The organism is Alloalcanivorax dieselolei B5, assembly GCF_000300005.1.
Lineage (GTDB): Bacteria > Pseudomonadota > Gammaproteobacteria > Pseudomonadales > Alcanivoracaceae > Alloalcanivorax > Alloalcanivorax dieselolei.
This window is the reverse complement of record NC_018691.1, coordinates 1,485,962-1,716,647: the sequence shown is the minus strand read 5'-3', so window position 1 is coordinate 1,716,647 and position 230,686 is coordinate 1,485,962. Positions and strand designations below refer to the sequence as shown.

General features: G+C 62.3%; 207 protein-coding genes, 4 tRNA genes and 1 pseudogene (2 of these 212 cut by a window edge). 71 read left to right on the top strand and 141 right to left on the bottom strand.

Going from position 1 to position 230,686, the window contains the following annotated elements:
- Positions 1-361, top strand: partial view of an alpha/beta fold hydrolase gene (locus tag B5T_RS07890; RefSeq protein WP_041717421.1) — the 3' portion only. 608 nt of this gene lie to the left of the window's left edge; the window shows 361 of its 969 coding nt (coding positions 609-969); its start codon lies beyond the left edge, outside the window; the stop codon is at positions 359-361.
- A 48-nt stretch (positions 362-409) separates the two neighbouring features.
- Here B5T_RS07890 and B5T_RS07885 read toward each other — a convergent pair whose 3' ends face one another.
- Positions 410-1,282: a LysR family transcriptional regulator gene (locus B5T_RS07885; RefSeq protein ID WP_014993960.1), complete on the bottom strand. Its 873-nt coding sequence runs from the start codon at positions 1,280-1,282 to the stop codon at positions 410-412.
- Between the two features lie 139 nt (positions 1,283-1,421).
- Between B5T_RS07885 and B5T_RS07880 the strand changes: the two genes are divergently transcribed.
- Together B5T_RS07880 and B5T_RS07875 are read left to right on the top strand one after the other, a co-directional pair.
- Positions 1,422-1,814 carry a tautomerase family protein gene (locus B5T_RS07880; protein WP_014993959.1) on the top strand — a complete coding sequence of 131 codons (393 nt, stop codon included), beginning with the start codon at positions 1,422-1,424 and terminating at the stop codon, positions 1,812-1,814.
- A 105-nt stretch (positions 1,815-1,919) separates the two neighbouring features.
- Positions 1,920-2,102 carry a hypothetical protein gene (locus B5T_RS07875; RefSeq protein ID WP_014993958.1) on the top strand — a complete coding sequence of 61 codons (183 nt, stop codon included), beginning with the start codon at positions 1,920-1,922 and terminating at the stop codon, positions 2,100-2,102.
- A 39-nt stretch (positions 2,103-2,141) separates the two neighbouring features.
- Here B5T_RS07875 and B5T_RS07870 read toward each other — a convergent pair whose 3' ends face one another.
- The 3 genes from B5T_RS07870 to B5T_RS07860 are packed head-to-tail and all read right to left on the bottom strand — an operon-like array spanning position 2,142 to position 4,650.
- Positions 2,142-2,594, bottom strand: coding sequence for a hypothetical protein (locus B5T_RS07870; RefSeq protein WP_148279229.1), 453 nt, complete (start codon positions 2,592-2,594; stop codon positions 2,142-2,144).
- The gene (locus B5T_RS07865; RefSeq protein WP_148279228.1) at positions 2,594-3,595 is read right to left on the bottom strand and encodes a putative solute-binding protein; all 1,002 of its coding nucleotides are present in this window, start codon (positions 3,593-3,595) and stop codon (positions 2,594-2,596) included. Before B5T_RS07865 ends, B5T_RS07870 begins: the two co-directional genes overlap by 1 nt.
- A gap of 11 nt (positions 3,596-3,606) precedes the next feature.
- Positions 3,607-4,650, bottom strand: coding sequence for an oxygenase MpaB family protein (locus B5T_RS07860; RefSeq protein WP_014993955.1), 1,044 nt, complete (start codon positions 4,648-4,650; stop codon positions 3,607-3,609).
- Positions 4,651-4,878: 228 nt separating this feature from the next.
- Here B5T_RS07860 and B5T_RS07855 point away from each other — a divergent pair, with 228 nt between their 5' ends.
- Positions 4,879-5,562, top strand: coding sequence for a PadR family transcriptional regulator (locus B5T_RS07855; protein ID WP_014993954.1), 684 nt, complete (start codon positions 4,879-4,881; stop codon positions 5,560-5,562).
- Positions 5,563-5,759: 197 nt separating this feature from the next.
- Here the strand turns inward: B5T_RS07855 and B5T_RS07850 are convergent.
- The 4 genes from B5T_RS07850 to B5T_RS07835 form a co-directional block, all read right to left on the bottom strand.
- Positions 5,760-5,847 (bottom strand) — tRNA-Ser (locus B5T_RS07850).
- Positions 5,848-5,939: 92 nt separating this feature from the next.
- On the bottom strand, positions 5,940-6,374 hold the full coding sequence (locus tag B5T_RS07845; protein ID WP_014993953.1) for an MAPEG family protein: 435 nt from the start codon (positions 6,372-6,374) through the stop codon (positions 5,940-5,942).
- The gene (locus B5T_RS07840; RefSeq protein WP_014993952.1) at positions 6,371-6,829 is read right to left on the bottom strand and encodes a YiiD C-terminal domain-containing protein; all 459 of its coding nucleotides are present in this window, start codon (positions 6,827-6,829) and stop codon (positions 6,371-6,373) included. The genes B5T_RS07845 and B5T_RS07840 overlap by 4 nt, the downstream gene beginning before the upstream one ends.
- Positions 6,822-7,385: a nitroreductase family protein gene (locus B5T_RS07835; RefSeq protein WP_014993951.1), complete on the bottom strand. Its 564-nt coding sequence runs from the start codon at positions 7,383-7,385 to the stop codon at positions 6,822-6,824. Before B5T_RS07835 ends, B5T_RS07840 begins: the two co-directional genes overlap by 8 nt.
- 241 nt (positions 7,386-7,626) lie before the next feature.
- On the opposite strand from B5T_RS07835, the gene B5T_RS07830 reads away from it, so the two are divergent.
- Complete coding sequence (locus tag B5T_RS07830; protein WP_014993950.1) at positions 7,627-9,174, top strand: adenylate/guanylate cyclase domain-containing protein; 1,548 nt, start codon at positions 7,627-7,629, stop codon at positions 9,172-9,174.
- A 36-nt stretch (positions 9,175-9,210) separates the two neighbouring features.
- Positions 9,211-10,695, top strand: coding sequence for an AbgT family transporter (locus B5T_RS07825; protein ID WP_014993949.1), 1,485 nt, complete (start codon positions 9,211-9,213; stop codon positions 10,693-10,695).
- Positions 10,696-10,890: 195 nt separating this feature from the next.
- Here the strand turns inward: B5T_RS07825 and queF are convergent, their stop codons facing one another.
- The 5 genes from queF to B5T_RS07800 form a co-directional block, all read right to left on the bottom strand.
- Positions 10,891-11,712 (bottom strand): NADPH-dependent 7-cyano-7-deazaguanine reductase QueF, encoded by an 822-nt coding sequence (gene queF / locus B5T_RS07820; RefSeq protein WP_014993948.1) that lies wholly within the window; start codon positions 11,710-11,712, stop codon positions 10,891-10,893.
- A gap of 9 nt (positions 11,713-11,721) precedes the next feature.
- Positions 11,722-12,495, bottom strand: a complete 774-nt coding sequence (locus B5T_RS07815; RefSeq protein WP_014993947.1) for an ABC transporter permease — start codon at positions 12,493-12,495, stop codon at positions 11,722-11,724.
- On the bottom strand, positions 12,492-13,433 hold the full coding sequence (locus B5T_RS07810) for an ABC transporter ATP-binding protein (RefSeq protein ID WP_041716935.1): 942 nt from the start codon (positions 13,431-13,433) through the stop codon (positions 12,492-12,494). The genes B5T_RS07815 and B5T_RS07810 overlap by 4 nt, the downstream gene beginning before the upstream one ends.
- A gap of 105 nt (positions 13,434-13,538) precedes the next feature.
- Positions 13,539-14,216: a histidine phosphatase family protein gene (locus tag B5T_RS07805; RefSeq protein WP_014993945.1), complete on the bottom strand. Its 678-nt coding sequence runs from the start codon at positions 14,214-14,216 to the stop codon at positions 13,539-13,541.
- Positions 14,217-14,320: 104 nt separating this feature from the next.
- Positions 14,321-15,193, bottom strand: coding sequence for a hypothetical protein (locus B5T_RS07800; RefSeq protein WP_014993944.1), 873 nt, complete (start codon positions 15,191-15,193; stop codon positions 14,321-14,323).
- A gap of 532 nt (positions 15,194-15,725) precedes the next feature.
- Here B5T_RS07800 and B5T_RS07795 point away from each other — a divergent pair.
- The gene (locus tag B5T_RS07795) at positions 15,726-16,586 is read left to right on the top strand and encodes a universal stress protein (protein ID WP_014993943.1); all 861 of its coding nucleotides are present in this window, start codon (positions 15,726-15,728) and stop codon (positions 16,584-16,586) included.
- Between the two features lie 560 nt (positions 16,587-17,146).
- Here the strand turns inward: B5T_RS07795 and B5T_RS07790 are convergent.
- Both B5T_RS07790 and B5T_RS07785 read right to left on the bottom strand, forming a co-directional pair.
- A complete protein-coding gene (locus tag B5T_RS07790; protein ID WP_014993942.1) occupies positions 17,147-18,208 on the bottom strand; it encodes a hypothetical protein in 1,062 nt (353 codons plus the stop codon).
- 84 nt (positions 18,209-18,292) lie between these two features.
- Positions 18,293-19,219: a LysR family transcriptional regulator gene (locus tag B5T_RS07785; RefSeq protein ID WP_014993941.1), complete on the bottom strand. Its 927-nt coding sequence runs from the start codon at positions 19,217-19,219 to the stop codon at positions 18,293-18,295.
- Positions 19,220-19,340: 121 nt separating this feature from the next.
- Between B5T_RS07785 and B5T_RS07780 the strand changes: the two genes are divergently transcribed.
- The 3 genes from B5T_RS07780 (at position 19,341) to B5T_RS07770 (ending at position 21,368) form a co-directional block, all read left to right on the top strand.
- On the top strand, positions 19,341-20,135 hold the full coding sequence (locus B5T_RS07780; protein WP_229682933.1) for an SDR family oxidoreductase: 795 nt from the start codon (positions 19,341-19,343) through the stop codon (positions 20,133-20,135).
- A gap of 154 nt (positions 20,136-20,289) precedes the next feature.
- Positions 20,290-20,781: a DUF1097 domain-containing protein gene (locus B5T_RS07775; RefSeq protein ID WP_014993938.1), complete on the top strand. Its 492-nt coding sequence runs from the start codon at positions 20,290-20,292 to the stop codon at positions 20,779-20,781.
- A gap of 17 nt (positions 20,782-20,798) precedes the next feature.
- Positions 20,799-21,368: a DoxX family protein gene (locus tag B5T_RS07770; RefSeq protein WP_229682932.1), complete on the top strand. Its 570-nt coding sequence runs from the start codon at positions 20,799-20,801 to the stop codon at positions 21,366-21,368.
- A 121-nt stretch (positions 21,369-21,489) separates the two neighbouring features.
- Here B5T_RS07770 and B5T_RS07765 read toward each other — a convergent pair.
- A tRNA-Gly gene (locus tag B5T_RS07765) sits at positions 21,490-21,565 on the bottom strand.
- Between the two features lie 29 nt (positions 21,566-21,594).
- Positions 21,595-21,670: transfer RNA gene (locus B5T_RS07760), tRNA-Glu, on the bottom strand.
- A 310-nt stretch (positions 21,671-21,980) separates the two neighbouring features.
- Here B5T_RS07760 and B5T_RS07755 point away from each other — a divergent pair.
- Positions 21,981-22,631, top strand: a complete 651-nt coding sequence (locus tag B5T_RS07755) for a glutathione S-transferase family protein (RefSeq protein WP_014993936.1) — start codon at positions 21,981-21,983, stop codon at positions 22,629-22,631.
- On the opposite strand, the gene B5T_RS07750 is transcribed toward B5T_RS07755, so the two are convergent.
- From B5T_RS07750 to ccmA, 9 genes are all read right to left on the bottom strand, one after another.
- The gene (locus B5T_RS07750) at positions 22,632-23,162 is read right to left on the bottom strand and encodes a GDYXXLXY domain-containing protein (protein WP_041716934.1); all 531 of its coding nucleotides are present in this window, start codon (positions 23,160-23,162) and stop codon (positions 22,632-22,634) included. It lies immediately after the preceding gene.
- Positions 23,155-24,399: a DUF2157 domain-containing protein gene (locus tag B5T_RS07745; protein ID WP_014993934.1), complete on the bottom strand. Its 1,245-nt coding sequence runs from the start codon at positions 24,397-24,399 to the stop codon at positions 23,155-23,157. Before B5T_RS07745 ends, B5T_RS07750 begins: the two co-directional genes overlap by 8 nt.
- 274 nt (positions 24,400-24,673) lie before the next feature.
- A complete protein-coding gene (locus tag B5T_RS07740; protein WP_014993933.1) occupies positions 24,674-26,161 on the bottom strand; it encodes a RimK family alpha-L-glutamate ligase in 1,488 nt (495 codons plus the stop codon).
- 105 nt (positions 26,162-26,266) lie between these two features.
- Positions 26,267-27,442 (bottom strand): PQQ-dependent sugar dehydrogenase, encoded by a 1,176-nt coding sequence (locus B5T_RS07735; protein WP_081586842.1) that lies wholly within the window; start codon positions 27,440-27,442, stop codon positions 26,267-26,269.
- On the bottom strand, positions 27,387-27,845 hold the full coding sequence (ccmE, locus tag B5T_RS07730; RefSeq protein ID WP_014993931.1) for a cytochrome c maturation protein CcmE: 459 nt from the start codon (positions 27,843-27,845) through the stop codon (positions 27,387-27,389). The genes B5T_RS07735 and ccmE overlap by 56 nt, the downstream gene beginning before the upstream one ends.
- Positions 27,829-28,026: a heme exporter protein CcmD gene (gene ccmD / locus B5T_RS07725; protein ID WP_014993930.1), complete on the bottom strand. Its 198-nt coding sequence runs from the start codon at positions 28,024-28,026 to the stop codon at positions 27,829-27,831. The genes ccmE and ccmD overlap by 17 nt, the downstream gene beginning before the upstream one ends.
- A complete protein-coding gene (gene ccmC / locus B5T_RS07720) occupies positions 28,026-28,775 on the bottom strand; it encodes a heme ABC transporter permease CcmC (protein ID WP_014993929.1) in 750 nt (249 codons plus the stop codon). The genes ccmD and ccmC overlap by 1 nt, the downstream gene beginning before the upstream one ends.
- Positions 28,776-28,830: 55 nt before the next feature.
- Positions 28,831-29,502 (bottom strand): heme exporter protein CcmB, encoded by a 672-nt coding sequence (gene ccmB, locus B5T_RS07715; RefSeq protein ID WP_014993928.1) that lies wholly within the window; start codon positions 29,500-29,502, stop codon positions 28,831-28,833.
- Entirely contained in the window at positions 29,499-30,104 is a 606-nt protein-coding gene (gene ccmA / locus B5T_RS07710; protein WP_014993927.1) for a cytochrome c biogenesis heme-transporting ATPase CcmA, read from the bottom strand. Before ccmA ends, ccmB begins: the two co-directional genes overlap by 4 nt.
- 107 nt (positions 30,105-30,211) lie before the next feature.
- Between ccmA and B5T_RS07705 the strand changes: the two genes are divergently transcribed.
- On the top strand, positions 30,212-30,682 hold the full coding sequence (locus B5T_RS07705) for a CYTH domain-containing protein (protein WP_014993926.1): 471 nt from the start codon (positions 30,212-30,214) through the stop codon (positions 30,680-30,682).
- Between the two features lie 340 nt (positions 30,683-31,022).
- Complete coding sequence (gene sugE, locus B5T_RS07700) at positions 31,023-31,337, top strand: quaternary ammonium compound efflux SMR transporter SugE (RefSeq protein WP_014993925.1); 315 nt, start codon at positions 31,023-31,025, stop codon at positions 31,335-31,337.
- Here the strand turns inward: sugE and B5T_RS07695 are convergent.
- Positions 31,321-32,247, bottom strand: coding sequence for a LysR family transcriptional regulator (locus B5T_RS07695; protein WP_014993924.1), 927 nt, complete (start codon positions 32,245-32,247; stop codon positions 31,321-31,323). The two genes, sugE and B5T_RS07695, sit on opposite strands and share 17 nt — an antisense overlap.
- A gap of 228 nt (positions 32,248-32,475) precedes the next feature.
- Between B5T_RS07695 and metE the strand changes: the two genes are divergently transcribed.
- Positions 32,476-34,764, top strand: coding sequence for a 5-methyltetrahydropteroyltriglutamate--homocysteine S-methyltransferase (metE, locus tag B5T_RS07690; protein ID WP_014993923.1), 2,289 nt, complete (start codon positions 32,476-32,478; stop codon positions 34,762-34,764).
- Positions 34,765-35,192: 428 nt separating this feature from the next.
- On the opposite strand, the gene B5T_RS07685 is transcribed toward metE, so the two are convergent.
- The 18 genes from B5T_RS07685 to B5T_RS07605 form a co-directional block, all read right to left on the bottom strand.
- Complete coding sequence (locus B5T_RS07685) at positions 35,193-36,353, bottom strand: CmpA/NrtA family ABC transporter substrate-binding protein (RefSeq protein WP_014993922.1); 1,161 nt, start codon at positions 36,351-36,353, stop codon at positions 35,193-35,195.
- Positions 36,354-36,355: 2 nt separating this feature from the next.
- Positions 36,356-36,961 carry an ANTAR domain-containing response regulator gene (locus B5T_RS07680; RefSeq protein WP_014993921.1) on the bottom strand — a complete coding sequence of 202 codons (606 nt, stop codon included), beginning with the start codon at positions 36,959-36,961 and terminating at the stop codon, positions 36,356-36,358.
- Between the two features lie 141 nt (positions 36,962-37,102).
- Entirely contained in the window at positions 37,103-37,939 is an 837-nt protein-coding gene (locus B5T_RS07675) for an ABC transporter ATP-binding protein (RefSeq protein WP_014993920.1), read from the bottom strand.
- A gap of 8 nt (positions 37,940-37,947) precedes the next feature.
- Positions 37,948-38,949 carry an ABC transporter permease gene (locus B5T_RS07670; RefSeq protein ID WP_014993919.1) on the bottom strand — a complete coding sequence of 334 codons (1,002 nt, stop codon included), beginning with the start codon at positions 38,947-38,949 and terminating at the stop codon, positions 37,948-37,950.
- 16 nt (positions 38,950-38,965) lie between these two features.
- Positions 38,966-40,294: a CmpA/NrtA family ABC transporter substrate-binding protein gene (locus B5T_RS07665; protein WP_229682940.1), complete on the bottom strand. Its 1,329-nt coding sequence runs from the start codon at positions 40,292-40,294 to the stop codon at positions 38,966-38,968.
- A gap of 327 nt (positions 40,295-40,621) precedes the next feature.
- Complete coding sequence (locus B5T_RS07660; RefSeq protein ID WP_148279226.1) at positions 40,622-41,626, bottom strand: DUF5924 family protein; 1,005 nt, start codon at positions 41,624-41,626, stop codon at positions 40,622-40,624.
- 44 nt (positions 41,627-41,670) lie between these two features.
- A complete protein-coding gene (locus B5T_RS07655) occupies positions 41,671-42,969 on the bottom strand; it encodes a sodium ion-translocating decarboxylase subunit beta (RefSeq protein WP_014993916.1) in 1,299 nt (432 codons plus the stop codon).
- A 3-nt stretch (positions 42,970-42,972) separates the two neighbouring features.
- Positions 42,973-44,748: a sodium-extruding oxaloacetate decarboxylase subunit alpha gene (gene oadA / locus B5T_RS07650; RefSeq protein WP_014993915.1), complete on the bottom strand. Its 1,776-nt coding sequence runs from the start codon at positions 44,746-44,748 to the stop codon at positions 42,973-42,975.
- A gap of 17 nt (positions 44,749-44,765) precedes the next feature.
- On the bottom strand, positions 44,766-45,011 hold the full coding sequence (locus tag B5T_RS07645; RefSeq protein WP_014993914.1) for an OadG family protein: 246 nt from the start codon (positions 45,009-45,011) through the stop codon (positions 44,766-44,768).
- 525 nt (positions 45,012-45,536) lie between these two features.
- Positions 45,537-45,613: transfer RNA gene (locus B5T_RS07640), tRNA-Arg, on the bottom strand.
- 95 nt (positions 45,614-45,708) lie between these two features.
- Positions 45,709-46,188 (bottom strand): bacterioferritin, encoded by a 480-nt coding sequence (gene bfr, locus B5T_RS07635; protein WP_014993913.1) that lies wholly within the window; start codon positions 46,186-46,188, stop codon positions 45,709-45,711.
- A gap of 142 nt (positions 46,189-46,330) precedes the next feature.
- Entirely contained in the window at positions 46,331-46,567 is a 237-nt protein-coding gene (locus B5T_RS22500; RefSeq protein WP_081586841.1) for a bacterioferritin-associated ferredoxin, read from the bottom strand.
- A gap of 273 nt (positions 46,568-46,840) precedes the next feature.
- Entirely contained in the window at positions 46,841-47,545 is a 705-nt protein-coding gene (locus B5T_RS07630) for a hypothetical protein (protein WP_014993912.1), read from the bottom strand.
- A gap of 940 nt (positions 47,546-48,485) precedes the next feature.
- Positions 48,486-49,142, bottom strand: a complete 657-nt coding sequence (adk, locus tag B5T_RS07625) for an adenylate kinase (protein WP_014993911.1) — start codon at positions 49,140-49,142, stop codon at positions 48,486-48,488.
- Between the two features lie 298 nt (positions 49,143-49,440).
- Positions 49,441-50,469 (bottom strand): tetratricopeptide repeat protein, encoded by a 1,029-nt coding sequence (locus B5T_RS07620; RefSeq protein WP_014993910.1) that lies wholly within the window; start codon positions 50,467-50,469, stop codon positions 49,441-49,443.
- Entirely contained in the window at positions 50,466-50,873 is a 408-nt protein-coding gene (locus B5T_RS07615) for a cytochrome c-type biogenesis protein (protein WP_014993909.1), read from the bottom strand. The genes B5T_RS07620 and B5T_RS07615 overlap by 4 nt, the downstream gene beginning before the upstream one ends.
- Positions 50,873-51,451, bottom strand: coding sequence for a DsbE family thiol:disulfide interchange protein (locus tag B5T_RS07610; RefSeq protein WP_014993908.1), 579 nt, complete (start codon positions 51,449-51,451; stop codon positions 50,873-50,875). The genes B5T_RS07615 and B5T_RS07610 overlap by 1 nt, the downstream gene beginning before the upstream one ends.
- Entirely contained in the window at positions 51,438-53,393 is a 1,956-nt protein-coding gene (locus tag B5T_RS07605; protein WP_014993907.1) for a heme lyase CcmF/NrfE family subunit, read from the bottom strand. Before B5T_RS07605 ends, B5T_RS07610 begins: the two co-directional genes overlap by 14 nt.
- Before the next feature lie 601 nt (positions 53,394-53,994).
- Here B5T_RS07605 and fabA point away from each other — a divergent pair.
- Entirely contained in the window at positions 53,995-54,525 is a 531-nt protein-coding gene (gene fabA / locus B5T_RS07600) for a 3-hydroxyacyl-[acyl-carrier-protein] dehydratase FabA (protein WP_014993906.1), read from the top strand.
- Between the two features lie 8 nt (positions 54,526-54,533).
- Positions 54,534-55,751 (top strand): beta-ketoacyl-ACP synthase I, encoded by a 1,218-nt coding sequence (gene fabB, locus B5T_RS07595; RefSeq protein ID WP_014993905.1) that lies wholly within the window; start codon positions 54,534-54,536, stop codon positions 55,749-55,751.
- A gap of 216 nt (positions 55,752-55,967) precedes the next feature.
- Here fabB and B5T_RS07590 read toward each other — a convergent pair whose 3' ends face one another.
- From B5T_RS07590 to cysM, 7 genes are all read right to left on the bottom strand, one after another.
- Positions 55,968-57,050, bottom strand: coding sequence for a porin (locus B5T_RS07590; RefSeq protein ID WP_014993904.1), 1,083 nt, complete (start codon positions 57,048-57,050; stop codon positions 55,968-55,970).
- Between the two features lie 168 nt (positions 57,051-57,218).
- Positions 57,219-58,229 carry a porin gene (locus tag B5T_RS07585; RefSeq protein ID WP_014993903.1) on the bottom strand — a complete coding sequence of 337 codons (1,011 nt, stop codon included), beginning with the start codon at positions 58,227-58,229 and terminating at the stop codon, positions 57,219-57,221.
- 217 nt (positions 58,230-58,446) lie between these two features.
- Entirely contained in the window at positions 58,447-59,262 is an 816-nt protein-coding gene (mazG, locus tag B5T_RS07580; protein WP_014993902.1) for a nucleoside triphosphate pyrophosphohydrolase, read from the bottom strand.
- Positions 59,263-59,284: 22 nt separating this feature from the next.
- Positions 59,285-61,522 (bottom strand): GTP diphosphokinase, encoded by a 2,238-nt coding sequence (gene relA, locus B5T_RS07575; RefSeq protein WP_014993901.1) that lies wholly within the window; start codon positions 61,520-61,522, stop codon positions 59,285-59,287.
- A gap of 238 nt (positions 61,523-61,760) precedes the next feature.
- A complete protein-coding gene (gene rlmD / locus B5T_RS07570; protein ID WP_014993900.1) occupies positions 61,761-63,107 on the bottom strand; it encodes a 23S rRNA (uracil(1939)-C(5))-methyltransferase RlmD in 1,347 nt (448 codons plus the stop codon).
- Positions 63,108-63,322: 215 nt separating this feature from the next.
- Positions 63,323-64,102: a 3'-5' exonuclease gene (locus B5T_RS07565; protein ID WP_014993899.1), complete on the bottom strand. Its 780-nt coding sequence runs from the start codon at positions 64,100-64,102 to the stop codon at positions 63,323-63,325.
- Positions 64,103-64,109: 7 nt separating this feature from the next.
- Positions 64,110-65,009 carry a cysteine synthase CysM gene (gene cysM / locus B5T_RS07560; RefSeq protein ID WP_041717411.1) on the bottom strand — a complete coding sequence of 300 codons (900 nt, stop codon included), beginning with the start codon at positions 65,007-65,009 and terminating at the stop codon, positions 64,110-64,112.
- Positions 65,010-65,318: 309 nt separating this feature from the next.
- On the opposite strand from cysM, the gene B5T_RS07555 reads away from it, so the two are divergent.
- A complete protein-coding gene (locus B5T_RS07555; protein ID WP_014993897.1) occupies positions 65,319-68,033 on the top strand; it encodes a response regulator in 2,715 nt (904 codons plus the stop codon).
- Between the two features lie 254 nt (positions 68,034-68,287).
- A complete protein-coding gene (gene pdxJ / locus B5T_RS07550; RefSeq protein ID WP_041716933.1) occupies positions 68,288-69,016 on the top strand; it encodes a pyridoxine 5'-phosphate synthase in 729 nt (242 codons plus the stop codon).
- Between the two features lie 155 nt (positions 69,017-69,171).
- Here the strand turns inward: pdxJ and recO are convergent, their stop codons facing one another.
- The 11 genes from recO to rpoE all read right to left on the bottom strand — a co-directional run bounded on the left by recO (position 69,172) and on the right by rpoE (position 78,693).
- On the bottom strand, positions 69,172-69,864 hold the full coding sequence (gene recO / locus B5T_RS07545; RefSeq protein WP_014993895.1) for a DNA repair protein RecO: 693 nt from the start codon (positions 69,862-69,864) through the stop codon (positions 69,172-69,174).
- A complete protein-coding gene (gene era, locus B5T_RS07540) occupies positions 69,842-70,750 on the bottom strand; it encodes a GTPase Era (protein ID WP_014993894.1) in 909 nt (302 codons plus the stop codon). Before era ends, recO begins: the two co-directional genes overlap by 23 nt.
- Complete coding sequence (gene rnc, locus B5T_RS07535; protein WP_014993893.1) at positions 70,743-71,429, bottom strand: ribonuclease III; 687 nt, start codon at positions 71,427-71,429, stop codon at positions 70,743-70,745. Before rnc ends, era begins: the two co-directional genes overlap by 8 nt.
- The gene (locus B5T_RS07530) at positions 71,426-71,803 is read right to left on the bottom strand and encodes a DUF4845 domain-containing protein (protein WP_014993892.1); all 378 of its coding nucleotides are present in this window, start codon (positions 71,801-71,803) and stop codon (positions 71,426-71,428) included. The genes rnc and B5T_RS07530 overlap by 4 nt, the downstream gene beginning before the upstream one ends.
- 4 nt (positions 71,804-71,807) lie before the next feature.
- On the bottom strand, positions 71,808-72,596 hold the full coding sequence (gene lepB / locus B5T_RS07525) for a signal peptidase I (RefSeq protein ID WP_014993891.1): 789 nt from the start codon (positions 72,594-72,596) through the stop codon (positions 71,808-71,810).
- Complete coding sequence (lepA, locus tag B5T_RS07520; protein WP_014993890.1) at positions 72,596-74,395, bottom strand: translation elongation factor 4; 1,800 nt, start codon at positions 74,393-74,395, stop codon at positions 72,596-72,598. The genes lepB and lepA overlap by 1 nt, the downstream gene beginning before the upstream one ends.
- Before the next feature lie 154 nt (positions 74,396-74,549).
- Positions 74,550-76,019: a DegQ family serine endoprotease gene (locus tag B5T_RS07515; protein ID WP_014993889.1), complete on the bottom strand. Its 1,470-nt coding sequence runs from the start codon at positions 76,017-76,019 to the stop codon at positions 74,550-74,552.
- Positions 76,020-76,071: 52 nt separating this feature from the next.
- Positions 76,072-76,533 carry a SoxR reducing system RseC family protein gene (locus B5T_RS07510; protein WP_014993888.1) on the bottom strand — a complete coding sequence of 154 codons (462 nt, stop codon included), beginning with the start codon at positions 76,531-76,533 and terminating at the stop codon, positions 76,072-76,074.
- Positions 76,530-77,510: a MucB/RseB C-terminal domain-containing protein gene (locus B5T_RS07505; protein WP_014993887.1), complete on the bottom strand. Its 981-nt coding sequence runs from the start codon at positions 77,508-77,510 to the stop codon at positions 76,530-76,532. The genes B5T_RS07510 and B5T_RS07505 overlap by 4 nt, the downstream gene beginning before the upstream one ends.
- 3 nt (positions 77,511-77,513) lie before the next feature.
- Positions 77,514-78,104, bottom strand: coding sequence for a sigma-E factor negative regulatory protein (locus B5T_RS07500; protein WP_014993886.1), 591 nt, complete (start codon positions 78,102-78,104; stop codon positions 77,514-77,516).
- 4 nt (positions 78,105-78,108) lie between these two features.
- The gene (gene rpoE, locus B5T_RS07495) at positions 78,109-78,693 is read right to left on the bottom strand and encodes an RNA polymerase sigma factor RpoE (RefSeq protein WP_014993885.1); all 585 of its coding nucleotides are present in this window, start codon (positions 78,691-78,693) and stop codon (positions 78,109-78,111) included.
- Positions 78,694-79,061: 368 nt separating this feature from the next.
- Between rpoE and nadB the strand changes: the two genes are divergently transcribed.
- On the top strand, positions 79,062-80,699 hold the full coding sequence (nadB, locus tag B5T_RS07490; RefSeq protein WP_014993884.1) for an L-aspartate oxidase: 1,638 nt from the start codon (positions 79,062-79,064) through the stop codon (positions 80,697-80,699).
- On the opposite strand, the gene B5T_RS07485 is transcribed toward nadB, so the two are convergent.
- Positions 80,683-81,117 carry a hypothetical protein gene (locus B5T_RS07485; RefSeq protein ID WP_014993883.1) on the bottom strand — a complete coding sequence of 145 codons (435 nt, stop codon included), beginning with the start codon at positions 81,115-81,117 and terminating at the stop codon, positions 80,683-80,685. The two genes, nadB and B5T_RS07485, sit on opposite strands and share 17 nt — an antisense overlap.
- Positions 81,077-81,334 (bottom strand): FAD assembly factor SdhE, encoded by a 258-nt coding sequence (locus B5T_RS07480; protein ID WP_014993882.1) that lies wholly within the window; start codon positions 81,332-81,334, stop codon positions 81,077-81,079. Before B5T_RS07480 ends, B5T_RS07485 begins: the two co-directional genes overlap by 41 nt.
- Positions 81,335-81,729: 395 nt before the next feature.
- Between B5T_RS07480 and ygfZ the strand changes: the two genes are divergently transcribed.
- Complete coding sequence (ygfZ, locus tag B5T_RS07475) at positions 81,730-82,692, top strand: CAF17-like 4Fe-4S cluster assembly/insertion protein YgfZ (RefSeq protein WP_014993881.1); 963 nt, start codon at positions 81,730-81,732, stop codon at positions 82,690-82,692.
- Positions 82,693-82,817: 125 nt separating this feature from the next.
- Here the strand turns inward: ygfZ and B5T_RS23010 are convergent, their stop codons facing one another.
- From B5T_RS23010 to recJ, 9 genes are all read right to left on the bottom strand, one after another.
- Complete coding sequence (locus B5T_RS23010) at positions 82,818-83,030, bottom strand: hypothetical protein (protein ID WP_148279225.1); 213 nt, start codon at positions 83,028-83,030, stop codon at positions 82,818-82,820.
- Positions 83,015-84,016, bottom strand: a complete 1,002-nt coding sequence (locus tag B5T_RS07470) for an NAD(P)H-dependent flavin oxidoreductase (RefSeq protein WP_014993880.1) — start codon at positions 84,014-84,016, stop codon at positions 83,015-83,017. The genes B5T_RS23010 and B5T_RS07470 overlap by 16 nt, the downstream gene beginning before the upstream one ends.
- A 192-nt stretch (positions 84,017-84,208) precedes the next feature.
- Positions 84,209-85,315: an enoyl-CoA hydratase/isomerase family protein gene (locus B5T_RS07465; protein ID WP_014993879.1), complete on the bottom strand. Its 1,107-nt coding sequence runs from the start codon at positions 85,313-85,315 to the stop codon at positions 84,209-84,211.
- 116 nt (positions 85,316-85,431) lie between these two features.
- Positions 85,432-86,112: a uracil-DNA glycosylase gene (gene ung / locus B5T_RS07460; protein ID WP_041716932.1), complete on the bottom strand. Its 681-nt coding sequence runs from the start codon at positions 86,110-86,112 to the stop codon at positions 85,432-85,434.
- Complete coding sequence (locus B5T_RS07455; RefSeq protein WP_014993877.1) at positions 86,105-86,773, bottom strand: TetR/AcrR family transcriptional regulator; 669 nt, start codon at positions 86,771-86,773, stop codon at positions 86,105-86,107. Before B5T_RS07455 ends, ung begins: the two co-directional genes overlap by 8 nt.
- Before the next feature lie 114 nt (positions 86,774-86,887).
- Positions 86,888-88,387: a lysine--tRNA ligase gene (gene lysS / locus B5T_RS07450; protein ID WP_014993876.1), complete on the bottom strand. Its 1,500-nt coding sequence runs from the start codon at positions 88,385-88,387 to the stop codon at positions 86,888-86,890.
- A gap of 62 nt (positions 88,388-88,449) precedes the next feature.
- A protein-coding gene (gene prfB / locus B5T_RS23005; RefSeq protein WP_148279224.1) for a peptide chain release factor 2 occupies positions 88,450-89,569 on the bottom strand; the annotation gives its coding sequence in 2 pieces (ribosomal slippage) (positions 88,450-89,496 and positions 89,498-89,569; 1,119 coding nt in all).
- Positions 89,570-89,833: 264 nt separating this feature from the next.
- A complete protein-coding gene (locus B5T_RS07440; protein ID WP_014993874.1) occupies positions 89,834-90,118 on the bottom strand; it encodes a DUF7352 domain-containing protein in 285 nt (94 codons plus the stop codon).
- 333 nt (positions 90,119-90,451) lie between these two features.
- Positions 90,452-92,149, bottom strand: a complete 1,698-nt coding sequence (gene recJ / locus B5T_RS07435) for a single-stranded-DNA-specific exonuclease RecJ (protein ID WP_014993873.1) — start codon at positions 92,147-92,149, stop codon at positions 90,452-90,454.
- Positions 92,150-92,453: 304 nt separating this feature from the next.
- On the opposite strand from recJ, the gene fadB reads away from it, so the two are divergent.
- Positions 92,454-94,601 (top strand): fatty acid oxidation complex subunit alpha FadB, encoded by a 2,148-nt coding sequence (gene fadB / locus B5T_RS07430; RefSeq protein ID WP_014993872.1) that lies wholly within the window; start codon positions 92,454-92,456, stop codon positions 94,599-94,601.
- A 24-nt stretch (positions 94,602-94,625) separates the two neighbouring features.
- Complete coding sequence (gene fadA / locus B5T_RS07425) at positions 94,626-95,801, top strand: acetyl-CoA C-acyltransferase FadA (protein WP_014993871.1); 1,176 nt, start codon at positions 94,626-94,628, stop codon at positions 95,799-95,801.
- Between the two features lie 399 nt (positions 95,802-96,200).
- Here fadA and B5T_RS07420 read toward each other — a convergent pair whose 3' ends face one another.
- From B5T_RS07420 to B5T_RS07390, 8 genes and pseudogenes are all read right to left on the bottom strand, one after another.
- On the bottom strand, positions 96,201-96,926 hold the full coding sequence (locus B5T_RS07420; RefSeq protein WP_014993870.1) for a zeta toxin family protein: 726 nt from the start codon (positions 96,924-96,926) through the stop codon (positions 96,201-96,203).
- A 122-nt stretch (positions 96,927-97,048) separates the two neighbouring features.
- Positions 97,049-97,933: a hypothetical protein gene (locus B5T_RS23000; RefSeq protein ID WP_148279223.1), complete on the bottom strand. Its 885-nt coding sequence runs from the start codon at positions 97,931-97,933 to the stop codon at positions 97,049-97,051.
- A 216-nt stretch (positions 97,934-98,149) separates the two neighbouring features.
- A complete protein-coding gene (locus tag B5T_RS07415) occupies positions 98,150-98,578 on the bottom strand; it encodes a hypothetical protein (RefSeq protein ID WP_229682930.1) in 429 nt (142 codons plus the stop codon).
- Positions 98,553-99,149, bottom strand: coding sequence for a nucleotidyltransferase domain-containing protein (locus tag B5T_RS07410; protein WP_014993867.1), 597 nt, complete (start codon positions 99,147-99,149; stop codon positions 98,553-98,555). Before B5T_RS07410 ends, B5T_RS07415 begins: the two co-directional genes overlap by 26 nt.
- A 100-nt stretch (positions 99,150-99,249) precedes the next feature.
- Positions 99,250-100,172, bottom strand: a pseudogene (locus tag B5T_RS07405) (nucleotidyl transferase AbiEii/AbiGii toxin family protein).
- Positions 100,159-100,932 carry a type IV toxin-antitoxin system AbiEi family antitoxin gene (locus tag B5T_RS07400; protein ID WP_014993866.1) on the bottom strand — a complete coding sequence of 258 codons (774 nt, stop codon included), beginning with the start codon at positions 100,930-100,932 and terminating at the stop codon, positions 100,159-100,161. The pseudogene B5T_RS07405 and the gene B5T_RS07400 overlap by 14 nt, the downstream one beginning before the upstream one ends.
- Positions 100,933-101,057: 125 nt before the next feature.
- The gene (locus B5T_RS07395; RefSeq protein WP_014993865.1) at positions 101,058-101,495 is read right to left on the bottom strand and encodes a hypothetical protein; all 438 of its coding nucleotides are present in this window, start codon (positions 101,493-101,495) and stop codon (positions 101,058-101,060) included.
- Between the two features lie 227 nt (positions 101,496-101,722).
- A complete protein-coding gene (locus B5T_RS07390) occupies positions 101,723-102,175 on the bottom strand; it encodes an SRPBCC family protein (RefSeq protein WP_014993864.1) in 453 nt (150 codons plus the stop codon).
- 215 nt (positions 102,176-102,390) lie between these two features.
- On the opposite strand from B5T_RS07390, the gene B5T_RS07385 reads away from it, so the two are divergent.
- Positions 102,391-103,089 (top strand): pirin family protein, encoded by a 699-nt coding sequence (locus tag B5T_RS07385; protein WP_014993863.1) that lies wholly within the window; start codon positions 102,391-102,393, stop codon positions 103,087-103,089.
- A gap of 146 nt (positions 103,090-103,235) precedes the next feature.
- On the opposite strand, the gene B5T_RS07380 is transcribed toward B5T_RS07385, so the two are convergent.
- Entirely contained in the window at positions 103,236-104,825 is a 1,590-nt protein-coding gene (locus B5T_RS07380; protein WP_014993862.1) for an ABC-F family ATPase, read from the bottom strand.
- 287 nt (positions 104,826-105,112) lie between these two features.
- Between B5T_RS07380 and B5T_RS07375 the strand changes: the two genes are divergently transcribed.
- Positions 105,113-105,598 carry a hypothetical protein gene (locus B5T_RS07375; protein ID WP_014993861.1) on the top strand — a complete coding sequence of 162 codons (486 nt, stop codon included), beginning with the start codon at positions 105,113-105,115 and terminating at the stop codon, positions 105,596-105,598.
- Here the strand turns inward: B5T_RS07375 and B5T_RS07370 are convergent.
- From B5T_RS07370 to B5T_RS07355, 4 genes are all read right to left on the bottom strand, one after another.
- Entirely contained in the window at positions 105,584-106,936 is a 1,353-nt protein-coding gene (locus B5T_RS07370) for a PepSY-associated TM helix domain-containing protein (RefSeq protein WP_014993860.1), read from the bottom strand. The two genes, B5T_RS07375 and B5T_RS07370, sit on opposite strands and share 15 nt — an antisense overlap.
- On the bottom strand, positions 106,936-109,104 hold the full coding sequence (locus B5T_RS07365; RefSeq protein WP_014993859.1) for a TonB-dependent receptor: 2,169 nt from the start codon (positions 109,102-109,104) through the stop codon (positions 106,936-106,938). The genes B5T_RS07370 and B5T_RS07365 overlap by 1 nt, the downstream gene beginning before the upstream one ends.
- A gap of 105 nt (positions 109,105-109,209) precedes the next feature.
- Positions 109,210-110,355, bottom strand: coding sequence for a CaiB/BaiF CoA transferase family protein (locus tag B5T_RS07360; RefSeq protein WP_014993858.1), 1,146 nt, complete (start codon positions 110,353-110,355; stop codon positions 109,210-109,212).
- Complete coding sequence (locus B5T_RS07355) at positions 110,352-111,164, bottom strand: citryl-CoA lyase (RefSeq protein ID WP_041716931.1); 813 nt, start codon at positions 111,162-111,164, stop codon at positions 110,352-110,354. The genes B5T_RS07360 and B5T_RS07355 overlap by 4 nt, the downstream gene beginning before the upstream one ends.
- Positions 111,165-111,302: 138 nt before the next feature.
- On the opposite strand from B5T_RS07355, the gene B5T_RS07350 reads away from it, so the two are divergent.
- The 4 genes from B5T_RS07350 (at position 111,303) to B5T_RS07335 (ending at position 117,622) form a co-directional block, all read left to right on the top strand.
- Positions 111,303-112,205 carry a LysR substrate-binding domain-containing protein gene (locus B5T_RS07350; protein ID WP_014993856.1) on the top strand — a complete coding sequence of 301 codons (903 nt, stop codon included), beginning with the start codon at positions 111,303-111,305 and terminating at the stop codon, positions 112,203-112,205.
- A 232-nt stretch (positions 112,206-112,437) separates the two neighbouring features.
- Positions 112,438-113,559, top strand: a complete 1,122-nt coding sequence (locus tag B5T_RS07345; RefSeq protein WP_148279222.1) for a porin — start codon at positions 112,438-112,440, stop codon at positions 113,557-113,559.
- Between the two features lie 28 nt (positions 113,560-113,587).
- A complete protein-coding gene (locus tag B5T_RS07340) occupies positions 113,588-115,279 on the top strand; it encodes an arylsulfatase (protein ID WP_014993854.1) in 1,692 nt (563 codons plus the stop codon).
- Between the two features lie 174 nt (positions 115,280-115,453).
- The gene (locus B5T_RS07335) at positions 115,454-117,622 is read left to right on the top strand and encodes a multiheme c-type cytochrome (protein ID WP_041717406.1); all 2,169 of its coding nucleotides are present in this window, start codon (positions 115,454-115,456) and stop codon (positions 117,620-117,622) included.
- Between the two features lie 48 nt (positions 117,623-117,670).
- Here the strand turns inward: B5T_RS07335 and fdhA are convergent, their stop codons facing one another.
- The 8 genes from fdhA to B5T_RS07295 form a co-directional block, all read right to left on the bottom strand.
- A complete protein-coding gene (gene fdhA / locus B5T_RS07330) occupies positions 117,671-118,870 on the bottom strand; it encodes a formaldehyde dehydrogenase, glutathione-independent (RefSeq protein ID WP_014993852.1) in 1,200 nt (399 codons plus the stop codon).
- Between the two features lie 24 nt (positions 118,871-118,894).
- Positions 118,895-119,746, bottom strand: a complete 852-nt coding sequence (locus B5T_RS07325; RefSeq protein WP_167321206.1) for a SphA family protein — start codon at positions 119,744-119,746, stop codon at positions 118,895-118,897.
- Between the two features lie 150 nt (positions 119,747-119,896).
- Positions 119,897-120,868: a PDR/VanB family oxidoreductase gene (locus B5T_RS07320; RefSeq protein ID WP_014993850.1), complete on the bottom strand. Its 972-nt coding sequence runs from the start codon at positions 120,866-120,868 to the stop codon at positions 119,897-119,899.
- 59 nt (positions 120,869-120,927) lie between these two features.
- Positions 120,928-121,983, bottom strand: a complete 1,056-nt coding sequence (locus B5T_RS07315; protein ID WP_014993849.1) for an aromatic ring-hydroxylating dioxygenase subunit alpha — start codon at positions 121,981-121,983, stop codon at positions 120,928-120,930.
- 50 nt (positions 121,984-122,033) lie between these two features.
- Positions 122,034-122,645, bottom strand: a complete 612-nt coding sequence (locus tag B5T_RS07310) for a VOC family protein (RefSeq protein ID WP_014993848.1) — start codon at positions 122,643-122,645, stop codon at positions 122,034-122,036.
- Between the two features lie 18 nt (positions 122,646-122,663).
- Positions 122,664-123,482, bottom strand: a complete 819-nt coding sequence (locus tag B5T_RS07305; RefSeq protein ID WP_014993847.1) for an alpha/beta fold hydrolase — start codon at positions 123,480-123,482, stop codon at positions 122,664-122,666.
- 208 nt (positions 123,483-123,690) lie between these two features.
- Positions 123,691-124,107: a hypothetical protein gene (locus B5T_RS07300; RefSeq protein ID WP_014993846.1), complete on the bottom strand. Its 417-nt coding sequence runs from the start codon at positions 124,105-124,107 to the stop codon at positions 123,691-123,693.
- A 295-nt stretch (positions 124,108-124,402) separates the two neighbouring features.
- The gene (locus B5T_RS07295; RefSeq protein ID WP_014993845.1) at positions 124,403-125,113 is read right to left on the bottom strand and encodes a phosphoadenylyl-sulfate reductase; all 711 of its coding nucleotides are present in this window, start codon (positions 125,111-125,113) and stop codon (positions 124,403-124,405) included.
- Between the two features lie 232 nt (positions 125,114-125,345).
- Between B5T_RS07295 and B5T_RS07290 the strand changes: the two genes are divergently transcribed.
- Complete coding sequence (locus B5T_RS07290) at positions 125,346-125,768, top strand: DUF4168 domain-containing protein (RefSeq protein WP_014993844.1); 423 nt, start codon at positions 125,346-125,348, stop codon at positions 125,766-125,768.
- A 95-nt stretch (positions 125,769-125,863) separates the two neighbouring features.
- Here the strand turns inward: B5T_RS07290 and B5T_RS07285 are convergent, their stop codons facing one another.
- The 3 genes from B5T_RS07285 to B5T_RS07275 form a co-directional block, all read right to left on the bottom strand.
- On the bottom strand, positions 125,864-127,816 hold the full coding sequence (locus B5T_RS07285; RefSeq protein ID WP_014993843.1) for a ligand-gated channel protein: 1,953 nt from the start codon (positions 127,814-127,816) through the stop codon (positions 125,864-125,866).
- A gap of 110 nt (positions 127,817-127,926) precedes the next feature.
- On the bottom strand, positions 127,927-129,273 hold the full coding sequence (locus B5T_RS07280; protein WP_014993842.1) for a sensor histidine kinase: 1,347 nt from the start codon (positions 129,271-129,273) through the stop codon (positions 127,927-127,929).
- Entirely contained in the window at positions 129,273-129,983 is a 711-nt protein-coding gene (locus tag B5T_RS07275; protein ID WP_041716930.1) for a response regulator transcription factor, read from the bottom strand. Before B5T_RS07275 ends, B5T_RS07280 begins: the two co-directional genes overlap by 1 nt.
- A gap of 169 nt (positions 129,984-130,152) precedes the next feature.
- Between B5T_RS07275 and B5T_RS07270 the strand changes: the two genes are divergently transcribed.
- The 4 genes from B5T_RS07270 to B5T_RS07255 all read left to right on the top strand — a co-directional run bounded on the left by B5T_RS07270 (position 130,153) and on the right by B5T_RS07255 (position 133,971).
- On the top strand, positions 130,153-130,758 hold the full coding sequence (locus tag B5T_RS07270) for a PepSY-associated TM helix domain-containing protein (RefSeq protein WP_014993840.1): 606 nt from the start codon (positions 130,153-130,155) through the stop codon (positions 130,756-130,758).
- A 9-nt stretch (positions 130,759-130,767) separates the two neighbouring features.
- Positions 130,768-131,256, top strand: a complete 489-nt coding sequence (locus B5T_RS07265) for a DUF2271 domain-containing protein (RefSeq protein ID WP_014993839.1) — start codon at positions 130,768-130,770, stop codon at positions 131,254-131,256.
- Positions 131,257-131,296: 40 nt separating this feature from the next.
- Positions 131,297-132,106 (top strand): DUF4198 domain-containing protein, encoded by an 810-nt coding sequence (locus B5T_RS07260; protein WP_014993838.1) that lies wholly within the window; start codon positions 131,297-131,299, stop codon positions 132,104-132,106.
- Positions 132,107-132,291: 185 nt separating this feature from the next.
- Positions 132,292-133,971: a DEAD/DEAH box helicase gene (locus B5T_RS07255; RefSeq protein WP_014993837.1), complete on the top strand. Its 1,680-nt coding sequence runs from the start codon at positions 132,292-132,294 to the stop codon at positions 133,969-133,971.
- A gap of 75 nt (positions 133,972-134,046) precedes the next feature.
- Here the strand turns inward: B5T_RS07255 and B5T_RS07250 are convergent, their stop codons facing one another.
- Entirely contained in the window at positions 134,047-134,256 is a 210-nt protein-coding gene (locus tag B5T_RS07250; protein WP_014993836.1) for a dodecin, read from the bottom strand.
- 171 nt (positions 134,257-134,427) lie between these two features.
- Here B5T_RS07250 and B5T_RS07245 point away from each other — a divergent pair, with 171 nt between their 5' ends.
- From B5T_RS07245 to B5T_RS07195, 11 genes are all read left to right on the top strand, one after another.
- A complete protein-coding gene (locus B5T_RS07245) occupies positions 134,428-134,937 on the top strand; it encodes a DUF1643 domain-containing protein (protein WP_014993835.1) in 510 nt (169 codons plus the stop codon).
- Positions 134,938-135,026: 89 nt separating this feature from the next.
- Positions 135,027-137,366, top strand: coding sequence for a fatty acid cis/trans isomerase (locus B5T_RS07240; RefSeq protein WP_014993834.1), 2,340 nt, complete (start codon positions 135,027-135,029; stop codon positions 137,364-137,366).
- Between the two features lie 134 nt (positions 137,367-137,500).
- On the top strand, positions 137,501-138,169 hold the full coding sequence (locus B5T_RS07235; RefSeq protein ID WP_014993833.1) for a hypothetical protein: 669 nt from the start codon (positions 137,501-137,503) through the stop codon (positions 138,167-138,169).
- Between the two features lie 42 nt (positions 138,170-138,211).
- Positions 138,212-139,186: a tetratricopeptide repeat protein gene (locus tag B5T_RS07230; RefSeq protein WP_014993832.1), complete on the top strand. Its 975-nt coding sequence runs from the start codon at positions 138,212-138,214 to the stop codon at positions 139,184-139,186.
- A gap of 321 nt (positions 139,187-139,507) precedes the next feature.
- Positions 139,508-140,500 carry a GlxA family transcriptional regulator gene (locus B5T_RS07225; protein ID WP_014993831.1) on the top strand — a complete coding sequence of 331 codons (993 nt, stop codon included), beginning with the start codon at positions 139,508-139,510 and terminating at the stop codon, positions 140,498-140,500.
- Between the two features lie 44 nt (positions 140,501-140,544).
- Positions 140,545-141,927, top strand: a complete 1,383-nt coding sequence (locus tag B5T_RS07220; RefSeq protein ID WP_014993830.1) for an alanine/glycine:cation symporter family protein — start codon at positions 140,545-140,547, stop codon at positions 141,925-141,927.
- A 347-nt stretch (positions 141,928-142,274) separates the two neighbouring features.
- Positions 142,275-143,150, top strand: a complete 876-nt coding sequence (locus B5T_RS22245) for a GAF domain-containing protein (RefSeq protein ID WP_014993829.1) — start codon at positions 142,275-142,277, stop codon at positions 143,148-143,150.
- 166 nt (positions 143,151-143,316) lie between these two features.
- A complete protein-coding gene (locus B5T_RS07210) occupies positions 143,317-144,084 on the top strand; it encodes a GGDEF domain-containing protein (protein ID WP_014993828.1) in 768 nt (255 codons plus the stop codon).
- A gap of 187 nt (positions 144,085-144,271) precedes the next feature.
- Positions 144,272-145,441, top strand: a complete 1,170-nt coding sequence (locus B5T_RS07205) for an OmpA family protein (protein WP_041716928.1) — start codon at positions 144,272-144,274, stop codon at positions 145,439-145,441.
- A gap of 519 nt (positions 145,442-145,960) precedes the next feature.
- Entirely contained in the window at positions 145,961-147,268 is a 1,308-nt protein-coding gene (locus B5T_RS07200; protein WP_014993826.1) for an acyl-CoA dehydrogenase family protein, read from the top strand.
- A gap of 14 nt (positions 147,269-147,282) precedes the next feature.
- A complete protein-coding gene (locus tag B5T_RS07195; RefSeq protein ID WP_014993825.1) occupies positions 147,283-148,488 on the top strand; it encodes an acyl-CoA dehydrogenase family protein in 1,206 nt (401 codons plus the stop codon).
- 28 nt (positions 148,489-148,516) lie between these two features.
- On the opposite strand, the gene B5T_RS07190 is transcribed toward B5T_RS07195, so the two are convergent.
- Complete coding sequence (locus B5T_RS07190) at positions 148,517-150,529, bottom strand: NADPH-dependent 2,4-dienoyl-CoA reductase (protein ID WP_014993824.1); 2,013 nt, start codon at positions 150,527-150,529, stop codon at positions 148,517-148,519.
- Positions 150,530-150,617: 88 nt separating this feature from the next.
- Here B5T_RS07190 and B5T_RS07185 point away from each other — a divergent pair, with 88 nt between their 5' ends.
- On the top strand, positions 150,618-151,232 hold the full coding sequence (locus tag B5T_RS07185; RefSeq protein ID WP_014993823.1) for a TetR/AcrR family transcriptional regulator: 615 nt from the start codon (positions 150,618-150,620) through the stop codon (positions 151,230-151,232).
- Here B5T_RS07185 and B5T_RS07180 read toward each other — a convergent pair.
- From B5T_RS07180 to B5T_RS07165, 4 genes are read right to left on the bottom strand one after another with little or no spacing between them, the layout of a single operon-like run.
- Complete coding sequence (locus B5T_RS07180; protein ID WP_014993822.1) at positions 151,225-152,541, bottom strand: ATP-binding protein; 1,317 nt, start codon at positions 152,539-152,541, stop codon at positions 151,225-151,227. The two genes, B5T_RS07185 and B5T_RS07180, sit on opposite strands and share 8 nt — an antisense overlap.
- Positions 152,538-153,206 (bottom strand): response regulator transcription factor, encoded by a 669-nt coding sequence (locus B5T_RS07175; protein ID WP_014993821.1) that lies wholly within the window; start codon positions 153,204-153,206, stop codon positions 152,538-152,540. The genes B5T_RS07180 and B5T_RS07175 overlap by 4 nt, the downstream gene beginning before the upstream one ends.
- Positions 153,206-153,514 carry a PepSY domain-containing protein gene (locus tag B5T_RS07170; RefSeq protein WP_041716927.1) on the bottom strand — a complete coding sequence of 103 codons (309 nt, stop codon included), beginning with the start codon at positions 153,512-153,514 and terminating at the stop codon, positions 153,206-153,208. Before B5T_RS07170 ends, B5T_RS07175 begins: the two co-directional genes overlap by 1 nt.
- On the bottom strand, positions 153,514-153,828 hold the full coding sequence (locus tag B5T_RS07165; protein ID WP_014993819.1) for a PepSY domain-containing protein: 315 nt from the start codon (positions 153,826-153,828) through the stop codon (positions 153,514-153,516). The genes B5T_RS07170 and B5T_RS07165 overlap by 1 nt, the downstream gene beginning before the upstream one ends.
- A 205-nt stretch (positions 153,829-154,033) precedes the next feature.
- On the opposite strand from B5T_RS07165, the gene B5T_RS07160 reads away from it, so the two are divergent.
- Positions 154,034-154,894, top strand: a complete 861-nt coding sequence (locus B5T_RS07160; protein WP_014993818.1) for an acyl-CoA thioesterase — start codon at positions 154,034-154,036, stop codon at positions 154,892-154,894.
- Positions 154,895-155,097: 203 nt separating this feature from the next.
- Here B5T_RS07160 and B5T_RS07155 read toward each other — a convergent pair whose 3' ends face one another.
- Positions 155,098-156,384, bottom strand: coding sequence for an acetyl-CoA C-acetyltransferase (locus B5T_RS07155; RefSeq protein ID WP_014993817.1), 1,287 nt, complete (start codon positions 156,382-156,384; stop codon positions 155,098-155,100).
- A gap of 221 nt (positions 156,385-156,605) precedes the next feature.
- On the opposite strand from B5T_RS07155, the gene B5T_RS07150 reads away from it, so the two are divergent.
- On the top strand, positions 156,606-158,024 hold the full coding sequence (locus tag B5T_RS07150) for a 3-oxoacyl-ACP reductase (protein ID WP_014993816.1): 1,419 nt from the start codon (positions 156,606-156,608) through the stop codon (positions 158,022-158,024).
- A gap of 325 nt (positions 158,025-158,349) precedes the next feature.
- Entirely contained in the window at positions 158,350-158,901 is a 552-nt protein-coding gene (locus B5T_RS07145) for an FxsA family protein (RefSeq protein ID WP_014993815.1), read from the top strand.
- Here the strand turns inward: B5T_RS07145 and B5T_RS07140 are convergent.
- The 4 genes from B5T_RS07140 to B5T_RS07125 form a co-directional block, all read right to left on the bottom strand.
- The gene (locus B5T_RS07140; protein ID WP_051015584.1) at positions 158,898-159,830 is read right to left on the bottom strand and encodes an SdiA-regulated domain-containing protein; all 933 of its coding nucleotides are present in this window, start codon (positions 159,828-159,830) and stop codon (positions 158,898-158,900) included. The two genes, B5T_RS07145 and B5T_RS07140, sit on opposite strands and share 4 nt — an antisense overlap.
- Before the next feature lie 116 nt (positions 159,831-159,946).
- Positions 159,947-160,969 (bottom strand): AraC family transcriptional regulator, encoded by a 1,023-nt coding sequence (locus tag B5T_RS07135; RefSeq protein WP_014993813.1) that lies wholly within the window; start codon positions 160,967-160,969, stop codon positions 159,947-159,949.
- A gap of 74 nt (positions 160,970-161,043) precedes the next feature.
- Positions 161,044-162,165, bottom strand: coding sequence for a fatty acid desaturase family protein (locus B5T_RS07130; RefSeq protein ID WP_014993812.1), 1,122 nt, complete (start codon positions 162,163-162,165; stop codon positions 161,044-161,046).
- A gap of 26 nt (positions 162,166-162,191) precedes the next feature.
- Positions 162,192-163,271, bottom strand: coding sequence for a ferredoxin reductase (locus tag B5T_RS07125; protein WP_014993811.1), 1,080 nt, complete (start codon positions 163,269-163,271; stop codon positions 162,192-162,194).
- A gap of 262 nt (positions 163,272-163,533) precedes the next feature.
- Between B5T_RS07125 and B5T_RS07120 the strand changes: the two genes are divergently transcribed.
- The 11 genes from B5T_RS07120 (at position 163,534) to B5T_RS07070 (ending at position 179,142) form a co-directional block, all read left to right on the top strand.
- The gene (locus B5T_RS07120) at positions 163,534-164,187 is read left to right on the top strand and encodes a TetR family transcriptional regulator (protein WP_041716926.1); all 654 of its coding nucleotides are present in this window, start codon (positions 163,534-163,536) and stop codon (positions 164,185-164,187) included.
- Between the two features lie 91 nt (positions 164,188-164,278).
- Positions 164,279-165,166, top strand: a complete 888-nt coding sequence (locus B5T_RS07115) for a MaoC family dehydratase (protein WP_014993809.1) — start codon at positions 164,279-164,281, stop codon at positions 165,164-165,166.
- A gap of 131 nt (positions 165,167-165,297) precedes the next feature.
- A complete protein-coding gene (mnmH, locus tag B5T_RS07110; protein WP_014993808.1) occupies positions 165,298-166,422 on the top strand; it encodes a tRNA 2-selenouridine(34) synthase MnmH in 1,125 nt (374 codons plus the stop codon).
- Entirely contained in the window at positions 166,422-168,587 is a 2,166-nt protein-coding gene (gene selD / locus B5T_RS07105) for a selenide, water dikinase SelD (RefSeq protein WP_148279221.1), read from the top strand. Before mnmH ends, selD begins: the two co-directional genes overlap by 1 nt.
- A 48-nt stretch (positions 168,588-168,635) precedes the next feature.
- Positions 168,636-169,025, top strand: a complete 390-nt coding sequence (locus B5T_RS07100) for a PA2779 family protein (protein ID WP_014993806.1) — start codon at positions 168,636-168,638, stop codon at positions 169,023-169,025.
- A 2-nt stretch (positions 169,026-169,027) separates the two neighbouring features.
- Entirely contained in the window at positions 169,028-169,927 is a 900-nt protein-coding gene (locus B5T_RS07095) for a PA2778 family cysteine peptidase (RefSeq protein ID WP_014993805.1), read from the top strand.
- Between the two features lie 81 nt (positions 169,928-170,008).
- Positions 170,009-173,338, top strand: a complete 3,330-nt coding sequence (gene mscK, locus B5T_RS07090) for a mechanosensitive channel MscK (RefSeq protein ID WP_051015455.1) — start codon at positions 170,009-170,011, stop codon at positions 173,336-173,338.
- A 187-nt stretch (positions 173,339-173,525) separates the two neighbouring features.
- Positions 173,526-174,092, top strand: coding sequence for an AAA family ATPase (locus B5T_RS07085; RefSeq protein ID WP_014993803.1), 567 nt, complete (start codon positions 173,526-173,528; stop codon positions 174,090-174,092).
- A 68-nt stretch (positions 174,093-174,160) separates the two neighbouring features.
- Complete coding sequence (locus B5T_RS07080; RefSeq protein WP_014993802.1) at positions 174,161-176,053, top strand: ATP-binding cassette domain-containing protein; 1,893 nt, start codon at positions 174,161-174,163, stop codon at positions 176,051-176,053.
- A gap of 9 nt (positions 176,054-176,062) precedes the next feature.
- Positions 176,063-177,421 (top strand): succinylglutamate desuccinylase/aspartoacylase family protein, encoded by a 1,359-nt coding sequence (locus B5T_RS07075; RefSeq protein ID WP_014993801.1) that lies wholly within the window; start codon positions 176,063-176,065, stop codon positions 177,419-177,421.
- 95 nt (positions 177,422-177,516) lie between these two features.
- Positions 177,517-179,142: a BCCT family transporter gene (locus B5T_RS07070; RefSeq protein WP_014993800.1), complete on the top strand. Its 1,626-nt coding sequence runs from the start codon at positions 177,517-177,519 to the stop codon at positions 179,140-179,142.
- Positions 179,143-179,275: 133 nt separating this feature from the next.
- On the opposite strand, the gene B5T_RS07065 is transcribed toward B5T_RS07070, so the two are convergent.
- Positions 179,276-180,091 (bottom strand): aminotransferase class IV family protein, encoded by an 816-nt coding sequence (locus tag B5T_RS07065; protein WP_014993799.1) that lies wholly within the window; start codon positions 180,089-180,091, stop codon positions 179,276-179,278.
- A gap of 76 nt (positions 180,092-180,167) precedes the next feature.
- Between B5T_RS07065 and B5T_RS07060 the strand changes: the two genes are divergently transcribed.
- Positions 180,168-180,521 carry a MerR family transcriptional regulator gene (locus B5T_RS07060; RefSeq protein ID WP_014993798.1) on the top strand — a complete coding sequence of 118 codons (354 nt, stop codon included), beginning with the start codon at positions 180,168-180,170 and terminating at the stop codon, positions 180,519-180,521.
- Between the two features lie 36 nt (positions 180,522-180,557).
- Here the strand turns inward: B5T_RS07060 and pbpC are convergent, their stop codons facing one another.
- The 3 genes from pbpC to B5T_RS07045 all read right to left on the bottom strand — a co-directional run bounded on the left by pbpC (position 180,558) and on the right by B5T_RS07045 (position 189,401).
- Positions 180,558-182,891, bottom strand: a complete 2,334-nt coding sequence (gene pbpC / locus B5T_RS07055; protein ID WP_014993797.1) for a penicillin-binding protein 1C — start codon at positions 182,889-182,891, stop codon at positions 180,558-180,560.
- Between the two features lie 67 nt (positions 182,892-182,958).
- A complete protein-coding gene (locus tag B5T_RS07050; RefSeq protein ID WP_014993796.1) occupies positions 182,959-188,529 on the bottom strand; it encodes an alpha-2-macroglobulin family protein in 5,571 nt (1,856 codons plus the stop codon).
- A 311-nt stretch (positions 188,530-188,840) separates the two neighbouring features.
- Positions 188,841-189,401, bottom strand: coding sequence for an HNH endonuclease (locus B5T_RS07045; RefSeq protein ID WP_022995518.1), 561 nt, complete (start codon positions 189,399-189,401; stop codon positions 188,841-188,843).
- Positions 189,402-189,831: 430 nt separating this feature from the next.
- On the opposite strand from B5T_RS07045, the gene B5T_RS07040 reads away from it, so the two are divergent.
- Positions 189,832-191,427, top strand: a complete 1,596-nt coding sequence (locus tag B5T_RS07040) for a GMC family oxidoreductase (RefSeq protein ID WP_014993794.1) — start codon at positions 189,832-189,834, stop codon at positions 191,425-191,427.
- Positions 191,428-191,634: 207 nt separating this feature from the next.
- Positions 191,635-193,224: a hypothetical protein gene (locus tag B5T_RS07035; RefSeq protein WP_014993793.1), complete on the top strand. Its 1,590-nt coding sequence runs from the start codon at positions 191,635-191,637 to the stop codon at positions 193,222-193,224.
- Positions 193,225-193,295: 71 nt separating this feature from the next.
- On the opposite strand, the gene B5T_RS07030 is transcribed toward B5T_RS07035, so the two are convergent.
- From B5T_RS07030 to trmH, 3 genes are all read right to left on the bottom strand, one after another.
- Positions 193,296-194,693 carry a DegQ family serine endoprotease gene (locus tag B5T_RS07030; RefSeq protein ID WP_014993792.1) on the bottom strand — a complete coding sequence of 466 codons (1,398 nt, stop codon included), beginning with the start codon at positions 194,691-194,693 and terminating at the stop codon, positions 193,296-193,298.
- 99 nt (positions 194,694-194,792) lie between these two features.
- Complete coding sequence (locus B5T_RS07025) at positions 194,793-195,485, bottom strand: 50S ribosomal protein L11 methyltransferase (protein ID WP_014993791.1); 693 nt, start codon at positions 195,483-195,485, stop codon at positions 194,793-194,795.
- Positions 195,482-196,186, bottom strand: a complete 705-nt coding sequence (gene trmH / locus B5T_RS07020; RefSeq protein ID WP_014993790.1) for a tRNA (guanosine(18)-2'-O)-methyltransferase TrmH — start codon at positions 196,184-196,186, stop codon at positions 195,482-195,484. Before trmH ends, B5T_RS07025 begins: the two co-directional genes overlap by 4 nt.
- A 111-nt stretch (positions 196,187-196,297) precedes the next feature.
- Here trmH and B5T_RS07015 point away from each other — a divergent pair, with 111 nt between their 5' ends.
- On the top strand, positions 196,298-197,497 hold the full coding sequence (locus tag B5T_RS07015) for a CaiB/BaiF CoA transferase family protein (RefSeq protein ID WP_014993789.1): 1,200 nt from the start codon (positions 196,298-196,300) through the stop codon (positions 197,495-197,497).
- Between the two features lie 144 nt (positions 197,498-197,641).
- On the opposite strand, the gene B5T_RS07010 is transcribed toward B5T_RS07015, so the two are convergent.
- Both B5T_RS07010 and B5T_RS07005 read right to left on the bottom strand, forming a co-directional pair.
- Entirely contained in the window at positions 197,642-198,082 is a 441-nt protein-coding gene (locus B5T_RS07010) for a group III truncated hemoglobin (protein ID WP_014993788.1), read from the bottom strand.
- Positions 198,079-198,396 (bottom strand): DUF962 domain-containing protein, encoded by a 318-nt coding sequence (locus tag B5T_RS07005; protein WP_014993787.1) that lies wholly within the window; start codon positions 198,394-198,396, stop codon positions 198,079-198,081. The genes B5T_RS07010 and B5T_RS07005 overlap by 4 nt, the downstream gene beginning before the upstream one ends.
- Positions 198,397-198,551: 155 nt before the next feature.
- On the opposite strand from B5T_RS07005, the gene B5T_RS07000 reads away from it, so the two are divergent.
- Positions 198,552-199,781, top strand: a complete 1,230-nt coding sequence (locus tag B5T_RS07000) for a serine hydrolase domain-containing protein (protein ID WP_148279219.1) — start codon at positions 198,552-198,554, stop codon at positions 199,779-199,781.
- Positions 199,782-199,990: 209 nt separating this feature from the next.
- On the opposite strand, the gene B5T_RS06995 is transcribed toward B5T_RS07000, so the two are convergent.
- The 6 genes from B5T_RS06995 to xerD form a co-directional block, all read right to left on the bottom strand.
- Complete coding sequence (locus B5T_RS06995) at positions 199,991-201,127, bottom strand: porin (protein WP_014993785.1); 1,137 nt, start codon at positions 201,125-201,127, stop codon at positions 199,991-199,993.
- A gap of 260 nt (positions 201,128-201,387) precedes the next feature.
- Complete coding sequence (thrC, locus tag B5T_RS06990) at positions 201,388-202,482, bottom strand: threonine synthase (RefSeq protein ID WP_014993784.1); 1,095 nt, start codon at positions 202,480-202,482, stop codon at positions 201,388-201,390.
- A 68-nt stretch (positions 202,483-202,550) separates the two neighbouring features.
- Positions 202,551-203,852 carry a homoserine dehydrogenase gene (locus tag B5T_RS06985; RefSeq protein ID WP_014993783.1) on the bottom strand — a complete coding sequence of 434 codons (1,302 nt, stop codon included), beginning with the start codon at positions 203,850-203,852 and terminating at the stop codon, positions 202,551-202,553.
- Positions 203,853-203,912: 60 nt separating this feature from the next.
- Positions 203,913-205,106 (bottom strand): alanine transaminase, encoded by a 1,194-nt coding sequence (gene alaC / locus B5T_RS06980; protein WP_014993782.1) that lies wholly within the window; start codon positions 205,104-205,106, stop codon positions 203,913-203,915.
- Positions 205,107-205,260: 154 nt separating this feature from the next.
- Positions 205,261-205,998 (bottom strand): DsbC family protein, encoded by a 738-nt coding sequence (locus B5T_RS06975; RefSeq protein ID WP_014993781.1) that lies wholly within the window; start codon positions 205,996-205,998, stop codon positions 205,261-205,263.
- Positions 205,999-206,061: 63 nt separating this feature from the next.
- The gene (gene xerD / locus B5T_RS06970; RefSeq protein ID WP_014993780.1) at positions 206,062-206,973 is read right to left on the bottom strand and encodes a site-specific tyrosine recombinase XerD; all 912 of its coding nucleotides are present in this window, start codon (positions 206,971-206,973) and stop codon (positions 206,062-206,064) included.
- A gap of 144 nt (positions 206,974-207,117) precedes the next feature.
- Between xerD and B5T_RS06965 the strand changes: the two genes are divergently transcribed.
- Positions 207,118-207,378, top strand: coding sequence for a GlsB/YeaQ/YmgE family stress response membrane protein (locus B5T_RS06965; protein WP_014993779.1), 261 nt, complete (start codon positions 207,118-207,120; stop codon positions 207,376-207,378).
- Between the two features lie 153 nt (positions 207,379-207,531).
- Here B5T_RS06965 and rplS read toward each other — a convergent pair whose 3' ends face one another.
- The 5 genes from rplS to ffh form a co-directional block, all read right to left on the bottom strand.
- The gene (gene rplS, locus B5T_RS06960; RefSeq protein ID WP_014993778.1) at positions 207,532-207,888 is read right to left on the bottom strand and encodes a 50S ribosomal protein L19; all 357 of its coding nucleotides are present in this window, start codon (positions 207,886-207,888) and stop codon (positions 207,532-207,534) included.
- Between the two features lie 15 nt (positions 207,889-207,903).
- Complete coding sequence (trmD, locus tag B5T_RS06955; protein WP_014993777.1) at positions 207,904-208,674, bottom strand: tRNA (guanosine(37)-N1)-methyltransferase TrmD; 771 nt, start codon at positions 208,672-208,674, stop codon at positions 207,904-207,906.
- 32 nt (positions 208,675-208,706) lie between these two features.
- Positions 208,707-209,237 (bottom strand): ribosome maturation factor RimM, encoded by a 531-nt coding sequence (gene rimM, locus B5T_RS06950; RefSeq protein WP_051015454.1) that lies wholly within the window; start codon positions 209,235-209,237, stop codon positions 208,707-208,709.
- A gap of 25 nt (positions 209,238-209,262) precedes the next feature.
- Complete coding sequence (rpsP, locus tag B5T_RS06945) at positions 209,263-209,517, bottom strand: 30S ribosomal protein S16 (protein WP_014993775.1); 255 nt, start codon at positions 209,515-209,517, stop codon at positions 209,263-209,265.
- A gap of 164 nt (positions 209,518-209,681) precedes the next feature.
- Positions 209,682-211,100, bottom strand: coding sequence for a signal recognition particle protein (gene ffh / locus B5T_RS06940; protein ID WP_041716923.1), 1,419 nt, complete (start codon positions 211,098-211,100; stop codon positions 209,682-209,684).
- Positions 211,101-211,254: 154 nt separating this feature from the next.
- Between ffh and B5T_RS06935 the strand changes: the two genes are divergently transcribed.
- Positions 211,255-212,064: a cytochrome C assembly family protein gene (locus B5T_RS06935; protein WP_229682929.1), complete on the top strand. Its 810-nt coding sequence runs from the start codon at positions 211,255-211,257 to the stop codon at positions 212,062-212,064.
- A 110-nt stretch (positions 212,065-212,174) separates the two neighbouring features.
- The gene (locus tag B5T_RS06930) at positions 212,175-213,416 is read left to right on the top strand and encodes an HlyC/CorC family transporter (RefSeq protein WP_014993772.1); all 1,242 of its coding nucleotides are present in this window, start codon (positions 212,175-212,177) and stop codon (positions 213,414-213,416) included.
- Positions 213,417-213,471: 55 nt separating this feature from the next.
- Here B5T_RS06930 and B5T_RS06925 read toward each other — a convergent pair.
- The 5 genes from B5T_RS06925 to B5T_RS06900 form a co-directional block, all read right to left on the bottom strand.
- Positions 213,472-214,646, bottom strand: a protein-coding gene (locus tag B5T_RS06925; RefSeq protein WP_085942833.1) for an IS3 family transposase whose coding sequence is annotated in 2 segments (ribosomal slippage) — positions 213,472-214,355 and positions 214,355-214,646 — 1,176 coding nt in all. Because the reading frame shifts where the segments join, the coding sequence is not laid out codon by codon here.
- Positions 214,647-214,865: 219 nt separating this feature from the next.
- Entirely contained in the window at positions 214,866-215,774 is a 909-nt protein-coding gene (rssA, locus tag B5T_RS06915; RefSeq protein WP_014993771.1) for a patatin-like phospholipase RssA, read from the bottom strand.
- Entirely contained in the window at positions 215,771-215,989 is a 219-nt protein-coding gene (locus B5T_RS06910; protein WP_041716921.1) for a DUF1289 domain-containing protein, read from the bottom strand. The genes rssA and B5T_RS06910 overlap by 4 nt, the downstream gene beginning before the upstream one ends.
- Positions 215,973-216,506 carry a gamma carbonic anhydrase family protein gene (locus B5T_RS06905; RefSeq protein ID WP_014993769.1) on the bottom strand — a complete coding sequence of 178 codons (534 nt, stop codon included), beginning with the start codon at positions 216,504-216,506 and terminating at the stop codon, positions 215,973-215,975. Before B5T_RS06905 ends, B5T_RS06910 begins: the two co-directional genes overlap by 17 nt.
- A 24-nt stretch (positions 216,507-216,530) precedes the next feature.
- Positions 216,531-217,115 carry a CoA pyrophosphatase gene (locus B5T_RS06900; protein ID WP_229682989.1) on the bottom strand — a complete coding sequence of 195 codons (585 nt, stop codon included), beginning with the start codon at positions 217,113-217,115 and terminating at the stop codon, positions 216,531-216,533.
- A gap of 187 nt (positions 217,116-217,302) precedes the next feature.
- Here B5T_RS06900 and B5T_RS06895 point away from each other — a divergent pair, with 187 nt between their 5' ends.
- On the top strand, positions 217,303-217,866 hold the full coding sequence (locus B5T_RS06895) for an NUDIX hydrolase (protein ID WP_014993767.1): 564 nt from the start codon (positions 217,303-217,305) through the stop codon (positions 217,864-217,866).
- A gap of 12 nt (positions 217,867-217,878) precedes the next feature.
- On the opposite strand, the gene B5T_RS06890 is transcribed toward B5T_RS06895, so the two are convergent.
- The 3 genes from B5T_RS06890 to purL form a co-directional block, all read right to left on the bottom strand.
- Entirely contained in the window at positions 217,879-218,205 is a 327-nt protein-coding gene (locus tag B5T_RS06890; protein WP_014993766.1) for a Nif3-like dinuclear metal center hexameric protein, read from the bottom strand.
- A 20-nt stretch (positions 218,206-218,225) separates the two neighbouring features.
- Positions 218,226-218,933 (bottom strand): PaaI family thioesterase, encoded by a 708-nt coding sequence (locus B5T_RS06885; protein WP_014993765.1) that lies wholly within the window; start codon positions 218,931-218,933, stop codon positions 218,226-218,228.
- A gap of 149 nt (positions 218,934-219,082) precedes the next feature.
- Positions 219,083-222,976: a phosphoribosylformylglycinamidine synthase gene (purL, locus tag B5T_RS06880; RefSeq protein WP_014993764.1), complete on the bottom strand. Its 3,894-nt coding sequence runs from the start codon at positions 222,974-222,976 to the stop codon at positions 219,083-219,085.
- Positions 222,977-223,464: 488 nt separating this feature from the next.
- Here purL and mltF point away from each other — a divergent pair, with 488 nt between their 5' ends.
- The gene (gene mltF / locus B5T_RS06875; RefSeq protein ID WP_014993763.1) at positions 223,465-224,871 is read left to right on the top strand and encodes a membrane-bound lytic murein transglycosylase MltF; all 1,407 of its coding nucleotides are present in this window, start codon (positions 223,465-223,467) and stop codon (positions 224,869-224,871) included.
- Between the two features lie 124 nt (positions 224,872-224,995).
- Here mltF and tadA read toward each other — a convergent pair whose 3' ends face one another.
- On the bottom strand, positions 224,996-225,442 hold the full coding sequence (tadA, locus tag B5T_RS06870) for a tRNA adenosine(34) deaminase TadA (protein WP_014993762.1): 447 nt from the start codon (positions 225,440-225,442) through the stop codon (positions 224,996-224,998).
- A gap of 174 nt (positions 225,443-225,616) precedes the next feature.
- Between tadA and purT the strand changes: the two genes are divergently transcribed.
- Both purT and B5T_RS06860 read left to right on the top strand, forming a co-directional pair.
- Positions 225,617-226,798, top strand: coding sequence for a formate-dependent phosphoribosylglycinamide formyltransferase (gene purT, locus B5T_RS06865; RefSeq protein ID WP_014993761.1), 1,182 nt, complete (start codon positions 225,617-225,619; stop codon positions 226,796-226,798).
- A complete protein-coding gene (locus B5T_RS06860; RefSeq protein WP_014993760.1) occupies positions 226,795-227,205 on the top strand; it encodes an NINE protein in 411 nt (136 codons plus the stop codon). Before purT ends, B5T_RS06860 begins: the two co-directional genes overlap by 4 nt.
- 35 nt (positions 227,206-227,240) lie before the next feature.
- Here B5T_RS06860 and B5T_RS06855 read toward each other — a convergent pair whose 3' ends face one another.
- The 3 genes from B5T_RS06855 to B5T_RS06845 form a co-directional block, all read right to left on the bottom strand.
- Complete coding sequence (locus tag B5T_RS06855; RefSeq protein WP_148279218.1) at positions 227,241-228,116, bottom strand: hypothetical protein; 876 nt, start codon at positions 228,114-228,116, stop codon at positions 227,241-227,243.
- A gap of 33 nt (positions 228,117-228,149) precedes the next feature.
- A complete protein-coding gene (locus B5T_RS06850; RefSeq protein ID WP_148279217.1) occupies positions 228,150-229,613 on the bottom strand; it encodes a hypothetical protein in 1,464 nt (487 codons plus the stop codon).
- Between the two features lie 823 nt (positions 229,614-230,436).
- Positions 230,437-230,686, bottom strand: partial view of a DoxX family protein gene (locus B5T_RS06845; RefSeq protein ID WP_014993757.1) — the 3' portion only. It continues 134 nt past the right edge of the window; 250 of the gene's 384 nt are visible here — the last part of the coding sequence; the start codon falls outside the window, past its right edge; it ends in the stop codon at positions 230,437-230,439.

Genomic DNA, 230,686 nt, shown 5'->3' with positions numbered 1-230,686 from the left:
GCAGCCCCCGCAAGGGCCGCAACCGTCCTGGATGACCGAGTCGGATCTGGATGTCTATGTGGAACGCTTCGAAAACAGCGGCCTGACCGGACCGATCAACTGGTACCGGGCCATGGACGCATCCTGGGAAGAACAGCATGCCGACGGCCGCCAGCGTATCCAGCCCACCGCCCTGTTCATTGGTGGCGAGGAAGATCCGGTGATCCAGTTCGCCGCCAAGGCACTGGAGCGCATGCCGTCACAGATGGACGACCTCACTGAGGTCATCATCCTCGACGGCATCGGCCATTGGATTCAGATGGAAGCGCCGGATCAGGTCAATCAGCACCTCAAGACGTTCCTGGACGGACTGGGGAATTAATGGCGGGTTAACGGTGTCGGTGCGACCTCATTGCCGCCATGGCGGCCCTCAACATGCGGACTGCGCCAACATGCCTCGCACCTCCGCCACCAGCGCCGACACCGCCGGCGTGGCGGAGGACATGTGAAAACGGACCGGCGGCAACCGGGGCAGATTGAGTGCCCCACCGATCCGTGTCAGCCCTTCGGGTACCGCCGAGGCGTTCAGGCAAGCGACGCCAAGCCCCGCCGACAACGCCAGATGCATACCCGCCACCCCGGACGCCGAATGGGCGATGTAATAGGGTCGCCGGTGGGATTCCAGCATGCTCATGGTATAACGGTGCAAGGCGCAACTGGCCGGCAGCGCCACTATCGGCACCGGCTCGGAAGGCGTCAATTCCAGGGAGGAATGGGCCACCCAGAACAACGGCTCACGGCGTAGCAGCCGCCGTTGCTCCGCGTCGGTGGGCGGCTCCGGCGTCGCGTCCGGCAGCATCATGGAAATGCCCAGATCGTATTCCCGCGCCGTCACTTCCTCTTCGACGAAGGCGCTTTTCAGGATCGCCACATGCAAACGCAAGCGCGGATAGCGGCCCCGGATACGGCGTAGCAGGGTGGGCACCCAGTCCGGGCGAAAATAATCGGTGATCGCCAGCCGCACATCCCCGGCCAGCAACAGTCCCTGCATATCCTGATAAGCGACGTCGTTCAAAGCCAATAGTTTCCGCGCGTGGTCCACCAGCCTTTGCCCCGCCGGGGTCGGCACCACGCCCTGCTTGCCACGCACCAGCAGCGGCACACCGCACTGCTCCTCCAGCTTCCTCACCTGCTCGCTGAGGGTGGACTGGGAGCGGCACAGAATCGGCACCGCCGCCGACAGGCTTCCCTGCTCCACCGCCGTGACCAGGGTGTTCAACAATTCCAGATCGAAGCGTTTCACCGCACATTAATTCCGAGCTTGCGCCAACCATCGGGTTAGCCGATGGAATCCATCTTATATTCCCGTTATTCGGATGACAAAATCTGTTCTAACCTGCCTCTCGCTTACCCCGAAAAACCACTCAATGGAGAGTTGCATCATGCCCGGGATTGATCTGACCCTGTCCGGCGCCCCCGCCCCTGAACAGGCCCGACGTATCGCCCAAGCTCTCACCACCCTGACCTGCCGTGTGCTGGACAAGGAAGAGCAACGCACCATGGTGCAGATCCGTTATCTGCCCAGGGAACAGTGGTTCATCGCCGGTCGCTCACTGGCCGAGTTGAACAGGGACTCTTTCCGGCTGGTGGTGACCATCACCGATGAGACCAACACCAAACAACAGAAAGCGGACTACCAGGACCAGGCGTTCCAGGAACTGAGCCGCCTGCTCGGCGATGTGCATCCCCACTCGAATATCCACATCGTCGACTGCCGCGCCGCCGCCTATGGCTATGGCGGCATCTCCCAGGAGGCGTACAGCTACCGCTGCTGAGGCTTCATTGGCGACAAATCGGAAGCCGCCAGCTTCCGGTTTGCTTTGCCCCCGCCTCTCGGCTAGCCTCTGCGGCTCCGTCCACTACCGATTCACGAGAGCACCGTGTCCGCTTCCCGACTTGTCGCCCTGCTCCTTGGCCTCACCGCCGTTATTCTTGCCGCCTGGTTCTTCTTCGGCTTCGATGAAATGTGGCGCCTGATCCCCACCGGCCTGCTGATCGGCTTCGCCTATGCGGCGCTGAAAACCGCCGCGTCCAAACGAGAGGACGGTTCGGGCAAGCAATAAGCCGGTTCGCGGGAGCCGTCGAGAGCTCCCGCCACAGGTTCACCATTGCTTGATACGCGCCTGTATCTCCGTGATGGCGCTTTTCCCATCCCGGCTCTCCGTTCGTAAGGTCATCTGGCTATTCCGGTTCAGCGTCCCCTGCAACAGCTGATAACGTTCCTTTTGCTCAAACGTCACCGCCGCGCCTTCCCCTTTTTCCAGAACACTCCGGTCGCTCACCGTAACCGCGTAGTCGTTGGCAAAGTTCCATAATGCGCGCTGCTGCTGAAGATACTCCGCGCGGGTCAGGGAGATGACCATAGGCGGTTCCCGCCCCATCAGCAGCGTCACCTTGATCCTGGCATCCGCAGCCAGCAACGTGGCCAGTGCCGCACCGTCCTTTTGTTGCAAGGCCTGCACATAGCGCTCCATCAATCGGGAAGCGACATCGGCATGGACCAGAGTGGACGACGCCAGCAGTCCCAGCAGACATAAACGATATATCCGGCGCATCACCATTCCCCTCCGTTCACGCACTCCGCCCGGGCGGGAGACACCTTGCAGCGCACTTTCTTCAGCCAACGCATCATGTCCTTGTCGTACACACCGGCCTCAATCAGGAAGCGGCGCGATTCGTTCATCATCTCCGCATACCGCTCGCGGTCCTTGTCGGGAGGCGGATAGAAAAACAGGAGGTCGTCTTCCGCGGTCCGGATCACTTTCAGGGTCCGATCAAACTGGCCGGAAAAATAGTGCCGGGAGCGAGCCATGAATTCCGGCGAAAAGCGTTCATGACGCAATACCAGCTGTAGCGTCAGTTGAACCGTGGTCAGCTTCAGCACCACACCTTGCAGGCCCACGCCCCGATAGAGCTCCAGCGGCCTATAGGCCACCGCCGGCGCGGCAATGACATCGACGACACCATTGTTGAATTTCGATGAGAAATTACTCACGTCGGACAATACCGGGCGCACACCAATATGCTCCGCCATCAGAATCTGAGCCCGGTCGTTATCGAACACCGCCATGGTATGACCCGCCATTTTTTCCACGCTGTTGATGGCGCGGTCATTGATATGCAGATAAGCCGCTCCCAACGGCAAAATGCCCGCGGTCTCATAGGCGCCATGGCGCATGGAGGCCGCCAGCCTCGGATCCGCCAGCAATTCGATCAGAACCTGCAGGCTTTGGTAGTTATGCAGACCGCCAATGGCGTCGATACTGCCCGTGAACGGCACGAACTGGCGTGCCCGCATGCCGGTCATCATCAGGCCATCGCATAACCCCGCCTTGAGGTCTTCCGCCGCGATCCGCTCATCGGTGAAGACCCGTAATGACAGCGGCTCGCCCCACTGCAGGGCCGCCACCCGGTAATCTTCCATCTGCTCCCAGAGTTCCCCCTGAGCACCGACCAGACTGAACACACAGAGCGTTCGCGCCGACAGCGATGGCGGCAGCACCAACAGCAACAAAACCGCCAGATTCCGCATTGTCTTCCAGGTCGTTATTCTCATTTTTCCCTTCCCTAATTGGCGGTGCCGGCGGATGCCGGGCTGACCAGTCCTTCGGTGGCAAGCCGGCTGAGGATGCGTTGCCCCAAGTGCCCCAACCCCTTGGACGCGCCCGGAACCTTTTGCAGGCGGGAGATGCCGGCCAGCATCGGCCGCATCATCGACAGTGCTCTTTCGCCTCCGTGACTGACCGGAATCCCGAAACCGTCCGCCATTTCATCGCCCAACATGCGACGGAACAACGCAACCTGCAGGGATCGGGGCAATCGTGATGTGGGCGGCAGCGAACACAGCCCGTCCAGCAGTGAGGCCATGATCGTCTTGGCGGTGTCGTCCGGGGCGAAAAACCGGCTCATCAGCCAGCTGTCAAAGCCATCCTGCTGCTGTTGCGTCTCCCCCAGTAATTCCAACGGCACACCCAGCAGCCGCGTGGTATATCGCCAGATCAGGCAATAGCCGGCCGCTTCTTCATCTCTGATGCGGGCTCCCAGACGGCGCATGCAATCCAGTAAGTGAGCGCCAAAAAAGGCCGGACCGGCGGCGGTGGCCAACTGACTTACCGGCATGCCGTGATTGAGTTGATCCCATCCGTCCGACAGACATTTCGTTCTGACCAGCGCGTGGACCAGGCGAACGTGTAAGCAGGCTTCCCACATGGCCTTTCCCGGTGCCAGAGCATCACTGTCACATACACCGAAAAACAGCGAGGCCGATTCATTCAGACGACGGCTGATATTGGCTTGCATACGACCGGTACCGACGAAGATCGCCGCCGCGTCCGGATGAGCGAAAGTCAGGGGCAGACAACCGTAGGTCAGCCCCAGAATCAGATGCGGGAAATGACGTTGCGCCATGGCGCCACCCCGGCGCATCAGGCCAAAATCCACCCAATCCGGCACCGCGTCCATATCCGCCCACAGCCGCTGGCAGTCCACATCCCCTTCGTCCGCCAGCCGACGAACCGTTGCCGCGGCGCCCCCCAGGGAAGCACGCCGCTCCCGAAGCCGACCGGTTACCGCTTCCGCCAATGGATCGCCCCGGTAATGCCAGGGCATCATCCTTTCCTCCCAAGCCGCGCTACTTCCCAGCCGGTCTGGCCTGACCGCCGCTGTATCGGCTGGGCCGCGACCGTGCTCCGAGGTAGCCGGGGTCGACCCCGATGTCACATCCATGACGCCCTCCTTTGGGTGTTTTTTAAGCAACCCTACGCCATCTTGCCCATCCATTCAACATGTTGAGTATTAATCAAGTTTAGCGATGTGTACCATCAGCGGAGGAGGAAAAAGATGTCCCTACGCCACGTTTTGCTGGTCTACCTGGGTAGCGGCGGCGCTGCCGGTTACGACATCGTCAAAGGCTTTCAGCACACCTATGGCTATCTGTGGAATGCCAGCTTTCAGCAGATTTACCGGGATCTTGCCAAGCTGCATAAGGATGGGCTGCTGGATTGCGAGACGGTGGACAACGCCCCGCGACCGCCGCGCAAGGTTTACCATCTGAATCAGGCCGGCTGGCAGGCCATGCAGGAATGGCTCGCCAAGCCGATTGCGGTACCCCGGCTCAATGACGGCTTCATGGTGAAGGTCGCCGCCATGCATCTGCAGGACCCGGACACCCTGGCCACGGAACTGAACCAACTGCGGGAGCATTACCGGCGGACACTGGAGCACCTGTACCGCAAACGGGCCGTATTCGAATCGCTGCCGGCCACCGTGCTGAGCAAATTCATGGGGGTGTTCCTGACCCTCAAACGAGGGATCCGGCTGGCGGAAACCTGGCTGGAATGGGCCGAGGAAGTCGACAAGGTGCTGGCCGCCCGGGAGTGGCAGCACATTACGCCGGAGGAAGTCCGGGTGTTTCTGGATACCCTGCAGGGGGACGGCCTGCCTCAGCCCGACAGCAGTGAGCCTGTCGCCCGCAAGGGCACGGCAAGAAGAAAGAAGTCTGACGATGCCAGCCGAAAAGAATGAGTAACCGCCATGGGCGGGCCTGGGCACGCTACGCGCGCCATGAGGGAGGGATTGGCTCGCCTCGCTCGGGGCTTCGCCCCGTCGCCCAAGGGCGACGTCCTGCGCCGGCCGTGGGCTGGCTTGTCGAACCTGAGGGTTCTCATCACAGCCTCCCTCACCGCCAAATAAAAAGCCCCGCTTATGCGGGGCTTTTTATTTGGCGGTGAGGGAGGGATTCGAACCCTCGATACGTTTCCGTATACACACTTTCCAGGCGTGCTCCTTCGGCCACTCGGACACCTCACCGGGGAAACTCATTGTCGTCCCAGCCCTAGAGGCTGAGGGCGCGTAGAGTACCGGAGGGGCCGGGCTTAGGCAAGAGGTGGGCGCGCGACTGGTCAGGGTTTGAGCAAGTCACACAGGGCCGGGAAGGTGTCCAGCGCCAGCCAGGCCAGCAGCACCATCTGTACCAGTAAAAAGGCGAAGCGGATCTGCACCAGCCAGTGATTCACGCCAATCAGGTGGATCAGGCTCTGGCCGATACGGGCGGCGAGAATCCAGGGCAAGAGCCGGCCGGCCAGATCGTTGCCAACCGCCATCGCCGCACCGGCGATGACGATCACCACGCCGAGCAGTTCCAGCGTGTTCTGATAGGCGCGCGAGAGACGGCTGAGGAATTCCGCCGGCTCATAGTGATACGGCGGGAAGGCATCGGCACGTCGGCGGCCGGACACCACTTGTAACCCGCGGCCGGCAACCAGAGCAAAGAGCAGGAATAAAGCCCAGCTACCGAAGCCGAGCAGATAGAGCAACGCGGAAGTATCCAGGGTCATGGGTTCAGTATCCGGGCCAGAAAGGTGCCCTGATACTGGCAGACCGGCTGCCCCTGTTCATTGTCCGCCCGCGCCATAATGCGCAGCGAGGCCTTGCCGCGCCGTTGCAGCCGTTCGCGGAAACGTTCCCGGTCAGCGGCTTCGGATTCAGCGGTGATCACCATATCGATGTCGAGCGGCAGCAGATAGTCCAGGGAAGAGGTGACCGCCACCACGTCCACGGCCTGGTCCGGCAGGATCTGCTCGGCCAACACCGAGGTCAATGACCAGCCGGCCAGGGTCACCAGCGCCGCCTGGCTGCCGGCGAAGAAGGTGCCCTTGTCGTTATGATTGGGCTCCAGTGGTGCCCGCAACCGCAGCCGCTCGCCATCGAAGTCCAGGTACTCGAAGGCCAGATGGCGGGTCAACGGAATCGCTTCGCGAACCTTTCCGGCGAGGGCCGTGAGATCAGTCATCGGGCAACTCCCGCACATACCGATCCGGCGTTTCGTCCGGCAGGGTCTTGAGCGTACCGGCCGGCGTGCCCAGATAAATGAACGCCACCACCTGGTCCTTGTCGGCGAAGCCCAGGCGCCGTTTCACCGCCGCGTCCTCGGCGATGGCGCCGGTACGCCACATGGCGCCAATACCCAGCGCATGGGCGGCGAGCATGATGTTCTGAGCGGCGGCGCCGGCCGCCAGCACCTGCTCCCATACCGGCACCTTGTGGCCTTCGCTGACCTCCGCCGCCACCACGATCACCGCCGGCGCCCGCAATGCTTTGTTGCGGGCATTGGAAAGGGTGCACGAGTCCGCTTCGGCAAAGGATTCGGCGGCGTGCTGTTCCATGATGTCCGCCAGCCGCTCCCGCTGGTCACCGCGCAGCACGATGAAGCGCCAGGGCCGCAACATACCGTGATCCGGCGCCCGGATCGCCGCCCGCAGCAGCAAATCGATCTGCTCATCGCTGGGCCCGGGATCGGTGAGCCGCGGCACTGACACCCGCGTGGTCAAGGCGGTGAGGGTATCCATGCAATCTCCTTTCGATATGAGAGCGCTATTGTAGCCACGTGGGGCGAAGACGCCACCAGCGGAGCACCACTTGCGATACGGCAACAGCGCCAGACTGCCCGTTGACGAAGATCATCCTTTTTTCTTATAAACCTTTCTAATAAGCTCGTCTGTTACCCTCAGGACAAGGAGTCGATCATGCGCCGTGCCATCGACGCCCTCGCGGCGTTGTCTTTCCTTCCCATCGGGGCCGACACCGTCCATGGCTGACACTGCCCTGTCCTCGCGCCAGTTCCTGGATCTGAAGGAACAGACCCGCCGGCAAACCCACCTGACCCGGATACTGGCGTTTCTGGTGGCCAGTGGCATGCTCGGGGCCGGGATCGGATTACAGGTTTATCCGTTCTCGCTGCTCTGGGCGGTGGCACCGCTGCTGGCCTACCCGTTGCTGATCCAGTTACTGGTGATGGTGGCGGAAAAGCGTGGTGTGGCGGCGGCCACGCTGTCACAGACGCTGCTGCAGGCGGATGCTCTGTGCATCGGCTTCGCCTGTGCCTGCCTGTGGTTCGCGGTGGTGCCCAGTCTGGCGCTGCTGGCCATTGTTCATGCCAACGCCATGAGCCACGGCGGCTGGCGCCCGTGGCTGGGCAGCGTGGCGATGACCGCGCTGGGAGCGAGCGCCGGTGGCGCCCTGTTCTATCTGCTTGATCCCACCTTTGAGCCGGTCCCACAGGCTCCGTTGTCCCTGATCGTCCTCGCCCTGCTGGGACTGGCGGTGTACATGGGCGCCAGCGCATTTTTCGCGCAACGGCAGACCCGTTATCTGCGTCTGGCTCAACAGCAGCTGCGCGAGCAGCAGCGGCAAGCCCTGAATATGTCGCGCAAGCTGGCCAAATATCTGCCTCCGCAAATCTGGGGGTCGCTGTTCACCGGCAAACGGGACGCCAAGCTGGAAACCCGGCGCAAGCGCCTCACCGTGTTCTTCTCGGACATCAAGGGTTTCAGCGCGATTTCCGAAGAGCTGCCGCTGGACACCCTGACCGCCATGCTCAATACCTATCTGAGCGAAATGACGCGTATTGCCCTGCGTCACGGCGGCACCATCGACAAGTTCATCGGCGACGCGGTGATGGTGTTCTTCGGCGACCCCAAAAGCGAGGGCGCCCAGGAGGACGCCTTCCGCTGCGTGGCCATGGCCATCGAGATGCAACGCCATATGCGCCTGCTGCGTCAGCGCTGGAGGCACGAGGGCATCGAGCAGCCGCTGGAGATCCGTATCGGCATCAATACCGGCTATGTCACGGTCGGCAACTTCGGCACCGACAGCCGCATGGACTACACCATTCTCGGCACCGATGTGAATCTGGCCAGCCGGCTGGAATCCGCCTGCCGTCCGGGTCAGGTGCTGATTTCCGAGTCCACCCATGAGCTGGTGCAGGACCGCATTCAATGCCGCAGCGTCGGTGACATCAGCGCCAAGGGTTTCAACCGCCCGATTCCGGTCTATGAAACCCGTGATCTGAAGCGCCATGCCGGGTCCCGCAGCCGTTATGTCAGCGCCGAAACCAGGGGGTTCGCCTTGCATATGGACCTCGAGCGTATTCACAATTTCGATAAAAAACGCATACTCGGGACATTGGCTCGTTCGGCCACGGACTTGAAAGACAACAAACCGGTGTCCCTGGACTTCGAAGCGGAAGGCTTCGTGCTGCATCTGGATTCCGACCGTCTGCATCATCGGGAACGCCCCCGGGTACTGGAATTCATGGGGCGGGCGGCACGTCGGGTACAGGAGCAGCTTCGTCTCTGAGCGCTTCGGCGAACAGGGGCACCACCGGGAGCGACTATGGCGATTTCTGCATCGGCGGGTTGGTTGAGCCGCCTGGAACGGCTGGGTAACCGGCTGCCCCACCCTACTCTGCTGTTCGTTTGGTTATGCGTGTTGATGCTGCCTCTGAGCGCGATTCTGTCCGCTCTCGGCGCCAACGCCTTTCATCCTCAGGAACAAAAGGAGATCGTGGTGCGCTCGCTGCTGGACAGCGATGGCCTGCGATATCTGTTCAGTCACATGGTCGGCAACTTCACCGGTTTCGCGCCGCTCGGCGTTGTGCTGGTGGCGATGCTCGGCCTGGGTATCGCCGAGCATTCCGGTCTGCTGGGGGGCAGTCTGGCGGCACTGGTACGCCGGGCATCCCACCGCACTCTGGTGGCCACCGTGGCGTTCGCCGGCGTCATGTCCAGTATCGCCTTCGACGCCGGCTACGTGGTGCTGATCCCACTGGCCGGGCTGCTGTTCCAACTGGCCGGCCGTTCTCCACTGGCCGGCATCGCCACCGCGTTCGCGGCGGTGTCCGGCGGTTACAGCGCCAACCTGCTGCTCGGTCCGGTGGACGCGGTGCTGGCCGGGATTTCCACCGAAGCGGCACACATCATCGACCCTCAGCGCACCGTCAGCGCCGCTGGCAACTACTGGTTCATTATCGTGTCCACCGTGCTGGTGACCGCGCTGGTGACCCTGGTCACGGTGCGCTTCGTCGAACCCCGGCTGGCCGCTGGCGAAGCGGACGGAAGCGCCCGGGACGAACAACCGCACCTGCACCGGCGCGCGGCGATCTGGACGCTGGTCACCCTGATCGCGGGGCTGGCGTTTCTGGCCTGGCTGGGGCTGCCGGCGGACGCGCCGCTGCGTAACGCGGACACCGGTGCTCTGCTGCAATCGCCGTTCATGTCCAGCATCGTGGTGTTGATCGCCCTGGTGGCCGCCGCCTGCGGCGTGGTCTACGGCCGCGTCAGCGGGGCGTTCCGCTCCGCCGGTGACGTCATTACCGCGATGGAAACCAGCATGGCGTCCATGGCCGGTTATCTGGTGCTGATGTTCTTCGCCGCCCAGTTCGTGGCCTGGTTCAACTACAGCCAGTTGGGTCTGGTACTCGCCATTCGCGGCGCCGCCTGGCTGGGCACGCTGTCCTTGCCCACCGTGCTGCTGCTATTGCTGTTCGTGTTGATGAGCACCGCCATCAATCTGCTGATCGGCAGCGCCTCGGCCAAATGGTCGGTGCTGGCACCGGTGTTCATTCCCATGCTGATGCTGCTCGGCATTGATCCGGAAGCCACCCAGGCCGCCTACCGCGTGGGCGACTCCAGCACCAACATCATCACCCCGCTGATGCCCTACTTCGCCCTGGTGCTGGGCTTCGCCCGCCGCTACCAGGCGGACACCGGGGTCGGCACCCTGATCGCCTTGATGCTGCCCTACAGCCTGACCCTGCTGCTGGGCTGGTCCATTCTACTGGGCGTCTGGATCGCGGTGGGGTGGCCGCTGGGAACATAAAACAGAGTTGACAGCGAAAGACGAAAAACAAAAACAGGTAATTTTTAGCCGCTGTGGGAGCTTGCTTGCAAGCGAATATTACAAACGCCGAGGTGAGTTCCATTCGCTTGCAAGCAAGCTTCCCACAGAGAATTCATAGACCGAATTTTTTCTTTCGCTGTCAACTGTCCACTATCAACTGTCAACTGCCTTTCTTCACTGCCTTATCGTGCGTCGGTTCGCCGGCGCCGGTTCGAAGTTGCTGCGGAACGGGTTGATGTCGAGACCGCCGCGGCGGGTGAAGCGGCCGAGGACGGAGAGTTTGGCGGGGGCGCATTGGCGTTGCAGGTCGACGAACATCTGCTCGACGATCTGCTCATGGAAGCCCTGGTGGTTACGCAGGGAGACCACATAGCGCAGAAAACCCCCGGGGTCGATGGGCGCGCCTTCATAGCGCACCACCACCGTGCCCCAGTCCGGCTGATTGGTCACCGGGCAGTGGCTGCGCAGCAGGTGCGAATAGAGTTCGCCTTGGTGTACCTCCCCCGTCGTGGTGGTCAGCAGAGCCGGGTTGTACTCGAAGGTGTCGATGGTCAAGTCCAGCTCATCCACACAGACGCCGTCGCTATGCCAAACCGATTGCGCCGCCGCTTCCTCGAGGGACCAAATCCGCACCGTCACCGCTTCTCCGGCCACCTCGCCCAGGTCGGCGGTGATGATCTCCCGCACGGAGTCGGCGTCGGCGTAACGGCTGTTGGCGAACGAGTTCAGGTAGAGCTTCAGCGATTTGGACTCAATGATGTTGTCCGAGGTGCACGGCACCCGGACTTCCACCAGCGCCACCCGGGGTTTGCCGCCCTGTTCCAGCCAGGACAGCTCATAGCCGGTCCACAGGTCCTCGCCCCGGAACGGCAGGGTGCCGGTCAGTGCCAGGCTTTCCCGCGCCAGTGCCCGGGGTACCGGATACAACAGCTCCGGTGCGTATTGATCCACGTACTCACTGGTTTGCCCCAGTGGGGCGTCTTGCAAATAGCTCATTGTCTTGTCTCAGGCGCGGATACCGGTGCCACGGTGCAGCAGCCACAGGGCCAGGATATAGAACCCCAGCACGAACAGCGCGATCGTCCCCAGGGACGTGTACACATTGACGTCGCTGACCCCCAGAATACCGTAACGGAAGGCGTTGACCATGTAGACGATGGGGTTGGCCAGAGTCACCGTACGCCAGAAATCCGGCAGCAGCTCCAATGAGTAAAACACCCCGCCCAGATAGGTCAGTGGCGTCAGCACGAAATTGGGAATAATACTGATGTCATCGAAATTACGGGCGAACACCGCGTTGATGAAACCGCCGAGAGAGAACAAGGCCGCCGTCATCACCACCACCGACAGCGTGATCCAGGCATGCTGCAGTGTCAGATGGGTGAAGAACAGACTCAGCACGGTAACGATGCCACCGACCATCAGGCCGCGCGCGATACCGCCCACCATGTAACCCGTGAGAATGACGTGGGCCGGCATCGGCGACACCATCATCTCTTCGATGGAATGCTGGAACTTGGTGGAGAAGAACGAACTGACCACATTGCCGTAGCTGTTCTGGATCACGCTCATCATGATCAGACCGGGCACGATGTACTGCATGTAATCAAAGCCGCCCATGTCGCCGATGCGGCTGCCCACCAGGTTGCCGAAGATGACGAAATACAGGGACATAGTGATTGCCGGCGGCAGTAACGTCTGCGGCCAGATGCGCACGAAACGACGAATTTCCTTGGTCACCAGGGTGAGAAACGCCACCCACTGTTCAGTAAAACTCACGAGGCGGCCTCCTTGCCGGCAAGATCCGCGTTGCGTTCCACCAGTCGCACGAACAATTCCTCCAGCCGGTTGGCTTTGTTACGCATGCTCAGTACCTGAATGTCCTGTTCCGCCAGGGCACCGAACAGGCGATTGAGACTCTCGGTTTTCGGCACATCCACTTCCAGGGTGGCGGCATCGCGCAGGCGCACGTGGAAGCCGCACAATTCCGGCGCGCTTTGCAGCGGCCGTTGCAGATCGAGCACGAAGGTCTCCATCTGCAGCTTCTCCAGCAGGGATCTCATGTCGGTATTTTCGACGATCACCCCGTGATCGATGATGGCGATGCGCCGGCACAGCGACTCCGCCTCTTCCAGATAATGGGTGGTGAGGATGATGGTGCGCCCTCGCTCATTCAGACCGGTGAGAAAATCCCACATGGAGCGGCGCAACTCGATGTCGACGCCGGCGGTGGGTTCATCCAGGATCAGCAGCTCCGGTTCATGCACCAGCGCGCGGGCGATCATCAAGCGGCGCTTCATACCCCCGGAGAGCATGCGCGCGGCGGACTGGCGTTTCTCCCACAAGCCAAGCTGTCGCAGATATTTCTCCGCCTGTCGTCTGGCCTCGGCGATGGGGATGCCGTAGAACCCGGCCTGGGTGACGACGATGTCGTACACTTTCTCGAATTGATTGAAATTGAATTCCTGCGGCACCACACCGATCTTCTTTTTTGCCAGCGACCGCTCCCGGTCCAGCGAGTGGCCGAAGATCTCGACCTCTCCGCCGCTCTTGTTCACCAGAGAACTGACGATGCCGATGGTGGTGGATTTGCCGGCGCCATTGGGGCCCAGCAAGGCGAAGAATTCGCCTTTTTCAACGGTCAGATCGATGCCCTTGAGCGCCTGGACACCGTTGCCGTAGGTTTTGGTCAGATTGCGAATGGTCAAGGCCGACAAAAATCACCTCTCTTTCCGGTCCGGGGCGGAAAACGGTTTTAATCCGAGTGCTTTACCAATCGGTGCGTAGCGAACGGTTGTTAATGGGGGTAACCGAAGACAAAATCAAGCGGAGGCACGCAGCGCGCGGCGGCCGCGCTCGCCGCGCCACACCCAGTGCATGCCACCGTCCTGGAACCAGACCCAGAGGCCTTCCATCATCCATGGCCAATCGTCCTGATTGATGGAGCGCCGCCCTTCCAGTTCCGCCACCAGCACCGCGAGAATGGTGTCGTGGGTCACGTGGACCGCCAGCTCACCGCCGCCAGGTTCCCGGTCACGCAGGTAGCCGGCCAGCTTGGCGCAGCCATCCGCCGGCGACAGCATGCCCTCGAACGGATTCTGCAAATGGCGATTGAGGAATCGCATGGCACCCATCTTGAGAAAGGTGGGCCCCACCCGATTCATGTCCTGCACATAGCACCCCGGTTCCACCAGAGTGGTATCAGTAAGCACATCCATGGGACGATCGATCAAGCCAGCGCGAAGCGCACCCTCGGCCATGGCCTTGGCGGTGTCCACGCAACGCCCCACCGGGCTGGAATAAAACGCCGACACCGGGCGCGTCAACTGCCCGCCCCAATCCCGTGCCAGTTCGATGCCTTCGGGCGTCAACGGCAGCCGGTAATCCGCGAAGCCGTTCTTGGCCAGTTCCCGAACCGAGTGACGGGTCAACAAGTGTACCGGCCGGTCCGTCGGCAATAAATTGAGGGCATGCAGTAATCGAGGGTGTAATCGGGCCATGGCAGATCATCTCGCTGTCCAGCACATCTTAGAGCCTGGGGAGATTTTCTGCACCCTTCTGAACCGGAGTTATTGCAACGATTAACACCTCGACCGCCAACGGACTACCGCGAGCACGGCGAGGCCGGCTCGATGCCGAACACCTGCTGAAGACGAGCACCGTCGATACCCTGTGCTCCACGCCAACCGGCCAACGGCAGCACGATATCCGAGCGCGGGCTGCCCTTCACCTGCTGATGGGCCGCGATCCGCTCGCTGTAGGGAATATGGCGATCCCAGGACGGATCGAGGATCGGGTTGGGGATCACTCCGACCTCCGCCAGCGCCTGCAGCATGCCGTAACGGGCGTACTTGTCGCTTTTGGGGATCAACTTGAGCCGCGCCAGATTCTTTTCCAATTCCCCCGGCGTGGTGTCCGGCGCCTGCGAGCCAATCACCTGGATCAGCCGCCGGAACACCGCCTCGTCATCAGCGCTGGGCGACGGTAACCCTTGCGCGGCGGCTGCCTCCAGATCAGGCAGAAAATTCGCCGGCAGCTCATTCCAGACATAACCCAATGCCAGTCGCAGTGCCTGGTCGCTGAAGTTAACTTCGGACCTTTCAGCCAAACCGCAGTCCGGCAGGCCCGAATCGGTCCTGGGTGCACCGGACAAATGCCGGGCCCAGGCATAGGAGATCAATATCTGCCGCCCGCGTGGGTGGCTGCCGCCGACGCCGGCCACGAACGCGGCGGCCACCTGATCGGGATCCAATCGGGCCGCGGCGGCGATAGCTCGTGCGATCAGATCGGCGGCGGACAGCGAGATGGTCTGCGCAGGCGCCCAACCCAGCCGTTCCGCCTCGGCCAATTCCTCAGGCTCCGGCGGAACCGGGTCGACGGCCACGTTACCGGCACGGTTGAAACGGTAGCCGCAACAGCGCATCAACAGCGGCAACTCTTCCCCTTCGGGTATACGCTCGGGCCAGTCCTTTGCCATTTTCCTCTCCCATCGGTTTCATCAACGGCGTTTTTATACCATCGCGGCTGGCACGCTTACACGCAACACAGCGCAGACCAGACTACAAAGCCGCTGTAGGAGCTTGGTCCGGGCGATGGGATCGTCTGCCAGCCAATGCGGCTCGGCACCGGCAACCGGAGAAAGGAAGGGCGCGACGATACCGAAACTGATCCATCCGATGACAAGATCGAAAAGTCACCCTGCCAGCCACCTGATCCAGGTGGCTTTCATTCAACCTCTGCCTTGTTTATGAAATGCAGATGGGTAACAACGGGGTTGGCGCGCAACGGCGCCTGGCGAATTTTAAACGGATGTTGTCGCGCGCACCAAGATTGTCGATCGCCAGGGAAGGACGGTCTTGAGAACCCCTTTCAGGGCAGAGTATGTCGACCGGCTCCTTGACCAGGATCAACTCTCCCGCCATCCGCTGGCGTACTGTCGGAGTGTGGCCCCGTGAATTTTCACGGCGGCGCTGTCATCAGTCCCGCCACGCCATTCGGGAGGAGGCTCCATGTTCACCACCGCACTTGTCGCCCTGGACCAGTCACCCGCCACGCCGCCCACGCTGGCCCGTGTCGCGGATCTGAGCCGCTGGGGTATCAAAAAAGTGATTCTCGCCCATGTGGTGCGAGTCGGGTACAACCAGTTCGCCGCCTACGACCACGGTGAGAATTACCGCGAATGGCTGGAACGCTGCGCCGAGCCGCTCAAGGAAGCGGGCCTCGAGGTTACAGTCTGCGTGCGGATCTCCGGTCTGGTGGCCGATGAGTTACTGGCCATCGCCGCAGAGTTCAGAGCGGATTTGCTGCTCATCGGGTCCCGGGCGCACAGTCGCGTCAGCAACCTGTTTCTGGGTAGCGTCGCCCGTGACCTGATCCGCAAGACCACCCTCCCGCTGTTTCTGGAATGGATTGCTCCCGAAGCGGACGACACCGGAGCCCAGGACATGCCCCCCAGCAAGTCGGCGCTGGGCCACGTGCTGTTGGCCACGGACCTGTCCAAATACGCCAGCGGCGCGGAAAACCTCATCCGGGAGTTGTCCACCGAGGCCACCCGCATCGATCTGCTAACCGTGCTTACCCCAGATGGCCTGAATAATACCCCGGCCTTGCCGGTGATGGCCCTAGCGGCACTGAATCACATGCGCGATTATCTGCCCGATGAAGCAGGACAGGTCAGCGTGCTGACAGAGAGCGGAACCCCGGCTGAAACCATAGTGCGCATCGCCGCCGAGCGAGACTGCACCTTGATCATTATCGGCAAGCACGGTCAGGGCTGGCTGGAAAGCAAGCTCATCGGCACGACCGCCACTGAAGTCTGCGAAGCGGCGCGGTGCCCGGTGTTAGTGGCGCCCGTGCGGGATAACCCATAACCGACAGCCTTGGCTCTGAGTCTGGTATCGCTGTCCTACGCTCACGGACCGCGATGAACCTTTTCTCTCCATTCAGGCAGCCGTAATATCGCAAACACCTTCCTTGCTGGCATGGATAGAGGGTGCTGTATGCCTGGTCGTTACGGCCGCATTATCGCGTTCACCCCGATCGACTTGATATCGTGTCCTGGCAATCCAGCCGATCCTTGCCCTTTGCCAGCGTCGATGGCGCGCTGATCACCTCCAGCCTCAGCAAATACAACCGCCGATCCTATCACTTGAGGTTCATGTCCGAGGACCGGGAAATCGAGTCTCTTTCAATCAGGCCCTCCGGCCTGACCATCGTTCTTGCGCAACTACCCCAAAATATCGCTTGTCGAACCGACCGGGAGCCTGAAAACCGGTCAGACCTGCAGCACGAGCTCGGGCAAGCGTTTGCCGAAGGAAGAAGCGAAAAGGGGCTTCAGTTGCCCCGCCTGCCTTGCTGCGTTATCGCTGTGAGCCCTGCAACGACGACGCCGGGGGGACAGCGGTGGCGGCCGGAACTGACCCCGAACCGCTTAGCAATCGTATTGCGGTTCTGGCACCTGCAGCGGACGGTTCAGGGTTTTACTGAGATGAGAAGCGAGATCATCCAGTGCGTCCATGTCACCGAAGCAACCGGAGATGCCGGACTCTCGCTCAGCGCCGGCGGAGGTTTGAAAGATGAGGCTCAGGGAGGCTCCACCTCCACCCTTGGCGGGTCGGAGCTTTTGCAGGCGGAGCGCAACAATGCGTTCGACCGGTATGATGTGCAGTTGCCTGGCACAAACAATCAAGGCTTCGTGCTCCGACGACAAACCGATCCGGCCCAGGAAATTGTCCTGATCAAGCGGCGGCAGGCAGACAAAATCCTGGCTGTAATCGTCAGGGGCACTGGCCCACAATGCGTCCAGCGTTGACGCCGGGACCACACCGCGTACCTCATCAAGAGGCGTAAACCGCCTGAGCCATTCTCTTTCCTGCACACTCATCGGGCGGCGATAGCCAGGCTCGATATAAATTGAGCAGGCGGTTTTCAGCCGCCGGTCCCGCTCATGGGCCGGAATGCTCCCGTTCCATCCCGGAGGTTGAAGCTTTGGCGGCCAGACGGTCAGCGAAATACGAGCCGGACCGGCACGCCAGATCGAGGAGACCGTATTGTTGCGGACTCCGATTGGAGCCGGCCCCAGCAATTCAGTGATCCGACGGTGCGCATGACGAAGGTTGGCAAGAGGGTCCGTCTTGATCCAGACATTCCCGCTGAACCACAGAGGAACCTGGTTACGGGACGGTGTCCTGAATATTTGCGGAGACACGGGATAGAGCAAACCGTCGAGAGCCAATGGACAAGGCATGATCGGGCTTTGCTCCCAGTCGTAGGCGGGGTGACGAACCAGGCCGAAGCGATCAATGAGTTCCTGGCAGCTTGCCCTCCAAGGGAAGCCGAGGCTGTCCAGCATATCCTGAATGGTGTTTTCCGCACCCGGGGCCCAGGGCAACTCGAGGTCAGTCGGACGGTCTACAATCGGCGGCCTCTCTTCACGCACTCCGAAAAGTTCGCGCAGCTTGCGAAAAACGCCCGAAAATTCGGGGCTTGTCATTGAGGGCTCCTCATTCAAGGGGATACTGGCACGGCGACTACCTCTCTTTACTGTATGGACAGCACGATGGACAGGATCACATTCTTATTCACTATTATCCGGATGCCCTGTCTCACCGAATTTTTCGCGATATATATCTCGAGCCCAATCGATGAATACGCGCACTCTGGGAGAAAGCTGCCGATGAAATGGGTAGAGCGCACTGACCGGCAGTGCGGGACAGGTCCATTCAGGCAGCACTTGGACTAGACGTCCAGCCTGCAGGTGCTCTTCCAGCCGGAAACGAGGCACCTGAATCAGCCCGCAGCCGGCGAGTGCAGCGCTCGTGTAACACTCTGCATCACTCACCGAAATCCAGCCACTCGCTTCGAATTCAGCCACCTTACCGTCCACTATGACGGTGAAGGGATAACGGCTGTCATTGCCCCGGGAAAAAAAGCCAATCCCCTGGTGCTGCACCAATTCACGCGGATGTTCGGGGGTACCGTATCGAGCCAGATACTCCGGACTGGCGCAGATGATCTCCGGCATGTCCGCCAACTTTCTGACCACCAGCGACGAATCGCGTGGCCGGCCAGCTCGTACCACGCAGTCAATACCTTCTTTGACCAGACTTACCAGGCGGTCGCCACTGCTGATAACGACATCAATTCGAGGATAGCGCGCCCTGAACTCGCCGATACGCGGCAGGATGATCATCGTCGCATGCGCCCCATGGAGATCCAGCCGTAACGTCCCGTGGGGATTGGCTATCTGGGTGCTCAGGCACGTTTCCGCCTCCTCCAGTTCAGCCAGGACGCGCCTGCTGCGTTCGTAGAAGGCCTGTCCATCCAGGGTCGGTTTCACCTGACGTGTGGTGCGATCCAGCAGGCGAGCCCCCAACCGCTTCTCGAGCGCCTTGATCGTATGTGTTGCCGTAGCACGCGGGATATTCAGCACATTGGCGGCTTCGGTGAAGCTGCCGAGTTCCACAATGCGAGTGAACAGCTGCAAAGCATCGAAGCGGTCCATACCAATCCAATTGTTGATACTTCTTGAATTAAGAAACCAATTTAACCTCATTTATTCATTAATGCTCAATCCGCACCATCGACTCCATAGCGCCTGCTATATCGTCACGCGGGATCGGCGAGTGTCTACCACCATGCACATCAAGGAAACCATCATGAGTACCAGCAAGTCATCCACCGTACCACCGCCGGTCCGGACAGCCATTATTACCGGCGCCTCCCGAGGCATCGGCCGCGCCATCGCACTGCGCCTGGCCGCCGATGGCTTCAAAATCGCCGTCAATTACTCAGGCAATGCAGCCAGGGCTCAGGAAGTCGTCTCGGCCATCGAAGCGGTGGGTGGGGAAGCGGTCGCCGTGCGGGCGGATGTATCCCAAGCGGCGGACGTACAACGACTCTTTGCCACGACGCAGGGTGCCTTCGGTGCCATCGGTGTCGTCGTCCATAGCGCTGGTGTGATGACTCTGGCCCCCATCAGTCCCGAGAGTGTCGAGACTTTCGATCGCGTTGTTGAAACCAATCTTCGCGGTGCCTTCCTGGTGCTGGGGCAGGCAGCTCAGAAATTGCAAGCCGGTGGCCGAATTCTCGCGCTGTCGACCAGCGTGATCGCCAGGGCCTTCCCTGAATACGGCCCCTACATAGCAGCTAAGGCCGGTGTCGAAGGTTTGGTTCATGTGCTGGCCAATGAATTGCGTGGCCGCGACATTACGGTCAATGCGATCGCCCCCGGTCCCGTCGCCACCGAACTGTTTCTCAAAGGCAAGACCGACGAACAGATTGCCCAGCTCAGCAAGGCATCTCCCCTGGAGCGTCTGGGACAACCCGAAGACATTGCCCGTGTGGTGTCGTTCCTGGTCGGCGCCGATGGGGGCTGGGTCAATTCTCAAATCGTGCGCGTCAACGGCGGGTTCGCCTGAGCGTACGCTGCTTCAACCCGCCAGGAGTCAAGCTTATGAACCTCACCATTTTGATCACCGGTGCCTCCACCAAAGGGCTCCATGATTTTGCGCACAGTGGCCGCCCTGTCACCTATATCGCCGTGCCACGTTTATGCACCCCGGGAGGTGCGTAATGGCCAACAACGCACTGTCTGACCATCTGAAAATAGTGATTGGCGAGTCGGTCATCGCATCATCGGCCGCCACACTGAGCGTGATGGCTTTCGAAGTCCCGGTGTGGGCCATGTTTGTCGGCTGGATTTCGTTCTTCACCCGTGGACTGAACCTGAAACAGGGAGTCATCAACCTGGCCTGCGTGCTGATCGGCGTCGCCTTGGGCATCGGCGCAGCCCAGGTCATGGCGGTTCTGACACCGGTTCTGGGAAGCTACGCCATCAGCGCGGTGGTGTTCGCCGTCACCGTAATTGCGCTGTCCCTGGCCAAGGCGCCCGTATTCAACAATCTGCTTGGTTTCTTCCTGGGCCTGGTGGCGTACTTCGCCTCGCACCAGCCCCCATCAGTCATGACGTTCGGAATGTTGGCTCTGGCCGCGACGCTGGGTGCGGCAGCCGCCTTTGCTGCGTTTTCGCTACAAAAGAAAATCCAGCGAAACGCAGCGCATTGACCGCGAAGGAGATTCACATGAAACGAATCCCAATCATTTGTTGTGCCGAGCCGGATCAACGTCCAAACACCGGACTTTACGCATCACCAACCCAATCCGAGACTGCTTTCGAAGAAACGACTAAAACTTATGGGCGCCTGTTGTTTCCACGGCTAGGCGTGCTTTATGAGCGTGCGGAACCGGTCCTGTACGCAATGCTGCGTTTTGCCTTCGGCGCCGTCCTGTTCACCCACGGCCTTCCCAAAGCCCTGGGGACATCTCACGGCTCCATGGCTGACCCGATGGCAGGCTCCGTCAACCTGATCCAGAACGTCATGGGTTTGCCATTCGCACCACAGCTGGCCTTTTTGGTCATGCTACTTGAAACCGTTGGCGCCCTCATGCTGGCTATTGGACTATGGGCTCGCCCAGTCGCGTTCATCATCACGTTGCAAATGGCGGGTATCAGCTACGCGCTCGGTCCCACCTGGCCCTGGATCGATCGCGGTATAGAGTTTCCGGTATTGATGGGGTTTCTTGCGCTCTATATTGCGGTGCGCGGTAGCGGCCATTTCGCGGTCGATCGCAAGCTCAGACTTGTCATCTAAAGGAAATTGTAGCGGGAAACGGGATTCGAACCGGCCGGCGCCCCGGTCGCGGCCCCAACCAATAAAAGGCGGGGTCGCCCTGCTAAGCGCAACAATGCTTTACGAATCCCTAAAGTAGAATTGGAGCGGGAAACGAGATTCGAACTCGCGACCCCAACCTTGGCAAGGTTGTGCTCTACCAGCTGAGCTATTCCCGCTTGTCACTGCTTCGCCTGAACGAAAATAGTGGCGTCCCCTAGGGGAGTCGAACCCCTGTTACCGCCGTGAAAGGGCGGTGTCCTAGGCCACTAGACGAAGGGGACCCGGACTTGTCGGCCAATCCCGTTGCGGGACTGCCCTGTCAAGCGGCGCGTAGTCTAGGAATCCGGGCCGGTAGCGTCAAGGGGAAATTCCCCTGGCCGACACTGTTCGTTCATAATCCGTCCAATCTCGGCGATTCCGACGGTTTTCGCCTGACCGGGCGGTCCCCTGTTGACCCTTCCGCGACACTGCTATATGCCTGTTACCCCAGCCGCCCGTCGGATTCACGGGTTGAGATCCGCCTGCGGCCGGCCCGCTTTCGAGCGGGCCGCACCAGGCTCAACATCACAATATAGAGACCGGGAGACCCCAATGACCATCAAATTGTATGGCGCCATGCTGTCGCCGTTCGTGCGCAAGACCCGTGTGGTACTGGCCCTCAAAGGCTTGGAACATGAGGCTGTCAACGTGGACCCGCGCAACGCACCGGACTGGTATCGGGATCTCAACCCACTCGGGCGCATTCCCGCTCTGGATTACGACGGCCAGATTCTCGCCGATTCCGGGGTAATCTGCGCCTTCCTGGAGAAAAAACACCCCGAGCCGTCCCTCTACCCGGAGGATCCCTACGAGTACGCTCGCACCCTGTGGTTCGAGAAATTCGGCGACTACGAACTGGGCGTCAACTGTACCTTCGGTGTGTTCTTTAACCGGGTGGTACGGCGTCTGATGGGCAAGGAAGCGGATGAAGCGGCGGCGCAGAAAGCGCTGCAGGGCGCGGTACCGCCGCTGCTCGAGTACCTGGATCGGGAACTGGAAGGCAAGACCTACTTCGCTGGCGAACGGCTCACCGTCGCCGACATCGCCGTGGCCAGCCAGTTGGTGAACTTCCAGCATGCCGGTGAAGGGGTCGATCGGTATCCCAACCTGGCCGCCCACAAGGAACGCCTGCACGCTCTGGAGCCGTTCACCCAGACCATCGCCAAGGAAAGCGGCTTCCTCACCAAGGTCCTCGGCGGCTGATCAGGGCTGCTCTCCAGCTCCTTCGCCCGTGCCCTCCCCGGTGTCCTCCACGGACACCAGGGCGGCGCGGCCATCGGCGGCGATACGCACCCGGGCCAGACCACCCTGGCGCAGCCGCCGCTCCAGTTCCAGCGCCTTTTCCTTGGGCGCGAAATAGGCTTCGATGCCGTATTCCACGGTTACCGACCCCACCCGTACCGCACGAATATGCCCGCGAATGAAATCACCCGGCGGCGGCGAGTAACGGGTCTCCACCGCTTTCCATACCCGACCTTGCCGACGCAACTGCACATACACCTCGCGCCCTACCCGCGGCACCCCTACCTCCGGCATCGGTGCCTCACTGATGTCGTAGCGCAACCGGGCATAGTTGCCGCGCAACAAATCGCGCGGATCCACCGGCACCGTGCGCAGCACCACTTCGTTGCCGAACCAAAGCGGGTACTGCGCATAGCCCAGCAAGCCGAGCAGCACCAGAACCTGCAACACCAGCGCCGCCACCAGGGCGCGCAACCGCCAACGTCTAGTCATGGGCCACCTCCGGATCGCGCTGGCGCCAATAGCGGGCGCCACCGTAGAGAATGCCGGCCATGACCAGGAACAACAAAGCCGCGCCCAGGTAGTCTCCAATCAGATCGAGGTAACGCAACATCGCCAATACCGCCACCGTGCCCAGACCGGCGAAGAAACGGCGCTGGTCGGTGCGCAACAATCCCTGGCGTATCCAGGCCATGGCCACCAGCAGGACCACCAGATTGGCCGCCACGGTCCAGTACAGGCTCTGTTCCGGCCGGCCCAGGCCATGCACCAGCAGCACCCCGGCCAGCGCCAGCCAGGGCAGGATGCCACGGGGCTTGAGGGCGATCGCCGCCAGCAGCAACGGCAGCGCCGCCCACAACCCCGGATCCAGCCAGCCCCAGTGGCTGTGCAGATAGTTTTTCCAGAGGCCCTCGAACGTCAGCGGCAACAGCACCAGCAACGACAACCGCCCAAGCCACGGCAAGGGCGCCCAGCGCGAGTCCTCACGCCGTTCCAGCCGCTGGCAGAGCACCTGGGCGAGAACCAGCAGGGCGAGATTGAAGGTCAGGTGACCGGCCCGCCAATGGGGCCCGAAATCGGTGTGGAACACCCAGGACAACATCAGGTTGAGCCACAACACCAGGGCCGCCAGCACCGGCAGCATCACCACATTGGAATGGCGGCGCCAGGCCAGCCAGCCGGCCACACCGAGAAACACGATGCCAGCCCAGGGTGGCGAGAACGGAGTTTCCATCACCATCCACAGGGCGGTGAGCGCCACCAGCAGCAGTGTCACCAGCAGGCGCCGGGAGAAAAAGGCCACCGGCAACGTGCCGATCATCCACAACAGCACGCCGTTGGGGAAATGCTCGCCGAGGTGGTACATCTGCCCCACCAGCATGATCGAAGCGCCATAGCAGACCGCACCGAGAAACAGCCAGCCGCCCCCCTCGCCATGACGCCCCCAGCGCCACAACCCTACCCCGTTGGTGGCCACGGTGAGGGCCAGCAGACCGGCGAAGCGCACGCCCCTGGGCAGGCCGTCCCAATGGGCGGACACCACCAGCAGCAGCGCCAGACCGATGAATAACAGAGCACAGGCGGTCAGCACTCGCGCCCCCAGGGAGTCGCCACTGGCTTCCAGCCCCGTGCCATAACGGGCCAGAATGCGCCGGGCCTGATCCTCCTCGATCAGCCCCTCGGCCAGCCACTGTTGCATCTCCCGGCGCAGCGCGTCTTTACGTATCACGTTGTTCCCAATCCTTTTGGTGCGGGCTTCCAGAGCATGCTAGCACGCTGGGTGCTCAGCCTTACCGTGATCGTTCAATCCCCGCGCCAATTCGCTGCCCAGGCAGCTTCCCACAGCGGCCTCGTAGCCTGAATGTTGATTCGAAGCGAGCAGTTTCAGAGTTCGTGGAGAGGCGGCGATGGGGGTTCCAGGACCCTGCTTTTCGAGTGTCCTGGAACCCCCATCGCCGCCTCTCCTCACCGGGCAAGTGGCACTAAAATGTGCAAACAGGTGCTCAAAGCGGCAACCCCAGCCGCCGCGCCTCCATGCGGCGCAGGAATTCGAGCATCACCTGCCGGTACAGGTCCTCGCCCAGCCACAGGTCCTCGACGCTGGCATCAATGTTGGGATTGTCGTTCACCTCCATCACCACCACCTGATCGCCGGACTGCTTCAGGTCCACGCCGTACAGGCCGTTGCCCATCAGCCGGGCGGCCTTGAGCGCCACTCTCAGCACCTTCGGCGGCACTTCGCGGATCGGTACCGTGCGCGCGTTGCCGGAGGCGGTTTTGCCGCCGTCCTTGTGATGATAAATCTGCCAATGCCCCTTGCTCATGAAATACTGGCAGGCGAACAACGGCCGATTGTTGAGCACGCCGATGCGCCAGTCGTAATCGGTGTACATAAACGCCTGGGCCAGCACCACGGCGGACTGTTTCAGATAGCCATGCAGCGCGTTGCCCAGCGCCTCTCGGTCCTCCACCTTGCTAATGCCGCAGGAGAAACTGCCGTCCGGGATCTTCAGCACCATCGGCAGTCCCAGTTCCCCGATCAGGCTGTCCACCTGTTCGGCGGTGTCGCTGAACACAAACGCGGTGGGCGGCACCGGCACGCCATGGGCCTGCATCAGTTCCGCCAAATAAATCTTGTTGGTACAGCGCAGAATCGAGCGCGGATCGTCGATCACCACCATGCCTTCCTGCTCCGCCTTGCGGGCGAACTGATAGGTATGGTGGTCGATAGCGGTGGTTTCGCGAATGAACAGGCCATCGTATTCGCCCAGACGGGCGTAGGCGTCGCGGCCGACGATTTCCACCTTGATGCCCAGTTGCCGGCCGGCCTGCATGAACCGCTTCAAAGCGGCGCGGTTGCTCGGCGGCATGGCTTCCTCGTCGTTCACCAGCATGGCCAGGTCATAACGTTCACCGCGGCGCCGGCGCGGGCTGCGCCAGACACGGGCATTGAACTGCTCCAGGGCACGGGCGAAAGCGTCTTCCTGGGCGCCCTTGACCTGTTTCAGACTCGGCGTCTTGATCGCTTCCAGGGTCCATCGCTCCCGGCGCCGGAACGACACCCGCAGAATCGGACACGGCAACTGATCAAAGATCTGCCGCGCCAGTTCCGCCAGCCCTTCCTGCTCGGTTTGTCCGAAGTAGATATTGAACGTCACCTTGGTGGCGTCGCCGCCCTGCTTCTTCATCGCCTTGTCCAGCGCCGACTCGAAATGCTCGAAGTGCAGGCCGTACAGCGCCTTGTAGCTAAGGTCGTTGACCGTGCGTACCGAGGGCATGACGCGCTGGCCACGGGCCTCCGCCAGCAGCGAACAGTAGTAGCCGGGGGACAGATATTTGTAGCTGCGGCACAGATTGATCACCTGCACTTTCTTGTCAGTGCAGACCGGCTCGGAAGCCTGCAGGTAATCACGGGCGGACAGCAGATTGCGGGCGGGATAGTACGCCGCCCAATCCGCCGGGTCGTCCACCAGGATAATGACTTGGCTCATCGGGGTTCCATTGAGAAGGCTAAGGACGCCGGATGTCCGGCGTCCTTAGAATATCGCGGCTCGTGGGCCGCTCCTACAGAAACCGCCATGCCCGGTCCGAGCCGGTCAGTTGCCCTGGTAGACCACGCGGTAGATGGCGCCGGCGTGATCGTCGGCGATCAGCAAACTGCCGTCGGCGGCCTGCATGACGTCCGCCGGACGTCCCCAGCGGGTGCCGTCCTCACGCAGCCAGCCGCTGATGAATGGCTGGTACCCGGTAACCTTGTCGATGCCTTCCACGCCGACCCGGGTGACCCGGTACCCGGCCGGCGTGCTGCGGTTCCAGGAACCGTGCTCGGCGATGAAGATGTCACCCCGGTAGTCCTCGGGAAATTGCTCCCCGGTATAGAACGTCATACCCAGCGGCGCGTGATGCGCCGGCATGGTCTGCATCGGCATGGCGAATTCGCCGGGATCATGATCCTTGCCAAACTCCGGATCCGGCACCGTGCCACCGTGGATAAACGGATAGCCGAAGTGTTCACCGTCCTCGCGCACCCGGTTGAGTTCTTCCGGCGGGATCTCGTCGCCGAGCATGTCGCGGCCATTGTCGGTGAACCACAGCTGCCCACTGCGCGGATGGAAATCAAACCCCACCGAATTGCGCACCCCGCGGGCCACCGTGGTCATTTCCCCCGAGTCCGGGTCATAGCGTTGGATGGTGGCGTAGGGTTCTTCCCGGTTGCAGATGTTGCACGGTGCCCCCACCGGCACGATCAGTTTCCCTTCTCGGTCGAACGCCAGATACTTCCAGCCGTGATGGGAATCGGAGGGAAATTGGTCCGTCACCAGCTCCAATGCCGGCGGATCGTCCAGATGATCGAGAATGTCCGGCAGCGCCAAAATCCGGTTCACCGCCGCCACGTAGAGGGTGCCGTCGCGATAGGCGATCCCGGAGGGCATGTTCAGCCCTTCCGCCAGCACCCAGGTGCGCTCGGCGCGGCCATCGCCATCGGCGTCGCGGATCGCGTAGACCTTGCCCTCGTCACGGGAGCCGGCGAACACGGTGCCGTCCTCGGCCTGGGCCAGTTGCCGGGCGTTGGGGACGTCAGCGGTGAACACCGTCAGTTTAAAGCCTTCGGGCAGGGTCAGGCTGTCCACCGGCAGGGACTCGGCCAGGCCCGGGGCGGCGAAACCGAGCAACAGGCCGGCCAGCCAGCGCCGGCCGTGAATGGCGGGAAGATCGCTATGAGCCCGCGGCTTCCTTCCGCGCGCCGGGGTGTCCTGCTTTTTCCAAGGCATCTTGAACCTCCGGAGGCATGTAGGTCTCATCGTGTTTGGCGAGCACTTCTTCCGCCTCGAACCGTTCCCGGCTCACCAGCGTGCCGTTGGCGACGATACCCTGCCCTTCGCGGAACAGATCCGGCAGGATGCCCTGGTAATGGACGGTGAAGGTGCCCTTGCCGTCGGTGACGTCGAAAGTCACGTCCAAAGTGTCGGGGTCGCGAACCACCGATCCCTCCATAACCAGACCCCCCACACGCATTTTAGTGCCCACCGGCGCTTCGCCGCTGACCACCTGCTGCGGGGTAAAAAACAGATTGATGTTCTGACGCAGGGCGTACACCGCCAGGGCGGTGGCCAGGGCCAGCCCCAGAAACACCGCCAGCACCACGATCAGGCGCTGTTTACGAACCGGATTCATGTTTTACCTCTCGGGATTCGCGTCGCCATTGACGAGCCACTTCCTGTCGCACCTGAGCATGCTTGCGCGCCGCCAACACCATATTGATCACGATCAGCAGTGCACAGATACCGTAAGCGCTCCAGACATAGGGACCATGTTTGCCCATGGCCAGAAACTCCGCGAAGCTGTCGAAATACATCAGTGCCCCTCCACCAGTTTGCGTACCCAGCCGCTGCGGCGCTCCCGGCTCAATACCTCGGCCCGGGCCCGCATCAGTACGTTGGCGGCGTACAGCAGCCACATGCCCAGCATGCTGATCAGCAGCGGGTATTTCATTGCCGGGTTGATGGAGGATTCGCTGAACAGATTCAACGTCGCCCCCTGGTGCAGGGTGTTCAGCCACTCCACCGAATACTTCACGATCACCACGTTGATCACCCCGACCAGTGCCAGCAACGAGGCGGCACGGGCGGCCTGGCGGGGATCGCGAATGGCGGACTGCAACACCATCACGCCGAGATACATGAACAACAGGATCAGCATCGAGGTCAGCCGCGCGTCCCACTGCCAGTAGGTGCCCCAGGTGGGCTTGCCCCAGATCGCGCCGCTGATCAGGGACACCGCCGCCAGCACGGCGCCGAACGGCGCCAGCGCCTTGAGCATGACCTCGGCCATTTTCATCCGCCAGACCAGGCACACCAGCCCGGCCACGCCCATGGCGATGTAGCCCATCAGGGCACCGCTGGAAGCGGGAACATGCAGATAGATGATGCGATAGCTGTCACCCTGGTAACGCTCCACCGGCGCGTAGGCCAGCCCCCATACCAGGCCGATGGCCAGAATGATCAGCGCCAGCGGCCACAGCCACGGCAGCACCACGTCGGCGAACCGGTAAAAATAGCGGGGCGAGCCCAGTTGGTGATACCAGCGTTTCAGAGTGTTCCACATAACGTCGACTCTTGTTGTCATCGGCCCCAGCGGTTGTCGTCATCGACCCCGGCGGTCAGTCTCCGGCGCTGATACGCAGTCCCATCGCCACCGCCAGTGGCCCCAGACTCAGCGCCAACGCCAGCAGCGCGCCCAATACTGCCAGCAACCCCTGAGTGGGAGAGCCGTCCACGGCGGCGCGCACCACACCGGCGCCGAACACCAGCACCGGAACATAAAGCGGCAGAATCAGCAGCGCCAGCAGAATGCCGCCGCGATTCAGACCCACGGTCAATGCCGCGCCGATGGCGCCGATCACCGTCAGCGTCGGCGTTCCCAGCAGCACGCTGTAAGTCAGCGTCGCCAGTGCCGACACCGGCAGCTGCATCATGTAACCCAGCAACGGCGCCATCAGCGCCAGCGGCAGACCGGTCAGCAGCCAGTGCGCCAGCAGCTTGGCCGACACCGGCAGCACCGACACCACCGGCGCCGTCAGCATCTGATCCAGGGCACCGCTTTCCTGGTCACGGCGGAACAGCCCGTCCAGCGACAGCATCACCGCCAGCAGCGCCGCCACCCAGACCACGCCCGGTGCCACCAGCGCCAGTAATTCCGGCTTCGGCGACAACCCCAGCGGGAACAGACTGACCACCACCATGAAAAAGAACAGCGGCTGCACCATATCCGCCGGGGAACGCCAGATCAGGGTCAGTTCCCGGCGCAGGGTCGCCCACCAGGGTCCGCTCATGCCGGCGCCTCCGTGCCCAGATGCAGCCGCCGCACATCATCGCCGACCCGGTGGTGGGAGGTATACAGCACTAAAGTGCCGTTGCCGGCGGCATCGCGTATGCGCTGGTCCAGGCGCGCCACGCCGTTCTGGTCGATGGCGGTGTAGGGCTCGTCCAGCACCCACACTTTTTTCGGCGCCAGCCACAACCGCGCCAGCGCCACCCGACGCTTCTGCCCGGCGGAGAGATGCGCCGCCGGCACGTCTTCGAAGCCGTACAGGTCCACCGCGTCCAGGGCCGCGTCCACGTCCCCCGGCTGGTTGTTCAGCGCGGCACTGAAACGCAGATTCTCACGGGCGGTCAACTCTTCACGCACGCCGGGCTGATGCCCCAGATAGAGCAGATCCGGCGCCAGCGGCGAATGCCAGCGTACCTGACCTTCATAAAAGCCGTGCAGCCCCACCAGAATCCGCAGCAGAGTAGTCTTGCCCGCCCCGTTGGCGCCGGTAATCTGCCAGATCTCGCCGGCGCGGGCCTGGAACGCCAGATCACGGAACAGCACGCGCTCATCCCGTTCGCACTGGAGCTGCCGGACGGTCAGACGAAGGGAGTCACTGCTCATGGGGCTCCTGATCAGGAAATAACAGGCGTTGGGCTGGGTTCGGCGGCGCAGTATAGCATGTATTTACGCTATTATTGGTGGGACAAAACGGCATACGGGGAGAGCCCATGGGCATCGAAATCGAACGCAAATTCCTGGTCCGCGACAGTGCCTTTCTCGATACCCTCGACGGCGAGCGTCTGACCCAGGGCTATCTCAGCCACGACAAGCGGGCCACGGTGCGGGTGCGGCTCAAGGGCGACAGCGCCTGGCTCACCATCAAGGGGGAAACCCACGGCGCCAGCCGCAGCGAATTCGAATATCCGATCCCGCCGCGGGACGCCCGCGCCATGCTCGACGAACTGTGCGGCGAAGGCGTCATCGACAAAACCCGCTACCTGGTTCCCCACCAGGGCCACACCTGGGAAGTGGATGTCTTCCACGGCGAAAACCAGGGCCTGATCGTCGCCGAACTGGAACTGGACCACGAAGACCAGACCTTCCCCCTGCCCCCGTGGATCGGCAACGAGGTCACCGGCGACCCGCGCTACTACAACAGCGCTCTGAGCAAAACACCGTATAAAACAGTTGATAGTTGACAGTGGACAGTTGACAGCGAAAAGAAATGTGGAAGTGCAAAAGCCATTTGCGTATCAACAAAGTCGATTCATGCCTTTTCTGTGGGAAGCTTGCTTGCAAGCGAATGTCGCCAAGCGCCTGAACGAACCCCATTCGCTTGCAAGCAAGCTTCCCACAGCGGCTAAAGATCACCTGTTTTTGTTTTTCGCTGTCAACTGTCCACTGTCAACTATCAACTGATCCACCTATCAACTGCCTTTCCCTTGCTCTATTATGGTGCACACCCCAAGGACGACCTCGGGGCGCGGCGTTGAGCGCCGCCTGCTCCGGGGACGACCCCGCCACGAAAAGGACCTCGTCATGGCGTGGTATCTGCTGTTCCTCGCCGGTCTGCTGGAAACCGGCTGGGCCATCGGGCTCAAATACACCGAAGGTTTCACCCGCCCGCTCCCGACCTTGCTCACCGTCACCGCCATGGCCATCAGCTTCTGGCTGTTGTCCACGGCGATGAAAACCCTGCCAGTAGGCACCGCCTACGCGGTGTGGACCGGCATCGGCGCCACCGGCGCGGTGATTCTCGGTATCGTGCTGTTCCAGGAACCGGCGACACCGGCCCGGTTGCTGTGCGTGGCCGCCATCGTCGGCGGCATCATCGGACTCAAGCTGATAGGTTGACCCGCCGGATGCCGGACAGGTTTTTGAAGCACAGCGCCTCGGCGGTCTCCATGAAATCCTGAATAAAGGGCACCGTCTGATCCCCCTGGCGTACCGCGGCATACAGGGTACGCCAGACCCCTTCCTCGCCCAGCCTCGCACTTTTCACCAACCCCAGATCGAGATACTCGGTCAGCGCCCAGTTCGGCAGCGCCGCCACGCCACGACCGGCGGCCACCAACTGCACCATCATCGGCGTCAGCTCGGCGGTGCGCACCGAGCCCGGCGCCACCCCGGCCGGGTCGAGGAAGGCGGTGAACACGTCCAGCCGTTCACGCTCCACCGGATAGGTGATCAAGGTCTGCTCCGCCAACGCCCCGGGTTCAATAAAGCGCCGCGCCGCCCATTCACTGTCACGCGCCACCGCCAGCACCAGTTCGTAGCGGAACAGCGGCAGGTAGCACACCGCCGGGTCGCCCACCGGATCCGAGGTCACCACCATGTCCAGATCGCCCCGGGTCAGCGCGGTCAGCGGCTCGAAGCCGAAGGCGGCGGACAGATCCAGCTCCACTTCCGGCCAGTCCTCGCGGAACCGGTCCAGCGCCGGCATCAGCCACTGGAAGCAGGAATGGCATTCGATGGCGATGTGCAGGCGACCGCTATCGCCGGCGGAGAGCCGCTTCAGTTCGGTCTCGGTTTTCTTCACCAGCGGCAGGATCTGCCGGGCCAGCGCCAACAGGCGGCTGCCGGCGGTGGTGAACCGTACCGGCCGCGTGCGCCGCACGATCAGTTCCAACCCGAGCCGGTGCTCCAGATCTTTCAACTGATGGGACAGGGCGGACTGAGTGACATGCAGCCGCTCCGAGGCTTCCACCAGGGAACCGGCGTCGTCGATGGCCTGCAGGGTGCGCAGATGGCGCAGCTCCAACATGATCAGACGCTCCCACGCAGCACGCTGGCACGCCTGGACGCTAACAATAAGCGTCTTGCTTCAATCATCTCAATCATGAGGATTCCTCATGTTCAACTTTAAATATTTGATTTTGCCTCACATCTCAAGGGTCGCACAATGCTTCTCACTCCTGCCTGACGCCGGACGCCCCTGGCGTGTCAGCGTGCGGGCGTGTTGCGTGTCAGCGAATTTTTTAAAGGAACCATCATGACCACCTTGCACAATCTGGGCTTCCCGCGCATCGGCGCCCGCCGGGAATTGAAACAGGCACAGGAAGCCTACTGGGCCGGCACCTTGCAGCAAAGCGAACTGGAACACGTTGGCCGCAGTCTGCGCGAACGGCACTGGGCCCTGCAGGCGCAGGCCGGCATCGATCTGCTGCCAGTGGGTGACTTCGCCTGGTACGACCAGATTCTGGAATTCTCCTGCCTGCTCGGCGTGGTGCCGGCGCGCTTCGGCCACGACGCCGATGCCGACGTGGATCTGGACACCCTGTTTCGCATGGCCCGTGGCCGAGCGCCCACCGGCACCCCGGCGGCGGCCTGCGAAATGACCAAGTGGTTCGACACCAACTACCATTACATCGTGCCGGAACTGGCCACCGATCAGAACTTCCGCATCGCCCGCGAAAGTCTGTTCGAGCAGGTCGAGGAAGCCAAGGCCCTCGGCCACAATCCGAAACCGGTGATCCCCGGCCCGCTGACCTACCTCTACCTGAGCAAGGGCGAGGACTTCGACGGCGCCGACGACAGCGCCAAGCTGGCTTTGCTGGATAATCTGATTCCGGTTTACCGCCGGATTCTGCAGCGGCTGGCGGACCAAGGCGTGCAATGGGTGCAGATCGACGAGCCGATCCTGGTGCTGGATCTGCCCGACGCCTGGCAGCGCGCCTACCTGCGGGTCTATGACCAACTGGCCGCCGCCAGCGCCGCCCGGCTGCTGCTGGCCACGTATTTCGGCGCGCTGAAGAACAACCTGTTCACCGCCCTGGAACTGCCGGTGGCCGGCCTGCACCTGGACCGGGTACGCGGCGATGACGATCTGGAACAAGTGATCAGCCGGCTCGGCGACAAGGTGCTCTCCCTCGGTTACATCAACGGTCGCAATATCTGGCGTACCGACCTGGATGCCGCTCTGGCGAGGCTGAAACCGCTCAAGGAGGCACTTGGCGACCGCTTGTGGCTGGCGCCCTCCTGCTCCCTGCTGCACAGCCCGGTGGACCTGGACCAGGAAGACAAGCTCGATACCGAACTGAAAAGCTGGCTCAGCTTCGCCAAACAAAAGCTGGACGAACTGGCCCTGCTGGGCGGCGCGCTGGACGACGACGCCACCGCCGAGGCGGGCCTGCGGGCACAACGCCAGGCCCTGCGGGCACGCGCTGAATCAATCCGCATTCATAACCCGGCCGTGGGCGAGCGGATCGCCGCCAGCGGTGATGTTTCCCGTGATCGTCTGAGCCCGTTCGCTGAACGTATCGCCAAACAACAGGGCGCGCTGAAGCTGCCGGCGTTCCCCACCACCACCATCGGCTCCTTCCCGCAGACCCGGGAAATCCGCGAGGCACGCCGGGACTGGAAAGCCGGCAAGCTCGATGACACCGCTTACACCGAACAGATGAAGCAGGAAATCGCCCGCTGCATCCGCTATCAGGAAGAAGTGGAACTGGACGTGCTGGTGCACGGCGAAGCCGAACGCAATGACATGGTGGAGTATTTTGGTGAGCTGCTGGAGGGCTTCGCCTTCACCCGCTTCGGCTGGGTGCAGAGCTACGGTTCCCGTTGCGTGAAACCGCCGATCATTTTCGGCGACGTGCAGCGTCCTGATCCGATGACGGTGGAATGGGCCCGCTACGCCCAGTCCCTCACCGACAAGCCAGTGAAGGGCATGCTCACCGGTCCGGTGACGATTCTGCAATGGTCCTTCGTGCGCGACGATCAGCCGCGCTCGGAAACCTGCAAGCAGATCGCCCTGGCCCTGCGTGACGAAGTACAGGATCTGGAAAGCGCCGGCATCAAGGTGATTCAGATCGACGAGCCGGCCCTGCGCGAAGGCCTGCCGCTGCGCCAGGGGGACTGGCAAGCCTACCTGGACTGGGCGGTGGACTGCTTCCGCCTGGCCACCGTGGGGGTCGATGATGACACTCAGATCCACACTCATATGTGCTATTCCGAGTTCAACGACATCATCGAGGCGATCGCCGCGCTGGACGCGGACGTCATCACCATCGAGACCTCCCGCTCTAATATGGAGCTGCTGGATGCGTTCCGCGACTTCCAGTACCCCAACGACATCGGCCCGGGGGTGTATGACATCCACTCCCCCAACGAACCGGACGTGGCCTGGATGGTGGGTTTGATGGAAAAAGCCGCCGAGCGGCTGCCGAAGGAACGGCTGTGGGTCAACCCGGATTGCGGCCTGAAAACCCGCAAGTGGGAAGAGACTCAGGGCGCCCTGGCCAACATGGTGGCCGCCGCCAAGCAATTACGGGCGGGGTAAAAGGTCCATCGTGGATTAACGGGACTTAGTTAGTGCCTCCATCGGGGGCACGGGTCTGCACGGAGGCCTTCCGGGATCGCTGTAAATACATCCCTGTAAGCTCCCGGTTTGACGTCCCTGTCAAACAGGGTCCCGGAAGGCCTCCGTACAGACCCGCTTCGAGTGAGCCGCCGCGTTCCGGGCCCCAACAATGACGAACCTTTCAGGAAAGGGAAAACCACTCCATTCTGTCGTGGTGTCTCGGCGACGGCCGGAAGGACTCCTGCGCTTCGCTTACCTCGAAGCGGAGCCGCGTTATGCCTTTGCGGGATCCTGTCGAACAGGGACGTTCGACCGGAAGCCTACAAGGACGTATTCACGGCGTTCCCGTAAAGGCATAACACGGCTCCGCTGCCCAAGATGGAGGGCAACCTGGTCCCGTTCCCCCCTTACTCCACCTGCAACAACCGGTCCGGCCCCAGTTCCACCGACGCTGGATCGCCGGGTAGCCGCCACTGGCCGGCGTGCCTTTCCGCCGGCTTGTGATCCACCTCCGGCAGATTGGTCAGATCCCCCACCGCGTCCCGATACAGATCCGTGCGGTAGCATTGCGCGGCGAAAGTGCTTTTCTCTTCGATACGGCCCTGCCGCCATCGCTGCATCTCCCCGAGCAGAAACTCCGCGTCCGAACGCCAGGGGAAATTGGCCTGGTAAGCGGAAAACACATGAAAATGATGACGTGGGAACGGCTGACCGGTGAGCCCGCCGGGCAGGCGCTGGGAAAACGGCGCACCGATCACTTCCGCCGGCACGCCCAGCCAGGCCGGGTGAGCCAGCCACTCAAGACACGCCTGCAGGTGCTCATCGGCATGGGCCGCCGCCCGATACAGCGCGCGCAGCAGAGCCCGGTGGGTATCCGGGTGGGCCGCCGCCCATTCACGGGTCACCGCCAGCACTTTTTCCGGCGCGTTTTCCCAGATCTGGTAGCCGGACAGAATGCAATGTCCGGCGCCGGTGAGCGCCGCCAGACTGTTCCAGGGTTCGCCCACGCAGAAGCCGTCGATATGCCCCAACCGCAGGTGATCCACCATTTGCGAGGGCGGCAGCACCACCAGCTTGACGTCGTGGTCCGGGTCGAGACCGGCCACCGCCAGCCAGTGGCGTAATTGATAGGCGTGACAGGAAAACGGGAACACCACCGCCAGTACCAGCGGCGCGTCACCCGCGCTGGCACGGGCCGCCACCAGCTTGTTCAGCGCCACCGCCATGTCCTGGGGCGAGGGCCCCGACGCCAGCGCGCACAGACCGTGATACAGCATCGGCGACACAGTCACGCCATTACCGTTGACGCCCATGGAAAAGGCCGTGGCCAGCGGCTTCTTGATGCAACCCAGGCCGAGGGATGTGCTCAACAGCATGGGCGCCAGCATCGGCGCCGCATTCACCTGCCCCACCAGCAAGCGATCACGCAAGCTGGCCCAACTCCACTCCGGTTGCAGTTCCACCTCCAGCCCTTCATCGGCGAAATAACCGGCTTGCTGAGCCACCACCAGCGGCAGGCTGTCGGTGAGCGGCATGTAACCGATACGGACACGCTGTGTTTGCTTCATCGTCACCCCTGGGCTTTCAACAGATCGGCGTAATCCAACACCGAACGGGCCACCTGGATCAGAGGTTGCCCGGTGTTCATGGCCTGCCGGCGCAGCATGGCGTAGGCGTCCTGCTCATTGAGGCGACGCCGTTGCATCAACAAGCCCTTGGCGCGCTCGATCAGCTTGCGTTCCTCCAGCGCCTCCCGGGTCTGCTCCAGTTCCTCTCGCAGCGCCTGGTATTCACGGAAGCGGGCGGTGGCCACACGCATCACGCCGCGCACCCGGGACAGGTCTGTTTCGCCGGCCACATAGGCACTGACGCCGGCGCGCAGCGCGGCGACGATCAGGTCCTCGTCGTCCTGGCCACAGAACATGACGATGGGACGGGGCATGTCGCGCTGCACCAGCGCCATACTCTCCAGCGTATCCCGGTCCGGCGCGTTCATGTCGACGATCACCATGTCCGGATTGCACGCCATCACTTTCTGTGACAAACCGGCGGCGCTGGTGAGGCGGCACAGAATGACGTGCCCTTCATCTTCCAGGGCCCGCTCAAGCATCGCTGCCCGCGGCGGCTGATCGTCCACCAGCATGATCTTCAATGGCATGGGCTTGTCGGCATCCATGTTGGTTGGCTTCCCCCCGTTGTAGCAACCGCTGTGCCAAGCGGTCATGGCCCGGTTTTCATGCCGCGCACGGACCGGGGCGCGGAAAGCGCACCAATCCAGTGCAAAACCGCGCCCTCTTCCGCACCGTCGTGACGCCGATCAGGCCTGCTGCCGCTGCGGCGCCGCCGGGTCCGGACGGCTGGGCAAGGCGGTGACCTTGTTTTGCTTCTCATAGAGAAACCGCAGCACCTTTTGCCGGCAGCGGTGGTAAACAGGATCGTCCGCCAACGCCAACCGGTCCCTGGGGCGCGGCAGCGCCACCGGCAGCACTTCGCCAATGGTGGCGGACGGGCCGTTGCTCATCATCACGATGCGGTCGGACAACAGCACCGCCTCGTCCACATCGTGGGTGATCATGATCACGGTGGTGCCCAGTTGCGCGTGAATCGCCATCAGTGAATCCTGCAGATGAGCACGGGTAAGCGCGTCCAGCGCGCCGAAAGGCTCATCCATGAGCAGCACGCGCGGTTGCATGGCCAGCGCCCGGGCAATGCCCACCCGCTGCTTCATGCCGCCGGAGATCTCTTGAGGGGTCTTGTCCATGGCGTGCGCCATGTGCACCAGCTCCAGGTTATAGGCCACCCAGTCCCGCATTTCCTTTTTGCTTTTCTGTTTGCGGAACACCTGCCGCACCGCCAGTTCCACGTTCTCAAAGGCGGTGAGCCAGGGCAGCAGCGAGTGGTTCTGGAACACCACCGCCCGTTCCGGGCCGGGTTCGGTGACCTCCCGGCGATCCAGAATCACACCGCCATCGGTGGCGTGCAGCAAGCCGGCGACAATATTCAACACGGTGGATTTGCCGCAGCCGGAGTGACCGATCAGCGACACGAATTCACCGGCGGCGATTTTCAGGTTCACCCCCTTCAAGGCTTCGAAACGCCCGGTCGGTGTATCAAAGGCCATGCCTACGTTGGACAGTTCCAATAATGCTGTCATACCTTCTCCTAGCGCTGCGCGGCGCTCTTGTCCCATACCAGAAACCGTTGCAGCGCCAGCATCAGCCGGTCCAGCAGAAAACCGATCAACCCGATCACCTGCACCGCCACCATGATGCGTCCCAGTGACTGGGAGCTGCCGTTCTGGAATTCATCCCAGACGAATTTTCCGAGACCCGGATTCTGCGCCAGCATTTCCGCGGCAATCAGCACCATCCAGGCGATCCCCAGACTCAATCGCAGACCGGTGAACATCATCGGCAGTGCCGAGGGCAACACAATACGGCGCACATGCTCGAAAGCATTAAGACGCAACACCCGCGACACGTTGGTCAGATCGCTGCTCACCGAGGTCACGCCCACCGCGGTGTTCAGCAAGGTGGGCCATAAACAACACAGCGTGACGGTGAACATGGAAGTGAGAAACGACTTGGCCAGCCAGGGATCACTGCTGGTGTAAACGGCGCTGACCACCATAGTCACCAGCGGCAGCCAGGCCAGCGGCGATACCGGTTTGAAAATCTGAATCAGCGGATTCACCGCCGCGTGCACGCCGGCGCTCAGGCCGACCACAATGCCCAGCGGTATGGCCAGCGCCGAAGCCAGCAGAAAGCCGCTCATCACGGTGATCAGACTGGTGCCGACCTGATCGAAAAAGGTGGGCGCGCCGGTATAGTCCCGGCGTACCGGTTGCCAGTCCGGTTGCTGCGCCAGGCGCGTCTCGATGTATTTCTCCTGACGCTCATGGAAGGCCGCTTCCCGCTGCCGCCCTTCACGGTGCTCCTGATAGAGCGCCTGGGTTTGCTCCCATACAGTGGCGGGGCCGGGAAACTGCCCCAGCGACGTCTGAATATTCTGCGCCGCCCAATGCCATAGCAGCAGGAACAGCGCGATACCCAGAAGCGGCCATACCAGTTGCCGCAACACCGCTTGTTGCTGCGCCGGCCCGGCCTTGCCGCGCATCAGATCGCGATAGGGCGCCAGCCAGTCCGGTAGCGTCATCGTCACCATGGATCCTCCTCGCCGCTCAGAGGCGGTCGCCGTCCTTCAAACCAATGGGAAATTGATTCAGATAGGTGTTCGGGTGACGGCCGTCATAGGTGATGCCGTCGATGAACTCGCTTTGCGGCGGCTTGAAGCCGTCTTCGTTTTCGAAGTCGGGGAAATCGGCGGCGCTCATCTTGCCTTCATCAATCAAGGCCTTGGCGGCAGCGGCATAGACATCGGGCCGATACACTTTTTGCGCCGTTTGCAGATACCAACTGTCCGGTTTGCTTTCGCTGATCTGCCCCCAACGGCGCATTTGCGTCAGATACCAGATGGCATCGGAGTAGTACGGGTAGGTGGCGTTGTGGCGGAAGAACACATTGAAGTCCGGCACCGGTCTGATATCGCCCTTTTCATACTCGAAGGTGCCGGTCATGGAATTGGCGATCACTTCCTCGTCGGCGCCGACATAGTTGGGGCGGGCCAGGATTTTCACCGCCTCGGCGCGATTGGCGTTGTCGTTCTCGTCCAGCCACTTGGCGGCGCGAATCAGCGCCTTGACCACGCGGATATGGGTGTTGGGGTATTTGTCCGCCCACGCCTTGCTGACACCGAACACCTTCTCCGGATTGTTTTTCCAGATTTCGTAGTCGGTGATCACCGGCACGCCGATGCCCTTGAACACCGCCTGCTGGTTCCACGGCTCACCGACGCAATAACCGTGAATGGTGCCCGCCTCCAGGGTCGCCGGCATTTGCGGCGGCGGCGTTACCGACAGCAACACGTCCGCCTGCAACTGGCCGCTGGTATCGCCTTTGTGCGGCGCATAGAAACCCGGATTCAAGCCGCCCGCGGCGAGCCAGTAACGCAGCTCGTAGTTGTGGGTGGAAACCGGAAACACCATGCCCATGCGGAACGTTTTGCCTTCCTTGCGGTAGGCTTCCACCACCGGCTTCAGGGCGTCCGCCTTGATCGGATGCAGCGGCTTGCCGTCCTGCTCGGGAAGGGACGCTTTCATCGCTTGCCAGACGTCATTGGAAACAGTGATGCCGTTACCGTTCAGATCCATACTGAAGGCGGTGATGATGTGCGCCTGGGTGCCATAGCCTATGGTGGCGCCCAGCGGCTGCCCGGCCAGCATGTGGGCGCCGTCCAGTTGCCCGTCGATGACCCGGTCCAGCAGCACTTTCCAGTTGGCCTGGGCTTCCAGCGTCACGAACAGCCCTTCCTCCTCGAAGTAGCCCTTTTCGTAGGCCACCGCCAGCGGCGCCATGTCGGTCAGCTTGATGAAGCCGAATTTCAGTTCCGCCTTCTCCGGCCAGCCCACGGTCTCGGCCAGGGCCGGTATCGCCACCAACCCCGCCAGCATCGCCAGCCGGCGGCACCACCGTTGAATTCCCATCATGCGTCATACCCCTTCTGTGTTTCGGAACAAAAAAAAAGCGCCCAAGAACGATCAGCGGATATCGCCGAACGTTCTTGAGCGCCTTTGCTCGTGATCGCGCCACCGCCATTGGCGGCACCCTCACCGGTTTGTCATTCGTGGGAAGAAGAGAGCAAACCCTGTGCCAATAGAAAAAGTTCTTTCAGCTCAGAAAGTTAGCGTCGCAAGGAGAGAAAAACGGAGGACACGGGCGTGACCAAAACAGGGAAGGCGCACCAATTCGGCGCCGATTCGGCGTACCGATTCAGGGCATCAGCGCGTCACATCGAAACGCAATACACCGATCACCTGCCCACGGCCGGTTCGCACTTCCACCCGCCAGCGGCCTTCGGCATGTTCCGGGAAATGCCGTTTATGGGACCAGGTGCGGTAGCCCTCCTGCCGGCCACCGGTGAGCGCCAGGCCGATCCGGTCCACCAGTTGGCCATCGTGGTACCAGTAATGGCTGACCGGCTGACCCAGCCCCAACGGAGCGCGGATCGCGGTATACGCGTACAGCCCGCCACTCAGCTCGGCGACCTCGAAGCGGGTACCGGTCACCAGCGGCTCACGCCGCTCTCGATTGAGCGTCAGCGCCATGGCCCGGTGTTCCAATGACAGGGTCAGCGGCGGCACCAGCCGGGCGCCCCACAGCGGCACACTGGCAATGGCCAGGGAAAGCAGCACCAGTACCACCCAGCGATACAGCCGCCTGGGCCCACCCACGCGCCAGAAGCTGGGCAGCGCGACCAGGGCGGTGAGAATGGCGGCGCCATCCAGGGCCAGGTTGGTGGGCACCTTGACGGTCAGCGGTAACAACACCAGCAACGCCACGAACAGCGCCCAGGCGTGGTAACCAAAGTACAGGGCCCGCTGCGCCGCCAGACGGAAATACAGCGGATCGACAATACTGACCAGGGCGCTGACCATCACCAGGCCCGTGAACAGCACATAGGCGGCGCCGCCGGACCATTGCAGCAGGATGAACGGCAGTGTGAAGAAGAAGGCTTCCTGGTGCACCCCCTGGAGCATCAGTTTCAACGCCCCCTGGGACAGCTTCTGCATGGCCGGGCCGCGCAAAAACCGCGACCACAGGCCCTCGGTGAGCAGCGCCAGCCAGGTGGTCACCAGAATCACCGTCAGCACGGTGGCCAGCCAGGGTTTGCGTTCCACCAGGAAATAGCTGCTCAGGCCGAGCAGAAAGCTGCCCACCGCCCACAGGTAGCGCAGGCGGTGGAAACGGAGCATCAGGGCATCAAGCCACGTGGAGTTCATCATCACCCGGAGTGGTTATAGGGGGCCCCAGGATACCGATAGCGATGTCAGCCCACCATGTTCAACAGCACACCGGCGGCCACCGCCGAACCGATGACGCCGGCCACATTGGGCCCCATGGCGTGCATCAGCAGGTGGTTGTGCGGATTGGATTCCAGCCCCACCCGATTGGCCACCCGCGCCGCCATGGGTACCGCGGAGACCCCGGCGGCGCCGATGATCGGATTCACCGGCACTTTACCGACGGCGTTCATCAAACGGGCCATCAGCACACCGGAGGCGGTGCCGATCACGAAAGCCGCCAACCCCAGCAGCAAAATGCCCAGGGTCTCCAGCACCAGAAAGCTTTCGGCGCTGAGCTTGGCGCCCACCGCCAGCCCCAGCAGGATGGTCACCGTGTTGATCAGGGCGTTGCTGGTGGTGTCCACCAGCCGGCTGACCACCCCGGCCTCGCGCATCAGGTTGCCGAAGCAGAACATGCCCAACAGCGGCGCCGCGTCCGGCAACAACAAGGCCACCAGGATCAGTAGCAACACCGGGAACAGAATTTTTTCCAGGCGCCCCACCGGACGCAACTGCTCCATGCGGATTTCCCGCTCCTTGCGGGTAGTGAGCAGGCGGATCACCGGCGGCTGGATCAGCGGCACCAATGCCATATAGGAATAGGCGGCCACGGCGATGGCGCCAAGCAGATCCGGCGCCAGGCGGGCGGTGACGTAGATACTGGTGGGGCCGTCGGCGCCACCGATGATGCCGATACTGGCGGCATCGGCGAGAGAGAAGTCCATGCCCACCGCGTTCAGCGCCAAGGCACCAAGCAGCGCGGCGAATATGCCGAACTGGGCGGCGGCGCCGAGCAACAAAGTGCGCGGATTGGCCAGCAGCGGGCCGAAGTCGGTCATGGCGCCGACGCCCATGAAGATCAGCAACGGGAACACGCCGGTGGTGAGGCCGACGGTATAGATCAGATACAGCAGACCGTCGCTGAAATTGGCATCGGTGGCCAGGTTGTGCAGTTGCGCCTGCAGCGCCGGCGCCGCGTTGTGATAGGCCCGCATCAGAGCGTCCATGCCCGCCGCCGGGTCGACGCCAAGAGCGGAAGCCATCTGCGCCAGCAAGGCACTGTCACCGAAGTGCAGCGCTTGGCTCACCGCCGACTCCGCCAACCCGGCCACCGGAATATTGGCGAGAATGCCGCCGAAACCGATCGGTACCAGCAGCAGCGGCTCGAAATTCTTGCGGATGGCCAGATACAACAACACCAGACCGACGCCGATCATCACCGCCTGCCCCCAGGTCAGGTGATACAAGCCGGTGCTGTGCCAGAGACTGAGCAGGGCTTCCATGGATCAGTCTCCTATGACCAGCAGGACGTCGCCCACCACCACCGCGTCACCGCTTTTGACGCAGACCTCCCGCACCGTGCCGGCGCGATGGGCGGACACATCGGTCTCCATCTTCATCGCTTCCAGCACCAGGACTTTCTGTCCCTGTTCGATTTTTTGTCCGGGTTTGACCAGCACCTCGAAGATGTTACCAGCCAGCGGCGCGCTCAGCGGATCGCCGCCGGTAGCGCCAGTAGAGCGCGCCGAGGATTGGCTGTCGTCATTGTCCCGCGTCAGCGGACGCAGGCCCTCGATGTCGCCACCATCGGCCACCGACACCACATAACGCTGCCCGTCCACGGTAACGGTATAGGTCCCCTCGCCTTTGCCATCGCCGGCCGCTTCCGGTGCGGGCTCGAAGGCCTCCGCATTGCCACGATTGGCCAGGAATTTAAGGCCCACCTGGGGAAACAGTGCATAGGTAAGCACATCGTCCAGACGCTGCTCGCCCTGTGCCAGCGTGACATTCTGCTGTTGCGCTTTCTGTTCCAGTTCCCGTTGCAACCGCGGCAATTCGGACTCCAACAGATCCGCCGGACGGCAGGTCACCGGCTCGTCGCCTTCCAGTGCCCGTGCCTGCAATTCGGCGTTGAACGCCGCCGGCGCCAGGCCGTATTCGCCGCGCAGCACGCCACGGGTTTCCTTGCTCAACGCCTTGTAGCGCTCACCGGCAAGCACGTTCAGCACCGCCTGGGTGCCAACGATCTGCGAAGTGGGCGTTACCAGTGGAATGTAGCCGAGGTCCTTGCGCACTCGGGGGATTTCTTCCAGCACCTCATCGAAGCGGTCCTCCGCGTTCTGCTCACGCAGTTGGCTTTCCATATTGGTGAGCATGCCACCAGGCACCTGCGCCACCAGAATGCGTGAGTCGACACCACGCAGGCTGCCTTCGAAGCGGGCGTACTTGAGCCGCACCTGGCGAAAATAAGCGGCGATATCTTCCAGCCGCTTCAGATCCAGCCCGGTGTCCCGTTCCGTTCCCTGCAGCATCGCCACCACGGTTTCGGTGGGGCTGTGCCCGTAAGTCATCGACATGGAGGAAATCGCCGTGTCCACGTTGTCGATGCCGGCTTCCGCCGCTTTCAACGCGGTGGCGGTGGACAGTCCGGTGGTGGCGTGACAATGCATGTGTACCGGTATCGACAAGGCCGCCTTGAGACGCTTCACCAGTTCATAAGCGACATTGGGGGTCAACAGCCCGGCCATGTCCTTGATCGCCACCGAATCGGCGCCCATGGCTTCGATCCGTTTGCCCTGCTCCACCCACACTTCCAGGGTGTGCACCGGGCTGACCGTGTAAGCGATGGTGCCCTGGGCGTGCCCGCCCTGCTTGATCACCGCCGCCACCGCGCGCTCGATATTGCGCATATCGTTCATGGCATCAAAGATACGGAACACATCCACGCCGTTTTTCACCGCGCGCTCGACAAAGGCGTCCACCACGTCATCACCGTAATGGCGATAGCCGAGCAAATTTTGCCCGCGCAGCAACATTTGCTGCGGCGTGTTCGGCATGGCCTTTTTCAGTTCCCGGATGCGTTCCCAGGGATCTTCGCCGAGATAACGAATGCAGGCATCGAAAGTGGCCCCGCCCCAGGATTCCAGAGACCAATAACCGATCTGGTCGAGCTTCTCGGCGATCGGCAGCATGTCATCCAGACGCAGGCGCGTGGCCAGCAGGGACTGATGGGCGTCGCGCAGGACGACATCCGTAATGCGCAGGGGTTGGGTCGCGGTCATGGGAGGTTCCGATCGGCTCAGGGGCGGGTAGCCCGATGTTGTCGAATGGCGGCCTGAATCGCGGCCAGAACTTGCGGAGACGGTTGTTCGGCGGAGCAAGCCGGGTTGTCCGTAGCGGCGGGCGGCGCCGTGGCAGCCGGCGCGAATCGGTTAATCAGCGCGGCCATGGTCACCATCACACCCACCAGAATCAGCAGGAAGGTCATCACCACGCCCATACCGAGCAGCATCAACTCCAGACCCTGGGACAGTAATGCGGTCATCAGGCGCTCCCCCTGTAGGATTCAGCGTCGGGCCTTGACGGCCTCGTCATATTTCAGCCGCCTTTTGGGCAGCGAAAGCCAACTCTTGTGCGGCGCAATGTAGCGGCATTGTCGACAACAGGCAAGATGGCGGATTGGACGATTTTTTCGGCTCACGGTCGGAGAGACCGTGTTAATGGGGCTTTGAGGTGTTCAGGAGAAAAGTTCTTCGTTGTGGATATTGGGAAGTTGTCGACATTCAAGCGCGTTCTATGAACCGGGGGGTTCTGCTGAATAACTCCCGCAGTACGATACAAACAAAAACGGCTCCCTACACGGTAGCAGGCGCGGCGTGAACGGAAAGGTATGGCGCGGGGAGGATGGGCTCACCGCCTTCGGCGGCTCGGGGCTACGCCCCGTCATCGCAAGCGATGACGCCCTGCGCCCGGCAAGCCGGGCTGGTCGAACCGGGGGGTTCTGCTGAATAACTCCCGCAGTACGATACAAACAAAAACGGCTCCCTAAAGGGAGCCGCTTTTGTTTGTATGGCGCGCTGGGGAGGATTCGAACCCCCGACCTTCTGGTTCGTAGCCAGATGCTCTATCCAACTGAGCTACCAGCGCTTTAATGGTCTCCAGAGCGTGTCGCCCTGAGAGGCTGCGCATTATTCCCAAAGCCCTTTTGAGAGTCAAGGGAAGAGCGGCTAAAAGTTGCGCGATCAGTCTTCCGCAGTTTCCATTTGTTTCTGCAGGTAGTTTTCCAGACCCACTTTGTCGATCAACCCCAACTGCGTTTCCAGCCAGTCAATATGCTCTTCCTCGCTTTCCAGGATGCGGCGGAACAGATCCCGGCTGACGTAATCCCGCACTGACTCACAATACGCCATGGCTTCACGCAGGTCCGGCACGGCCAAGTGTTCCAGCTTGAGGTCGCAGGCGAGCATTTCCTTGGTGTTTTCACCAATCATCAACTTGCCCAGGTCCTGCAGGTTCGGCAGCCCTTCCAGGAACAAAATGCGCTCGATAAGCCAGTCCGCGTGTTTCATCTCATCGATGGACTCGTGGTACTCCTTCTCATACAGAGCGTGAAGTCCCCAATCCTTGTACATTTTGGCGTGCAGGAAATACTGGTTAATCGCAATCAGCTCATTACCCAGCGCCCGATTCAGGTGCTCGATAACCTTCTTGTCGCCTTTCATGGGTGGTCTCCGTGCCGGTATTTGGGGGTGCCAATATTGTTCAGCAATAGCCCGGCACGGGCAAGGGGTATCGGAAAAAATTCCAATGAATACAAGTAGTTATACAAATGAGAATCAGTCTTTACCGACCTTTCTCAAGAGATCAGGCCGGCTGCGGCCAATATTGCACCGCAACCGGCCGATCAGATGAAACAGAGACGGAGGTCGCCGCTACCGCGCTACGGGTATCACGCAGTACCTGACGGGCGTGGCGGGCACATTTGGCACACTGACTGCCAACCCCAAGTTCCCGACGAAGATCACGCAGGCTGTCGCAGCCATTCATGGCCGCTTCCCGTATATGACCGTCAGTGATGCCGTTGCAGAGACAAACGTACATGCCACACCTACTCCTCAATCTCTGGAAAGCAGGTTAACTCTAATGCGAATTATTATCAACACGTTTCTTTGATCTAATTATTGCACAGGCATGGTGCGAAAAGGCATGGGAAGCCCTTCTGTCTCCAAGGGCGTGTTGACGCGATTCCAGGTCGGTTTGCCGTCCGCTCGCCCCGGCCCCGGTGGCTGCCGGCTCCGGAACGAAAGAGAGATCAGGCTCGGAAGGGAGTTCCGGTCCCCGTCATTGAGACGGGGCCGGAGTTATCGAAGGGACTTAGCTTGCGCTGCCGGTGGCGGCCTTCTTGCGCGCCGGAGCACGACGAGCGGCTTTCTTGCGCGCCGGGGTCTTGCGGGTCGCTGCCTTTTTGGTTTTGGCCCGGGTCGTGGTCTTCTTACCAGCGGTGGTTCTTTTCGCGGCGGACTTCTTGGCGGTGCTCTTGCGAGCCGCGCGCTTCGCTTTTTGCTCCGCTTTCTTCTGCTCGGCCTTCTCTTTCTTGGCCAGCTTGCGTTGGTATTCACGCAGCTTGCTGGTCAAATTGCGCTGAGCAGTACGCAGCTTTTTATTCTCGCGGGTCACCACTTTTTTGCCGGCCTGGATTTCCGCGCGAATCAGTTTCGCTTCACCGCGCAGGTCCTGCAGTTTCAAACGTTGAGTGTTGAGTTTGCCACGAGCGGTGTCGACGGCGCGCTTGGCGGCGGCAGTGGCTTTTCCTTTCGCCTTGTCGCGCTTGGTGGCCAGATCAGTGCGGAGCTTGGCCAGCTTGCCATTCTCCGTATCCACTTTTTTCTTCTGGCGATCCAGTTTGGCCTGTGCCTGGGCAACTTTCCTCTCTGCCTGGCCGACCGCTTTTTCCTGCAGTTTGGTTTTCGCTTCCGCGTTGCTTACGGACTTCGGAACCGCCGGTGCTTTGCTGGCGGTAGCGGCCTTTTTACGGGTCGCTGTTTTCTTCCGCGCTGCGGCTTTCTTTGCTTGTGCCATGATCGATCTCCTAATCCTATGACGTCACTTACTTCGACAATCGGAAAATAGCATAAAAAAAAATCACTTGGTACATTATTTAATCAGATCGATGCGCGATCGCGTAAAAAGAAAACAAAAGAAGATTTCCATCGCTCTTCAGCGGCGACGGAAACACTTGCTCTTTTCACTCCGCCATAGCCGACAATAACGAAAAGAAGCTTTGTCCGCGGATCGAATACGGCGTCGTCCGCATTCCATTTCCCGCCGGATTGTTGAATGGCGACACGCTTCCCCTCTCGCCACTTTGCTTTACGGAACGCAACGAAGTGTTACCGCCGGTGGCACTGAGACAGGCTCTAAGAGGCGGGTGAGCGGAAAAAAAGGAAACATGCGAGGGCGGTGGGAATATAAAGAAACCAACATCCCCATCGGAATCACCGTGACACCGACATGGAAGAAACGGGAAAGGCAGATGCGACAACCGCATTGATTAACCTGGCGACCGCCGCCCGGGCATGAGAAAAGGGAGCCCTTTACGGACCGAGGGCATAAAAAATTGCCGAGAGCCACGGCTGTCCCACAATTTTGGGACGACCTGCGGCACGCCCACACGATGATTGCTCTCCCACGGAGGAGACTACGAAGCCGCTGTAGGAGCTTGCCCTGCAAGCGAATTCCTTTGGCCGAAAGCCCGATTCGCTTGCAGGGCAAGCTCCTACAGCGGCCTTGTAGCAACCTCTGCATTCATATCCCCGAGACCTGTTGGTACGGCGCTGCCTGGAATGCAGAAGCCAGGGTGTCAGGGTCTCTCGAAACTATGGGACAGCAGTGGCCGGAAGCCATTTTAAACGTTGCTCTGCGACGGCCCGAAGGGTGACCGCCATGGACGACGGGCATAAAAAAAGGAGCCGTATGGCTCCTTTTCCAACCTCTCATGAATGAGGTTCGCGGGCGTGTGTTACTTGCCCAGCGCTTTGAAGATGCTGTCCCGAATGCTTTCCACCGAGCCGACACCAGGCACACGCACATAGGCCGGTGCCTTGCCGGCATCACTCTTGGCCAGATCCTGGTAGAAATCCACCAGCGGGCGGGTTTGCGCCTGATACACTTCCAGACGCTTGCGCACGGTGTCTTCCTTGTCGTCATCACGTTGTACCAGCTCCTCGCCGGTAACATCGTCCTTGCCCGCTTCCTTGGGCGGATTATGGGTGACGTGGTATACCCGGCCGGAGCCCGGATGCACCCGCCGCCCGCTCAGGCGATCGATGATCTCCTGGTCATCCACATCGATTTCCACCACGTAGTCGATGTCGATCCCCGCGTCCACCAGCGCCTGGGCCTGCGGAATAGTGCGAGGGAAGCCATCGAACAGGAACCCGTTGGCGCAGTCATCCTCGGCGATGCGCTCCTTGACCAGACCGACAATGATGTCGTCGGAAACCAGACCACCGGCGTCCATTACTTTTTTTGCTTCAAGGCCGAGTGGCGTACCAGCCTTGACGGCGGCGCGCAGCATATCCCCGGTGGAGATTTGGGGAATAGAAAAAGCGTCCTTTATGAACTGCGCCTGAGTGCCCTTGCCTGCACCGGGCGCGCCAAGCAGGATGACACGCATAGGAATCTCCCTTCTTACCGCGAATGGGCGCCGAAAAGCGGCCCCCTTAATAAGGTGTCGAAAAAGCCAGACCGTGGCTTCTTCAAGTCCCTCTTCGCAGTCTGTTTCGCCAAGAGGAACGTGGAAAATCAATCGCTTGCGGCGTTTGATTGCGCTGGCGATTCAATGGAGCCGCCAGTCCAGGCCGTACTTTAACGGCCTCTCAAAGGTCGGGAACTTTACCGTGCGGGTCAGCGGCGTACAAGGGCGACCTTTGTACAGGCCGCCTCCGCCATAGGTCCGAGAAGCGCCTGAGTGGCTACTGCCCCAGCGTCAACTCCGCCTGCGGTGGCGAGCCGCGTAGCGGTTTCGGCGCCACTCTGAGCCCCGCCTCGTCGACGCTGGAACCCGGCGCCGGAGTATAGCGAGCGCCGGCGCGCAAATCGGACAGGTCCGCCGGATAAGACTGCAGCCAGTCATCACGGCGCAAAACCACGGTGGCCGGGAATCGCTCCACCAGCACACGGCGGGCCGCCAACGGCTGACCACCCTGCTCACCCTGGCGCAGGAACACGAACAGAGTGCCGCCGGCGGCCACGTCACCGGCATTGACGGTGATACGCAGATCATCCAGTTGCCGCGCTTTGGCCAATTGCCGTTCGGTATTGGCCTTGCCCTGCCGTAGCAGGTCACCGGCTTCGCCCTCGCCATGGCGGGCGAGCAACGCCTGCCAGGACCGCAACGCCAGTTCATAACGATGGGCACGGCTGGCGGCCATGGCTTGCAGCATCCAGGCCCCGTCGTGCTGCGGATAGGCCTCCAGCACTTTCTGGATTTCCGCTTCGGCGGCGTCGCTGAGACGGCCTTCGTTGGCCTGAATCAGAGACCGCGCCAGCAGCAGACGAGCGGCATCGTCATCGGGCTCGAGAAACAATGCCCGGCGCGCCGCCTCCTCGGCCTGGGCCGGAGCACCCAGTTGGTCGTACAACAGGCCCAGGGCGTACCAGCCACCCATGGTCTGATGCTCACGGACCACTTCGGATTGCAGCACCCGGGCAAAGGCGGCGGCACTCAGATTGTCATCGTCGATTTCCGGCGGCTGGCCCTGGATCACACGGCGGGCGGCGTCGCTCAGTTCACGGCGGTCGCTCAGCCACTGGGCGGTTTCCGGATGATAGCCCAGGCTCAGATAACCCAGCCCGCCCAGCACCACCACCAGCAACGGCAGAGCCAGGCCGGACCAGGAAGCACGGTCGCCGTCACGGCGGGTTTCCCGCCGCCATAACAGAAACATGGACAGCAAAGCGATCAGCAGGACGGCACCGAGCACCGCAAGCAGGAAGGTCATTGCTCGTCATCCTCCACCCGGCGGCTGGCCCGCCGGATCAATATCACGATGGTGCCGCCGCCCAGCAACAGCAAGATCGCCGGTCCCAGCCACAGCACCAGTGTCTGGGCGTTCACCGGTGGCCGGTAACTGACGAAGTCACCATAGCGGTCAACGAAATAGTCGACGATGGCCTGGTCGTCATGCCCTTCCCGGATCATTCGCGCCACCCGCTCACGCATGTCCTGGGCGATCCCGGCGTCGGAATCGGCGATGCTCTGGTTCTGACACTTGGGGCAGCGCAATTCCTCGGTCAGCACGCGGAAACGGGTTTCCTGCTCTTCCGTGTCGAATTGATAGACGTCAATGGCAGCCAGGGCGCCCTGCCCCAGCATCGTCAACAAGAGCAACAACAAGAGGCGCATTACTGTTCTCCCCCGGTTCTGGCCTGGTCGAGAATGGGCTGGAATTTTTCTTCCCACACCCGCTCGTTCAGATCGCCGGCGTGTCGCAATACCACCCGCCCTTCGGGATTCAGCAGGAACGTTTCCGGTGCGCCGTAAACGCCCAGGTCGAGCCCCAACTGACCGTCATGATCCACCACCACTTCGCTGTAGGGGTTGCCCAGATTGGCCAGATAGTCCCGCGCCGCGTCGGTCTCGTCCTTGTAGTTGAGTCCGATGATGGGGATCCCCCGGGCCGCCAGTTGTAGCAGATAGGGGTGCTCCACGTAGCAGGTCGGGCACCAGGTGGCCCAGACGTTCAGCAATTTCCAGTTCTGGTCCCGCAGGGAGGCCGGTGTGATGGTCCGTTCACCTAATAAGGAAGGCAGCTGAAACGCCGGCAACGGCTTGCCCACCAAATTCGACGGCAGCTCTTCCGGGTTGCGGCCCAGGCCGCTGGCCAGCAACACCGCCAGGGCCACGAAAGCCACCAGCGGCAGGAACACCCACAGACTGACGCCGCGCTGACGGCGCAGCTCACCACGATCAGGCCTGTTCACCAGCTACTCCTCCCATGGGTTTGCGGTAACGCCGGTCGGACAGTGCCAGGGCACCACCCAGCGCCATGACCAGGGCACCCAGCCAGATCCAGCGCACCATCGGTTTGTGATAGATGCGTACCGCCCAGGCGTCATCGCCCAGGGGCTCACCCAGCGCCACATAAAGATCGCGCATCAGCCGGCCGTCGATCGCCGCTTCCGTCATCACCTGGCCGGAGGCCCGATAGGTGCGTTTTTCCGGATTCATTTCGGTCACCGGACGGCCGTCCCGGCTGACCAGGAAGTGGCCTTTCTGGGATTGATAGTTCGGCCCCACCGGATCACTGAGACTCTCGAATTCGAAACGATAACCGCCCACTTCCGCCACATCGCCGGGACGCATGCGAACATCCCGCTCGGTCTCATGGAAGCTGACCACGGTGACGCCGGCCACCAGTACCGCCAGCCCGCAATGGGCCACGACCATGCCTATATAGGAACGGGTCAGTTTACGCAGACCGGCGAACAGCCCCTGGTTATAGGCCAGAGCCCGGCGCACCACGTCATCCAGATGGGCGAATACCAGGAACAGCGCCAGAATCAACGCCAGGGTACCGGGCCAGGGTGTCGCGCCGGGCAGCCGCGCGCCCAGCCAGCCGCCGATCAGGGCCGCCGGCGCCAGCCACAGCAGACGGCGCACCAGTGGTTTGCCGGCCTGACGCTTCCAATTGCTCATCATGCCGGGGACCATCAGCAGGATCAGCAGCAGGGTCAGAGGCACGAAGAAGGCGTTGAAGTAGGGGCTGCGGATCGACACCTTGATGTCCATGGCCTCGCCCAGCAGGGGGAACAAGGTCCCCATCAGCACCACGAAGGTGGCGGCCAGCAGCACCAGGTTGTTGCCCAGCAGGAAGCTCTCCCGGGACATCGCCTTGAAACCGCCCTGCCCGGACAGCCGGCCGGCGCGCAGAGCGAACAGAGTCAGCGCGCCGCCGGCCACCACCACCAGGAAAGCGAGAATGAAAGCACCGCGGCTGGGGTCATTGGCGAAGGCGTGGACCGAGGTGAGTACTCCGGAACGCACCAGGAAAGTGCCGAGCAGACTCAACGAGAAGGTGATGATCGCCAGCAATACGGTCCAGGCGCGGAACAGGTTGCGCTTCTCGCTCACCGCCAGGGAATGGATCAGCGCGGTCCCGGCCAGCCAGGGCATCAGCGAGGCGTTTTCCACCGGGTCCCAGAACCACCAGCCGCCCCAGCCCAGTTCGTAGTAGGCCCACCAGGAGCCCAGCGCGATACCGACGGTAAGAAAACACCAGGCCACCGTGGTCCAGGGACGGGCCCAGCGCGCCCAGGCCGGATCCAGATTGCCTTCCAGCAAGCCGGCGACGGCGAAACCGAACGCCACGGCGAAGCCCACGTAGCCCATGTACAGCATCGGCGGATGGACGATCAGGCCGGGGTCCTGCAGCAGCGGATTAAGGTCCGCGCCGTCGATAACGAACCAGGGCAGGGCCCGATCGAAGGGGTTGGAGGTGAACAGCATGAAAGCCAGGAAGCCCACCGCGATCATGCCCATCACCGACAACACCCGCACCACCATGGGCAACGGCACGCTGCGGCTCAGCAGCCCGACCAGCGCGGTCCAGCCCGCCAACATCCAGCCCCACAACAACAACGACCCTTCATGACCGCCCCAGATCGCCGACAGGCGGTAGCCCAGTGGCAATTCGGAATTGCTGTGGTTGGCCACGTAGGTGATGGAGAAATCGTTGATATAAAAGCTGTAGCCCAGCGCCACGATGGCCGCGGTCATGGCCATCCATTGCAGCCAGGCCAGCGGCCGTGCATAGCGTTGCCAGGCCAATACGCCACGGTGGACGCCGATCAGGGGAAAGATCGCCAGGACCAGGGATGCCGCCAATGCCACCCACAGGGAAAGATGTCCGATTTCCGCCGCCACCAGTTACCTCCTGAGACACGCCTGGGAAGGATCGGCCCGAACGGCCATCCGGGAGCCAACGGCCGCGCGCTCTGTTGTTGTTTCACGTTGCCGTTTCACGGCACCGAGGGGATTCGATGGCCGCGCCGCCCCAGGGTTCCCTGAAATCGGTCCCCCTGCCCTGTCACGGATCATTTTTTTGCCTGATCCGGTGATTGGGCCCGGGTCGGTCAATCACGCGACCGAATGTCCGAAGATGACACCTTGAGACGGCGGGGTCCTGCCCCACAATAGATTAGACTGGCGGCTGGCCCCGCGGAGCTTTCAGCCGCCGGCGCATGATCGGCACAACGCCGCCGCAATGCAAGCCCGACGCCCGGCGCGGCGGGCCGCCAGGGCCGGCGATGCTGGACATATTTTGAGACGCTTACGTTCGTCCCGGTCATTTCGGGTCTGCTAGTATGGTGACTCTGCATGGCAAAATGTCTTAATTCTGCAGTCAAACCGTCATCGGGCATCCATATACTCGCTCAAAAACATACTAGCTCAGCAATCATGGACGCCGGTCTTTATCCCCGTTGGGACGCCATTGCCGAATTGGCCTGTGTGGAGAGTCAAAGATTTGAGTAACACTAACGTAGAAAGACAATCATCCTATCAGCGCGACGAACTGCTCGCCTGCGCCCATGGCGAACTGTTCGGCCCGGGCAACGCCCGCCTGCCGCTGCCCAACATGTTGATGGTCGACCGCATCACCCGCATTGCCGAAACCGGCGGTGCCCATGATCGCGGTGAAGTGGTCGCCGAACTGGATATCCACCCGGATATGTGGTTCTTCCAATGCCACTTCGAATCCGACCCGGTGATGCCCGGCTGCCTCGGCCTGGACGCCACCTGGCAGTTGCTCGGTTTCTACCTGGGCTGGCTCGGCCACCCCGGTCGCGGACGCGCCCTCGGTGTGGGTCAGGTCAAATTCTCCGGCCAGGTGCTACCCACCGCCAAGACACTGACCTACCAGATCAATATCAAGCGGGTCATCGCCCGCAAACTGACCATGGGCCTCGCCGATGCGGTGGTGTCCGTGGACGGTAAACCCATTTACCAGGCCGACGACCTGCGTGTGGGCCTGTTCACCTCGACGGAAGGTTTCTAGGAGTCATTATGCGACGCGTCGTTATTACCGGCATGGGCATCGTTTCCTGTTTGGGCAACGATACCGATACCGTCTCTCTTGCGCTGCGCGAAGGACGCTCCGGCATCCGTTTCAAGGAGGAATATCAGGCTCAGGGCATGCGCAGTCAGATCGCCGGCAGCCCCGAAATTGATCTGGAAGCGCTGATCGACCGCAAAAGCCGCCGCTTCATGGGCGATGCCGCGGCCTACGCCTATGTGGCCATGCAACAGGCGATCGCCGATTCCGGCCTGGAAGACAGCCAGGTCAGCAACGAGCGCACCGGTCTGATCGCCGGCTCCGGCGGGCACTCTTCCCAGAATCAGGTGGAAGCGGCGGATATTGCCCGCTCCCGTGGCGTCAAACGCATCGGCCCTTACATGGTGCCGCGTGTGATGGCCTCCACGGTGTCCGCCTGCCTCGCCACGCCGTTCAAGATCAAGGGCATCAACTACTCCATCACCTCCGCCTGCGCCACCAGCGCCCATTGTATTGGGAATGCCGTGGAGCAGATCCAGATGGGCAAGCAGGATGTGGTGTTCGCCGGCGGTGGCGAGGAAGAGCACTGGACCCTGAGCTGTCTGTTCGACGCCATGGGCGCGCTCTCCACCAAGTACAACGACACTCCGGCAACCGCATCGCGGGCCTATGACGCCAGCCGTGACGGCTTCATCATCGCTGGCGGCGGCGGCATGGTGGTCGTGGAGGAACTGGAGCGCGCCAAGGCCCGTGGCGCGCGTATCTACGCGGAAGTGGTGGGCTACGGCGCCACCAGCGACGGCTACGACATGGTCGCGCCCAGCGGTGAAGGCGCGGCGCGCTGCATGCGCCAGGCCCTGTCCACGGTGAACACCCCGGTGGATTACATCAACGCCCATGGCACCAGCACCCCGGTGGGTGACGTGGCGGAGTTAAAGGCGATTCGCGAGGTGTTCGGCGGCGGCACCGTGCCGGGCATCAGCTCCACCAAGAGCCTGACCGGCCACAGCCTGGGCGCCACCGGCGTACAGGAAGCCATCTACTGCCTGCTGATGATGCGCGACGGCTTCACCGCCGCTTCCGCCAACATCCAGGATCTGGATGAGCAGGCCGAGGGGCTGCCGATCCTTATCGAACGGCTGGAGCGCGCCCCGGATCTGGCGATCAGCAACAGCTTCGGTTTCGGTGGCACCAACGCCACCCTGGCGCTGCAACGCTGGCAGGGCTGATCCCGACCAGCACGATCAGAAACGGCCCCATCAGGGGCCGTTTTTTGTATAACCGGACACCTCCCACAAGGAAACTACGAAGCCGCTGTAGGAGCTTGCCCTGCAAGCGAATTGGGCTCCAAAGAATTCGCTTGCAGGGCAAGCTCCTACAAACACCTTGTGGATACCTCTAATTCATATCCTCAAGGTCGCGCACCAGCGGCCCACGGACTGCGATCAGAACTTGTGCGCCAACCCCACTGATACCAGCCCGCCCTTGCCGTCATCATAACCGGCGGCGTCATCGTCCACGTCCGCATCGGACACCGACAGCAGCGTATAGGCCGTGGTCTGGGCGCCCAGTTTGTAATCCGCGCCGACGGTGCCGGTGGTCAGGGTGTATCCCAGATCGTCGCTGTCGAAGCGGCCACCCTGTGCTTTCAGTGTCAGGCGCGGGCTCATGGCCAGGCCGGCGCTGAGCAAATAGGAAGTGCCGTCGAGACGGCTGGCACCAGGATAGTCCGGATCCAGACGCAGCTCCTCAACGATCGCACCCAGAGACAGGTTACCTACCCGCATTCCCAAAGCCCCGCGCAACACATCCCGGTCCGCGGGCACATTCAGGCTCACCGGGGCCGGCAGTGCTCTCTCGGTGTAGCCGTGTTCGTAGGCCAGCGCGGCGTACAGAGCATCGCTATTCCAGGTGGCGGACAGCGCGTAAATATCGGCCAGCCCATCCTTGGTTTCGTCGTAGGGCGGCGTCCCCAACTCATCCTGTTCGCCTGGCGCCAGTTGGGCTTTCAGCACCAGGTTGCCCAGGTTCGGGCTCACCCAGTTCAGGGTATTGCTGTTGCGATATTGGCTGGTGAACACCGTCTGCATGTCGGCGCCGGTGTTGTTGAACTGATCCAGTTTGCCCTCGGCCTGCTTGACCAGACTGTCATAACGACCGGCGAAAACCCGCCCCCAGGGCGTGGCCAGACCGATATAGCTGTTGCGGGTGGTGAAGGTGTCGCTGCTGTCTCCGTCGACGTCGTAGCCGGCTTCGAACTGGTAGATCAGTGACAGACCGCCCACATCCAGAGGCACTTCATCACGCACACCCAGATAGGAGTTATAGGCTTCCACGAACCAGCCGTCGCGTAATGGCGAATCGCCGCTGCCCATGTCATCGAGCGCCGAGGACAAAGAACGGCTTGGATAGTCGTCGGTGCCTTCCAGTGCAATATCGATGCGACCATAAAACTGCGGCGCGGCCAGCGTCGATGCCGGCAGGAAAACCAGCAATGCCGGAATGAGTTTGCGGTGTGTGGTATTCATGATCCCTGCTCCCTCGCATGAAAATGGGAGCACACTATATGACGATTTGATGACAGGACCAATGAGCGGGGTCAAAGAAGCGCCGCCCCTGCAAAAAAAAGCCCGCCGGGAAGGCGGGCAAGGCTGTCACTTGCTTCGAGGAAACTTCAGGACGTGAGTCCGTATTCTTTAGAACTTGTGCTCCATGCCCACACCGAAGGTGGTGTCGTCACGGTCTTCTTCACCGGCGGCATCCGGTTCATAGGACACTTGGGAGAAGTAGGCGTAAACCTTGGAGGCTTTAGCCAGTTTGTAGTCGGCGCCGACCGCCATCAGAGTGGCTTCGTCGTCGTTCTGATCGCCCTGGGTCATGCCGTACTGGGCTTTCAGTTTCCAGCGGTCGATCTTGTAGGCACCGCTGACCAGGAAGGACTGGTCTTCGCCATCGCCTTCGGATTCTTCGGCGATCTGGTAGAGAGCGCCCAGTTCCACGTTACCCGGCTTCAGCATCACCGCGGCGCGGGTGATATCCAGAGTGGTACCGCCAGTGCTGTCGACAACCAGGTCGTCTTCAATGTCGGCGTCATGAGACAGAGCGCCGTAGAAGATGCCCTGCTCGGCGATGATCGCGATGGAGTAAGAATCCGCCAGATCGTTTTCTTCCTGGCCGTCGCCGTCCAGGTCTTCGCCTTCACCCGGGATGAAAGCACCGTGGATGGTAACCATCTCACCCAGAGTCGGAGTGCTGTACTGGATGATGTTTCCAGCGCGGTTTTCACCGGCCATGATGTTTTTGATATCGCCTTGCAGATCGTTGAACTGATCCACTTTACCCTGGGCGACTTTGGTCGGGGTGTCGAACTTACCGGCTTTCAGCACACCGAAGTCGCCGGCCAAACCACCGAAGATATTACGCTGGCTGAACTCGTCATCATCGCCATCAACGGAGATTTGATATTCCGCCTGGTAGATCGCCTTCAGACCAGCGAAGTCCAGGTCGAAGTCGCCCTTGATACCAACACGGGAAGCGTTGCTGTTCAGGGACCAATCGTCGTCCACACTCCCGGTCTGACCGATTTCATTTTCCTGGTTTTCCAGTGAAATGTTCACTTTACCGTAGACGGTAGGACCGTCCGCCAGGGCCAGACCCGGCAGAGCGACGGCCGCCCCCACAGCGATCGCGAGCAAATTCTTTTTCATCGCAGCATCTCCTATCAATCAGGCAAGTTAAAAACAGCACGGAAGACGTCGAGCGGAAGCCGCGCGAACATCCTGGTTGCTTGGGGGCGGAGTATGGGGAGAGCGAATGACGGAAAAGTTGCTTTTATGTGAAGTTTTTATTTCACAACCGCGAGATGGGACGTGACAGACAGATGACGAAGCCCGCGGGGCGCCGTCATCAGCGGCGTCGGGGGAATTACTCCTGATCCTTGGCGTGGCGCCAGAGTTGTTCCAGTTGTTCAGTATTCAGCCCGCTCAGGGGTGACGAGCTGACGGTTTCCATGTGGTGGAAGCGGCGTTCGAACTTCGCGTTGGCGCGACGCAGCGCCTGTTCCGGATCCAGTTTCAGATGGCGGGCCAGGTTGATCAGGGAAAACAGCACATCGCCGAACTCGTCCTCCACGGCGGTGGCATCGCCACCGTCCAGGGCCTGATCCAGCTCCGCCCACTCCGCTTCCACCTGGGCCCGCACCGGCGCCGGTCCGGGCCAGTCAAACCCCACCTTAGCCGCTTTCTTTTGCAGTTTGGTGGCACGTTGCAAAGCCGGCAGCCCTTCCGGTACGCCGTCGAGCGCGCTGCCATGCTCACGCCCCTTGGCTCGCCGCTCCTCGGCCTTGATCGCCTCCCAGTTGGCGTTCACCGCCTGCTCATCGGCGGCCGGGTCGGTGCCGAACACGTGGGGATGCCGGCGGACCATTTTATCGCTGAGGGTCCGCACCACCTGCTCGAAGTCGAACAACGCCGCTTCCCTGGCCATCTGCGAGTGAAACACCACCTGCAACAACAGATCACCCAGTTCTTCCTTGAGCTCGCCGTAATCCCGGCGGGCGATGGCTTCGGCCACCTCGAACGCTTCCTCGATGGTATAAGGCGCGATGGTGTCGAAGTTCTGCTTCAGGTCCCAGGGACAGCCGTCCTCCGGATCCCGCAACCGCGCCATGATATCCAGCAGTTGCGCGATGGCGCTGGTCGCGTTGTTGTCCGTGCTCAAGGAAACCTCCTGGTGATACATCGCTGGTATGCGAATCGGCGTTTCACTTCTTGTAGCGCCGCACTTCCAGCACCCCTTTGAGCTGGTCCAGCTTGGCCAGCACCTTGCCCAGGTTACCCAGCGAGGAAATCTCCAGGGTCAGCAGCATGGTGGCGGTGTTGTCCTCGGTATGGGACTGGGTATGCACGGCGGTGACATTGACCTTCTCATTGGAAAGCACCGCGATCACATCGCGCAGCAGACCCTGACGATCCCAGGCGCGCAGGAAAACATCCACCGGATAGAAGATGCGGTCCGCCTCGCCCCAACTCACCTCGATCACCCGGTTCGGCTCCTCGCCCTGCATCGCCAGCAGGTTCGGACAGTCCGCCCGGTGCACGGTGACCCCGCGCCCCTGGGTGATAAACCCCATCACCGGATCGCCCGGCACCGGCTGGCAGCACTTGGCCATCTGCGTGAGCAGGTTGCCCACCCCGTGGATGGTGATGTCACCGGACGCCGATGCGCGCGAGCGCGCCGGCACGAACGCCAGTTCCTGTTGCGGGTTGTCCGGCGACAGCGCCTGGGCCTGATTGACCACATGACCCGGGCGCAGATCGCCGGCGCCCAGCGAGGCCAGCACATCGTCACCGCTTTTCAGATTGAGCTGCGGTGCCAGCAGGTCCAGGTCGATGCGATCCAGAGCCAGCCGTGACATTTCCCGCTCCAGCATCGCCTTGCCCTGGGCGATGTGCACATCGCGGTCCTGGCGCTTGAACCACTGCTGGATGCGGGCCCGGGTGGAGGAAGCGGCCACATAGCCCAGTGACGGCGTCAGCCAGTCACGGCTGGGGCCCCCTTCCCTGGTGGTGAGGATCTCCACCTGCTCGCCAGTGTTCAGGGTGTAGTTGAGCGGCACGATGTGGCCGTTGACCTTGGCGCCCCGGCAACGGTGCCCCACCTCGGTGTGGATATGGTAGGCGAAGTCCACCGGGGTGGCGCCGGCTTCCAGATCGACCACGTGGCCATCCGGGGTGAATACATAGACCCGTTCGCTGGTCAGACCGTGCTTGAGCTCGTCGACCACGCTCTTGGCGTTGTCGCCCAGTTCTTCCTGCCATTCCAGCACCTGGCGCAGCCAGGCGATGCGGTGCTCGTAGTCGCTCTGCCCACGGCGCACCTTGGAGCCTTCCTTGTAGCGCCAGTGAGCGCACACGCCGAGTTCCGCTTCCTCGTGCATATCGAAGGTGCGGATCTGTACTTCCAGCATCTTGCGTTCCGGGCCGACCACCGCGGTATGCAAACTCTGGTAGCCGTTGTCCTTGGGGCTGGCGATGTAGTCGTCGAACTCCTTGGGCACGTGCTTCCACAGCGAATGCGCCACCCCCAGCGCGGCGTAGCAGTCACGCACCTCCGGCACCAATACGCGAACGGCGCGAACGTCATAGACCTCGCCGAACTCCAGGTGCTTCTTCTGCATTTTGCGCCAGATGCTATAGATGTGCTTGGCCCGGCCGTACACCTGGGCGCCACGGATGCCGCTGCGCTCCAGATGACCGCGCAAATCCTCGATCACTTTTTCGATGTAGTGCTCGCGGTCCAGCCGCTTCTCGTCCAGCAGCTTGGCGATCTTCTTGTAGGCCCCGGGTTGCAGGTAGCGGAAGGACAGGTCCTCCAGCTCCCACTTCAAATGACCGACGCCGAGACGGTGGGCCAGCGGCGCGTAGATATCGAAGATCTCCTGGGCCACCTTGCGCTGGCGTTCCGGCTCCGACTCCTTCACCGCGCGGATGATGACGGTCCGCTCGGCCAGCTTGACCAGCGCCACGCGCACGTCGTCCACCAGCGCCACCAGCATCTTGCGCACATTGTCGAGTTGGCCGTCCTGCTGCCCGAGCACCGCCTTGCGGGTGGGGTTGAGCACGGTGCTGATGGCGGCCATGCGCAGCACGCCCTCGATCAGCCGCGCCACCCGCTCGCCGAACTCCTTGTCCACTTCCAGCAGCGACATCTGCCCTTCGCGGACCGCCCGGTACAACACCGCCGCCGGCAGGGTTTCGGTATCGGCACCGAGGTCGGCGAGGATATCCGCCATTTCCAGACCGATGGTCAGGCAGCCCTTGCCATAGGGCCATTTGGCGCCGGCCGCGTTGCCGGCCAGTTCGCATTGTTCGGCCCTGGCGCAGGCCCGCGCCAGGGTGTCCGCGTCGCGCACCACGGTGCGCTTCTGTAACTGCTCAAGCCATGCCTGCCAGTCATGGCTCGGGGTTTCCAGGGGTTGCTGCCGCCGGACGGTGACCATGGCATACCTCCGTGATGTCTTGGCGCCGGATCACCATCGATGACCGCCCCGATAACGCCTATCGGAGGGGCACGCTGATGACCGCGCATTCTTCCGGACGGACCAGCCCTGGCCGTCCCGTTATCAATCCGCTGGCCCGACCGCCGTACCCGGCCATCGGGCCCTCGCCCGGCAAACCAGCATCCTGTGCCGATTTGCACTCAATCGGTTCATCGCCGCCGGCCGGGCCGGCGCGCCATCAATCGCGGTCGAACACCGCGATCGACTCGACGTGGGCGGTATGGGGGAACATATCCATCACACCCGCCGCCTTAAGACGGTAACCCCGGCTCACCAGTTCCCCGGCATCGCGCGCCAGGGTCGCCGGGTTACAAGATACATACACCAGACGGCGCGCACCGAATTGGGGCATTAGCCGCACCATTTCAAGCGCTCCGCTGCGTGGTGGGTCAAGCAACACCCGATCATACCGCCGTTGCGCCCAGGATTGCCCCTGTGGCGCCTGGAACAGGTCCCAGGCGTGAAACTCCAGGTTGTCCAGGCCGTTGCGGCGGGCGTTCTCGTAACCGCGCCGGACCATCGCCTCGCTGCCCTCCACGCCGACCACACGGGCGGCGCGACGGGCCGCCGGCACGGTGAAGTTGCCGAGGCCGCAAAACAGGTCCAGCACCTGATGATCCGGGGCGATCTCCAGCAAATCCAATGCCAACGGCACCATTTGCTGGTTTATATCGCTGTTGACCTGGGTGAAATCGGTGGGGTGGAACGCCAGTTCCACATCCGCCTGTGGGTAACGCGGATCCGCATGACGATAGTAAAGGCGCTCTTCCCCTTGTTCCGGCCATACCCGGTGCACGGTGGATTCGTTGCCCGGCTGCAGGTACAGATGGAAGTCACATTGCTGGCAGAACGTCAGCAGCCGCTGCTGGTCGGCTTCGCTGAGCGGGTCCATGTGGCGCACGATCAGGGCCACCGGACCATCGCCACGGGCCACTTCGATCTGCGGAATACGGCTGCGTCCCTCGAGGCCGTCGATCAGGGCGCGGAAGTCCATGAAGCGGTGCCCCACTTCCGGTATCAGCACTTCGCATTGGCGCAGATCGGCGATGAAGCTGTTGCGCTTCTCGCGGAACCCCACCAGCGTCTCGCCGCGCCCCTCCACGTATTTCACGCCCATGCGCGCCTTGGCGCGATAGCCGGTGACCGGCCCGGTGAGCGGATCAAGCCAGCGCTCCGGGGCCAGGCCGCCGAAATGGGCCAACTGCTCCTCCAGCACCGCCTGCTTGCGCGCGATCTGCCGTTCCGGCGCCACGTGCTGCAGACTGCAGCCGCCACACAGGCCGGCGTGCTCGCAGGGCGGCGTGACCCGGTCCGGTGACGGCGACAGAATCTCCACCGCCCGGCCCTCGTCGAACTTGCGCCGCCGGTAGGTGAATTTGAACATCACTTCCTCGCCGGGCAGGGTGTTGTCGATGAAGGTGGTTTTGCCGTCCAGACGGGCGATCCCCCGGCCATCGTGGCTGAGGGATTCAATGGTGGCGGCCACCGGTGTTTCCGGCAGTTTTTTCTTGCGACGTGGGGCCATAAAATGCAATTGAGTTGACAGTTGATAGTGGACAGTTGACAGCGAATAAGAAAAAGGCAAAAAGCTCGATCTTTAGCCGCTGTAGGAGCTTGCCTGCAAGCGAATGGGGTTCGCTCGGGCGTTTAGCAATATTCGCTTGCAGGCAAGCTCCTACAGCAGCTGAAGATCACCCTCCCTGCTCTTGTTTTTTGTCTTTCGCTGTCAACTGTCCACTATCAACCGTCAACGGATTCCCAGGTCTCCAGGAACGCCTGGAAATGCGGGAGGTTCTCGGCTTGCAGATAATCACGCAACAGGTCCAGTTCCGCCTGGTAGCCGGTGGCGTCGATCTCGCCGCGCATCAACTGGAAGCGCAGGAACACCAGCCAGGTGTTGAGCACATCGGTCTCGCAGTAGTCGCGGATGCCTTTGATATCGCCTTCCTGGAAGGCGTCGAACACCTTGGCGCCGCTCATGCCCATCTTGCCGGGGAAGCCGAGCAGCGAGGCGATCTGATCCAGCGGCGCCACCGCGCGGCCGTTGAACATGGCCAGTTGGTCCATCACGTCCAGATGGCGCTGGTGATAGCGGCTGATGTAATTGTTGAAGCGGAAGCTGGTGTCCTCGCCGCCGGTTTCCCAGAACCGCCGCGCCACCACGCCATGCTTGAGCGCGCGATAGTTGAGCACCGGCAGATCAAAACCACCGCCGTTCCAGCTCACCAGCTGCGGCGTGAACCGTTCGATACCGTCGTAAAAGCGCTCGATCAGTTCTTTTTCACTGCTGGCCTCGTCCCCCAGGGACCAGACCTTGATGCCCTGGGCGGAGCGCAGCACCACCGAGATCGCCACGATCCGATGCAGGTGCAGACGCAGGAACTCGGTGCCGTTTTCCTGACGGCGCAGATTGAACAGCGCGCTGGCGGTGTCCTTGTCGTTGAGCCCGTCCAGATCATAGAGACGGCGACCGCCGTCCAGGTCCGGGATGGTCTCGATATCAAAAACCAGTACGTTCATGCCCTGCTTACTCCTGACCGGAGGAAAACACACCGGTGGACAGGTAACGGTCGCCCCGGTCACAGACGATTGCCACGATCACGGCGTTTTCCAATTGTTCGGAAAGCTGCAGGGCACCGGCCACCGCGCCACCGGAGGAGACCCCGCAGAAGATGCCCTCTTCCCGGGCCAGACGGCGCATGGTGTCCTCGGCCCGTTGCTGGGTCATGTCGATCACCTGATCCACCCGCGCGTCATCGTAGATGCTCGGCAGGTATTCCTTGGGCCAGCGGCGAATACCGGGAATCGATGCGCCGTCGGAGGGCTGCAGGCCAACGATTTGAATCGCCGGGTTCTGCTCCTTCAAATACATGCTGCAGCCCATGATGGTGCCGGTGGTGCCCATGGAGCTGACGAAATGGGTGATGCCGCCGCCGGTGTCGCGCCAGATTTCCGGTCCGGTGGATTCATAATGCGCCAGCGGGTTGTCGGGGTTGGCGAACTGATCCAGTACCTTGCCTTCGCCACGCGCCTGCATCGCCTGGGCCAGATCCCGCGCCCCTTCCATGCCCTCCTCGGCGCTCACCGAGATCAACTCGGCGCCGTAGGCGGCCATGGCGTCGCGGCGCTCCTGGCTCTGATTGGCCGGCATGATCAGCGTCATCTTGTAGCCGCGCATGGCCGCCGCCATGGCCAGGGCAATGCCGGTGTTACCGCTGGTGGCCTCGATCAGCGTGTCCCCCGGCTGGATCTCGCCGCGCTCCTCCGCCTTGCGGATCATGTTGAGCGCCGGGCGATCCTTCACCGAACCGGCGGGATTATTGCCTTCCAGCTTCACCAGAATGGTGTTCGTCGTGTTCCCCGGCAGCCGCCGCAGCCGCACCAGCGGCGTATTACCGACCGTGGATTCAATGGTTTTGTAGTTCATGGGCGGCATTGTAGCCCAAGCCCGATGGCGGGCCCATAGTTCGCTGGCACGCTGGCACGCTGGCACGCTGGCACGCTGGCACGCTGGCACGCTGGCACGCTGGCACGCTGGCACGCTGGCACGAAGGTTCCCAGGCTAGGCAGCCCTGTCAACGCTTTTAATAACCAGCAAATGCGGCCTCTGGCCGCCTCCTCATTCGCGTGCAAGCGTGTTGCGTGTCGGCGTGTAAGCGGACAAGCCTCCCCCCGCCACTGGCAGCCACCGCAAACTCCGGCATAATGACCGCCACCGAATAGCAATAAGGCGAATATGGCCCGCTCCAGTCTGCGCACCCGCATCATGGCGATGACCGCCCTGCCCGCCCTGTTGGCGGCGCTGGTGGTCGGCGGCTATGCGCTGATCAATCGTATTCTGGAACTGCGCGTGGACGATGCGCTGCGTCAGCAATTGATCATCGACAGCTATGCCGCCCGGCTGGCCGCCCTGGAAGGAATGCCGGACACCTCCCGCGACCAGTTGCTGCGCGAGTTGCTGGAACAACCGGATGTCCGCGCCACCAGCCTGGCCGATCACCGTGCCGGCTGGCATTTGCACGCGGGGCCACGGCTGCGGCCGGTGGAACGCAGTGAAACCAATGAGGTGGGCGGCGCCCGGCTGCTCACCGACTCCAGTTGGCAGTTGGTCCGCCCCCTGCCGGGCCGCCCCAATCAGCTGCTGACGGTGGAGTTTTCCCGCCAGGGCCAGTACGTGGAAATCCTCGAATCCATGCTCACCATGTTCGGCGTGGTGATGCTGCTGATGGCGCTGGCGCTGATTCCCGCCTCGCGACTGGCGGCCCAGGTCACCCTGCCCATCGGCGGCCTGCTGGACACCGTGCGGCGGGTCCGCGACGGCGATCTCAGCCCACCGCCAAAGACCGGCGCCCTGGGCGAACTGGCCGATCTGGAAGACGGCCTGCGCAATATGGTGGGCGCCCTGGACGATGCCCAGGCGGAGCTGCAGAAGAACGTGGATCAGGCCACCCAGGATTTGCGCGAAACCCTGGAGACCATCGAAATCCAGAACATCGAACTGGACATGGCGCGCAAGGAAGCGCTCAAGGCCAGCCAGATCAAGTCCGAGTTCCTGGCCAACATGAGCCATGAGATTCGCACACCGCTGAATGGCATCATCGGCTTCACCCGGCTGCTGGAACGCTCGGATCTGTCGCCCCGCCAGCAGGATTATCTGAACACCATCCGCAAGAGCGCCGAGGCGTTGCTGTCGATCATCAACGACATCCTCGACTTCTCCAAGATCGAGGCCGGGCGCCTGTCGCTGGAACACATTCCCCTCAACCTGCACGACATCATCGAGGACGTGCAGACCATGCTGGCGCCACTGGCCCAGGAGAAAGGCCTGGAGCAGGCGGCGATCATCTATTCCGATCTGCCCTCCCACCTGCTCGGCGACCCGCTGCGCATCCGCCAGGTGCTCACCAACCTGGTCAGCAACGCGATCAAATTCACCGAGCACGGTTCGGTGGTGGTACGGGCCATGCTGGAGGAGCAGAAAGGCGCCGAGGCGGTGGTCAAGATCACCGTCACCGACACCGGCAACGGGCTCAGCGAGGACGTGCAGCGCGGCCTGTTCAACGCCTTCACCCAGGCCGACCAGAGCGCCAGCCGCCGGGCCGGCGGCACCGGGCTGGGGCTGGCCATCTCCAAGCGTCTGGTGGAAGGCATGGGCGGCGAGATCGGCATCGACAGCACCCCCAGCCAGGGCTCCACCTTCTGGTTCACGCTGCGCTGCGAGCGCGATGTGGGCACCCGCCCGGAATCACCGCCGGCGGAGCTGGCGCGGCTGTCGGTAACGCTGGTGGAAGCCAGCGAGTACGCCCGCCTGGGTCTGTACCATATGTTTTCCGGCTGGCGCATGCGGATCAGCGAAATCCAGGGCATGGACGTGCTGGATTCACATCTGGCGGCGGAGAACCTGCCGGAAACCGATTTCTATGTGGTCGGCGTGCCGGCCATGACCCGCGACCCGGTGGGGCTGGCCCCGCTGATCCAGCGGCTGGCGCGGCACAGTCAGGCACCGGTGCTGGTGCTGGCCAACAACGGCGACTATCTGGCCGACGAACTGGCCGACCAGCCCCATTGCCGGGTGCTGGGCAAACCCGCCACCCGCCGCCGCTTGCGCGATGCTCTGCTGGAATTGAGCGGCCTGGGCGGCGACCGCTCCCGCCACCAGGAATTGCTGACGCCCCTGGGCTACCATCCGCGCGTGCTGGTGGTGGACGATCATCCCGGCAATCTCAAACTGGCGCGCATTTTTCTCGAGGAACTGGGCGCCGAGGTGGTGCCCTGCGCCGGTGGCCAGGAGGCCCTGGAGGCGTTCAGCCAGGGCACCTTCGACCTGATTTTCATGGACGTGCACATGCCCGGCATGGACGGTCTGGAAACCACCCTGGCCCTGCGTGAGCGGGAAGGCGAAAGCCAGCGCACGCCGATCATCGCGCTCACCGCCCACGCCCTGGAAAACGAAAAGCGCGCCCTGCTGGCCGCCGGCATGGACGACTACCTGAGCAAACCGATCACCGAGGAGCAGCTTCGCCATACTCTGGAGCGCTGGGTTCTCGGTCGACAAAGCAGCACACCGGCACAATCGGAAAACAAGACCGCTGACATCGACATCGAGCCGGACACCCCGGTGGTGGATGAGGAACTGGGCCGCAAACGCGCCGGCGGCCGCGACGCCCTGGCCCGCGACATGTTCGAGATGCTGCTCAACAATCTGGAACAGGACGGCCCCGGCATTCGTGACCTGGCGCAAAGCGGCGACCTGGAAGAGCTGCTGGAACGGGTCCACCGCCTCCACGGCGCCACCCGCTACTGCGGCACTCCGCGCCTGGAACAAGCCGCCCGCCGCCTCGAGGAAGGCCTCAAGGGCCATCAGCCGGAAGCGCAGTTGGATGCCTTGGTGGGGCAGTTATTGGCGGAGATTGAGCAAGTGCAAGAACACGGAAAGACAGTTGACAGTTGATAGTGGACAGTTGACAGCGAAAAACAATAAAGACAAAGAAGCTCGATCTTCAGCCGTTGTGGGAGCTTGCCTGCAAGCGAATATTGCTAAACGTCTGAGGGCCCCCATTCGCTTGCAAGCAAGCTTCCCGCAGTAGCTAAGGAGGCCTGTTGTTTTCGTTTTTTCGCTGTCAACTGTCCACTATCAACTGTCAACTTCCAATTGCCTTTTCCGTTATCATATCGGTTCATTTCCAACCCACGGTACTCATCCCCATGCCTTCTTCCGTTCTTCTCGGCGTCAATATCGATCATATCGCCACGCTGCGACAGGCCCGCGGCACCCGTTATCCGGAGCCGGTGCAGGCGGCGCTGGTGGCGGAGCAGGCGGGGGCCGACGGGATCACGGTGCACCTGCGCGAGGACCGGCGCCATATCCAGGATCGTGATGTAGAGCTGCTGGCGCAAACACTACAAACCCGCATGAATCTGGAAATGGCGGCCACCGAGGAGATGGTCGGCATCGCCCGCCGCATTGGTCCGGCTCATTGCTGTCTGGTACCGGAGAAACGGGAAGAACTGACCACCGAAGGCGGTCTCGACGTGGCCGCTAACGAAGCCTGGATCAAGGCCTGCTGCGACCGCCTGGGCGAAGCGGGCATCGAAGTGTCCTTGTTCATCGACGCCGACGCCACGCAGATCGAAGCAGCCCGTCGCTGTGGCGCCCCGGCCATCGAGATCCACACCGGGCATTATGCCGACGCCACCAACGAAGCGGCACGGCTGGCGGAACTGGAACGGGTACGAGAAGGCGTGGCACTGGGTCTGAACGCCGGACTGATCGTCAACGCTGGTCATGGCCTGCACTACCACAACACCCGCGACATCGCCGCCATCCCTGGCATCAACGAACTCAACATCGGCCACGCCATTATCGCCCAGGCAGTCATCAGCGGCCTGCATGAGGCGGTGCGGGAAATGCGGGAAATCATAAAGAATAGTTGATAGTGGACAGTTGGCAGCGAAAAGCGAAAAACAAAAACAGGTGGTCTTTAGCCACTGTAGGAGCTTGCCTGCAAGCGAATATTGCCAAACGCCCGAGCGCACCCCATTCGCTTGCAGGCAAGCTCCCACAGCGGCTAAAAATCGTTTTTTTGCTGTTAGCTGGTGCCGCGAAATAATTCGCGGCTCCTCAGCGGTCTTCCGCCCAGGTGTGGCGCCAGGGCTTCGCGCAGTAGTTGTTTGGCCATGCGGCGGACCGCCGGGCTCCAGTGGTCTTCGGCCAGGGCTTGCAGGTCGGCGCCGGAGTGGCCGTTTTTGTTGGGTATCAGCCCCAGGTCCGGCACCCAGCCGTAGCGCAGTTCCGGCGATAGCGGTTGCCCTTCGCCATCGTGTTCGAGCACCAGGCCGTAGCCCACCTCTTCCAGCAGCACCATTTCGAAACGGCGCAGGGACACATCCAGGGGCGTGTCGCCTTTCAGCTCGTTCAACGTGTGTTCGTAGGCGGGCCACAGGTCCGGATGAGGATCGTCGCGGTGCAGCAAGCGTACCAGCAGCTCGTTGAGGTAGAAGCCGCAATACAAGGCGTTACCGCTCAGGGCGACGGCCACGCCGCGCGGTTCCACCTGACGCAGGGTATGGAGTTCGCCGCTGCCCTGCTGCAATTGCACCCACAGCGGCACGAACGGCGCCAGCGCCGGGTTACGACGGCCACCGCGGGCCACCGCGCCGACCCGGCCGCCGCCGGGCAGGAACAGGTCGAGAATCAGACTGGTGTTGCGGAACGGCCGGCGATGCAGCAGCCAGGCCGGTTCGAGGCCGTTGGCGCCGTCAGGATTGTCGCGAGTCGTCATAGCCCAGGGAACGCAGGGCGCGATCGTCATCGGACCAGCCAGCCTTGATCTTCACCCACAGATTGAGCATGACGCGGCGCTCGATCAGGTTTTCGATGTCGCGGCGGGCCTGGGTGCCGATGCTCTTGATGCGCTCGCCTTTATCGCCGATGAGAATTTTTTTCTGCCCGCGCCGTTCCACCAGAATGGTGGCGGCGATGTCGGTGACACGGGGTCCGTCCTCCCACAGGTCGATTTCCACGGTGACCTGATGGGGGACTTCCTGACCCAGTTGCCGGACCACTTTTTCGCGGATGATTTCCGCCGCCATGAAACGCAGGCTGCGATCGGTGAGTTGGTCCTCGTCGAACCAGAAATCGCCTTCCGGCAAGCGGGAAACCAGCGCCTGTTCCAACACGTCCAGGTTGTGTCCGCCCAGCGCGGACACCGGAATCACTTCGGCGAAATCGTGACGCTGGTTGAGTTTGTCCAGCAACGGCAGCATGGCGGCTTTGTCGTCCAGGCGATCCACTTTATTGACCACCAGGATCACCGGAATGTCGCCGGCCCGGGCCAGCAATGACAGTACGTGCTCGTCACCTTCATTCCACTTGTCGCTGTCCACCATGAAACAGATGACATCCACATCGGACAACGCCGACATGGCCGCTTCGTTCATGGCCCGGTTGAGTGCCCGTTGCTGGCCGGTATGGATGCCCGGGGTATCGGCGAACACGATCTGGCAGTCGTCCCGGGTCAGAATGCCGTGGATACGGTGACGGGTGGTCTGCGGCTTACGCGAGGTGATACTCACCTTCTGGCCGATCAAATGGTTCATCAGCGTGGATTTGCCCACGTTGGGGCGGCCGATGATCGCCACCAGACCGCAGCGACGGGATTCACTCATAGGTCTGCTCCAGCCACTCCAGAGCCTGCTCCGCGGCCTGCTGCTCGGCACGCCGGCGGCTCGGGCCGCTGGCACGGAAGGTTTTCTTCAAGCCACTCAGTTCGCATTCCACCTCGAAGGATTGTTTCGGCGCCTGGCCGCTGATCGACAGCACGCCGTAGACGGGTAATTCATATTTGCGCGCCTGCAGCCATTCCTGCAAGCGGGTTTTGGCGTCCTTGCGCACGCTCTGCGGGCTGATCGCCGCCAGCCGGGCTTCGAACCAGCTCAGCACGACTTCGCGGCAGGCGTCTTCACCGCCATCAATGACCATGGCGCCGATCAGCGCTTCCAGGGTATCGGCCAGGATGGAGTCACGCCGGTGGCCGCCGCTTTTCAGCTCACCGCCGCCCAGAATCAGGTATTCCCCCAGACCCAGCTCGCGGGCCACTTCCGCCAGGGTCTGGCCACGCACCAGCGAGGCGCGCATGCGGGTCAGTTGCCCTTCCGCCGCGTCCGTAAAACGGTGGAACAGTTCGGTGGAAATGATCTGGCTGAGCTGGGCGTCACCGAGGAATTCCAGCCGCTCGTTATTGTGACGCCGGCTGACGCTGCGATGGGTCAACGCCAGTTCCAGCCGCTCCCCATCGCTGAAACGGTAGCCCAGGGCCTTTTCCAAACGCTCACGGTGTTCGATCACGGCGCCGCCGATTTGCTGAATGTGTCCTGGAACGTCATCACCACGGACACATTGTAGAACAGCGGCTCACGGACTTCGTAATCCACCGCCACCGAAACACGGCCGCCTTCCTTACTCACCACCAGGTCATTGGCGGTGATCGCATTGACCTGATTGATGATGAAACGCTTGCTCAGCGCGTCGCGGATTTCCCGCTCCGACATCAGCGCGGTCTTGCTGTCGCCAAGCAAGGAAACGGTCGCCGATTTGATGGTGTTGTACTCCATATACGCCGGCACCATGCGGAACGCGGCGGTGCCGAACACCGCCAGAACGATCAGCACCACGATCCAACCCAATAGGGAAAGCCCCCCCTGACGTGCGCGCCCTTTCATGTTGTTATGTCTCCACTTTGTCGATCGCGCCGTTGCGGGAGAAGCTGGGCAGCGAGAAGAACGGTTCCCAGTGCATCCAGATCAGGAACGCCTTGCCCACCACCAGATTCTCGGGGACGAAGCCCCAGAAACGGCTGTCGTTGCTGTTATCCCGGTTGTCACCCATGACAAAGTACTCCCCCTCGGGTACCTGCCACTTGCCCTGGGTGTTGCGGGGAATGACCTTGTCTCCGGTGTACGGATTGACCGGGCCTTCCTGGCGAATCAGATGCGAATGTTCGCCGAGCACCTCGATATACTCACGGCGCCACGCCTGACTGTTGCTACCGTTTTTGATCAGGTCGCGCCGCACCGCTTCACCGTTGACGTACACCACATTATCACGCACTTCCACTTCATCACCGGGGAGACCGATCACTCGTTTGATGAAATTCTGAGCACGGTTTTCCGGAAATTTGAACACCATCACATCACCGCGCTCCGGTTCGCCGGTCTCCAGGATCTTGGTGTTGGTCACCGGCAGGCGCAGCCCATAGGCGAATTTGTTGACCAGAATGAAGTCGTGCACTTCCAGGGTCGGCAGCATGGAGCCGGAGGGGATGGTGAACGGTTCCACCACGAAGGAGCGGATCACCAGCACCACGAAGAACACCGAAATCAACGAATTCGAAGTCTCCACCGTGCTGCCCAGACTTCCGCCTCTCTGACGCAGTTTAAACAGCCGGTCGAGTATCCATACCACCACGGTGACCAGCAGCGCCAGGGTCAACCAGAAGCCAATATCTATATCCATCAGTCATCCACCTTCAGCACGGCAAGGAAGGCCTCTTGGGGAATTTCCACGTTGCCCACCTGCTTCATCCGTTTCTTGCCCTCCTTCTGTTTCTGGAGGAGCTTCTTCTTACGAGACACGTCACCGCCGTAACACTTGGCGGTGACGTTCTTGCGCAGCGCCTTCACCGTCTGGCGGGCAATGATCTTGCTGCCGATGGCGGCCTGGATCGCCACGTCGAACATCTGCCGGGGCACCAGTTCCTTCATCTTCTCGATCAGCACCCGGCCGCGATGGGCGGATTGATCCAGGTGGCAGATCATCGCCAGCGCATCGACCTTGTCGCCGTTGATCAGCACGTCCACCCGCACCAGTTTGGTGGCCTGGAAACGCTCGAAGGCGTAGTCCAGGGAGGCGAAGCCCCGGCTCACCGACTTCAGCCGATCGAAGAAATCCAACACCACTTCGGCCATGGGAATGTCGTACACCAACGACACCTGCTTGCCCAGGTACTGCATGCCCTTCTGCTCACCGCGGCGCTCCACGCACAGGGTGATCACGTTGCCCACGTATTCCTGCGGCACCAGGATATTGACGCGGGCGATGGGCTCGCGGAATTCCTCGATCTTGTTGCCTTCGGGCAGCTTGGACGGGTTGTCCACGTACAGCAGGCTGCCGTCACTGAGCATCAATTCGTACACCACGGTGGGCGCCGTGGTGATCAGGTCCATGTCGTATTCCCGTTCCAGCCGCTCATGGATGATCTCCATGTGCAGCATGCCGAGGAAGCCGACGCGGAAGCCGAAGCCCAGCGCGTCCGAGGTTTCCGGCTCGTAGAACAGGGAGGCGTCGTTCAACGCCAGCTTGGACAGCGCGTCGCGGAAGTCCTCGTAGTCGTCCGCGGAGACCGGGAACATGCCGGCGTAGACCTGCGGTTTGACCTTCTGGAAGCCGGGCAGCGCCGGCACGTCCGGGCTGTTGGCGTGGGTCAGGGTATCGCCCACCGGCGCACCGTGAATGTCCTTGATGGTGGCGCTGACCCAGCCCACCTCGCCGGCTTCCAGATGCCGGGTTTCGGTGCGTTTGGGAGTGAAAATCCCCAGGCTGTCCACCACATGGGTCTGGCCGGTGGATTTGACCACGATCTTGTCGCCTTTCTTGAGGCGGCCGTGCTTGACCCGCACCAGACAGATCACGCCCATGTAGTTGTCGAACCAGGAATCGATGATCAGCGCCTGCAAACGGCCGCCGCGCTCCCCTTCCGGTGCCGGGATGCGCTCCACCAGTTGCTCGAGCAAATCATCGATACCGACACCGGTCTTGGCCGATACCCGGCAGGCGTCCATGGCGTTGATGCCGATGATCTCCTCGATTTCCTCGATCACCCGTTCCGGTTCCACCTGCGGCAGGTCGATCTTGTTCAGTACCGGCAGCACTTCCAGATCCTGCTCGATGGCGGTGTAACAGTTGGCCACCGACTGCGCTTCCACCCCCTGAGCGGCGTCCACCACCAGCAAGGCCCCCTCGCAGGCCGACAGCGAGCGGGACACCTCGTAGGAGAAGTCCACGTGGCCGGGGGTATCGATGAAGTTGAGCTGGTAGGTTTCCCCATTGCGAGCGGTGTAGTGCAGCGTCACGCTTTGCGCCTTGATGGTGATGCCGCGCTCGCGCTCAAGATCCATGGAATCGAGAACCTGCTCCTTCAGTTCCCGATCGCTGAGGCCGCCACAGGTCTGGATGAAGCGGTCCGCCAGGGTGGATTTGCCGTGATCGATGTGGGCGATGATGGAGAAGTTGCGAATATGGGTAATGTCGGTCACAAATTGCCGCCAGGGAACGAAACGATGGAGGGCGATTCTAGCGGATTATGCACCCGGCAACCAAAGTTGTTGGTCGCCGGGCGCCATAAACCGCATCAGGCAGGCCGATCGTGGTCCTTTCGTCCATGGAAAGGAATGGAAAGGACCGCGATGATCACTGCCCCAGCTTGAGGGCGATGAAGCGGGCGTTGCCGCCGCGGTTGACCAGGGCCGGCACGGTGCCCTGCTCGGGCAGGTTCTTGACGATGTCCTGCAAGGCGTCGATGTCCTTGACCGGCTGGTTATTGAGAGACACCAGAATATCGCCGCTGCGAACGCCCGCGGTGCGGGCCGGGCCCTCTTCCACCTTGGCGACGACGACACCGTGATCGGTCTTGGCGCGGGCCAGTTCGGCGGCGCTGGCGTCGCGCACCTGCAGGCCGAGCACGCCGCCCTGGGCATCCTCGCCACCACCGCCGGCGGCGGCCTGGCGCGGATCCTCGGGCAATTGGCCCACGGTCACGGACAAGTCTTTCTTGCCGCCGTCGCGCATCACCGTCAGGTCTACTTCGCTGTCCGGCTTGATGGTGCCGACCACCTTCGGCAGGTCACCGGAACGCTCGATCTGATGACCATCGAACTCGATGATCACGTCACCGGGTTGCAAACCCGCGGCGGCGGCCGGCGAGCCGTCCACCACCTGGGCCACCAGCGCCCCCATGGGCCGCTCCAGGCCGAAGGACTCGGCCAGATCCCGGTCCACCTCCTGGACCAGCACGCCGAGCCAGCCCCGGCTCACCTTGCCGGTGTCCTTGAGCTGTTCCACCACATCCATGGCCATGTCCATGGGGATGGCGAAGCTGAGCCCCATGTAACCGCCGGAGCGGCTGATGATCTGGGAATTGATACCCACCACTTCGCCGTTCAGATTGAACAACGGCCCGCCGCTGTTGCCAGGGTTGATGGCCACGTCGGTCTGGATAAACGGCACATAGTTGTCCGATGGCAGGCTGCGCCCCTTGGCGCTGACGATGCCGGCGGTCACCGAGCTGTCGAAGCCGAACGGCGCGCCAATGGCCAGCACCCATTCGCCCACCTTGAGATTTTCGGAGGAGCCGATGTTGACCACCGGCAAGTCGGAAGCCTCCACCTTGAGCAGGGCCAGGTCGCTCTGCTCATCGGCGCCCACCAGTTCGGCATCCAGCTCCCGGCGGTCCTGCAGGCGCACCACGATTTCGTCGGCGTCGGCGACCACGTGATTGTTGGTCAGCACATAGCCGTCGCTGGAGATGATGAAGCCGGAGCCCAGGGAGCGGACGTCCTCCTGTTCCGGCATGCCGCCGCCGAATTCATCGAAGAAGCGGCGGAAGAATTCCGGCAGCTGCTCCATTTGCTGTTGCCGGTCGCTGGCGTCACGGTGGGTGACGGTGCTGATGTTGACCACCGCCGGGCCCTCTTTCTCCACCAGCGCAGTGAAGTCCGGCAGGCCGGTGACCAGCGGCTGGGAAGACGGCTGCGCCTGGGTTGGCGAGGCCGCCTTGGGCTGTTCCGCCGGCGCCTGTTGTTGCTCCGAACCACCGCAACCGGCGATCACCAGCCCCACCGCCAGCAGCGGCGGCAACAAATAGTGTTGAATCATTCCCATGGAAAGCTCCCTGTGCATCGATGGAGTCTAGTGTGTCTTGTGCTGACAGCGGTTATGGCGAAACGATCCTGACCGCCCCATCCTCCCGCACCGGACGGCGGCGCAGGACCGTTGGTTGATACGCCCGGCCGCGATCACCGCGATCGCGCCAACGATTGATGATGAAACCCAGCAGCAGGCCCAGCACCCCGAACAGCGCGGCGCCGTCGAACGGCAACGGCAAGGCGCCGCCGAGCAAAGCGCCCGCAAACAGTAAAACCAGGGGTAAAGCGTAAACCCACAGAGCACCGCGCAGCAAAGCGCCTTCGGGAATGCCCACCACCACTTCCTCGTCGTCCTGGAAAGTGTCGCGGGTCAACACGCGAAGACGGGCACGCTGCCCGCCGCTTTGATTGATCAGACGATGGCCGCAGCCCTTACGGGCCTGGCAGGCATCACAGACACCGGCCCGCACGGTTTCCACCCAGATCGCGCCGGGCTCCCGTGCCACCACGCGCCCGTGCTCCTCGATCATTGCGCCGTGGAGACCTGTATTGATTGCATGACCCGTTCGGCCGTGGGCTGGGGGATTTCACCCACCAGGGTCATAAGGAAGGTAACTGGCCCGTTCTGGGTGTGGCGGCTGATCGCCACGGTGGGACCGACCCGGCTGACCCCCTCTTCGGGGCTGGCGCCGTCGGTGGCTTCGGCGAAAACGGTGAAGGTGGCGAGACCGTCACTGTAACTCTGTGCCGCCACCGGATCCGCCACCGTGTCGACACGGCGCCAGTCCTGATCCACGGCCTCGAAACCGCCGGGCAGCCACTGCGCCTCAATGACGAAATTACCGGGCCGGGAAGACGCCACGTTTTCCAGGGCCCGTTCGCTGTGGGTCTCGGGCACATCGAAGTCTGCCCGTTGCAGCCCGGGACTCAAATCCAGGGTGACGAATTCCACTCGCTCCAGCGCCAGGCCGTTGCCATCCACCATTTCCGACTTCAGCAGCAGTTTGCTTTCGTCATCCAGCCACAGCCGGTAACCGTAACGGTGGTTGTCCAGCGGCGCCACGCGCACGCGCAGGGTCGATCGGCCAGCGACGCGGCCGTCACCGTCGAGGAGAACGTTGTACTGGGAAGGGATGGCGCTCGCCAGCCGGTCCTGGAATTCCAGCGGGGAGCCGTCGGCGTCGTCGGAGATCCGGGTCAGGGTGCCGTTGGAATGCAGGCAAACCAGTTCCGGTCCACGCCGCAGCACTTCCACCAGGCGGCCGTCGAGATGGGTCAGACGCTGATATTGATGATCGTCGAAGACCGCATGACTCACCTCCATGGTGCTCACTTCGGCACCAAACTGATAGAGGAAACGGCCTTTATAGTTGAGTTGCCGGGACGCCTCGGACATGGATTGCAGCAGGGTCGCCGCGGGGGCTTCCTGAGCCGAGGCCGGCGGGGCGAGCAGCAGCGCCGGCAGCGGCGCGATCAGGGTCAGACCAAAAGCGAGGGTTCGCAGCATTCGTTAGCGTGCTCCGTTGCGGGCGTCCATGCTCACCAGACGGGCATAAGGCATCATGCCCTGCCCGCTGTGGCGCGCGGCGAACTCACTGTGCCGCATCAGCATGGCGTTGACCCGCGGCTGGGCCGCGTTGACCTGCACCGGCACCGCGCCGGCACCGCCACGGGCACTTTGCGACACCAGCGAAAGATCGCCGAACGGACGGCTCATGCGCTGATCATTGGCGGCCAGGGTGTTTTGCGGCGCGCCGGAAGACAGGGAAGAGCCGGAGGGCCCACTCCAGTACTGCCAGCCCACCACGGTGGCCGCGGCCACGGAGGCGGCCACCGCCACCCGGGCGAAACCACCCACCAGGCCGGACCGGCGCGCCGGCGCCGATTCCGCCGCCAGCGCCTCGGACAGACGCGCGTTAAAGGACGATGGCACCGGCCGAACCGCCTGGCCATGCATCACATCACGGGTGAGTTGCCAACGGGCCAGGGTATCCAGATCGCTCTCATCCAGCGTATCCAGATCCCGCAGCACCCGCCGCGTCTCGAATTCATTGGTTTCACCGTCCAGCAGGGCGGACAACACTTCAAAGTCCCGTTTCATGACCTCACCCTTTGTCTCCACGTTGCGACCCTAGCAGGGGCCGCACCGCCTCGTCGATGGCTTCCCGAGCCCGGAAGATGCGCGAACGCACCGTTCCCACCGGACATTCCATGACCACCGCGATGTCCTCATAGCTGAGGCCCTCGAATTCACGCAGGGTCACGGCGGTCTTGAGTTCCTGGGGCAGTGCCTCGATGGCCCGGTGGATTACTGCCTCCAGCTCCTCAGACAACACATGGGACTCAGGGGTTCCAATCTCGTGCAGGATTTCCGCACCACTGTACTGTTCCGCCTCGGCGGCATCCAGGTCGGTGCCCGGAGGACGGCGCCCCTGGGCCACCAGATGGTTCTTGGCGGTATTGACGGCGATGCGGTAAAGCCAGGTATAGAAGGCACTGTCACCGCGGAACCGCGGCAAGGCGCGCCAGGCTTTGATAAAGGCTTCCTGAGCCACGTCCTGGACCTCATCCTGGTCGCGGACGTAACGGCTGATGAGAGCGAAAATGCGTTGCTGGTACTTCAGTACCAACACTTCGAAGGCGCGCTGATCACCAATCTTGGCTTTTTTGACCAACTGTTCGTCGGACACCTAGCACTCCTTCGGGGTGGTCGTGGCAAGACGAGCGGCGGCATCCCGTCGGCACGGCACGCGCGGCGCATACCGACCAGGCGCCGATGGCCCTGTTTTTCCCGTCGTGAGCTGGTGTTGCAGAAGCACTGTGCCCCCCGGAACGTCGCGTTCTTCGCCTTGCCCTGGCCGTGCCGGAGCGAATTCGGCGCCGCCAGCCAGGATTGAAGCGCGGTATTGTAACAGGAGTTACCTGGACCGCTATACTGGCCTCCCTGAACATGGCCGGTTTTCACAATGGTTCAACAATTCACCTCCATAATCCGCCGCTTTGCGTATCGTCCCCGGTCACGGTGTCGAGCCGGCGGCGCGGATAACCGCGGATAGCTATGGCAACCTTTCATTACGACGTTCTGATCATCGGTTCCGGCGCCGCCGGCCTGACCGTGGCCCTGCGCCTGCCCGACGATGCCCGCGTGGCACTGCTTTCCAAGGGTGAACTGACCCACGCCAGCACCTATTACGCCCAGGGCGGCGTGGCGGCGGTGCTGGATGAATCCGATTCCATGGACAGCCATGTCCAGGACACCCATGTGGCCGGCGCCGGCCTGTGCCACGACGACGCGGTGCGGTTCACCGTGGAAAACGGCCCGGAAGCGATCCGCTGGCTGATTGAACAAGGGGTGGATTTCACCCGCATGCCCGGCGGCCAGGACGCGCCCCTGCCCTACCACTTGACCCGCGAAGGCGGCCACAGCCACCGGCGCATCATCCACGCCGCCGACGCCACCGGCGTGGCGATTTCCAGCACGCTGATCGACCGCGTCAAGGAAAAAACCAATGTGGAACGGTTCGAACACCGGGTGGCGGTGGACCTGATCACCCAGGTGCACAATGGCGAGCGGCGCTGCTGCGGCGCCTATGTGCACGATATCCGCAGCGGCGCAACCGATGTCATTCTGGCCCGCTCGGTGGTGCTGGCCACCGGCGGCGCCTCCAAGGTGTACCTGTACACTTCCAATCCGGACGTGGCCACCGGCGACGGCATCGCCATGGCCTGGCGCGCCGGCTGCCGGGTGGCGAACATGGAATTCATGCAGTTCCACCCCACCTGCCTGTACCACCCCAAGGCCAAGAGCTTCCTGATCACCGAGGCGATCCGTGGCGAAGGCGGCAAACTGCTGCTGCCCAACGGCGAACGTTTCATGCCGCGCTTCCATGAACGGGCGGAACTGGCGCCACGGGACGTGGTGGCCCGCGCCATCGACCACGAGATGAAGCGCCTGGGCGCCGACTGCCTGTATCTGGACATCAGCCACAAGCCGGCGGATTTCATCATCGAGCACTTCCCCACCGTCTACGCCAAGTGCCTGCAACTGGGTCTGGACATCACCCGCGATCCGATCCCGGTGGTGCCGGCGGCCCATTACACTTGCGGCGGGGTGATGATCAACGAGAACGGCGAAACCGACCTGCCCGGTCTGTACGCGCTGGGCGAAACCAGTTTCACCGGCCTGCACGGCGCCAACCGCATGGCCAGCAATTCCCTGCTGGAATGCCTGGTGTACGGCCGCTCCGTGGCCCGCCACATCAGCGAGCACCTTGCCGGTCTGCCGCTGCCGCGCGGCGCCGAGGAATGGGACGACAGCCTGGTCACCGACTCCGACGAAGACGTGGTGATCAGCCACAACTGGGATGAGTTGCGGCGCTTCATGTGGGACTACGTGGGCATCGTGCGTACGGTCAAACGGCTGGAGCGGGCGCAGCACCGAGTGGATTTGCTGCAGAAGGAAATCAGCGACTATTACAGCAACTACCACATCAGCAACGATCTGCTGGAGCTGCGCAACCTGGTGGTGATCGCCGACCTGATCATCCGCTCGGCGCTGCAGCGCCGGGAAAGCCGGGGCCTGCATTTCATGCGCGAGTTTCCCGGCCCCCAGGATCCGCCACGTGACAGCGTTCTGGTGCCGGACAACAGCCCCCTGCACGAGGGCGCCCTTTCGCCGGTCAGCGCCGCCGATTGAGCCAGAGCACCTGACGCAGCGGCGTGAGCGCCGCCTCCCCGGCCTGGTCGGCGAAGATCCAGACCCAGCCCCGGCCGGGGCAGCGCAGTGCCAGCCAGGACCCGGGCGTCCAGGCGCGGAACGGCGCCGTCACCGTGACCCTGTGCCCTTCCGAACCCCGATCCTCCAGATCCCCATTTTCCAACACCAGAGTCACTTCCGTGGCGGTCACCGCCACCGCCCTCACCTGCGGCGGCGTCCACTGCCACAACCCCCAGGCCAGCCCTACCAGCAGCGGCGGCAAGGCCCACGCCGGCACCGCGCTGTGCCACAGCGCCAGCGCGGCAATCAGCAAAGCGGCAAGGCGCAGACGGCGCGGCCAGGCCGAAGGACCCAGCTCAAGACGGGGTGGAAACGAGGCCGAGTATGTGCCGGACATAGGCGCGCAACTCCAGGTCTTGCGGTTCCGAACGGGCGGTGAACCACTCCAGCATGTCGACGTCCGCGCATTCCAGCAGTTTCGGGAACAGCGCCCGGTTGGCCTCGCTATCCTGCTCGAAGTGATGATCCAGATAGCCGTACAGCACCACCTCCACCTCGGAAGCGCCACGACGGCACTGCCAGCGATAACGACGTTTCAGATCGGCCAGCGACATGTCTTTCCCCAATACGATTGCAGGCGAGCAATTGTATGTCAGGCGACGTTCCGGCGATATGGTAAGAGCCTGTTTAAGGTCTCTACGCCACCGCGCCGGAGTTCATTTTTTCGTCAGGTCGTGATTCCGATTGTGCGGTGTAGTCATTCTACATAAACAAGCGTAATCGCGGCCTGGCGGAAAAAGGGGCCCGGCCCTTCGGGTTGCGCTGGAAAAGCCGCCAGACGACGCCCCGGCCTTTGACTTTGGACCCACCAGAGCCTGCAGTCCATGACGTCGTCTGGCGGCTTTTCCAGCGGCAACGCGGCGGCGTAGAGACCTTAAACAGGCTCTTCGGCTGACAGCACCCACCCCGATTCCCTATCATGTGTGACCAGCCAACAACCGGGAACACTATGAGCGCTTGGTCTTCTTTGATCGCTGAACTCTCCCCCGCCAACGGCGGCGTTACCACACCGGCCCTGGCGATCTGCGACCATCTGGCGGTGGTGCGGGTGCGCGGCGAGGAAGCGGGGTCCTATCTGCAAGGGCAACTCACCTGTGACCTGCAACGGATCGACCAGGGCGAGCACCATGCCGCCATGCATCTGTCGCTGAAAGGCCGGGGCCTGGTGAGCCTGCGCCTGATCCGCGATGACCAGGGCTATCTGATCCTGTGCCCGGCGACCATGGCCGAGACGGTGATCCGTTGCCTGGAAAAATACCGCCTGCGCGCCAAGGTGACGTTTGAAGTGGCGGAGGATCTGCGCGTGATCGGACTGGCCGGAGCGCTGGAGCAAACCGGCCTGCCGCTGCCGGAAGCAGGCCACGGCCGCCACCATGATGGCCTGACCCTGCTGCGTTATCCGCTCACCGAGCAATTGCTGGTGATCGGCGCTGACGACGCCCTGGCGGAACTGAGCCGGGCGCAACTTAAGCGGGCAAGCCGCACCCCGGTCGACGGCGAGGGCTGGCGTTTTCTCGATATCGGCGCCGGCGAAGGCCAGATCTACCCCGGCGGCGAGGATCTGTTCCTGCCCCAGGTGCTCAACTACGACCTGCTCGGCGGCGTCAGCTTCAACAAAGGCTGCTACACCGGCCAGGAAGTGGTGGCGCGCATGCACTTCAAGGGCAAGCTCAAGCAACGCATGGCCGCCTTCACCTACAACGGCCCGCCCCTCTCCCCGGGACAACCTCTGCGCAACACCGACGGCCGCGCCGTCGGCGAAGTGGTCGACAGCGCCCGCGGCGAACCCACCCCCCGCCTGCTCGCGGTGGTGCGTTTGGACCATGAAGGAGAGTTGTTCGCTGATGATCAGGCGCTGAACGTAACGTCGCTCGATTTGCCTTATGAGCTACCGAAGAAAGTTGACAGTTGATAGTGGACAACAAAAGCAGTTGACAGTGGACAGTTGACAGCGATAAAGACTGGACCAAAGCACACTTTGCGATCTTGCAAAGGCTATTTGCGAATTCACAACTTTCGAGTTCTGGCACTGCTCCATTATTTTTTCATCTTTATAAACCAAAAGGCCGCGCCTAAACCCTGGACGCGGCCTCTTTTCTCTCGGATCAATCTTTCCTTTCTGTGGGAGCTTGCTTGCAGGCGAATATTGCCAAACGCTGAAGCGAACCCCCATTCGCTTGCAGGCAAGCTTCCCACAGCGGCTAATTTTGTTTTTCGCTGTCCACTGTCAACTATCAACTGCTTTTCCATTCTTCTTCCAGCGTCCGCACCAACTCCGCCACCGGCATCTCCCGGGAACGGTGCGCGCCGGTGCCGGCCCAGAGGCTTTTCCAATCGGCGCCGGCGCCTTTGCGCAAGGGGGAGGTCAGGCGGTGTTGTTCCGGGTAGGGGGCAATGTCCTGGGGGGCGCGCTCATCCATCCAGGCGTTGGCCAGACCTCGTGCCCAGCGGCCGGACACCGCGCGGGTGACGCCGGTGGCGCCGGGGCCGGCGTCCGCCAGCCGTTGTTTCCAGACTTCCGCCGTGTCCGCTTCATGGCAGCGCAGAAACGCCGTGCCCAGTTGCGCGGCGGCGGCACCGGCACGCATCACCCGCGCCATGTCAGCGCCGTCCATCAAACCGCCGGCGGCGATCAACGGCAGCGACACCGCTTGCCGGCAGGCCGCCAGCAGAGCGTCCAGCGCCATGCCCGGTGCCAGCGGGTCGACGCTCCCGCGATGGCCGCCGGCTTCCTCGCCTTGCAGTACCACCGCATCGACGCCGTCCTCGGCCAGCGCTTGCGCTTCCGCCACGCTGGTGGCGGTGCCCACCAGGACGATACCGCGCGCGCGGCAGGCGTCCATGCGATCCCTGGGCAGACGGCCGAAGGTGTAGGAAAACACCGCCGGCCGCGCTTCCAGTACCGCTTCAAACTGCTCGTCAAAAGACGGCAGCGGCGCGAACTGTTCCGGCATGGCCACGCCGGCGGCGGCATAGCAGGAACGCAGCGCCGCCTTTGCGTTTACCACTTGTTCGGCGTCCGGCGTTTGCGACGGCGGGATAAACAGATTGATGGCGAACGCATCGCCGCCGGCGTCGCGCACCCCCCGGGCCGACTCGAGGATCGCGGCGCCGCTCAAATAGCCGGCGCCCACCGAACCGAGCGCGCCGGCCCGGCTCGCTTCGGCGACGAAACGGGCACCACTGATACCGCCGGCCATGGGCGCTTGAATCAAGCTGTAATGCTGGAAAGACATGCCTAGCTCCCTGCTTGGAACGAAGAAGGAGCCTAACCCTAACGCCCGGCGGCGCGGGGCACCAGCGCAATGCGGGCATACTCATTATCACTGGTATTTATGGGGCGGTTCGCCTGCAGGGCAGGCTCCTACAAAAAACTCGCTGACGAAGCCGCTGTAGGAGCCTGCCCTGCAGGCGAACCTTCCTGGAGCCTACAAATCCGCCAGCGGATGCTGCGGCGCCGGGTTTTTGAAGAAAGTGTCGATGTACCCCGCCGGCACCTCATGCACACTGCGGTGGCGGAAGCGCGGTTTGCCGTCCTTGTCGATCAGCAGCGCGCGCACGCCTTCACGGAAATCCGCGTGCAGCGCGCATTGCACCGACAGCGTCCATTCCATGCGGAACACATCCTCAAGCGACAGATAACGCGCCCGGCGCAGTTGCTCCCACACCAGGAAAGCGGTTTGCGGACAACCGCCGGTGAGGTTGGCGCGGGCCTTGTCCAGCCAGCTGTCGCACTCCTTCGCCGCCAGCAGGGTATCCACCACTTCCGGCAAGTCAGCGCCGTCGCACCAACGGTCGATAAGATTACGGCGCGCGCTGACGGCGCCGTCCAACTGCAGCGGATAGTGGGCAGCGTCGCGGAAGAAACGAAACAGCAGGGAGTTGTCGGCGGCGCGCTCGCCGGTGAAGCTCTGGCCGCCGAGATCGTCCAGCAGGTGCTCCGCGTCCTGGTCCAGGCAGCGGTCCGCCAGCCCCAGATCCAACGCGTCACGGGCATCGAGATGAACGCCGGTGAGGCCCAGAAACAAACCGGTACGGCCCGGCAGGCGATTGAGGAACCAACTGGCGCCCACGTCCGGGTACAGACCGATGTTGATTTCCGGCATACCAAGCCGGCTGTTTGCCGTCACCAGCCGGAAGGTGCTGCCTTGCATCAGGCCCATGCCGCCACCGAGCACCAGGCCGTCCGCCCAGCAGATCACCGGTACCGGCGAGCGGTGCAGGCGGTAGTCGAGCCGGTATTCGGCGGCGAAGTAAGCCTCCACTTCCGGGTTCCGGTCCTTGCCCGCGTGGCGCACCATGGCCCGGTGCAGGGCCACCACATCACCGCCGGCGCAAAACGCCTTGTCACCAGCGCCTTCCAGCCAGATCGCGACGATGTCGTCACGGTTTTGCCAGTCGTCCAGCCGCCGGCTCAGTGACTCGATCATCTCCAGACTGAGCGCATTGAGAGCGGCGGGGGCGTTAAGGGTGGCGCGGCCAATCACATGGCCGGAGGCGGTGGGCAATTCCTGAAACTGAACGGTGTCGGTCATGCCGGCACGGGCTCCTTTTTCCGATAGAAATCCCGATAGAAAAAGAATCGATTGGAGAAACCGTCGATCTGAAAAGTATCAAACCATGGAAAGCCCCCGGGTGTTGCAAAAAGCCGTTAAAGGGCCCAATCCACCGGGGTCTTGCCCTGTTGAATCAAATACTGGTTGGCACGGGAAAAATGGCCGCACCCGAGAAAACCGCGATGCGCCGACAGTGGCGACGGGTGCGGCGCGGTCAGCACGCAGTGGCGCCGACGGTCGATCAGGCGTCCTTTCTTTTGCGCGTAGCTGCCCCACAGCATGAAGACCACGCCCTCGCGCTCGCGGTTGATGTGGTCGATGGCCTGATCGGTGAACTCTTCCCAGCCCTGCTTTTGATGGGAGGCGGCCTGGCCGGCGCGCACGGTAAGCACCGCGTTGAGCAACAGCACGCCCTGTTTGGCCCAGGGCTCCAGATTGCCGTGATCGGGGGCGGGAATGCCCAGATCCCGTTCGATTTCCTTGAAGATATTGACCAGGGACGGCGGCACCCGCACGCCCGGCTGCACCGAGAAACACAGGCCGTGGGCCTGGCCCGGCCCGTGATACGGATCCTGGCCCAGGATCACCACCTTGACGTCCTCGAAGGGGGTATCGTTGAAGGCCCGGAAGATGTCCGGGCCCGGCGGGAACACGGTCTCGCCTTTTTGCTTTTCCTCACGCAGGAACGCCCGCAGACGCACCATGTAATCCTTGTCGAACTCCGCCGCGAGGACGTTCATCCACCCCGGTTCCAGGGCGGCCTTGGCGTCAGACATGGGGTACCAACCTGTCCAATAAATGTCGTGTCCGGTTACGCAGGGACGACTCGTCCACCCATTCGGGGTGCGCCAGCAGACGCACCTCGATGACCATGATCTGGCCGTGGATCAGTTCCGCGTCCAATTGCGGCTTGTCCGAGCCAAAGGCCCGGCAGGCCTCCACCAGAATATCCGTTTGCTGCTGCAAATAAAGGTCCGCCAGCTCCCGCAGCCGCTGGTCCAGGATCGCTTCCTGCAGGAACGCCTGCTCGGCGATCAGGTGCTCGCGCCGGTTCTGCAGCTCATCAAGGATAAAGCGCGTGGTCAGATCCGCCAATTGGTCAATCAACTGGCTCCTTTGCTCGGCGTTATTGATCGGCGCGCCGTCGAGCTGCCGGATCAGCGCGAAGGCCTGATCCCGGAACGGCCCGATCACATCACTGAGGGCCCGTTCCGCGAACAGCGTGAAGGTGTCGGCGATCAGATCGCCGATATCCTTGAAATAGTAGGTGGTGGCGGACAGCGGCACATCGGCCTCGCGCGCCACGGCCCGGTGCCTCACGGCACGGATACCGTCGCGGACGATGATGGTCAGGGCAGCCTCGAGAATGGCGCGCCGGCGCTGTTCGCTGCCGGCGCGGCGGGCCTTGCGGCCTTGGTATTGAATGGTCGTGGTCATAGGACGACTCGTTATTCTGCTAATGATGGCCATTCCAGCTTACCAGCAGGTGTAAGCTTAGTAAGGCCTCACTTTGCAACGCTTCGTGACCACAGCCAGCCGCCCCGCTGGCTGTCAACGCCCCTGGGGCCGCATGTGCGGGAACAGGATCACATCCCGGATCGACGGCGAATTGGTGAACAGCATCACCAGCCGGTCGATGCCGATGCCCTCGCCGGCGGTGGGCGGCAGGCCGTGCTCCAGGGCGGTGATGTAGTCCTCGTCGAAGAACATGGCCTCGTCGTCGCCGGCTTCCTTCTCCGCCACTTGCTGCTTGAAGCGCTCGGCCTGGTCCTCGGCGTCGTTGAGCTCGGAGAAGCCATTGGCGATCTCGCGGCCGCCGACGAAGAACTCGAAGCGTTCGGTGACGAACGGGTTGTCATCCCGGCGCCGGGCCAGCGGCGACACTTCGGTGGGGTAGTCGGTGATGAAGGTGGGGTCCTTCAACCGGTGCTCCACGGTTTTCTCGAAAATCTCGATCTGCACCTTGCCCAGGCCCCAGATCGGCTTGAGCGGAATGCCCAGCCCTTCGGCGATACGGCGGGCGCCCTGCTCGTCGGCCAGCTCGGCGGCGTCCATATCCGGGTTGAACTGGAGGATCGAGTCGAACACCGACAGCCGCGCGAACGGCTTGCCGAAATCATAAACCTCGCCCTGGTACTGGATCTCGGTGGTGCCCAGCACGTCCCGCGCCAGGGTGCGCAGCATGTCCTCGGTGAGGTCCATGAGGTCCTGGTAGCCGGCGTAGGCCTGGTAGAACTCCAGCATGGTGAATTCCGGGTTATGCCGGGTGGAGAGGCCCTCGTTTCGGAAGTTGCGATTGATCTCGAACACCTTCTCGAAGCCGCCCACCACCAGCCGCTTGAGGTACAGTTCCGGCGCGATGCGCAGGTACATGTCCAGGTCCAGGCTGTTGTGGTGGGTGATGAACGGCCGCGCCGTGGCGCCACCGGGGATCACTTGCAGCATCGGCGTTTCCGCTTCGATGAAGCCCTGCGCCACCAGATAATTGCGGATACCGGCCACCACTTGCGAGCGGATCTGGAAAGCGCGGCGGCTGTCGTCGTTGACGATCAGGTCCACATAACGCTGACGATAACGGGCCTCGGTGTCGGTGAGGCCTTTGTGTTTTTCCGGCAGCGGCCGCAGCGCCTTGGTGAGCAGACGGTAGTCGTCCATCATCACGTACAGATCGCCCTTGCCGGATTTGCACAGCTTGCCGCGCACGCCAACGATGTCGCCCAGATCCCAGTGCTTGGTGTCTTTTTGCACGTCCTTGCTGGCGTAGATCTGGATCCGCCCGGACATGTCCTGCAGCACTTTGAACGCCTTGCGGTCCAGCATCAGGCGGCCGGCCACCGCCACCTGGATGTCCCGCCCTTCGAGCTCTTCCTTGCTCAGATCACCGTATTGCGCCTGCAGATCGGCGGCCAGCACGTCACGGCGGAAGTCATTGGGGAAAGCCGCGCCCTGTTCGCGCCAGGCCGCCAGTTTGGCGCGGCGCTCGGCGATCAGACGGTTTTCATCGGCGCTGTCGTTGGCGCTACCGTTGGGAGTGTTCTGTTCGTCAGCCATTATCTCTCTAACCTGTTTCGCGGTCCGGCGGCGGACCCTGGTATTACAGCCCGCGTCTCTCTTTACAACCCGCTTTTAAGGGACGCTTCGATAAAGCGGTCCAGATCACCGTCCAGAACCTGCTGGGTATTGTGGCTTTCCACGTTGGTGCGCAGATCCTTGATGCGGCCGTCGTCCAGCACGTAGGAACGGATCTGGCTGCCCCAGCCAATGTCCGACTTGGCGTTTTCCTGTGCCTGCTTGGCCGAGTTGCGCTTCTGCATTTCCAGTTCGTAGAGCTTGGCCATCATCATCTTGGTGGCCTTGTCCCGGTTCTGGTGCTGGCTGCGTTCGGACTGGCACTGGGTGACCACGGTGTGTTCCTGGCCGGTATCCGGATCGGTGAACACGTAGGTCAGACGTACCGCGGAGTCGGTCCGGTTAACGTGCTGACCACCGGCACCGGAGGCGCGGTAGGTGTCGGTGCGCAGCTTGCCCGGGTCGATCTCGATGTCGATGTTGTCATCCACTTCCGGCGCCACGAACACCGAGGTGAACGACGTATGGCGGCGGCCACCGGAGTCGAACGGACTCTTGCGCACCAGACGATGGACGCCGGTTTCGGTACGCAGCCAGCCGTAAGCGTAGGGCCCTTCGAAACGCACCGTGGCGGACTTGATGCCGGCCACGTCACCGGCGGAGGCTTCCTCCAGGGAGGTCTTGAAGCCGTGGGCCTCGCCCCAGCGCAGGTACATGCGCAGCAGCATCTCCGCCCAGTCCTGGGCTTCGGTGCCGCCGGATCCGGCCTGAATATCCAGGTAGGCGTTGTTGGCGTCCATTTCGCCGGAGAACATGCGGCGGAATTCCAGATCCGCCACCAGCCGTTCGAGCCGCTCCAGGTCCGCTTCCACTTCCGGGACGGTGTCTTCATCGCCCTCTTCCACCGCCAGTTCCAGCAGGTCGCCGGTGTCGGTGATGCCCTGACCGGCCTCGTCGAGGGTCTTCACCACCAGCTCCAGTTGCGCCCGCTCCTTGCCCAGGGCCTGGGCCCGCTCCGGCTCGTTCCACACGTCCGGGGTGGCCAGTTCCCTTTCTACTTCGACCAGTCGCTCGCTTTTTACAGCGTAGTCAAAGATACCCCCTAAGCGCTTCCACGCGCTCGGACAGGTCGGCAAGGTGCGTACGCAGCGGATTGACTTCCATAAGGCGTCTACTCGAATCGTCTCAAATGAATGGGGAAAGGCGGTGATTTTAGCGGTTTGTGGGGCGACTGACGAGGGGCACGCTTACACGCAACACGCCGGCACGCCATACTTGCCGGCCCCGGGGCCTGTTGGAAAGGCCGGATTACCCGGGAAAGTGAATCACCATGATGCCTACCATCAGCCGGGCTCCTGTCTTTGCGTGCCAGCGTGTTGCGTGTTGCGTGTTGCGTGTTGCGTGTTGCGTGTTGCGTGTAAGCGTCGTCTAATCCTTCAACTCAAAAACGTGATACGCCTCCGGTTTGAGGGTATCCAGGGTGGTGCCGATATAACGGGCGTTGTCGGGAATGCCGCTGCCGGTGGCGAACACCTTGAAGCGCCGGGTTTCCTTCGGCGTGTCGATGACGGTGTCGGCGTCCACTTCCACCCACATATAAATCAAGGCTTCCTGGGCCACGTAGTCCACCCGCAGAACGGTGCCGTCCTCGGGCAAACGCAGCTCCTGCACCTGGCTCGAGATGTCCAGGCGATGCTTGTGAATTGTTTTCATGTCTCCCCTCCGTTAAGGGTCGCTGCTCCCCGGGATGGCGATAGCCGCCGGGGGATGGTCAATCCGGCCTTTTGGGCCGGCGTTAGCGCCAAGCCGCGAAGGCGGCGGGGCGCGCAATCGTTAAGGCGCGGTCAGGCGCGAAGAGCAATGCTAGCAAAGTCCCCGGGGGGAGACACCTGAAACGCAACACGCAACACGCAACACGCAACACGCAACACGCAGCGAAAAGCGTTGTGGCCTCTTTCTCTCAGTCAACGCCTTGTCCTTTATTGAAGGCGCGGCCAATGGCCGCCTCCTCATTCGCGTGCGAGCGTGCTGCGTGCAAGCGCCTTTTCACACCACCTGCAAATACTCAAACAACAGCTGCGGATTGCGCTGGCCGCGGAATTCATTCACTTCCAGCCGGTAGATGCCCTCCACCCGCTGAATCCGGGTGGGCAGGTCCGCCACCGGCGCGTTGAAGAAAATACCGTCCACCGCCGCGCCCACGTCCGGCAACCCCAGGGTCAGCTTGAGGTGGCGCTCCCCCACCACCCGGTGGTTAAGCACCTCGAACACCCCGTCGAAACGCGGCGGCGGGAACCCCTGGCCCCAGGGGAAACGGTGGCTGAGCAGTTCAGCGTTGGCCAGAGTGATATCCACCTCGCCCAGCTCGCCATCGGTGTCGATAACGTCCAGAAACACATCCTCGTCGGCCTGGGCCGTCACCGCCGCCTGGAACGCCTCGGTGAACTCGGCCAGATAGCGGCGTTCCAGGGTCAACCCGGCGGCCATGGCGTGGCCGCCGAACTTCTGCAGCAGACCGGGATGGCCGGTGGCCACCGCGTCCAGCACATCGCGCAGATGCAGGCCGGGAATGGAACGGCCGGAGCCCTTCAGCAGCCCCTGCTGCCGGGCCGGAGCAAAGGCGATCACCGGCCGGTTCAGCGCCTCCTTGACCCGCGAGGCGAGAATGCCCACCACCCCTTCGTGCCAGTCGTCACCATGCAGGCACAGCGCCGCCGGCGTCGGTCCGGTGAGCCGTGCCACCTCGGCCATGGCGGCCTCGCGCATGCCCTGCTCAATGCCGCGCCGCTCTCGATTGATGGTGTCCAGCTCCTGGGCGTGCCGCTCGGCCTCCGCGTCGCTCTCCGCCAGCAGACACTCGATGCCGTGGCTCATGTCCGAGAGGCGCCCGGCGGCATTGAGGCGCGGCCCGGCGGCGAAGCCCAGATCGGCGGCCACGACTCGCGCGGGATCACGGCCCGCCACCCTCAGCAGCGCACGCACCCCCGGTGAGCCCTGGCCGGCGCGCAGACGGCGCAGCCCCTGCTCCACCAGAATGCGGTTGGCGCCGTCCAGCACCACCACATCCGCCACCGTGCCCAGCGCCACCAGATCGAGCAGGTCCACCACCCGGCCGCGCAATTCCAGCGCGCTCTGCAACGCCATCAACACATAGAAGGCCACGCCAACACCGGCCAGGTTGGCGGCGGGAAAGCCCTCGTCGCAGAGACGGGGGTTGAGAATGGCGTCGGCGTCGGGAAGCGTGTCGCCAGGCAAATGGTGGTCGGTGATCAGCACACGCAGACCGGCGGCCCGGGCCGCCGCCACGCCATCGATGCTGGCGATGCCGTTGTCCACGGTGATCAACAAATCCGGCTGGTAACGCTCCCGGGCCAGGTCGACAATGGCCGGCGACAGGCCGTAGCCGTACTCGAAGCGGTCCGGCACCAAATAGTCGGGACGGACGAAGCCGAGCTGTTGCAGGCCCTTTACCATCAGGGCGGTGGCGGTGGCGCCGTCGGCGTCGTAATCGCCCACCACGCACACCCGCCAATGCTCGCGCCGCGCTTGCAGCAGCAGCGCCACCGCCTGCTCCAGACCACCGAATTGACGCGGGTGCGGCAGGCGGTTCAGGCTCAGGTCCAGCTCCTCGGCGCCGCTCATACCCCGCGCCGCCAGGATTCGTGCCAGCAACGGCGGCACCTCGGCCAGCCCGGCGGGGATTTCCACATGACGGCGGCGAATGGTGGGGAAAGCACGGACCACGGCGGACAACCTTTCATCAATTTGAAGCGGGGGCTGAGTATACAGGGTCGACGGGTATACTGGGTCAATGCATTTACAGGGCCAGGGCGTTGGTGGAACCGATGACAACACGGTGGCCGACCATAAAGTCACAAAAGAGGCTAAATAAACCGCCTTCGCTTTCTTATACTTGGCGCCCCTTAATCGGTTTCGCCATTCATGTGAGTGTTTACTCACGTGCTGGCACACGGGCCTCCACGGAGGCGGAAGCAGGCTCACCAAATGCGGCGACACGCCGCGGACTTTGGGACTGGAGAGCAATCTTATGATCTATCAAGGCAACGCCGTAAGCGTACAACTGCTTGACGACGGCATCGCCGAGCTGAAGTTCGACCTTCAGGGCGAGTCCGTCAACAAGTTCAACCGGGCCACCCTGGAAGACTTCCAGAAAGCCATCGACGCCACCAAGGGCAGTGACCAGATCAAGGGTCTGATCGTCACCTCCGGCAAGAAGGTGTTCATCGTTGGCGCGGACATCACCGAATTCACCGAAATGTTCTCCCAGGAAGAAGCGGAGATCGCCAAATGGTCCCGTGAAGCCAACAACATCTTCAGCGCCTTCGAGGATCTGGACATTCCCAAGGTGGTCGCGATCAACGGCTTCGCCATGGGCGGCGGCCTGGAAATGTGCCTGGTGTGCGACTTCCGGGTGATGAGCGAACAGGCGCAGATCGGCCTGCCGGAAGTGAAACTGGGCATCTTCCCGGCCTTCGGCGGCACTGTGCGCATGCCGCGTCTGGTGGGCGTGGACAACGCCGTTGAGTGGATCGCCACCGGCGCCCAGCAGAGACCGGAAAAAGCCCTGAAGGACGGCGTGGTGGACGCGGTGGTCAAGCACGACGACCTGCACAACGCCGCCATCGATCTGGTCAAGCAGTGCCTGGCCGGCAAAATCGACTTCCGCGCCAAGCGCCAGGAAAAACTGGAGCCGCTGACACTGCCGCCGATGGAAAACATGATGGCGTTCCAGACCTGCACCGCCATGGTCATGCAGCAGGCCGGCAAGAACTACCCGGCGCCGGTGGAAGCCGTGAAGGTGATGCAGAAAGCCTCCGGCATGAAGCGCGAGGAAGCACTGGACGTGGAAGCCCAAGGCTTCGCCAAAGTGGCCAAGACCCCGCAAGCCACCGCCCTGGTGGGCCTGTTCCTGGCCGACCAGCAAGTGAAGAAGGTCAACGGCAAGGTCGCCAAGACCGCCAAGGACATCCAGCAGGCCGCGGTACTGGGCGCCGGCATCATGGGCGGCGGCATCGCCTTCCAGTCCGCCCTCAAAGGCACCCCGATCATCATGAAGGACATCGCCGACAAGGCGCTGGACCTGGGCATGAACGAGGCCTCCAAGCTGCTCGCCAAGCGTGTCGCCAAAGGCAAGATGGACGCCGCCAAAATGGGCAAGGTGCTCTCCTCCATTCGCCCGACCCTCAACTACGGCGACTTTGAAAACGTCAACGTGATCGTCGAAGCCGTGGTGGAAAACACCAAGGTGAAACAAGCCGTGCTGGCGGAAGTGGAAGAGAAAGTGGCGGACGGCACTATTTTGGCCTCCAATACCTCCACCATCTCCATCACCAAACTGGCGGAAGCGCTGAAAAAACCGGAAAACTTCGGCGGCATGCACTTCTTCAACCCGGTACACATGATGCCGCTGGTGGAAGTGATCCGCGGTGAGAAGACCTCCGACGAAACCATCGCCACTCTGGTCGCCTACGCCCAGAAAATGGGCAAGAATCCGATCGTCGTCAACGACTGCCCCGGGTTCCTGGTGAACCGCGTGCTGTTCCCGTACTTCGCCGGCTTCGGCATGCTGGTACGCGACGGCGCCGACTTCCAGCAAGTGGATAAAGTGATGCAGAAATTCGGCTGGCCCATGGGCCCGGCCTACCTGCTCGACGTGGTCGGCATCGACACCGGCGTGCACGCCGCCAAAGTGATGGCGGACGGCTTCCCGGACCGCATGCAGCACGACTTCAAGGACCCCACCGAAGTCATGTTCGAGAACGAGCGCTACGGCCAGAAGAACGGCATTGGCTTCTACCGTTACGAGCAGGACAAGAAGGGCAAACCGAAGAAAGTGGCCGACGAAGGCAGCTACGAGCTGCTCAAGCCGATCGCCGCCGAGCGCAAGGAATTCGACGCCGAGGAGATCATCGCCCGCATGATGATCCCGATGTGCACCGAAACCGTCCGCTGCCTGGAAGACAACATCGTCGGCTCCGCCGCCGAAGCGGACATGGCGATGATCTACGGCATCGGCTTCCCGCCGTTCCGTGGCGGGCCGCTGCGCTACATCGACAGCATCGGCACCAAGGCATTCGCCGACCTGTGCGACAAGTACGCACACCTGGGCGCCCTTTATGAAGCGCCGCAAATGCTCAAGGACAAGGCCGCCAAGGGCGAGTCCTTCTTCGCGTAAGGCACGGGCAGAGGAGATTTATTTATGAGTTTGAATCCGAAAGACGTAGTCATTGTCGACGCTGTCCGTACCCCCATGGGGAAAAGCAGAAACGGCCAGTACCGCCACGTTCGCGCGGAAAAGCTGTCCGCCCTGCTGGTGGAAGCGCTGCAAGCCCGTAACCCGGGCTGGGACCTGAGCAAAACCGAGGACGTGATCTGGGGCTGTGTGAACCAGACCAAGGAACAGGGCATGAACATCGCCCGCAACATCGCCATGCTGGCCGGCCTGCCCCGCACCACCGCGGCGCAAACCGTGAACCGCCTGTGCGGCTCCTCCATGCAGGCGCTGCACAGCGCGGCCCAGGCAATCCAGACCGGCAACGGCGAGGTGTTCGTGATCGGCGGCGTGGAGCACATGGGCCATGTGGCCATGGACCACGGCATCGACCTCAACCCGGAACTGTCCAAGGTCACCGCCAAGGCCTCCAACATGATGGGCCTGACCGCGGAAATGCTTGGCCGCATGCACGGCATCACCCGTGAACAGCAGGACGAGTTCGGCGTGCGCTCCCACCAGAAAGCCTGGGAAGCCACCGAACAAGGCCGCTGGAAAAACGAAATCGTGCCGATCGAAGGCCACGACGCCGACGGCCACAAAGTGCTGTGCGAAATCGACGAAGTGATCCGCCCCGGCGCCAGCATCGAGGACATGGCCAAACTGCGCCCGGTGTTCGACCCGGTCAGCGGCACCGTCACCGCCGGCACCTCCTCGGCACTGTCCGACGGCGCCTCCGCCATGCTGGTGATGAGCGCCGAACAAGCCCAGGCCATGGGCCTGAAACCGCGAGCCAAGATCCGCAGCATGGCCGTGGCCGGCTGCGACGCCGCCATCATGGGCTACGGCCCGGTACCAGCCACCCAGAAAGCCCTGGCCCGCGCCGGCCTGACCATCGACGACATCGACTACGTCGAACTCAACGAAGCCTTCGCCGCGCAATCCCTGCCGGTACTGAAGGACCTGAAGTTGCTCGACAAAGTCGAAGAGAAGGTCAACCTCAACGGCGGCGCCATCGCCCTGGGCCACCCCCTGGGCTGCTCCGGTGCCCGCATCACCGGCACCCTACTCAACGTCATGGAATGGAAAGACGGCCAACTTGGCCTGGCGACCATGTGCATTGGCTTGGGTCAGGGGATTGCTACGGTGATTGAGCGGGTTTAAGTCCTAACCACTCTAGAGACCCCCTCTTTTCTGGGGGGAATACCTCGCCCTCTCAGGGCGAGGTATTTCGGGTCTTGCCTGCCAAGAACGAGATTGGAAACAAAAAATCGCCGGGAGCGATTTTTGACGTCACGAGAGTGACGGCCCGAAGGGTGGCCGCCATGGACGGTGGTCACAAAAAAACCCCGGTTATCCACCGGGGTTTTCTTTATCTACAAACCTGAACGCTTATCACCCTGCCTTGCTGGCTTCCCCTACAAGGCGATTCTGCCGTTCGGATGCCCGTTTGAGCACACGGCCATACACCCGTTTACGCTCCGCGGAGGAGGCGTTTCGGATGAAATCAGAAAACGGGGTCGATTCCACGACGGGGGGCGATTTCTTCAGCATGTTTCCACCCTAATCCAGTCCGAGCATCCGCTCAAGGTCCGCGCGAGTGTATTTCTCGGGAATATAATTGTCAACTCGCTCCACGTTGGCTTTGTAAAACCGGTGGGAGCCATCTCGGTTCTTCAACAGTAAATCCACCCGGATATCGAGATACTCATCCTTAAGCCGATTCACCACTTCACGAGCCGTAAAGTATTGATCTGCAAAGTCTTCCGGCAGTATTCGTCGACCTTCCCTGGCCTCCCGCGCCTGAACGAAATCCCAAGCCAGTATGGGCTCCTGGTAGACATACAGGATCTGTACGAAACGGCCTTTTCTCAAACAACGTTCAACGTTTCGCCTGGCGACATCATATCTGGCCAAAGTGCCATCCAGCAGGAAGCTCTGTTGTTGCTTCAGAGCCAAGTCGATCACTTTTTCAACCAGAATCGAGACTCCGCCCTGGAAGAGCCAGGAATTACCACCGGAATAACCCGGCAACTCGGAACGAAGCTCGTCAGGGTCAATACGCAGAATATCACCACCTTCGCCCTTAACGCTTTCGAGCAACTCGATGGAGGCTTCCGTCTTCCCCGCCCCAGGAGAGCCCGCCATGAACACAGACACCGGGGACTTTTCAGGCACAAAACGGGAAGTGTCCGTTAGGCGACGACCAATCTTCTTCTTATTCTTTCTTGCGTAGGCAATCGCCTCTTCCTGAAGCTCTGACTCATCCTCACTAAGTTGACCCACCATATGCCGCCGCCCTCCCAAGATATGAAATCGAAATATCCAAGGCATCAGATCTGAACTTGGAGCCTAAGATAAGGCATGAAACCTGGCGGTGATGAGAGTATAGCCTCTCACCTCCCAATTCATTATCGGCAAATCTCTTCCAGCTTTTCTTGAAACCTATCAATAGACGGATCTGGTATATTTTCTGTTTTCATCAGACCCAAATCGGCCCATTTCAACCAACGCTCCAATGCCAATACCAACTCAGCCCCTCCATCAAAAGAGCCAACATCTTTTAAATAAAGTTCAGGATCATAAAGCATGTCTTCTGGATACCAAATTTTACCTCTTATTCCATGTACACCTTCATCCTTCCATCCCAGGAGTTCCAAACCTCCACCTAGCCTCTTAATGTATGCTCTATCCTGGTAAACGCCATGGATATAAACGCCATTGTTTTCAGCTTGCGCGATACAAGCAACCAGATCAGCCCTCGATCTCCAATAAGAAAATGACCAGTTGTTACATATGTGAAAGCGATAGATCGGCACCTCCCCAATACCACCGATCTCTTCTTGAAGGATAAGTAATGCAGGATCTGGATATTTACTATCTTCTACAGCCAAAAGGCAGCCCGAAAGCCTGTTTCCTGCATTTTTAGATATAATATTCTCGATCAATAAACCAAACCCTTTAGGGTTTTTGTAAAAATCGTGAGTCGGGTAAATTTTGTCTGATACACCATCAAACCACTCCCTACGAACTGCGAACAAGTCACATACGTCATCCAGCATTCTATCGTCTATTTTTTCCAGTAGTTTTTCTCTGACCTGGATATCAGCAATACTGAGACCGTGACCGAAGAATCGCGGAATCTGATTTCCGTAAACCCCATGGATTTGAAATACCATTAAAAACTTTTCAACAATATCTGGAACAGGTTTCTCTGGACGCGCTTTTTTCCATAGTCTTTGCAACCTACCCCAAATAGAGAACCCAGCCTCAATCTCACTCAGAACCACTTTCACCCCCTTCTTTCTACTCCCCTAAACACATTTGAAAACTATCCATGTTTGCAAACCTCCCCAAATCGATTCTCTCCACTCTCCCGTCAGAAAGAGCTACTGCCACGCCCGTGTCATCCCCACATACAACAGCAGCACTTCATTATCCAGGTTCTCCCCGTCATCCCTCAAGTCACCCAGGCCCACCAGCACCACGGTGTTGAACTCCAGCCCCTCGGGTCATTCCTTGATGTCGCCCAACTTCTCGACCCGTTCCAGCACCTCTTCGGTCACCGCCAGCAGGTCGTCGATCAGTTGCGATGAAATATCCAGATGCCCCTCATATTCCGCCTGGTTCCGCCGCTTGTGGCACAGATCGAGCAGTCGCCATTGGCTGCTTTCCAGCCCGAGGGTATGTTCCAGGCATTGAAAGACCAGGTAGCGATTGCCGGAGCGGTAGCCGTGCCAACGCAAGGCGGCCAGTGACAAGGCATGGGCGGCGCCGTAGGCAAAGCTGAACTTGCCCTCCTCCGACAACCCACTGAGATGTGCATCCTGAAGGCGCCGCCGGGCGGCTTGCACCATGCCATCGAATTCTTGTTGGTCGGGCGGTTCCTGTTTAAGGCCGCCGGTTTTCACCAGATTATCCAATGCCGTCCAGGTCATCATCGCTTCCCTTCACCCATAATTTAGGTTGTTCCATAACCCGTTCTATAAAGCTGTTCCCCTGCGCCCGCTTCTGATTCAACTCCTCCGGTGTATAGATGGAGGGATTGACCGGTCGCATCAGTTCAGACTCCAGTGGCAGCAGGCAGTTCATAACCTCGCTATAGGCCAGACCCTGCCCCACCAGCATCAGATCAATATCACTGTTCTTATCTTCCGTCCCTTTGGCCAGCGATCCATATACGAACGCCAGCACCAGCCGATCTTCAATCGGTTGCAAAGCTCCGCGCAATACCTCGGCAACACCGAAGGTTTTACGGACAATCGCCAGTAACTCCGGGTACACCGGAGAGTCCGTGTTGGCCTGATAGTAGTTTTGATTGCCTTCGCGGGTCCGCGACAGGATGCCCGCCTGGGCCAGTTTATCGAGTTCACGCAACACGGTGCCCCGCCCCATTTCGAGCCGGCGCAGGATGTCGTTGGTGTAGAAGCGCGCGTCGGGCACGCTGAAGAAAAGGCCCAGCACGCGCTGCTGTGTTTTGGTAAACAGGGCATCGCCCAGTGTCAGAGCCATTGCATGCCTCTTTAAGACCCATTTTGGGTACTATCATCCCCAAAATGGGTCTCGTCAAGTCCCCTCCTTCCAAACCGCCTCAGACTTGATAGAAATTTACCTACCCGACATCCCCCATCGAAAGCACACGCCGCAACGCCATCAGCGCGCTGCGCCGCTTCTCTTGCGTCATCTTTTCGATATTGCGCAACTTCCATTGCACCGCCGGCAGGTTCTCGATGCCGCTGATGCCCAGCGCCGCCCAATCCGGAGGTCCTTGGTAGAGACTGCAGAGAAAGCGTTTTTCCGGGTCGGTCAGTTGCGCAAGGAGCTGGTTCAAGGCCTGGGTTCCGGCTTTTCTTAATTCCTCCAGGGTGACCGGGCGCAGTGTCATGCCGCTGAACTCGCCGGCGAAGACGTCGCGCATGGGCCGCCAATGCGGTTGCAGCAGTTCGTCCATCGGGCGGGGGTGGCTGATCAGATAGACCAGAAACGCTTTGCGCAGTTGATCGGCGATGCCCTCGTTCTCAAGCAGCAGCATGACATCGAACAGGTCTCTTGGATGCTGGCGGTCGAAGGCGGCGCAGAGTTTGCCGGCGTAGAGGTCCGCCAGCGCCACCACCGGGACTTCGGCGAAGCCGAATTCGTCCTCCACGGTCGCCACCACTTCGCGGTTCACGACGGGGAAAACCGTGCCTCGCATCACCGGGGACAGTTCCACTTTGATGGCGGTGTTGTTCCGTTCCACGGTGAGATGCAGCGAGTCGATTTTGTGCCGGTAGCTGCGGTCACGGTGGCGGCCAGCCCCTGTTCCAGGTCGTCGGCGATGCGGTCTAGGGCCTGGTGAATGGCCGGCAGCGCCTGCTCTCTGTCACCGTCCGGCAGGTAGACCAGGTCGATGTCCACGGACAGGCGTGGCAGGTCGCGCACGAACAGATTGATGGCGGTGCCGCCCTTGAGGGCGAAGCAGGATTCCCGGAACACAAAGGGCAGCACTTGCAGCAGCAGCGCCACTTGCCGGTAGTAGGGGTTATTCCTGTCCATGGAAGGCTTCCGGAACGGTGATCAGGTAAGCGCGGTCCAGCCGCCCTCCTCTAACCACGCTGCGTTTTCCCGAGCCCAGGTCGTAGTCCGCCGGGTCCAGGCGTTTGCGCCAGGGATAGGGATGGCGATCGGCGAAGAAGAAGAAAAGACGTTTTACCCGCACGTGGCGGCAGGCGTGCAATAAGGTATTCAGCCGGCGTGGCGACAAGGCACTCAGGCCGCGCATCAGATTATCCGCGTGTTCGAAGCTGACGCTCTCGGGGACGTCCGCCAGCACTTCCAGGAACGCCTGTTCCGGGGAGGCCATGGGCCAGCCCTCCACGGTAGGCGTGCGCTGTTCGCGAACGCTGCCGCTGTCTTGCAGGGCCTGTTGGTCCCACAGCCGCGTGGTGACGTGCCACACCCAGTCCACCCCGACCGGCAGCCGTGCCAGCCAGGCCGGCGTCGGCCCGGGTGAATACAGGTGAACCCGGGAAGCCATGGTCACGTAATGGCCGAGCCCCGACCGTTCCAGCGCGGACAGCCCGCCCACATAGACCGGGTGCGGCATCATCCGGTCCAGCGAGGCGACCACGCCTTCCCAGGTCACCGGCAGGCCCGGACGCGCCAGCAGGCCGCGGGCCGGCGCGATCAGACGTCCGGATTTCAGCGCATTGTCCAGGGCATGGCGGGACGCCCCACGGGCCTGCAGCCACTGGCGGGTGGCCACCTGGCCCATGGGCAGGCTGGCGGCCCATTCCGAGGGGGAAGACAGACTCATGGTTTACCCTCATCCCTATTTACGGCGAAAATCGACGCAAATTTGAAGAACACCAAACCATTTTGTCCCTTGAAGTTTGAAAGTCAAATAATTTGCGGCGATTTTCGCCGCAAAAACTCTTTTTCTCAAACCATTTTTCGAGTGAACACAAGCCGCATCCACACCGCCAGCCCCAACCCCCAGGCGCCGTTGACGATCAGGCCGCCCACCACCGTGTTGGCGCTGACGTCCAGGCCTTTCAGGGGAAACACCACCAACATGGCCACCAGGGTGGGGCCGATGGCGCCGGCGATCAGGGCGCCAAGCCAATGACGCAGGCCCTGCCAGCGGCGGATCAGCCACCATATCGGAGGCCCCCAAACACCACCCCAGAACGCCAGGGACAGGACTTTGGGAATGCCGAACGGCGGCACCGGGCTCATATTCCAGGGCGCCGCCGGGATCAGGCCGGCCAGCCAGAACAAGGCGACGATGCCCTGATGGAACAACAACGTGGCGATGAAGCCGCCGATGAAGGCCTGCAGCCATTCTTTTGCGTTGGGTGGGAGCTGTGCGTCGGGCATGGGGCCTCCTGTGAGCGGGCGCTTCACGAACGCTACCACATCCGGTGGGAGGGCGGGCATGGGGGGGTGTTCGGGGCTGAGTTACGGCGGGGCTGGTTGGTATGAAGCTGTGGGAGCCAGCCCTGCTGGCGAATCAGGGCTCTCAGGAGAGAAAAATTCGCCAGCAGGGCTGGCTCCTACAGGGGGAAACAGATAGACGGTACATTGACGGAGGGCGGAGTTCGGGCTTACCCCTCGTCCGGGATTTCCGGGTCCACCAGTTGCGCCAGTTGGATCAGGGATTCCTGCCAGCCCTGGTAGCAGAATTCCAGCGGGATGGCTTCGGGGACGCCTTCCTGGGTGATGTGCACTTCGGTGCCGCACAGCACTTGCTTGAGGGTGACGGTGACCTGCATTTGCCCGGGCAGGTTGGGATCCTCGAACTGGTCGGTGTAGCGGATCAGTTCATTGGGTTTGAGTTCCACGAAGCGGCCGCCGAAGGCGTGGCTCTTGCCGGTGGTGAAGTTGGTGAAGGTCATGCGGTAGCCGCCACCCTCGCGGGCGTCCATGTCGTAAACCTTACCGGTGAAGCCATGGGGCGGCAGCCATTTGACCATGGCGTCCGGGTCGATGAAGGCGCGGTAGACGCGGTCGGGGGTGCCGCGCAGGACGCGGTGCAGACGAACAGTGTTGCCGGACATGGGTGTTCTCCTTTTTTGATCTCTGAATGCCGGTTAGTCGGCTGCCGGCCGGCCATTTCGACACTGGCCGCACGCCGGAGCAAACCATCGAATAATCCGATTCAATGTCGTCACTTTTCTCTGTTTTTCATCAGTCCGTCCGATTCTAAAGTGATGCCATCGAACGGTCAGGCACCGATGCCTGGGCCCTAGTAGGAGAACATAAGGAAGACATTATGATCAGACTGCGACCCTTTAATGAACTGGGCGGTGCCCGGCACGGCTGGCTGGATACCAAGCACCATTTTTCCTTCGCCAACTATTATGATCCGGAGCGTCTGCACTGGGGCGAACTGCGGGTGTGGAACGATGACACCATCGCCCCGCAGACCGGCTTCCCGCCGCATTCGCACCGGGACATGGAGATCATTACCTACGTCCGCGAAGGCGCGATTACCCACCAGGACAGCCTGGGCAACAAGGGCCGCACCGAGGCCGGCGATGTGCAGGTGATGTCCGCGGGCACCGGGATCACCCACAGCGAGTACAACCTGGAGGAGACCGAGACACGCATCTTCCAGATCTGGATCATCCCGAACGCCACGGGCCTGCCGCCCACCTGGGGCAGCAAGCCGTTTCCCAAGGGTGACCGGGCCGGCGGGTTCGTGATCCTGGCCAGCGGTGATCCGGCGGCAGACGGAGCGCTGCCGATCCAGGCCGACGCCCGGGTGGTGGCGGCGACGCTGAATGACGGTCAGGAGGCGGTCTACGAGCTGGCGCCGGGGCGCAAGGCCTATCTGGTGCCGGCCAAGGGCCGGGTGCGCGTCAACGGTGTGTTGGCGGAAGCCGGGGATGGTCTCGCCATCGACGACGAAACCCGGCTGACGGTCAGCGCCGAGGCGGACAGCGAGGTGGTGCTGGTGGATGTGGTTTGAGGGCGCTGTCGCCAGCCCACTGGTCTTGGAGATACCAAGTAACTCGCTATTCGCTGCTTAAGCAGCTTCCCACAGCGGCTACGTAGTCCGGTCTGTGGGAAGCTGCCTTGGCAGCGAATGAGGTACCTGCGCATTGCATGGCTGGATCAGACCACGCCCTGGCTGCGCAGGTAGTCCTCGTAGTTGCCGTGGAAGTCGACGATGCCGGTGGGCGTCAGTTCGATGATGCGGGTGGCCAGGGAGGAGACGAACTCGCGGTCGTGGCTGACGAACAGCAAGGTGCCGGGGTAGTTTTCCAGCGCCAGGTTGAGCGACTCGATGGACTCCATGTCCAGGTGGTTGGTGGGTTCGTCGAGCAGCAGGATGTTGGGCCGTTGCAGCATGATCTTGCCGAACAGCATGCGGCCCTGCTCGCCACCGGAAATCACGTCCACGGTTTTGTTGATCTCGCTGGAGGAGAACAGCAGCCGGCCCAGGGTGCCGCGAATCACCTGCTCGTCGTCGCTGGGTTTGCCCCATTGGGCCATCCAGTCGAACAGGTTCAGTTTTTCCTCGAAGTCGGCGGCGTGATCCTGGGCGTAATAGCCCAGGGTGGCGTTTTCCGACCATTTCACTTCGCCGGCGCTGGGTTCCAGGTCGCCGACCAGGCAGCGCAGCAAGGTGGATTTACCGACGCCGTTGGGGCCGATAATGGCGATGCGTTCGCCCACTTCCACACGCAGATCCAGTCCGGAGAACAATTCCTCGTCGAAGCTTTTCGCCAGGCTCTTCACTTCCAGCGCGTTGCGGAACAGCTTTTTCTCCTGCTCGAACACGATGTACGGGTTCTGACGGCTGGAGGGTTTGATCTCCTCCAGTTTGATCTTGTCGATCTGTTTGGCCCGCGAGGTCGCCTGCTTGGATTTGGAGGCGTTGGCGGAGAAGCGGCTGACGAACTGCTGCAGGTCGGCGATCTGCGCCTTCTTCTTGGCGTTGTCCGCGCGCTTGCGTTCCAGCGCCTGGGTGGCGGCGGTCATGTACTCGTCGTAGTTGCCCGGGTAGACACGCAGCTCACCGTAGTCCAGGTCCGCCATGTGCGTGCACACGCTGTTGAGGAAGTGGCGGTCGTGGGAAATGATGATCATGGTGCACTGGCGCTGGTTGAGCACGTCTTCCAGCCAGCGGATGGTGTTGATGTCCAGGTTGTTGGTGGGCTCGTCCAGCAACATGATGTCCGGGTCGGAGAACAATACCTGGGCCAGCAGCACGCGCAGTTTCCAGCCCGGCGCCACTTCGCTCATGGGGCCGAAATGCTGCTCCACCGGAATACCGACACCGAGCAGCAGGTCGCCGGCGCGGGACTCGGCGGTGTAGCCGTCCAGCTCGGCGAATTCCGCTTCCAGTTCACCGGCGCGGATGCCGTCCTCTTCGCTCATCTCGTCTTTCGAGTAGATGGCGTCGCGCTCCTCCTTGACCTTCCACAGTTCCTCGTGGCCCATGATCACCGTGTCCACCACCGAGTACTGCTCGTAGGCGAACTGGTCCTGGCGCAGCTTGCCGATGCGCTCGTTGGGGTCCTTGGACACATTGCCGGCGGACGGCTCCAGATCACGGCCGAGGATCTTCATGAAGGTGGACTTGCCGGAGCCGTTGGCGCCGATCAGTCCATAGCGGTTGCCGTCACCAAATTTGACGGAGACGTTCTCAAACAGCGGCTTGGCACCAAACTGCATGGTGATATTGGCGGTGGTCAGCAAGGTCGGATTCCGGATCGAAGAGCGAATGGAGAGGAAAGAGAAAAGCGGCGTGGATTATGGCACAGCGGCCGGCCCGGGTCACACTGCCAGGGGTTTTATTCGCTGCCAAGGCAGCTTCCCACAGCGGCTCCGCAGCCACCCTCCGTGGGAAGCTGCCTTGGCAGCGAATCGTGGCGCAGCAATGATCCACGAACCGCGACGTCCGTGGACAATCTTTCCCGGCCCTTATAAGTTGCCCCCGTGTTTAGACGGAAGCCAGGACACCCGGCCAGGGGAGCAGCGCCACGATGAACATCTATTACCGCGAGGAACGCCTGTGCGGCGGCTTGTCCGGGAACGGAGAAAAACAGGACTGGATCGACCGGCTGCTGGAACGGCCACGGCAGGCCAGGACCAGGGAAGCGTTTCCCCTGGACGACATCAACCGCGTGCTCCACAACCACCACAACTCCTTCGGCTGCTCGGTGAAGGCGCCCATGGGCAACATCATGTGGCGTAGCGAGGCATTGCATTACACCCTGCCCTGCGATGTAGAGGCCTACATTCCACGACACATATCCTTCACCGACGGGCAGCGCGATTTCTATCTGGTGGTGATCGGCGATGCCTGTGAACTTCGTGTCTGGCCGGACAGCCGCCTATGGGAACGGCAGGAGGCGCACTGGTTTTCGCATCAGCCGGTGACGGACTATCGGGACTTCAAGGCGCTCAAGGTCGCTTTCGACGCCCTGCTGGTCCACGTCCGCAAGGAGGACCGGTTAGCCGGCCACTGACCGGCGCCGCGCCATCATCCCTTTCTCCAATGCCAGCACCAGCAACAGGCTGAGTCCCGCCAGCGGCAACAGCGCCAGCAGCGTCAGCGTGATCGCCAGCCAATAGCGTTTGCGGATCGGCGGCGAGTCCGGCGCGCCGAGGCCACCGGCCGGCCGCCGGCGCCACCACATCACCACGCCGGTGATCACCAGCGCGACAATGGCGACGCAGGTGAGCAACATGACGATCTGATTGGCGCGGCCGAAGTAGTTGCCCATGTGCAGCGCCACGCCCAGTTCCACCGCCTTGGCGATGGCGCCGTAATCGTCGAAGCCCACGTTCACCAGCAACCGGTGGCCGCCGCTGTCCACGTGCAGGGTACGCTGGCCCTGGGGGCGGTCCGGGTAGGTATAGGCGCTGTAGGGTTCCCCCGCGTCAGAGGGAATCGACAGCCGATAGCCGTAAGGCAACCCCTGCCCGGCAAGAATGTCATGGACACGGTTGATCGCCACCGCCGAAGTATCCAGCTTACCACCGTGCTCGCCGTGATGATGGTGGCCATGCGGCAGCGGCGCTTGTTGCAGCGCCCAGGGCGCGTCACCCAGCGTATCCACCATGGTTTTAACAGGCTCGGCGGATGCTTCGCCGCCGCCGTGATGGCGCAGCTGCGGCGGGTAACCCAGCCCCAGGGCGTTGCTCACCGGGCTCAGCACGCGGTCGCCCCAGAACGACGCCCAGGGCAGACCGGTGATGATCAGGAACACGATCATCACCGCCGTGTACACGCCCACCAGCCGGTGAATTTCCCGCCAGCGTTTGCGGCCCCGGGTGCGCCGGTCAAACGTAAACGACCTGCTCCGGCGTCCGCGCGGCCACCACAAATACAGCCCGGTGATCACCAGTACCAACGCCCAACTGGCGGCCAGTTCTACCAGCGCGTCACCGCCGCGCCCCAATAGCAACGAGCCGTGCATGACATCGGCGAAGCCCGCCAAAGTGCGGGCATAAATGACGTCACCCAGAATCGTCCCGTCCCCCGGATCAACGAACACACGCAGCGGCTCGCCCTGCTCCGGCGTCACGAACACCATGGCGGTGCGGCCGGGGTTCACCGGCATGTCGATACGGGTGACGGTGTCACGCGGATAAGCCTCGCGCACCGCCGCCACCAGATCGCCGGCGGGCAGCACGGCGTCGCCGCTGGGGGCGAAACGCAGTTGCGGATAAATCAGGTCGTTGAGTTCATCGTTGAACAGATAAAGGGCGCCGGTGATCGCCAGGATCAGCAGAAACGGGGCCGTGAACAGCCCCGCGTAGAAGTGCCAGCGCCACACCGTGGCGTACCCGTTGCGCGCCATCAGAAGCGGCCGGTCCAGCCCAGTTCCACGGTGCGCGGTTCACCGATATACACCTGGGTGGGGCTGTAGCCGGACCACTCGGCGTAGAACTCGTCGGTGAGGTTGCGCCCGCGCAGGGTCAGGGTGCCGCCGGCCAGCGGGTAGCCGACCCAGGCGTCCAGCAAAGTGCGGCTGGCCACCCGGTATTGGTTGGCGGTGCCGGTGAAGAAGTCGCCGGTGTAGCGTACCGCGCCGCCGACGGTGACCGGCAACGGAGCGAAGGTGTAGGCGCTGCTCAGATTCCAGGTTTTCTCCGGCACGTTGGTGAGCCGGTTGCCGGATTGGTCGGCGCCGCTGCTGCTGGTCATGCGGGTGTACTCGGCGTCGTTGAAGGCACCGTTCAGGTTCAGCCACCAGCGCGGGTGCGGGCGCAGGGTCAGATCCACTTCCACGCCCTTGGATTCCAGGCTGCCGCCCTGGATCGAGAGGCCGGCATTGTTGGGGTCACGGGTGATGATGTCGTCCTGACGAATGCGGTACACCGAGGTCATCAGCGTCAAACGGTTATCCCACAACTGGCCGCGGACCCCGGCTTCCATGGAGCGGCCGGTGGTCAGATCGAAACGGGCATTGGTGGCGTTGCTCAGCAACAGCCCGCCCACCGGAGCCGAGGCCCGGTTGTACTGCAGGAACACCTGCGTGGTGTTGGTCAGGTCGTAAACAGTGCCAAGCCGCCAGGACAGATCCTCGAAGGTCTGGCCGAAAGTCTCGCGGCTGCCGGCGTCGAGATCATCGATGCCCCGGTCCAGATCCAGGTACTCGTAGCGCAAACCCGCCACCATCAGCCAGCGCGGCGTCAGGTTGAGAGCGTCCTCCACAAACAGGGCGCGGCCGGAGACAGTGCTGTCGTAGTCAACCCGGGAAGAGGTGTAGTTCGCCGGCGAGTTGGGCGGCAGATAGCCCCGGTCCGGGTTGAACGGGTCCACCGCCGTGGTGGTGCCGAAGCGGCGGCGGGTGTCGAAGTCGGTGTACTGGTATTCCACGCCGGCGGTGAAGCGATGGCGACGCTCGCCCCAGTAACCGTCATAGGCGGCGTAGGCCCGCTCGGAGGCGAAGCGGTGATGGTGGTTGATGCGGGTGGTGCCACGATCCATCAGTCCCGTGCCATCGTTATAGGTGAAATCCTCGGAATTGGCCCAGTCGCGGTTGGCGTTGTACAGGCCCAATTCGTTGACCAGCCGCCAGTCGGGCGTCAGTTCATAGTCCACCTTGGTGCGCAGCCACTGGCTGTCGGCGGTCATGGCACCGTCACGAACGTTGTAGTTGTTGTCGCGGATCGATTCGTCCAGTACCAGATCACCGCCGGACACCACGTCACTGGGATCCCGTGCCACCGAGGCCGGCAGCAACGGCGCACCCTGATAAGGGGTGGTGTAACGGTCCTGGTAGACATCGAAGGCGGCGCTGAGGGTGAGCCGTTCGGTGGCCTGGAACAACAGGCTGGTGGTCAGGGCGTTGGTGCGGGACGAGGTGTCGTCGATGTAGCCGTTGCTCTCGCCGTGGCTGAGATCGGCGCGCAACGCCAACCGGTCGCTCACCATTTTGTTGCCGCCGACACCCAGACGCACGGTGTCATTGCTGCCATAGGAAATCATCCCTTCGCGGCTGTCCCCTGCCAGGCTGGCCTTGCGCGGCACCAGATTGATGCTGCCGGCGAGGGCGCCAGTGCCGTGCAGCACCGAGGCGGGCCCTTTGAGAATCTCCGCCCGCTCCAGGTTCCAGGTGTCCAGGTTGCGCGCCACCATGCCCGGATCCGCCACCCGCACGCCATCGAACAGATAACCCACGTCGGTGAGGCCGCGCATCACGGCGGTGGCCGGCGAACCGGGAATGTTGCCGGCACTGACGCCCGGCGCGCTGCGATACAACTCGATCAGGTTGCGCAGGCCCTGTTGTTCGATGTCCTCGCGGTCCACGCGGTTAACGGTGGCCGGAACCTCCCGGGGTTCCAGGCTCAGCCGTCCGGCGGTGGTGGTCGGCCGGGGCTGGGCCTCGATGTCCGCGCCCACTTCCACCGACTCCAATACATGGGGCTGCTGCTGAGACCAGGCCGCTCCCGGCCACAGGGCCGCGCAGAACAAACAACCGGACAGGGCATAACGTGGAAAGACGGGGAACGGCAGCGACAAGAAAACCTCCAGGCGAACGCGGACACTTTGGCACGCAAGCCTAGCGGTACGGGGGCAGAAGGGAATGTGGCATATTGTCGCGGCCGCCCTGCCAGCCGAGTGGTCTTATTCCAGCAGGCGAGTCTGGACCAAGGAGCGCAACGCTTCATTGTAATCCCCCAACTCCGGCGGAGCGCTTACTGTCAGCGGCGGCTGATGATCGAAACTCACTGGTGAGCGCACCGTGCGCCATTCACCGCCAGCGGGGTGGGGGGCGCTCACTTCCAGTTTCAGGTGACGCGCCTGAGGGTCCCTCAACGCCTCACTGCTGTCGTACATGGGCGCATAGGGCACATCTTCCTCTTCCAGGCGTCGACACCAAGCCTCCCTATCCCGCTGTTTGAAACGCGCCCCAAGCAAGTCGATGAGCAGTTGCTGATTATCGATTCGCTTCTCCCGGCTGCAGAAACGGTCATCGCGTAACAGATCCGGCTGATCGATGGCGTTGGCCAGGCCCTGCCAGAATTTCTCCGGTGACGACATGTGCAGCGCAATCCATTTGCCATCGCCGCACTCCAGCACATAGGACTGGGACACGCTTGGCCGGCTGTACGGTGTCATTACCTCACCCTCGGCGAAGTAATGGGTGAAGGCGTCCAGATTGAAATGGCACATGGCCTCCAGCATGGACACATCCACCGCCCGACCGCGGCCGGTGCGATGGCGCTCATGGAGCGCGCCGAGAATGCCGTAGGCCGCATAGAAACCGGTCAATGCATCGGCCATGGCCGGGCCGACCACCCGAGGGTTCTCCGGATTGATCAGCAATCCCAGGAAACCGCTGGCGGCCTGGGCTACGGTGTCATAGGCCGGGCGACCGGCGGCGGGCCCGTCCTGGCCAAAGCCACTGATGGAACAATAGATCAGCTTCGGGTTGATTTCGCGTAGTCGCTCCTCGCCGGCACCCAAGCGCTCAGCGGTGCCAGGGCGGAAATTTTGGATATAAACGTCCGCGTCGACGATCAGGCGGTCGAACAACGCCAGATCCTCCGGCTCCCTGGTATCGAGTGTGACGCTGCGTTTGTTTCGGTTGTAGGTCTGGAAATGGGGGCTATAAAGGCCGCCTTTGAAAGCCCGGAACGGGTCACCGCTGCCGGGCTTCTCCACCTTGATCACCTCCGCGCCGAGGTCGGCCAGCAACATGCCCGCATTCGGACCTGTGATAAACGTACCCTGCTCAATCACCCGAACGCCTTCGAGAACCTTGATCATGACCGTTGCTCCCGAAAGCCGGCGGGGACTTCCCCCTGATACTCCACATTCCGGGCGGCCTGATAAGACAGGGCGAATCCAATGGAATGGTTCATCTCTTCAAACAAATGGGCGATCAAGCCGGCGCTACGCGCCAGGATCGGCACGCCGCGCAGGGCCTTAAGAGGAAAATCCGCGCCCAGCAGCACCGCCGGAATCGCCGCCGACACGTTCAGGCGCAGGTCTTTGCCCATCACAGCCGGAATCACCCGCTCCACCGCTTCGGCGATGTCCACATAACGCTGCCCAGCACCGGCTTCCCTCGAGGTCTTGAACAACGCTTCCACGCGCGGGTCGCGAGCCTTGTGCAGCGGGTGTCCATAACCGGGGATGGCGCGTTTGGCAGTACGGTACTCCGCTACCACCACGTGAGCCGCGCGGTCCAGTTCCTCGCTCTGCTCCTGAGTGCGCCGTTCGATAGCGTCGAACAGTTCACCGGCCTGCTGGGCCGCCCCCAAGATCACCGATCCGCAGCCAAGCAAACCAGCCGCCACCGCGCCTTGAACTGCCTCCGGGGCCGCTGCATAGGTCATACGCGCCGCCTGCACACTGGGCACCAGGCCGTGCTCGGCGATGGCCACCAGGGTGGCATCCAGCACCGCCCGGGCAGCCGGCGTCGCCTGGTGACCGGTGAGTAGCAGATAAAAATAATCGGTGAAGGACAGTTTGCCGATGGCGTCCTGACAAAGGTCCAGGCCGCGCACCACGATGGTGTCCTGGTTCGAAGTACAAATGGCGGTTCTTGGAACCGTTTCCTTACCAATCTTCATTATTCTCATCCAGTCGATCAATGAATCACCGCCTCGCGGCGGCGCCGCTTTCAATAAAGCCTAGAACCGGGCTATAGTGGTTAAAAGTGATAAATATCCATGAAAATGATCGATAGCATCACTAAATAGAGACATCCTATGGAACTGCGACATTTGCGCTACTTCGCCACTCTGGCGGAAACCCTCAACTTCACTCGTGCTGCGGAGAAGTGCCACGTCACGCAGTCAACCTTGTCCCATCAAATCAAGCAGCTGGAAACCGAACTAGACACTCCCTTGTTCGAGCGAATTGGTAAACGGGTGGTAATCACCGAGGCCGGCGACACCTTTTTGAGCCGCATCATGCCAGCCCTGCAGCAGATCGACGGCGCCGTCAGCACGCTCCACCAGCCCACCGATGCGGTGCAGGGCGAAGTGCGCGTGGCGGTGATTCAGAGCTTCAACACCCGGCTGGTGCCGGCCTGCATCTCCGCCTTCCTGGACCGCTACCCGGCCCTGCGCATCAAAGTGGAGGAGTTGCCCCAACACCGCATCGTCGAACGGCTCAAATCCGGCGACCTGGATCTCGGCATCGCCTACCGGCCGCCGGACGATCACGACCTATGGTTCGAACCTTTGTATAACGAGGAAATGGTTCTGGTGGTCGCGAACTGGCACCCTTTTGCGACCCGCAAGCGCGTGCGAATGGTCGAGCTGAATAACCTGCCTATGACCCTATTCCCACGCCAATACTCCACGCGACAGCTTATTGACGAACACTTCCGTTCCGCCAACGCTCAACCTCAGGTGGTGGTGGAACTGGACTCCATCGGCGCCATGATCCAGCTGGTCCGAAAATCAGAATTGGCCGGTATCGTCGGCGAGATCGCCATCGCCGATTCTGAAGGCGTCAGCGTGGTGCCCCTGGAGAACCCCACACCGATCCGCACCCCGGGGCTGCTGTGGATGCGCGGCGCCGCCGCCCCGACCACAAGTCAGGCGTTCGCGAAACAGATCCGCCGGGTTCTCAAGGGCGCCAAACCGCGTGACGGCGCGTCCTAAGTACGCCACCATCGCCTCTCCCGTCATGCACAACTCCGCATTCCCCGCCGATGAGCGTGGAGCCGGATATCCAGCCAATCATCGCCCCCATCGCTGATAACAATTCAAAAAAATCATTTTTGTCGATAGCCCCCCCAACCTAGCATGCGGCTTCAGACGCTTCCTAATAAGGATCGCGTGTCAAGAAAATAAAAACTCTCCGTATAAGCAAAAAAAGTAACAAGGGGTTTCCATGATTAGAAAGTTCGCTATTGCGACAGTGCTCGGTGCTTCACTGGCATGCCCTCCACTAAAAGCGGAGGGCTTATCAATATACGGTGCTATCAATCTTACCTTGGAGCACGTTGGTGCCACTCCGGATATTAAGGACCAGTTCAAGATCAGTGACTCCTACTCCTGGGTCGCCCTGCGTTCCGACCATAAAATCAACGATGACCTCAGCGTGTATGCCGTTGCGCAGACGATGTTCGACAGCTCCGGGAGTACTGAACCGTCTTCGATCAACAACGGCTTTTGCGAGGACCAATGCCACATTGGCCTGAAAAGTCGCCGCTACGGCGCTCTTAGAGCCGGCTACTTTCAGGTACACAACCCGACGGGCATTCTTAAATGGGATGGGGCGGCGGTTTATATGGGCATGAGCACGCTGATGTTGCCGCTCGTGTACGGCAATGGACAGACTTTCTCTTCGTCAGCAGGCGGGCGTGTTCGAAACGTTGTTGAATACAGCACCCCGACTTGGAAAGGACTGAACACCTCTTACTTTTTCGCGCGCCCAAACGAAGAGCTCACCACCTCCGGCAACGCCGGCCGACTCTACGGCGGCACGCTTACCTATACCCATGGGAACTGGTTTACTCTGTACTCTCACCTGCGCACGGAGGACAGCAGCTCAATCTCCGCCGTGGATGACTTTCGGATTCGTGGTAACCGGTTCGTGCTGAGCTATTCGCCCAAGCAGGGGCTGAACGCGGCCATCGTGGTGGACCGGCAGACCACCGACGATCCCAACTACGCCAATGGCATGACGCGAACCACCTTCGGCATCCCGGTCTGGTATCGCAATGGCAAGCATGTTTTCGCCGGCACCTACGCCAAGGCATCCGGAGTCTCGGGAATCGACGATTCCGGTGCTCAGTTCAGCATGGTGGGCTATTCATACTTCCTGACCCGATCCACCAATCTGTATATCAGCTATTCGAAGATCTACAACGAAGAAAACGCGAAATACGACTTTCAAACACACGCCCAGGTGGGTGGCCTGCAGGGACCGCCGAGCTTTATTTCCAACCTGCCGACCGGCGCGGACCCACGCGCCTTCCAGATCGGTATAAGACACAGCTTTCTTCTCTAAGCTCAACGCCTGAAAAAAGGAGCTCACAATGCCGCGCCATCGTCGAGAGTGGACCAGAATTCTGTTTTTATTCGCTTTTTCTTGCCTTTCATCAACCGCTTTCTCGGCCAATTCTGAACCCGGGGAGCGCCCGAATATCCTGGTCATCGTGGCCGATGACCTGGGCTATTCCGACGTCGGCGCTTTCGGTGGGGAAATTGATACGCCTAACCTGGATGACCTTGCGAATGAAGGAAGCGTTTTTACCGATTTTTATGTGGCACCGGCCTGCTCGCCAACGCGGGCACAAATCTTCTCTGGCGCCGATCACCATCTGGTCGGTCTTGGCACCATGGCCGAGAATCTGCCTCTGACTCCGGGGGCGCAAGGAAAGCCCGGTTATGAAGGCGAGTTGAACGATAAAGCATTATCTTTACCCCAGATACTGCTCGATCATGGGTACCATACGTACATGACTGGAAAATGGCATCTCGGCAGATCGGCAGCCACTCGTCCCGGAGCGCGAGGCTTCGAGCGCTCCTTCGCGCTACTGGACGGAGCCGCCAACCATTTCACTCAGGACGGCGCCTTTATTCCCCCCGGCCGGGAAAAGATGCCGAAAGCTCAATACACCGAGAATGATGAGCCCACGGATCTACCCGAGAGTTTCTATTCTTCTGATTTCTATACGAGCAAAATGCTCACTTATCTCAAAGAGCGCCATGAGTCCGAATCCGAAGCTCCGTTCTTCGCCATGCTTTCCTACACCGCGCCGCACTGGCCACTTCAAGCACCAGACGCTTACATCAAAAAATATCAAGGCCGTTACGATTCTGGTTATGAGGACATCAGAAACGCGCGCTTAAAGAAAATGAAAGCGCTCGGCATCATTGATTCAGACGACACAACCTTCCAAGATGAGGACTTGGCGGAAATCTGGCGGGAACTTCCTGATAAAGAGCGAGCGCGCGAAGCGAAGCGCATGGAGATATACGCCGCGATGGTTGACAACATGGATCATAATATTGGCCGTGTTCTTGATTATCTGAAATCCTCCGGGGATCTGGAAAACACCCTGATTCTCTTCTTCTCGGATAACGGCGCGGATGGCACTACGGGAAAAGGTCTTTTCGAAGCAACATTCGCCCACTACGACAACAGCACGGAGAACATGGGTACCGGAACATCCTATGTCATGTACGGCCCCCATTGGGCGCATGTCAGTTCCACCCCGTTTCGCGGAACCAAAACCATGACCTCCGAAGGTGGCATATCCTCGCCATTAATCATCAACATGCCCGGCATGGACGGCGGCGGCACCCCGAACAGGAGTGTAATAAATGTGATGGACATCCTTCCCACGGTACTGGATATCGCCAAAGTCCCGGTGCCCGACAACGAGTACAAGGGAAGGAGTGTCATCGCTCCGATGGGGCGTTCGTGGCTTCCCATGATTTCCGGTGAGATCGACGTCATGCCGGAACAGGACCACGCCGTGGGCTGGGAGTTATTCAGCCGAAGAGGGATTCGCAAAGGCGATTGGAAAATGCTCTGGATCGATCCTCCGAATGGAACCGGACAGTGGCAGCTTTATGACCTGAGCTCCGACAGAGGCGAAATAAACGATTTGTACAAAGAAAACCCGGACGTCACCAAGCAGCTCAAGAAGGAGTGGAGTAACTACATGGAAAGAGTTGGCGTGCAACTGAACCCCTACCCCTGGCCTGAATTTATTCGCTAGAATCCTGGCCATGATCCACGCGGACGGCTTGCGGCTCGTCCGCGCTGCGTTAAGAAAGAGCCCCGGAGTTCCATGAATAGACGCTTCCCATTGACGGTTACCGCGTTCTTATTCCTTATCCCCGTTCTCTGTTTTTTCCTTTTCCGGGCAAGTCCGGATTCAGAGACCCGTTCAGTGGCAACCACCGAAAGCCCGACCTTCATCGGCTCCGAGGCCTGCGCCGGCTGCCACCAGGCCATTTACAGGGACTGGCGGGAGAGCCAGCACGCCAATGCCATGCAACATGCCAGTGCCGAAACAGTGCTGGGAGACTTCAATGGCGTGCAATTCAAAGCGTCCGGTATTGTCGCCGAATTCATCCGCCGGGAAGACGACTTCAAGATCCTGACCCGTGGGCCAAACGGCGCGGAGCGGGAATTCAAGGTCCTTTACACCTTCGGGGTCAGCCCTCTTCAACAGTATCTTCTGGATGTGGGGGGTGGCCGACTGCAAGCGTTTTCCGTGGCCTGGGACAGCCGACCGACCGCCCAGGGCGGGCAACGCTGGTTCTCGTTGGATACCTCGGAGGCCCATGGATCTGAGGGGCCGGCTCACTGGCTACGGCCGGATCAAAACTGGAACGCCATGTGCGCGGATTGCCACGTCACGAATTTTCAAAAGAACTATCTGCCACAACAGGACCGATTTGAAAGTCAGTTTTCCGAGCTGGGAGTGGGCTGCGAATCCTGTCACGGCCCGGCAAGCAGGCACATACAGTGGGCCCGGGGAAACACCGCACTTCCTGATTCAGGGTTGAATCGAATCCTGGACGCCCATCATGAATCGGATTGGCAACGAACGGAGGATGAAAATACCGCCCGTAAGGTGGGGAATGATAAAGGCGAGCAGGACGTTTGCGCCCAATGCCACAGCCTTCGTCACCTGGTACAAGAGGGTATGCAGCAAGGCGGCGCCCTCTTCGATCACTACCGTCCGGAGCTGATACACCCTCCCTTGTACCATGCCGACGGTCAACAACGGGCCGAGGTGTTCATCACCGGCTCCTTCGAGCAAAGCAGGATGGCGATGGAGGGCGTGACCTGCGTCGATTGCCACGATCCACATACCCAGCGGACCCACGAGGAAGGCAACGCACTCTGTGCCCGCTGCCACGCTGAAACGGAGTTCGACCAACCCACTCATCATTTCCATCCCCCTGGCTCGGACGGCGCGCAATGCGTTAACTGCCATATGCCGGAGACCACCTATATGAAGGTGGATCCGCGGCGGGATCACCGTATCGCCATACCCCGGCCCGACCTCAGCATAACGCTGGGCGTTCCTAATGCCTGTAATGGATGCCACGAGGACAAGTCGGCGGAGTGGGCCGCGAGCCGGCTCCGCGACCACTACCCGGAAGGCCGTTGGCTCACCGAACACTACGGTTCGGTCTTTTCGGCCGCCGATGCCGGGGCCCCCTCCGCACAGCTTGACCTTCGGCGTTTATCCACCTCAACGGCCTATAGTTCCATGGTACGTGCGAGTGCCGCAGCCAGACTGGACCCGCAGGTCATGGAGAATAGCCGAATAATTGCGCAGCTTCTGCGGAGTGATGATCCGTTGCTTCGGCAGGGCGCACTGGAGAGCGCGGGGGGGCTGCCTATCGAAGAAAGAGCGGACTTATTGGGATCTGTGCTCGAAGACCGCTATCGCGGCTTGCGGTCCAGCGCGGCGCGGCTCCTCGCGGGAGCCCCCGATGCACCGCCAACGCTGTCTTCCGCGCTTGAAGACCATGAGAAAGAACTGGAGCTAAACAGTGATCGCGCCGAACACTTGAATCGAAAGGCGATGCTAGAGTTGGCATTACAGCGTGACGACCCGACGCAATACTGGTTGCGCGCCACCGCGCTTGATCCATTTAGCACGCAAACCTATCTCAACCTTGCCAGCTATTGGTCTTCCAGCAATCAAGAATCCAAAAGCGAAGCGGTTTTGCTTGATGGGCTATCGCAATCCCCTGCTTCCCCCGAGCTTCATCAAGCACTGGGCTTCTCGCTGGTGCGCCAACAACGCAATGAGGAAGCCTTGGCCGCTTTCAAGGAAGCCTATCGTTTGCAGCCCGAGAGCGCCCGGTATAGCTATGTGCTGGCGGTGGCGCTTTTCAACAGCGAGCCGGAACAAGCGCTTTCCCTGATTGAGGGCGCCATCCGAAAGCATCCATTCGATCACGATTTGCTCTGGGCCGGGGCGTCCTTCAATGCACGATCTGGCCGGAGGGAGGAAGCGTTAACCTATGCTCACCAACTGCTATCACACTATCCAAAGGATCGACGCGCACGGCTTTTGCTGAATCGATTGCAGTGACGGCACTGGAGGAAGCCAAGGGGGCGGAGCCCCCTTGGGTGGGTGCGGTCAGGCCGGCACCAGGCCGTGGGGGTCGAGCACAAATTTTTTCGGCACGCCGGCATCAAACTCGCCGTAACCCTCCGGAGCCTGGTCCAGATCAATGACCTGGACGTTGACCACCTCGGCGATGTTGATGCGGTCCCAGAGGATGGCCTGCATCAATTGCCGGTTGTATTTCATCACCGGGGTCTGGCCGGTATGGAAGGCGTGGGACTTGGCCCAGCCGAGCCCGAAGCGCACGCTCAGGTTGCCCAGCTTGGCGGCGCCGTCCACGGCACCCGGGTCCTCGGTGACGTAGAGGCCGGGAATGCCGATGTGGCCGGCCACCCGGGTCACCTCCATGAGGGCATTGAGCACCGTCGCCGGCGCTTCGCTGCGCGCCCCCTCGCGGCCGTGACCACGCGCCTCGAAGCCCACCGCGTCCACCGCGCAGTCCACTTCCGGCTCACCCAGCAGGGCGGCGATCTGATCCACCAGGGGCGTATCCAGGGACAGGTCGGCGATCTCGAAGCCCTGGGCCTTGGCGTGTTGCAGACGGCGCGGGTTGACGTCGCCGACGATCACCACCGCCGCGCCCAGCAACCGGGCCGAGGCGGCGGCGGCCAGCCCCACCGGGCCGGCGCCGGCGATGTAGACGGTACGCCCCGGCGCCACCCCGGCGCTCACCGCGCCGTGGAAACCGGTGGGCAGAATGTCGGAGAGGCAGGTCAGATCACGGATCTTCTCCATGGCCCGGTCGCGGTCCGGGAACCTGAGCAGATTGAAGTCGGCGTAGGGCACCAGCGCGTACTCGGACTGGCCACCCACCCAGCCGCCCATGTCCACGTAGCCGTAGGCGCCGCCGGCGCGGTCCGGGTTCACGTTCAGGCACACGCCGGTGTGCTGCTCCTGGCAGGAACGGCAGCGCCCGCAGGCCACGTTGAAGGGCACGGACACCAGGTCGCCCAACGCCAGGTTCTCCACGTCGCGGCCTTTCTCAATCACCTCGCCGGTGATCTCGTGCCCCAGCACCAGGCCTTCCGGCGCCGTGGTGCGGCCACGCACCATGTGCTGGTCCGAGCCGCAGATATTGGTGGACACCACCTTGAGAATAACGCCGTGCTCAATGCGCCGGCCGCGAGGGTCCTCCATTTTCGGGTAGCCGATGGTGCGGACCTCGACCTTGCCGTCGCCCACGTAGACCACGCCACGATTGTCGTTCGTCATGATGCTCGTCCTCTTGTTCCGGATTCAGAAAGGGAAAGTGAATTGCACCCAGAAGCGTTCGCCCTCGGCCTTGTTTTCCGAGTCGAATTCCTTCTGGTATTTGGCCACCACCGCCACGCCGGGCCGGAAGTCATAGCGGATCTGGGGGCCCAGGGCGGCGCCACGGGTGCGGTAGCCGTCCAGGTAGGTGTGGCCATCCACTTCGTCGTCCGCCATCTGTTTGAAATAGAAGCCCTGCACACCAAGCTGCAGTTTGTCGGTCACCGACCAGGCCACCACCTGTTCGTAATGCATCAGCCAGCCGGTCTGGTAGTTGGTGTCGTCGTTCTCGGTGTTCACCGCCGCCGACAGGGTGCCGCCGATTTCCCAGCCCGGCGCCGGGAACCAGCTATAGCCGGCGTTGGGTTGCCAGGAGGTGTAGTTCACTGCCGCGTTGGCGGCGCCATCCCGATCGTAGGAACCGCTGGGCAGGTCCAGATCCAGCGGCGCGATCTGCATAAAGAAGGTGTTGGCGTCGTTATGGGTGCCAATGATCAGCGGCTTGAGGCTGAGGTTGCCGAGGCCGTTGTCGGTGCTTTTGTCGCCAAACAGGGTGATGGAGGCATCCACGTAGGGCAGCACGAAACCGGACACCAGATGAGTCTTGCGCCCGATCATGCCCCAGCCATGGTCAAGGCGCAGGGCATTCACGAACACCTTCGCATCCACGTCCACGCCGCTGTCATCCCCGGCGCCGCCGTTGAGCCGGTTGGCGCTGTAAAACAGGGTGTAGTTGTACAGGCGGTTTTCCCCGGGGGCAGTGGCGACGCCGTTAAGTACTGTGTTGACACCGATCGGCCAGGAGATATTGCCGTTTTCCGCAGCCTGGACGGGCACGCTCAGCCCCCCCGCGCCAAGGGCAAGCAACGCCGCCGAAAGCGCAATAAAATCGCCTCCCATATTGCCTATACGCATTTTTTGGAACGGTTGTCTTGTCATTATTCTTTCCGATGTTTTAACCGGCCGGTCGGCCAGGACCAGCCCGCTTCACAAGTCGAGGACCAGCAACGGCGAACGGGCCCGGGAACAGCACAACGCGATCCGCTCGTTGGCCGCCTGCTCCACCTCGGTTTGGTAGAAGTCGCGGTGATCGGCCTCGCCTTCCAAAAGCGCGGTCAAACAGGTTCCGCACACCCCCTGCTCGCAGGACAGTTCCACCTCCACGCCGTTATCCTGCAGGGCTTGGGCGATGGTTTGGTCCGCCGATACCTCAAGGGTTTTGCCGCTGCGCTCCAGCCGGACCTCGAACGCTCCGTCCGGGTCGGCGTCGGAGGCGGGTTCTGGTGGCGCGAAGAATTCCCGATGCAACCGGTCCTCATCGATCCCGTGGCGACGACCGGTCTCCAGTACTTGGTCGATGAAGCGGGCCGGGCCGCACACATAGAAATGCGCGCCCGGAGCGGCGTTGCTCATCACCCCGTCCAGATCGAGCCGGTAGTCCGGCGACTGCCCGGTGAGGTAGAAGCGCACCCGGTCGCGGTAGTCCGCATCCTGGAGCGCGCCGAGAAACGCGCAGCGGGCTTCGCTGCGCGCGCAGTAATGCAACTCGAACTCGGCACCCTGGCGGTGCAGAGTGCGAGCCATGCCGTACAGCGGCGTGATGCCGATACCTCCGGCGAGCAGAATGGACGGATGGTCGCCTTCGCTGAGCTGGAAATGATTGCGCGGCACACTGACGCGCACCGTATCTCCTTGACGCAGGGACTGATGCACGGTCACTGAGCCACCGCGGGAGGTCTCGGTGCGCAGCACGGCGATGCGGTAACGGCGGCACTCCTGGGGATCGCCGTACAGAGAGTATTGGCGGATCAGACCAGGCCGGATCTCCACATCGACGTGGGCACCGGCGGTAAACGTCGGCAATTCCTTGCCGGTCGGCCCCGCCAGTTCAAGACTCACGACGTTTTCTGCTTCCAATTCTTTACGTACGACCTTCAGGGTCATCCAAGTGATGGACATGGGGCACCTCGAAAAAGCCGGGGCGGAGTCAGGCACCCTCCTCCATCCCGGTACGGCTACTACTGCGGAATTTCCGCGCGAATCAGAGCTTCCATGCTGCGGCGCACCTTCACGGAGGTGACGTCGCCCTTGGCGAGGAAATCCTTGAAGGCGCAATCGCCGCTTTTTTGCAGCATCTCCTCAAGGGTTTCCACCGCGTCCACGTCCTGCTGCAGGACAGCGGCGAAGGCGCCATTGATGATCTCGGTAACGTTGTCGTCATCGGTGGCGAAGTTACGGGAATACGCCACGAAATAATGGGTTTCGTGGTCCGTGGCCGGTGTTACCGCATGGTGTACCTTGTAGGTACCGAGTTCGCGGCCCGGTTCGCCGTCCTTCTTGTCGTGGGCAAGGAACACTTCCTCGGCCAGATGCAAGCACGGCAGGTAGAACTCCATGGACATCAGCCGGTCGATGGGCTCGTGGTAATCCAGGATGTCGGAGAAGAACCCAGTGGGCGCCTGGTTGTACATGGCCCGGGCATCCCGATACCACATACCTTCGCCGCTGACATCGAAGCCGGTGTCGGCCACGGCGTCGACACCGATGATGCCCGGATGCAGGAAGGTCAGGTGCGACAGGTCACACAGGTTCTCGTGCATCAGTTGATGACGGGCCTTGAGCAAATGGGTGGCGGCTTTCACCGGCAGCCAGTCCGGATCGGTGAGCTTGACGATATCGTGGTCCGGAATCAGGGATTCATCGGCCTTGTCCGGGTCGCCCATCCAGATCCAGAACCAGTTCCAGCGCTCCACCACTGGGTAGGCATCGATCCGGCATGATGACGGAATCACTTCCTGGGTGGGAATGCGGGTACAGGCGCCGCTTTGGTCGAAGGTAAAGCCGTGGTAACCGCATTCCAGGCGGTCGCCGACCACTCGACCCTTGGCCAGCGGGAACTGCCGGTGCGGGCAGCGGCCATGCAGGGCCACGATGGCGCCGTCTTCCCTACGGTAAAACACCACGGGTTCGTTGAGCAGCCAGCGCTCCATGGGCTCACGGCTGACTTCATCGCTCCAGCCGGCCACATACCATTGATTGCGAGCCGCCCACAGGCCTTCGGCGTAAGGATACATAGTCGTTACCTCATTGTTGCTGTTTTGTTGTTGTCGTTCGTCGGATGGCGTCAGTCGCGCACCCAGCCGTCGCCACGCGCGGTATTGTTGGTGGCCATGTCCTCTTCCTTAAGCCAAGTGGCCAGGGTCTCGTGGGCGCTGTCGGCGGCTTCGCTCATCAGCCGGTCGGTGGCCGGCACCAGGGTGGTCAGTTCCACCTGCAGCCCGTTGGGATCGTGGAAATAGATCGAGTAGCAGTAGCCGTGATCGGTTTCAAACGCGGAGACGCCGGCATCGGCCAGCTTCTCTTTGAAGTTCCGTACCATGTCCTTACCCTCCACGGTGAGCGCGATGTGGTGAGCGAACGGGTTGATGTCTTCAAACTTGTTCACCGACGTTTCCTGACTCGCCTTCTCGGATTTGAACTGGAAGAACGCCAGGCAGCTGCCGTCGTTGAGCTCGAAGAAGGTGTGCACATAGTTGTCCGGCTCGCCGGTGACCGGGTTGACCCGCTCCACCCAGGTGCCCACCAGCGGCAGGCCGAGGATGTCCTCGTAGAAGTGACGGGTTTCTTCCATGTCCCGGGCCATGAAGGCGTGGTGGTGCAGCTTGCCCACGCGGTTACCTTCGCGCAGGGCGGCGATGCGTTCGGGATTGCCGGTAACGGTAGTGGCTTCGATCATCGTCATGTCCTCTTTTTGTTAGTCGACATTGACGGGGCGCGCCGGGGTGGACGCCGCCCCTCGGGAACAAAACGGCCGACACGCCGCGACCCATTGGTCCAGGGCGGTGTTAACGGCCTCGGGGTTTTCCATGGTGAGCATGTGCCCGGCGCCGGGGATCTCCACCAGCCGGGCATCGGGGATCAGGGCGGCCATTTCCCAGTGGGCCGCCGGTGGGCGGAGCCGGTCCTCGGCGCCCGCCAGGAGCAAGGTGGGCGTGGTGATGGCGCGCAGCACCGCGCGGGAATCCGGGCGCGTGGCGCCAGCGGCGATGTGGGCTTCCAGTTGGTCCGGGGAATGCTCGGCGATCATGGTGAGGATGTCCTCGACCAGTTTCTCGTCGGCGAGCCGGGCTTCGGGAATCAGGGCCGGCAGCCAGCGGCGGGCCATGGCGGGCATGCCCTGTTGCCGGGCCACCGCCAGCAAGGCGTCGCGGCTTTCGGTTTCCCGGCGGCCTGCCTCGCCGGCGGGGCTGGGGCCGTATTCGGTGCCGGCGAAGCACAGCCCGAGCACCCGCTCCGGCGCCAGCCGCTGCACTTCCATGGCCACCCGGGCGCCCATGGAGTGACCGGCCAGCAGGAAGCGATCCGGCGCCTGGGCGAGCACCGCCCGGGCCATGTCGGTCATGTGGCAGGCGCCGCCATAGTCGGCGATGCGCGGTTCGCAGCGGCCCGCCAAGTGGCGGGCCTGGTCGCGCCAGGCGCGGCCGTTGCACACCATGCCGGGCAGCAGCATGAGAACCGGCCGGTCAGGGTCCGGGCGGTGAGCGCCCGGGGCGGAAATCGTCGTTGCCTTCATCGTGTTGCGCTCCTCTTTTGTTGTGTGATGGGAACCGATGAAGAGGGCCTGAAAAGCAATATAGAGGGGCGTTAAAATGGTTAAAAATGATTAATCCCAATGAAAACAATCTACAGCATCGATAAATGTCAGCAAATTCAAATCATCGGCCACTACGACAAAGAGGCAAGGCAACCTCTTTAGCCCACAACAAATCGTAAGCAGGTTTTCAAGGTTGGAGCTCGACGACGATCCGACGGCCACCGCTGATCTGGACCTTGCCTTCCTGGCTGACCCGGGTTTCCGGACCGAAGTTGGCCACCACGGTGCGGCTGCCGGGTTCCAGACGAACGGTGGAATTGACCCGGTAGCGCTTGCGTTCGTCCACCAACACCACGATCAGGTGGTAAACGTCGGCGCCATCACGACGCACGTCCACCAGATAGTCGTCGCCCTTGCCCTGCCAGCGGACCCGCTGATCGGCGTCGTGCAGAATCACCCGCATTACCCGGGTGTCGCCGTCCTGGTCGAGGGCCACCGCCAGACCGTCCACCGGTTCGGGGGTGCTGGCATTGCGCCACAGAAACACCGTCACCAGCCCCGCCAGCAACAACAACGCCAACACGGGCTTAATAATGCGTCTCATCGTCATCCTTTTCCGTTCGTCCTGATGCAACCACTCAGGCATAGACCCGGGGGAACAGGACAAGTTGCCTGAAAACGGAAGACAAAACCGTAAAACAGGGTAACCCGGAGCCGTCGCGGTCGTCGCCGCTTCGATCCCGGCGAGAAAGAGAACGTTCGGGAGTGAGAGTGTGAAGGGTATGGATTCGCTGGCAAACCCGCTTCCCACAGGGGGCTACGAAGCGGTCGTGGGAAGCGGGCTTGCCAGCGAACAGTGGTGGTCAGTGTGCGGCCCCAACCTTCTTACCGGTGGAGGGTTACAGGTGGATGCCGCACTCGGTTTTACCCTGGCCCTGCCAGCGGCCTTCGCGGCCCTCGCCTTTCCAGGTGCAATGGCTGCAGCCGATGGAGTGGTAGCCTTCCTTGACCAGCGGGTGGAACGGCAGGTCGTGTTCGGCGATGTAGGCGTCACGTTCTTCCCGGGTCACGTCGATCATCGGGTTGAATTTGATCATGCCGCGACGCTCCTCGAAGATCTCCAGACCGGCGCGGTGTTCGGTCTGCCAGGACATCAGGCTGGAGATCCACAGGTCATAGTTCTCCTTGGCCTCTTCCAGCGGTGCCACCTTGTTCACCTGGCAGCACAGGTCCGGGTCGGTTTCCCACATGCGTTCCTGCTGGGACACTTCATGATGCTGCGGGTCCGGGGTCACGTCGATGACATCCAGATCGAAGCGCTTGATCAGGTAATCCTTGTAATCCAGGGTCTCCTGGAAGTGGTACCCGGTATCAATGAAATGCACCTTCTGTTCCGGCCGGATGGTGGAAATGATATGCAAGAAGTACGCAGAGGTGGCGGCGAAGGACGACGTCACCATGATCCGGTCCGGGGCGAAATCCTGATACACACGGCGAATGCGCTCGGCGAAACTCAGCGAACGGTAGATCCGGTTCAGGTCGGCAAGGGTCTCCCGGGACAGACCGGCGCTGTTGTCGCCTACCCGTGTAATCAGTTGTGCATTGCCCATGACGTCGCTGTACCTCAAGTCGCTTTAGGTATCTGGAGTGGCCATGATAAGGGCGCTGGACACATTATAAAGAAATAAATAGTGCTACTTTTATACCTAACTGAAATATAAAAGATAAGCCCGTCACATTCCGGAAACGTCCATCGAACCTTCGTTGTGATCGCTGTCGGACTCTTCAATGGCATGCCTGGAAGGCGTGCCGTTGTCACGGAAGCAATCAGGAGGAAACACCATGAAAGCTTCGTTCAAGGGTCCGATGGTCGCAGTGGCCACCTTTGTTCTGGCCACCGGTGCCAGCAGTCTCGCGCTGGCGCAACAGCACACCACCGAAAACCCGGCGGCGCCACCGGCCGGAGCCGCGCAGCCGGCCCCGCAACAGCAAGGCGCCATGCCACAAAGCGCCGGCATTTCCGATCAGGATGTACAACGCTTCGCCGAGGCCCAGGGCAAGGTGAACGACATCAAGCAGGAGTACCAGGGCAAGTTGCAGGAGAGTGCCCAGGATCCGCAGAAAGCCATGGAAATACAGCAGGAGGCTCAACAGGAGATGGTGCAGGCGGTACAGGACAGCGGCATGGATGTGCAGCAGTACAACCAGATCGCGCAGCTGGCCCAGTACGACAACGAATTGCGCCAGCGCATCGAGTCCCAGTAACGGCTCTGCCCGGAACGCAACGTCCCTAACCCAAAAGGACCGGCGAGTGCCGGTCCTTTTGTTTTTCCTCCGCCCTCAGGCAGGCGGCTTTTCGGTCAGAACGTCACTCTCATGCCCAGCCAGTAGCGGCGGCCGTCTTCCACGTAGCCGTACTCATCGTAGGTGATGTCTTTATCGGCCAGATTATAGATACCCGCATTCAGCGTGGTTTGCGGTGACAGCTGGAAGGCAACGCCGGCATCCACCAGGGTGTTCGACGGCGCCACGATATCACTGCCGGACGGCGTGCTCACCGGCTGACTCTCCTTACCGCGATAATGCACCGACGCCCAGGGCGATACCCGCTCGGTGGCGCGCCAATCCGCCCGCAGGGACGCCAGGTGCTCCGGAATCTGGGTCAGCGGCTGGCCTTTGTATTCGCCGGACTTCTGCTCGGAGTCGGTGTAGGTGTAGCTGAAGGTCAGATCCAGCTGGCGCCACAGGGAGGTGGCCAGGGTCGCTTCCACCCCTTTGGTTACCGCCTCGTCCACGTTGATGCGATAGGTCGGGTCGGAGCCCCAGTCGTTGGCCCCATCGGTACAGATGCTGACCGGACAGGTGACCCGGGTGATTTTGTCCTCGAAGTCGTTATGGAACACGGTAATGCTGGCGGTGAGCGTGCGACCGGCATTGAAGTACAGGCCCAGCTCCTTGTTCAACGAGGTTTCCGGTTCCAGGTCCGGGTTACCGTAAATGTTGCCGCCCCGACTCACCTGCCCCCAACCCGGGGTGATTTCACGCAGGTTCGGCGAACGGTAACCGGTGGAAACGCCCCCCTTGATGGTCCAGCGCGGCGCGAAGCCCCATACGGCGTAGAGGCGCGGGCTGACCTGGCTGCCGTAGTTTTCATCGTCGTCCAGACGCACACCGCCGGTGAGGCTCACGTTGTACGGCAACATCCATTCGTCTTCGACGAACATCGCCCATTTGGAACTGTCCACCCGGGTAAGGTCGGAAATGCGGTTCGACGTCTTGTCGGACAGCTCTTCCTTTTCGAAGTCCGCGCCCAGGGTCAGCATATGATCCCCCAGCGGCACCATCAGGCTGCTCTTGGCGGTGGTGTTGGTGATGGTCATCTCGCGGCTTTCGTTTTCGCTTTCTTCCCGCTGTACATAGCTGTCGGAAGTGCCGATGGCCCAACGGCCGGTGTGGGTCAGCGCCAGCACTTCACGGCGGAACTCATCGTCGTTATCGGTACAGGGGCCACGGCAACCGTCCGGGTCCACGCTCTCACCCACGTGTCCCCGCCGACGCTGACGGGTTTCGCCGGCTTCCAGGGTGAAGTCGTGATCAGCGGTGGGCGTGAACGCCAGCTTGGCGTTGAGACTGCGCAGACTTTTGTCCTCGAAACCATAAGCGAAGCGGTCTTCATCACGATTGCTGAACTTGCCCGAAAGCTGCAAACCCAGCAGGTCTTTTTTCAGCGGGCCATTGAGAAAGAAGTTCGCCTGTTGCTGATCGCCGGAACGGGAGTCGTCCTGAATAATGGCATCCAGCTGCATGCCGCCGCCCCACTCCTCGGCGACCTTGCGGGTGATGATGTTGATCACGCCGCCAATGGCGTCGGAGCCGTACAGCGTGGACATGGGACCGCGTACTACTTCGATCCGCTCGATGGCCTGCAGCGGCGGCAGCCAGTCCTGTTCGAAACCGGCGCTGCCGTTGGGGCGGCTTTCCCGGGAGGAAACCGGTTTGCCGTCCACCAGGATCAGCGTGTATTGAGCCGGCATCCCGCGCATGACGATGTCGTTACCGTTGTCGCCGGAACCGCCGCCGGTAACGATGACACCGGGGATATCCCGCAGCGCATCGGTGGCGTCCTTGTAGAAGCGCTGTTCCAGTTGTTCGCGATCAATAACGCTGATCGAAGCCGGCGCGTCCTCCAACTGCTGGATGCGTCCCGCGGCGGTCACCGTGACCCGTTCGATTTCATTGACGGTATCATCGGCGATCACCGAACCCGCCCCCAAGCCGAGTACCACCCCGGTCAAGGCACAACGTAATTTCATTCCTGAACTCCCGCAGTTTTCCAATGGCGCCCAAAGACCCGACCCCGGACGTAAAATTGCGAACAGGAATGATATAGATTCTTATTTAATGAAAAAGATGGGATTACACTTTATACATTTCCGGCTGCCGCCAGGCGCACATGCACTCGCAGACCGGGGTGGCCATTGTCCGCCCATAACTCGCCGGCCTGCCGGATCACCGCGCGGCGCGCGATACTGAGCCCCAGCCCGAAGCCGCTGTCGGTGGTGCGGGCCGGGTCCAGACGCACGAACGGCGCGAAGATCGACTCCAGCCGTTCCTCCGGTACCCCCGGCCCCTGGTCCGCCAGCCACAGGTGCCAGTATTGCCCTTCCCGGTTCCCGTGCAGCACCACTTCACCGTTCACCGGAGAATGGCGGATGGCATTGCGCACCAGGTTTTCCAGGGTCAAGGCGAAGTCATTGAGATTGCCGAGCACCATGGCGTGCTCGGGCAACTGGCAACGGAACCGCAACGGGTCCCAGCCGCTTTCAAAGGCGGCATCGTCCACCACCAGATCCCAGATTTCGCGGACCGACAACGGGCCGGTTTCCGAGCCGTGTTGTTCGGTGTCGTGCCACACCAGGGCCAGGGTGTCGTCCACCAGGGTGCGCATCTTGTCCACTTCCGTGGCGACCCGCTGGCGCAGAGCCGGTTCCTCCAGCGGGCTGTCCAGCGCCACGTTCAACCGGCTCAAAGGCGTGCGTAGCTCGTGGGACATGTCGTGCAGGAGCTGCCGCTGGCTTGCCAGCAAACCGGACACCCGTTCCGCCATGCTGTTGAAACTGCGCCCCAGTTCCCCGAATTCGTCGCGCCGTTCGGTCAGGGTGGTTTCCACCCGCGACGCGGGCTCGTCGCGGAAGCGGTGCACCTGGGCTTCCAGCGCCCGCAACGGCACCATGATGCGCCAATAGATCAGAATCACCGCCAGCAGCGCCATGATGCCGGGCAGCAAGGTCAGAATCAGGGTACGTTGCAGTGGCCAGGCCCCACCGGGCATGTGTTCCGGCGGTAACTGCATTACCAGGCGGCCCTGGTCCGGCGCATCGGGAAAGGGCATGCCGATGAACGGCATGTCGCGGTAGCGGAAGCTCATGCGCCAATCCAGCTCGCGCTGAAAACGAAAGCCGGCGATCTGGCTGTCGGTGAGCGGGGTGCCGCTCAGAGAGCGTCCGGCGGTATCCACCACCATGGCCTCCCCCGGCACCCGCTGGTGGAGTTCCGCCAGCCAGGCGGCCACGCCCTGCTCGCCGCCCGCCCGCCAGGCCGCTTCCGCCTCATGGGCGTAGCCCAGCATTTCCGCCTTGGCCTGATCACTGAGCAGCACCACCTGGTTGGCCACCCAGATCGTCACCCAGCGGCTGCAGGCCACGATCACCACCGCGCTCAGACACAACACCAGGGCAAGGCGCCAGAACAGGGAATGACGGCCGGGCATTACAGCGCCTCGGACACCAGGGTGTAGCCCTGGCCCCAGACCGTGCGCAGCGGTTGTTCGGCCATGCCGACATCGCGCAACTTGCGGCGCAGATGGCTGACATGCAGATCGAGACTGCGGTCGTGACGGCCATAGCCGCGATGCAGCACCGCCTGATACAGGAACGCCTTGCTGAGGACCTGATCGCGATGTTCCAGGAACACCTGCAGCAGGCGAAACTCGGTGGTGGTCAGCCCCAGATCGGCCTCCCGGTACCAAGCGGTTTCATCCTCGGTGCGCAGAACCAGAGCGCCCACTGGTGCCACGCCCTGGCTCTGACGCCGCTCCAGCGTCACCCGCCGCAATACCGCCTCCACCCGCACCGCCAGTTCGGCGGAGCTGAAGGGCTTGGGCAAATAGTCGTCGGCCCCTTTCATCAGACCACTGATACGATCCTGCTCGTCGCCCAGGGCGGACAGCACGATCACCGGCACGCCGCTGCGCTGACGCAGTTCCGCCAGCAGGTCGAGGCCATTCATGCCGGGCAACAGAATATCCAGCAACACCAGGTCGAACGGCTGGTCCAGCGCTTGTTGCAAGCCGGCCCGACCGTCCCGGCACACCGTCACCTGGTGCCGCCGGGAGGCGAGAAAGTCCTGCAAATGGGTGCAAAGTACGGCGTCGTCCTCGATCACCAAAAGACGGGCCGGACAGGGAGATAGGGCAGTCATTTGTAAAGAATAAGAATTATCATTCACAAAGGGAATGGCTGGTTCGTCCCTGATCTCGCCGCAAGGCTCCCTGCTTACATTCTTTACCCGCCTCCTTCATTGTTAGTGCGAACCATTCGCAATAACATGCCAGCCATCCGCAAACCCAGGGCAGTGGAAGATCTCCGGCTTGGACAAGAAAGCAAAAGCGCGCTGGCTCAAGCAGCTTCACCAATGGCATTGGGTCAGTTCGGCCCTGTGCCTGGTCTGCATGGTGCTGTTCAGCGTCACCGGTATCACCCTCAACCATGCCGCCCAGATCGACGGCGAGCCGAAAGTGGAAGAGCGGACCGGAGCCCTGCCCGAACCGCTGCTGGCCGCATTGAACCGGCAGGATCAAGGCGCCCTGCCCCAGCCCCTGCGGGACTGGCTGAAGCAGGCCCTGGACATCGGCGTGGACGGCCGCGAGGCGGAATGGTCCGGCCGGGAGGTGTATCTGGCCATGCCCCGGGCCGGCGGTGACGCTTGGCTGGCCATAGATCGAAGCAGTGGCGAGGTGCTTTACGAAAACACCGACCGGGGCTGGATTGCTTTTCTCAATGATCTGCACAAGGGCCGCGATACCGGCACCGTGTGGCGCTGGTTCATCGATATTTTCGCTGTCGCCACGCTGCTGTTCGCCTTCACCGGCCTGGCTCTGATGTTCCTGCACGCCCGCCGGCGCCCGGCCACCTGGCCGGTAACGGCACTGGGGCTGGTGCTGCCCTGGCTGCTGATTGCCCTCTTTATGCACTAGGAGACTGTCATGCGTTTGATCCCGATAGTGATGCTGTCCGCCCTGACCCTCGCCGCCGAGGCCGCCCAATTCCAGGTGGAGGTGGAAGTGCCGCGGTTGCGGGTGGCGGAATACCACGCGCCCTATGTGGCGTTCTGGATCGAGACGCCGGACCACGCCGTGGCCGCGCCCCTGGGGCTGTGGTACGACGACCAGGAAAAATGGCTCAAGGACCTGCGCCAGTGGTGGCGCCGCACCGGCCGCACACAAAGCGCCCCTTATGACGGTCTCACCGGCGCCACCCGGTCGCCGGGCAAACACAGCGTGGACTTTTCCGATCTGCCGGCGGTGGCCGAACTGCCCGCCGGCGACTACCAACTGGTGGTGGAAGCCGCCCGCGAAGTGGGTGGCCGCGAGGTGGTACGGATTCCGTTCCAATGGCCTCCCGCCAGCGCCCAACAGCTCCGTGCCCAAGGCACGGAAGAACTGCATGACGTCACTCTGACCCTTACTCCTTAGCTCTTTCCCTTTAAATACCGGCATTGACAGGAGCCAAACCATGAAACCCGTTTCCCTGGCCGCCGCCGCGGTCTCCGCGTTGCTACTGCTCTCCCCCGCCGCCCAGGCCCACAAGCGCTGGCTGCTGCCGACCCACACCGTGGTCTCCGAAGCGCAATGGATCAGCGTCGACGCCAGCGTTTCCAACGACATCTTTTACCCGGATCGCGCTTACTCCCTGGAACGCCTGCAAGTCACCGGCCCCGACGGCAAGGCGGCGGAAACCAATCATCTACTGGAGATGCATCGGCGCAGCGTATTTGACGTCAATCTGGCGGCAGCCGGCAGCTATCGCATTGCCCTGCCGGGCCATTTCTTCCTCGCCTTCTTCGAGCAGGACGGCGAGCGCAAGCGGCTGTTCGGCGAGGATGCCAAGGCGCTGCTGAAGAAAGTACCGAAAGGCGCCGACAAGGTACGCCTGCTGGAATCGGTCAGCCGCATCGAGACCTTCGCCTCCGTCGGCGCACCCGACACCGCCGCGCTGAAACCCACCGGCAAGGGCCTGGAGCTGGTGCCGGTGACCCACCCGAACGATCTCTACAGCGGTGAAACCGCGCGCTTCCGCTTCGTCGTCGACGGCAAGCCCGCCGCCGGCCTGGAAGTCCACCTGCTGCCCGCCGGCACCCGCTACCGCGACGCCCAGCAAGACTGGACCGTCACCAGCGACGACAACGGCGAAGTGGCGATCGACTGGCCCCACGCCGGCCGCTTCTTCCTGGAGGCGGAAGCCAGCGATCAGAACACCAGCCACAAACAGGCCGAACGCCGCCGCCTGGAGTACCTGGGCACTTTCGAGGTGCTGCCGCTGTAAGGCCAACCACACGCTATTCGCCGCCAGGGCAGTTCCCACAGCGGGTTTTACAAAGCCGCTGTGGGAGCGATCCTCCCCATGCAGGCGTGCCGACAAAGAAAAAGATGCATTCTCCCGCCATTTACCGTATAGTCCGTGCCCCCCGCCATACTGGCCTGCGTCCTTTTCACTGAAAGGTCCCCTTCATGTTGCATAGCGATTCCGGGTTCGCCGCTTTGGGCTTGCCCGCGCCCCTTCTTGATGCCATCGGCAAACTGGGTTTTGAAACCCCGTCGCCGATCCAGGAGCGAAGCATCCCCGTCCTGCTGGACGGCGATGATCTGCTCGGCCAAGCACAAACCGGTACCGGCAAGACCGCCGCTTTCGGCCTGCCGTTGCTCGCCCGTATCGATCCGGAGCAGCGTTGCCCACAGCTGCTGGTGATCGCCCCCACTCGCGAACTGGCCCTGCAAGTGGCCGACGCCATGGAAACCTTCGCCCGCCAGTTGCGCGGCGTTAAGGTCGTGGCGGTATACGGCGGTAGCGAATACCGCACCCAATTGCGCGCGTTGCGAGACGGCGCCCAGGTGGTGGTGGGCACCCCTGGCCGGATCATGGACCACATGCAGCGCGGCAGTCTGAACCTGGACCGCTTGCAGGCGCTGGTGCTGGACGAAGCCGACGAAATGCTGCGCATGGGTTTTATCGACGACGTCGAATGGATCCTGGAACACACCCCGGACGAACGGCAATTGGCACTGTTTTCCGCCACCATGCCGAACGTGATCCGGCGCGTGGCCGAGCGTCATCTGAAGTCGCCGAAGTGGATTCGCATTGAAAACGACACCACCACCAAGAGCGGCATCCGCCAGCGCTTCTGGTCGGTCTCCGGCCTCAACAAGCTGGACGCCATGTGCCGTATCCTGGAGGGCGAGACCCACGACGGCGTCATCGTCTTCGCCCGCACCAAGCAGTCCACCCTGGAACTGGCCGAGCAATTGCAACGCCGTGGCCTGCGCGCGGAAGCCCTGAATGGCGACATCCCCCAGGCGCAGCGGGAAAAAACCGTGGCCCGCCTGCGTGAAGGCCGCTTCGATCTGCTGATCGCCACCGACGTGGTGGCCCGTGGCCTGGACGTGCCGCGTATCAGCCATGTGATCAACTACGACATGCCCGCCGACACCGAAGCCTATGTGCACCGGATCGGCCGCACCGGCCGGGCCGGACGTAATGGCGAAGCGATCCTGTTCGTGTCGCACCGCGAGCGGGGCATGCTGCGCGCCATCGAGCGCGCCACCGGCCAAAGCCTGGAATCCATGGACCTGCCCAGCGTCGACGCGCTCAACAGCAAGCGTCTGGCCAAGTTGCAGGAGCAGCTGGTGGCGGGTCTGGAAAGCAAACACCGCGAAGAGGCGGAGACGGTGCTGAGCGCCCTGCGCGAACAGCTCGATCTGGACGACGAAAAGCTGGCCCTGGGCCTGGCGGCGCTGCTGGTGGCCAAGGAACCGGTGATTCTGAAGCCGGCCCCGGTGGGCAAACCGCCGCGTGCCCATTCACAGCACAAGGACGGCCCGCGCAAGGAAGGTCCGCGCAAGGAAGGCCGTCCGGCCAACAATCGCCGCCGTACCGCCGGCAGCGACGGCGACGCCAACGGTGACATGCAGGTTTACCGGGTGGAAGTGGGCCACGCCCACGGTGTACGGCCGGGTAATCTGGTCGGTGCCATCGCCAACGAGGCGGGTCTGCCCAGCCGCCAGATCGGCGCCATCCGGATTCACCAGGAACACAGCACCGTGGCGCTGCCGCACGACCTCACCGCGAAGCAGCTCAACATCCTCAAGCGCACCCGCGTTTGTCAGCGGCCGCTCTCTCTGGAAGCCCTCTGACGCCGACACACGCCAACGGAGGGTACACGCCAACGGATAGTTCCGTTGGCGTGTGTTTCAGCGGCGACCGGCGTTTCAGACATCAACCCGAAAGCCCACCTTCACCACCACCTGGAAATGGGCGACTTTGCCGTTTTCCACATGGCCACGGGTTTCCCGGACTTCGAACCATTCCACGTTCTTGACGCTCTTGCCGGCGGCGGCGATGGCGTTATGAATGGCGCCTTCGATGCTGTCCTTGGATGAACCGACCAGTTCCAGCTTTTTATATACATGCTCGCTCATAAGGTCCTCCTTCATACTCGTTGAGGCCTGATTACACGATCTGTTCCCCTTCAGAGTGAGCCCTGACACGCCCGCGGGTCAAAGATAAAACGCCAACCGCATCCCGGATTCGGCACCCACTCCCGCGAACGCTATAATCGTCCCCCCTTGAAGCCAGCCGCCCCATCCGCCATGCAACGAAGTGCCCATTTTTCCCGCTGCCGCCAATACCGCTACGCCCTTTGGCGTCGCTGGGCCGAGGGCGACGACTATGTGCTGCTGGTGGCGCTGAACCCGTCCACCGCCGATCACCGCCGCGATGACCCGACCATTCGCCGCTGCATCGGCTTCGCCCGGGACTGGGGCTATTCCGCGTTGTGCGTGGCCAACCTGTTCGCCTACCGTGCCACTTATCCGAGCGACCTGTTCGCCGCCGCCGATCCGGTGGGCCCGCGCAACGATCAGTGGCTGAGCAAACTCGCCCGCGACGCCAGTCTGGTGGTGGCCGGCTGGGGCAATCACGGCCGTCATGGCAATCGCGCCGCCCAGGTGCGCGACCGCCTCGGCGACGCCCTGCACTGTCTGCGCATGAACGGCTCGGGGGAACCCGCTCATCCGCTTTACCTGCCGAAAGCGCTCAGACCGATTCCGATGCCACCGGTTATCCCTGCCAACCGGCCCGATCGGCCCGGCCGCCGCTGATTCACGTTTTCGCCATCGTGGTCAGACAATATTCCGATCCGCTAGACTGCCGGTGAGCGACGACCGAATCACGACCGGAGGGAACCCAGGTGACAAGATTGCAAAAGGCTCTGTTGGGAGCCGTGGTTTTTTTTGTGCCTCTGATCAGCATCGGCGCGGCCGCGCCCTCCTCCGGATCGGCACAGCCGGTCTCCTTTCAGCAACAGGTCAGACCGGTCCTGGAGCAACGCTGTATCGCCTGCCACGGCTGTTATGACGCCCCCTGCCAATTGAAACTGGAATCGCCGGAAGGGCTGGCCCGGGGCGCCAACCAGACGCCGGTGTATAACGGCCAGCGCACCTCGGCGGCAGCGCCGTCCCGTCTGTTCATTGACGCGAGCAGTTCCGGCGAATGGCGTAATCGCGGCTTCTTCTCGGTACTGGAAGGCCGCCAGACCATGGACGAAGGCCTGCTTTATCAGATGCTGGTACTGGGCCGGCACCACCGCTTCGAGCCGAACAGCAAGCTGCCGGAAGAGATTCAACTGGGATTGGGCCGCGCCAACGTTTGCCCGGCACCGGAGGACATGGCGGACTACGCCCGCGAGCATCCGCTGGAAGGCATGCCACTGGGGCTGCCGCCATTGAGCGAGCGGGAATTCGATCTGCTGACAGGCTGGCTGGCCCAGGGCGCGCCGCTGGAGGCCACGCCGGTGAAGCTGACGCTGGCGGAACAAAGCCGGATCCGGGCCTGGGAAAGCTGGCTCAACCGGGAAAATCCGCGCCAGCGTCTGGTCGCCCGCTGGGTCTACGAGCACCTGTTCCTGGCTCACCTCTACTTCGACGATGGCCGCCAGGGCCGGCCACCACACTTCTTTTCCCTGGTTCGCTCGTACACGCCTCCAGGGGAACCGATCGAGCCGGTGGCCAGCCGCCGCCCCAATGGCGATCCCGGCGCGCCGTTCTGGTACCGGTTGTGGCCGATCACCGAGACCATCGTCCACAAGACCCACATCACCTACGCGCTCACCGACGCCAAGCGCGAACGGATGGAGACGTTGTTCTTCGATACACCGTGGAAACTGGAGGCGCTGCCCGAGTATGACGCCGATGCCCGCGCCAATCCGTTCCTGACGTTTCAGGCCATTCCCGCCCGCGCCCGTTACCAGATCATGCTGGACGACGCCGAGTACTTCGTGCGCACCTTTATTCGTGGTCCGGTATGCCGGGGACAAATCGCCACCGATGTGATCCGCGACCAGTTCTGGACGGTGTTCCAGGATCCGGCCCATGACCTTTATGTGGACGACGCCGACTATCAACGCCGGGCGACGCCGCTACTGGGCCTGCCCGGCCAGCACGACAATCTGATTTCGTTGGGCCCGCAATGGCTCAAGTACAAGCACAAACGCAATCGCTACCTGCGCGAACGTCAGCAGGCCTACGCCCGGCACGCCCCCAATGGGCCCACCTGGGAAACGCTCTGGGACGGCGATGGCGACAACAGCAATGCCCTGCTGACTATCTTCCGCCATCATGACAGTGCCTCGGTGCGCCGTGGTCTGATCGGCGACCTGCCCTTGACCACCTGGGTCATGGATTACCCGCTGTTCGAGCGTACTTACTATGCCCTGGTGGTGAATTTCGACGTGTTCGGCTCGGTCTCCCATCAGGCCCAGACCCGCCTGTACTTCGACCTGATCCGCAACGGCGCCGAACAGAACATGCTGCGTTACCTGCCGGCGGCGGCGCGCAAGCCGGTGCTGGACGATTGGTATCAGAAGACCGGCAAACTCAAGTTGTTCATCAGCTACGCCAGCGTCGATACCGACACCCCCACCGGCATTGACTATGGCACCAGCACGCCCAAGCAGGAATTCGACGGCAAGCTGCTGACCCGTTTCGCCCATCTCAATGCCCGCCCGGACCCGCTGAACCGCTGCCAGGACGAGCATTGCGCCCTGCCCGGCGCCAACGGTCTCGAACAGCGCGTGCAGCAGGCGCTGAGCCCGCTGGCATCGCGGCGGGCCGACGATCTGCCGGTGATCGATCATCTGCCGGAAGTGTCCCTGCTGCGGGTGCGTGGCGAGGACGGTGACCTGGCGGTGTACACACTGCTGCGCAACCGTGCCCACAGCAACGTGGCGTTCATGATGGGCGAATCACTGCGCTATCAGCCCGAATTGGACACGGTGACGATTTACCCCGGCGTTCTCGCCAGCTATCCGAATTTCATGTTCCATCTGCGTGAGGGCGAGTTGGAAGACTTTGTGCGGGCCATGGAGCGGGCGGGCGATGAGAGCGGCTTCGAACGGCTGGTACAGCGTTTTGGCGTGCGCCGTACCCACCCGGAATTCTGGCGTTATTTCGACGATCTGGGGGACTATTTGTTGGAACATGAACCGACCCAGGCCGGGGTGCTGGACCTGAACCGCTATCAGAATCTTTAACAGTGGCGGGCGTTGCGATATGAAATCCGGCAGTCCTACAATGAGGAACGCATCACGCTGAGCGGGAGCTACCCATGGAGCCGGACGACCGCAATAGCAGTAGATATGCCCCATCCCCCCTGATCCGGGCGACAATGAGCGCTTCGGCCCTGTTCCTGACGATCTGGATTTCCCCAGCCCTGGCCGAGGCAATCCCCTCGCGGGGGGGTTGCGCCAACTCGACCATTCCGCACATTTCCCCCGAGCTGGCCAGACAGGCCGGCATGACCCGGCTGCCCAATGGCCAGTATGAGCTGGACATGGCGGCGCTGGCCGCCAGGGCCGGCGGCCCCGCCGCGCTCCTGCGGGCCAGCCGCCGGCAATACCAAGCCAACATGAAATGGCTGAGCGAGATGGCCTCCCTGGTCGCCGATCCCGGCACGCCGTTGCTGCCTCAAGTCCAGTCGGTGTACCGGCAGGGCTGGGAAACCAATGTGGTGGAAATGTCGATTATCCAGGCGATGGAGTGCCAACTCGGCCTGGCGCCCTCCGACCTCGAAAGACCGGCGCCCCCATCGGAGGCGATCGCCGATCGTCAAAAGCGGATTGCCCAGGGCCGTGCCGAGGCCGAAGCCGAGGCCCGCAAAGCCGCCGGCTGGAGCACGTTCAGTGACATCATAATCGGCGTATCCAATGCAGTAGGCACCGCGGCGGGAGCCATGTCAGGCTCGGGAGGCGGAGGGAGTCCAAGCGGCTCTGGCACCTGCCCGGGAGGGACGCCCAGGGATTCAGCTGGGAAGTGCGAAGTCGGTTACAGTAATTAGTCCTAGCCGGCTACCATAAAAAAACCAAAAAGGCGGCTAACCATGCACACGTTCGCCCCCAAAAGCATTGCCTCCCACTGGCGTCTTATCGCCGGCTTGCTACCCTGGCTGCTAACCGGTTGCGCCAGCGCTGGTTATCAAATGCCCGATCTCTCTCTCGACAGCCTGCTCGGCAGCGACCAGGCGGCCGCCAGGGGGCAGCCCGTGGCCGATATCGGCGTCACCCGCTGTGATCAGCTGACAACCCACGAAGACGACTGGGATCGCGTCAACGGTGTTCCTCCCGTGGATGGCGAGGATATCGATATCGCCGCCGCGATTCCCGCCTGCGAAAAAGCACTGGCCGAACACCCCGGTCACCGCCGCCTGCAGGCGGAGCTGGCCCGCGCCTATGCCGAAGCCTTCCGCTATGACGAAGCCTTCAGGCTCAGTGGCCAGGCCGCCGAGGCCGGCAGTCTCTACGCGCTGATCCAGCAAGGACATGCCTACCGGTACGGCAGAGGCACGCCAAAGGATATCGACAAGGCCGTCAACGCCTACCAAAGTGCCGCCAAAGCCGGGCACATCGGGGCGATGAATTATCTGGGCAGCACGCTCTACCAGCGCGATGGCTGGGGCGACCGCTCCAAGGCCGAATCCTGGTACCGGAAATCGGCCAACACCGGCAATGCCACCGGCATGGCCAACTTCGCCCAGCTCCTTCTCATTGACGGGAAACAGGAAGAGGCCTTTCCCTGGTTCGAACGGGCCGCCCGACAAGGCAATGCGTTCGCGCTTCAGCAAATCGGCACTTACTATGCCGTGGGTGGGGAGCCGGCCATCAAAGCACCGTACACGGCACTGTCCTACTTTGAAAAAGCGGTGGAAAAGGGGCGCCCCAGTGCCAGCGTCAAGGCGGCGAAGCTGTTCATCCAGGAGGCTGGCGACACCAGTTCGCGCCTGAGTGAGAGTGAACGACAGGCCAAGGTCCTGTATTGGATCGAGTACGGTATGCCGAAGTTATCGACCCGCCAGTAATACGATGTACCGCCAAATCATTGCGGGGCGCGATAAACAAAAAAAACCCCGGACCTGGGGTCCGGGGTTTAAAGTACCGTCACAGCATGCCTGCGAAGCAGGCTCCCGAGCCTGATGACGATATACGACTTACGCGGGCAATCAGCCCGGCTGAATCAGCGCCTGTTGGCAAGGTCACCGCCGGCATCTGGCAACGTCGCACCGGCCATGACCACAGGATTCAGGAGTAATCAAACTAATAATGGCACCCTTCCTCCAGGACTGGTATTGTCGCCTATGACTTATTCATGGTGATTTGCGACAAACCTACCAAGGACAACAATGTATCAAGTCAGCGTCCTGGCCTATGACGGCGTTTTCGCCTCCGCCCTGGCAGGGGTGGTGGATCTGCTCAACCTTACCGGCGTGACCTGGAACCGTATCCACGGTCTGCCCCTGGACCGGCAATTCAAGGTCCAGGTGGTCTCCCGTGGCGGCCAGCCGGTGCGCTGCAACGCCGGACTGCGGCTGGCGGTGGACAACGCCATCGAACGGGTCGACAGCAGCGATCTGGTGCTGGTGCCCACCATCGGCAACGAGATCACCAGTGTGCTCAAAGCGGAACAGGACACTCTGGAATGGCTGCGTTTCCTGCATGCCGGCGGCGCCGATCTGGCCAGCAACTGCACCGGCGCCTTCCTGCTCGCCGAAGCCGGCCTGCTGGACGGCCGCCGCGCCACCACCCATTGGGGTTACAGCCCGTTGTTCCGCCAACGCTACCCGCAAGTGAATCTGAACGAGCGCGAGCTGATCACCCGGGACGGCAACATCTTCTGTGCCGGCGGCGGTACCGCCTGGCGGGATCTGACCATCCTGCTGGTGGAGCGCTATTGCGGCGCCGACATGGCGCGGGAGCTGGCCAAGTCGTTCGTTATTGACGTGCGCAACGACCCGCAGAGTATCTATGCCGGCCTGCCGGCCAAGACCTATCACCGCGACGAACAAGTCCAGTTGGTCCAGTCCTGGCTGCACGAGCACTATGCCGAGCCCACCACCCTGGCCGACCTGGCCCAGCGCGTGCATCTCAGCCCCCGGCAGTTGCAGCGGCGATTTATCGCCGCGCTCGGCGAGCCGCCCCTGCAATATTTGCAGCGGGTGCGCATCGAGGCCTCACGCAAGATGCTGGAGCGCGGCGCCACCAATCTGGGCACCCTGGCGGAGCAGGTCGGCTATCAGGACGTGAGCAGTTTCTCCCGGCTGTTCAAACGCCACACCGGCCTGTCGCCGAGCCATTACCGGCAGCGTTTCGCCCGCGTCGGCGCCCTGCGCGACTGACCTTGGCGTGCAATTCCAGGCTTCACTCCTTAGAGTGGGGCTCCATGGGTGAATCAGAATCACAACTCGAACTGGTACTGGGGAAGATCGTCGGCTTTGTCTGGGGCCCACCACTGGTCACGTTGCTGGTGGGCGGCGGCCTGTTCTTCCTGCTTTATTCCCGCCTGCTGCCCTATCGCCATCTCGGCCGGGGCCTGCGCCTGCTGTTCAAGCCACCGGACCGTGACGACCAAGGCTCGCTGTCCCATTTTCAGGCCCTGAGCACGGCGTTGTCCGGCACTCTGGGCATGGGCAACGTGGGTGGTGTGGCGGTCGCCATCGCCACCGGCGGTCCGGGCGCCATATTCTGGATGTGGATGAGCGCCCTGCTCGGTATCGCCACCAAATTCTACACCTGCACCCTGGCGGTGATGTACCGGGGCAAGGACAGCGAAGGCACGCTTCAGGGCGGCCCGATGTACATTATCCGCGAAGGCATGGGGCGGCGCTGGCGCCCGCTGGCTTACTTCTTCGCCTTCGCCGGCCTGCTCGGCACCATGCCGATCTTCCAGGTCAATCAACTGGTCCAGGTGGTACGGGATGTGATCGCCACACCGGCCGGCTGGACCACCGATGACCAGCACTTTTTGTTCGACCTCGGACTCGGGGCGCTGCTGGCGATCCTGGTGCTGGGAGTGGTGGCCGGCAAACTGCCGCGTCTGGCGCGAGTCACCTCCACCCTGGTGCCGGCCATGGTACTCAGCTATCTGAGCCTCACCGGCGTGGTGCTGATCAGCAACAGCGACCGGATTCTTCCCGCCCTGGAGTTGATCGTCGTCGACGCCTTCACCGGGCAGGCGGTGGTCGGCGGCGCCATTGGCGCGATGATCATCACCGGCGTCCGCCGCGCCGCGTTCTCCAACGAGGCCGGCATCGGCACCGAAGCCATGGCCCATGGCGCCGCCCGCACCCGCGAACCGGTCAGCGAGGGGCTGGTGGCCATGCTCGGCCCGATTATCGACACCCTGGTGGTGTGCACCTGCACCGCTTTGGTGATTCTGATCAGCGGCGTCTGGACCAGCGGCGACAATGACGGCGTCTCGCTGACCGCCGCGGCCTTCGGCAGCCTGTTCGACGAGGCCGGCTCGGTGGTCATGGCGCTGACAGTGAGTGTGCTGGCGTTCAGCACGGTGCTGACGTTCTGGTACTACGGCAGCAAATGCCTGGGATTCATGATCGGGGCCCGCCATCAGCATCATTACGTATGGTTTTACCTTTTTTTAATAGTACTCGGCGCCATTGCATCGCTGAATACGGTGATCAGTGTGGTGGACACCATGTATGCACTCATGGCGATCCCCACCATGACCGCTTCTCTGGCGCTGGCACCCAAGGTGAACCAGGCGGCGCGGCGTTATTTCCGTAAGGACGCCGGGGGAGGCGGCTAACGCCGGTGCGCATCCCCAATTCGTGGAAGTTGTGATGCCGCCCGGCGCAGGAGGCGATCGTTTTTGCCACTATCCCGTCCGGTTCCAGGGAAATACTCCCCGGAATGGCGATATTTGCGGCTCGAACGATGCCGAACGTAAAACGGGTGTTGTGGGGTAGGCGGATCCTTGGCTTCGAGAGTGAACGCGACGCATTTTGGGGGGCGCGGCCTCGAGTATCCGGCCGGCGGAGGTAATAACGTCGCCACCGGGCCAGGCATTTCGCGGAGACCGAAAGTGACGGTTGTCAGGAAACGGCTTCCACCCCACAATATACAAAAAATATCACAAGCAAGCGGTGTTTAATTATGTTGTGGGGGAAAACACACTCATTCCACCGGTTTGTCGATACTCAGCTACGGGATCTGCGCGAACGCTATGGCCTGTCCCTGTGGATGCTGATTCGTAAAACCGGCGACGATTGGCGCCTGCTGCGCAGCAACGGCAGCGGCTATGCTTTAACCATTGGCGAGCACTTCAGATGGCCGGAAGCCCGTGGCCGAACCGGGCCGTCAATCCACACCAACGCCGGCGTGCTGCTGGACGCCGAAGCCCATTCACCGCCCTACCCGGTGAATCGACCGATGAAAGTCGGAGCCTGTCTGCGCCTGCCGCTGTACGGCGACGGAGATCGTCTGCTCGCCGTGCTTTGCGCGCTGGATCCGGAACCGCAGCCCCATCTGACCGAGCAATTGCTTCCTTCTTTGCAACGTCAGGCGTTCCTGCTGGAAACCGCCCTGTCGTGGAACCTTTCGCTGCTCAACCAGCAAAGGGTCAGTGACTTTCTCGAAGATGACGGCCGCGATCCGGATACCGGCATTCTCGATGTCACCGGTTGGTCCCGGATTCTGGAAAAAGAACGCCAGCGCTGCCGCAACTACGGTCTCGGCGCTACTATTCTGCGTTTGCACGGCACCGGCCTGGAACGGTGCGACCGCCGGCAGCGGCTGGCCGACTCCCTCGCCGCCCTGGTGCGCGAACAGGACATGGTGGCCTATCTCGGCCATGGCCAGTTCGCGATACTGCTCGCGGAAACCTCGATAATGCAGAGCCTGCGCATGCGCGCGCGTATCCTCGACGCCCTCGCCGCCAAGGATCTGTCGGTGGTGTGCGAGCCGGAAAGCCTGATCCTCAATTCCGGTGTTCTCCAGCCCGAGGTGCTGTTGCACAGCGCGGTCCATTAAGGAGCCTTTGGAAAACGTCATGCCGGACTTCATCCGGCATCTCCCTCTACCAAGTGGTGCGTCCTGCTGAGGGAGATGCCGGGTCACGCCCGGGAACTTGCACCCGCCCCCACCTGACCGGATACTCTCAGCTTCTAAGAAATAATCGTTTTTTTGGGGGAAAACCATGGCGTCGGCTCATAGTGATCATTTGGATTCGCCGACACCGGTCGGCGCCGGGGACCGCTTCTATGCCCTGCGCATGACCGCGCTGATCACCTTTTGCGGTTTGCTGCTGTCCTCTCTGATCACCAGCATCGGCGTCTTACTTACCGGTGAACGGGACTGGCTGTCCGCGATCTGCCTGGCCCTGTTGATTCCCCTGCTGCTGCTCCCCCCTCTGGGCTATCCGTTGTTGTTGCGCCTGTCCTCACTGCGACGGGAAAATCGCGCTCTGCGGCAACAGGTTCGCGAAGATCATCTCACCGGTTTGTTCAATCGTCCGCACTTGCTGGGCATGCTGGAACGTGAACTTTCCCTGAGCCAGCGCCACGATTACGTGGTGTCCGTTTTACTTTTGGATGTCGCCGATTTCACCGATCTGGCCGACCGTCACGGCCGCCGCGCCGCCGATCGCCTGCTGCGGGTTTTCGCCGACCGCATCCGGGACAAGATTCGCGAAAGCGACCTGTTCGGACGCATCGACGGCGCCCAGTTCCTTCTGGTACTGCCTCATACCAGCCAGCACGATGCCCTCCATATGGCGGAGGGCCTGCGCGCGCTGGTCACCAGCATGCAGGTGCCGGGGATCGAGGACAGCCTCCAGTTTGAAATTCGTCTGGGGGTGGCCAGTACGGAGAACACCGGCCCCAATCTGAACGCTCTACTGAATGAGGCCGACTACACGCTATATCAAAGCCGGAATGATCTCCGTCAACGCGCCGACCAAAACTAACCTTAATTACCTATATAAAATGCAATCTTCTAGTACCAATCATTAACAAACTGACGCTTTTCATGTCGCTGTATGACATGTGTTTGTAAATTTTCTTATTAATAAGCGCCGCCCCATTTACTCCTAAAATATGCATGACAAACTGTTCCAGTGTTTGTTCTGCCTACACGATAAAAAGGAAGGAGTTATGGACGCTAAACATTTTCTTGCCTCCAGCATCGCACTGGCATCCGTATCCGTTGCGAGTGTCGCTACGGCCGCGGATATCCCCGATCGGTATTTCTACCTCGGTGGTCACGTCAGCCAAAGCTGGATGGATATCGGCGATCACTACGAGGGTGACGGGTATATTGACGACAACGTGCCCGGTGTTAGCACCGATACCGTGACCCTGCCGGGCGCTCAACTTGGTTACCGCTTCAACCGTGACTGGTCTATCCAGGCATGGTGGGAACGCAACAACTACAACAGCGTGGACCTGCGCAACAACTTCGTCAGCCTGCGCAAGCACTTCCGTGGTGACGCTTCCCCGTTCGAAACCTACGTCGGTTTGAACGCCGGTGAAACCCGTACTGAGTTCAACAGCGAAAGCAGCAACGATTTCAAAGAAGCCGTTGGTGGTGTTGAATTCGGTGTGCAAACCGCGCTGGCTCGCAACTTCCTGCTGGACGTAGGCGCTCGCCCGACCTACAGCTTCCGCAGTGAACGTTGGGACGGTCAGATCTATGCCGGCCTGAACCTGCTGATCGGCGCTTCCAGCGCTGCCAAGCCGGCTCCGGTAACCGACGTGGCCACCGACAGCGATGGCGACGGTGTTCCGGATGATCGTGATCAATGCCCGAACACTCCGGCCGGTGCGGTAGTCGATGCCCGCGGTTGTGAGCTGGACGACGACGGCGACGGCGTACCGAACAGCGCTGACCAGTGCCCGAACACCCCGGCAGGCGCGAAAGTCGACGAGGTGGGCTGCCAGCTCTACCTGACCGAAGACATTAAAGAAACCCTGTACGTGGAATTCGAGTTCGACAAGGCGGTTGTTCGTCAAACCTCCTACCCCGAGCTGGAAGGCCTGGCTACCCGCATGCGCGAGTACCCGTCCGCGAACCTGGTTCTGGAAGGTCACACCGACAGCACCGGTCCGGAAGGCTACAACCAGAAACTGTCCCAGCAGCGTGCCAACGCCGTGAAAGACGTGCTGGTTAACCACTTCAACGTGGACAACAGCCGCATCACCGCCGAAGGTTACGGCGAAGCCAAACCGATTGCTGACAACAGCACTCGCGATGGCCGCGCTCAGAACCGTCGCGTGGAAGCGATCATGAAAGCGACCGTGAAAGAAGCTCAGTTCCAGGATTAATCGGAACCGCTTCAAACAGAGAGTCCTCGACTCTTGGAAAAAGCCCGGCCTTCGCGCCGGGCTTTTTTTGTGGTTCAGCGCGCTGATTTAGAGGGTAACGACATGACTCTCCATCAGGGACAGCGAAGCCCTTATGACTACTTCCAAACCATCACACAGGGATCGAGGGCTTCATCTCCCCTCTCCCGAAAGGCTCGTCGTTGTTGGAAACCCGGAACGCGGCGGTTCACTCGAAGCGGGTCTGTACGGAGGCCTTCCGGGACCCTGTTTGACAGGGACGTCAAACCGGGAGCTTACAGGGATGTATTTACAGCGATCCCGGAAGACCTCCGTGCAGACCCGTGCCCCCGATGGAGTCTCCCTCTAGCCCCCCTGCCCGGCAGCCCCGAATCCGTCAGCGTCAAGACTGCTCGGTCACTGTCGCGGCTGCGCTGCCGCCGTCCCTGGTCGAGGCAGTCAATCCCTTAGAGGCCGCCTGCCCCATAATCGGGTCATTCGATAACGACCACGGGGATTCTCATGGCCAAAGATGCTATTGGCTACGCACTCACCGCCCTTAACCGTCTGGCGTCCTCCGAGCTGCTGGACCGGCTGGGTATGCGCCATACCGCCGAGCGGCTGGCCTATCGCCTGACCAAAGGCGGTTTCCAGGTACTCACCACCTCCGCCCGCGCCTTCAAGTCCGCCCGTAAAGTGGACCGGCCCGAGCGCCTCAACGCGCCGGGCACCACCACCGATCTGTTCGATCTCAATATCACCGAAGAGCAGCAGATGATCCGTGACAGCGTGCGGGCTTTCGCCGGCGAGGTACTGAGGGAACAGGCCGAACGGGCTGATCATGACCAGGGGATCGCCGAAGAGGTGCTGGGCCAGGCGCGGGAACTGGGTTTGAATTTCTTCGCCGTCCCCGAAGCGCTCGGCGGCGCCGCCAATGAAAGCACCACCGTCACCAGCATGCTGGTGGCCGAGGATCTGAGTTGGGGCGACATGGGCCAGGCGGTGGCGATTCTGGCGCCCATGGGCGTCGCCAATGCCCTGACCCGCTGGGGCACGGCCACACAACAGGACAAGTACCTTGGCAGCTTCGCCGAGGAACAGGCTCCGTTGGCCACCATCGCGGTAACGGAGCCGCGCCCGCTGTTCGATCCCATGGCGCTGAACACCCACGCCACCCGCGATGGCGACGACTGGGTCATCAACGGTGAGAAGTCCCTGGTTCCGCTGGCCGCGGAAGCCGAGCTGTTCCTGGTGGCGGCGGCCACCGAGGAAGGGCCGGCGGTGTTCATCGTCGAAGGTGGCACCCAGGGACTGACCGTGGGAGAGGATCCCGCCATGGGGATTCGCGCCAGCGCCCAGCGGCCGCTGCGCCTCGATGAAGTCAGGGTCCCGGAACAGAATCGCCTGGGCGACGAGGAGTTTGATTATCGTGCCTTCGTCGACCTCGGCACTCTGGCCTGGTGCGCTCTGGCCATCGGCACCGCCCAGGCGGTACTGGATTATGTGGTCCCTTACTGTAATGAGCGTACCGCTTTCGGTGAGCCGATCAGCCACCGTCAGGCGGTGGCCTTCATGATCGCCGACATGGCCATCGAACTGGATGCCATGCGTATGCTTACCTACCGCGCGGCCTGTCGCGCCGAACAGGGCAAATCGTTCCGCCGCGAAGCTCATCTGGCCCGTACTCTGGTCAAGGACAAAGCCATGAAGATCGGCACCGATGGCGTTCAGCTTCTCGGCGGCCACGGCTTTACCAAGGAGTATCCGGTGGAACGCTGGTACCGTGATCTGCGTGCCGTTGGCGTCGCCTTTGGCGGCCTGCACCTGTAAGGAGGGAAACCCACATGAATATCGAGATTCCGAAGAAGTTCAAACCGCTGATCAACAACGCCTACCAGGTGGCGCGCAGCACCCTCCGCCCGATTTCCCGCAAGTATGACCGCGGCGAACACGAATACCCCAAGGAGCTGGACATGCTGGCCGCCGTATTGGACGGCTTCAACGAAGGCGACCCGGCCAACTCCGCCGGGGCCGCCACCACCGGCAGTGGCAAGGTGGAAGACGGCGGCAGTGTGAAGAACGGCGCCAACATGGGCGTTTGCCTGGGCGCCATGGAAATGTGCTATGGCGATACCGGCTTCCTGCTGGCCATGCCCCGCCAGGGCCTGGGTAACGCCGCCATCGCCGCCGTCGCCAACGACGAACAACTGGAGCGCTTCAAGGGCAAATGGGCGGCCATGGCGATCACCGAGCCGGGCTGCGGTTCCGATTCCGCCGCCATTCGCACCACCGCGAAAAAGGATGGCGATCACTACGTTCTTAACGGCGAGAAAATCTTTGTGACTTCCGGCCAGCGCGCCGACTGCGTGGTGGTATGGGCGACCCTGGATCCGCAGTTGGGCCGCGCCGCCATCAAGTCCTTCGTGGTGGACTGGGGCACACCGGGCATGGAACTGGCCCGCCTGGAGAAAAAGCTCGGCATCCGCGCCTCCGACACCGCCGCCATCAACTTCGTGGATTGCCGGGTACCGGCGGAGAATCTGCTGGGCAGCCCGGAGATCGATACCAAGAAGGGCTTCGCCGGGGTGATGGAGACCTTCGACAACACCCGCCCGCTGGTCGCCGCCATGGCCATCGGTTGCGCCAAGGCCTCACTGGAACGCATCAAGGAATTGCTCGAAAAACAGATGAGCTACGATTACGGCAAACCGGTAGACAACTGCTCCGCCGTGGAAGCTGAAATCTACAAAATGGAAGCGGACTGGGAAGCGGCGTATTGGCTGGCGGTGAAGGCCGCCTGGATGGCGGACAACAAGAAAGCCAATACGCTGGAAGCTTCCATCAGCAAAGCCAAGGCCGGCCGCGTCGGTAACTATATCACCCTGCGCTGCGTGGAACTGGCCGGTAGCCTCGGCTACACCGAGGACGAACTGCTGGAAAAATGGGCCCGCGATTCAAAGATACTCGACATCTTCGAAGGTACCCAGCAAATCCAGCAGCTGGTGATCGCCCGGCGGGTGCTGGGGTTGAGTTCGAAAGAACTGAAATAAACCATCGCGGCTCACGAGCCGCGATTTTTTATAGCGCCGCGGCTAGTTCGGCGCCCTGGCGAATGGCCCGCTTGGCATCCAGCTCCGCCGCCAGTTGCGCACCACCGATCAAATGAAGATTCTCCTCACCTTCCCGATACAGTTCCTTGAGCGGCTCCTGGCCAGCGCAAAGCACCACGTGATCCACGTCCAGTAACCGGGCTTCGCCGTTCACCGTCAGATGCAGCCCCTGGTCATCCACCTTTTGGTAATCACAGCCGGGCAGCATTTCCACCTGGCGCTGTTTCAAGGTGGCCCGATGCACCCAGCCCGAGGTCTTGTTCAGCCCCTTGCCCACGGAGCTGTCCTTGCGCTGCAACAGATACAAATGCCGTTGCGGTTTCGGAGGTTCCGGTTCCACCAGACCACCGCGCGCGTCAGAAGTGAAGTCCACGCCCCACTCGTCCAGCCATTCTGGCAACGGCTGATGGCCTTCACGGGGGGCCTCGGCCAGGAATTCCGCCACATCGAAGCCAATGCCGCCGGCGCCAATGATAGCGACTTTCTCCCCTACCTCGACCTTGCCCTGCAGGACGTCCACGTAGGACACCACCTTGGCATGATCAACACCCGGGATTGACGGCGTGCGCGGCACCACGCCCGTGGCCACCACGATCTCGTCGAAGCCCTGCTGTTGCAGTTCCTCGGTGGTGACCCGCTGGCCCAGGCGCAGCTCGACGCCGGTCACTTCCAGACGCCGCTGGAAGTAGCGCAGGGTGTGGTAAAACTCTTCCTTGCCCGGGATACGCTTGGCCATATTGAACTGGCCGCCGATGGCATCCGCCTGATCGAACAGCGTGACCCGGTGCCCCCGTTCCGCCGCCACCGTGGCGCAGGCCAGCCCCGCCGGGCCGGCCCCCACCACCGCGACCCGTTTCGGCTTGGCGGTCTTCAGATAGACCAGTTCGGTTTCGTGGCAGGCGCGCGGATTGACCAGACAGGACGCCCGCTTCAGCTCAAAGGTGTGGTCCAGACAGGCCTGGTTACAAGCGATACAGGTGTTGATCTCATCCACCCGCCCCTGTTCGGTCTTACGCACGAACTCCGGATCCGCCAGCATCGGCCGCGCCATGGAGACCGCATCGGCCCAGCCGTTGGCCAGAATGTCCTCGGCCACATCCGGGTCATTGATACGGTTTGACGCCACCACCGGGATCGACACCTGATCCTTGATCTGTTTGGTGATCTCAGCGAAGGCGGCCCGGGGCACCGATGTCACGATGGTCGGCACTCGCGCTTCATGCCAACCGATACCGGTATTGATCAACGACGCTCCGGCGCCTTCCACTTCCCGCGCCAATGCCAGCACTTCTTCCCGGGTGCAGCCGTCCGGCACCAGGTCAATGGCGGAGAGCCGGTACATGACGATGAAATCATCGCCGCACCGGCGACGGGTCTCCGCCACGATTTCCACCGGGAAGCGGCGGCGGTTTTCCGCCGAGCCACCGTATTGATCGGTGCGCTTGTTGGTGCGCGGCGCGGTGAACTGGTTAATCAGATAGCCTTCCGACCCCATGATCTCGACACCGTCGTAACCGGCCTGTTTGGCCAGCGCCGCGGTACGGGCGAAATCCTGCACGGTGCGGCGCACTTCGCGGGTGGACAGGGCCTTGGGCTTGAACGGGTTGATCGGACTTTTGATCGCCGAGGCGGAACCGGAGAACGGGTGATAGCTGTAGCGGCCAGCGTGCAGTACCTGCAGCACGATCTTGCCGCCCTCGCGATGCACCGCGTCGGTGACCAGACGATGATTACGCACATCCAGGCGGCTGTTGAAGGTGCCCGCCAACGGATAGAACCAGCCGCGCCGGTTGGGGTTGAAGCCGCCGGTGACGATCAGGCCGACACCACCACGGGCGCGCTCGGCGAAATACGCCGCCAGTTTCGGAAACTGCCAGAAACGGTCCTCGAGTCCGGTGTGCATGGACCCCATGATGACCCGGTTTTTCAGCTGTGTGTGCCCCAGGTCCAGGGGCGAAAGCAGGCGCGAGTAATCGCTCATCAGTGCTCTCCAAATTGGCGGCGGCTTGATCTGGACGCCGTCAAGTTAGGATACTGTCTTGACACTGTCAAGATATCCGGGAGTCCCGATGAGCCAAACCGCCCGCTACCACCACGGCGACCTGCATGCCACGCTGCTGCGCGAAGCCGCCGTGCTGCTACGCGAACAGGGCATTGAGGGGCTGTCACTGAGGCGTCTGGCGGAGCGGGCCGGGGTTTCACGCACCGCGCCCTATCATCATTTCGCGGATAAGAACGCGCTGCTGTGCGCGCTGGCGGAACAGGGCTTCCGCAAGCTGGAAGCGCTGATGGAAGAAGGGGATCTGGAGACGGAGCCGGCCCGGGGTCTGCGCCGCTTCGTCCACGCTTATTTGCGCTTCGCCAGCCAGGATCCGGAACAGTATGAATTGATGTTCGGTCGCACCCTGTGGAAAACCGGACGCCCCACCGAATCGTTGACCCGGGTGGCCCACGGCTGTTTCCGCCGCTATATCGAGCTGATGTACCGGCCGCCGCTGGCCACCCGCCTGCCGCCGGGCGTGGACCCGCTGCGGCTGGCCCAGGCCAGTTGGGCCACCCTGCACGGTCTGAGCCGGCTGCTGCTGGACGGCATCTACCTGGACCAGGATGACATGGAGGCGGTCAGCGATCAGGCGGTGGATTTGATGATCGCCGGCCTGCGCCTCGGCGAAGACATCACCTGAGCGGCCAGTACACCCGCGCCATCAGACCACCAAGCGCCTCACTGTGCCCCAGCGTCAGTTCGCCGCCGTAAGCCTCGGCGGTGTCACTGACGATGGCCAGCCCGAGGCCGTGGCCGGCCACGCGCTGATCAAGGCGCTCGCCTCTGCGGATCACCTGGTCGCGGCGCGCCGGTTCGATGCCGGGGCCGTCATCCTCGACACTCAGCCACAACGCCTCGGGCTCCCGCCAAAGACGCACCGACACCCGGCCGCGAGCCCACTTGCAGGCGTTATCCATCAGATTGCCCAGCACTTCCAGCATGTCATCCCGCTCCACCGGCTGCGGCGGCAGCTCGGTGCCGATCAGTTCGATGCGGCAGCGATTCCCGTAAACCTGGATCATGGTGTCCCGTAGCGCCACCAGATCCTGGTCCGGGTGAAACAGGGTGCCGGGGGTGGCACCGGCGGCGACCCTGGCCCGATTCAACGCTCGGCGCACGGTGTCCTCCACCTGGGCCAGTTGCTCATCCAGCAAGCGGTACAGATCCGGATGATCACGTTGCAGGTTTTCATCGCAGCGGTTACGCAGTACCGCCAAAGGCGTTTTCAAGGCGTGTCCGAGATCGCCAATGGCGTGACGGGAGCGACGCAACTGCTGGTCGGTGTGCCCCAACAACCGGTTCACTTCCTGCACCAGCGGCCGCAATTCCGTGGGCACGTCGCAATCCAGCTCGGTGCGCTCACCGTCACGCAGTTGCTCAATCTGGCGGCGAGCCTCGTTGAGCGGTCGCAGACCACGACGGATCAACCAAAGCTGCGCCGCCGCCAGGCCGGACAGGATCAATACCCATGCCAGCAGGCTCACGGAGCGGGTATTGCGGAAATTTTCCAACTGCGGGGTATAGTCCTGGGCCACCACGATAGCCAGTTTGCGGCCGTAAATTTCGTAGTCGCCGCGATAACGCAGCAACTGCTGGCCATCCGGCCCCGGTACCAGTTCGTTATCGAGACCACGGCTTTCGGTGTCCGCCATGCGCTGATCCCAGAGGGATCGCGAGCGCCAGATGTGGTCATCAAAAGACACCATGAAATAGCGGCCGGAAAACGGCTGGCGGTAGGCCGGATCCAGCATCGGCTGTTCCAGCTGCAGCCCGGACGGCCCTTGGGAAATCGCCGCCAGCACACTGACCGCTTCATCGCGCAGATTGGCGGTCATCACTTGCCGCTGACGTTGGTCCAGCCACCACAGCGCGCCCTGCCCCACCAGGATGCCGGCCAGCAGCAAACTGACGAACAAACTGACACCGAGACGGCCGGCAATGGAGGTCACCGGGGCAATCCGGTGAAGACGTAGCCTTGCCCGCGCCGGGTCTGGATCACCGGAGCCCCGAGCTTGCGGCGTACGCGATTGATATGGACTTCCAGCACGTTGCTGTCCCGCTCGCTCTCACCGTCATAGAGATGATCGGCCAATTGCATCCGCGACAGCAGTTTGCCGGCGTTCAGCATGAAATAACGCAGCAGCCGGAATTCCGCGCCGGTCAGCGCTATTTCGTTGCCTTCCAGCCAGGCGCTTTGCCGCTCCTCGTCCAGTTCCACGCCGCCCACGTTCAGACAGGCCTGGTTGGCGTTGCCATGGCTACGGCGCAGCACCGCCTGCACTCGCAGCAGCAACTCCTCGGGATGGAACGGCTTGGTCAGATAATCATCGGCGCCGGCGCGCAGACCATCCACCCGCTCCGCCCAGCTGTCCCGGGCGGTGAGGATCAGCACCGGCACCGTGACGCCTTCCTCGCGCCATTGTTTCAACACGTCCAGGCCGCCCAGGCCGGGCAGCCCCAGATCCAGAATCACCAGGTCATAAGGGTCATCATGTACGCGCACCAGAGCGTCGCGGCCATCCGCCAGCCAGTCCACCGCGTAACCGTGATCACGCAACAACGGATTGAGCTGGTCGGCCAGGGCCACGTTGTCTTCCACCAATAGCAGGCGCATCAGTCGTCCACGTCGTCCTTGAGAATGTTGCCGGTACGAGCGTCGAGCTCCAGTTCCCGCACCACACCATCCGGCGTCAGCAACTCGATCTCGTAAATCAGATGACCGTCCTCGCGCTCCAGTTCCGCCTCCAGCAATTGTCCGCCGGGGTACTGGCGCAACGCTTCGGCCAGAATCTGTTCAAACGGCTGGATGCGGCCCTCTTGCCGCAGGCGCAAGGCTTCGTCGTGCCCCACGTCCAGCGCCGGCAGCGAACCGCTCAAGACCAACAGGGCGGCGGTTGCCGCCCCGCGGAGGGGTAAAGACATCAGTCGTCCCGTTCGTTACGAATCACTTCACCGTTGGCGGCGTTCAGTTCAACGTCCCACTGGACGTTGTCCTGGTCACGCAGCTCCACTTTGTAGACATAACCGCCGAACTCTTTTTCCAGCTCGGTTTCCTCGATCCTGGCATTGGGATGCTGGTCCAGAGCCGCTTTATTCAGCTCCTCGAAGGACTTCACTTTGCCTTCCTGAACCAGTTTCATGGCCTGGTCGGGACCCACATCGTCGGCGTAGGCGCCGGCGGTCAGGGTGGCGGTACCGAGAAACAGGGCGGTCAGCATCGCTTTCTTGGCTTGCATGGGGTATCTCCTTTAAGTCACTTCCGTTGGGGTACGGGAATCACTTTATTCGTCACCGCTTAACCTTCCCTGAATGGAATCTTAACCCATTGTTAAGACCGTCAACCCCCTTTACCCTCTTGCAAAATCCGCCACATCCGGTCACTTTGAGCCTTTTCCGGCAGCCCCGCCGCTGTCCAGACCGTCAAAGAACAAGAGCGATTCCATGCATACCGATCTTTCCGATTTGCTGCAACTGCTTGACCTCACCGAACTGGAACCCGATCTCTATCAAGGCGAAGGCCGCAATATCGTCGGTCCGCGCATCTTCGGTGGCCAGGTGCTCGGCCAGGCACTGCGCGCGGCCTGCCACAGCGTACCCGGCCGCACCGCTCATTCCTTGCAGAGCTATTTTCTACGCCCCGGAGACGCCCGGGAAGCGATTATCTATCGGGTGGAACGGGTGCGCGACGGCCAGACCTTTTCCACCCGCCGGGTGGTCGCGGAACAACGCGGCCGGCCGATCTTCGACCTGTCGGCGTCCTTCACCCTGCCAGCGGAAGGCCCTTCACACCAATGCGACGCCCCGGTGCCCGAGGGCCCGGACGGCCTGCTCACCGAACAGGAACTGAACCGCCAGTATCTGGAACAGGAAGATATCTCGGAGAACTTCCGCAACGCCATGCTGAGAAGAAAGCCGCTGGAGATGAGGCCGGTGGTGAAACGCCATCCTTTGCGCCCGGAACCGGCGCCGCCATTACGTCAGGTGTGGATGCGCGCGCCGGAAACACTGCCGGAGGATCCGGTGCTGCACCAGTGCATTCTCGCCTACGTCAGTGATCACAGTCTGATGGGAACGGCAATGCTGCCCCATGGCCTGAGCTTCCTCACCCGTGACCATCAGATGGCGAGCCTGGACCACGCTCTGTGGTTCCACCGCCCCGTGAATATCAATGACTGGCTGTTCTACCAGAGCGACAGCCCCATCGCCGCCGATGGCCGCGGTTTCAATCGCGGTCAGATTTTCAATCAGCAGGGGGAGTTGGTGGCTTCGGTGGCCCAGGAAGGGTTGATGCGGAAGATGTGACAGACACGCAACACGCAACACGCAACACGCAACACGCAACACGCAACACGCAACACGCAACACGCAACACGCAACACGCAACATAAGACGTTACCAGAACCAGTTTGGTCAACGCCCGATCCAATAAAAATAGCGCGGTCAACAGACCGCGCCGTCCTTCTTCCTCGCGTGCAAGCGTGTTGCGTGCTAGCGTGCCAGCGCTCTTACTTCTCGACGATCGCCACCACGCCCTGGCCACCGGCGGCGCAAATGGAAATCAGGCAACGGCCGGAGCCTTTCTGGTTCAGCAGCTTGGCGGCATTGGCCAGAATCCGCCCGCCGGTGGCGGCGAACGGGTGGCCGGCGGCCAGTGAAGAGCCTTTCACGTTGAGCTTGTTACGGTCGATGCTGCCCAGCGGCTTGTCCAATCCGAGCCGCTCCTTGCAGAAGGTTTCGTCTTCCCAGGCTTTCAGAGTGCTCAGCACCTGGGAGGCGAAAGCCTCGTGGATTTCATAGAAATCGAAATCCTGCAGGGTGAGACCGGCGCGGGCCAGCATGCGCGGTACCGCGTAAGCCGGCGCCAGCAACAGCCCTTCTTTCTTGCCGACGAAATCCACCGCCGCCACTTCGCAGTGGGTGATGTACGCCTGCACCGGCAAGCCCCGCTCCTCGGCCCATTGCTCGGAAGCCAGCAGCACCGCGGAAGCACCGTCGGTCAACGGTGTGGAGTTGGCGGCGGTCATGGTGCCTTCCGGCCCACCAAATACCGGCTTCAAGGTCGCCAGCTTTTCCAGGGTGGAATCGCCACGCATGTTGTTGTCGCGCTCCAGGCCCTTGAACGGCGTGATCAGGTCTTCCTGCCAGCCTTCTTCGTAGGATTTGGCCAGATTCTGGTGGGAACGCCAGGCCAACTCGTCCTGATCCTCGCGGTTGATACCCCATTCGGCGGCGGTGATCGCCTGATGCTCGCCCATGGACAGGCCGGTGCGCGGCTCGGCGTTACGGGGAATGTCCGGCACGATCATTTTCGGGTTGAGCAGTTTCACTGCCGCCTTGATTTTCTCGCCATTGGTCTTCGCCTTGTTGATGTTCATGAACACCTTGCGGGCGTCCTCGTTCACACCCAGCGGTGCGTCGGAGGTGGTGTCCACGCCACCGGCGATGGCACTGTCGATTTGCCCCAGCGCAATCTTGTTGGCCGCCAGAATGGCCGCTTCCAGGCCGGTGCCGCAGGCCTGTTGCAGGTCATAGGCCGGGGTTTCCGGCGCCAGACGGGAGCCCAGCACGGACTCGCGCACCAGATTGAAATCCCGGGAGTGCTTCATCACCGCGCCGGCGGCCACTTCGCCGACCCGCTCGCCCTGCAGCTTGAAGCGATCGACCAGGCCGTTGAGGGCGGCGGTGAGCATGTCCTGGTTGCTTGCGCCGAAATACACCGTATTGGAACGGGCAAAGGGAATCCGGTTACCCCCTACCACGGCTACCTTGCGAACCGCGTCGCCTGCCAGCATAGTCAAATCCTCCACAATGGCGTTTCCGCCAAGATTAACAGATGAGCGCAGTCTATCGTTCCGTTGACGCGCCTCATTGGCTACGGCGCCCCTGGCGTTTCCCAGGCGGGTCAATCCGCGTGTCACGGACGGGTGATTCAATACGCAGCCAACAGTGACCCCAAAGCGTGTTCCGCACCAAGGGTCGACATTCCGTACATCGCACGGCGAAGGACAGGATCATGAACGATACCTATCAGACGATTGCCAACTCTTCCGTGGGCAAGGCCCTTTTCAACGCCATCAATCTGCCGATCCCGGTGATCCTGGAGCGCTGGCAGCCCGGTCAGGCGTCGTTCATTGATGGCCGCGTGCTGGTGGGCGCCGCCGAGGGCGGCAGCGCCATGGACACCATTCTGGCCACCCTGAAAACCGCTCCCGGCGCGCAACTGGCGGTGCTGGCCAATAACGGCAACGCCAGCGAGCTGCAAAAGCAGGCGGCCGCCGCCGGTGTCAACGCCGACAATTACACCGCCACCCGTGAAGACGATGCCCGCTTCAAAGGGTTGGTGTTCGACGCCACCGGCATCGAGAACCCGGATCAACTGAAAGCACTGTGGGCCTTTTTCCACCCGGTAATCAAGAAGCTGGACAAATGCGCCCGGGTGTTGGTGATCGGCCGCACCCCGGAAACCCTGCGCGGTGCCGCCCGGGTCGCCCAACGGGGCCTGGAAGGCTTTACCCGTTCGGTCGGCAAGGAAATCAAACGCGGCGCCACGGTTCAGTTGGTCTATGCCGAAGCCGGGGCCGAGAGCCAGCTCGCCGCGCCGCTGCAATTCTTCCTGTCACCGAAATCCGCCTATGTCTCCGGGCAGGTGGTGCGCGCCCGCCAGGCCGGCTTCGACGCCGAGAGCTTTGACTGGCAACGCCCGCTGGCCGGTAAAAAAGCCCTGGTCACCGGCGGCTCCCGGGGCATCGGCGCCGCCATCGCCCGGGTCCTGGCCCGCGACGGCGCCGAGGTGATCGTGCTGGATATTCCGCCCATGGCGGAGGACCTGAACAAAGTGGCCGGCGAAATCGGCGGCCATACCCTGGAACTGGACATTACCAGCGATGAAGCACCGGGGATTATCGCACGGACCGCCAAGGAACACGGCGGGCTGGATATCCTGGTGCACAACGCCGGGGTCACCCGCGACAAGATGCTCGGCAACATGCCGGAAAACCTCTGGGACATGGTGCTGAACATCAATATCGCCAGCCAGTTGCGCATCAATGAGCAGTTGCTCGCGGACGGCGCCATGGGCGAAGGTGGCCGCATCGTCTCCATCAGTTCCATCGCCGGCATCGCCGGCAACACCGGCCAGACCAACTACGGCTGCTCCAAGGCCGCGGTGATCGGCATGGTGGACGCGTATCGCGAGGAATACGCGGACCAGGGCATCACCATCAACGCGGTGGCACCGGGTTTCATCGAAACGCAGATGACCGCGGCGATCCCGTTCACCATCCGCGAGGCCGGGCGGCGCATGAACGCCATGAATCAGGGCGGCCAACCAGTGGATGTGGCGGAAACCATCGCCTTCTTCGCCAGCCCCGCCGCCCAGGGCCTGACCGGCAATGTGGTCCGCGTATGCGGGCAGATGATGCTCGGCGCCTGAGCCAATACCGGACCGGGGGGCCAAGGCCCCCTGCGCTTACCGGTTACCTCGAAGCGGAGCCGCGTTACGCCTTTGCGGGATCCTGTCGAACAGGGACGTTCGACCGGAAGCCTACAGGGACGTATTCACGGCGTTCCCGTAAAGGCGTAACGCGGCTCCGCTGTCCCTGATGGAGGGGCATACCGATTCCCTCTAAACCGCGATAAACCTTCTGGGGTTGAATTTTCAGTCCTCACCGCCATCTCTTGGGACAGGTCGTCGTCGGCAAGGCCAATCCGTGCCGCGACACGTCTCCCGGCTGCGACGCCGTCACCAAGAGGTCCCCATGACGTTTGGCCGCCTGTTTTTCGTGATTTTCGCCTTCGCTTTGCTGGAGGTATTGGTCCTGGCCGCCGTGGCCGACGTGATCGGCTGGCCGATCACCATCGTTCTGACGCTGGCCACCGCCATCATCGGATCCTGGTTGTTCCGCAGCCAGGGTCTGCAAACCTGGACACGCCTGAATCAGCGCATGCAATCCGGCGAGATGCCCGGCCAGGAACTGGTGGAAGGTCTGTTGCTGCTGATTGGCGGCGCCTTGCTGATCACCCCCGGTTTCGTCAGCGACATCGTCGGTTTTCTCATGCTGCTGCCGTTCAGCCGCCACCGGCTCGCCGCCACGCTGGTACGCCGGGGCACCCTGCAAACCTTCGGCGGGCAACAGGGCTCGGCATTCTTCTATCAGAGCGGTTCTTTCAACGGCGGCCCGTTCGGCCCTGGCGGCGCGCCCTTCGGCGCGGACCGCGATCCGGGCAACGGCGTGGTCATCGATGGCGAGGCGCGGGAAGAAGCGGAAAGTCGCGACCCGTTGGAGCATGACCAGAACCGGCGGAGCTAGGAGCCGGTCTTCTTTAACCGGTAGAACAGATTGGGTTCGCTGACCAGATAGAGATCACCCTGGTCGTCCATGGTCACCCCTTCCAGTTGCGGCGCGTCCCGTTGCATATCCTCATTAGCACGCAAAAAGGCCCGAAAACTGACGTAGCGCCCCTCCCGGTCCAGCTCCACCAGGGAATGGGAGCGGTCGCTCAGTAGCAGCAGATGACCGGTGGGGCCGTGGTAGAACACGTCCGAGAGGTCCCGGTTGAACACCAGTCCATCAATCCAACCGGTCAGATCGCGAATGTGCAGGGACAGGCCCTGTTCCAGACTGGCACCGAATCCCTCGATGGCGTAGAGCTTCCGCGGGCGGCTCTCCTTCACCACGAACAGCCGGTCACCTTCGGCATCGTAGGAAATGCCTTCAAACCCCTTGTTGCCGTCTTCTTCCATGCCCAGGGATAACGACTGGATTCGCTGCTGGTCCACCGCCGCGCCGGGCTCCGGCATTGCAAACACACTGAAACGCTGGCGACGCTCATCCACCACCACCACGCGGCCGTTACCCAGAGAGGCGATCCCCTCGATATCGCCGAACCCCTCCAACGAATGGCGGTCCAGCACCTCGCCCTGGCGATCCAGCTCCAGCATCACTGGCGGATCGTTGGTCACCGCCAGCAACCGGTCCCGCTCCCGGTCATAGCTGATCGCGGACAGATTGCGGCTCACGCCGGCCACGGCCTTGCCTTCGATGACCATGCGATACTCTTCCAGCCGCAATCCCTGCCGCGGCCCCTCGATCCGTTCCTTCAGATGGAAAAACAGGGGTTCATACCAATGTTGCCAATATGCCACGCCGGCCAGCAGCGCCATCACCAGCGCGCCACCGAACCACCAGCGCGCCTTCGTGGCGCGCCGGGAACGACGACTGAAGGAAAGCTTCCCCATAAAAAAACCCATCCTACTCACGTTGAAGTGCAAAACCGCACTCCCGTCAGGACAGGCTTAGAGAGGTGTTTCCGGGGATGGTTCCAGAGCGACGGTGCCTTCGATCACCGCCCGCGTCAACCGCGAGCGACGGCGTCCTCTTCGGCTTTCATCTTGCGGTATTCGATGGGCGTCATGCCCACCCAGCGCTTGAAGGCCCGATAGAAAGTGGAAGGCTCCGAGAAACCGGTCAAATAGACGATCTCGTCGATGGATTCGTCGGTACCGGCCAGCAACCGCTTGGCCAGTTTGCAGCGATAATCCGCCACCAACTGGTTGAAGTTGGTGCCGGCATCCGCCAGGCGGGTGCGCAGCTGGCGCGCCTTGATGCCAAGACGTTCCGCCACTTCCTCCAGATTGGCGTGTCCGGATTCCAGCAGCTCGGCGATCAGGCGATTCACCTGAGCCACCAGATCCTGTTTTTCCAGCCGCGCCACCTGCTCACTGGCGAGCTGCTCGTGCAGGCGCAGCAATTCCGGCTCGTGATGGGCCGAGGGGAGAGCCATCAGGCGGGCATCAAAGTACACCCCAACCGAGTTCATCTCGAACTTCACCGGACAACCAAAGGCGCGTTCGTACTCACTCGGGTCCGCATGACGCTCATGGGCAAAGTGAATTTCCAGCGGTTCAAAGGCGCCGTCGGTGACGAAGCGGAAGAATTTGATCACCCCCACCATCACACATTCGTTGAGATGGGCCAGACGGCGGCCCCAGAACGGCTGGCGCAGGAAGGCACGATCCCCCTCCTCTTCCATCAACTCCGCCCGGGCGGCATCGGACAGCAAACGCTGATAATTCAGCGCCCGCCGCAAGCCTTCCCCGAATGAGGGACTGGAGAGAAACAGGTATTCCAATACCTGGCCTTTGTAGACCGGCATGTGCTGGCCCAGGTGCAGACCGATGTGCGGGTCCTTGGAGACCTTTTCCGCGGCCTGCCAGAACCATTCCTGGGCATCATGCGGCGTACGCAGGTCAGGTACCTGGAGAATGGCGCGGTCCACGCCCACTTCAGCAAGAACCGCGTCTGCATCAATGCCTGCGTTGACCATGGCCCGGTAGGCCATGCGCAACAACACGCCGGAGTCGGTAAGCTCTGCCATCCTTTCGCGACTTCCCCGAATTTTTTGGTATCAACGAGCGAGAGTAGCACATGCCCGGGGAGGCCGGAACAGCATCAGCTCACTGCCGGCGCCCCACGGCGGGAAGGCAGCGCCAAACGGTGGATGCGCCGCATCACCGAGCCGAACTGACGGCGCAAACTGCCGCTGTTGTAGTGCAAACCATACCGCTCGGCGATCTCGCGCACCTTGGGCGCCACCTGCCGATAACGATTGGACGGCATATCCGGGAACAGATGGTGCTCAATCTGGTGGCTGAGGTTGCCGCTGAGAATATGAAACAACCGGCCGCCCTCCAGATTGGAGGAGCCAAGCAGCTGACGCAGATACCACTGTCCGCGGCTTTCGCCTTCCACCTCTTCCTCGGTGAACATCTCCGCGCGCTCGGTGAAGTGGCCGCAGAAAATAATCAGGTAGGACCACAGATTGCGCAGGATGTTGGCGGTGAAGTTACCGGACAGCACGAACAGGAAAAACGGCCCCGCCAGCAGCGGGAACAGCACGTAATCCTTGAGTACCTGACGGCGCACTTTCTTGAGGATCAGTTTCCGCTCCTTGCGGTACTGCTCGCGGCTCTTGTCGCCACGGATCACCCGTTCGATCTCCAGGTCGTGGAACGCCACCCCCCACTCAAACAACAGCGCCAGCACCCAGTTGTAGATCGGCTGGAACAGATAGGCCGGATTCCAGCTCTGGTGCTCGGACATGCGCATGATGCCATAGCCGACGTCCCGGTCCTTGCCCACCACATTGGTGTAAGTGTGGTGCATATAATTGTGGGAGTGTTTCCATTGCTCGGCCGGGCAAGTGTTATCCCAGTCGTAGTGAGCGGAGTCCAGATTCGGATCGCCCAGCCAGTCCCACTGGCCATGCATCACGTTATGGCCGATCTCCATGTTCTCCAGAATCTTGGAGAGCGCCAACAGACCGGTTCCCGCCAGCCATGCCGGCGGCAGAAAGCCGAGGAACAGCAGCCCCCGCCCGGCCACTTCGCAGCCTTTCTGGAAGCGCACCACACGGCGGATATAGCGGGCGTCGGATTCACCACGGTCCGCCATCACCTGCTGACGCAGAGCGTCGATTTCCGCGCCGAAGGCATCCACCTGGGAACGGGTCAGGCTGACACCGTCGCGTTGAAAGACGATTGGGTCGTGCTCTTGTTGCATTGCGTATCCCATTGTTCAACTCCTTGTGTTTGCGTCGCTTATAGCGCCACTTCCACGTCGCCTTCGGCGGCATGGATACAAAGTCTTACCCGCTGGTTGTCCACCGTCCGGCTCTCACCGGTCTGCAGGTCACGGACCGAACCCCGCACCGAGCACCGGCAGGTATGACAAATGCCCATGCGACAGCCATGGGCCGGATTCAGCCCACTGCGCTCGGCGGCCTCCAGCAGGCTTTCGCCGCCACCGGCCTCGGTGGCCAGATCGCTGCCGGAGAAGCGGATGCGGCCACCGTTGCCGGCGTTGCTGGTCAGCGGCTGGAACCGCTCATGCAACAGCGGCGCCCGACCTTCCGTGCGGTGCCACTCGCTGACCGCGTCGAGGAAGCCGGCCGGGCCGCAGGCATAGACCTGACGGTCGGCGGCGTCCGGGACCAGAGCGGCCAGCAGCGCGGCGTCGAAACGGCCCTGCTCATCACCGGGTAGCGGCGCCTGATGTCCCAGCACCACACGGGTGTTCAATTGGGAATGGCGTCCCAGTTCCCGCAGGGACTCCAACAAAATCACATCTTCATAACGGCGGTCGAAATGCAACCATTCCACCTGACCGTCAAAAGAGGCGTTTTCCAGGTATCTTGCTATACTGTGAACGGGTGTAATGCCGGAACCAGCGGTCAGGAACAGCAACCGGTCCGGAACCCGGGCCGGCAACAGGAACTCACCGGCGGGTTCGCTGAGCGTTACCACATCGCCGGGGAGGGTACGCTCGAGCAGATGTTCGGTCACACCGCCGGCCCGATGACACTTGACGGTGATGGTCAAGGTCCCCGACTGCGGGGCGCTGGACAGGGAAAAGCAGCGCCATTGTCGCGCGCCGTTCACGTCGATGCCGAGCATCACATGCTGGCCGGCCTGAAATCCTGGCCACAGACGGTTCGGACGCAACACCAGAGAAACCGCCCGATCGGTTTCCCGGTGAACACCGGTGACGCGGGCGCGAATTTCCCGGGCCGAGGCCACCGGGTTGATCAGCGCCAGGTAGTCTTCCGGCTGAAACGGGCTGGTCAGGGCCTGGCCGAGGCGGCCAAACCAGCCCCGACGAGGCTCGATAATGGTCTGCATACGGCACTTCCTATGGTTTATGTGAACAGTTGTACACTTTTTACAGGGAGTCGATTTTATAGTCAACACCTGTTCACAAAAATAATTGTGACCGGAGTTGTCAAGCGCTTTGCTATATCCCGAGGCGGAAATTGAATACCATTGCCGCCGGAGCCCGGGACAAAAGCGCAACGACAATACCCAGGCCGCATCACTGCTTCTTGCTTGATTGGTGAGATTTGATTCGTTGGTTAAAACAACAATTCGGGAGACTGTCTGACACATGACCAGAGAAACCGCCCCCCGGGGAAGGAAAGCCAGAAAGGGACGGACTCGCCAGGCGCTGATGGACGCGGCCTTGGATCTGGTGGCGAAAAAGGCCCCCTTTTCTTCCCTCAGCCTCAGGGAAGTGACCAAGAAAGCCGGTGTTGTGCCCACGGCGTTCTATCGTCATTTCACCGATATGAGCGCACTTGGCCTGACCCTGCTGGATGAATCGTTTCGTACTCTGCGGCTGATGATGCGCGAAGTCCGCCAGCATCAATTGCCCAATGAGCAAATGATCCGCGGGTCCATGGAGACCTACTTCAATTATGTGCGCAACAATCGCACCTATTTTCTTTTTGTCTCCAAGGAACTGTACGGCGGCTCCGCCACCATGCGGCAGGCGATCCGGCGGGAGATCCGCCTGTTCGTCAGCGAGTTGGCCATGGACATGGCGCGATTCCCTTTCCTTATCAATGTCAGTTCCCAGGATCTGCAAATGATGGCCACGCTGGTGGTTAACAGCGTGGTGGCACTGACGCAGGAAATGTTGGAACTGAGCGAGGACGATGAAGCCGGCCAGAACGAAATGCTGATCATGGCGGAGAAACAAGTCCGTCTGATTTATTTCGGGGTGGCCCAATGGCGTTCCGAACCCGACAGGATTGCCTGAGCCGTCGGCGATACGGCCAATCAGCCTCTCCGGCGCTCTGCCTATACTGCCACGACATTGCGCTAAATGTTCGTGGGAGAAGGGTGTCCTTATGAGTGAGGTTCGATTCAAGGAGCTGCGTCACGCGCCGCCCATGGCGGTGAATTTCGCCAAAGCAGTGCTGCGTGCGCGAGTACGCCCGGGCAGCGCTCCGGTACTGTCCGACGAGGGGCTGCGGCTCAACGATGTGGCTCAGAAATCTCGCCATTTGGCGGCCTACCGCCAGGTATGCGGTTTCAGCGCCGACGGTCATCTGCCCATCACCTACCCGCACATGCACGCGTTTGCGCTGCACATGGCCTTGATCCTCGGTGACGGTTTCCCGTTCCCGGCCATGGGGCTGGTTCATGTGCGCAACCGCATCACCCAGTTCCGCCCGATCGGCGAACGGGAACAGCTCAATATCAAGTGCTATACCGGCAATCTGACCCAGGTGGAAAAAGGCTACGAGTTCTCCATCTTCACCGTGGTCAGCACCGCCGGTGAGCGGGTCTGGCAGAGTGAATCGGTGAATTTCCATCGCGGCGGCGGCCACGGCGAGAAAAAGGCCCCGGATGCGCAAAGAGACGCGCAAACCACAGCCCCTGCTCCGGATCTGATCGAGGAATGGGAAGTTCCCGCCGACACCGGCCGGCGCTACGCCAGCGTATCCGGCGACCGTAATCCGATTCACCTGTACCCGCTGACCGCCAAGGTCTTCGGCTTCAAGCGTCAGATCGCCCATGGCATGTGGTCCAAGGCACGTTGCCTGGCGGCTTTGCAGCCGGAACTGCCGGAGCAGGCTTTCACCGTGGATGTACGCTTCAAGCTGCCCATGTTCATTCCCGCCAAGGTAAAGTTTGCCCGTACCCGCCAGAATGACGGGATCGATTTTCAGTTGCTGGCCGCCGACGGCGTCAAACCGCACCTGAGCGGCGAACTGCGTCCGGTCAGCGACTAAACCGGCAGCTTACAGGGATGTATTTACGGCGATCCCAGAAGGCCTCCGTGCAGGCCCGTGCCCCCGATGGCGACGCTCATCCCCGTCATTCCGCGATGAACCACAAATAAGGGCGGTGTACACTGCCGCCCATGACCCGCGACGACACTAACGATTACGCAGCGCTGTTCCTGGACGACACGCCGCTCCTGGATGTCCGCGCCCCGGTGGAATTCGCCCGGGGCGCGTTTCCCCATGCCACCAACCTTCCTCTGATCGACGACCGGGAACGCCATCTGATCGGCCTGCGCTACAAGCAGCAAGGGCAACAGGCGGCTATTGATCTCGGCAATGAGCTGGTCCGTGGCGAGGTCAAGGAACGCCGTCTACGCGCCTGGAGCGACTGGTGGCGGGCACATCCCGACGGCTATCTGTATTGTTTTCGTGGCGGCCTGCGTAGCCGCACTACCCAGGACTGGCTGCGTCAGGCCGGTATCGACGCGCCCCTGGTAACCGGCGGTTATAAGGCCCTGCGGCGTTTTCTGTTGGAGCACCTGGAACAGCATGTGCTCCAGGGGCCATTATGGGTGCTGACTGGCCGCACCGGTTGCGGCAAGACCCGCGTCCTGCATCAACTGCACCGGGCTGTGGACCTGGAAGGGCTGGCCCACCATCGCGGCTCCGCCTTCGGCCGCCGGCCCGGCGGACAACCGGCGCAGATCGACTTTGAAAATGCCCTGGCCATCCGCTTGCTGAAACTCGGGGACCGGGCGCCGGTGCTGGTGGAGGACGAAGGGCATCTGATCGGCCGTTGCGCGTTGCCGTTGTCCTTGAACCAGCGACTGCGGAGCATGCCGCGCATCGACATCGAAGAGCCGCTGGAAAGCCGGGTGGAAGTGATCCTGGAAGATTATGTCCTCACACCACTGCGGGAATTTCTCGACGGCCACGACGAAGAGCAGGCCCGGAGTCTGTTCGCCGAGCATTTGCTCGGCGCGCTGGACCGCATCCGCAAGCGCCTCGGCGGCGCCCGCCACCAGACCCTGCGCGAAACCATGACCCGGGGGCTGGAGCAACATCGCCGTGGCGATGGCAGCGACGAGCATCGCCGCTGGATTCGCGCCCTGCTAAGCGACTATTACGATCCGATGTATGACTACATGCTGCGCCATCGCCAGGGACCGGTGCACTTTCGCGGCAACCGCGGCGCAGTCATCGCCACCCTGCAAGAATGGGAACGCAAAGAGCAGGCGCAACCGGAGGGACACCCACGGTGATGACGGCGGTCGCGCATCACGACCTGGTACTGGTGGGAGGCGGACACAGCCACGCGCTGGTACTGCGGCGTCTGAGCATGCGGCCAGTGCCGGGGCTGCGCCTGACGCTGATTTCCCCCGACAGTCTCACCGCCTACTCCGGCATGCTGCCGGGTATGCTGGCCGGCCGTTACCAGCGGCACGAAACCCACATTGATCTGAGCCGGCTGAGCCGGGCCGCCGCCGCCCGCTGGCTGCCGCAACGCGTGCTTGAGCTGGATCCGGTCCAGCGCCGCTTGCAACTGGATAACGGTGACCAGCTGGAGTACGACACGCTCAGTCTGGATATCGGCGCCACCCCGGATCTGGACAGCGTACCCGGCGCCCGGGCCCACGCGGTGCCGGTAAAACCGGTAGCGACCTTCGAGCAGCGCTGGCGCCATTTACTGGCCGACCCCAGCGCGACTCGCCGGGTCGCGGTGGTGGGCGCCGGTGCCGGCGGCACCGAACTGGCCGCTGCCCTGGCCCAGCGGCTTGGCGCCACCACCGAGGTTCAGTTGATCAGCGCCGGCGACCTGCTGCCCGGTTACCCGGACCGGGCGCGCTCGCTGATGCGAACGCGGCTGCAGGATGCCGGGGTCCGCATCGTGGAACAGGCCCCGGTGCAACGGGTCAGCGAAGGGCAGCTCCATTACAACGGCCAGTCCCAGGCGGTGGATCTGGTGTTCTGGTGCACCGGCGCCCGGGCACCGGCCTGGCTCGCCGCCAGCGGCCTGCCCTGCGATGAACGCGGCTTCCTGCGTGTGGACAACACCCTGACCAGCCTGGGCAGCCCGCACGTCCACGCCGCCGGCGACTGCGCGTCGTTCCCCTCGCCTTTGCCCAAGGCCGGAGTCTACGCGGTGCGTCAGGCACCGGTGCTCGCCGATAATTTACTCGCCGCCACCCGAGGGGGACGCAAACGGCCCTACCGCCCGCAACGGCGCTTCCTGTCACTGCTGTCCGCCGGGGCGGGTGACGCGGTGGCCTCCAGGCCGCCCTGGCCGGCGCTGGCGGGCCCCTGGGTCTGGCGCTGGAAGGACCGCATCGACCGTGCCTTCATGAAACGCTTTGAGAACCTGCCGGCACCGATGCCCGCCGCGCCCGCCGACAGCGACGCGATGCACTGCGCCGGCTGTGGCGCCAAGGTTGGCGCCACCACTCTGAATCACGCTCTCGATGGGCTGCGGACGGCAGTCCGCGATGACATCGAAGCCGGTGTGGCCCAAGGCGATGACGCCGCGGTGATTCGCTGGTCCGGACAACACCGGCTGGTGCAAAGCGTGGACTATTTCCCCGCCTTCATGGATGAGCCGTACCTGTTTGGCCGGGTGGCGGCACTGCACAGTCTCAGTGACATCCACGCCATGAACGCCGCCCCCCATTCGGCGCTGGCCACTCTGTGCCTGCCCCGCCACCACCCGCGCCTGCAAAGCCGGGATCTGCGTCGCCTGCTGGCCGGCGCGGTGGAAGAACTGAACCGGGCGCGCTGCACCCTGGTGGGAGGTCACACCATCGAGGGCCCGGAAATGGCCGCCGGCTTCACCATTAACGGTGCTCTGACCGGCGCGGCCTGGAGCAAGCAGGGCGCGCTGCCGGGACAGGTTCTGGTTATCACCAAACCGCTGGGCATCGGTATTCAACTGGCGGCCTGGATGCGCAATGTCCACCGGGGTCCGGATCTGGACGCTACCCTGGCGGCCATGTTGCAAAGCAACGGCCCGGCCCGGGATGCGCTGTCCACCCTGCCGCCCCACGCCTGCACCGACGTCACCGGTTTCGGGCTGCTCGGGCATCTGCTGGAACTGTGTCAGCACAGTCAGGTGAGCGCCCGGCTTGATCTGAATGCCCTGCCCATACTGCCCGGTACCCTGGAGCACATACGTCACGGCGTTCACAGCACCTTGCGGGACAGCAACGATCAGGTGCTGGGTCACTGCGAGATCGCCCCCGCCCTGCTGGACCGGCCGGAACTGGTCGCCGCCACCGACCCGCAGACCAGCGGCGGCCTGCTGTTGGCGGTGGCCAGGGAGCGCCTCGAGGCCACCCTGGCAGCCCTGCGAGGGGCCGGCGCCGATGCCGTCGTGATTGGTGAAACCGTTGTAAAACATCACAAAGCCGCCGCTACTATCACGCTGTATGGATAGTGTCCCGTGCTATTCTCGAAACATCATTCAAACAGGGAGCGACAGCTCATGAACAAGCGTCTCACCGGCGTTTTTACCGCCACCGTTCTGCTCATCACCCAGGCCCTGTTTGTCCCCATGGCCCACGCCGCCATGGTCGGTACCGATACCCTGGTGGCCAGCGAACAACGGGCGGCCATGGAGCAGAAGGTCCTTGCGTTGCTCGAACACAAAGCCGCCGCCAAAGTGTTGGCGGACAATGGTGTCAGCCCGGAACAAGTGAAGGATCGCCTGGACCGGCTCAGCGATCAGGAACTGACCCAGTTGGCCGAACAGGCCGATGAGCTGCCCGCCGGACAGGGCGTGATCGGCGTGATCCTGGCGATCATTCTGATTCTCGTGCTGCTGGATCTGCTTGGCGCCACCAACGTGTTCCCGGCTATCCATCCGATCAACTGATCGTGTCCGTTCGCGCCATCGGCGCCGGGCTGGTTTTACTGTTGGCGGGGTGTCAGACACTGCCCCCGCCACAGTCGGCCCGGCAACCCGCCAGCCAACGGCTGGACGTTCCTTTCATTGCCCAGGAAAAGTATCAGTGCGGCCCCGCCGCTCTGGGCATGATGCTGCAATGGAACAGCCTGCCCGGCGACGCCGAGTCGCTGGTGGACGAAGTCTGGTTACCGGAACGCAAGGGCAGCCTGGGCATCGAACTGATGGCCGCCGGCCGCGCCCGCGGTTTGCTGGCGTATCCCGTCAACGAGCCGGAAGCGCTGTTCAGTGAGCTGCAAGCCGGCCACCCGGTGCTGATTCTGCAGAACCTGGCGCTGAAGCGCTGGCCGCAGTGGCACTTCGCCGTGGTCACCGGCTACCGCGACGGCGGTGACCGGTTGATTCTGCACAGCGGCACCCGCGAAGCCACCACCAGCCATTGGAACCGCTTCATTCGCACCTGGGCGCGCGCCGACTATTGGGGCATGGTGCTGCTGCCCGCCGGAGAGTTGCCCGCCAGCGCCCGCCCCGGCCCGCTTCTACACGCTCTTGCACCGCAGAAGAAAGACGCCTTGCGCCATTGGCAAACCGCGGCGTCCCGGTTTGCCGACGACGGCAAGCTCCATTTCGCCTACGCCAACGCACTGTGGCAGGCGGGACGGAAAGCGGAGGCCCTCAACGCCTTCGAAAAGACCGTGACACTCACCCCCTCTCTCGCTCCGGCCTGGAATAACCTGGCCTACGCCCGCCTCGACCAGGGCGACGGCGACGCCGCCCGGGAAGCGGTCTGTCGGGCCCACACGCTGGCGCCGGATGACGCCAACATCGACGACAGCGTCGTCGAAATCACCGACGGTGCCGGCTGTCCCTGAACCAGTGCGCGGGAAATGGCGCCGCCTCCGTTTTATCGCTATTGTCTACGAAGACTCTGACAATGGATTACGCGCTTCCCTATGAGACTTGGTCGATCACGGTTACTGCTTTCCCTGCTGCTCCTCTGGATGCTGTGTGGCGTGGCCGCGGCACAAGGCAGCGGTTTTTCTCTGCCCGGCATTGGTGATCTGGAGAAACAGCTCACTGGCGGTGGCGACAGCGCCGATACCCAGAAGGAGGGTAAACCGGCACCGGAACGCGACCTTTTGGAAGAAACGCTGAAGCTGCGCAAGGAAATCGACGCCAATCACGAGCAGATCAAAAAGCTTGGGGAACAGCAAAAAGCACTACCACGGGAGAAAGCCGCGCTTCAGGACGAACTGGAAAAGATTCGCCGCGAAAGCACCATCGACTGGGCCGAACGCTATCAAAGCCTGTCGATTTCCGCTCTGGCGGAGGAGCTGGGACAACAACTGCAAGCGCTGGAGCGCAATCAGGAAAAACTGGCGGACGCCGCCAGCGATGTGACCAGTTCCCAGACCCTGCCGGAACGGGCACAGAACACCATCAGCGACAGTCTGGCGGAAGCCGATGATATCCGCCGGCGGTTGAACCGCCCGTCGGTGGCGGAGACGCTCAGTGAAGCGGAAGTGCAGAACCTGCAAGTGAAGCTCGCGGTGCTGGATTCCCGCATTGAACTGCGCAACCAGGAGTTGGCCGTGGCCAGCTCCAGCGAACAGCGTTCCCGTCTGCGGCAACGGGTACTGGAAGCCGACGCGGAACTGATCCAGAAACAGCTGGATGTACTGCAGCCGCTGATCAACCGGCGGCGCCAACAGCAACTGCAGGACGAGTTGCAAGCAGCATCCGTGGACCTGCCCGCCGGAGTGGCTGATCACCCCGAGCTGGCGGCGGCGCAAGAGCGTAACAAAACCCTGCGCAAACAGCTGGTTCAAACCAGCGAGGAAGTCAACGATCTGCTGCGTGAAAACGTGGCCACCAAGACCCAGCTGGATCGCGTACGGGCACTGTCCGCCACCGTCAACGACCAGATCCGCATGCTCGACGGCAGTCTTTTACTGTCGCGCATTCTGTACGAACAGCAGAAAAATCTGCCGGATTTCAAACCCCGGGAAGGCCTGCCCAAAGCCATCGGCGACACCCGTCTGCGCCAGTTCGAAATCGGCCAGCAACGCCAGCAAACGGAAGCCGACATTCTCCGGATCGATGACCAGGGCATCTCACCGGAAGACCGTGCTGCTCTGCAGGATGCTCTGGGGAGTCTGCATGACATCCACGTGGAATTGCTCAATCAACTGGACACCGAACTGGGGCGCAAGCTGAATCTGCTGGTGCGGCTCAACCTGGTGCAGGATCAATTGGTGGATGTTTCCCGCAACCTGCACGACACCATCTCGGAGCAGACTTTCTGGATGCCCAGCACCCAGCCGATCAATCTGTCCTGGTTGCGGGAGTTTCCGGCCCAGGTCCGGGATCAGATGACATACATTCCCTGGGCGGAAACGGGCAAGAGATCGCTGCGGCTGTTACAGGACAAATGGCCCTGGCTGATATTGCCGGCGGTGCTCGCCGCCGCCCTGCTGGTCTGGCGGAAACGCCTGCGTACCCGGATCCGCAAACTCAACAGCGATATCGGTTTCCTGCGCAGGGACAGCCAATTGCACACCCCGTTGGCGATCCTGATGACCACGCTGATGTGCCTGCCCGGCCCGCTGGTGCTGAGCCTGCTGGCCTGGGGGCTCTGGATCCAGCCCGGCACACTCTCCACGGTGTTGGGCGCCGCTCTGTTTAAAGTGGCGCTGCTGTGGCTGGTGTTTGAAATGTGCTACCGGTTGCTGGCCCGGGACGGCATTGCACAACGGCATTTCCGCTGGTCCGCCGATGGCAATACGCAACTGCGGCGGCGACTGCTGGCGGTTGGGCTGGCGATGGTACCAATGACGTTGATCATCGCCTTCGGCGAGCAATGGCCGGCGCAGCTCAACAACGACCGCATCGGCCTGGTTATCATGGTATTCGGGCTGGCGGTAATGGGGATCATGCTCACCCGGGTGGCGTTGCACTTTCCCATCACCCGTTTCTCCACCGCTTACAAAACCGTAGCGGCGCTGGTATGCGGTGGCCTTCCCTTCGCTCTGATCGTGGTGATCGGTCTGGGTTACTACTACACCACGGTGCGCTTGTCCGGGCGCATCATCGACAGCTTCTACCTGCTGCTGCTGTGGACCCTGATCGATGCCACCGCGGTGCGCGGCCTGGCGGTGGCGGCGCAGCGGCTGGCCTATAAACGGGCCCTGGCGCAACGGGACAGTGACACCAAGGACACCAGCGTGGAAGGCATCGAAGTGGAAGAACCGCAGCTGGATCTGGAGCGGGTCAATCAGCAGTCCCTGCGTCTGATCCGCATGGCCCTGGTGGTGGTGTTTGGCCTGCTGTTCTATTGGGTCTGGGCGGACATTCTGAGTGCCTTCTCCTATACCGAGAACATTCTCCTGTGGGAGACCACCGAGGGCAGCGGCAGCACTCTTACCCAGGTTCCGATCAGTCTCGGCGACGTCATGTTCGCGCTCGCCGCCGGCGTGGTGACGCTGATGCTGGCGCTGAACCTGCCCGGTCTGCTGGAGGTGCTGCTGCTATCGCGGATGAACCTGAAACAAGGGAGCAGTTACGCCACCACCACGCTGTTGTCCTACCTCATCACCGCCGTGGGCGTGATGGTGGTGCTGGGTTCGCTGGGGCTGACCTGGAACAAACTGCAGTGGCTGGTGGCCGCTCTCGGCGTGGGGCTGGGCTTTGGTCTGCAACAGATTTTCGCCAACTTTGTTTCCGGTATTATCATCCTGTTCGAGCGACCGATTCGTATCGGCGATGTGATCACCATCGGCACCTTGTCGGGCACTGTCAGCCGGGTGCGGGTACGCGCCACCACGGTGATTGATTTCGACCGCAAGGAAATCATCATCCCCAATCAGACCTTCGTTACCGAACAGTTGATCAACTGGTCGCTGAGTGACACGGTAACGCGACTGATCATCACCGTGGGCTTCGCCTACGGCTCGGATCTGAACAGCTGTCGTGAGATTCTCCAGACCGTGGCCCGCGACCATCCTAAAGTGATGAAGGATCCGGAACCGATGATCCTGTTCATGGGCTTCGGCGCCAGTACGCTGGATCATGAATTGCGGGTCTACGTGAAGGAAATCGGCGACCGTCTGAGCACCACCGACGAACTCAATCGCCGTATCGATCAGCTGTGCCGGGACCGGGGCGTGGAAATCGCCTTCAGCCAGATGGATATTCACATTCGCAGCATCAATGGCGGCGAAAACCTGACCATCCCCGGCGAGCGCCGCGAGTCCGGTAATGGCGACCCAAAGACGGGCGCCTGAAATCCGGCCGGCAAATCAGGGGGCACCCGGCTTCGAGGTAACCGGCAGGCGCGGGGTGTCCTCTGGCCCTGGCAACATAAATGCGGAGGCTTTCTGTACCAGCCCTCGACGTTGCTGGAGCCCAGAACGAGCCCTCCTCTAAACCTCAATGAACCACCCCCCCCCTTCTCTAACAGGAAACCCCATCATGTTCACTCACCGCCTCCCCCATGGCGGGGCTATTGTATTGTCCGGCGGCCCCGGCGCCGGCAAGACCAGTTTGCTCCAGGCCCTGTCCGGGCTTGGGCACATTACCGTCGCCGAATCCGGGCGGGCGGTGATCCGGCAACAGCAAGCGTGCGGCGGCGATGCCCTGCCCTGGCGGGACCGGCAGGCCTTCGCCGCCGCCATGCTGGACCGGGACCGACGCCAGTACCGGCGTCACTGCGACGTCAAAAATCGCTCCTGGCGATTTTTTGACCGGGGCGTGGTGGACGTGCTCGGCTACGCACGGCTGGAACGGCTGCGGGAGAGCGCGGCCATGCGCTGGGCCGCGCGGCGCTACCGTTATGCGCCGGAAGTATTGATGCTGCCGCCCTGGCCCGACATCTACCGGCACGATCAGGAACGCAAGCAGACGCTGGCGGAAGCCGAGCGCACTTTCGAGGTGTTGTGGGACACCTACCTTGACCAGGGCTACCAGCCACGCCTGGTGCCCCGTGGAACGATAAGAGAACGCCGCGACTGGGTCCTGTCCCATCTCGGTCTGGCTTAGCCCCCCATCCATGACGCCTCGGGAAAATGCTAGACTCGCGTTCCCCGACACCACGGTACCCGGACACCATGCCATTGCTGACTCTGCGCGACCTGCAGCTTGATTACGGCGACCAGCCGCTATTCGACCATTTGGACCTGACCATCGAGCCCGGCGAACGGCTGTGCCTGGTGGGCCGCAACGGTTCCGGCAAATCCACCCTGCTGAAAGTACTGGATGGAGAGGTACAGGCGGACGATGGCCAGATTGAGCGCTCACAGGGACTGGTGGTGGCGCGTCTGGAACAGGAAGTCCCCGAGGACCAGGACCACAGCGTCCAGGAGATGGTGGCCCAGGGCCTCGGCGAGTTGGGTCGTCTGCTGGCCGAACACGACCGCCTCAGCCACCGGCTCAACGATGGCGACGACGCGGTGATGGCCCGTTTCCAGCAGCTCAGCGACCGCATCGAAAGCGCCGGCGCCTGGCAGTTGTTCCAGCGGGTGGAGACGGTGCTCTCCAAGCTGCAACTCGATGGCGAGCAGCGCTTCGCCGGCCTCTCCGGCGGCATGAAGCGCCGCGTTCTGCTGGCCCGTGCGCTGGTGCAGGAACCAGACCTGCTGCTTCTGGACGAACCGACCAACCATCTGGATATCGACTCGATCCGCTGGCTGGAAAGCTTCCTGCGGGACTACCCGGCGACCCTGGTGTTCATCTCCCACGACCGCGCTTTCATCCGCGCCCTGGCCACCCGCATCATCGAGCTGGACCGCGGCCGGTTGACCAGCTGGCCCGGGGATTACGATCGTTATCTGGAAGGCAAGCAGGCGGCGCTGGAAGTGGAAGAAAGGAACCAGGCCGAGTTCGACAAGAAGTTGTCCCAGGAGGAACGCTGGATCCGTCAGGGCATCAAGGCCCGGCGCACCCGCAATGAGGGCCGGGTGCGGGCCCTGCAGACATTACGTAAAGAGGCCGCCCAGCGACGCCAGCGCCAGGGCACGGCGGCCCTTGCCATCCAGCAGGGCGATCGCTCCGGTAAAACGGTAATCGAAGCGGAGCATCTCAGCTACGCGGTGGGCGGGCAGACGCTGCTGCGGGACTTCTCGCTGACCCTGCTGCGCGGCGACCGGGTCGGTATTCTCGGCCCCAACGGCTGCGGAAAATCGACCTTGATCCGTATTCTGCTGGGCCGATTGGCACCCGACGGCGGTACCGTGAAGCAGGGCACGCAATTGAAGGTGGCCTACTTCGATCAATTGCGTGACAGCCTGGACGGCGAAAAAAGCGTGATCGACAACCTGGCGGAAGGCTCCGACGTGGTGGAAGTGGATGGCCGTAAGAAACATGTCATGGGCTATCTGCAGGATTTTCTGTTCGAACCGGCCCGCGCCCGTCAGCCGGTCAAGTCACTGTCCGGCGGTGAACGCAACCGTCTGCTGCTGGCCAAGCTGTTCACGCGGCCGTTCAATCTGCTGGTGCTGGATGAACCGACCAACGACCTGGACGTGGAAACCCTGGAATTGCTGGAAGAGCAGTTGGTGAATTACCAGGGCACCCTGCTGCTGGTCAGCCATGACCGTGCTTTCATCGACAATGTGGTGACCTCGACGCTGGTGTTCGAGGGCGGCGATCCGCACTGGTATGTGGGCGGTTATGAGGACTGGTTACGACAACGTCCGGAACCGTCCGCGCCGGAAACCGTCAAAGCCGCCAGGCCCGCCACCCGCCCCGAACGCAGCGAAGCGGCGAAACCGGCGCGCAAGAAGCTGAGTTATAAGGAGCAGCTTGAGTTGCGCGATTTACCGGCCCGCATCGAAGAGCTGGAAGCGGCGCTGAAGGCGCTGCAGAGCACGATGTCGGACCCGGCCTTTTACAAGGAAGCCGCGGAAACCATCGCCGCCGAACAGCAACGGCTCTCCGAACTGGAACACACGCTGGCCGAAGCCTACGCCCGTTGGGAGGCGCTCGACCAGCTCAACAGCTGAGACATCACCATGACCGCACGCTGGTCCCTGACCATCGCCCTGTTGGCCGCCCTGGCGCCCTGGCCGGCCCTGCACGCCGACGAAAGCCCCGTCGACGACACCGAGCCCAAGGCGCACGCGGCGCCGGCCAATCCTCCCGCGAAGCAGATGGTCGACGACACCCCGGTGGTGGACTCACCACCGGCCACTGACAGCACCGACCAACTGGCACCCGCTTCCACCGCGGAGCAACCGGTGCGGCCGCTATCACTGCTGGGCCGCAACGTGGTGCCCGGCAGCTTCGCCACGCTGCACTGGACTCCGGATCAATCCTTCGCCTCCATCGCCACGCCGGTGCCGGTGCTGGTGGCCCACGGCAAGAAACCCGGCCCGCGCCTGTGCCTGACCGCCGCCGTCCACGGCGACGAGTTGAACGGCATCGAGATGGTGCGCCGCCTGATGTACGACCTGGAACCGGAAACCCTGTCCGGCACTTTGATCGGCGTGCCCATCGTCAATCTGGAAGGGTTCCGCAACGGCTCGCGCTATCTTTCCGACCGCCGCGATCTCAATCGCCACTTCCCGGGGCGCGGCACCGGCAGCGCCGCCGATCGCGTGGCCCATTCCCTTTACGATCAGATCATCCGGCACTGCCAGTATCTGGTGGACCTGCACACCGGTTCGCTCAAACGCATCAACCAGCCGCAATTGCGCGCCGATCTGAAAAACCCGGACGTTCTGGCCTTCGCCAAACACTTCGGCGGCATGACCGTGCTGCATGGCCGCGGCGCCCGCGGCACCCTGCGACGGGCGGCGGTGGACGACGACATCATGGCGGTGACGATGGAGGCCGGCGGGCCCAATCGCCTGGAGCAAGAGGCGGTCAGCTACGGTGTGCAGGCACTGGAAACCCTGCTGGAAAATCTCGGCATGCGCAAAGCGCGCCGGTTCTGGGGCGCGCCGCAACCGGTGTTCTATGAATCGCAATGGATCCGCGCCAGCCAGGGCGGCATCCTGCTGTCGGAAGTCAAACTCAATGACAAGGTGAAAAAAGGGCAAATCCTCGGCACTGTTACCGACCCGATCACCAACACCGGCAGCGCCATCATCGCCCCCTACGACGGTCGTATCCTGGGCATGGCCATCAACCAAGTGGTGCACGCCGGCTTCGCCGCTTATCGGCTTGGCGAAGAGCAAACCCCGGAGGAAGTGGAAGCCAAGGCGGAGCAGGCACAGAGCGGGAAGCCCGCCGCCGACGACTCACCGGCGCAAGCGGAGCATTCCGAAGCCCCCGCTTCGACGGCACCGGCGGCGGAAAAACCGGTCGCCACGGACACCGGCGTGGAAGACGAAGAGCCGGAGGAGCCGGACGACCGCCAGCGGGACTGACCGGCCCGAAGGTCCGGCGGGATGCATTCCACCGCCGGATCTGCCACCCTAGGGGACTGGTTCTTCGTTGTTCGTTCCGCCCCAAGGACGAGGCTATGCTATCGACTCAGCGGGTCTACCTGACCTCCGCCGCCATCATCGTTTCCCTGGTCGCCCTCGGCGCCGCCTTCCCCAAAGCCTTCGCCAGTACCGCCGCCACCTTGTTATCCAGCCTGAGCCGCTACTTCGGTTGGTTCTACCTGCTCAGCGTCTTCGTATTCGTGGTGTTCCTGCTGGTGCTGGCGTTCAGTAAGTACGGCAAGATCCGCCTCGGCCCCCAGGACAGCACGCCGGACTACAGTCTGTTTTCCTGGCTCAGCATGTTGCTCTCCGCCGGCTTCGGTGTCGGGCTGGTGTTCTACGGCATGGCCGAACCGATGCTGCATTTGCAGGAGCCGCCCCACGGTCTCGCCGAGCCGGGCACCCGGCAAGCCGCCGCCCTGGCGATCCAGTACAGTTTCTTCCACTGGGGCGTCAATCAGTGGGCCGCGTTCACCCTGGTGGGCCTGATCATCGCCTTTTTCCAGTTCCGAAAAGACCGCCCCGGGCTGGTGTCGACCATGGTGGAACCGGCCCTGCGCGACCTGCCACGCCGTCAGGTCGCCTCCGATACCCTCGACGTGATGGCGGTGATCGCCACCGTCACCGGCGTCGCCACGTCCCTCGGGCTCGGCGTGCTGCAAATGAACGGCGGTCTGGAATCGGTGTTCGGCTGGCCCAATGATGTCTGGAGCAAAGCCGGCATCCTCGGCGCCATGTTCCTGTGTTACATGGCGTCGTCCTACACCGGCCTGGATCGCGGCATCCGCGTGCTCAGCAATCTGAACATGGTGCTGTGCCTGACGCTGATGGCCTATATGCTGATCACCGGGCCCACTGTGCGGATCTTCGACGTGTTCGTGAACGGCCTGGGTGATTACTTTGGCAACTTCATCAAAATGGCGCTGACCATTCCCCCGTTCGAGCGCGGCGACTGGATGGACCGCTTCACCGTGTTCTATTGGGCCTGGGTTATCGCCTGGTCCCCCTTCGTCGGCACCTTCGTGGCGCGGGTATCGCGCGGGCGCACCATCAAGGAGTTCGTGTTCGGCGTGCTGCTGGTGCCGCCGCTGCTGGCCTGCGCCTGGATCGCCGTATTCGGCGGCACGGCGCTGGACCTGGACCTGACCCAGAACGCCGGCCTCGCCGCCGTGGTTCACAACGACGTTCCCAGCGGTTTGTTCAAAATGTACGAGCTGTTGCCTTATGGCCATCTCCTCAGCGGCCTGACCATGGTGCTGCTGTTCATCTTCCTGGTCACCTCGGCGGACTCGGCCACCTACATCGTGGCGCAGATGACCGATCAGGGTTCTCTCAATCCGCCGCTGAAAAAACGCCTGACCTGGGGTGTGCTGATTTCCGCCATCTGCATCACGCTGATATCAGCCGGAGGGCTGAAAGGCCTGCAATCAGCGGCGCTATTGGCTGCCCTGCCGTTCGCCCTGGTGTTGTTTCTGATGGTGATCGTGCTGGTGCGTGAGCTGCGCGAGGATCGCCGCAATATGTTGCTGGATCTGTATCACCGCAATGAAAGCACACCGGTGGGCGGCGACCCGTTCGAAGCGGAAGAATTCACCGATCTGGCGCCGGAGGAAAAGATTCGCCGGCGCCTGACCACGGTGAATCGCACTCCGCCGGGCTGATCGCCAGAACGGTTGCACGAAGTCGCTGTAGGAGCTTGCCCTGCAAGCGAATTGGGCTCTCTCCGGGCCAAAAGATTCGCTTGCAGGGCAAGCTCCTACAGGCGCCTTGTAGCTACCAGTCCAAGACCGACCGTTACAGGGAAACGGCCGGTTCGGCTTCATGGCACCGGTGCAGCAAGCGCATGAAAGACTCCGCCTCCGGAATCGTGTTCCCGCCAATGGCGGTGACCGCGATACCCGGTGTCCATGAATTCATCACCGCCGCCCCGGCCAGATCGCCAAGACGCTCCAGAGTGATCTCTTCATGGCGCTGGGCAATGCCAAGGCGATCCAGTTGTCGCTGAACCATGCCCATCATGGTGCCGTTCAGGATCGCCGCCCTGGGCCAGACAACCGCCTCGCCATCCCAGAACACCAGATTCCAGATGGTGGCTTCACCTAATCGTCCCTGTCGGTCGACAAAAGCGGCGTCATCGAAGCCCTGGCGGATGGCCTGATGCAGATAGTAGGTCTTGCCGGCTTCGCCAACATGCTTGATCGCCGCCAGGGGACGCTCATGCTCCACCACGCTCAATCTCAGCGGCCCCCCGGGCCCGTCGGCCGGAGCATCGGTGCGAACCAGCACCTCAGGTTCCGTATCCATGCTGCGCCCGCTGAACTCACCATCACCAACAAAAACCGTGACCGTCAGTGATTGATCCGCCGGGCCGGCGTCGATGGCCGCTTTGATATAGGAGCGCATCCGTTGATCGGACACGGCCACGCCAAAAAATTCCATGGAGGCTGCACGCAGACGGGTCAAATGCAGATCGAGCCCTTTGACCTTGCGACTTCGCACCTGCATCGCGGTGAAGTGCGCGAACCCCGCGAACGCCAGGGGCGTCACCGCCGCGACGGTGACCGGGCGGCCGTTGATGGCGGCTTGATAGGGATGATTTTCAATAGGCATGCCACGCTGCTCCTGATTCACATGAAGGAGCCGGCACCTTAAACTGTGACAGCGCTGTCAGAGTCAAGGCGATGAGATGAAAATAGGCGAGCTGTCGAAACGTACCGGCGTGAGCGTCCGCATGCTGCGCTACTACGAAACCGAAGGGCTGCTCCAACCACGACGCACGGCCAGCGGCTACCGCGACTATGATGCCGCGGAGATACGCACCGTGGAGCGGATCAAGCTGCTCGGTTCCGGAGGCATGACCCTGGCGACGATTCGCGAGTTCCTGCCGTGTGTGCGTGGTGAGGGCCCGGTGTTCGAGCCCTGCGATGAGCTTCGTACCGTCCTGCATGAACAGATCCGCCTGGCCGACCAGAAAGCGGAAAAACTGGCACAAAGCCGGCGGATTCTGCGGAATTTCCTGCGCGAGATCGAACCCCCCTGAGCCGCGCCTCAGGTTCGCGTACCGGTTCATCGTCCACTAATGGGACAACACCTGGAAGCGGCGCCGCAGACGAAAGCCCTGATCGTCCACCAGTGTGAGGGTATGCCAGCCGGGCGCCGCCTGGATCGCCCATTCATGGAAGTGCGCGGTGCGCCCCAGATAGCGGTCGTCCAGGTGCCAGAACAGTTCGGCGTCATCGCGTTCATGCACCACCCGGAACACCGCCCCACCACGCTGCCCGCCCAGTTCCACCGGCAGATAGAGCGCGGAGCCGGCATGGGGATAAATCACCGCCATCGGCGCCCGTGAACTCAGCGCCCGGGCGCCGTCCGCGCAATCTTCCCGCCAGGCCGGCAGGGGCCGGTATTCCGGGTGCCGGAAGCGGTAGAAATAGGCCTGCGCCGGCGGCAGCACGAACCAGTCGCGGGCGCTCATGGCGGCCACGTTCTCGCAACCGCTGTGCACCCGCCGTCCCTGATCGTCCACATGCACACGCAAATGATGTGGCGTGACGGCCTGGAAGTGACTGTCCAGCGGCGCCAACACGGTACGCGCCGAGCACTGCCCGCCGGCCAGATAGCCATCGTCACGGCACACCTGCAGTTCCTTCAGATCGCCCAGCGGCGCCTGAGGCCACTCCGCCGGCCCCAGCAGGCTGAACAGATCCAGCATCAGCGGCGCCGCGGTGGTGGCGCCACCCAGCGCCGGGGCCGGTTCACCGTTGCCGTTGCCGGCCCAGACGCCCACCGTATAGCGGCCGTTGCTGCCGATCGCCCAGGCGTCGCGCAAACCATAGCTGGTACCGGTCTTCCAGGCGATCGCCTGGCTGGAACGATACAGTCGCCATTGCCGGGCGGTGCCGGGCCGGGCCACGTCACGCAGCGCCTCCAGCGTCAACCAGGCGGCGCCCGCGCCGATCGGAAACGGCTCCGGCAGCGGCTGGACATCGCTCAGCACCGTAACCGGCGCCGCCTGGCCGTCACGGGCGCTGGCCATCAGCCGGGCGTACAGCGCCGTCAGCTCCATCAACTTGCCTTCGGCACCGCCCAGCACCAGGGTCAAACCGTAGTTCTCGGCATCCCTGAACAGCGTGCTCATTCCCATGGCGCGCAACCGGTCGTGGAAGCGGGCCACGCCGTATTGGCGCAACATACGCACGGCGGGGATATTCAGCGACTGGGCCAGGGCTTCGTGGGCCGGCACCGCGCCCCGGTATTCGCGGTCGAAATTCTCCGGACTGTAACCGCCGTAGTTGGTGGGCAGGTCGGGCACCAGGGTATCCGGCAGCAGCAGGCCTTCCTGTAACATCAAACCGTACAGCAGCGGCTTGAGCACGCTGCCGGTGGAGCGGGGACGCCCGGCGATATCCACCGCCGCCCCGTATTCACGGCGGTCACCGTGGGTGACATTGCCCACATAGGCGCGCACCGCCAGATCGCGATGGTCGATCACCACCACCGCCAGATTGTGCACGCCGTCGTTGGCCAGACGCCGTCCATGCTGTTCGGTGAGGGCGTTCACCCGCTGTTGCAGCCCGGCATCCAGAGTGGTGTGAATCAGCGGCGAGGTGGCGTTGGCCGCCAGGGTGTCGAGCAGATGCGGGGCCAGCGACGGCAATCGCGCGGTGCGCGGCAGCGGTTCCAGCTTCGCCAACCGTAGCTCGTCCGCATCGATCAGGCCCCGTTGGCGCAGGGCTTCCAGCAGACGGTCCCGCTTGGCCAGTAACTGCTGGCGCTGGCGCCCCGGGTGGATCAGTGCGGGGCTGTTGGGCAGCACCGCCAGCAGTGCTGCTTCCGCCCAACTCAGATCGTCCGGCGCGCGCTGGAAATAGCGCCAGGCCGCCGCTCTCAATCCCACCGTGTTGCCGCCGAACGGCGCCCGGCTGGCGTACTCCACCAGAATTCGTGACTTGCCCAGGCGCCATTCCAATTGCAACGCCAGCAACGCCTCGCGGCCCTTTTCCCACAAGGTGCGGGGCGGATCGTCCCGCAACAGCCGGGCTAATTGCATGGTCAGGGTGGAGCCGCCGCTGACCACCCTGCCGGCGCGAATATTGGCCACCGTGGCCCGCACCAGCGCCAGCGGGTCGACACCCGGGTGCCAGAGGAAACGGCGATCCTCGAAGGTCAGCAGGGCTTCACGGTACTTGTCCGGCAGCGTCTCCACCGGGGCGAAGCGCCATTGTTGATCCGCGGCGATACGGGCCGCCAGGGGCCGCCCGCTTCGATCCAGCATCAGCACCGCATAGTCGGTCCGCTGCAGCGGCGCCGGCAACGGCGAGAACTGCAGCAGCGCCAACGCCGCCAGCACCACCAGCAGCAGTGCCGCCAGGATGCGCCGACGGCGGCGTGAGGGAGACGGTTTTGTCATCGTGTTCCAGGCATTTTCGGGCGACGTCCAGCATACGGGCCGGGCCTCCATGCCCGACCCGCCAGGGTCATTCCGTCACGACTTCCACCCACTGGCCACGTTGACGGGACTGAATGAAGCCCTGGTACATGGCTTCCACCTGCCAGCCGGGCAGATAGAAACGGCCGGCGAACGAGGCGTTCAGCTCCACATTCACGGTACGCGTGGCGCCGGGTTTCAGGGAGAAATAGCTCAGCACCCGGTCGTCGCGCACGTCCTGGTAATCCAATGGGGTTTCCTTCTCGTCCTTGGCATCGTCCACCCCAGCGGACGACAGACGCGAGGCGATCTGCCAGCCTGAGGGCACGATTTGCGTCAGCGCCAGATTTTCCAGGCGGCGGTTGGTGCGGTTGGTCACCGTCACCCGGGCGCGGAAATCCGTGCCCTGGGTCAGCCGCGCCGGATCCAGCGGCGAGCCGTCCATCGACAGGAACGTCACCGACAGATCGAGGCCCTCGGACACCGCTTTTTCCTGTCCCGGGGCCGGGGTGCCAACGGTGGTCATGGTGGCGAACAAACGACGCTCGCTGTCATTGCGGACCACGATGGACTCGCCGTCCTCATCGATAGCCAGCGGTTGCTGGAACACCGGGCTGGTGGCGTGGGTTTCCTGCCAATCACCGTCACCCCGCCGCCAGGCCAGATCATAGCCGTCCTCCGCGCTTTCGTTGCCGGCGAAGCGCGCCATGGCCATCAACGACCAGGCCAGACTCTGGGTGGAGAACCAGCGGTCGGAGGCCAGATCATCAGCCACCACCCGAGCTTCGTCCCAGGCTCGCGCCTGATCGCCGCGGGCTTCCAGCACCATCATGCTGATGGCACGGTCACGCAGAGCGGAGCCGAAGGTGGGGCCAGGGTCATCGTAGTCGCCCACCTCGCCATCAATGGCGATCAATTCACCGGCCACATCGGTCAGTCCCATTTGCTGATAGGCGGCGGCAAGCAGCCAGCGGGCGGTGTAACGGCCATGTCGGTTGCGACTGTCGCTTACCGCCAGGGCGCCGCGCAGGCGGTTCATGGCACCGACTTCCGGTTCCCCGGCCAGGGCCAGGGTATAGAGCCGGTAGGCCTGGCTCGCCCATTGCCAGGCGTACTGGCCGGGGTCGCTGGCCAGCCGCCGCTGATAGTCCCGCCAGCTGTCGATCATCTGCGCCGGTACCGCATAGCCAAGGCGGCGCGCTTCCACCAGGAAGTGACCGGCGTAGGACGTGCCCCAGTCGCTGGCCTGGCCGCTGCCGGGCCAGTAGCTGAAGGCCCCGTCGTTCAGTTGGAAGCGGCGCAGCCGGTCAATGGCGCCGGCGATATTGTTCTGCACTTCCTGTTTCTGGGCGTCACTGAGGCCGACCAATTGGTGCAGGTACAGTTGCGGCAACACCGTGGAGGTGGTTTGCTCGACGCAGCCGTGGGGATAGCGAATCAGGTATTCCAGCCGCCGCTCCAGCCCCATGGCGGGCAGACTGCTGACCGTCAGGGCGCTTTGGTTGGTGCCAGGCAGACCATGGGGCCGCCAGTCCAGCGCCCAGCTGTCTCCGGGTTCCAGCACCTTGCGCTGTTCCCGGCTGGTGGGCGGATTGGCGGTACGGATCGGCAGATTCACCTGCTCCTCGGCCTGCTCCTTACCCGCTTTGGCCGACACCGTGACCCGGGCGATCCCCACCTGGTCACCGGCCTCCAGTGACAGCGTGGCGATCTTGTCTCCGGGTTCCTCGAAGGCCAGCTGGGCGGTGTCACGGGTGACGTGCAGGGGTGGCTCCGCTTTCAGGTTCAAATCCACGTCGGTAATGGTGTCCTCGGTGGCAAAGACATTCACCGGCACTTGCAGGGATTCCCCTGGCCCCAGCACCCGTGGCAGCGTGGACAGCAGCGTCAACGGCTGAGTCACGGTAACCGGGGTGTCCGCCTTGCCGTAGGCGCGCTGCTGGCCGTCGCGGTGCCCCGCCACCACCATCACCCGGACCTCACCCATGTAGGCCGGCAACTGAACCTTGTGTTCCTGCTCCGACTTCGCCTTCAGTTCGAACGGTCCGGCGAAATACACCACCGGCGGGAACCGGCGGCGTTGGGCTTCGGAGCCATCCATCAGCCCCTCCGAACCGCCCACCGCCAGCATCCGCTCCAGTTCCCCACCGTAGGCGCCCACCACCTGATCGAACAGGTCCCAGGTGAGCACGCCCAGCGCTTCCCGGCGGAAGAAGGTTTGATGGGGGTTCGGTGTTTGGAAATTGGTCAGACCCAGCAGGCCTTCGTCCACCACCGCCAGGGTATAGGTCATCGCCCTGCCCTGCTTCTCGGACACCGTCACCGTCAGTTCGCTTTCCGGACGCACTTCCTCCGGAGCCTCGATGTCCGGCTCCAGACGCGTGTCCGGATCTTCCACCAATAACGGCACGATGCCGTAAAGGCGGATCGGGCGGTCATTGTCACGGTCCTTGTGCGCTTGCAGCAGAGTGGCGTGCACGTAGACGTTGGGCGCCATGTCCGCGGTCACCGGAATCTCCAGGGTGAAGTTCTCCTGGTCACCGGGTTTGACCCAGTAGTGACGCAGTACCCGCGAGCCGCTTTCCAGACTGACCAGCAAACGTCCTGCGCCGGACACCGGCACCTTCACCCTGGCCATCTCGCCGACCTGGTACTGTTCCTTGTCAGTGGACAAGGCCAGCCGGGAGGCGGCGTCGCCGCCACCGCCGCGCTGGCCGCTCCAACCCAGGTACACGGTCTGTGCCGCGCAATGCCCGCCTTTGTCATCACATACCCGTACCAAGTAGCGGCCCCAATCGTAATCCGGACCGTTCAATTGCCATTGCACCCGCCCCTTGTCATTGGTGGTGAGCTGGGTGGCCTTCACCTTGCGGGTATGCGGGTTACTGATGAAATTGGCGAGATCATTGGCGCCCCGATCCCACCACCAGCGCCAGTCGATACGATAGACGCTCAGGGTGACGGAACGGGATTCCGGCTGCCCTTCCTGGTCCAGGGTGAGCAGATCCAGGTTATGGTTCTGGCCGCGTCCGAGGGCGCCGCCCCAGCCGTCACCGTCCGGAACCCGCAGTCCTACCCAATGCCGATACGGCGCCACTGGCAATCGCTGCACCTGGGTACTGTAATCCCCGCCATTCTCGAAAATTCGCGTGGTCACCAGAGCCGCCGCCATGCCCGGCGGCGTCACCGCCGGCACCGCCAGGTTGACGGTGGCGTCGCCGGTGGCGTCCAGGCGCCCCTCAAAAGCGGTGAACGGCTCCGCCTGCAGGGTGCGGGACGGATCCTTGAAGGTGTAGCCGGCATACCCCGGGAACGGATCGGCGCCGTTGAGCAGGCGCACTTTCACATCGGCCTTGAGGGCACTGGCGCGGGCACCATTGAGCCATTGTCCGTGCAGCGCCAACGGTGTGCTTTGACCGGCGAAGACCTGCTCGGGGGCGGTCAGCTCAATACGCAACCGGTTGGGTTTGATCGCTTCCACCCGCAGCCGGGTATCAAAGTCCCGCTCCCCCAGACGCGCCACCGCCCGCCAGTTACCAGTGGGGGCGCTTTCCTCGGTCTTCAGGGTAAAGGTGTAGAACCCGTTCACTGGCCCGTCGTTGGTATAACTGGCGACCTTGTTACCGCGCGGATCAAACCAGTCCACCGTGACCGGGTGATCCGCCGGCAGGCGCTGTTGCGGGTCATCCAGTACGAACGTCAGATGAATATCATCACCAGGCCGCCAGACATCCCGCTCGCCGTAAAAGAAACCTTTCAGGCCATCAAGAACCCGCTCGCCGCCAGTGTCGAACTGGTTGGAAGGCAACGCCCGATTGCGGGCCACCTTGAGATAGCCTTTTTCCTTGCCGTTTTTCGCCACCAGATAGAAAGGCGTGCCGGATAATTTCAACTCGGCGATGCCATTGTCGCCGCTGCTGGCGCTGCCCAGGGACTGGTGCTGATAGTTGTAGGCGGTGACCCGGGTGCCCGCCAGGGGCGTGTTGGTATCCAGAGCGGTGGTGACCACCAGCATCTGGTCATCCTCCCCCTGCTTGGCCAGCAGACCAAGGTTGGAAGCAATGAAAGCGCGGGAGGTCTCGGCCTGATCGTTGTAGGCGTAATAGCTGTCGCTGCAGGGGTTATCGCGCTGGTTCCAGCGCAGGTAGCCGGCATCGTGATAATAGCGGCGCACTTCATCGTCCTGGCCGGGCCCTTCGTAGTTGTCGGGCAGCGTGTTCTGGCGCTGCGGGCCGCCATCGCCGCATTGATAATGGATGCTCCGCGGATCCACCTTGAGGGTCAGCAAGACCAGGCCGTTGGGGTGCTTGGCCATCAGTTCGGTCAGATCGAGCCGGTAACGTTGCCAGCCCCGTTCCTCGGACGGCGGCAACTCCAGGGTTTTCTGCCAGAGATAACGGCCGGAGCGAGTATCCGGGTGCTGGTTATCCAGATCACGGGATTGCAGATAGGAGGAGATGTTGTTCTCGAACACCTCGAACGCCTGCACCTGGATGGCGCCGGCGGCGGCGGCCTCGAACGGCACGCTGAGCACTTCACCCCGTGGCAGGATGGCCCCCTCGCCGACAAACCGCACAGCGGGCTTGGACATACTCAATACCAGGGATTGCTGATACTCCGTCTCCAGAGTGTGGCGGGCGGCGCTGACCACGCCCGGAGCGATCTTCAACACCGCCTTCTCGTCCACCTCATCGCTCGGATAGACCAGCAACCGGGAGCCGTCGACTTGCACCCGGGCGCTCTTGCCGCCCAGTGCCACCATCCCCAGAAAATCCTGCCCCGCCTGCAGGGCCTCGGAAAACTGCACCACCACATGACGGTCGGGGAAGCTCTCGGAGCGGACCGAGGTGACGGTGAACTGCCCGGGCTGAGGCACTGAGTAACTCTGCTCGCCCGAACCGGGCTCGCCCACCGGCTCACCATCCCAGGCCAGGCGGACCTCTTCACCGACATCACGGCGGATCCCGGACACCTGGAAGCGGTGAATCAGGCTGCCGGACGGGTGCTCCCAAACCACCGGCAAGGACGTTTCACCCTGGCTGGCGGAGAGCACCGATTCCAGCGCCTGATTATCCACCAGATCCAGGGTGTCGATCCGCCCTTTCAGGACCATGGTGTCGGTCCCTTCGGCCGGCGCCAATGCCTCGACCCGGATGGTCAGTTGCTGACGCAATACGGTCAGCGTGGTTTCCAGCGGAGGCAGGCTGTCATCAACTCCGGAAAGGCCCTGAGGAAACAGGGTGACAGTGAAACTTTGATCACTGCGCAAGGGTTCCAGAGGCCGTATCTCAAGCCGGTCACGGGCGGTGAATACCGCCGTGAAAGGCCGCTCCGGGCGCAGTTTCACCACGCTTTTGCGCGGTTCATTGAGGGCACTCTGCTCCACCACCGGATGGGTAAAACGGAATACCAACGGGGCGCGGGAGCCGGTTTCCCCCCGTGGCCAACTGTCCAGATGAGTACGCCAACGGGGATCGGGTTCGCTGTCGGCCGCCGCCGCGGGTTCGGCCTGTTCGCTTTTATCCCTGGCGGACGGCGCCGATTCGTCGGAAGTGTCACAAGCCCATAAACCGAGCAGCAGCAGAGACACGCCCATCAGGCGTAGAGCGGAGCTTTGCATTCCTTGCCTACCTTATTGGATGGTGTAATAACGCTAAATTAGCATACTTCCAAACCCGACCCCATGCTGTCGCCTGTGCACAAGAATTGACCACTCAAGCCGAAATCCCGGGCGGTAAAGCAAATGTTTTTGCATTTCAGTGGCGCCATACTCAAAGCCGTCAACGAGGTCCCATCTGTTGACATCGGAGTTGTACTCCGTGATAGCTCTCCCGAGCCAAACGATTCACGGCGCCCCATGGGCGCCGTTTTTTTTGCATCGGAAACAGCGGAGAGCTCAGAGTCGGTGGTCTCGACAGCGGAAACAAGTCGCTACAACAACCGGCTGTTCTTGCCGAACTGATTGCGCAGAAACGCCATCTGGTCACCACGGATACGATGGCTGTTAATCAACGCCAGATACTCGGCCATGTTCGGCACATAAGGCAGTGCCAGCAACTCCATGCCGATTTCCTCGGGCAGGCGATTGCCCTTGTGCTGATTGCAGCGGCGGCAGGCGGCCACCACATTGAGCCAGTGGTCGCGACCACCACGGGAAGTGGGGCGAATATGATCACGGGTCAGTTGCGATTCGGGGAACGGCTTGCCGCAGTAAAGACAAACATGCTGATCACGGCGAAACAGCGCGCGATTGGTCAACGGCGGACGGGTGCGGCGGCGCGGGCTGGCCAGTCCATCGCAAGCAATAATGGAATGCAGGGACAAACGGGAGCGGTCGCCAGTGACACGGCAGAATCCGCCGCGCAGGCGATAAATCACATCGCCCAGAGTCCAGGTCACCAGACCCCGCGCGTACAAGGTGGCCGCGGCCTGCCAATCCAGCCATTCCACCGGCGTGCCGGCCTTGTCCAATCGCAGAATGCGCTCACTCATAGGCACCCTCGCCTGCTCGACGAACTTCTCCCGCTGTGGCGGGACCATGAAAGCCTGTTATCGTGACGATTCTGCGACAGGGAATGGAAAAAAGCGTCGGCGGGAATATGGGCCCGCCCCCGTAAAGGGGATCTTTGCGACGAACTTCCTTTACCCTGGTCTCTGCTTAACCGACCCAAACCGGCTAAGCAGAAAGCAGTGCCTCGCGGCAAGCCGCGTAAAAAAAGTTGTATTGATCATAAACAGCGTTCCGCGCCCCGGCAAGCGCGCTGTCGCTGACTTTGCCGGCCTGGCGGTGTCCGGATTCGGCCAATAACACCGAGGCGCGGCGGGACTAGTATGCGAGGATAGTGAGACAGGACGCCCCCACGGTTCACTACCGGGGGTAGTGGACCGGTCAAAGAGCCGATAACAATCAAGGGCGAGCGGCATGCAATACGATTACGTGATTGTCGGCGGGGGTTCCGCCGGCTGTGTATTGGCCAACCGGCTGTCGGAGAACCCCAACAACCGGGTGTGCCTGTTGGAAGCCGGACCACCGGACAACAGCCTCTTTATCCGCATTCCCGCCGGTATCATCTTGCTGATGCGCTCCAACAGCCGGAACTGGCGTTACTACACCGTGCCGCAGAAGGCGCTCAACAACCGTCAGATCTACATTCCCCGTGGTAAAACCCTGGGCGGCTCCTCCGCGGTCAATGCCATGTGTTACACCCGTGGCCACCCCTGGGATTACGATCACTGGGCGTCCCTGGGCAACCCCGGCTGGGGTTACCAGGATGTCCTGCCCGTGTTCAAACGCTCCGAACACTACGAAGCCGGCGAGGATGAGTTCCACGGCACCCACGGCCGCCTCAACGTGGCCGATCTGCGCTATCGGCATCCGGTCAGCGAGGCGTTCGTCAGCGCGGCTCAGGAGGCCGGCTATGCGGCCAGTGATGATTTCAACAACGCCACCCAGGAAGGGGTCGGCTTCTACAAGGTGACGCAAAAGGACGGCGAACGCTGCGGTGTCGCCCGGGCCTATCTGCACCCCGCTCTGGAGCGCGAGAATCTGACCGTAATGACCGGCGCCCTGGTGCACCGGGTGCGCTTTGCAGGCCGCACCGCCACCGGCGTGGACGTGGAGCACCAGGGGCAGGTGCGGACGTTGTCCGCCGGCCAGGTGATTCTCTGCGGCGGCACCATCAATTCACCACAGTTACTGAAATTGTCCGGCGTCGGTCCGCGCCAGGAACTGGAGCAGCACGGCATCGACGTGGTCCATGATCTGCCCGGTGTCGGCGAAAACCTGCAGGATCACCCGGATGTGCTGGTGGTCCATCAGAATCTGAAACGCGACACGCTGACACTGTCGCCTCGGGATCTGCTCACTTCCGGCCTACGCGCGGTCTGGGACTTTTTCTATCGTCGTACCGGCCAACTGACATCCAACGTGGCCGAAGCCGGCGGTTATATCAAATCACGGCCGGAGGAGCCGATCCCCGACCTGCAATTGCATCTGACCGCCGCCAAACTGGACAACCACGGCCTGAACTGGACCTTCAGTATCGGGCACGGTTATTCGGGGCACGTCTGCATCCTGCGCCCCAAGAGCCGCGGCGACATCCGGCTGCGCGACGCCAACCCCCGCTCACCAGCGCTGATTGATCCGCGCTTCCTGGAGCACGAGGACGACATGGAAGGCATGGTGCGCGGAGTCAAGGTGATGCGCGGGATCATGTCCCAGCAAGCCCTCGGCCCCTGGCGCGGCAATGAGATCTTTCCCGGTAGCCAGGTGCAGTCCGACGACGAGATCCGCGCTTTCCTGCGCGAGAAGTGCGACAACATTTACCACCCGGTGGGCACCTGCAAGATGGGCGTCGATGACATGGCGGTGGTGGATCCGCAATTGCGCGTGCACGGTCTGGAAAACCTGCGGGTCGTGGACGCCTCCATCATGCCGACGCTGATCGGCGGTAACACCAATGCCCCGACGGTGATGATCGCCGAAAAAGCCGCCGACGATATCCTCGGCGTGGCGTGACAAAAAGAGTTACCCCCCGTTAGGGACAGCGGGGCCGTTGTTGGAGCCCGGAACGCGGCAGTTCTCTCGAAGCGGGTCTGTACGAAGGCCTTCGTACAGACCCGTGCCCCCGATGGAGACCTCCCCCCCCTTAGCACGACTGTCATTTTTTACTTCCACACTGGCACCTTTGGGTTGTTAAACAAAAACATCTGGGGGGGGACTACCATGGGCGACGGCACGCCGGCTCGCGCGCGTCTGGTGGAATTGCTTTGGCAGTTAAAGCAGAACTACGACCGTGCCGGGGATACAGGTCTTGGTTTCATTCATTTCAACACCTTGCTGAACGACGCCCGCTACCGAGCGGAAATTATCGAACGGGCCCGCCACAGCCCTCACAATCATATCCGTCATCTGGGTGAGGAACTGGCGCGCCTTGACCACGCCGACGCGGCCAATAACACCCGTCCTCAAGCGACCGCCACGGGTCCTTCCCGTTTCGCTTACCGGTGGCTGGTATGGCCCCTGGTCATTGGCACCGTGTCGCTGTGCTTGCTGCTGTTCTGGTGGCTGGCTCTGCCCTACCTGCAAGGCGACCGGGTAGTGACCGGGGTGATCGAGCAGGACCAGACCTGGACCGCCGACCGCGATTGGGTACTGGGGGACGTGGTGTACGTACTGCCCGGCGTGCGCCTGACCATTGAGCCGGGCGCTCGCATCCTCGGCCGCGTCGATTCGGCGCTGGTCATCACCCGCGGAGCCCGTCTCCACGCCGCCGGCCGCGAGGATGCCCCCATCGTTTTCACCAGCAGCCAGCCTGAAGGGAAAAGAGCCGCCGGCGATTGGGGCGGGCTGGTATTGCTGGGGGCCGCTCCAGTCAACGAACCCGATGCCCAGATCGAAGGCATTGATGCCGGCGATCCGCTCGGCGCCTACGGCGGACAGAACCCGCAAGGCAGTTGCGGCGTACTGGAATACGCCCGGATCGAGTTCGCCGGCTTCGAGGTTTATGCCAACAATGAGCTGAACGGGCTCACCCTGGGCGGTTGCGGCAGCGGCACCATTGTCCGTCATCTGCAGGTGCACCGGTCCCTGGACGATGGCGTGGAAGTGTTTGGCGGCAACGTCGATCTGCGCCACATCGTTATTACCGGTGCCGGCGACGACGGGCTTGATTGGGATCTGGGCTGGCGCGGCAGAGTGCAGTTCCTGGTGGTACAACAACACGAGGATACCGGCGACAACGCCTTCGAAGCGGACAACAACGGCGCCCATCACCAGGCACTGCCCCGGTCCGAGCCGATAATGTACAACGTCACGCTGGTGTCGCCGCGCAGCAGCACCCGCCATCATCGCGCCATGACCCTGCGCGAAGGTACCGGGGGTCATTTCCACAATCTGTTGATCAGCGGTTTTTCCGGCGAAGCCATCGATCTGCGCGATGGTGCCACGGTGGCGAATCTGGATACCGGCGCGCTGGATTTCCAGGGTGTGCTGATGCATGGCATCGGCCCGCGCGGCCTGAGTTATTTCGAAGCGGAGCAAGGCGACGCGGACGACGACGGCGGCTTCGACGAAGACACCTTTTTCCGAGGATTGAGCAGCGTCCGTTTCGATGAAGACCCGCGCTTCAATCAGGATGCGATCAACCCTTATCATCCCAATGTCACGCCGGCCCTGCGGTCACCGGCAACGCGCGGCGCGGTGCCGGTACCTCAAGGCGAATTCTGGGACGAAGCGGCCAACTACCTTGGCGCGGTGCGGCCCGGGGCCAGTGCCACCTGGCTGGATCGCTGGACCGCTTTTCCAGCCCGTTAGCGAAGACCGGCCGGGCTGTCCCACCGTTGTGGGACAGCCCGCTTATACGCCCACACCCGGATTTATCCGAATCAGCGCACCACCACGAAGAACACGCCGCCGTCACGATTGACGCGCAACAACAGGGCGGCATCGGCGTCGGGCACCGCCGACTCCAGTTCCTTCATATTCGCCACATTCTGGCGGTTGGCATTGATAATCACATCACCGCCACGCAGGCCGGCACGCCAGGCCGGGGAATTACGTGCCACCGCTTCCACCAGCACACCGCTATCGGCGTGCCGCAGCTCGCCTTTGCGCAGATCACGCAGGCTGGCGCCTTCCAGGAACTTCGATATGGTGTCACCACCGGATTGACGCTGATCGGACTCGGTGATGACCGCCACTATTTCGCGCTTACGGCCATCGCGAATAATGTTCAGCCGCACTTTTTCGCCTACCGGTGACAGCCCGACCTTGTTACGCAAATCCGCCGCCCGGGTCACCGCCTGGCCGTCCACTTCCACCACCACGTCACCGGCCTTGAGACCGGCCTTATCCGCGGCGCTGTCTTCCACCACATTGGTGACCACCACACCGCGCTGCCGTTGTTCCACCTGGAAGGCGTCCGCCAGCTCCGGCGTCAGATCCTGGATCGTCACGCCCAGCACACCGCGGCGCACCTCGCCATGCTCTATCAACTGCTCCATCACATTCACCGCCATCTCCGTGGGAATGGCGAAACCGATACCGACGTTCCCTCCGGAAGGCGCCAGGATCGCCGTGTTGATACCCACAAGTTCACCACGCAGGTTGACCAACGCACCGCCGGAGTTGCCGGGGTTGATGGAGGCATCGGTTTGAATGAAGTTCTCGTAGCCTTCAATACCCAGGCCGGTCCGGCCCAGCGCGGAGACGATGCCGGAGGTCACGGTCTGGCCGAGACCAAAAGGGTTACCGATGGCGAGAACATAATCGCCCACCCGCAATCCGGTGGAGTCGCCGATCCGGATCTGGGTCAGATGATCGGTCTTGTCCAGCTTCAGCACCGCCAGATCCACTTCCTCGTCCAGCCCCACCAGTTCCGCGCTCAGTTCGCGGCCATCGGTGAGAGTCACTTCGATTTTATCCGCGTTCTTGGCCACATGGGCGTTGGTCAGCACGTAACCTTGCCTGGCGTCGACGATAACGCCGGAGCCGGCGCTGATGGCACGCCGGGTGGAAGGCTGCTGCTGCTCGGGAATATTGAAAAAGCGACGGAAGAACGGATCTTCCAACAGCGGATTGCGGGCGGTGCGCACCCGCGTCTCGATGGCGATGTTCACTACCGCCGGCGCGGTTTTTTCCAACATCGGCGCAAGCGTCGGCAACGACTCCCCCTGCGCCACGGGCAACGCCGCCCGCGCCGGTACGGCGGCGGCCAACAACAGAGCAACGCAAAGCGCGCAAATAAAGGAATAATAGAATTTCAATGGTGCGTACAAGGCCACATCCTCCTGTACCTGGGCACTAACTTAATCGGGCTTGAACTGGCCATCAACATGACGGCCAGGCTAGCGGATCGTGAAGCTTCGACCCCCACCCCACCTTCAGGGTTCCAATAAATGGGATTCCGACAAAGCAGGTTCCGATAAAAACAGCCGCACCCGGTTGAACTCATTGGCTTCCCCCAGATCCGGCCAAGTAGTCGCGTGCCAATGCCCCAGCAGACGATACCCCGGCGGATTCAGCCCGGCGATACGGGAGTCCGCCAATAACACTGGCGCGCCGGCCTGGCGAAAGCGGGCCAGCAGTGGCAGGTTATCCCGGTCATAGAGAATATCGGCGGCGGTGACGCGATCGGCCTGCGCCAGACAGGCTTCCAGATCGTCGCTCAATTCCACACTGACCCCATTAAGGGCGGCGTTGGCTTCGCTGGCGGCCAGCGCGTCCGGGTCCAGATCGCAGGCAATCACGCGGCGGGCGCCGGCCCGGGCGGCGGCCACCGCCACCACTCCGGAGCCGGGCCCCACGTCCACCACACAGCGGTCCTTCACCCACTCCGGGTGGGTCAGCAGATGGCGTGCCAACACCTGCCCCGAGGCCCAACATAACGACCAGTATGGCGGCGCTTCCATCAAGGCATTGGCCACCTCCTGATCCAGGCGCTGGTCCGCCAGCAGCCGATCCAGCAGCCACAAGGACAGTTCCGGCACCAGCGGCAGCGGCGTGGCACACAGTTGGATTTCCGGCAGCAAGGCATTGAGACGGGCCTGCAGCGCCAGTGGCGCCGGTGCACTCACGACGCCGCTTCCTGCCGCGCCTTGGCGGCGGCCAATTCCGCGTTGAAGCGCGTGGCATGGCGCACTTCGCCGTTGTCGTTCAATTCCGGATAAGGCAGCCCATAGCGATCACAATAACCCGCCAGTTTCGGATGCGCCCAACGGAACAACGTATGCCGGTAGGTTTCCGGAGCCAGCCGGGGGCGATCGTAGAACCCGGCCGCGCGCCGCTGTTCGCAGGCTTCGGACAGAATGATCGCCGCCGCCACGCTGACATTGAACGACGCCACCATACCCATCATCGGCACGATCACATGACCGTCCACGGCGGCGCCGGCGGCTTCGCTGACACCGAAGCGCTCGGTGCCCAGCAGCAACGCCGTGGGCTTGGTGAAATCCACTTCACGGTAAGGCAGCGCGGTATCGGAAAAGTGGGCGGCCAGCACCTGCATGCCCTGGGTACGCACCTGGTCGATGGCGGCCACACCGTCGTTATGCTTGTGCAGATTGATCCAGCGCTGCGAGCCCATGGCGGTGCCCGCCGCCACCCTGGCACGGTTTTCCGGCAGCACCGCATGCACGTCAAGGATGCCGACGGCATCGCAGGTGCGCACCACGGCGGCGATATTATGGGGTTTGTGCACCCCTTCCATGATCACGGTGAGATCCGGCTGGCGACGATCCAATGTGTCCAGCAACCGGCGATAGCGTTCCGGGGTCATGGGGACTCCTGTTGTTGGCGAAGCGGGGTAGTTGGAGCTGGATTGTAGCATGGGGTTCGCCTGTGCCCGTTCCGTCGGGCACAATGCGCTCAGATAACGAAGGAAGACCCGATGAGCGAACGTTCCCTGCCCCTGGCCGGTATCCGCGTGGTGGAACTGGGCCAGTTACTGGCCGGCCCTTTTGCCGGCACGCTGCTCGCCTATTTTGGCGCTGACGTGATCAAGGTGGAGCCCCCCGGCGGTGACCCGATCCGCCGTTGGCGCTCTCTGGATGACACCGGCACCTCGTTCTGGTGGCGCAGCCTGGGCCGCAACAAGCGCTCGGTCACTCTGGATCTGAAGACCGACCGCGGCCGCCAACTGGCCGGGCAACTGATCGACCGCGCCGATGTGCTGATCGAGAATTTCCGCCCCGGCACCCTGGAATCCTGGGGGCTGGGCCCGGAGCGCTTCGAGCAAAGCAATCCCGGGCTGGTGTACGCACGGATCTCCGGCTATGGCCAGGACGGGCCCTACGCCGACAAACCCGGCTACGCTTCGGTGTGCGAAGGGGTCGGTGGTCTGCGCTACGTCAACGGTTTTCCCGGCGAGCGCCCGGTGCGGCCCAACCTGTCCCTGGGCGACACCATCGCCGGCCTGCACGCGGCCCTTGGCATCGCTCTGGCCTTACTGGAACGGCACGGCAGCCAACAGGGCCAGGTGGTGGATGTGGCCCTGTACGAGTCGGTGTTCAATCTGCTGGAAGCGGTGATCCCTGAGTTCGATGGCGCCGGCCTGGTTCGCGAACCGTCCGGCTCCACCGTCACCGGCATTGTCCCCACCAATACCTACCGCTGTGGCGATGGCAAATATGTGATCATCGGCGGCAATGGCGATTCCATCTTCAAGCGGCTGATGCAGGCCATGGACCGCGAAGACCTGGCCGATGATCCGCGTCTGGCTCACAACCCGGGGCGGGTGGAGCATGAAGCGGAACTGGATGCCCTCATTGGCGATTGGTGTGCCGGCCAGGACAGTCCCCGGGTACTGGCGCGGCTGGAGGAAGCCCGGGTGCCTTGCGGTCCGATTTACAGCGCCGCCGACATGATGGCCGACCCGCACTTCCAGGCACGCGGCTTGTTCCAACAGGTGGAAATCAACGGTAAACCGTTGCGTATCCCCGCCATCACGCCACGCCTTGCCGGCACCCCCGGCGGCACCCGTTGGCCCGGCGGCGAGGCCGGAACGCACACTGAAGCGGTATTGCGTGAGGATCTGGGATTGTCCGAGGCGGAGTTCCAGGCGCTGCGGGACGAGGGCGTGCTGGGGTAGCGGCGGAGACCTGAATTCAAAGGTTGCTACGAATCCGCTGTAGGAGCTTGCCCTGCAAGCGAATCTTTTGCCCCGAGAGTCCATTCGCTTGCAGGGCAAGCTCCTACAGCGGATTCGTAGTCGGGGTTGAGAAAAGCGGAAGTCTCAACGACGCTGTGACAATTGCTCGTAGAGATTGTCGATAATGCGCGCGGCCAGGTGCCTCGCACGATCGGTATAGGGCCCATCGAAATGTTCATCCAGGCTGGCCACGAACAACGCCAGCCAGCGCTCATGATGAGCGCCGGTGAGCGGCATCTTGTCGTCCACCGCCCGGTGTTTGGCCATCATATGTCGATTGTAACGGTCGTCGCCAAGCAACAGTTTCTTCCAGAACGCAGCGATCAGCGGCAGGTGCTCATCGAGATCGATGCGCGCCACCTCGAGAAACACCGGCGCCAACAGCGGGTCCTCGAGAATCCGCTGGTAGAACAGCGAGACCATGCGGTCGATCTGTTCCGGACTGTCCAGATCCGGCCGCCCGGACGTGGAGCAATGCCCGGCGACACCGGGCTGAAAGAGCCGTACCCGTTGCCGTTCACTCACCAGCGAATACGCCCGGTCAGGATATCCTTGAACATAACGAAATCACCGGCCAGGCTGTACCACGGATGCTTGAAGGTGGCGGGCCGATTCTTCTCGAAGAAGAAATGCCCCACCCAGGCAAAACCGTAGCCGACCACCGGCAACAGCAACAGTCCCCACCAGTTGGCGGAAACCAGAACACCGAACAACACCGCGAACAGACACAGCGTACCGATGAAATGCAGACGCCGGCAGGTCGGGTTGGTGTGCTCCTGCAGATAGTAGGGATAGAACTCCGCGAAGCTGTGGAAATCAGATTGCTTTACCGTTGTCATAACGTCACCTGTTCCGTTGTGCCTGACGCCACTGGTGGCCCTGGGGTCATTGGCCCAGGGCAGCGGCGCCAAACCATCTGACAACGCCATTGTCCACCATACCCGGGCACGAACAACAGCCCTGATCGGGCCATCCGCGAGATGGATCAATGACCATGACCCGCCTTTCCCTGCCCGCCGGTTTCAGTGCCAGCGCCGTCCCCGTTCCCCGCCACCTGACGCCGGTCACCGACCGGGGCGACGAGTGCGCCGCCGCCGAGGCCGGGCTGCGACCGCAGCAGGTAGCGACCATCTGGCGCCACACCCGCGCGCTCTACCGTACCGGCATGAACCCCGCCATCGCCCTGTGTCTGCGCCGCCGTGGGCAGGTTTTTCTGGATCGCACCCTCGGCTACGCCGATGCCGGCCAACAACGCCTGCTCACCACCGACACGCCGATTTGCCTGTTTTCCGCCTCCAAGGCGGTCACCGCCATGCTGGTGCATCATCTGGCGGAGCAGGGTGAACTGGATCTGGACCGGCCCGTGTGCCACTACATCCCCGAATACGGCGCCATGGGCAAGCACCGGACCACCCTGATGCACGTGCTGACCCATCGTGCCGGGGTACCACGCATCCACGAGCCGGTGGCGGCGGAGGATCTGTTCGACTATGACCGCATCATGACCTTGCTGTGCCGGGCCAAACCGGAAAACCCCGGGCGCCAGCAGGCCTATCACGCGATCACCGCCGGCTTCGTGCTCGGAGAAGTGATCCGGCGTGTCACTGGGGAGAGCATCGATGCCCTGCTGGACCGGGTGATCCGGCGACCGATGGGGATGCGTTATTTCACCTATGGCCTGCGGGAACCGGCGGTGGCACCAGCGAAGAACGCCGTCACCGGCCTGCAATTATCGCCAGTAAACGCCTTTCTCACTCACGCCGTGGGCGCCCCGCTGGACGAAGTGGTGGACCTCTCCAACGATCCCCGCTTTCTCGACGCCACCATCCCCGCCGGCAACCTGTACGCCACCGCCGAGGAGGCCAGCCGTTTCTTCCAGATGCTGCTGAACGATGGCCGCTATCAGGATCAGCAACTATTCCGTCCGGAAACCGTGCGCTTCGCCACGGGCCGGGCCGCCACCAAGGGAGGCCGCCTGGATCGTACCCTGATGGTGCCGCTGGCGTTTTCGCCGGGCTTCATGCTCGGCGCCCGTGCCCTGAGCCTGTACGGACCGGGCACCAGCAACGCCTTCGGGCACCTGGGTTTCATCAGCATTTACTGCTGGGCGGATCGGGACCGGGATCTCGCCGGCGCCCTGCTGACCACCGGCAAGGCCGCGCTGGGCCGTCATTTTCCAGCGCTGCTGAAGTTACAGATGGCGATTAACCGACATACGGCCTGACTGTCATCGGAATCCGCCGCGGCGTCCCGGCTAAAACGACTGACCACGGACCGGACTACGAAGCCGCTGTAGGAGCTTGCCCTGCAAGCGAATTTTCTTGATCCGGGAGTCCATTCGCTTGCAGGGCAAGCTCCTACAGCGGCTTCGTAGCAACCACCTATTTCGTCTCTTCAGCGGCCCCCCATACAGGCAAGGGCCGCATTGCTTGCTTAGAAGTAAAAATCAAACGCCACGTAGGCGGCGTTGAAATTGCCCTCGTAGACATCACCGTTGGCGTCGATGTCACCATCGGACCACAGGTATTCCAGATAGAGCCAGCCGGGGCCGTACTTGTAGCGGATACCCGGGGCGTAGAACTGTACGTCGCCGGCGTCGTTATTACGGGTGTCGGTGCTGGCCACGCCGCCGTCCAGGTAGTACGCCCAGTTGCGGTTCTGATACATCACCTCGGCCACGTGCCGCTGGGTTTTCACTTCCTCGTCCGCGGGCGCGGCGTCGGAGGCCAGGAAGGCATCGAGACCACCAAAGTCACGGCGAGCGTTGACAAAGCGATATTTGAAGCTCCAGGGCCCGCTCTGGTACAGGTAGTGCAGATCATAGGCCACGTGCTCGCCGTCGGCCTTGCGTCCGGAAGCGGTGTCCGCGGTGAGGTCCTGCATCCGCCCATATTGCACCGAGGCACCCACGGTATGGCCTTCCTGGAAGCGCCAGTCCAGATTCAGCACGCCGGTTTTCAGCTTGCGGTAACTGTCGCTGGTACCCCAGTGCCCGTTGTCATCCAGAGTGTCGGTGCTGTCCTCGCCCCAGTCGTCCTGGTGGTAATAGGCCGCATCATAGTGGAAGTCACCGGCGTCGCCGCTGAGTTTGAAACCAACGTCCATCTGATCGCCGTAACCGCCCTGAAGACCGTCTCCAGGCCAGAAGTTCACCGTTTTCCAGCCGAACGGCACCTGGCTCTTACCGACTTTGAGCAAGGTATGGTCGTTGAACTCATAACCAATCCAGGCTTTGTGCATGGCGAAGGTATCGCCGCTGCTGTTGTTGTTGACGTCGGTGAAGGAACCTCTGCCGATACGGGCTTCGGCGCTGAAACGCCAGGGGCCGTAACCACCGTCGTCATCAGCGTAGAGGATGAACGCCGGGTCGGCGAAATTACCGCCGGTTTCCCGGTCCAGGTCCGCGTCGAAGGCGGAATTGGGACCGCCAAAATCGGATTTATCCACGTACTGGTACACCCACCAGACGCCGGCGCTGAGCTCAGCACCCGCCTGCGCATTTTGTACCAGAAACAAAGAGGATACGGCGCCCAGCGCCAGGGCCGGTAGAGCCCGCTTATTGTCTGCCATCGGCTTCTCCCCAGTCGAGTCAGAACTTTTGCTTGAAGTAAGGTTTCGTTCCTTGCTGCCTGCTTTTTCGGATTATGGCGTGCCCGTCGCCTCGCTCGGCGTCAACACTGAAACGGCGAACAGGGCGCGCTCACCCTAAGGGTGTATCACAACCAAACGGGCGGGGTCACGTCAGGAGCGTTTTACCGGGCCGCGAAAACAGCCCGGTAAGAACAAGGAAAAGCGGCCACGACTGGTGTCGTCACCGCTTCAATTGAGGATTACAGATTGTCCAGAATGGCTTTCTTCACCGCGTCCAGCTCGGCGTCGATGGTGACCATGCGGGCGCCGGAAGACAGTTCCTGCTGACATTGCGCGATGGCGGTGTCCGGATCCTTGAGACCGTTACCGGTCAGGGTGCAGACAATGGTGCTGCCTTCGGTGATCTTGCCGGCCTTGATGTCACGCATGGCGCCACCAATGGAAGCGGCGGAAGCCGGTTCGCAGAACACCCCTTCTTTTTGCGCCAGCAGTTTTTGCGCGGCCAGGATTTCCTCGTCGGCCAGTTCGTCGAACCAGCCTTCGGAATCCTTCTGCGCGGTCCAGGCTTTGTCCCAGGACTGCGGGTTGCCGATACGGATGGCGGTGGCCACGGTTTCCGGATTTTCCACCGCCGCGCCACGCAGGAACGGCGCCGCGCCGGTGGCCTGGTAGCCGACCATGCGCGGTACGCTGCCGGCGATACCGGCTTTGTGGTATTCGCTGTAGCCCATCCAGTAGGCGGAAATATTACCGGCGTTGCCCACTGGCAGGCAGTGATAGTCCGGGGCGCGGCCCAGTTCCTCGACGATTTCGAAAGCCGCGGTTTTCTGGCCCTGCAGACGGTACGGGTTCACCGAGTTGACGATGGTCACCGGTGCCTTCTCCGCCACTTGCTTGACCAGTTCCATGCCCTGATCAAAGTTGCCGCGGATCTGCATGATCATGGCGCCGTACATCATCGCCTGGGCCAGCTTGCCCATGGCGATCTTGCCTTCCGGAATCAATACGAACGCGGAGATGCCGGCCCGGGCCGCGTAGGCCGCCGCCGCCGCCGAGGTATTGCCGGTGGAGGCACAGATGATGGCGTTGCTGCCCTCTTCCACCGCCTTGGTCACCGCCATGGTCATGCCGCGATCCTTGAAGGAACCGGTGGGGTTCAGGCCCTCGTACTTGACGTAGATATCCACGTCCTTGCCGAGCAGGCGCGGAATATTCTTGAGCCGGATCAGCGGGGTGTTGCCTTCGCCCAGGCTGATGATCGGCGTGTCGTCGTTCACCGGCAGGTGGTCGCGGTAACGGTTGATCAGGCCTGTGTAGCGGTCACGGAATGGCATGGCATTGTCTCTGCTTCTGGTGTGGAGGCCCGGATACGGGCCCCACGGGTATTAATCGTGTCGTCTTTTCAAGCGTCCAGCGTTTCCACGCGAATACGCATTATATCGTTATCCACGGTGTCCAGGGCAGCGATTCGCTTGAGCGCTTCGTTCATGTCGCCCTCGCGCACCCGGTGGGTCAGGATGACGATGGGTACCAGCCCTTCGTCCACTTCCTTCTGCACCATGGCCTCGATGCTGATGCGGTTGTCGCTGAGAATGCGGGTCACGTCCGCCAGCACGCCGGCCTTGTCCTGGACATGCAGACGCAGGTAGTAACCACAGGAGACATCCTCGATGGTCAACACCGGCTCGTCGGACATCTGGTCGGTATGGAACCCCAGATAAGGCACCCGCTCGTGGTGATCCACGGTCAGTTCACGGCCCAGCTCGATGATGTCCGCCACCACCGCCGAGGCGGTGGGTTCAGCGCCGGCGCCGGCGCCGTAATACAGGGTCGGGCCCACCGCGTCGCCATCGATCATCACCGCGTTCATCACGCCGTTCACCGCCGCCAGCATGATTTCCTGTGGAATCAGCGTGGGGTGCACGCGCAGCTCAATACCGTTGCCGGTGTCCCTGGCGATCCCCAGGTGTTTGATGCGGTAACCGAACTGGGCGGCGCTGTTGACGTCCTCGATGGTGATGCGGCTGATGCCCTCCATATAGACCTTGGAGAACTGCAGCGGGATACCGAAGGCAATGGAGGCCAGAATGGTGAGCTTGTGGGCGGCGTCCACGCCTTCCACGTCGAAAGTGGGGTCGGCTTCCGCGTAACCGAGCGCCTGGGCTTCCGCCAGCACTTCTTCGAAGCCGCGCGCGCCCTGCTCCATTTCGGTGAGGATGTAGTTACCGGTGCCGTTGATGATGCCCGCCACCCAGTTGATGTGGTTGGCGGCCAGCCCTTCGCCCAGCGCCTTGAGGATCGGGATACCGCCGGCCACCGCCGCTTCGAAGGCCACGTCCACGCCGTGTTCCTGGGCGGCGAGGAAGATCTCGTTGCCGTGTTCGGCGATCAGCGCCTTGTTGGCGGTGACGATGTGCTTGCCGTTGCCGATGGCGGTGAGCACCAGCTCGCGAGCGACGTCGGTGCCACCGATCAGTTCCACCAGGATGTCCACATCCGGGTCGTTGGCGACGTCGAACACATCCCGGGACACCCGGATACCGCTAATGTCGCAGGCGGGATTTTCACGCCGCGCACCAATGTGAGCGATCTCAATGGGCTGACCCACGCGCCGGGCAATCTCCCCCGCATTGCGCTTGAGTACATTGACGGTGCCTGAGCCCACCGTGCCCAGGCCAGCGATCCCAACCTTAATCGACTTCACTTGGTCCTCTCCAGAATATGTGTAATCCAGGGTGCATGTAATGCATGGGAGCCGACGGCGTCAGCCCGCGATCAGCCCGTCGGCGCGGAACATCTTCTTGATGCCCCGCAGCGCCTGACGGGTACGTTGCTCGTTTTCAATCAGGGCGAAGCGCACATGGTCGTCGCCGTATTCGCCGAAGCCGACGCCCGGCGAGACCGCCACGCCAGCCTCCGTCAGCAGCTTCTTGGAGAATTCCAGCGATCCCAGTGCCCGGTAAGGCTCCGGAATCCGGGCCCAGACGAACATGGTGGCGCGGGGCTTTTCCACCGTCCAGCCCAGGTCGTTGAGGCCGTCGCAGAGTACGTCACGGCGTTTCAGGTACAGATCGCGAATTTCGGAGACACAGCTCTGATCGCCTTCCAGAGCGGCGATGGCGGCTACCTGGATCGGCGTGAAGGTGCCGTAGTCCAGATAGGATTTGATGCGCGCCAGGGCGTGAATCAGCTCTTTGTTGCCGCAGCAGAAGCCGACCCGCCAACCCGGCATATTGTAGCTCTTTGACAGGGAGAAGAATTCCACCGCCACGTCGCGGGCGCCTTCCACCTGCAGGATCGACGGCGCCTCGTAACCATCGAAAACGATATCGGCATAGGCGATATCGTGCACCACCCAGATACCGTATTCCCGGGCGATCGCCACCACCTTCTCGAAGAAATCCAGATCCACGCACTGGCCGGTGGGGTTGCCGGGGAAATTCAGCACCAGCATCTTCGGCTTCGGCCAGGCTTCCTTGATCGCGCGCACCAGTTCCTCGAAGAAATCCACGCCCGGCACCAGCGGCACATGGCGGATATCGGCGTTGGCGATGACAAAGCCGTAGGGGTGGATCGGGTAGCTGGGATTGGGCACCATCACGGTGTCGCCGGGGCCCATGGTGGCCAGCGCCAGATGCGACAGCCCTTCCTTGGAGCCGATGGTGACGATGGCCTCGGATTCCGGGTCCAGTGCCACGCTGTAGCGGCGCTGGTACCAGTCGGTGATGGCCTTGCGCAAACGGGGAATGCCACGGGACTGGGAATAGCGGTGGGTATCACCGCGCTGCACGGTTTCCACCAGCTTTTCCACGATGTGCGGCGGGGTCGGCTGGTCCGGATTGCCCATGCCGAAATCAATGATGTCCTCACCCCGCGCTCGCGCCGCCTTCTTCAGCTCTCCAACGATATTGAAGACATAAGGCGGCAAACGGCGAATACGCTGAAAATCGGCTTCCACGGCTGAATCCTTCAAAAAAGATGGCGCGGTCCGGGACCGTACCGAAACGGGCACGTCACGGGCCGTGGCGGGGTTACTGGAAGCCGGACACATTAACGGCGCCAAGGGGCGCCGTCAATGTGTCCCGAGGGCTGGGAGGCCCGCGAACAGACGCTTAAAGCTGCAGTCGCTGCAGCATTTGCTCCGGAGTCAGATAACCGCCCAGTTGGGTGCCTTCGGCGGTGTAGATAGCCGGCGTGCCTCTCACTCCGAACTCCATGCCCAGGGCGTATTCGTCGTTCACCTGGCCGGCGCAGCTGCCCAGCTTGTTTTCGACGATCTTGTCTTTCAGTTTGGCATCGGTGAGCGCACTGGCCCGATCCTTGGCACACCAGATGTGGCGCATGTTCTCGGCCGCCTCAGACGCCGGTCCGCCGCGCGGAAATGCCAGGTAGTGCACGGTGATCCCGGCCTCGTTGTACTCCTCGATGTGCTCATGCATCTTGCGGCAGAAGCCGCAGGTGATGTCGGTAAAGGCGTAGATTTCCGCCTTCTGATCATCGGCGGCGTAGGTGATCATGCGCTTGCTGTCGACCTTGGCCAGGCCGGCCTTGCGCACCTTCTCAAGGCGCTCCTCCGCCAGATTCACCGGCTTGCCGTCGCGCAGTTCGATCAGCTCACCGGTAAAAATGAAACGACCATCGCTACTGGTGTATACCCACTGGCTTCCGCCGCCGCCCTTGAGTTCCACTTGGGCCATGCCGTCCACCGGCGCCGGCTCGATCTTACTGACTGTGAACTGAGGATAGGTGTCGGCGAAGTTCTTCCTTACCGCCTTCTCATCCACCCCCGAATCCGCCACCGCCAGGGTGGCCGCGACCAATCCCAGGGCCGCCATCATCATCCTTTTCATGACATTCTCCAATGGTACGCCGCCCCCTGCGGCGATTATCGTTATTTGAGTGGCAACAGGCGCTCAAGTTCCCGCCCGGGGATGATGTTGCTCATAAAGCGTCTGTAGCCGCTGCTGCGCCACATGGGTATAGATCTGTGTGGTGGACAAATCACTGTGCCCCAATAACAACTGCACCACCCGCAGGTCGGCCCCGTGGTTGAGCAAATGTGTCGCGAACGCATGGCGCAGTGTATGGGGTGACAACGCCTTTTGCACCCCCGCGCTGACCGCGATCTGTTTGATCCTGTACCAGAATGCCTGGCGCGTCATTGTCTCTCCGCGACGGCTGGGGAACAGCACATCCTGATCCGGGTGAATCAGCAAGGGTCTGGCTTCCCGCAGATAGCGCGCCAGCCAGTGCAGAGCCTCTTCCCCCAGGGGCACCAGCCGCTCCTTGTCCCCCTTGCCCACCACCCGCACCAGCCCCTGGCGCTGATTGACCTGCCCCAGGGTCAGGCCGACCAGCTCCGACACCCTCAGACCACAGGCGTACAACACCTCCAGCATGGCGCGATCGCGCAGACCGAGCGGATCGTCCAGGTCCGGCGCCGCCAGCAGCGCTTCCACATCGGCCTCGCTGAGGCTCTTCGGCAAGGCCCGGCCGGTCTTGGGGCGCGCCACGTTCAGGGTGGGGTCCTCGTCGATACGCCCCTCCCGTTTCAGCCAGCGGAAAAAACTCTTCAACGCGGAAAGCTGGCGAGCCACCGATCGCGCCCCCAATCCCTGTTCATGGCGGTGGGCGAGGAACTGTAATAATTGATAGCGCTGACACCGCTCCAGCGCGGTGTGCTCCTCCCTGTTCAGCCAATCTCCGAATTGGCGCAGGTCCCGGCCATAGTTTTCCAGGGTGTTACGGCTCAGACCCCGCTCCAGCCATTGATTGTCAAGCCAGGCATCCACCAGCCGTTGCCGGGCTTCGGACAGGTCCGTCATAACCTATTTCCCGTTTCGTTTCCGCGATTCTGGCGCCATGCGGTACTCTCAGCAAGCTGGGGTTTTACTATTTATTACCCGGGTCGTGCATCCATACGGGGCATACTCAAGGGGCTTTGAGTTACCAGAGGTAAGGAGTGCCCTATGGAAATTCTTTCTTGGATCGTACTGGGTCTGATCGCGGGTGTGATCGCAAAATGGATCATGCCGGGCAAGGATCCGGGCGGCTTCATTATTACCATTTTGATTGGTATCGCCGGTGCTTTTGTCGGCGGCTGGCTCGGTTCTCTGTTGGGGATCGGCGCGGGAGCGGCATCAAATTCGTTATCGATCGGCAGCATCATTACCGCCATCGTCGGTGCATTAGTGCTGTTGTTCCTGTACCGGTTGCTGGCTAAACGCTAACCCTCCGATGCAAAACAAAAAGGCCGCCCATCCATTGGAGGGGCGGCCTTTTTATGTCCGGTGGGAGCATCCTTGCTCGGCCAGAGGTCGCTTCCGAATGCCCTACAGCAAAGGCTGAAGCGACAATAGCTCGCAACCGGAGCGAGTAGCGTATTACCGGATTTTTTCCTTGATACGGGCGGATTTACCGGAACGCTCACGCAGGTAGTACAGTTTGGCGCGGCGAACATCACCGCGGCGGACGACTTCGATGGAGTCGACCAGCGGGCTGTGCAGCTGGAATACCCGCTCCACACCCACGCCGTGGGAGACTTTACGGACAGTGAAATTGGAGTTCAGGCCACGGTTACGGCGGGCAATCACCACGCCCTGGAATGCCTGCAGACGCTCACGGGCGCCTTCTTTCACTTTTACTTGAACGGTGACGGTGTCACCGGGACCGAACACCGGCACGTCGCTTTTCAGCTGTGCCTGTTCGATTTCCTGAATCAGGGGTTTCTTGCCGCTCATGGCGTGCTCCTTGGTTCATTGATCGCTGTATTGCTGCTCGTACTCCTCAATGTATTCATTGAGAAGCCGCTGTTCTTCCTCGGTCCAGCCACTGGCGCGGCGGGCTTCGAGCAAGTCGGGACGCCACCGCCAGGTGCGTCCCAGTGCCTGTTTCAAGCGCCAGCGGCGAATCCGCTCGTGATCGCCGCTACGCAAGACATCAGGCACCACCCGGCCCTGGTGTTCCTCGGGCCGCGTATAGTGCGGACAGTCCAGCAGGTTTTCCAATTCGCCGGAAAACGAATCCTGGGCTGCCGAATCCTCGTGCCCCAGCACTCCCGGTAACAGGCGCGCCACGGCATCCACCAGTACCAGCGCCGGCAGTTCACCGCCGCTGAGTACGTAATCGCCGATGGAGATCTGCTCATCCACCCGCGCTTCGATAAAGCGTTCATCGACCCCTTCGTAGCGACCGGCCACCAGGATCAATGCCGGTTCGGCGGCCAGTTCCTGGGCCTTGCGCTGGGTCAGTGGCCGCCCTTGAGGTGACAGGTAGATCACCCGGGCCGGGCCCACTCGCTCCCGGGCCGCGCTCAGCGCGCGTTCCAGGGGCTCCACTTTCATCACCATGCCCGGCCCGCCGCCAAAGGGGCGATCGTCCACGGTGCGGTGGCGGTCATCGGTGAAATCCCGGGGATTGACCGCTTCCAGACTCAGCCGGCCGCTCTCGATGGCCCGCCGGGTCACGCCAAAGCCGGTCACCAGCCCGGTCATTTCCGGGAACAGCGTCATCAGCGCGATTCGCATTGAGCGCCTCCCTGTCCACGTCCGCCGTGGCTCTAGAATTCCGGGTCCCAGTCCACGCGAATCTCGCCGCGCTCCAGGGCAACGTCGACAATCACGTCGTCCGGCACCCAGGGCAGCAGCCGTTCACGGCGGTCCAGACTGTCGGCATCGCCGATCACCACCAGCACATCGTTGGCGCCGGTTTCCATCAGCCGATCCACCCGGCCCAGATCACGGCCGTCCGGCAGCAGCACCCGCAGACCGATCAGGTCCCGCCAGTAGAACTCACCGTCTCCGGAACGGGGCAACAGGGACTCCGACACGGCGATTTCCCGGCCGACCAGTTCCCGTGCCGCCTGCTCGCGGTCACCGATACCGTCAAAGGCGACGACCAACCCCTTGCCTTGGGGGCGGGCGCCAGCCAGTTTCACTTCTTCCCAATCCCGGCCCTTGCTCAGATACCAGGGCTGGTACTCGAAGATGTTCTCCATGGGATCCGTGTGGGAATAGACTTTCACCCAGCCTTTGATGCCATGTACCGCCATGACGCGGCCCACGATCACCTTGTCCGATTGAGATCCCATGGGTCTGGTCAGAGAGCCAGGATGCTCAAGCGCTCTCGCTCTTGCGCGCTTCCTTGACCAGGGTTTTGACCCGGTCGGACAGCTGGGCGCCTTTCTGAACCCACTGGTCCACGGCTTCCAGGTCCACTTTCAGACGGATTTCACCGCCACGGGCGATCGGGTTGAAGTAACCCAGACGTTCGATGAAGCGGCCGTCACGGGCGTTACGGCTGTCGGTGGCAATGATTTGGTAGAAAGGGCGTTTCTTGGAGCCACCACGGGCGAGACGAATAACCAGCATTTTTCAGTCCTGTTTCAATCCGGTGTCCCGGCCGAACGCTCATCGTCCGGCCATCGTATCCGCTTGAAGTTCCCTCCGAATGGACCGGAGGGCGCGAAGGGCGCAGATTTTACGCGGGGTTGGCGGGGAAGGCAAGAACAGAGACTGTTTCACCCTCTCCCTCCTTACATCGGCGGCAGACCACCGCCGCCACCGCCCATACCACCGGGAGGCATGCCGCCGCCCGGGCCACCCTGCCCGCCCATCATGCCTTCCATGCCGCGCATCATGTTCTTCATGCCGCCCTTGGTGCGCATCTTCTTCATCATCTTCGCCATCATCTTCTGCTGCTTCATCAGGCGATTGAGATCCTGAATCTCCAGCCCGGCGCCGGCGGCGATGCGCTTCTTGCGGGACCCTTTGATCAGATCCGGGTTGCGGCGCTCCTTGGGCGTCATGGAGTCGATCAGCGCCTCCATGTGCTTCATGTTCTTCAGCGCCGCCGGATCCTGGGCCGCCTGCATCATGTTGCCCATGCCCGGCAGCTTGTCCAGCAGGCCGGCCATGCCGCCCATGTTGCGCATCTGCTGGAACTGGTCCTTGAGATCCTCGAAGTCCATCGCCCGGCCTTTCTTGAACTTCTTGGCGATCTTCTCGGCTTTCTTCTTGTCCAGCTTGCGTTCGGCTTCCTCCACCAGGGACAGCACGTCACCCATACCGAGAATCCGGCTGGCGATACGGTCCGGGTGGAACGGCTCCAGAGCATCGGTTTTCTCACCCATGCCGATGAATTTGATCGGTTTGCCGGTGAGATGACGCACGGACAGCGCCGCGCCCCCGCGGGAGTCACCGTCCGCCTTGGTCAGAATCACCCCGGTCAGCGGCAGCGCTTGGTTAAACGCCTGGGCGGTGTTGGCGGCGTCCTGACCGGTCATGGCGTCCACCACGAACAGCGTTTCCGCCGGCTCGATGGCGGCGTGCAGCCGTTTGATCTCCGCCATCATGGCGTCGTCCACGTGCAGACGACCGGCGGTATCGACGATCAGCACGTCCATGTAACGGCGGCGGGCCTCGGCCAGAGCCGCGTTGGCGATATCCACCGGATCCTGATCCCCGGTGGACGGGAAGAAGTGGGTCTCCACCTCCCCGGCCAGGGTTTTCAACTGCTCGATCGCCGCCGGACGGTAGACGTCGGCGGACACCACCATCACCTTCTTCTTCTCACGTTCCTGGAGAAAGCGCGCCAGCTTGGCCACGGAGGTGGTTTTACCGGCGCCCTGCAGGCCGGCCATGAGGATGATCGCCGGCGGCTTGGTGGCCAGGTTGAGGGCGTCGTTGGCGTCGCCCATGGTGTGGACCAGTTCGTCGTTGACGATCTTCACGAACGCCTGGCCGGGGTTCAGGCTTTGCAGGACTTCCTGCCCCAGGGCCTTCTCTTTGACCTGTTCGACGAATTCCTTGACCACCGGCAGCGCCACATCGGCTTCCAGCAGGGCCTTGCGTACCTCGCGCAAAGTATCGCGAATATTGTCCTCGTTGAGCTGTCCCTGGCCGGCCAGGCCCTTCAGCGACTGGCCCAGGCGCTCGGTGAGATTCTCGAACATGATCATCAACCTCCTGAATCGGGTGGCCGCCTTCCGGCCCGGAAAACGGCGACAGGGCGCGATTATAGGGCAGGCACCCCACCGCCGTCATGGCGAACGCTTCAAAAGCCGGGGCAGCTGTGCCAGACTTCCGCGGCTTTTCCCGGAAAACCACATGGAACCTATGACTCCTGCCCTGGCCTTCGGCTTGCCCGCCACCGCCCTGTACGTGTTGGCGTCCATACTGGTGTACCGCCAGTTCCGGGGGCAAGCCTCGCCTTCAAAAGCGGCCATTCTGATCCCCGGCGGTCTGGCGGTGATCGCCCATGCGCTGACGCTGTACGCCCAGTTGATCACGCCGCAGGGGCTGCTGCTGGGCCTGTTTCCCGTGGCCTCGGCGGTGGCGCTGGTGGGCGCCGCCCTGGTGGTGCTGTCCAGCTTGCTCAGGCCGTTTCAGTGGGTCAGTGCCCTGGTGTTTCCGTTCGCCGCCGCCACCATCCCGGCGGCGCTGTGGCTGCATACCGGCTATGTGGCCCATCCGCTGGAACATGGCATCGGCATGCATGTGCTGCTGTCCATCGTTGCTTACGCGGTGCTGGCGCTGTCCGCCTGCCAGGCGGTGTTGCTGTGGGTCCAGCACCGCCAGCTCAAGGACGGCCACATCCGCGGTGTGATGCGGCTGTTCCCGCCGATCCAGATGATGGAATCGATGCTGTTCGACGCCCTGTGGCTGGGCGAATGCCTGCTGACCCTGGCGATCCTGTTCGGCTTCCTCTACGTGGATGACCTGTTCGCCCAGCACCTGGTCCATAAAACCGTGCTGACCCTGGTGTCCTGGGTAATTTTCGCGGTGCTGCTGTTCGGCCGCCATCTGCGCGGCTGGCGTGGCCTGACCGCGGTGCGCTTCACCCTGGCCGGCTTCGCCGTGCTGCTGGTGGCCTTCTTCGGCACGCAACTGGTGCTGGAAGTGATCCTGCGGCGCTGATCGCGACGGCGCGGTTATCGCTTGACACCCCGGAACCCGGCACCGAACAATAGCCGGCCAAACAGCAACCAAACGACTGTCTCTTGACCAGCATCCCGGATGGGTGGTTAGTGATCACCCTGATCATTCTGATCCTGTTCTCCGCTTTCTTCTCCAGCAGTGAAACCGGCATGGTGGCGATTAACCGCTACCGGCTGCGCCACCTTTCCCGGCAAGGCCACAGCGGCGCCGGACGGGTGGAAAAACTGCTGCGGCGTACCGACCGGCTGTTGTCGGTGATCCTGATCGGCAACAACTTCGTCAACAACTTTGCCGCCACGGTGGCGGCGATCCTGGCGATCCGCTGGCTGGGGGACTCCGGCGCGGCGGTGGCGCCGGTGGCCATCACTCTGATCATGCTGGTGTTCGCCGAGATCACGCCGAAGACCTACGCGGCCATGAAACCGGAACGGGTAGCGTTCCCCGCCAGTCTCCTGCTGCAGCCACTGCAATGGCTGCTGGCGCCGCTGGTGTGGCTGGTCAACGGCATCAGTGGCCTGTTCCTGCGCCTGTTCGGCGTGCGCACCGACGGCGCCGAGGAAGACCATCTCAGCCCCGAGGAATTGCGCACCGTGGTCAACGAGGCCGGCGGCCTGATCCCGGAAAAGCACCAGAAGATGCTGCTGAACATCCTCGACCTGGAAAGCGTCACCGTCGAGGACATCATGATTCCGCGCAACGAGATGATCGGTATCGATCTGGATGACGACATGAACGACATCCTCAACACCCTGCGCACCAGCCAGCACACCCGTCTGCCGGTCTACCGCGGCGACCCCAACGACATGCTGGGCGTCCTGCACCTGCGCAAGCTCAGCCGCCTGCTGCTCAAGGAAGAAATCAACAAAGCGGAGCTGATGCAGTACACGGTGGAGCCCTACTTCGTTCCCGAAGGCACGTCCCTGAACCGCCAGTTGATCCAGTTCCAGAACGCCAAACGCCGTATCGGCATCGTGGTGGACGAGTACGGCGACGTGATGGGCCTGGTGACCCTGGAAGATATTCTTGAAGAGATCGTCGGCGAGTTCACTTCCGACCAGGCCGCCACCACCAATCCGGACATCCTGCCCCAGGAAGACGGCAGCTTCGTCGTTGACGGCTCCGCCAATCTGCGCGACATCAACCGGGCGCTGCACTGGGACATCCCCATCGTCGGGCCGCGTACCCTCAACGGCCTGATCCTCGAACACCTGCAATCGATTCCCGACGCCAACATTTCATTGCGGGTGGAGGACTACCTGATCGAGATCCTGCAGGTGAAGGACAATATGGTTAAGGCGGCGAGAGTGAGGAAAAAGACAGTTGACAGTTGATAGTGGACAGTTGACAGCTGCGCGAATGGACTGGCCCCATTTAAGTAGACACCGATTATAAAGTAGCCGCATAGTCGTTGGGGGTGAGCCCTCCCAACGTCATGTGGCGCCGTACTTTGGGGTAGAAGTGGTCCGTATAGTACTGGATTTCATCGGCCATTTCGTCCCGGCCGATCAACCCTAGACGCTTCGTCCACTCCTTCTTCAACAAGGCGAAGAAGCTCTCCGCACAGGCGTTATCCCAGCAGTTGCCCGGGCGCGACATGCTGATCGTGACATCCCGGTCATTGAGCCAGCCCATCACCGCCTCGTTGCGGTATTGGACGCCCTGATCCGAGTGGAACAGCAGGTCTTTTCCTCGAGGCTGACGGCACGCCCAGGCCTGCTCCAGAGCACGCAGCACCAGGCCCGAGTCGTTGACCCGCCCCAGCGCTCGACCCACCACCTGACGGGTGCACAGGTCCAAGATCACCGCCACATACAGCCAACCCTCCTGACACGGCAGTTGGGTAATATCCGACACCCACACCTGGTTGGGGTGAGCTACATTGAACTGACGGTTCAGCAGGTTCGGTAGCACTGGCAACCCGCTGCTGGGGCGCCGATGCCCCGGTTTCGTCGCCACGCTAGAACGGTATCCGCAGGCCCGTAGCAGCCGTTGAACCTGATTCTTGCCGCAGGCAAAGCCTGCCGCCTGCGCATCCAACCACAGCTTGCGGTAACCCGGCACCCCATCCTGTTGTTTCGCCTGCTCCAGCAGGAACGTCTGCAAGGTCCGCCACCGTTGGCGCCGGGCGCTGGGCCGGCAGGGGGCGTGGCACCACCGGTAATACCCCGCCCGAGATACGTCGAGTACTTCGCACAACACCGTCACTGGCCAGCGGTCACGGTGCCCGTCAATGAAGGCAAACCTCATTTCTGGAGCTTGGCGAAGTACTCGTCCGCCTTTTTTAGGATGTCCCTCTCCATCTCCGCCCGTTTCAGCTGTTTCTTCAGGCGGGCATTTTCCCGCTCCAGCTCCTCAAGGCTCTTGGTCGGGCCCGCATTACGGACCGGTTTCTTGGAGGATGACTTACCCACAATCCACTCCTGCCGCCAGCGGCTCAGTAAGGTCGGATGAACCCCTAGTTTGGCAGCGATCTGTCTTTGTGTCTGTGGGCTGGACAGCGAGGCCTCAACGGCCTCGCGTTTGAACGCGTCACTAAACCGACGCTTGCTGCGAAATTGCATACACCTTCCTCGTTAATGAAGGTGTCTACTTTTTTGGGGCCGGTTCAGAAAAAAGGCGGAGCAATCTAGAATTTGAGAGGCCGCGCACAAAACTTGAGGACGGCCTCTTTGCCTCTAAAGAAAACCGTGGCGATTGAAACCGACAGTTGCTGATACGCAAACACCCATTGCGGATCCGCATTTCTTTGTTTTTCGCTGTCAACTGTCCACTATCAACTGTCAACTGCCTCCCATCCACGCTCTGATATCGCCGGCATGGCGCTCGACCAGGCGGTGGCCTTCGTCGATGGCTTCCTTGGCGCGGTGGAAGTCCATCAGGGCGAAATCCTCCAGCAGCGGAATCAGGGTGATTTCCGGTGGGTCGCCGGCCATGCGGGAACGGGTGATGCGGTCCTGCATGATGTTGACGCTGGAGGCGATAACGTCGAAGAAGCCAGGAGCCTGGCCGTCACCACTGGTGAAGTAGTTCGCCATCTTCTGCCACAGGCTGTGCTCTTCCTCGGTGGCGCCGTTCTCCTCCGGCGGTTTCTGCCGGGACAGGTGGGCGCCCACCAACTGAGCATTGAGGTTGACGGCGATGACCACATCGGCACCGAAGGCGCGGGCGGCGGACACCGGCACCGGATTGACCAGGCCACCGTCCAGCATCCAGCGCCCCTGGTGTTTGAGCGGCGTGAACAGCCCCGGCAACGCACAGGACGCCCTTGCCGCCTGCAGAATCGGCCCTTTGCTGATCCAGATCTCACGGCCGCTCTTCATGTCCGTGGCGACGGTGACGAAACGCTGCTCCAGATCCTCGATGTTGGGGTTGCTGTGCCGCTCCTCGAAGAAACCGAACAGTTTTTCACCCTTGACCACACCGCCGGACAGGGTGAAGTCCATCAGGCCGAACACGTCCTTGGTGGTCAGCGTCTTCACCCAGTCCGCCAGGTCATCAAGCGCACCGTTGACGTAGGCGCTACCCACCAGGGCACCAATGGAGGTGCCGGCCACCACGTCCGGACGAATCCCCATCTCCTCCAGGGCCTGAATCACACCGATGTGCGCCCAGCCCCGCGCCGAACCGCTACCCAGCGCCAGGCCCAGGCGCGGCGCCGACGGCGTGTTGTGCTCCTGTTCCGTACTCATCCCGGCACCACTTCGTCCATCAGGCAGGGCGCCAGCTCGCCGGCCATGCGCCGCTGACACCGGCGCAGCACTTCCACTTGGCGGTCCGCATCGAGGCGCCCCCAATGGCTGATTTCCTGGCCGGTGCGAAAGCAGCCGACACAGACATCGTCACCGTCCAGCGCGCAGATCGACACGCACGGTGAGACCGGCTTGGGACTATTTGAAACGTTCATCTTCTTGCAGATGCTCCGAGAAATGACGGGCATGGGCCACATAGTGCTGGCTGCCCATGGTGATCATCGCCTTGTGGCCATCGGTGATTTCCTTCACCACCTTGGCCGGCGCGCCCATCACCAGGGAGTTGTCCGGGATCTGCATGCCTTCCGGCACCAGAGCGTGGGCGCCGATAATGCAATTGCTGCCTACCTTCGCGCCGTTCAGTACCACCGCGTTCATACCGATCAGCGTGTTATCGCCGATGGTGCAGCCGTGCAGCATGACTTTGTGGCCCACCGTGACGTTCTTGCCGATTTTCATCGGCACGCCCGGGTCCACGTGCAACACCGAGTTTTCCTGCACATTGCTGTTATCGCCGATCTCGATGACATCGTTGTCGGCGCGGATCACCACGCCGAACCAGACACTGGCGTTTTCACCCAGCACTACCGACCCGATCAGGGTGGCGTTGGGCGCAATCCACTGGCCCTCGCCCCGGAATTCCAGCTGGCGGTCGTTAATCGTGTAGATCATTTTCTTGTCCTTGCCTGAACCGTTTCAATCGTCGCTAACATCGAAACGGATATCGGTATCGTAAACGTGATTGATCAGATCCAGGATCATGAACGCGGTCAATCCCCAGATCCGCTTATCCTCGAAATAGTAGTTCGGCATGCGCAGACGGCGACCGTACACCTCCACCGGCGCGGTCAGATCCGGTTCCTGTTCCAGAAAGAAACGCAGCGGTACGTTGAAAATCGAGTCGATTTCGCCGGGCTCGGGCGTCAATTCCGCGTCCGCATGCACCACGCCGACAAAAGGCGTTACCTTCATGCCGAAACGGGACGGGATCGGCGACAGATTGCCCAGCACTTCCACCGCTTCCCGGGCCAGCCCCACCTCTTCCTGACTTTCGCGCAGCGCGGTCATCATCAAATTACGGTCGGAGGGATCCCGCTTGCCGCCGGGGAAGGCCACCTCGCCGGCGTGCGTCGGCATGGAACGGGAACGAACGGTGAGGATCAATTCCGGTTCCGGCTTATCGACAAAGGGCATTAAAACCGCCGCCTCGGGCAGATCCAGCGGCAACTCGATCAAACGGTAATCCGGCAGCCGCCTACGCAGGCGTTCCAGGTCTGTCATCCGCGCTTCTCCCGCGGCCATCCGCTGATTGGACCTTCGCAGCACTGCTTCACTCTGTTACTCCCCTTTCTTTACTACTCAGTTTGACCATCGCCCGCTCCACGGGCAAGGGCGCAGCGCCGCTTTCGGATTGCCAGGGTTCCGGCGAGCCAGTAGGCTGGCGTACTTCACCACGGCGAGAACGATCATGAAGTATTGCAGCCATTGCGGGCAGGAAGTGTTGTATTCGGTTCCCGAAGGAGACAACCGGCCCCGCTATTGGTGCAACCACTGTGGCACCATCCACTACCAGAACCCGAAGATCGTGGTCGGCGCCATCCCGGTCTGGGAAGGCCGCATTTTGCTCTGCAAACGCTCCATTGAACCCCGCAAGGGCTACTGGACCCTGCCCGCCGGCTTCATGGAAAACGGGGAAACCCTGCAGGAAGGCGCCGCCCGGGAAACCTGGGAAGAAGGCTGTGCCACGGTGGAGGTTGGGGACATTTATACGATTTTCAACCTGCCCCATATCAACCAGGTCTATGTCTTTTTCCTGGGCAATATGGCCAACGGTGACTATGGCGTCGGCGAGGAAAGCTCCGATGCCGGAATGTTCACGGAAGACGAGATTCCCTGGGATCAGCTGGCCTTTCCCACCATCGGCCGTACCCTCAAGTTTTATTTTCAGGACCTGAAAACCGGCGACTTCCCGGTACGCACTCAGGACATCCCGCCGCTCAAGCGCAAACCGGCGCTGGACGAGAATATCTAGGCTGGCAGTCGGTCAAACCGGCAGCGGCGCCAGCTGCCACAGGTCGATGGCCGGCTCCTCGTAGGGGTGGGCGTCATGCAAGGCACGAACCGCCGGTTCCAGACAATCCGCCTGGCAAATCATCTCCACCCGGTACTCTTCCACGGTCTCCACCTGTCCCTGACTGCCCAGATAGGGATTGCTGCCGTCCAGGGGCCTGAACTGGCCCTGGCCCAGCACCTGGAAGCTGCAACGATCGTAGTCACCAATGCGGCCGGCACCGGCGTCGAACACCGCCGCCTTGACGGTTTCCACGTGGCTCACCGGAACATAGAAACAAAGCTTGTAGAGAGTCGTCATCGGTCCTCCTGATGATCGATTCAGGCCACATCGCTGTCCTTGGCCAGATGCGCATACTCCGGTTTGAGGCGGTAATCCCCCTGGGAGGAAATCCAGATGCCGTCGGCGGCCACGGTTTGCACGCCATCGGCGAAAACCCGTGCCTCACTGAACAGCTTGCGCCCTTCCAGACGCACCAGACGTGCCTCGAAACTGACCTCGGTATGCAGCGGGGTCGGCGCCATGTAGCGCACCTTGAGAGTGCCGGTCATACCAACGTTACTGACAAAATCCTGGGTCTTGGCCAGCAACATATCCAGGGCCAGTGACAGTACGCCGCCATGTACCTTGCCCGGCGGGCCCATGAAGGCGCGGCCAAAACTGGCGCGGGCGCGCACGGTGTCGCCGTCGAGCCAGAAGGTCATCGGCGGCGACATGGCATTGGCGGGCCCGGAAAGAATCTCGAAGTCCGCCATGTCCAGAGCGTCCTGACGGCTGCCCTGGCCGACGATCAGCCGGCCGAGAATATCGCGCATACTGCGGTGAGAATGGCCCTCCAGGCTTTGCCGCAAGGCGCGCGCCTGCTCGGTGGCGGCGGCCAGCGCCGCTTCATCCGCATCCAGACGCACCAACTGCTCATTGATCGCCGCCAATTCCCGGGCCAACTCCCGGCGCCGCGCCGACACCGGCGTCGGCTCCGGCAGCTCGCCGATCGGCATATCGAAATAATGGTACTTTTCTTCCGTCATATTCGTGTCTGATCAGCCTGTTACTTAATCTACCTCTTGCACGCAACACGCTAGCACGCCCACACGCAAATTCGCTGGCAAGCCAGCTTCCCACACCCCTTTCTTCCGCCTTTCGCTGTCAACTGTCCACTATCAACTGTCAACTGCCTCTAACCGATCCACTTGCGCGCATTGGCGAACATACGGAACCAGGGGGCATTGTCGAAGCGGCGCCAATCATCCGGGATCCAGCTGTTCTGCAGCACGCGGAACACCCGCTCCGGGTGCGGCATCATAATAGTCACGCGGCCGTCCCGGGTGGTGAAACCGGTGGCGCCCTGGCTGGAACCATTGGGATTGGCCGGGTATTGCTCGGTGGCATTGCCCATGCCGTCCACGTAGCGCAGGGCCACCAGGCGCTGCTCCACGTTGCGGGCCAGATCGGCGTCGCTGATCTCCACCCGCCCTTCGCCATGAGCCACGGCGATGGGCAGACGGGTGCCGGCCATGTCGCGCAGCAAAATGGACGGCGAATCGCCGATTTCCACCAGCGAGGTGCGGGCCTCGAACTGCTCGCTCAGATTGCGCACGAAGCGCGGCCAATGTTCCGCGCCGGGCACCAGGTCCTTGAGGTGGGCCAGCATCTGACAGCCGTTGCACACGCCCAGGGCGAAAGTGTCCTCGCGGAAGAAGAAACGGTTGAAGGCGTCACGCAGGCCGTTGTGATACAGCACCGTCTTGGCCCAGCCGCCGCCGGCACCGAGCACGTCGCCGTAGGAGAAGCCGCCGCAGGCCACCAGGCCTTTCATGTCGTCCAGACTGACGTCACCGGCCAGCAGGTCGCTCATGTGCACGTCCACGGCGGCGAAGCCGGCGCGGTCAAAAGCAGCCGCCATCTCGGTCTGGCCGTTGACGCCCTGCTCGCGCAGGATCGCCACCTTGGGCCGGGCGCCGCCGATGAACGGCGCCGCCACGTTTTCGCTCATGTCGAAAGTGAGCCGCACGTTCAGGCCCGGATCGTTGCTGTCCGGTATAGCGTCGAACTCCTGGCGGGCGCAGTCCGGGTTGTCGCGCAACGCCTGGATACGATAGCTGGTTTCCGACCAGAGCCGTTGCAGACCGCGACGGGGCCGCTCCATCAGGATGGCGCCGCCCAGGCGCACGCGCACCACATCATCCACATTGAGCCGCGCCACGGCGTGCACGCAGCCGGCCAGACCGGCCTCGGCGTAGCGCTGACGCACCGTCTCCGCTTCGCCTTCCGGCACCTGCAGCACCGCGCCCAGTTCCTCGGCGAACAGGGCCGCCACCGCTTCCGGTCCATCACCGGCTATATCGTCCAGCACGATGTCGATGCCGACCCGGCCGGCGAACGCCATTTCCACCAGGGTGGTGAACAGGCCGCCGTCGGAGCGATCGTGGTAGGCCATCAACTTGCCTTCCGCCAACAGCGCCTGGGTCACCTGGAAGAACGCCTTCAGATCGGCGGCGTCATCCAGATCCGGCGGCACCTCGCCGACTTTTCCAAACACCTGCGCCAGTGCCGAACCGGCCAGCCGGTTACGGCCACGGCCCAGATCCACCAGCAGCAGTTCACTGGCCTCGGTGGTACGCAACTGCGGGGTCACGGTCAGGTTGATATCACTGACCTGGGCGAAGGCGGTGACGATCAGCGACAGCGGCGAGGTGACACTCTTGTCGATGCCACGCTCATTCCACACGGTCCGCATGGAGAGAGAGTCCTTACCCACCGGGATGGCGATACCCAGCTCCGGACACAGCTCCATGCCCACCGCCTTGACCGTATCAAACAGCGCCTGATCCTCGCCCGGGTGACCGGCGGCGGCCATCCAGTTGGCGGACAGGCGGATTTGCCCGAAGCCGCCGATGTGGGCGCCGGCCAGATTGGTAATGGTTTCCGCCACCGCCATGCGGCCGGAGGCGGCGGCGTCCACCAGCGCCACCGGGGTGCGCTCCCCCATGGCCATGGCTTCACCGGTAGTGATCCCGGCTTCGTTGGGATTGAAACCGGTGGCGGTTACCGCGCAGTCGGCCACCGGCACCTGCCAGGGCCCCACCATCTGATCCCGATGAACCAGACCGGTCACCGAACGGTCGCCGATGGTGATCAGGAAGCTCTTGGAGGCCACCGTGGGCAGCCGCAGCACCCGCTCCACCGCATCGCGCAATTCGATGCCATCGGTGGTGAAGGTCTGGCGCTGGAAATCCTCCCGGTCGAAGGCACGTTGCATCTTCGGCGGCTTGCCGAACAGCAGGTCCATGGGCAGATCCACCGGCGCATCGCCGAAGTGCTCATCGGACACTGTCAGGTGTTCTTCCTCGGTGGCTTCACCAAGCACCGCGAAGGGCGCCCGCTCGCGCCGACACAGTGCCTCGAAGCGCGCCAGGTCTTGCGGCATCACCGCCAGCACATAGCGTTCCTGGGCTTCGTTGCACCAGATTTCCACCGGGCTCATTCCCGGCTCATCACTGGGCACCCGGCGCAGTTCCAGGTTGGCGCCACGATCGGCATCGTGGACCAGTTCCGGCAAGGCGTTGGAGAGGCCGCCGGCACCGACGTCGTGGACGGAGACAATGGGGTTGTCGTCACCGAGGGCCCAGCAGCGATCGATCACTTCCTGCACCCGCCGCTCGATTTCCGGGTTACCGCGCTGCACCGAGGCGAAATCCAGGGCCTCGTCGGACTCACCGCTGGCCATGGAACTGGCGGCGCCGCCGCCGAGGCCGATCAGCAGGGCCGGTCCGCCCAGCACGATGATTTTCGCACCGGCCGGGATCCCCTCTTTCTGTACATGGCCGTCACGGATGTTGCCGAGGCCGCCGGCGATCATGATCGGCTTGTGGTAGCCGCGCCGCTCGTCCCCGTTGATGCCCGGGGCTTCGATTTCCAGGGTGCGGAAATAGCCGCACAGATTCGGGCGGCCGAACTCATTGTTGAAGGCGGCACCGCCCAGCGGCCCCTCGATCATGATGTCCAGGGCCGAGGCGATGCGCCCGGGGCGGCCGTAGTGGTCCTCCCACGGTTGCACGAAATCCGGAATGCTCAGATTGGAGACCGAGAACCCGGTAAGGCCGGCCTTGGGCTTGGCGCCGCGGCCAGTGGCGCCTTCGTCACGGATCTCGCCGCCGGCGCCGGTGGACGCCCCCGGATGCGGCGCGATGGCGGTGGGGTGGTTATGGGTCTCCACCTTCATCAGCATATGTACCGGCTCATTGACGTAGCGGTACTCGGTGTCGTCCGGACGGGGGAAGAAGCGGTCCGCCACCGGCCCTGCCGCCACCGCGGCGTTGTCCTTGTAGGCGCTCAGCACGCCTTCACTGGCGTGTTTGTAGGTGTTGCGGATCATGCCGAACAGGCTCAGTTCCTGAGCCTCGCCGTCAATGGTCCAGTCGGCATTGAAGATTTTGTGCCGGCAATGCTCGGAGTTGGCCTGGGCGAACATCATCAGTTCCGCGTCACTGGGGTTGCGCCCCAGAGCGGTGAAGCGTTCCACCAGGTAATCGATCTCATCGTCCGCCAGTGCCAGACCCAGCTCGCCGTTGGCGTGGGCCAGCGCGTCGCGGCCGCCGCCGATCACATCCACCGTGGTCAGCGGCTTGGGCTGATGATGGCTGAACAGGGCCTCGGCCTGCTCGGGCTGGTCCAGCACCGCCTCCACCATGCGGTCGTGCAGCGGCGCCACCAGCTCCGCTCGGGCGATATCCGGGTCCGCCTGCAGCCGATATTCAATACCCCGCTCCACTCGCAACACCTTGTCGAGGCCGGCGTTATGGCAGATATCGGTGGCTTTGGAAGACCAGGGGGAGATCGTGCCGGGGCGCGGCACCACCAGGAACCGGCGGCCTTCCACCGGTTCCTCGCTGATCGTCGGGCCATAGCTCAGCAAACCGTCGAGTACCGCCTGTTCCCGGGCGGACAACGACGCGGACGTCTCCACGAAGTGAATGAAACGGGCGGACAGAGCCTCCACTCGCGGCAAAGCGCGCAGCAATTTTTCCTTACGAAATGCGGAGAGAGCCGGGCTACCGGGTAGGATCAGCATGGGCTGGCTTTTCCTTTGGATCGACGGGGGATTGGAAGAAGCCGCAATGATACCGGATTCCAGGGGGGCGGCGCGAGGGCGCGAACCCGGTTTCCCGCCTTTATCACGACAGCACCGCGACACGGCGGAAACCGTCATCAACCGGTCCAATAGCGGCAATTGTTGGACAAAAAAGTAGCGGCCCGGGGGTTGTGAATGGTAAATTCGCCTCCAATTGTAAAAGCATCGCTTATTTTTTATACCCGCCATTCATAGCGGGCCGTCGTGGGAGCGACGTCAACCATCGCTCCCGGCAACATTTTTGGTCATTCCAAGCCGTCTCAATCCCGGATCCGACCCAGCGTCGGGTCACCGCCCAGGCGCGGTCCGGCGACGGCTTCGAATGTCCTGCTTCCGGCAACAAGGACCGTTCCGGAACCGAGGAAGCCCCGAAAACCAAGCAATGGGCGCTTCCAACCTATCTGGCAACCCCAGGAGGCAGCAAGGACATGACGATACGGTTACGCCGTAAACTGCTGGCATGGGCACCCCTGGTGCTGCTCGCCGCACTGATCCTGGGACTGTTTCTGCGCCCATCCGGCACCGCCCTGGAACGGATCCAGGCCCGTGGCGAGCTGGTGGTGGTCACGCGCCCGTCCCTGACCACCGTTTACGGCGATGAAAACGGTTCCACCGGCATGGAATACGAGCTGGCCCGCGGCTTTGCCGAGCGGCTGGGCGTTGAATTGCGCCTGCTGGAAGCCGATGATCTCGAAGCCGTGCAGAAGCTGCTGCTGGCCGGCAAGGCCGATTTCGCCGCCGCCGGACTGGTGATCACCGAGCAGCGCCGCCAGCAGTTGCGGCTGACCACGCCCTATCAGAAAGTCGATACCCTGGTGATGTACCGGCTCGGCGAACCGCGCCCCAATGCCCTTGCTGATCTGGACGGCAAGAGCGTCGCCGTGGTGTCCGGTTCCAGCAACGCCGATCTGCTGGAGCAGGCCCGCGCCGCTCAGCCTGAGTTGAAGCTGGACGTCCACACCGGCACCAACGTGGAGCAAACGCTGGCCCGGGTGGAGGAAGGCGAGACCGATTACGCCCTGATCAACTCCAACGATTACGCCATCCACCGGGCCCTGTTCCCGGATCTGGCCGCCGGCTTCACCGTCAGCGCGGATCAAGGGCTGGCCTGGGCCTTCGCCCCGGGCAGCGACGGCAGCCTGTATCAGGCCGCCCAGCGCTATTTGACCCAGCAAAACGCCATTGGCGCCACCGAGCAGCTGGCCAAGCGCTTCTACGGCCATGTGGAACGGTTTGACCTGTATTCCGCGCGCAGCTTTATCCGTCATCTGGACGACCGCCTGCCCGATTACACCAATGCCTTCCGCGACGCCGCCGAAGACGCCGGCTTCGACTGGCGCCTGCTGGCGGCGGTGGCGTATCAGGAATCCCTGTGGGACGCTGGCGCCATCTCCCCCACCGGCGTGCAGGGTCTGATGATGCTGACCAATCAGACGGCGCGGGAAATGGGCGTCACCGACCGTACCGACCCGTCCCAGAGCATCCACGCCGGCGCCGCTTACCTGCGCAAATTGCACGACCGCATGCCCGAGCGCATCGCCGAACCGGACCGCACCTGGCTGGCCCTGGCCGCCTACAATGTGGGCTTTGGCCACCTCGAGGACGCCCGGGTCCTGACCCAGAAACAGGGCGGTGACCCGGATCGCTGGCAGGACGTGAAACAGCGACTGCCGATGCTGGCGAAACCCGCCTATGCCGGTCAGTTACGCTACGGCCCCGCCCGTGGCGGCCAGGCGGTGGCCTACGTGCGCCACGTGCGCGGCTACTACGACCTGCTGGTATGGGCGGACAATTCCGAACGCCACCGCCCTACCCTGGTGGCAGCGGCGAAGTAATCGCTCGCTAGAAGTCAATCGCAACTGGTCGGCGGGCCGCTGTAAGCGCGTTTCTTCGGAGGCTGAGAGCCCGATTCGCTTGCAGGGCAAGCTCCTACAATGGCTGAGGAGTTCCCTGCCTCTCTCATCGTTTGCGCCGGAAAAAATCCCGCATCAGCTGCGAGGCCTGGTCCGCCAGCACCCCGCTGGTGACTTCCAGGCGGTGGTTATAGAACTCTCTCTCCGGCAGTCCCAACTGGCTTTCACAGACCCCGGCACGGGGCTCGCGGGCACCGTACACCAGCCGCGCCACCCGAGCGTGGATCATGGCGCCAAAACACATGGTGCACGGTTCGATGGTGACGTAGAGGGTGCTGTCCGGCAGCCGATAGTTGCCGGCGCGGGCGGCGGCAGCGCGCAGCGCGCCGATTTCCGCATGAGCGGAGGGGTCATGGCTGAGAATCGGCTTATTGTAGCCCTCGCCAATGATCTCGCCATCGCGCACCAGCACCGCGCCCACCGGCACCTCGCCCTGCTCCGCCGCGCGTTCCGCCAGGGCCAGCGCCCGCGCCATCCAGTATTGATCGTCCACTTGTCCGCCCGGGGTTGATTGGGAAGCTTTTGGCGCCAATGGTAGGCGCGACGGCGTCGGGGTGAAACTCTTCCCTCGCGATGGCGGCACTTTTCGCTACAATCTTGTTCATCCAGGCGGGTTTGGACCCCGCTGAACCCATTGTTTCGACGATTTGTTCCATGAGGAGACGGCATGACCACCATCGGTACCCCCTATTCCGACAACGCTACCCGCGTGATGCTGCTGGGCAGCGGTGAACTGGGCAAGGAGGTGGCCATCGAGCTGATCCGCCTGGGTTGCGAGGTGATCGCCGTGGACCGCTATCCGCGGGCGCCGGCCATGCAGGTGGCGCAGCGCTGGCACGTAATCGACATGCTGGACGCGGACGCGGTGCGGGCAGTGGTGGAAGAAGAGCGCCCGGCGTTGATCGTGCCGGAAATCGAGGCCATCGCCACCGCCGAACTGGAAGCTCTGGAGCAAGAAGGCTTCACCGTGATCCCCACGGCCCGGGCAGCGCGGCTGACCATGAACCGCGAGGGCATTCGCCGCCTCGCCGCCGAAGAGCTGAGCCTGCCCACCTCGCCCTATCGCTTCGCCGGTGATGAGGCCGAATACCGGGCGGCGGTGGCGGAGATCGGCCTGCCCTGCGTGATCAAGCCGGTCATGTCCTCCTCCGGGAAGGGGCAGAGTCTGGTGAAAACCGAGGACCAGATCGATGCCGCCTGGGAGTACGCCCAATCCGGCGGCCGCGCCGGCCAGGGCCGGGTCATCGTCGAAGGGTTCGTCGAGTTCGACTACGAAATCACCCTGCTCACCGTACGGCATCGCAATGGCACCGATTTCTGTGCGCCCATCGGCCACCGCCAGGAAGACGGCGACTACCGTGAATCCTGGCAGCCGCAGCCGATGAATGACGCGGCGCTGGAGGAAGCCCGCCGCCAGGCTGGCGCCATTACCGCCGCCCTGGGCGGCTGGGGCCTGTTCGGTGTGGAGTTCTTCGTGCGCGGGGACCAGGTCTGGTTCAGTGAAGTGTCACCACGCCCTCACGATACCGGTCTGGTAACCTTGATGTCACAAAACCTGTCCGAGTTCGCGCTGCACGCCCGCGCCATTCTCGGGCTGCCGATACCGAACATCGAGCAGCGGGGTCCGTCCGCATCCTCGGTACTGCTGGTAAAAGGTGATTCGGAAACCATGCGCTACGGCAATCTGGATCAGGCCCTGGCGGAGCCGGACACCGATCTGCGCCTGTTCGGCAAGCCGGAAGTGCATGGCAGCCGCCGCCTCGGCGTCGCTCTGGCCAAAGCGGATAGCATCGAAAGCGCGAGAGTCAAAGCCAACACCGTGATTACCAATATCGAGGTAGATCTATGAACACGCGGATTGACGATACCCACAGCAAGATCATTGGCTACGCCCTCTGGATCTTTGGCTTCATGGGGTCACACCGGTTCTACTATGGCCGGCAAATTACCGGCGTGATCTGGTTCTTCACCCTGGGACTGTTCTTCATCGGCTGGATCGTCGATCTGTTCCTGATCCCGTCCATGGACCGCGATGCCGACCATCGCTATGTCTCCGGCCCGGTGGATTACAACATCACCTGGCTGCTGCTGACCTTTCTCGGCATCTTCGGCCTGCACCGTTTTTATATGGGCAAATGGGTGACCGGGCTGATTTACCTGCTGACCCTGGGTTTGTTCGGGCTGGGGATTCTCTACGACTTCCTCACTCTCAACGAGCAAATCGCCACCGCCAACAGCCGCAAGCGCTGGACCTGAGCGGATATGGTCTTCCTCCTTTCTCCCTGAAACCACTACCTCCCGTAGGCGAAATCGTAGAGGTCCACCATTTCTTCGGTGGAAAGCGCGCCGTCATCCAGCATGGTATTGGCGAACGCATTCTTTGCCATCGACATGCCTACCGGGTTTTCATCCAGTTCCCGTATCGGATAGTGCTGATGAACGGCTTCCGAGGTCTCGACAACCACCTTCAGGGTCTCCACCAGTTCCTGCTCGACCTCGGGCAGATGCCCGGCTACCGTACTTTCCAGCTCTTCCGGGTGTTCTTCCAGGTATTCCAATTCCGCCGCGCCACCGACCGCCGCATAAGCAAGACGGGTAGCGTGAATCGATGCCATGACACCGATATCGGCCTGCTCCCGGGTGGGCAATTCCGAGACCGTCTTGCCTTCCAGGCGCAGCCGCAAGGCCTGGCGTCCATTCAGAAAACGCACCTGATAGTCATCACTGTCCTCCACCGCCGCCTGCTCAATAAGGATGTCCTTCAAAGCGGTGGAGGCAAAAACCTCAATCATATCGCCGTTCTCATCGGCCACCTGAATGGGCACCGCGCCCACCTTGACGGCGAAGTCGGATGGCGCCATGCCCGACTGCATGGCAAGGACATCCGAATAAAGCCTCTTGATCTGCTCGCTGCCGGGGTGGGCCTCAAGCAGTGCCACGATGTCCGTCGTCGCCGCCGCGTAGCGGTGGGCCTGGATATTGTCTTCGATGGTTGCCAACAGCGCCTTCTCTTCCGCCGTCAATTCCACATCGGAAATATCCAGTCCGGGCTCCGGCTCAGGTTGCACAACATCCCCACCTCCGGCGTTGCTGCGACTATCACTGCCACACCCCCACAGAAGAGGGAGCAACAAGGTGATCGATAATGCCAATTTGATGTAGTTCATTTTGTCCACCCGATTCCGTTCATCGATACCCCGTCAGGGGCAATCACTCAATGATTCACCGCAGTAATAGCCGCTCAGCGCGGTGACGGTCGCGTCACCTTCCTGGTCGCCGGTCTCGAAGGTCACTTGGAGTTGATAGTAAGCGCCGTTATCCCGCTTCAGTTGAATGGTATGGCCGACACCGGTCTCGAGTACCGCGCCATTCTCGGGGTTCACCAGTGCAAAGGGCTCGCCACTGCTGTCGTACAGATTGGCCGAGTTTTCCCCGGACCAATAGCCATACAGGAACAGCGCGGTGTCCGGTCCCACGGCGGGCTGTGCGGCGGTGGCCGTCAAACGATTGTCCCCATCGATGTCGATGACGATAACGCTCTGGTCGCCATCGTCGTCGACCACCGGCAAGGTGCTGTTCAAAGTCAGAGGAACGGCACTGGATTCTTCCGCGGTGATCGAGGTGACATGGCTGGACGTTTCCCCCTCGGCATTGGTGATGGTCAGTTCGACCTCGTAGCCCCCCGCCATGTCCGCCACCAGGATGGCCTGCGTACCGTCCGCTGAAATCACCAGTTCCGCGTTGCTCCCCTCCGGCACGGCGCTCAGCGTGTACTTGAAGGAAGAGCCACTGGGATAGGATGAGCGGTCCAGATCGAAGGACACCTCGTCACCGACCCAGTGCTCCGTCTCATCGGTCACCGGACCGGCCACGGGCGTGGAAACAAAGGAAAACGACTGGCTGCGGGTTATCGGGTCCGGCCGGGACGGCAACATCAACCGGGCTTCGACGGTATAAGTCCCTTCCACTACGTCCGGAGTCAGGATCGCTCTCTTGCCGATAACGTCGTCGAGCACCATCTCCGCGCTGCTTCCTTCGGGGCGTTTCGTGACCGCCCACCAGACTTCCGCCCCCGGTGGAATCGTCGAGCCACTGGCGTCAAACAGCACCGGCTCATCCATATCGATGTCTTCCGGCAGAGGGCTGAATACCACATTCACCACCGGCTCGAGCACCGTGACCGCCTCGCTCAGGGCGCTGGCGGAACCTGCCTCCCCATCGGCGCCCGCGCGGGTTCGTTTAACGGTATAGCGACCGACTTCCTCGGCGACAAAGTGTCGTTCATCGGGCGACGCTGTGGTCAGCAGGTCGGTGGATTTGTCCACCGTTTCTCCGTCTTCCGGTGTCAGCAGCAATTCCCAGGTTGCGCCGTTGCCACCGGTTTCTCCATCGTCATCCAAACCACTCCGATAAGTGACAACGATGTTGTCTCCGGGCAGTGCGTATTCCTGATTGAGTTCCAGGCTCGGATCAACGTAATGGGCGGCCAGCGCCACCGATGCGGATTCCTGCGTACCATCGGAGCCGGTGGCGGACACCGTCAAAGTCGCGGCACTGGGGCTGCTGGCCTCCCTTGCTACCCCCGCGTACCGCAGGTATTGCTCACCGTCTTCCTCAATGATGACCCAATCCGGTTCATTGGCGGACCATGAGCCCTCCGCCACCCCGGAACCCGGGCCCCCAACCAAATATTCGGGCAATGGTACCGGCCCGCTTTCTTTATCCAAAACCAGGGCGGGCTCGAGAAGAGCCACGTTCAAACTTTTCCCTCTCTGCCTGCTTACCGGTAGCGTGGCAGCACATTCGTGATAATGGCCGTTTACATCCCGAGTTTGCAAAAGATAACTGTACGCCCCGTCAGAGGCATCAACGGGAGCATACGAATAGGTGTAGTAGTCCACCACTCTGAATTGCTCCTGAAAAGATATCCCCGACTCTTTTATCTTATCTTTCCCTTTATACTCCAGAGCATCGGGCCCCATCGGCAGCGCCTTGACAATGGGATAACCTTCCCACACCCACACCTTGAGCTGACAGTTGCCGTCATCAGCCAAGCAACCGGATAAGCTGCAAGCGATTTCGGGTTGCTCATTGCAACTGCAATTCACCAGTACCAACGGGCACAACATGAGCAACCCGACCTGACTTGCCGATTTTATTCTCAATGGAAAACGTCGGAAGGATAATCGCACGGCACTGGCCTCCAGCCGGTGGGTTGTTCGAATCATCAACAGCCCTGAAGTTGATTTTTTTCCAACAAGGTCTGTGTGCTTTTCGTGCGAGGATATACCACCCCTCCATCCCATACCCTTCCCTATTTAGGGGGGGACAGGCAGAAATATGCAGGCATGTATTGCGAGCCGGCGGCACTCCGCCGCCCGGCTCGCTTCTTAAAGAGGGGACTACCAGAAGGGACTACGATGCCGCCGCGGGCTTGCCGGCCAGCGAACAGCGGTTGCGTGTAAGCGTATTGTCAGGCGCAGCCCATCAATTCCTCATCGCGTACTTGCCGGCACCCAGGAAGAACAGCGCCGCCGCGGTAAACAGATAGAACCCCTGCAGCTCAATCGCCCAGCCACCGGTGTCGTTGATCGCGAACAGCTCGTTCATGTGCACCAGCACCAACGCCACCAGCATGTTGCCGACGATCAACGCCGCCCCTACCCGGGTGTAATAACCGACGATGATCATAAGCGGCGCGATCACCTCGCCGATAAACACCCCATAGGCAAAAAAG

What these genes read in the sequence shown, in the direction of transcription:
- B5T_RS06935 (WP_229682929.1), top strand. Translation starts at nt 211,255, where the DNA reads ATGGAACCTATGACTCCTGCCCTGGCCTTCGGCTTGCCCGCCACCGCC.
- B5T_RS07340 (WP_014993854.1), top strand. Translation starts at nt 113,588, where the DNA reads ATGCCGCGCCATCGTCGAGAGTGGACCAGAATTCTGTTTTTATTCGCT.
- B5T_RS07145 (WP_014993815.1), top strand. Translation starts at nt 158,350, where the DNA reads ATGACGTTTGGCCGCCTGTTTTTCGTGATTTTCGCCTTCGCTTTGCTG.
- B5T_RS22500 (WP_081586841.1), bottom strand. Translation starts at nt 46,567, where the DNA reads ATGTACGTTTGTCTCTGCAACGGCATCACTGACGGTCATATACGGGAA.
- cysM (WP_041717411.1), bottom strand. Translation starts at nt 65,009, where the DNA reads ATGAACTACAAAACCATTGAATCCACGGTCGGTAATACGCCGCTGGTG.
- B5T_RS07845 (WP_014993953.1), bottom strand. Translation starts at nt 6,374, where the DNA reads ATGACCCTGGATACTTCCGCGTTGCTCTATCTGCTCGGCTTCGGTAGC.
- B5T_RS07620 (WP_014993910.1), bottom strand. Translation starts at nt 50,469, where the DNA reads ATGACCTTCCTGCTTGCGGTGCTCGGTGCCGTCCTGCTGATCGCTTTG.
- B5T_RS07155 (WP_014993817.1), bottom strand. Translation starts at nt 156,384, where the DNA reads ATGCTGGCAGGCGACGCGGTTCGCAAGGTAGCCGTGGTAGGGGGTAAC.
- B5T_RS07165 (WP_014993819.1), bottom strand. Translation starts at nt 153,828, where the DNA reads ATGCAAGCCAAGAAAGCGATGCTGACCGCCCTGTTTCTCGGTACCGCC.
- B5T_RS07065 (WP_014993799.1), bottom strand. Translation starts at nt 180,091, where the DNA reads ATGCCTATTGAAAATCATCCCTATCAAGCCGCCATCAACGGCCGCCCG.
- ffh (WP_041716923.1), bottom strand. Translation starts at nt 211,100, where the DNA reads ATGTTCGAGAATCTCACCGAGCGCCTGGGCCAGTCGCTGAAGGGCCTG.
- B5T_RS07045 (WP_022995518.1), bottom strand. Translation starts at nt 189,401, where the DNA reads ATGAGTGAGCGCATTCTGCGATTGGACAAGGCCGGCACGCCGGTGGAA.
- B5T_RS07630 (WP_014993912.1), bottom strand. Translation starts at nt 47,545, where the DNA reads ATGGCACAAGCAAAGAAAGCCGCAGCGCGGAAGAAAACAGCGACCCGT.
- bfr (WP_014993913.1), bottom strand. Translation starts at nt 46,188, where the DNA reads ATGAAAGGCGACAAGAAGGTTATCGAGCACCTGAATCGGGCGCTGGGT.
- B5T_RS07130 (WP_014993812.1), bottom strand. Translation starts at nt 162,165, where the DNA reads ATGGGATACGCAATGCAACAAGAGCACGACCCAATCGTCTTTCAACGC.
- B5T_RS07275 (WP_041716930.1), bottom strand. Translation starts at nt 129,983, where the DNA reads ATGACTGCCCTATCTCCCTGTCCGGCCCGTCTTTTGGTGATCGAGGAC.
- B5T_RS07150 (WP_014993816.1), top strand. Translation starts at nt 156,606, where the DNA reads ATGAACGATACCTATCAGACGATTGCCAACTCTTCCGTGGGCAAGGCC.
- B5T_RS07220 (WP_014993830.1), top strand. Translation starts at nt 140,545, where the DNA reads ATGGGTGAATCAGAATCACAACTCGAACTGGTACTGGGGAAGATCGTC.
- mscK (WP_051015455.1), top strand. Translation starts at nt 170,009, where the DNA reads ATGAGACTTGGTCGATCACGGTTACTGCTTTCCCTGCTGCTCCTCTGG.
- B5T_RS07390 (WP_014993864.1), bottom strand. Translation starts at nt 102,175, where the DNA reads ATGTCCGGCAACACTGTTCGTCTGCACCGCGTCCTGCGCGGCACCCCC.
- B5T_RS07250 (WP_014993836.1), bottom strand. Translation starts at nt 134,256, where the DNA reads ATGAGCGAGCATGTATATAAAAAGCTGGAACTGGTCGGTTCATCCAAG.
- B5T_RS07785 (WP_014993941.1), bottom strand. Translation starts at nt 19,219, where the DNA reads ATGGACCGCTTCGATGCTTTGCAGCTGTTCACTCGCATTGTGGAACTC.
- queF (WP_014993948.1), bottom strand. Translation starts at nt 11,712, where the DNA reads ATGAGCTATTTGCAAGACGCCCCACTGGGGCAAACCAGTGAGTACGTG.
- B5T_RS07375 (WP_014993861.1), top strand. Translation starts at nt 105,113, where the DNA reads ATGAACATCTATTACCGCGAGGAACGCCTGTGCGGCGGCTTGTCCGGG.
- B5T_RS07565 (WP_014993899.1), bottom strand. Translation starts at nt 64,102, where the DNA reads ATGAACGTACTGGTTTTTGATATCGAGACCATCCCGGACCTGGACGGC.
- B5T_RS07590 (WP_014993904.1), bottom strand. Translation starts at nt 57,050, where the DNA reads ATGAATACCACACACCGCAAACTCATTCCGGCATTGCTGGTTTTCCTG.
- B5T_RS07350 (WP_014993856.1), top strand. Translation starts at nt 111,303, where the DNA reads ATGGAACTGCGACATTTGCGCTACTTCGCCACTCTGGCGGAAACCCTC.
- B5T_RS07315 (WP_014993849.1), bottom strand. Translation starts at nt 121,983, where the DNA reads ATGTATCCTTACGCCGAAGGCCTGTGGGCGGCTCGCAATCAATGGTAT.
- thrC (WP_014993784.1), bottom strand. Translation starts at nt 202,482, where the DNA reads ATGCCATTCCGTGACCGCTACACAGGCCTGATCAACCGTTACCGCGAC.
- B5T_RS07645 (WP_014993914.1), bottom strand. Translation starts at nt 45,011, where the DNA reads ATGACCGCATTACTGTCCCAGGGTCTGGAGTTGATGCTGCTCGGTATG.
- ccmB (WP_014993928.1), bottom strand. Translation starts at nt 29,502, where the DNA reads ATGAGCGGACCCTGGTGGGCGACCCTGCGCCGGGAACTGACCCTGATC.
- B5T_RS07530 (WP_014993892.1), bottom strand. Translation starts at nt 71,803, where the DNA reads ATGAAAGGGCGCGCACGTCAGGGGGGGCTTTCCCTATTGGGTTGGATC.
- pbpC (WP_014993797.1), bottom strand. Translation starts at nt 182,891, where the DNA reads ATGACAAAACCGTCTCCCTCACGCCGCCGTCGGCGCATCCTGGCGGCA.
- B5T_RS07085 (WP_014993803.1), top strand. Translation starts at nt 173,526, where the DNA reads ATGTTCACTCACCGCCTCCCCCATGGCGGGGCTATTGTATTGTCCGGC.
- B5T_RS07705 (WP_014993926.1), top strand. Translation starts at nt 30,212, where the DNA reads ATGGGCATCGAAATCGAACGCAAATTCCTGGTCCGCGACAGTGCCTTT.
- B5T_RS07170 (WP_041716927.1), bottom strand. Translation starts at nt 153,514, where the DNA reads ATGTCTTTACCCCTCCGCGGGGCGGCAACCGCCGCCCTGTTGGTCTTG.
- B5T_RS07175 (WP_014993821.1), bottom strand. Translation starts at nt 153,206, where the DNA reads ATGCGCCTGCTATTGGTGGAAGACAACGTGGCCCTGGCCGACCAGCTC.
- B5T_RS07225 (WP_014993831.1), top strand. Translation starts at nt 139,508, where the DNA reads ATGTATCAAGTCAGCGTCCTGGCCTATGACGGCGTTTTCGCCTCCGCC.
- B5T_RS07770 (WP_229682932.1), top strand. Translation starts at nt 20,799, where the DNA reads ATGAAACGAATCCCAATCATTTGTTGTGCCGAGCCGGATCAACGTCCA.
- B5T_RS07305 (WP_014993847.1), bottom strand. Translation starts at nt 123,482, where the DNA reads ATGAAGGCAACGACGATTTCCGCCCCGGGCGCTCACCGCCCGGACCCT.
- B5T_RS07740 (WP_014993933.1), bottom strand. Translation starts at nt 26,161, where the DNA reads ATGAGCCAAGTCATTATCCTGGTGGACGACCCGGCGGATTGGGCGGCG.
- B5T_RS07670 (WP_014993919.1), bottom strand. Translation starts at nt 38,949, where the DNA reads ATGGTGACGATGACGCTACCGGACTGGCTGGCGCCCTATCGCGATCTG.
- B5T_RS07825 (WP_014993949.1), top strand. Translation starts at nt 9,211, where the DNA reads ATGGCGATTTCTGCATCGGCGGGTTGGTTGAGCCGCCTGGAACGGCTG.
- oadA (WP_014993915.1), bottom strand. Translation starts at nt 44,748, where the DNA reads ATGACCGCGACCCAACCCCTGCGCATTACGGATGTCGTCCTGCGCGAC.
- trmH (WP_014993790.1), bottom strand. Translation starts at nt 196,186, where the DNA reads ATGACCCCGGAACGCTATCGCCGGTTGCTGGACACATTGGATCGTCGC.
- rssA (WP_014993771.1), bottom strand. Translation starts at nt 215,774, where the DNA reads ATGAGTACGGAACAGGAGCACAACACGCCGTCGGCGCCGCGCCTGGGC.
- B5T_RS07555 (WP_014993897.1), top strand. Translation starts at nt 65,319, where the DNA reads ATGGCCCGCTCCAGTCTGCGCACCCGCATCATGGCGATGACCGCCCTG.
- B5T_RS07675 (WP_014993920.1), bottom strand. Translation starts at nt 37,939, where the DNA reads ATGACAGCATTATTGGAACTGTCCAACGTAGGCATGGCCTTTGATACA.
- B5T_RS07440 (WP_014993874.1), bottom strand. Translation starts at nt 90,118, where the DNA reads ATGAAAACAATTCACAAGCATCGCCTGGACATCTCGAGCCAGGTGCAG.
- sugE (WP_014993925.1), top strand. Translation starts at nt 31,023, where the DNA reads ATGGCGTGGTATCTGCTGTTCCTCGCCGGTCTGCTGGAAACCGGCTGG.
- B5T_RS07415 (WP_229682930.1), bottom strand. Translation starts at nt 98,578, where the DNA reads ATGATGACCTGGACGGCATTGGATAATCTGGTGAAAACCGGCGGCCTT.
- B5T_RS07410 (WP_014993867.1), bottom strand. Translation starts at nt 99,149, where the DNA reads ATGGCTCTGACACTGGGCGATGCCCTGTTTACCAAAACACAGCAGCGC.
- B5T_RS07385 (WP_014993863.1), top strand. Translation starts at nt 102,391, where the DNA reads ATGATCAGACTGCGACCCTTTAATGAACTGGGCGGTGCCCGGCACGGC.
- B5T_RS07120 (WP_041716926.1), top strand. Translation starts at nt 163,534, where the DNA reads ATGACCAGAGAAACCGCCCCCCGGGGAAGGAAAGCCAGAAAGGGACGG.
- fadB (WP_014993872.1), top strand. Translation starts at nt 92,454, where the DNA reads ATGATCTATCAAGGCAACGCCGTAAGCGTACAACTGCTTGACGACGGC.
- B5T_RS07870 (WP_148279229.1), bottom strand. Translation starts at nt 2,594, where the DNA reads ATGCGCCGGATATATCGTTTATGTCTGCTGGGACTGCTGGCGTCGTCC.
- B5T_RS07285 (WP_014993843.1), bottom strand. Translation starts at nt 127,816, where the DNA reads ATGAAATTACGTTGTGCCTTGACCGGGGTGGTACTCGGCTTGGGGGCG.
- B5T_RS06890 (WP_014993766.1), bottom strand. Translation starts at nt 218,205, where the DNA reads ATGACGACTCTCTACAAGCTTTGTTTCTATGTTCCGGTGAGCCACGTG.
- B5T_RS07050 (WP_014993796.1), bottom strand. Translation starts at nt 188,529, where the DNA reads ATGCAAAGCTCCGCTCTACGCCTGATGGGCGTGTCTCTGCTGCTGCTC.
- ccmD (WP_014993930.1), bottom strand. Translation starts at nt 28,026, where the DNA reads ATGTATTTCGACAGCTTCGCGGAGTTTCTGGCCATGGGCAAACATGGT.
- B5T_RS07070 (WP_014993800.1), top strand. Translation starts at nt 177,517, where the DNA reads ATGCTATCGACTCAGCGGGTCTACCTGACCTCCGCCGCCATCATCGTT.
- B5T_RS07260 (WP_014993838.1), top strand. Translation starts at nt 131,297, where the DNA reads ATGAAACCCGTTTCCCTGGCCGCCGCCGCGGTCTCCGCGTTGCTACTG.
- B5T_RS07455 (WP_014993877.1), bottom strand. Translation starts at nt 86,773, where the DNA reads ATGACCACGACCATTCAATACCAAGGCCGCAAGGCCCGCCGCGCCGGC.
- B5T_RS07680 (WP_014993921.1), bottom strand. Translation starts at nt 36,961, where the DNA reads ATGGATGCCGACAAGCCCATGCCATTGAAGATCATGCTGGTGGACGAT.
- B5T_RS06905 (WP_014993769.1), bottom strand. Translation starts at nt 216,506, where the DNA reads ATGATCTACACGATTAACGACCGCCAGCTGGAATTCCGGGGCGAGGGC.
- B5T_RS07865 (WP_148279228.1), bottom strand. Translation starts at nt 3,595, where the DNA reads ATGAGAATAACGACCTGGAAGACAATGCGGAATCTGGCGGTTTTGTTG.
- mnmH (WP_014993808.1), top strand. Translation starts at nt 165,298, where the DNA reads ATGACCCGCGACGACACTAACGATTACGCAGCGCTGTTCCTGGACGAC.
- B5T_RS07100 (WP_014993806.1), top strand. Translation starts at nt 168,636, where the DNA reads ATGAACAAGCGTCTCACCGGCGTTTTTACCGCCACCGTTCTGCTCATC.
- B5T_RS07685 (WP_014993922.1), bottom strand. Translation starts at nt 36,353, where the DNA reads ATGAAGCAAACACAGCGTGTCCGTATCGGTTACATGCCGCTCACCGAC.
- rlmD (WP_014993900.1), bottom strand. Translation starts at nt 63,107, where the DNA reads ATGGCCCCACGTCGCAAGAAAAAACTGCCGGAAACACCGGTGGCCGCC.
- B5T_RS07655 (WP_014993916.1), bottom strand. Translation starts at nt 42,969, where the DNA reads ATGGAAGCCCTGCTCAGTCTCTGGCACAGCACCGGCTTGTATCACCTG.
- ccmC (WP_014993929.1), bottom strand. Translation starts at nt 28,775, where the DNA reads ATGTGGAACACTCTGAAACGCTGGTATCACCAACTGGGCTCGCCCCGC.
- B5T_RS07480 (WP_014993882.1), bottom strand. Translation starts at nt 81,334, where the DNA reads ATGTCGCTGGCCGATCTGAAACGTCGTTATCGCTGGCAGTGCCGTCGT.
- B5T_RS07775 (WP_014993938.1), top strand. Translation starts at nt 20,290, where the DNA reads ATGGCCAACAACGCACTGTCTGACCATCTGAAAATAGTGATTGGCGAG.
- ung (WP_041716932.1), bottom strand. Translation starts at nt 86,112, where the DNA reads ATGTCTGACGCCAAGGCCGCCCTGGAACCGGGGTGGATGAACGTCCTC.
- B5T_RS07290 (WP_014993844.1), top strand. Translation starts at nt 125,346, where the DNA reads ATGAAAGCTTCGTTCAAGGGTCCGATGGTCGCAGTGGCCACCTTTGTT.
- B5T_RS07310 (WP_014993848.1), bottom strand. Translation starts at nt 122,645, where the DNA reads ATGATCGAAGCCACTACCGTTACCGGCAATCCCGAACGCATCGCCGCC.
- B5T_RS07735 (WP_081586842.1), bottom strand. Translation starts at nt 27,442, where the DNA reads ATGCCTTGGAAAAAGCAGGACACCCCGGCGCGCGGAAGGAAGCCGCGG.
- B5T_RS07830 (WP_014993950.1), top strand. Translation starts at nt 7,627, where the DNA reads ATGGCTGACACTGCCCTGTCCTCGCGCCAGTTCCTGGATCTGAAGGAA.
- B5T_RS22245 (WP_014993829.1), top strand. Translation starts at nt 142,275, where the DNA reads ATGTTGTGGGGGAAAACACACTCATTCCACCGGTTTGTCGATACTCAG.
- lepB (WP_014993891.1), bottom strand. Translation starts at nt 72,596, where the DNA reads ATGGATATAGATATTGGCTTCTGGTTGACCCTGGCGCTGCTGGTCACC.
- B5T_RS07755 (WP_014993936.1), top strand. Translation starts at nt 21,981, where the DNA reads ATGACCATCAAATTGTATGGCGCCATGCTGTCGCCGTTCGTGCGCAAG.
- B5T_RS07005 (WP_014993787.1), bottom strand. Translation starts at nt 198,396, where the DNA reads ATGACAACGGTAAAGCAATCTGATTTCCACAGCTTCGCGGAGTTCTAT.
- B5T_RS07295 (WP_014993845.1), bottom strand. Translation starts at nt 125,113, where the DNA reads ATGGGCAATGCACAACTGATTACACGGGTAGGCGACAACAGCGCCGGT.
- B5T_RS07210 (WP_014993828.1), top strand. Translation starts at nt 143,317, where the DNA reads ATGGCGTCGGCTCATAGTGATCATTTGGATTCGCCGACACCGGTCGGC.
- era (WP_014993894.1), bottom strand. Translation starts at nt 70,750, where the DNA reads ATGAGTGAATCCCGTCGCTGCGGTCTGGTGGCGATCATCGGCCGCCCC.
- B5T_RS07185 (WP_014993823.1), top strand. Translation starts at nt 150,618, where the DNA reads ATGAGCCAAACCGCCCGCTACCACCACGGCGACCTGCATGCCACGCTG.
- ccmA (WP_014993927.1), bottom strand. Translation starts at nt 30,104, where the DNA reads ATGAGCAGTGACTCCCTTCGTCTGACCGTCCGGCAGCTCCAGTGCGAA.
- B5T_RS07140 (WP_051015584.1), bottom strand. Translation starts at nt 159,830, where the DNA reads ATGGGGAAGCTTTCCTTCAGTCGTCGTTCCCGGCGCGCCACGAAGGCG.
- B5T_RS07400 (WP_014993866.1), bottom strand. Translation starts at nt 100,932, where the DNA reads ATGAGTCTGTCTTCCCCCTCGGAATGGGCCGCCAGCCTGCCCATGGGC.
- B5T_RS07370 (WP_014993860.1), bottom strand. Translation starts at nt 106,936, where the DNA reads ATGGCGCGCAACGGGTACGCCACGGTGTGGCGCTGGCACTTCTACGCG.
- B5T_RS07035 (WP_014993793.1), top strand. Translation starts at nt 191,635, where the DNA reads ATGGGCGACGGCACGCCGGCTCGCGCGCGTCTGGTGGAATTGCTTTGG.
- B5T_RS07505 (WP_014993887.1), bottom strand. Translation starts at nt 77,510, where the DNA reads ATGCTGCGAACCCTCGCTTTTGGTCTGACCCTGATCGCGCCGCTGCCG.
- B5T_RS07860 (WP_014993955.1), bottom strand. Translation starts at nt 4,650, where the DNA reads ATGATGCCCTGGCATTACCGGGGCGATCCATTGGCGGAAGCGGTAACC.
- B5T_RS07075 (WP_014993801.1), top strand. Translation starts at nt 176,063, where the DNA reads ATGACCGCACGCTGGTCCCTGACCATCGCCCTGTTGGCCGCCCTGGCG.
- relA (WP_014993901.1), bottom strand. Translation starts at nt 61,522, where the DNA reads ATGGTCACCGTCCGGCGGCAGCAACCCCTGGAAACCCCGAGCCATGAC.
- rpsP (WP_014993775.1), bottom strand. Translation starts at nt 209,517, where the DNA reads ATGCTGGTTATTCGTCTCGCCCGTGGTGGCTCCAAGAAACGCCCTTTC.
- B5T_RS07470 (WP_014993880.1), bottom strand. Translation starts at nt 84,016, where the DNA reads ATGTCTTTCCAGCATTACAGCTTGATTCAAGCGCCCATGGCCGGCGGT.
- mazG (WP_014993902.1), bottom strand. Translation starts at nt 59,262, where the DNA reads ATGTATCACCAGGAGGTTTCCTTGAGCACGGACAACAACGCGACCAGC.
- B5T_RS06860 (WP_014993760.1), top strand. Translation starts at nt 226,795, where the DNA reads ATGAACACGCGGATTGACGATACCCACAGCAAGATCATTGGCTACGCC.
- B5T_RS07230 (WP_014993832.1), top strand. Translation starts at nt 138,212, where the DNA reads ATGCACACGTTCGCCCCCAAAAGCATTGCCTCCCACTGGCGTCTTATC.
- B5T_RS07695 (WP_014993924.1), bottom strand. Translation starts at nt 32,247, where the DNA reads ATGTTGGAGCTGCGCCATCTGCGCACCCTGCAGGCCATCGACGACGCC.
- B5T_RS07255 (WP_014993837.1), top strand. Translation starts at nt 132,292, where the DNA reads ATGTTGCATAGCGATTCCGGGTTCGCCGCTTTGGGCTTGCCCGCGCCC.
- B5T_RS07300 (WP_014993846.1), bottom strand. Translation starts at nt 124,107, where the DNA reads ATGAGACGCATTATTAAGCCCGTGTTGGCGTTGTTGTTGCTGGCGGGG.
- B5T_RS07135 (WP_014993813.1), bottom strand. Translation starts at nt 160,969, where the DNA reads ATGGCAGAGCTTACCGACTCCGGCGTGTTGTTGCGCATGGCCTACCGG.
- B5T_RS07485 (WP_014993883.1), bottom strand. Translation starts at nt 81,117, where the DNA reads ATGTCCGGCACATACTCGGCCTCGTTTCCACCCCGTCTTGAGCTGGGT.
- B5T_RS07790 (WP_014993942.1), bottom strand. Translation starts at nt 18,208, where the DNA reads ATGACAAGCCCCGAATTTTCGGGCGTTTTTCGCAAGCTGCGCGAACTT.
- B5T_RS07265 (WP_014993839.1), top strand. Translation starts at nt 130,768, where the DNA reads ATGCGTTTGATCCCGATAGTGATGCTGTCCGCCCTGACCCTCGCCGCC.
- B5T_RS07420 (WP_014993870.1), bottom strand. Translation starts at nt 96,926, where the DNA reads ATGGTGGGTCAACTTAGTGAGGATGAGTCAGAGCTTCAGGAAGAGGCG.
- recO (WP_014993895.1), bottom strand. Translation starts at nt 69,864, where the DNA reads ATGACGACTCGCGACAATCCTGACGGCGCCAACGGCCTCGAACCGGCC.
- B5T_RS06910 (WP_041716921.1), bottom strand. Translation starts at nt 215,989, where the DNA reads ATGAACGTTTCAAATAGTCCCAAGCCGGTCTCACCGTGCGTGTCGATC.
- purL (WP_014993764.1), bottom strand. Translation starts at nt 222,976, where the DNA reads ATGCTGATCCTACCCGGTAGCCCGGCTCTCTCCGCATTTCGTAAGGAA.
- B5T_RS07280 (WP_014993842.1), bottom strand. Translation starts at nt 129,273, where the DNA reads ATGCCCGGCCGTCATTCCCTGTTCTGGCGCCTTGCCCTGGTGTTGTGT.
- lysS (WP_014993876.1), bottom strand. Translation starts at nt 88,387, where the DNA reads ATGGCTGACGAACAGAACACTCCCAACGGTAGCGCCAACGACAGCGCC.
- selD (WP_148279221.1), top strand. Translation starts at nt 166,422, where the DNA reads ATGACGGCGGTCGCGCATCACGACCTGGTACTGGTGGGAGGCGGACAC.
- B5T_RS07855 (WP_014993954.1), top strand. Translation starts at nt 4,879, where the DNA reads ATGTCCCTACGCCACGTTTTGCTGGTCTACCTGGGTAGCGGCGGCGCT.
- B5T_RS06895 (WP_014993767.1), top strand. Translation starts at nt 217,303, where the DNA reads ATGAAGTATTGCAGCCATTGCGGGCAGGAAGTGTTGTATTCGGTTCCC.
- B5T_RS07080 (WP_014993802.1), top strand. Translation starts at nt 174,161, where the DNA reads ATGCCATTGCTGACTCTGCGCGACCTGCAGCTTGATTACGGCGACCAG.
- B5T_RS07880 (WP_014993959.1), top strand. Translation starts at nt 1,422, where the DNA reads ATGCCCGGGATTGATCTGACCCTGTCCGGCGCCCCCGCCCCTGAACAG.
- B5T_RS07615 (WP_014993909.1), bottom strand. Translation starts at nt 50,873, where the DNA reads ATGCGCCTCTTGTTGTTGCTCTTGTTGACGATGCTGGGGCAGGGCGCC.
- mltF (WP_014993763.1), top strand. Translation starts at nt 223,465, where the DNA reads ATGACGATACGGTTACGCCGTAAACTGCTGGCATGGGCACCCCTGGTG.
- B5T_RS07360 (WP_014993858.1), bottom strand. Translation starts at nt 110,355, where the DNA reads ATGATCAAGGTTCTCGAAGGCGTTCGGGTGATTGAGCAGGGTACGTTT.
- B5T_RS07500 (WP_014993886.1), bottom strand. Translation starts at nt 78,104, where the DNA reads ATGAAACGGGACTTTGAAGTGTTGTCCGCCCTGCTGGACGGTGAAACC.
- fadA (WP_014993871.1), top strand. Translation starts at nt 94,626, where the DNA reads ATGAGTTTGAATCCGAAAGACGTAGTCATTGTCGACGCTGTCCGTACC.
- B5T_RS06900 (WP_229682989.1), bottom strand. Translation starts at nt 217,115, where the DNA reads ATGACAGACCTGGAACGCCTGCGTAGGCGGCTGCCGGATTACCGTTTG.
- B5T_RS07395 (WP_014993865.1), bottom strand. Translation starts at nt 101,495, where the DNA reads ATGCCCGACGCACAGCTCCCACCCAACGCAAAAGAATGGCTGCAGGCC.
- B5T_RS07795 (WP_014993943.1), top strand. Translation starts at nt 15,726, where the DNA reads ATGTTCACCACCGCACTTGTCGCCCTGGACCAGTCACCCGCCACGCCG.
- B5T_RS07125 (WP_014993811.1), bottom strand. Translation starts at nt 163,271, where the DNA reads ATGCAGACCATTATCGAGCCTCGTCGGGGCTGGTTTGGCCGCCTCGGC.
- B5T_RS07515 (WP_014993889.1), bottom strand. Translation starts at nt 76,019, where the DNA reads ATGGGAATGATTCAACACTATTTGTTGCCGCCGCTGCTGGCGGTGGGG.
- B5T_RS07115 (WP_014993809.1), top strand. Translation starts at nt 164,279, where the DNA reads ATGAGTGAGGTTCGATTCAAGGAGCTGCGTCACGCGCCGCCCATGGCG.
- B5T_RS07805 (WP_014993945.1), bottom strand. Translation starts at nt 14,216, where the DNA reads ATGGCCCGATTACACCCTCGATTACTGCATGCCCTCAATTTATTGCCG.
- B5T_RS07200 (WP_014993826.1), top strand. Translation starts at nt 145,961, where the DNA reads ATGGCCAAAGATGCTATTGGCTACGCACTCACCGCCCTTAACCGTCTG.
- fdhA (WP_014993852.1), bottom strand. Translation starts at nt 118,870, where the DNA reads ATGACGAACGACAATCGTGGCGTGGTCTACGTGGGCGACGGCAAGGTC.
- B5T_RS07195 (WP_014993825.1), top strand. Translation starts at nt 147,283, where the DNA reads ATGAATATCGAGATTCCGAAGAAGTTCAAACCGCTGATCAACAACGCC.
- nadB (WP_014993884.1), top strand. Translation starts at nt 79,062, where the DNA reads ATGGCAACCTTTCATTACGACGTTCTGATCATCGGTTCCGGCGCCGCC.
- B5T_RS07750 (WP_041716934.1), bottom strand. Translation starts at nt 23,162, where the DNA reads ATGACTAGACGTTGGCGGTTGCGCGCCCTGGTGGCGGCGCTGGTGTTG.
- B5T_RS06975 (WP_014993781.1), bottom strand. Translation starts at nt 205,998, where the DNA reads ATGAAAAGGATGATGATGGCGGCCCTGGGATTGGTCGCGGCCACCCTG.
- rimM (WP_051015454.1), bottom strand. Translation starts at nt 209,237, where the DNA reads ATGGGATCTCAATCGGACAAGGTGATCGTGGGCCGCGTCATGGCGGTA.
- B5T_RS23010 (WP_148279225.1), bottom strand. Translation starts at nt 83,030, where the DNA reads ATGGAAAAGCAGTTGATAGTTGACAGTGGACAGCGAAAAACAAAATTA.
- B5T_RS06995 (WP_014993785.1), bottom strand. Translation starts at nt 201,127, where the DNA reads ATGGCAGACAATAAGCGGGCTCTACCGGCCCTGGCGCTGGGCGCCGTA.
- B5T_RS07665 (WP_229682940.1), bottom strand. Translation starts at nt 40,294, where the DNA reads ATGCTGGCGGGGTTGGTGGCGATACCGGCCCTGGCCGAGACCGTGGGC.
- pdxJ (WP_041716933.1), top strand. Translation starts at nt 68,288, where the DNA reads ATGCCTTCTTCCGTTCTTCTCGGCGTCAATATCGATCATATCGCCACG.
- B5T_RS07190 (WP_014993824.1), bottom strand. Translation starts at nt 150,529, where the DNA reads ATGAGCGATTACTCGCGCCTGCTTTCGCCCCTGGACCTGGGGCACACA.
- B5T_RS07320 (WP_014993850.1), bottom strand. Translation starts at nt 120,868, where the DNA reads ATGTCCATCACTTGGATGACCCTGAAGGTCGTACGTAAAGAATTGGAA.
- B5T_RS07840 (WP_014993952.1), bottom strand. Translation starts at nt 6,829, where the DNA reads ATGACTGATCTCACGGCCCTCGCCGGAAAGGTTCGCGAAGCGATTCCG.
- B5T_RS07235 (WP_014993833.1), top strand. Translation starts at nt 137,501, where the DNA reads ATGAGCGCTTCGGCCCTGTTCCTGACGATCTGGATTTCCCCAGCCCTG.
- adk (WP_014993911.1), bottom strand. Translation starts at nt 49,142, where the DNA reads ATGCGTGTCATCCTGCTTGGCGCGCCCGGTGCAGGCAAGGGCACTCAG.
- B5T_RS07000 (WP_148279219.1), top strand. Translation starts at nt 198,552, where the DNA reads ATGACCCGCCTTTCCCTGCCCGCCGGTTTCAGTGCCAGCGCCGTCCCC.
- B5T_RS07015 (WP_014993789.1), top strand. Translation starts at nt 196,298, where the DNA reads ATGAGCGAACGTTCCCTGCCCCTGGCCGGTATCCGCGTGGTGGAACTG.
- B5T_RS07660 (WP_148279226.1), bottom strand. Translation starts at nt 41,626, where the DNA reads ATGATGAACTCCACGTGGCTTGATGCCCTGATGCTCCGTTTCCACCGC.
- ccmE (WP_014993931.1), bottom strand. Translation starts at nt 27,845, where the DNA reads ATGAATCCGGTTCGTAAACAGCGCCTGATCGTGGTGCTGGCGGTGTTT.
- fabB (WP_014993905.1), top strand. Translation starts at nt 54,534, where the DNA reads ATGCGACGCGTCGTTATTACCGGCATGGGCATCGTTTCCTGTTTGGGC.
- B5T_RS07160 (WP_014993818.1), top strand. Translation starts at nt 154,034, where the DNA reads ATGCATACCGATCTTTCCGATTTGCTGCAACTGCTTGACCTCACCGAA.
- B5T_RS07585 (WP_014993903.1), bottom strand. Translation starts at nt 58,229, where the DNA reads ATGAAAAAGAATTTGCTCGCGATCGCTGTGGGGGCGGCCGTCGCTCTG.
- B5T_RS06855 (WP_148279218.1), bottom strand. Translation starts at nt 228,116, where the DNA reads ATGAACTACATCAAATTGGCATTATCGATCACCTTGTTGCTCCCTCTT.
- B5T_RS07345 (WP_148279222.1), top strand. Translation starts at nt 112,438, where the DNA reads ATGATTAGAAAGTTCGCTATTGCGACAGTGCTCGGTGCTTCACTGGCA.
- B5T_RS06965 (WP_014993779.1), top strand. Translation starts at nt 207,118, where the DNA reads ATGGAAATTCTTTCTTGGATCGTACTGGGTCTGATCGCGGGTGTGATC.
- metE (WP_014993923.1), top strand. Translation starts at nt 32,476, where the DNA reads ATGACCACCTTGCACAATCTGGGCTTCCCGCGCATCGGCGCCCGCCGG.
- B5T_RS07800 (WP_014993944.1), bottom strand. Translation starts at nt 15,193, where the DNA reads ATGGCAAAGGACTGGCCCGAGCGTATACCCGAAGGGGAAGAGTTGCCG.
- B5T_RS07355 (WP_041716931.1), bottom strand. Translation starts at nt 111,164, where the DNA reads ATGAAGATTGGTAAGGAAACGGTTCCAAGAACCGCCATTTGTACTTCG.
- B5T_RS06885 (WP_014993765.1), bottom strand. Translation starts at nt 218,933, where the DNA reads ATGACGGAAGAAAAGTACCATTATTTCGATATGCCGATCGGCGAGCTG.
- B5T_RS07835 (WP_014993951.1), bottom strand. Translation starts at nt 7,385, where the DNA reads ATGGATACCCTCACCGCCTTGACCACGCGGGTGTCAGTGCCGCGGCTC.
- xerD (WP_014993780.1), bottom strand. Translation starts at nt 206,973, where the DNA reads ATGACGGACCTGTCCGAAGCCCGGCAACGGCTGGTGGATGCCTGGCTT.
- B5T_RS07245 (WP_014993835.1), top strand. Translation starts at nt 134,428, where the DNA reads ATGCAACGAAGTGCCCATTTTTCCCGCTGCCGCCAATACCGCTACGCC.
- rplS (WP_014993778.1), bottom strand. Translation starts at nt 207,888, where the DNA reads ATGAGCGGCAAGAAACCCCTGATTCAGGAAATCGAACAGGCACAGCTG.
- B5T_RS07040 (WP_014993794.1), top strand. Translation starts at nt 189,832, where the DNA reads ATGCAATACGATTACGTGATTGTCGGCGGGGGTTCCGCCGGCTGTGTA.
- purT (WP_014993761.1), top strand. Translation starts at nt 225,617, where the DNA reads ATGACCACCATCGGTACCCCCTATTCCGACAACGCTACCCGCGTGATG.
- ygfZ (WP_014993881.1), top strand. Translation starts at nt 81,730, where the DNA reads ATGAGCGCTTGGTCTTCTTTGATCGCTGAACTCTCCCCCGCCAACGGC.
- B5T_RS07465 (WP_014993879.1), bottom strand. Translation starts at nt 85,315, where the DNA reads ATGACCGACACCGTTCAGTTTCAGGAATTGCCCACCGCCTCCGGCCAT.
- B5T_RS07060 (WP_014993798.1), top strand. Translation starts at nt 180,168, where the DNA reads ATGAAAATAGGCGAGCTGTCGAAACGTACCGGCGTGAGCGTCCGCATG.
- B5T_RS07205 (WP_041716928.1), top strand. Translation starts at nt 144,272, where the DNA reads ATGGACGCTAAACATTTTCTTGCCTCCAGCATCGCACTGGCATCCGTA.
- B5T_RS07510 (WP_014993888.1), bottom strand. Translation starts at nt 76,533, where the DNA reads ATGATCGAGGAGCACGGGCGCGTGGTGGCACGGGAGCCCGGCGCGATC.
- trmD (WP_014993777.1), bottom strand. Translation starts at nt 208,674, where the DNA reads ATGCGAATCGCGCTGATGACGCTGTTCCCGGAAATGACCGGGCTGGTG.